Here is a 226709-nt window from a genome sequence, read left to right as displayed (position 1 = left end):
GCCGACGCCGGAACGCCCGGAAGGTAGCTGCCCGGGTTCCAGTCGTACGAGCGCTGCACCTCGACGTACCCGGCCCAGGCGAGGCCGAGCGGGGTGTCCTTGTTGTACTTCATGTCGAGGTAGAGACGGTCGGCCGGCGACATGACGATCCCCGTCCCCTTCTGCGCCGCCGCCGCGACCTGCGCCTTCTCGGCCGCGCTGGTCCCGTCGAGGCCCCAGTACTGGGCGAGGGCGCCCTTCGCCGGAGTGGCGCCGGTCAGCTGGTGCCAGCCGATCACGGTCTTCCCGTACTTGGCGACGATCGGCTGCACCTTGTCCATGAACGTGACGTAGTCCTCATGGCTGGTCGAGTGCGCCTCGTCGCCGCCGATGTGGAGGTACTTGCCGGGCGTGATGGCGGCGAGCTCACGGATCACGTCGTCGACGAAGTCGTACGTGCGGTCCTTGTTGACGCACAGCGAGCTGAAGCCGACGTTCGTGCCGGTGTAGAGCGGCGGCGCGACGCCGTCGCAGTTCAGCTCCGCGTACGAGGCGAGCGCCGCGTTCGTGTGGCCCGGCATGTCGATCTCGGGGATGACCTCCAGATACCGCGAGGCGGCGTACCGGACGATCTCCTTGTACTGGGCCTTGGTGAAGTAGCCGCCCTGCCCGCCGCCGACCTGCGTGGACCCGCCGTACGTGGCGAGCTTCGGCCAGGAGTCGACGGCGATGCGCCACCCCTGGTCGTCACTGAGGTGCAGATGCAGCTTGTTGACCTTGTACAGGGCGAGTTCGTCGATGTAGCGCTTGACCTTGTCGACCCCGAAGAAGTGCCGGGAGACGTCGAGCATGGCGCCGCGGTAGCCGTACCGGGGGCTGTCCTCGATGGTGCCGCCCGCGACGAGCCACGGCCCGGTCTGCCTGCTGCCCTTCTCCACCTCGGCGGGCAGCTGCTGGCGCAGGGTCTGCACGCCGTGGAAGAGACCGGCGGCCTTGTGGGCGGTGATGGTGAGGGAGCCGCGGCCGGACACGAGCCGGTACCCCTCGTCCCCCAGGTCCTTTGCTTTGCCGCTGAGTTCGAGACGGATGCCGTCGTGGCCGCCCTGGCCCGTGATGGGCAGCCGGTAGCCGGTGGAGGGCCTGAGCACGCCCGCGAGGTAGTCGGCGACGCGCTGCGCCTCCTTCGAGTCCCGCTCGACGCGGATCCGTGTCTTCGAGGTGATCTCGTACGCCGGTCCGCCCGCGACCACCGAGGCCGGAGCGGGCACCACCTGGCCCAGCGGGGTCGCGGCGGCGGATCCCGCACCCGGTGACGGGGCGGCGCCGACGGCGGACACCCCCGCGGCTGCGACGAGCAGCAGCGAACCGAACAGCCGGGCGGTCCTGCGGCGCTGCTTCTGTTGCTGTCTCACAAACGGTCCCTTCGACGAGCGACTAGGTCGTGGATCGCGGGGGGGTTTCACATCTGTGCAGCCGAACAGTCACCATGGGTACCGTCCGCCCCATGAGCGGGTCAAGGGTGTAGACCAATTCTTACCGGGGTGGACGACAGAGACCCTGGGTGAACTGGCCCTTCCGTCAGGCGCGTTGACGGCGCCCGCGGGAGACGCAGCGCGGGGCCCGCCCCTTCCCGAAGGGGCGGGCCCCGCAGTGGTCTCAGCCCCGCCGCACCTTGCGCGCGATGACGAAGCGATCGATCTCCTCACCGGTCTCCGCGAGGCCCCGCACCGTCAGCTTCGCCGTGTGGCCCGCCGGCGCCGGCTCCACGTCGACGCGCAGGAACGAGTAGTTCGTGTAGCGCACGCGCGACCAGTCGACGGTGATGTTCTTCTTGCTGCCGTCGGGCTGGACGACGAAGGACGTGAAGGGGTCGATCTCCTTCTCGTGCCCCTCGTACGTGTCGTCGACCGGGAACGCGTACAGGCTCCGGCCCGCGGCGCCCGCGGTGACGTAGACGATGCCGTCCGTCTCGGGGTACGCCGTGCCGCCGATCGGCAGCTCCTTGGTGACCCGGTCGCCCTTGAGCACGTCGGTGCGCTCGTAGACGTGGTTGTGCCCGTTGATGACGAGGTCGACGGTGTACTTCTCGAACAGCGGCACCCACTCCTTGCGCACACCACCCTCGGAGGCGTGGCTCGTGGCGGTGCAGTACGCGCAGTGGTGGAAGAAGACCACGATGAAGTCGATGTCGCGGTCGGCGCGGAACTTCTTCAGCTGGCGCTCGAACCACGAGGTCTGTGTGCCGCCGGACAGGCCGAGGTTGGCCGGGATCTCCCAGGACACGTCGTTGGCGTCGAGCGAGATGACCGCCGTGTTGCCGTGCACGAAGGAGTAGACGCCGGGCAAGTTCTTCGCGTCGGGGCCGTTGTCCGGCAGGGTGAAGCGGGCCTGCTGACTGCCGTAGCCGTGCGGCGCGTACCAGGCCTCCATGTCGTGGTTGCCGTACGCGACCATCCACGGCACCTGCTTGGCGACGGACTCCGTCTGGGCGAGGAACTGGTCCCAGGTGCGGGCGTCGAACGTGTCGGCGGTCTGGCCCGAACCCGACGGGTCGGCGTAGGCGATGTCTCCGGCGTGCAGGTGGAACGCCGGGTTCTGCGCCAGGATCAGGCTGTCGTTGGCCAGCGCGTGGTAGCTGACGCCCTGGTCGCCGAAGGCCGTGAAGGTGAACGGCTCGCGGTGCGAGGGCGCCGTCCTGAAGGTGCCGAGCGTGCCGGCCAGATGTGCGGCCGCCGGGTCGAAGCCGTCGTGGCCGACGCCGTAGTAATAGGTGGTGCCGGGGCGCAGCCGGGTCAGCTGGGCGTGGAGGTAGTACTGGGTGTGGTCGGCGCCGGTGCCGACCCCGGCCGGGGTGTAGAGGGGCCGGACCTCGGCCTCGATCTTCCGCGACAGGTCCCAGGGGTGGACTCCGACGCGGATGTACGGGTTCTTGACGGCGACCGGGACCTGCCAGGAGACGGTCATCTCGGTGCGGGCGTCCGTGCCGTAGGCGAGGTGGCGGGCGAAGGGCGCGACGAGCGCGCCGTCGACCTTCTGGGCGGCGGGTACGTGGCCGGGGGTCCGCCCGGTCTGCGTGGGGACGGCGGCGCTCGCGGCGCCCGGCACGAAGGCGCCGCCCGCTATCGCGCCCAGGGTGACGGCGCCGCCGCGCATCATCGTGCGGCGGGAGAACTTGCTGCGCAGGTACTCGTGCTGCTCGGCCAGGCTCCGGTCGGCAAGCTGCTCGGGTACGCCCATACGGGGAATGTCCATGACCGGAAAAGTTGCTCGGGTCACTCATACCGGCCGGATACGGCATGTGAACGCAGCGGGAACAAGCGGCATGGCGCCCTTCAAGCCTTGACCACAGCTGCCCCAAGAACCCCGGCGCCCGCGCCGGATGACGCACCTCTGCCCGAAATCGGGCAGAATTCTTGCGAACAGTCCCCTCTTCCTCCAGGATCATCCGAGTGCACGACGAACTTGTCGATCATCTGACGCGCAGTTCGCCCCTGAACCGGGGCGAGGCACTGCGGGTGATCCAGGACGTGCTCGCCTACTTCGACGAGACGACCGAGGTGTTCGTCCGTCGCCGCCACCGCGAGCTCCAGGGTCAGGGCCTGGTGAACGCGGAGATCTTCGAACGGATCTCGGCGGACCTGAAGTACCGCGCGGTCGCGCCGCCCGAGCTGTCCCTGCGGCAGCTGCGGCGCATCGTCTACGGCTAGAGGGGATCAGTCACATATGTGCGGAATTGTCGGTTACATCGGTAAGCGTGACGTGGCACCGCTGCTGCTCGAGGGGCTGCAGCGCCTGGAGTACCGCGGCTACGACTCCGCGGGCGTCGTCATCACCAGCCCGAAGGCCGGCGGCCTGAAAATGGTGAAGGCCAAGGGCCGCGTACGCGACCTGGAGGCCAAGGTGCCCGCCCGCTTCAAGGGCACCACGGGCATCGCCCACACCCGCTGGGCGACCCACGGCGCACCGTCCGACGAGAACGCGCACCCTCACATGTCCGCGGACAACAAGGTCGCCGTCGTCCACAACGGCATCGTCGACAACGCCGCCGACCTGCGCGCCAAGCTGACCGCCGAGGGCGTCACCTTCCTCTCCGAGACGGACACCGAGGTCCTCACCCACCTCATCGCCCGCTCCCCCGCCGAGAAGCTCGAGGACAAGGTCCGCGACGCGCTCCGGCTGATCGAGGGCACGTACGGCATCGCCGTCCTGCACGCCGACTTCCCCGACCGCATCGTGGTGGCCCGCAACGGCTCCCCGGTCGTCCTCGGCATCGGCGAGAAGGAGATGTTCGTCGCCTCGGACATCGCCGCCCTGGTCGCCCACACCCGCCAGATCGTGACCCTCGACGACGGCGAGATGGCCACCCTCAAGGCCGACGACTTCCGCACCTACACGACGGAGGGCACGCGCACGACCGCGTCGCCGACCACCGTCGAGTGGGAGGCCGCCTCGTACGACATGGGCGGCCACGACACGTACATGCACAAGGAGATCTTCGAGCAGCCGGAGGCGGTCGACCGCGTCCTGCGCGGCCGCATCGACGAGCGCTTCTCCGCCGTGCACCTGGGCGGCCTCAACCTCGACGCCCGCGAGGCGCGCAGCGTGCGCCGCGTGAAGATCCTGGGCTGCGGCACCTCGTACCACGCGGGCCTGATCGGCGCGCAGATGATCGAGGAGCTGGCCCGCATCCCCGCGGACGCCGAGCCGGCCTCCGAGTTCCGCTACCGCAACCCGGTCGTCGACCCCGACACCCTCTACATCGCGGTCTCCCAGTCCGGCGAGACGTACGACGTCCTGGCCGCCGTGCAGGAGCTGAAGCGCAAGGGCGCCCGCGTCTTCGGCGTCGTGAACGTCGTCGGCTCGGCCATCGCCCGCGAGTCGGACGCCGGCGTGTACGTCCACGCGGGCCCCGAGGTCTGCGTCGTCTCGACCAAGTGCTTCACCAACACCACGGTCGCCTTCGCGCTCCTCGCCCTCCACCTCGGCCGCATCCGCGACCTGTCCGTCGCCGACGGCAAGCGGATCATCGAGGGCCTGCGCAAGCTCCCCGGCCAGATCACCGAGATCCTGGAGCAGGAAGAGGCGATCAAGAAGATCGCCGAGGAGTACGCGGACGCCCGCTCGATGATGTTCATCGGCCGTGTCCGTGGCTACCCCGTCGCCCGCGAGGCCTCGCTCAAGCTCAAGGAGGTCTCGTACATCCACGCCGAGGCCTATCCCGCCTCCGAGCTGAAGCACGGCCCGCTCGCCCTGATCGAGCCGGCGCTCCCCACGGTCGCGATCGTCCCGGACGACGACCTGCTGGAGAAGAACCGCGCCGCCCTCGAGGAGATCAAGGCCCGTTCCGGCCGCATCCTCGCCGTCGCGCACCAGGAGCAGGAGAAGGCCGACCGCACGATCGTCGTCCCGAAGAACGAGGACGAGCTCGACCCGATCCTCATGGGCATCCCGCTCCAACTCCTCGCCTACCACACGGCATTGGCCCTCGGCCGCGACATCGACAAGCCCCGCAACCTGGCGAAGTCCGTCACGGTGGAGTAGTCGGCCCCCGCAGTACGAGTACACGAGAACGGGTCCCCGCGCGCGCCACCAAGCGCACAGGGACCCGTTCCTTCGAGGGGGGCCGGGGCGCCCATTCCCCGGCCCCCGGCTGTCAGCCGGTGGCCGTCACCCCCCGGCCGGCAGCACGCCCGGGCAGAGCAGTGGGCAGCCCGCCCAGCGCCGCCGTCGCCGCGTACCAGGCGATGAGCCCGCCCACCGCGGCGAACCAGCCGCCGACCTTGGCGAGCCCGGCCGTGTCACCGAACGCCGCCACGGCGAGCAGCAGCAGCGCCACGCACAGCGCCGCGTACGCCCCGCGCACCAGGGTCCCGGAGCCGGACGCCCCGAGGGTCAGGCTCAGCGCGAGCATCGCGAACAGGAGCATGAACAGCCCTTGCGCGTTGGCCGCCATGGCGTCGCCCGCCGTGACACCCCAGGTGAACCAGAACGCGCCGAGCGCGGCGAAGGCCGTACCCGTCGAGGCGTCACTGGCGCGGTAGGCGAGCAGACCGGCGACGAACAGGGCGATGCCACCGACGTACGTCGCGAGGGATACGGCATTCGCGGCCGTCACACCGTCGATCACTTCGGTATGACCGAGGCCGAAGGCCAACAGGGTGAGTCCCAGGGCGAGATGGCCGAGAGTGGAGGTCGTGCTTCCCGCGGAGACGTCTTTGTCCACGGCGGGCTCCCTTCGTGCGGGTGCAGTTGTGCTGCGCGCGGTACTGGGCCCTGCGATGGTCCAGCGACCGGTATGTACCCTTCACAAAGGCACAAAGCACCTCTACGCGCGAGTAGGATTTACCCATCTCGCCTGGGGCCAAAGGGAATTAAGGGATGACGATGACCGGACGCCTGGCGCGCCGCGCGAGCCGTCCCGCGACCGAGCCGAAGATCCGGCCGACGATCCCGTGGGTGGAGCCGACGACGATCGCGTCGGCCTCGTACTCCCGGCCCACCTCTTCGAGTTCGTGGCAGATGTCGCCGCCGCGCTCGACCAGGATCCAGGGCACCTCGGACAGGTAGTCCGCACAGGCGAGTTCGAGACCGAGCACCTCGGTGCGGTGGTCCGGCACATCCACGAAGACCGGCGGCTCGCAGCCCGCCCACACCGTGGTGGGCAGCCGGTTGGCGACGTGAACGATGATCAGGCCGGAGCCCGAGCGGTAAGCCATGCCGATGGCGTAGGCGAGGGCCCGCTCGCTGGAGGTCGAGCCGTCGAAGCCGACGACCACTCCGTGCTTGAAGGCGGGATCGCAGGACTGACGTGTTTCTTCCGCCGCCTGGGGGGTCGCCGTGGGATCGGCGACCTGCCGCTTGCGGTCCGCGGGTTCAGGGAATTCGTGACCGGCCATGGGTATCTCGGCGATTAGGTCCTCTGGATCCTCGGAGGATCCTTGGTGGAGGGACGACAGGGAGCGGCGGAGCTGTGTCCGGGAATCATCTTCCCAAGCCCATACCCCCAAGGGTACGGCGACACTCCTCCTCTGCCCAGAGTCGTCTGCCCGGTTAAGCGCACGCTCCGCGGCGTTCAGGGGAGCATGCCCGAGGCCGCGCCCGTATGGCAATGGTTGCTGCCTCGTACAGACGGTTTGCGTACGGTCCGGGAGCCCCCGGTTCGGCCGAGTGACCGGCCGGACCACCACGCGTTGAACGGGCGTACCCACAGCAACAGGGAGTGCGCCGTGCCCGGACCGTCCATCGTGTACCCGCCCGACGCCGCTCCAAGCGAGCGACGGCCGCCCGAGAGCGCGCACGAGGGCCGACGGGAGAACACGGAGCCGTCCGGCTCGGACACGGTGAGCGATGTCGTCCGCTGGGCCGCGTTCAGCTGCGTCCTGGTCCCGGTCGTCCTGGTGGGGTACGGCATCTCACTGGCCGGGGCGGCGGGAGCGGCACTCGGCCTCGCCGCGGTGACCGGGGCCTGCCGGGTGCTTCTGCGCCGGTCCGAGCGGTGCGCGGCGCGGCCGGCTCCGGTACGGTCCTGCGGCCACCGGGGCCGGCGTGGCGGGACGGTGCCGGGGGCGCGCAAGGGCGGTCACCGCACGGGATGATGTGCGCCGGAGGGCTGACTGGTTTCCGCGCACTACCGCGTATATTTTCAGCCAACTTCGCCCGGCCGCGCATTTCTTGCCGTCACCCGCCTCCAACCCCCGTGCCACCAGGCATGAAAGGACCGTAGAAGGCGCTTGCGCCCTACGGGGACCGGCCACTGAGTTGAGGCGCACTTCCCTGCAACGCCCCCGAGTGCCACGCTTCGTGATCGAATGCTTCACGCCAAGTTGCCATGTCGACAATGTGCCGGATCCCCAACTGGTCACGACGGGACCACCGGACACAGTAGATTCGATCATGACTGTCCATCGGCGGGGGACTCTGCAGGACCGAGGGGAAACGTGCTGGAGCGACAAGCCCGTCACACTACTAAGGGCGCCGCGACCACCGAGGGGGGCTTAGCGGGATGAGCCACGACTCCACTGCTGCGCCGGAGGCGGCAGCTCGGAAGCTTTCCGGGCGACGCCGCCGGGAAATAGTCGCGGTGCTGCTGTTCAGCGGCGGACCCATCTTCGAAAGTTCCATTCCGCTCTCCGTGTTCGGCATCGACCGCCAGGACGCCGGGGTTCCGCGTTACCGGCTGCTGGTGTCCGCCGGTGAGGAAGGCCCGCTGCGCACGACGGGCGGCCTCGAACTCACCGCGCCCCACGGGCTCGACGCGATCTCGCGGGCGGGCACCGTCGTCGTGCCCGCGTGGCGGTCGATCACCTCGCCGCCCCCGGAGGAGGCCCTCGACGCGCTGCGCCGCGCGCACGAGGAAGGCGCGCGCATCGTCGGCCTCTGCACCGGCGCCTTCGTGCTCGCCGCGGCCGGCCTGCTCGACGGCCGCCCGGCGACCACCCACTGGATGTACGCGCCGACGCTGGCCAAGCGCTACCCGTCGGTGCACGTGGACCCGCGCGAGCTCTTCGTGGACGACGGTGACGTCCTGACGAGCGCCGGGACCGCGGCCGGCATCGACCTGTGCCTGCACATCGTGCGCACGGACCACGGCAACGAGGCGGCCGGAGCGCTCGCCCGCAGACTCGTGGTCCCGCCGCGCCGCAGCGGCGGCCAGGAGCGCTACCTCGACAGGTCTTTACCTGAGGAGATCGGCGCCGACCCGCTGGCCGAGGTCGTCGCCTGGGCGCTGGAGCACCTCCACGAGCAGTTCGACGTGGAGACCCTCGCCGCGCGCGCCTACATGAGCCGCCGCACCTTCGACCGCCGGTTCCGCTCCCTGACCGGAAGCGCTCCCCTGCAGTGGCTGATCACCCAGCGGGTGCTGCAGGCGCAGCGGCTCCTGGAGACCTCCGACTACTCTGTCGACGAGGTCGCCGGGCGCTGCGGCTTCCGTTCGCCGGTCGCCCTGCGCGGGCACTTCCGGCGCCAGCTCGGCTCGTCCCCGGCCGCGTACCGCGCGGCCTACCGGGCGCGCAGGCCGCAGCAGGAGAAGCCGGTGGAGATCGCGGCGGCGCCAGGGCCGGAGACCCCGGTCCCGGCGCAGTCACGGCGTACCGCGGCGGCCGGAAGCTACCCGGGACCCACCGCCTCACTGCCGACAGATCCGGGCAAACCGAGCTCGGATGCGTATGCGGCGGGGCGCGCGAGTCTGCCGGGCCAGAGGAGTGCGCCGTAGGGTAAGGCGCATGAACGATCGCATGGTGTGGATCGACTGCGAGATGACCGGGCTCTCGCTGGCGAATGACGCGCTCATCGAGGTGGCCGCACTGGTCACCGACTCTGAGCTGAACGTACTCGGCGACGGCGTGGACATCGTGATCCGCCCGCCGGCCGAGGCCCTGGAGACCATGCCCGAGGTGGTGCGGCAGATGCACACCGCCTCGGGCCTCCTCGACGAGCTCGCGGGCGGCACGACGCTCGCCGACGCCGAGGAGCAGGTCCTCGCGTACGTACGCGAGCACGTCAAGGAACCGGGCAAGGCGCCCCTGTGCGGGAACTCGGTCGGCACCGACCGCGGATTCCTGCTGCGGGACATGCCGACGCTGGAGGACTACCTCCACTACCGGATCGTCGATGTGTCCTCGGTCAAGGAACTGGCGCGCCGCTGGTACCCGAGGGCGTACTTCAACAGTCCGGAAAAGAACGGCAACCACCGCGCGCTCGCCGACATCCGCGACTCCATCGTCGAGCTGCGCTACTACCGCGAGGCGGTCTTCGTCCCGCAGCCGGGACCGGACTCCGACACCGCGAAGAAGATCGCGGCCAAGCACGCGCCGCCTGCGGAGTAGCGCCTCGCACCGCATTTCCGACCCCTGTGTACGGGGTCCGGAAAAGGGGTGCGCGAGCACCCCTTCGGACCCTGTACACTTTTTCTCGGCCGGTCGGAAGAACGACATACGACCGGACATGGTGGGTGTAGCTCAGTTGGTAGAGCACCTGGTTGTGGTCCAGGTGGCCGCGGGTTCAAGTCCCGTCACTCACCCTGAATGAGCAAGGCCCCGGTTCGAAAGAACCGGGGCCTTGCTCGTTGTGACGCCCCGCGCCGCTCGGGACGACACGCCCGCCCCCGAGGCCGACGCGGGTCCCTCAGGAAGAAGCGCGCTCCACCAGTTCGTTCGGAAGAACCAGCTGGCGGCCGTCGAGTGTGCGGGACGCGGCCGGGCGCCGGTCGGCGATCTCGGCGAGGAGCAGGTCGATCATGGCGCGGCCCATCTCCTCGATGGGCTGGCGCACGCTGGTCAGGGGCGGGTCCATGTGCCGCGCGATCGCCGAGTCGTCGTAGCCGATCAGGGCGACGTCGTCGGGGATACGGCGGCCGGCCTCGCGCAGCACCTGGCGGGCACCGGCAGCCATCACGTCCGACCCGGCGAACACCGCGTCCACCTCGGGGCAGCGCTCCAGCAGCGCGGCCATCGCGCGCCGGCCGCCCTCCTCCGTGAAGTCCCCCGGCACGATGAGCCGCTCGTCCACCTCACGGCCGGCCGCCTCGACGGCGGCGCGGTAGCCGTCGACGCGGCGCTGGGCGCCGTACACGTCGAGACGGCCGGTGATCGTGGCGATGCGGGTGCGGCCGCGGCTCAGGAGGTGCCCGACGGCCGAGTACGCGCCCGCGAAGTTGTCGGAGTCCACCGAGGGCAGCGTCTCGGCGGCGGAGCGGCGGCCGCTGATGACGGCGGGGATCTCCAGCTGGCTGAGCAGATCGGGGAGCGGGTCGTCGGCGTGGACGGACACCAGCAGGACGCCGTCGACGCGGTGCGCCGCGAGGTACTGGGCGAGACGCTGCCGCTCCCGGTCGTTGCCCGCGAAGATCAGCAGGAGCTGCATCTCGGTCTCGGCGAGCTCGGCACCGACGCCGCGCAGCATGTCGGAGAAGTAGGGCTCCGCGAAGAAACGTGTCTCCGGTTCGGGCACGACGAGGGCGATGGCGTCGGTGCGGTTGGCCGCGAGGGCGCGGGCCGCCGTGTTCGGCACGTAGCCGAGTTCGGCGACGGCCGCCTCGACCGCGGCGCGGGTCGCGTCGCTCACCCGGGGCGAACCGTTGATCACCCGGGAGACCGTGCCCCGGCCCACGCCCGCCCGGGCCGCGACCTCCTCAAGGGTCGGACGCCTGCCGTGAGTGCCGCGAGCCGCCATGGCTCCCACCTCCCCAAGTCTCACGCGGAATCTAACAGCCCGATAACCGCACCAAGTTGCCGCTGCTCGGCGTCTTGACACCCCCGGGCCGAGCGGCGACCCTTCAACACATCACCTATGGGAGCGCTCCCACTCTACTGGGCGTATACAGAAGCCGCACGTTCCCCGCCCGAGCCGCACGTGAATGAATGGGCGTAGCAAGGCAGTTGGCCGGGGCTGGCACTTCAGAGCAAGTGAGTACTTTGGAGGACGCAATGCGCACGACTGCCCGCACGTCCCGACGCGCGATGACCTTCGCGGTCGTCGCAGCCCTGGCCACAGGGCTGCTCGCCGGATGCGCGACCGATGACGACTCAGGATCCGACGGCGGCTCGGGCGGTGGTTCCGGCAACAAGGGCGGCACCACGGTCACGATCGGCACGTTCGGCGTCTTCGGCTACAAGCAGGCCGGGCTGTACGACGAGTACATGAAGCTGCACCCGGGCGTGACGATCAAGGAGAACGTCACCACCCGCACCGACGTCTACTGGCCGAAGACGCTTACCCGGCTGCAGGCCGGGTCCGGCACGGACGACATCCAGGCAATCGAGGTCGGCAACATCACCGAGGCCGTCCAGACGCAGGCCGACAAGTTCGTCGACCTCGGCAAGGAGGTCGACAAGTCGCAGTGGCTGGACTGGAAGAACTCCCAGGCCACCACCAAGGACGGCAAGCTCATCGGGCTCGGCACGGACGTCGGCCCGATGGCGATCTGCTACCGCAAGGACCTGTTCGAGAAGGCCGGTCTGGAGACCGACCGCACCAAGCTCGCCGCGCAGTGGAAGGGCGACTGGAACAAGTACGTCGACCTCGGCAAGCAGTACATGAAGAAGGCGCCGAACGGCACCAAGTACGTGGACTCCGCGTCCTCCGTCTACAACGCGGCGCTCGGCGGTGAGAAGGAGCGGTACTACGACAAGGACGGCAGCGTCATCTGGGACAAGTCCACGGGGGTGAAGAAGTCCTGGAACGCCGCCATGGAGGTCGCGACGAGCAACATGTCGGCCAAGCTGAAGCAGTTCGACAAGCCGTGGGACCAGGGCTTCGCCAACGGCACCTTCGCCACGGTGGCCTGCCCCGCGTGGATGCTCGGCTACATCCAGGAGAAGTCCGGTGACTCCGGCAAGGGCAAGTGGGACGTGGCGGCCGCGCCGACCGCGGCCAACTGGGGCGGCTCGTTCATCGGTGTGCCGACGGCGAGCAAGCACCAGAAGGAGGCCATCGCCCTGGCGAAGTGGCTGACCGCGCCCGCGCAGCAGGCGAAGGTCTTCGCCAAGCAGGCCAGCTTCCCGTCGACACCTTCGGCGTACGCCGACCTGAAGCCGCAGGCCGCGACGACCACGTTCTTCTCCGACGCGCCCCTGACGCAGATCTTCTCCGACTCGGCGAAGACCATCCCGGTCCAGATCTTCGGCGTCAAGGACCAGCCGATCGGCACCGCGATCACCGACACCGGCATCCTCCAGGTCGAGCAGAAGGGCAAGTCGCCCGCGCAGGGCTGGGACGCGGCCACCAAGGAAGTCAAGGACGTGCTCGACCAGTGACCAGCTCCGACGAGGCTCTCGCGCAGTCCGCGACGAGCGCCGACACCGCGCCCGGCTCCCAGGAGCCGGGCGCGGCCCGGGGCGCTCAGGGTCGCGGTACGGCGCCGACAGGCGCCGGCACCTGGCGCAGCCGGCTGTACCGCTGGGACATGAAGGCGTCCCCGTACGCGTTCATCTCCCCCTTCTTCGTCATCTTCGGCGCCTTCTCACTGGTGCCGCTGCTCTACACCGCCTGGTACTCGCTGCACCATGTGCAGCTGTCGAACCTGGACGGCCAGACCTGGGCGGGCCTGGACAACTACACGAACCTCTTCCAGTCGGACTTCTTCTGGAACGCGCTGAAGAACACGTTCACCATCGGCGTGCTCTCGACCGTGCCGCAGCTGGTGGCGGCGATCTGGCTCGCGCACATGCTCAACTACCGGCTGCGCGGCTCCACCGTGTGGCGCGTCATCATGCTCACCCCGTACGCCACCTCGGTGGCGGCGGCGACGCTCGTCTTCGTGCTGCTCTTCTCGCCCGACACCGGCATGATCAACTGGGCGCTCGACCTGATCGGCATCGACCCGGTCAACTGGCGTGAATCCGACTGGGGTTCGCAGGCGGCGGTCTCGTCGATCGTGATCTGGCGGTGGACCGGGTACAACGCGCTGATCTATCTGGCGGCGATGCAGGCCATCCCGGCCGACCTGTACGAGTCGGCGGCCCTGGACGGCGCGAACCGCTGGCAGCAGTTCCGGCACGTGACCATTCCGATGCTGCGTCCGACGATCCTGTTCACCGTGGTCGTCTCCACGATCGGCGCGACCCAGCTCTTCGGCGAGCCCCTGCTGTTCGGCGGTGTCAGCGGCACCAAGGGCGGGTCCGAGCACCAGTACCAGACGCTCGGCCTGTACATGTACGACCAGGGCTGGATCGTCGGCAACCTCGGCAAGGCGTCCGCGATCGCCTGGTCGATGTTCCTGATCCTGCTCATCGTGGCCGCGGTCAACCTGCTGATCACCCGACGGCTGAGGAAATCCCAATGACCACCATCACCGACGCGACACCGCCTCAGGTCGACGGTCAGGACACCGAACCGCCGCGTCGGCGGCGGATCCTGGGCGCGGGCAAGCAGCTGCACGCGGGTCCGGTCACGTATCTCGTGCTGACCCTGTTCGCCGTGATCTCGCTCGCCCCGCTGCTGTGGACGACGATCGCGGCCTCACGCACCAACGCCCGTCTCGCTCAGACACCACCCCCCTTCTGGTTCGGCGGAAACCTCTTCAAGAACCTGGAGACCGCCTGGAACCAGGCCGGCATGGGCACCGCGATGTGGAACACCATCCTCGTGGCGGCGACCATCACCGTCGGCACGGTGCTGTTCTCCACGCTCGCCGGTTTCGCCTTCGCCAAACTACGTTTCCGGTTCTCGACCACGCTGCTGCTGATGACCATCGGCACGATGATGATCCCGCCCCAACTGGCCGTCGTTCCGCTGTACTTGTGGATGACGGACCTGGGCTGGGCGAACCATCTGCAGACGGTCATCCTGCCGACCCTGGTCAGCGCCTTCGGTACGTTCTTCATGCGTCAGTACCTGGTCCAGGCGCTGCCCACCGAGCTCATAGAGGCCGCCCGGGTCGACGGGGCGAGCAGTCTGCGGGTCGTCTGGCACGTGGTCTTCCCGGCCGCGCGCCCGGCGATGGCGGTGCTCGGGCTGCTGACGTTCGTGATGGCGTGGAACGACTTCCTGTGGCCGATCATCGCGCTCAACGGAGAGAACCCGACGGTCCAGGTGGCCCTCAACCAACTGGGCACCGGCTACATCCCCGACGACTCGGTGATCATGGCCGGCGCCCTGCTCGGCACGCTGCCGCTCCTGATCGCGTTCCTGCTGTTCGGCAAGCAGATCGTCGGCGGCATCATGCAGGGCGCGGTAAAGGGCTGACGTTTCCCGGGGGCCGCCGCAAACGGCGGCCCCACCCCACAACTTCCTATCGATGGGAGCGCTTCCATGCCTAAGCCCATTACCCAGACACCCACAACAGACCCCACTCTCACATCCTCCGACACCCTCACCTTCCCGCCGAACTTCCTCTGGGGAGCGGCCACATCGGCGTACCAGATCGAGGGGGCGGTGCGGGAGGACGGCAGGACGCCGTCGATCTGGGACACGTTCAGCCATACGCCGGGCAGGACGGCGGGCGGCGACACGGGCGACACGGCGGTGGACCATTACCACCGCTACCGGGACGACGTGGCGCTCATGAAGGGCCTGGACCTGGGCACGTACCGCTTCTCGGTCTCGTGGCCGAGGGTGCAGCCCACGGGCCGCGGCCCGGCGGTCCAGCGCGGCCTGGACTTCTACCGGCGCCTGACGGACGAACTCCTCGCCCAGGGCATCAAGCCGGCCCTGACGCTCTACCACTGGGACCTGCCGCAGGAACTGGAGGACGCGGGCGGCTGGCCGGCGCGCGACACGGCGTACCGCTTCGCGGAGTACGCGGGCATCGTCGGCGAGGCGCTGGGCGACCGGGTGGACTTCTGGATCACGCTCAACGAGCCCTGGTGCAGTGCGTTCCTGGGCTACGGCTCGGGTGTGCACGCGCCGGGCAGGACGGAACCGGCGGCGACGCTCCGGGCGGCCCACCACCTCAACCTGGCACACGGCCTGGCAACACAGGCACTGCGCCAGACCCTGCCATCCCGAGCAGAGGTAGCAGTAAGCCTCAACTCCTCGACGGTCAGGCCCCTTTCACCCGACAGCCCCGCCGACAACGATGCCCGCCGGCGTATCGACAACCTGGCGAACGGCGTGTTCCACGGCCCGATGCTGCACGGGGAGTACCCGGCGGACCTGATCACGGACACCGCGACCATCACGGACTGGTCCTTCATCCACGCCACCGACCTGGCAGCGATCCACCAGCCACTGGACGCGCTGGGCCTGAACTACTACACCCCGTCCCTGGTCTCCTCGGCCCCGTCGGCCCCCACGACCCGATCCGACGGCCACGGCGCGAGCGACCACTCCCCCTGGCCGGGAGCGGACGACGTCGCCTTCCACCAGTCCCCGGGCGAGCGCACGGAGATGGGCTGGACCATCGACCCGACGGGCCTGCACGACCTGATCATGCGCTACACCAGGGAGGCGCCGGGCCTGCCGCTGTACATCACGGAGAACGGCGCCGCGTACGACGACAAGCCGGACCCGGAAGGCCGGATCCACGACCCGGAGCGCATCGCGTACCTCCACGGCCACCTGTCCACCGTCCACCGCGCGATCAAGGACGGCGCGGACGTCCGCGGCTACTACCTCTGGTCGCTGATGGACAACTTCGAGTGGGCGTACGGCTACGAGAAGCGCTTCGGGGCCGTCTACGTGGACTACGCGACCCAGAAGCGTACGCCGAAGTCGAGCGCGCACTGGTACGCACAGGCGTCCCGCACCAACCAACTCCCGCCGGCGAACTAAGGCACCCACCGGCGATCGACCGCGTACGAGACGGGAGGGGACGTGGGGGCATGTGCGCGCGCAGCCACAGCACCACGCACAGGCGACCAACTCGCTGACGGGCACCCGTAGAACAGCGAGCACGTACATGCCCCCGCGGCCCCGCACCCAAGAGCGAACCTGAGCAGCCCGCATCGAGCCCGCACCAGAAATCGAACTGAGCGAAACAGCGGCACACCCAAAAGCACGCGCGCCCCGGCCGAGTGGGGGGACCAAGATCCGGCCGGGGCGCACAGCTTCCCGTGGGGGTACTACTTGAAGGAGGCGAAGGCCTTCTGGAAGGCGTCGGCCGACTGCTCGATCGAGGAGCAGGTCGGCTGGGCCGAGTTGGACGCCCCGCCCTCACACGCCTTGTCGCGGGTGGCGGACCACATCGACAGACCGCCCAGTCCCTTCTCCTTGGCGAAGGCCACCAGCTGCGTGGCGTCGTCGACCTTGAAGACCTCGGACGAGACGTCGTTGACGCCGATCATCGGGGTGATCGCGACGGCCTTCCAGGCAGCGGCGTCGGACAGTCCGAGCGCGCTCTTGATCTGCGCCTGCGTGGCGGTGGCGGCCTGCTCGGCGTACGTACCCATGTCGCCGCTGTAAGAGGCGCCGTAGTCCATCGCCATGATGTTGACGAGGTCGGTCGAGACGCCGTTGGACTTGGCGTTCTTCAGGAAGTTCACGCCGTCGGACGTGAGGCCCTCGGGCATCACCGGGAGCGTGAAGGAGACGTTCAGCCCGGGGTTGTTCTTCTGCAGCGTGGCGATGGCCTGGGCACGCTTGGTGTTGGCGGCCGTGTCCGGCAGGGCGCCGCCCTCGACGTCGAAGTCGACCTTGGTGAGCTTGAACTGGTCGATGACCTTCTGGTACGCCGCCGCGAGGTCGGAGGCCGAGGAACAGGCCTGCGCCAGCTCGGTACCGGATGCGCCACCGAACGAGACTCGCACATCGCCGCCGGCGGCCCTCAGGTCGCCGATCTGGGCGGCGACTTCGTCACTGCCCAGGTCGGTCACGCCGCCCCACTTCGGGGTGCAGGAGCCGCCGGAGGTGAGGAAGGCGAGGTTGAACTCCTTGACGCCGGTGGCCTTGGAGGAGGCGACCAGGTCGAACTTCGGATAGAGCGAGGTGTCGACGTACGGGGCGAAGCCCGCCGCGGCGGCGGAGCCCGAACCGGTGCCGGAGGACGAGGACGGCGACGGGCTCGCCGTCGACGTGGCGGTCTCGGTGGGCTTGGCGGTGGCCGGGGCGGAGGCACTGGCGCTCGGGGTGGGAGTCGCGGACTCCGTGGGGCGTCCGCTGGGTTCGGGCGTGGCCCCGTCGTCCACGGAGCACTTGGCGCCGTCGATGAGACACCTGGCCGGATCGGCGTCGCCGGTGACGACGAACCCGACGGTCACGGACTTCCCCGCGGCGATGCCTTCCTTGTCCCAGGAGGCGGGCGTCACGGTGACATGCGAGCCGGACACGGACGACTCGGCGTTCCACAGGGAGCCGAGCTTGGTGCCGGACGGCAGGTCGAATTCGAGCTTCCAGTCCGACCGGGCCTTGTCCGAGTCGTTCTTGACGACGTACTGGGCGGTGTAACCGCCGGACCACTCGCTGGTCCTGGTGTACGCGGCGCCGACCCCCGCGGCCTGCGCCGTACCGGTGAACAGGAAGGCGCCGCCGCCCACGACGGCCGCGGCGACGAGCCCGCCTATCGCCTTGTTCCTGCCGCTGATCCTGCGCCGGTGCGTGCTGCTCATCGCGTGCCTGCCTTAGCTTTACGGGGGTGGGGGTGCGGCAGCACGCTAGCGATCCGGAACCCGGCAAATGGGGCACCAGCACCGGCGGTTGACGTTCTTATGGAGGGCTTAAGGAAGCCATCGGGACGGATTAAAGGTAGAGACCAACCTCGAAACGATGAGGCCCCACCCGACTACACAGCGGCACCGGACCCGGCACCCGGGCCCGCCCCGGACCCAGCGCCCGGCCCGGCACCCGGGCCAACCCCTGAGGAACCCCCCGAGCCGCCCGCGCCCCGCTTGCGCCCACGTCGCACCCCGCCCCGATGCCCCCGCCGCACAGCGCCACCGGGCCCCCGCCCGTCCAGCTGCACCCAGATCCGCACCTCGGTCCCCCCGAGCACGGAGGACCCGATGCGCACATCTCCCCCGGTCGACTCGGCGAGCCGGCGGACGATGTCGAGCCCGAGCCCGGTGGACCCGTCGCTGCCGGACCCGCGCCCGCGGGCCATCGCGGCGTCCGGGTCCAGGATCCCGGGCCCGGCGTCGGAGACGAGCACGATCACGGCGTCCTCGCCGCTGTGCACGTCGACGGCGAAGGCGGTGCCCTCGGGCGTGTGCCGGAAGACATTCCCGAGCAGCGCGTCGAGCGCGGCGGCCAACTCCCCCCGGACCACAGGGATGCGTACAGGCCGGTCGACCCCGGCGACGCGCACCTTGCGCCCCTCGTCCTCGGCGAGCGCGGACCAGAAGTCCATGCGCTCGCGGATGACCTCGGCGGCGTCGCACCCGGCCCCGGGTCCCGCGGCGGCGGTCTGCGGCTTGGCGTCGCGAGCGGTACGGATGATGGTGTCGACCTCGCGCTCCAGCTGCTCGACGGCGGCGCGGGTCTGGTCGGCGGCGGCGCCTTCCCCCAGCGAGACGGCGTTGAGCCGCAGAACGGTGAGGGGCGTGCGCAGCCGATGCGAGAGGTCGGCGGCCAACTCCCGCTCGTTGGCGAGAAGCTGGACGACCTGATCGGCCATGGAGTTGAACGCGACGGCGGCGAGCCGGAGTTCCGTAGGACCTTCCTCCGGCACGCGGGCCCCGAGCTTCCCCTCGCCCAGTTCGTGCGCGGCGGAGACGAGGCGCTGGGCGGGCTGCACCATGCGTACGCCGAGCCGGTCGGCGACGGCCACGGACCCTATGACGAGGGCGACACCGACCCCGGCCAGCACCAGCCACGCGGTGGCGACCCCGTTGGTGACCTCGGACTCCGGCACGAACACCTCGACGACGGCGATGCCGGAGCTGACGGCGATGGGCTGGAGCCACACGGACCCGCCGGGCACATCGGCGACGGTGGCCTGGCGGAGGCCGACGTGCCCGTCACCGGCGCGTGACGTGCCGACCTGGATCGCCGGGGCGCCACCGGCGGCCGGGATGTACACGGCCATACGGCCGTCGGCACCGGCCTCGGTGGAGGCGACGGCGCGCGTCAGTTCGTCACGGTCGGTGGTGATGGAGAGGGTGGGCCCGATCGCGGCGGCGGTCCGCTCGGCGTTCGAGAAGGCGCGGTCCCTGGCCATCTCCTTGATGACGAGGCCGAGAGGAACCGCGAAGGCCACCACGACCATGGCGGTGACGGCGAGGCACACCTTGACCAGGGCCCACCTCATGCCGGCCCGCCCTCCGTCCGCGGCGGCTCCAGCTTCACACCGACGCCCCGCAGAGTGTGCAGATAGCGCGGCCGCGCGGCCGTTTCGCCCAATTTCCGCCGCAGCCACGACAGATGGACGTCGATGGTCTGATCGTCCCCGTACGACTGCTGCCACACCTCGGCGAGAAGTTCCTTGCGGGGGACGACGACGCCGGGCCGGCCCGCGAGGAAGGTGAGCAGGTCGAACTCGCGCCGGGTGAGATCGAGCCGCGCCCCGTCCAGCTCGGCCTGGCGCCGCAGCGGGTCTATCGCGAGGCCGCCGACCTGGAGGAGGCGCGAGGGCGGCTCGGCGGCGGCGCTGGAGCGCGCGCGGCGCAGCACGGCGGCCATGCGCGCGGACAGGTGCTCGGGCGAGAACGGCTTGGTGAGGTAGTCGTCGGCGCCGTCGTTGAGAAGCCGGACGATCTCGGTCTCGTCGTCGCGGGCCGTGGCGATGATCACGGGTACGTCGGTGATGCCGCGCAGCATCTTCAACGCCTCGGATCCGTCCAGATCGGGTAGTCCGAGGTCGAGAATCACGACGTCGAAACGGAAATGGGCGACCTCGCGCAGCGCCTCCAGGGCCGTGCCGACGCTCCGTACGGTGTGGGAGGCCTCGGTCAGGTGCCGGATGAGGGCCGAGCGCACGAACTGGTCGTCCTCGACCACGAGCACACTTGCCATGGGCGGCACCGTACGCCATACGGGGGACCCCGGTCCTCCTTCCGCCCAGGTCCGGTGCAACGCCGGTCCCCCCGGGACACGGGTGGGGCGGGTGCGGCAGTATGGCCGCGATGCACCCCATGCGCAGAGGACTTGTTCACACGGCGGCCTGGCTCCTGGCCACCGGTGCGGCCGTCACGCTGTCGTGGTGGGGCGTGCACACGGTGATGGCGGGCACCGCGTACGACCCGCCGCGCGCGGTACCGATCGCCGCGGGAGCGGTGGACGCGCGGGCGTCGTCGACGCACCGCCCGGAGTCGTCGTCGCCACCGGCGTCGCCGTCACACTCCGCATCGCGGAAGCCGTCGCGCTCCCCTGGCCCGGCCACCCCGTCCGCGAGCCGCACGCCGCGACCGAGCACCTCCGCGAAGCCGCCCGCGTCGCCGTCGGCGTCCGGCACGGTGAAGGGCTACACGACGCAGGGCGGCCGTGCCGTGTTCGACCTGGGCAAGGACTCGGCGACGCTGGTGTCGGCGACACCCGCGGCCGGCTGGTCGGTGCAGGTGTGGAAGGACTCGACGTGGATCAGGGTGGAGTTCACCTCGGGCACGGACAAGGTCTCGGTGTTCTGTACGTGGCACGACCACGCGCCGAGCGTGGAAGTGGCGAAGTACTGACCACGCGCACGACCACCCATCCCGGCCTGCCCGGGACGCCTCCTCGGCCCCCCGTCACCGGAATACGGACGGCGGTGGAGCAGGCGAAGCGACGGCGCGCGAGTCGCTGACGGCACCGGCGCCCCCGGTGAAGTCCGAGAGGGCCTTGCCGTGTTCGACGCGGGCGGGATGCGGATCGCCGGCCGCGCGCCGGGTCAGTTCGGCTACGGGCAGGACCCGGTCGGAGGCGACAAGCACCGCGTTGCCGAAGCGCTTGCCGCGCAGGACGGCCGGGTCGGCGACGAGGGCGAGCTCGGGGAAGACGGCCGCGGCGGTGGCGATCTGGCCGCGCAGATGCGCGAGGGGCGGCCCGTCGGCGAGGTTGGCGACGTAGCACCCGCCGGGCTTGACCACGCGGCGTACCTCGGCGAGGAACTCGGTGCTGGTGAGGTGCGCGGGCGTACGCGCTCCGCTGAACACGTCGGCTATCAGGAGGTCGGCCCAGCCGTCGGGGAGTTTCGCGAGGCCCTCGCGGGCGTCGCCGGTGCGGACGCGGATCCGGGTGCCGGGGTCCAACGGCAGCTCGCGGCGCACCAGTTGGACGAGTGCCTCGTCGCGCTCGACCACTTGCTGGGTGGAGCGGGGGCGGGTCGCGGCGATGTAGCGGGCGAGGGTGAAGGCGCCGCCTCCCAGGTGCACGGCGTGCACGGGACGGCCCTTGTCCACGGCGAGGTCGATGACGTGGCCGATCCTGCGCTGGTACTCGAATTCCAGGTGCCCGGGATCGTCGAGGTCGACGTGCGACTGCGGGGCGCCGTCCACGAGCAGCGTCCAGGCGCGCGGCCGGTCCCGGTCGGGTATCAGCTCGGCGAGCCCGCCGTCGACGGCCTCGACGACGGCCCCCCGGCCGCCGCGGGCCGCTCCGGCCTGCTTGTTCTTTGCCCTTGCCATCTGCCCATTATCGACGGGCGGGGACGAGTCGGCCCAGCGGCCGCGAGGCCAGGGGCCGCGAAGCCAGGGGCCGCGAAGCCAGGGGCCGCGAAGCCAGGGGCCGCGAGGGACCGGCGGCCAGGCCTCAGCGGCAGTTGTCCGCGGCTTCGATCATGCGGGCCGCCTCGCCGAGCGCCGCCCGCAGGACCGCCGGGTCGGTGACGAGCTCGGCCCCGCCGGGAGGGAGCAGCCAGCCGCCGCCCTCGACGGGGGCGGGCGGCACGGGCCCCGCACCGGGGCCTCGCTCCGGCGAGGGGGACGCGGGGGTGTGGGTGCAGGCGCTGCCGGGGACGTCCCAGGCGTCGGCGGTGCCCGGCGGCACGAGGAAGCCGAGGGTGTCGCAGTCCCCGTCGTGCAGGACCGGGCCGACGGCCTCGGTGGCGCCGCGGCGCAGGATGTCGACCGCTTCGAGGCCCTGGCGGGCCGGGACGGTCACCACGTCGCAGGACGCGCTGTCACGGGGTGGCGCGCTGTGATCCTGGGTCGGCCGGTGCCGCGCCGTCGAAAGTGATGCCTCCAACACGTCAGCCCCTCCTCGCTCTCGCGTACGGGTTGCACGACCGGAACGCGACCGCTCCGGCCCCGCAAGGTTCAACGCCCGTAGGCGTCAACAGCTACGGCGGCACGCCGCCGCAAAGGATGGCACTTCATGGCGGATGCGGGGTGAGATATCCCGTTTGTAGCTAAACACTGCGTGTCGGAGTCGTTACAGCAGGTACCTTCGTGCCCCGTCGGAACAGGGGTTGCACCAGGGCCCACAGAGGCCCAACTCCCCGGTGATCCGGCACGGTTCGCACGAGAGGGCCCGGTCATGACGCCGTCACCGGTGGCATCGTCAGCGCAGTCCCCGCGGCCGAATCTCGCCTTCAGGCGGCTGCGTGGGCAGCGCTCTCCTGGCGAGTTCGCGGCCGCGGTGCGACGCGCCGCCCGGGAGATCGGCGAGCGGGTCAGCTGCGACGCGCGCTACATCGGGCGGGTGGAGGCCGGCGAGATCCGCTGTCCCAACTACGCGTACGAGCGGGTGTTCCTGCATATGTTCCCCGGCCGTTCGCTCACGGATCTGGGGTTCGTGCCCCGCTCGGCCGTACGCGGCAGGGCGGCACGCCCCGCGGAGCCCGTACCCCTCGCGCGCACCGAGTTCGAGTTCCCGCACCACGACGAGGAGAGCGACGTGCGGCGTCGCGCATTCATGACCGGAGGGACGGCCACCGTGGCCATCGCCTCCCTGGCGCCCCTCGGCATCGCGGCCGACGGCACGGCAGCCCATGCGGCGAGGTCAACCGCCGCGGGCCACGGCGGGCGCGCGGCGCCCGAGGCCGGTGTCGGCGCGGTCGAGGAGGCCATCCGCCGGATCCGGCTGCTCGACGACCGGCACGGCGCCGACGGGCTCTACAAGAGAGCCGCGGCCCCGCTGCGTACCGCGTTCGCACTGCTCGACGCGGGGACGGCGGCGCCCGGCACGGCCGAGCGGCTCCAGGCCGGGGCGGGTGAACTGGCCATCTCCGTCGGCTGGTTGGCGCACGACTCGGGCCGATTCGACGACGCGCGCTCGCACTATGCGGAGGCACTGGCCACCGCGCGCGTGGCGGGCGACCCGGCGCTGGAGGCGCACGCGTTCTGCAACACGGCGTTCCTGGCGCGGGACGCGGGGCGGCCGAGAGAGGCGGTGCGGGCGGCGCAGGCGGCCACGCGCGTCGCGGCCCAGCTGGCGTCGCCACGGCTCCTGTCGCTGCTCGCGCTGCGCGAGGCGGGCGGCTGGGCGGGGCTCGGCGACCGCAGGGGGTGCGAGCGGGCACTGGCCCGGGCGCAGGCCCTCTTCGCGCGCGGGCGGTCGGACGACGACCCGGAGTGGATGACGTTCTACGGCGAGGCCGAGCTGGAGGGCCTGGAGGCGCAGTGCTACTCGGCGCTCGGCGACTGGACGCGCGCGGCCCGGCACGCGCGCCGCGCCGCGGCCCTCCAGGACCCGCACTTCACCCGGAACATCGCCCTGTACACGGCGGAGCTGGCCGACGACCTGGCGCGCGCGGGCCAGCCCGACGAGGCCGCGTCCGCGGGGATGCGGGTCCTGCATCTGCTGACCGAGGTCCAGTCGTCGCGCATCCAGTCGATGCTGGCAACCACCGCGCGCGTGCTCCTTCCGCACCGCAGGGCGTCGGGCGTCTCGGCGTTCCTGGAGCAGCACGCGTCGGCGCCGCGCACGGCGTGAGCACCGCCGGCGTCTCCAGGACCCCGTGAGCCCAGCCCGGTCCCGTCCGGCAGAAAGGCCCTAGCCCTCGTGGCCCGCGAGGTGGCCGATGTCGTTCCACGACTCGATCGCGGGTTCCCCGTAGGCCCAGCCGAGGACCGACAGGGACGTCGGGTTGAGGCGGATGCGGGCCGCGAAGTCCAGCGGGAGGCCCAGCCAGCGGGCGCCGATGGAGCGCAGCATGTGGCCGTGCGCGAAGACCAGGGCGTCGCGGTTCTCGGATCTGGCCCAGGCGACGACCTCGTCGGCGCGGGCGGTCATCTGCTCCAGGGTCTCGCCCTCGGGAACGCCGTCGCGCCAGATGAACCAGCCGGGGCGCCGCTCCTGGATCTGGGCGGGGGTCAGGCCCTCGTACGCGCCGTAGTCCCACTCCATGAGCGTGTCCCACTCCGTGGCGCGCTCGCCGAAGCCGGCGAGTTCGCAGGTCTCTCGCGCGCGGGAGAGGGGGCTGGTGCGGACCTCGGCGCCGGGGAGTCCGTCGAGGGGCGACCGGTGCAGACGTTCACCGAGGAGCTTCGCGCCGCGCCGTCCCTCTTCGAGGAGGGGGATGTCGGTCCTGCCGGTGTGCCGCCCGGACAGTGACCATTCCGTCTGTCCATGCCGGGCCAACAGGATGCGCGGTGCCATGAGTGACCTTTCCGAGGGGACTGAAAAGGGCTGCCATGTACCGATAAGTCAGGCCAGGCGCGCCCGCTCGTTCCATCATCGCTCACCCGGGATTCAGGCAACCCACCGGGCGATCGTTGCGTCTTCGTGGGTCGGAGGCGCCCCTTCCAGGCGGACACATACACCGTAAAGTGGTCCACGTGGCCACGGGCCGCCGTACAGGGAGTTAAGGGGGAGCGGCCTGATGTCGCAGACCGAGGCACCGTCCACTGCGGCGACAGGCGACCGGCTGCGCTGGTGGACCGAACTGCCGCTGATCGTGATGGTGTACGCCGCCTATTCGGCGGGCCGGCTCATGGTGCGCGGGGACGAGGCGAGCGCCGTCGACCACGGCCTCGCGATACTCCGGGCCGAGAAGGCACTCCATCTCAACCTCGAACACCCGCTGAACCGTCTCTTCACCGCCGAGGCCTGGATCGGTGTCCCCGCCGACTTCTGGTACGCCTCACTGCACTACCTCGTCACTCCGGGCATCCTGATCTGGCTCTTCCGCAGCCGCGCCGTCCACTTCCGCGCCGCCCGGACCTGGCTGATGACCTCCACTCTGATCGGCCTGATCGGCTTCACCCTCGTACCGACCTGCCCGCCGCGCCTGCTGTCCCCCGGCCACGGATTCGTCGACACCATGGCCCAGTACAGCTCGTGGGGCTGGTGGGGCGGCCAGGCCAGCGCGCCGCGCGGGCTCGGCGGCATGACCAACCAGTACGCGGCGATGCCCAGCCTGCACGTCGGCTGGGCGATGTGGTGTGGGGTCATGCTGTGGCGCCACGGCCGTACGCCGCTGGTCAGGGCGGCCGGCATCGCCTACCCGCTGATCACCGCCTTCGTGGTGATGGGCACCGCGAACCACTACCTCTTCGACGCGCTCGCCGGGGTCGCCGTGATGGGCCTCGGGTTCCTGGTCAGCCGACGCGTGGTGCGGGCAGCGGACCTCGCACGGGCCCGTGTGCGCAGCGCGCCCGTGGCCGGTTCCGCACGGCCCGGCCGCACCTTCCCCGCCCCGGCCTCCACGGCGGCGTCCTCGATTGTCAGTGGGGAGTGCCAGACTTCGGCGGGTGAGCGAATTCCCCGACAGCGCAAGGTCAGTGCAGGACCGGGCGGCGGCCCGGGTGCCCGCTCCTCCGACGCGAGGGACGGCACTGCCGACTGGGGCCTCCCCTGCCCGAGCGAAGCCGAGAGTCTGGGGAAAGCTCGCTGAGCTGCGTGGCAGTGACATACCGCCACGGGCGCTCGACGCGCGGGCGCTGGCCGCGCTCGCGGCGAACCCCGGGTGCCGGCGGCGCGCGCTGCTCGACGGGGCGGGCGTCGACAAGGCGCGGCTCGCGGACGCGCTCGGGGCGCCGTCCGGTTTCGGCCAGTCACAGTTCGCGTTCATGCGGGGAAACGCGTTCGAGGCGAAGGTCAAGGCCGACGGGGGCACGGAGCTGCTCCGGCTCGTGCACGAGCGCATGGGCGGCGGCCCGGAGCCGGTGCCGGGCCGGGCCCGTACGCCGGATCTGACGGCGGCCGGACCCGAGGGCCGCACGGCCCGTACGGCGCTCGCGCTGCGTGAGGCGACGGCGGAAGCGGCCGCCTCCGGCGCCTGGACGTTCCTGGAGCACCCGATGCTCGCCCTGGACGTCGCGGGCACCCCGGCCTTCCTCGAACCGGACGCAGTGGTCGTGCACCCCGACGGGACGTGGACGGTCGTCGAGATCAAGTCCTTCCCGATGATCGACGGCAGCGCGGACGCGGCGAAGGTCGGCGCCGCGGCCCGCCAGGCCGCGGTGTACGTGCTGGCCCTCGAGCGGGTCGCCGGGCACCTGGATCCGGCGCCCGAGGTCAGGCACCGGGTCCTGCTCGTCTGCCCCAAGGACTTCAGCAACCTTCCGGCGGCATCCGCCGTCGACGTGCGCAAGCAGCTGTCGGTGACACGGCGGCAGCTGGAGCGGCTCACCCGCATCGAGGACATCGCGGACGCGCTGCCCGAAGGCACCTGCTTCGACGTCACGCTGCCCGCGGACGAGCTGACGGAGGCGGTCGAGTCGGTGCCGGCGACATACGCGCCGGAGTGCCTGGCCGCGTGCGAGCTGGCGTTCCACTGCCGCGACCGGGCCCGTGATCAGGGCGCGGTCACCTCGCTCGGCCGCGGCCTTCGGGCCGAGCTGGGCGGTCTGACCACGGTCGACGAGGTCCTCTCGGCCGCCCACGGCCACTCCGGCGACCCGCTGGACCCGGCGGTCGCCGCCCTGCGCCGGGCGGCCCGGCTGCGGGGCGAGGCGCTCGGCGCGCGCGGAGAGGAGGCGCCGTCATGGCCCTGATCAACGATCTGGCCCGTCTGGAGGCCGTGCAGAGCGGGCGCGCCCAGCCGGTCGCGACCGTGCGGCACCGTCATCTGTCGCAGCGCCCCCTCGTCCTCGTCCCGCTCATCACGGCCGGCGAGGCGGGCGCCCCGCTCGGCGCGCTCGTCGGCACGGAGCGCACCTCGCCCCGGCTTCTCGTGGTGCCCCAGCCCCGCGACCGCGACCTGCGCTTCGCCTTCCTCGCCGAGCTGGCAGGGATCGTCCTGCCGTACGTCGACGGGTTCGCGGCCGACGTCGAGGCCGCCGAGCGCGCCGAGACGGACCCCACGACCGGCAAGCGGGTCAAGGTGGAGGTCGAGCTGTGCGCGGACGCGCCCCAGCTGATCCTGCCGAGCCGCTCCGGCATCGAGTTCGTACGGCTTCTGGGGCGCTCGATGCGGTTCCGCCGCACCGCCGAGCAGGAGCCCGAAGCGCCGTATCCCGCGCCGCCCCACGTCCCGCTCCTGGGCCGCTGGCTGACGCACTTCGGGGAGCGGGCCAGGGTTCCCGGTTCCGCGCTGCTGCTCGCCATGACGGACCTGCTGTCCCGGCACTGGGCGACGGGCCAGTCCACCCTGGAGGACCAGCACCTGGGCTCGCTGCTCGCCTGGATCGAGGCCCCGGAGGGCGCGTCGGGCGCCGAGGCCGCGCTCCGCGCCGAGCTGGCCCGGGACAAGGACGGCCAGCTCGTCTGCCCGCCCGCCGGCCCGGCCACCGACCCCGCGTTCGACAACAAGCTGCTGGCACCCGCGATCGAGCGCTACAACAAGGCCCGCACCCTGCTGGCCGCCGCCGAGGACGGCATCGAGGCGGACATGAGGCTGGCCGCGCTGACGGCGGCCGAGCGCGAGATCCACGCGCTCGTCGAGAGCCGGACCCGGCCCACGTGGGACGCGGTGTGGCGTGGCCTGGACGCGCTGTGCACGCTCCCCGAGGGGCCACGCGCCGCGGAGCGCTGGACGCGCGACCGCTGGTCGTTCACCGGCCACCGGGACCGCGTCGCCGCGGGCGAGCCGCCGCAGCCGCGCCGCGACGACGCGGTGACGGCGGCCAACAAGCTGGCGACGCGCGAGCGAGAACAGGCCAGGCTGGACGCGCAGGAGGCGCTCGACGACCCGCTGGTCATGGCGGGCCGACGGCTCACCGGGGAGGCGTTCGCGGGCGAGGTGACCGAGTCGGTGCCGGCGTACAACGAGAAGAACCGGCCGCGGCCCCTGATCACCGTCCGCACCGACGACGTGCCGCATCTCGACGAGCGCACGAAGGTGTACCGCTCGCTCGACGGCAAGCCGCAGGCCGCGGAGTTCGTGTCGTACGACGCCGGGGGCGGGGTCGTCCTGCGCGTCCTGGACAAGATGGGCCGCGGCAAGGAGCCGGAGCCGGGGTCCGTCCCGGAGAAGGGTGACCAGGTGTGCTTCACGCTCTTCGAGCACGAGCAGCGGGGCGGCCCGAAGCTGCCGGACCCGGAAGAGACGCCGTGGACCCACGGCGGCCCGCCGCACATGGACGGCTCGGGCGCACCGGTGCCTGAGGCGCCGGACGCCGTGACCACGGAGGATCTGCTGTGACGGCCGCACCGCATCAGCCCGGCCGCTCGGGCACGAGCGGCGACACCCCGTTCGACCCGGGGGCGGCGGCCGGCCGCGCCACCGACGCGATCCTCCACGACACCCTGCACGGCACGGCCCGCGGCACCGTCGTGGACTCCCCGCCCGGCGCCGGGAAGTCGACGCTCGTGGTGCGGGCCGCGCTCGAACTGGCCGAGGCGGGACGTCCGTTGATGGTCATCGCCCAGACGAACGCGCAGGTCGACGACCTCGTCCTGCGCCTCGCCGAGAAGAACCCCGAGCTGCCCGTCGGGCGCCTGCACAGCAGCGACCCCGACCCGTACGACAAGGCACTCGACGACCTGGTCAACGTGCGCAAGTCGACCAAGGCCGGTGACCTGGCGCCGCTGCCGGTCGTCATCTCGACGGCCGCGAAGTGGGCGCACGTCAAGGACATCGACCCCTGGCAGCACGCCATCGTCGACGAGGCGTACCAGATGCGTTCGGACGCGCTGCTCGCCGTGGCGGGCCTGTTCGAGCGGGCGCTGTTCGTGGGTGATCCGGGCCAGCTGGACCCGTTCGCGATCGTCGGGGCCGAACAGTGGGCGGGCCTGTCGTACGACCCTTCGGCGTCCGCCGTGACGACGCTCCTGGCGCACAACCCCGAGCTGCCGCAGCACCGGCTCCCGGTCTCCTGGCGCCTCCCGGCGTCCGCCGCGCCGCTGGTCTCCGGCGCCTTCTACCCGTACACGCCCTTCCGCAGCGGTACGGACCACGGCGACCGCAGCCTGGGGTTCACGGTGGCGTCCGACGGCTCGGGCCCGGACCGGGTGATCGACGAGGCGGCGGAGTCGGGCTGGGGCCTGCTCGAACTCCCGGCCGGTCACACGCCCCGCACGGACCCCGAGGCGGTTCGGGCCCTGGCCCAGGTGGTGCGGCGGCTGCTCGACCGCGGCGGCGTCACGCTCTCGGAGCGCGGCCCCGACCCGTCCCCGCTCACGGCGGACCGCATCGCGGTCGGCACGGCGCATCGCGACCAGGCGGCGGCGGTGCGCTCGGCGCTCGCGGAGCTCGGCGTCACGGACGTCACCGTGGACACGGCGAACCGGCTGCAGGGCCGCGAGTTCGACGTCACGGTCGTCCTGCACCCGCTCTCGGGCCGCCCCGACGCGACGGCGTTCCACCTGGAGACCGGCCGTCTGTGCGTCCTGGCGTCCCGCCACCGCCACGCGTGCATCGTGGTCTGCCGCGCGGGCGTCCCCGACCTGCTGGACGACCACCCGTCGACGGAACCGGTCCAACTGGGGGTGACGGTGAAATTCCCGGACGGCTGGGAGGCGAATCACGCGGTACTGGCCCGCCTCACGGAACACCGGGTGGCGTGGACGCCTTGAACTGAACAACGGGGCGCTCTTGCGGGCCTGCGGAGAATAGAAGGTGGCCCCGGCGGCGACGCGGGCTGCACACCGTACGAGGAGGAACATCATGGCCGAGCCCGAGCGGGCCCGTACCGAGAGGCGGATGCGTCCGGCCCCGCTGCTCTTCGAGCCGGCCGAGGCCGCCGCGGACCCGGAGCACTTCTTCGACCTGGAGGCGATCGAGGACCCGAGCGAGCTGCTCGCCCGCGCCACGGAGCTGACGCACGCGTTCCGCGCTGCGGCCGACCGGTCCGTGGAGTTCCAGGCCCTGGCTGCGGCCCAGCTCGCCGACCCGCGCCGCTTCGACCGCCTGACGGCCGCGGCGATCGCCGAGCAGGCGCAGTGGACCGAGGACTACGCGAAGAAGATGGTCGAGTTCGGCCGCGACCTGATGCGCGGGCCCGCCGAGAACCGGCCCTAGCGACGCCGCGGCAACCACACCCCGTAAAGATCATCTGGCATATGCCAGGGGGCAAGATACTCCACCCCGCCCCCTCCTGTCCCGATTTCCGGCAACCCTGGGAAGTCGCGCGCTCACGGCCGGTAGATGTAAATGCCATGAGCGCCGCATATCGCCAGAACAGCACCGGCCCGCTGACCCGGTACGACCGGTTCGACATCGCGGGCGCCACTCGGGAGGGCGCCGCGTGGCTCGCCTCGGCAGGAACGCATCCGCGCAGCACCCTCGCGTTCTGGGAGTCCCGGCCCGGCGCCCCCGTGGTGCTGCCCTGCGGCACCGCCTTCGACGTGGTGAACGTGCCGTCGATGTTCGGGCGCCGGATGTTGGACGCGCTGTGGGAGGACGGCCCCGGCTCGGGCCCGGTCGCCGCGCACCGCGGCCGCATGCTCCTGTTCACGGCACCCGGCACCGCCCACCGGCTGCCCTCGCTCCTGGAGTGGGAGGAGTGGGGCCCCGCCGTGCCGCCCCTCCTGTGCCATGGAACCGGTGACGCCGTGACCGTCCCGCCGCCGGCCGGGGGCACCGACCACGCCGGGGGACCCCACGCCGACTCACGCTGGGTGGTCGCCCCGGACACCCGCCACCCCTGGTTGCCGGGACCCGAGGTCATGCTCTGGGCCTGCGTCCGGGCGGCCCGCGCGAGCGCCAAACCTGCGGTGCGGATATCGATTTTTCCTGGCCCGGATCAGGATGCTAAGGTCTACGACGTCAGCAGGCGCCGCTAGCTCAGTTGGTTAGAGCAGCTGACTCTTAATCAGCGGGTCCGGGGTTCGAGTCCCTGGCGGCGCACAGACAAGCGAAGGCCCCCCACGCAAGTGGGGGGCCTTCGCCATTGACGGACCCACTCCGACGCGGCGAAGGCGGCCGGGGGCCCGGGGGTCGCCCCCCGGAAAGACACAGCATCAGCGGGTCCGGGGTTCGAGTCCCTGGCGGCGCACAGACAAGCGAAGGCCCCCCACGCAAGAGCGAGGGGCTTCTTGCGTATGCCGGTGCGGGGCGGGCGCTCGGAGAAATTGCCACTCCTTGCGACAGCGGTGCGCCGGTACGCCGGTACGCCGGTACAGCGACGCGGCCACCGCGACAGTCGTTCAGCCCGTCTCGACCTTGACCGTCCAAGACCCCGACCGCGTGCGCCCCTCGACCTTCACCCGTACGTTCTCGCCCGGTACCTTGAAGCTCTCGCCCACCCGTACCGGTGCGTCCGCGAGCGGTGGAGAGACCGAGTCGCCGTAGCACGCGTCCGTGTGGGGGTGTGCGTCGAGCACCTCGATCGGGCCGCTGCCGGAGGGAGTCTCGTTGCGCACGCGGTAGACGAGGATGCCTTCGGAGCACGTCGCCGCGTCGTTGCCGTCGGCGCTGCGGGCCTCCAGAGCGATCGCACTGTCCTCCCCGGTGCGTACGACGGCGAGCTTCGTCCCGGCGCCCACGCCGAAGGGCGCACCGTTGGTTCCGGGCGCCGCGCCCGGACGCGCGGGTGCGGACGTCAGGGGTTCGAGGGTGAGCCGCCGGCTGCCCGTCACGCACACGACCTGCCGCCGGGCCAGCCACCCCAGCTTCCACTTGTGCCAGCCGAAGAGGTCGGGCGCGAGCCCGAACTGACTGCCCATGACATCCCAGTCACCGACGTACGTGTCCCAGTCGCCCTTGCCGTCGGTCGGCCGGTGGTAGAGGTCCGGAAGGTCGAAGACGTGGCCCGTCTCGTGGGCCAGGACGTTGCGGTCGGGCGGATGCTGCTCGAAGACGGTGACGATGCGCTTGATGTCCGTGCCGTCGGCGCGCATCGGCCGGTCGAAGTTGACGACCTTCGTGGCGTCCGAGTCGACGCCCGGGGCGTCGGGGTCGGCGACGAAGTAGACGATGTCGAACTTGCTGAAGTCGGTGTGCGGGTCGGCCGTGGCGAGGGCGTCGCGCAGATAGGCGCCGCGGTGCGCGACGTCCCAGTCGCGCTCTATGGCGTACGACGTCGAGGTGTGCGGCATGCGGAGCCAGTGGCGCTGCGGGTGCGGGACCAGGTGGAACTTCCCGTAGGAGGACCGCTCGTAGAAGTCGCTGGTGGCGGGGAAGTAGTCGGCCGTGAGTTCCTCAGGGGTGGCCGTCGGCCGGGAGTCGGGGAAGGAGAGGAAGACCATCACCGCGTTGAGGGTCCGGACCGGGCGCGGGTAGGCGTTGTTCCAGGTGTCGAGGCCCTCCGAGTGGTGGGCCGCCGTGCGCTCCAGCGCGCACGGTCCCGCGTACGGGGCCGCGACCGCGGGGCCCGCGACCAGGGACGTGGCGGCCATGGCGGCGAACGCGGTGAGGGCCGCACCGGCGGAGCGCAGGCGGGGCCTCTCCACTCCACCGGGTGGCAGCGGACGCGGCAAGTCGACCTCCGGATGGGGAAAGCGGGACACCCAACCCAGAGTGTGATGATTTGTACTACTTCGCCCTGTTTATCTGGCCCGGTCGGGTGAGGAGGCGACACCCCAAGCGGTCACGGAACGTCACGCATGATCGCGGGAGACCAAAAGCAGTGCCAGGGAAGGGCAGAAACGATCTGCCGGCTACCCCGGGATGCCGCCGAACCGGCGGATCGGGCGGGCAAGGCTGGATCGCGCCTCGGGGCTGCCTCTATGATCGGCACACTTTCCTGCGGGCCCGGCTGCGAAGGCCGTTCGCCACCCGGACTGTGATGACCCGGGAGCAACCCTCCCGGACCCCCGGAACGACTGCACTGCGGGAGCGAGCGGTGAGCGGAATGTCCGAAGGGCCGATGACCGCGGCCGGCGCGGCACCCGACTCCACCCGCCGCGCCGTCACGGAGAGTTCCGCAGCGGTGGCGGCGCCCCCGCACGCCGCCGCCCCGGACTCCGTACGCACGGGCCCGGACGCCCGGGCCCACGAGGCGCTCGGCGTCGAGCCCCCTCCTCCGCCCGCGCCCTACCTCTCGGCGTTCCTCGCCGCACCCCTCGCCCTGGCCGTGGTGGACCGCCGGGGCCAGGTGGTCACCGCGAACGCCGCGCTCGCCGTGATGCTCGGCGTGGAGGACCCCGGCCGGCTGACCGGGCACACGGCGGCGGAACTGGTGGACCTGGCGTCCGACTCCCGCACCTGGCACACGTACCAGGAGGTACTGCGCGGGCGGCAGGCGCGGCTGACGTGCACCCGCAGGATCAAGCACCCCGACGGGCACTCCGTGTGGGTGCAGGTCACCGTCTCGCCGGTGCCGGGCGGCCGTACGGTGCTGCTCTCCCTCACCGACATCAGCGCCCGCCGTGAACTCCAGGCGCGGCTGCGGCACTTGCAGATGCACGACCCGGTGACCCGGCTGCCGAACCGCACGCTGTTCTTCGAGCGGCTCTCCGCCGCGCTGGAGGCGGGCGCGTACGACGGGGCGGGCAGCGGCCGGATCGGGCTGTGCTATCTCGACCTCGACGGGTTCAAGGCGGTCAACGACACGCTCGGGCACGGCATCGGGGACCGGCTGCTCGCCGCCGTCGCCGAGCGCCTGACGCGCTGCGCCGACCGGATCGGCTACGGCCAGAGGGCCGCGGCGCCGCTGGTGGCGCGGCTCGGCGGCGACGAGTTCGCGCTGCTCGTGGAGGACTCGGCCGGTACGGAACAGCTTGCGGGGCTCGCCGAGTCGGTGCTCCGCTCGGTCCAGGAACCGTTCGACCTGTCAGGGCAGCGGCTCGCCGTGTCGGCCTCGATCGGGGTCGTGGAGCGGCACATGGAGGGCACGACCGCGACGGGTCTGATGCAGGCCGCGGACACCACGCTGTACTGGGCGAAGGCCGACGGCAAGGCGCGCTGGACGCTCTTCGACCCGGAGCGCAACGCGCACCGGATGACCCGCCAGGCCCTGTCGTCGGGCCTGCGTCCCGCGGTGGAGCGCGGCGAGTTCGTCCTCGAGTACCAGCCGCTGGTGAATCTGGGTGACGGAGTGCTGCGCGGCGTCGAGGCGCTCGTGCGCTGGGACCATCCCCAGTTCGGAATGCTCACGCCGAATCGGTTCATCGGACTGGCCGAGGAGGACGGCTCCATCGTGCAGCTGGGCCGGTGGATCCTGCGCACGGCGTGCCGGCAGGCGCGCAGCTGGCAGCTGGAGCACCCCGAGGCGCCGCCGGTCTACGTGAGCGTGAACGTGGCGGTGCGTCAGGTATGGGACTCGGACCTGGTGGCGGATGTCGCCGAGGTCCTCGCGGAGACCGGACTCGCTCCGGAACTCCTCCAGTTGGAACTGACGGAGTCGGCGGTGATGGGCTCGGCGGGCCGCCCCCTCCAGGCCCTGCAGTCGCTGAGCGACATGGGCGTGCACATCGCCATCGACGACTTCGGCACCGGCTACTCGAACCTCGCGTATCTGAGCCGGCTCCCGGTGTCGGTCCTGAAGCTGGACGGCTCGTTCGTGCGCGGATTCCAGTACGACGACGGGGGCGAGCACGCGACCCCCGCGGACGCCGTCATCGTCGAGGCCATGGTGCAGCTCGCGCACCGGCTCGGTCTCACGGTCACCGCGGAGTGCGTGGAGACGGCGGCGCAAGCAGCGCGCCTGCGCCAGATCGGCTGCGACACGGGACAGGGCTGGCTGTACTCACGCCCGGTGGCGCCGGATCGTATCTCCGCGCTGCTGACGGCTTCCTGACGGCACGGCTTCTGACGGCACGGCTTCCCCGCGGTGGTGGAAGACCGCGGGGTGCCGCCTCCCCCGAGCGAGGCGGCACCCCCGGCCGGCCGGGTCAGCCGAGCGGCAGCCCGTACGCGTCGGCGACGAGTTCGTAACTGCGCAGGCGGATCTCGGCGGTGTGGGCGTTGGCGGTGAGCATCAGCTCGTCGGCGCCGGTGCGCTTCTGGAGGTCGTCGAGGCCCGCGCGGACCTCGTCGGCGGTGCCGTGGATGACGTTCGCGTTCCAGCTGTCGACGAACTCCCGCTCCATCGGGCTGAACGCGTAGGTCTCCGCCTCCTCGGGGGTCGGGACGAGGCCGGGGCGGCCGGTGCGCAGGCGGACCATGTTGAGGGCGGCCGCGAGGACCTGGCGGCGGGCCTCCTTCTCCTCGTCCGCGGCGAGCGCGGAGACGCCGATGAGGGCGTACGGGGAGGACAGGACCGCGGACGGCTTGAAGGACTCGCGGTAGAGGTCGAGGGCCGGGACCGTGTTCTGCGCGGAGAAGTGGTGCGCGAACGCGAAGGGCAGGCCGAGGACACCGGCGAGGCGGGCGCTGAAGCCGGAGGAGCCGAGGAGCCAGATCGGCGGGCGGTGCGGAGACTGCACGCCGCCGGGGGACGTGGCCTGGACCGGGCCCGGGACCGCGTGGATGCGGGCGTAGGGGTGGCCGTCCGGGAAGTCGTCGTCGAGGAACCGGGTCAGCTCGGCGAGCTGCTGGGGGAAGTCGTCGGCGCCCTCGTTGAGCCGGTCGGTGCGGCGCAGGGCGGCGGCCGTCGCGCCGTCGGTGCCGGGGGCGCGGCCGAGGCCGAGGTCGATACGGCCCGGGGCCATCGCCTCCAGGGTGCCGAACTGCTCGGCGATGACCAGGGGCGCGTGATTGGGGAGCATGACGCCGCCCGAGCCGAGGCGGATGCGCTCGGTGTGGGCGGCGAGATGCGCCAGGATCACGGCCGGGGACGAGGACGCCACGCCCGGCATGGAGTGGTGTTCGGCGACCCAGTAGCGGTTGAATCCGCGGTTCTCGGCGAGCTTGGCGATCTTGACGCTGGTCCGCAGGGCGTCGGTGGCGGTGCGGCCGGCGCCCACGGTCACCAGATCGAGGACCGAGAGGGGCACGGGGGCGGTGCCCTGGGCGGTTGCCCGGATCTCGTCGTTTCCGGCCACGGAGTCCTCCTGTAAGTACGGTGCTGTCTGCGCCGGGACTTAACGGAGGATGGCTCCGGTTTATTCCGGGCGCCTTGTTCCGAAGGCCTGACAGGGATCACATCTGCACCAGGGGCTCCTTCGTGAAGAGCGTGCCGAGCGCCGGTGCGTTCACGCGCCGCCCCGCGAGCCGCAGCGCCTCCCACACGGTGACCTGGTTGGCCGTCAGGACCGGCTTGCCCAGCTCCTGCTCCAGGTCACGGACGTAGGCCGCTGTGTGCAGGGCCGTGTCCGGCAGGAGCAGCGCCTGCGCGTCCGCGTGATCGCCCGCCTCCGCCATCGCCCTGACCTCCGGCCATCCCCAGGTGCCGACCTCGGCCGCCGTGATGATGCCGCTGCCGCGCACCGAGACGACCTCGGTCCCCGCCGCCTTCAGGAACGTGCGGAAGTGGTCCGCCACGTCCTCCGGGTACGTCGCCGCGATCGCGACGCTGCGCGCGCCGACCTCGCCCACGGCGTGGGCGAACGCGAACGACGTACTGGAGGCGGGCAGGCCCGCGGCCTTGGCCAGGTCCCGCACCTGCTCGTGCGCGCCCTCCCAGCCCCGCACGAAGCTGCCGCTGGTGCACGCCCAGACGACCGCCTCGGCGCCGGACAGGCGCAGCTCCTCGACTCCGGCGGCGAGCCGCTGCGGGGAGCCCATCTCGATCAGCGCGTCGACGCGGTGCGCGTCCTCACCGATGTCGGTGTGGACGACCGGCAGCCTCACATCGCTGTCGATCAGCATTTCGATACGCGGATAGTCGTCCTCGGCGGAGTGTCCCGGGTAGAGAAATCCGACTGCGGTCATGCCCACCCTTCCTGTTCTTCCGGCAGCTCACCGGCCGGTTCCTGCGGCAGCTGCGGCAACTCGCGGGCCGGCCAGTGGCGCGCCGACTCGTCGAGCAGCGCCTGATACGGCCCCACGGCACGGGTACCCAGCCTGCGCAGCGCTGCCCACACCGTGACCTGATTGGCTGAGATCACCGGGATCCGCAGCTCGGCCTCAAGCTGCGGGATGACGTCGTACGTCGGCAGGTTCGTGCAGCTGATGAACAGCGCGTCGGCGTCCAGGCGGGCGGCGCCCCTCGCCATGTCGGCCACGTCCCGGTACGGAACCTTCCAGATGTGCCGGGTCAGACCGAGGAAGGCGCGGCCCGTGACGGTGATGCCGGCCTCGGCCAGATACTCCTCCAGCGACTCGGTCACCGACCGCGTGTACGGCGTGACCAGGGCGATACGGCGGGCGCCCAGCTCATCGAGCGCTTCGAGGAGCGCGCCCGACGTGGTGACGGAAGGGCGTTCACCCGACCGGAACATGGCCTCGCACATGGCGCGTTCGCCCGCGATGCCGCCGACGAAGCTGCCCGACGTACAGGCGTACGCGAGGACCTCGGGTTCGGCGGCGCTCAGCGCGCGCACCGCCTCGCCGAGCGTTTCGTGCTCACTGACCAGACGGGCCAGGTCCAGGCTGACCTCGACGGGTACGTACGGGGTACGGGTGAGGTGCAGTGACACCTCGTCGGGAACCCAGCGCCACAGTTCGCGGTCGAGGGCGAAGTCGAAGGGGGCGACGACACCGACACCGCGTTGCGGGTGCGGTCCACCGAGGAAGGAGACGTCCATGACAGGCCCCAAGTCTCTTGAGACGTTCGAGACGATGCAGCGGAGAGCCGGCCGGCGGGCCGGGACGTCGGGACAGGGCTGGGCATCGGAAAAAGTGCCTCTGTTGACGAAGGTAGGTTCGGGTGCCAGCGTGGTCAATCCGCACTTTTTCCTACCAATGAAACGGACCATCGTTGCGAAACGGTTTCAGCCGATGGCCGGCCCGGTGACCGGCTCGACGACCAGCCGATTCCCGGCCCGATGACCCTCGGCGCGCGGCCCGACGACCGGAGCGAATGTGTCTGAAGTGACCCTGCTGGTACTCGACGACGACCCCCCGCCGCGCCTGGGCCGGCTCATGGGACGGGCGCATGTCGTGCACGCCGACGAGTCGACGCTCGCCTCTCAACTCCCCTCGGCCGACGTGCTGCTCGTCTGGGACTTCCTGTCCGACGCGGTGCGCCGCGCCTGGCCCGGCGAGGGCCCGCGCCCGCGCTGGGTGCACACCGCGAGCGCGGGCGTCGACCGTCTGATGTGCCCGGAACTCGCCGCGTCGGACACGGTCGTGACGAACGCGCGCGGCGTCTTCGACCAGCCGATCGCCGAGTACGTCGGCGCGCTCGTCCTCGCCATGGCGAAGGACCTGCCGCGCACGCTCGCCCTCCAGGGCGAGCGCGCATGGCGCCACCGCGAGACGCAGCGCGTCGCGGGTACCCGGGCGTGCGTCGTGGGTTCCGGGCCGATCGGCCGGGCGATCGTCACGACGCTGAAGGCGCTCGGGATCACGACGGCGCTCGTCGGGCGCACCGCGCGGGCCGGCGTGCACGGGCCGGCGGATCTCGGCCGGCTGATGGCCCGCGCGGACTGGGTGGTGTGCGCGGCGCCGCTGACCGACGACACGCGCGGCATGTTCGACGCGCGGCTCTTCGGGATGATGCAGCCGTCCGCCCGCTTCATCAACGTGGGCCGAGGGCAGCTCGTCGTCGAGGACGATCTCGCGGACGCGCTGGCCAAGCGGTGGATCGCGGGCGCCGCGCTCGACGTGTTCGAGCACGAGCCGCTGCCCCAGGACAGCGCCCTGTGGACCGCGCCCGGCCTGATCGTCTCCCCGCACATGAGCGGCGACACGGTCGGCTGGCGGGACGAACTGTCGCGCCAGTTCGTGGAGTTCTACGAGAAGTGGGCGTCCGGGGAGCCCCTTCCGAACGTGGTCGACAAGAAACGTGGGTATGTCCCCGGACACTGACCGATCCGGAGGATCACGCCTCGGATCGGCACTCCCGGATCGACCTGAGGAGAGCGGATGACCGAGCTCACCGAGCTGACCGCGGAAGCGCTCGTCGACGGCTATCGCAAGGGCGGGTTCAGCCCCGTCGATGCCACGCGGGCCGTCCTGCGCCGCATCGAGGAGGTGGATCCCGCGGTCAACGCCTTCGTGCGGCTCGACGCGGAGACCGCCCTCGCGCAGGCGGAGGCGAGCGCGGAGCGCTGGCGCAGAGGTGAGCCGCAGGGCCTGGTGGACGGGGTCCCGGTGTCGGTGAAGGACATCCTGCTGATGCGCGGCGGGCCGACGCTGCGCGGCTCGCGCACGGTGCGCGCCGAGGGCGCGTGGGAGGAGGACGCGCCGTCCGTGGCGCGGCTGCGCGAGCACGGTGCCGTGTTCGTGGGCCGCACGACGACGCCGGAGTTCGGCTGGAAGGGCGTCACGGACTCGCCGCTGTCGGGCGTGACCCGCAATCCGTACGACGTCTCGCGCACCTCGGGCGGATCGAGCGGCGGCAGCGCGGCGGCGGTGGCGCTCGGCGCGGGCCCGCTGTCGCTGGGCACCGACGGCGGCGGATCGGTGCGGATCCCGGCGGCATTCTGCGGGATCTTCGGTCTGAAGCCGACGTACGGGCGCGTGCCGCTCTATCCCGCGTCCGCGTTCGGGACCCTCGCGCATGTGGGGCCGATGACACGGGACGCGGCCGACGCGGCGCTGATGATGGACGTGATCACGGGCGCGGACTGGCGTGACTGGTCGCAGCTCGGCCCGGTCGGGAGCGGCTTCCGCGACGGGCTGCGGGGCGGGGTGCGGGGCCTGCGCGTCGCGTTCTCGCCGTCGTTCGGCGGGCAGGTCGCGGTGCGGCCGGCGGTCGCGGCGGCGGTCCGCAAGGCGGTGGAGGGGCTCGCCGGGCTCGGGGCGTACGTGGAGGAGGCCGATCCGGACGTCACGGACCCGGTCGAGGCGTTCCACACCCTGTGGTTCAGCGGGGCGGCACGGGTGACGCAGAACCTGTCGCCCGCACAGCGCGCCCTCCTCGATCCGGGCCTTCGCGAGATCTGTGCGCAGGGGTCCGGGGTCAGCGCGCTCACCTATCTCGCCGCGGTCGACGTGCGGGCCGAACTCGGCCGGCGGATGGGCCGGTTCCACTCGTCGTACGACCTGCTGGTGACGCCGACGCTGCCGCTGACGGCGTTCGAGGCGGGCGTCGAGGTGCCCAAGGGGTCGGGGCTGCGGCGCTGGACGGGGTGGACGCCGTTCACGTACCCGTTCAACCTGACGCAGCAGCCGGCGGCGACCGTCCCGGTCGGGGTGGACGCGGACGGGCTTCCGGTGGGCCTTCAGATCGTCGGCGCGCGGCACGCGGACGCACTGGTCCTGCGTGCCGCGCACACCTTGTACGAGGCGGGGATCGCCGGGATTCCGGCGCCTACGCCCGCCTGAACGCGAGCGTCTCGCCCAGCGCGCCGCCGCGCCACAGGTCCTGGCAGGCCTCGGCCATCCGGTCGAGGCCTTCCACGACCTGGCCCCAGACGATGCCGGGGACCCAGCCGACGTCGCCGTTGATCAGCAGGTTGTTGCGCTCGTAGAAGAGGGCGAGGTCGACGACGGCCGCGCCGGGCCTGAGCTCGGCGCCGGATTCATAGCCGTATGCCTGGGTCCCCAGTTCCGTACCGGAAAAGGAGAAATAGCAGAGGTCCCCCGGAATGGGGGTGATGGTCGGATTCTCCAGAGGTGGCTCCCGGTCCGCGAATGCCGGGAAAAGGGCGTAGATCTCGTTGCGCGCGTATTTCGCGTGGTAGACGTCGGAGCCCAGTGGAAGCGCGTCCCACACCGCCGCGCAAGTCAGCGGAGCGCGGTCGTCGAGCAGCTTTGCCGTGCACTGAACTCCCCGCTTGGCGAGGGAGACTTCGATGTATCGGTCGGCCATGCCCTCCATGTTCAGCCCCATGCTCCCCCCTGGGTCAAGGGCGCCCCGCTCGCATCAGGGGCTTGAATTGATACGCATAGGTCGTGTCGAGTCGGGTAGCCGCGCGCCCATGGCTCCACCTATTTGGAACGTCACAGAAGGAACACGAAGCCTAGAAGCCAACAGAAAGGGCATACGCCGACGATCTCTGCTCATCGGTGCCACCGCTCTCGGCGCGGCCGGCGCCGTCGGGGCCGCGGGTTGCAGCCGCGTACCGGACGGCGACACGCTCGCGCGCCTCCAGGCCCAGGGGACGGTGCGTCTGGGGATCGCGGGCGAGGTGCCCTACGGCTACATCGACGACAGCGGAAAGTTCACGGGTGAGGCCGTCGAACTCGCCAAGGTCATCTTCAAACGGCTCGGTGTCGGCCATGTCCAGCCCGTCGCGACCGACTTCAGCTCCCTGATACCCGGCCTGCAGACCCAGCAGTTCGACGTGGTGTCGGCCGGGATGTACATCAACAAGGAGCGCTGCCAGCAGGTCATCTTCTCGGACCCCGAGTACCAGATGCTCGACTCCTTCATCGTCCGCAAGGGCAACCCGAAGGACCTGCACGACTACGCGGACTGCGTGAAGGCGAAGGCGAAGTTCGGCACGGGCACCGGCTACGCGGAGATCGCCTACGCGGTCGAGGCGGGCTACAAGGAGAGCGACATCGTCATCCTCCAGGACCAGGTCGCCGGCCTGAACGCCGTGGAGGCGGGACGCATCGACGTGTTCGCCGGCACCGCCCTCACCACGCGCGAGGTGACGAAGAAGAGCCGCAGGGCCGAGCACACCGAGCCGTTCGCTCCCCTGGTCGGAGGCAAGAAGCACATCGACGGCGGCGGATTCACGTTCCGCTCGAACGACACCCAGATGCGCGACGCCTTCAACAAGGAGATCCACAAGATGAAGGCGAGCGGCGAGCTCTTCCGCATCCTGCGGCCGTTCGGCTTCACCCAGGCCGAGATGACGAAGCTGACCGCAGAGGAGCTGTGCAAATGACAGCGGGACTGTGGGAACACTGGGTCCTTCCGGGCATCTGGATCACGATCCAGCTCACCGTGTACAGCGCGGCCCTCGCGACCGTCGTCGCCTTCGGGGTGGGCATGGCCCGCACGCACCGGCTGAAGATCGTGCGCTTCCTCGCCGGCTTCTACACCGAGGTCTTCCGCGGCACGTCGGCCCTGATCCTGATGTTCTGGATCTTCTTCGTGCTGCCGCAGCTCGCCGGCTGGTCGCTGGTCCCGATGTGGGCCGCGGTCCTGGCGCTCGGCCTGTCCTACGGCGCGTACGGCGCCGAGGTGGTGCGCGGCGCGCTCAACGCCGTGGCGCCCGCCCAGCGCGAAGCGGGGGTCGCGCTGAGCTTCACCCCCTGGCAGCGGATGCGGCTGATCCTGCTGCCGCAGGCCGTGCCGGAGATGATCCCGCCGTTCTCGAACCTGCTGGTCGAGCTCCTCAAGGGCACCGCCCTGGTCTCGCTGCTCGGCATCGGTGACGTCTCGTTCGCCGCGTACCTGGTGCGCCTCGCCACCCAGGAGAGCGCCCAGATCTACGCGATCACCCTGGTCATCTACTTCGTGATCGCGTTCCTGCTCACGCGCGGGATGCGCGCGCTCGAGCGCAAGACCAAGGCCGGCCTAGGCCGGCGCCCCGACCCGGGAACCGGCCTCATGCGCAAGCTCAACATCCGTCAGACGACGGAGACCGCTCCCGTTCCCACCAGCGCGGGAGGTGGCGGCGCGTGATCACCACCGCATCCGGCACCTGGGACTGGTCGGCCGTCGCCGACTTCATGCCGCACTTCTGGGACGGCGTGCTCGTCACGCTCCAGGCCCTCGTCCTCGGCTCGCTGATCTCCTTCAGCCTCGGCCTGGTCTGGGCCATCGCCTTCCGCGCCCCGACGCGCTTCGTGCGCTGGCCGGTGGGCATCGTCACCGAGTTCATCCGCAACACCCCGCTGCTCGTGCAGCTCTTCTTCCTGTACTTCGTGCTGCCGGAGTGGGGCATCCAGTTCTCCGCCCTGACCACCGGCATCGTCGCCATCGGCCTGCACTACTCGACGTACACCGCGCAGGTCTACCGCGCGGGCATCGAGGCCGTGCCCGCCGGCCAGTGGGAGGCGGCACGGGCGCTGAGCCTGCCGTACCGCAGGACGTGGACGGCGGTGATCCTGCCGCAGGCCATCCGCCGCGTGATCCCGGCGCTCGGCAACTACGTGATCGCGATGCTGAAGGACACCCCGCTGCTCGCCGGGATCGGCGTGCTCGAACTGCTTCAGCGGTCCCGCCTGGAAGCGGCCCAGACCTTCCAGTACACGGAGGCCCTGACCGTCGTGGGTGTCGCCTTCATCGTCATCGCCTACCCCTCCTCCCTCCTCCTCCGAGCCCTGGAGCGACGTCTTGTCCGCTGACGCGAACCTCCCCACAGACCAGCCGAACCCCAAGGTGGACGGCAGCGAGCTGATCCGCTTCGACAAGGTCGTCAAGCGCTTCGGCGGCAACACCGTCCTCGACGAGCTCGACTTCTCCGTCGACTCCGGCAAGCACGTCACGCTGATCGGCCCGTCGGGCTCCGGCAAGACGACGATCCTGCGGCTCCTGATGACCCTGATCAAGCCCGACGAGGGCACGATCAAGGTCAACGGCGACTACCTCACGCACGAGGAGAAGGCCGGCCAGCTCGTCCCGGCCGGCGAGAAGCACATCCGCGAGGTCCGCAAGAACATCGGGATGGTCTTCCAGCAGTTCAACCTCTTCCCGAACATGAAGGTCCTGCGCAACATCATGGAGGCGCCGGTCACCGTGCTCGGCCTCTCCAAGGACGAGGCGGAGCAGCGCGCCCGCGAGCTGCTCGACATGGTCGGTCTCGGCGACCGCTGCGACGCGTATCCGACGCAGCTCTCCGGCGGCCAGCAGCAGCGCGTCGCCATCGCGCGCGCCCTCGCGATGCGACCGCAGGTGCTGCTCCTCGACGAGGTCACCTCCGCGCTCGACCCGGAGCTCGTCGCCGGTGTCCTGGACGTGCTGCGCGACATCGCGCACACCACGGACATCACGATGCTCTGCGTGACCCACGAGATGAACTTCGCCCGTGACATCTCGGACCAGGTCCTGATGTTCGACGCGGGCCGGGTCATCGAATCCGGGTCGCCGGAGAAGATCTTCAGCGATCCGGAGCACGAGCGGACGCGGGAATTTCTCAGCGCGGTCCTGTGACCACGGCCGGTGAGGGCCGATAAGCACCGAGGTCCCGAACCTGGGGCATGACTTTGGCATATGCCAGGGTGGCGCGTTCCTGCTGACAGCCCCGGAGCGCGCCACCAAAGTCGCCAACAGGCGCCCCACAAAGGCCCCTTGACGGCTATCGTGGACCGAGGCCAGCTGTCCGGAACCGGTCCTTGCAGGGGGATACCGTGGCGCTGAAGCACGAGCCGATCGCGCAGCACCACTCGGTGCAGCACGCCCTTCGTGTGCTCGAAACCGTCGCGCGACGCGGCGTCGGCGTCACCGGCACCGAGCTCAGCAACGAGACCGGGCTCCCCGCCGACCGGCTCACCCCACTGCTGCGCATGCTGCGCCGCGAGGGGTACGTGGAACAGGCCTCCGACGGCGCGTACGTCACGGGCGAGACGCTGACCAGCCTCGGCTCGGCGCAGGGCCGCGCGGACGCGCTCGCCTCGAGCCTCCAGCGCACCCTCGACCGGCTGCGCGAGACGGTGGGCGCGGCGGTCTATCTCAGCCGGTACGTGGACGGCGAGATCCGCATCACCCAGTTCGCCCAGGACCCCACGACCCCCGCGGTCAACGAGTGGGTGGACTTCCGCTCCGCGGCGCACGCCAGCGCGATCGGCAAGAGCCTCCTCGGCCAGCTCGACCTCAACGGGCGGCGCGACCACCTCTCCCGCCACAAGATGGCCCGCCTCACCTCGCGCACGATCACGAACGAGCGCGTCCTGCTCTCCAGGCTCGACGCCCAGCCCGCGACGGTGCCGGTCCTCGACCTCCAGGAGTACGCGGTGGGCACGGTGTGCGCGGCCGTCCCGATCACGGCAGGCTCCTCGGTGGGCGCGCTGGCGCTGTCCCTCCCGATCGAGCACGCCCACCGCCTGCACCACGCGGCGGACACGCTGAACCGCGGGGCGGCCCCGGTCCTGCTCTCCCTGGCGATCTAGGACCCACAGCCGGGGTGTGCGAAGCACCCCTCAGGACCAGGTATTATTTTCGAGTCAGCAGGCGCCGCTAGCTCAGTTGGTTAGAGCAGCTGACTCTTAATCAGCGGGTCCGGGGTTCGAGTCCCTGGCGGCGCACCGACAGGCGAAGGCCCTCCACGCAAGTGGGGGGCCTTCGCCATTGACGGACCCACTCCGACGCGGCGAATGCGGCTGGGGGTCCGGGGGTCGCCCCCCGGAAAGACACAGCATCAGCGGGTCCGGGGTTCGAGTCCCTGGCGGCGCACCGACAGGCGAAGGCCCTCCACGCAAGTGGGGGGCCTTCGTTCTTTACGCCCGCAGGTACGCCAGCACCGCCAGCACCCTTCGATGGGTGTCCGAGTCGTCGGCCGGTGGCAGGTCCAGTTTTCCCAGGATGTTGCCGATGTGCTTGCCGACCGCGGCCTCGCTCACCACCAGGTCCCGGGCGATCGCGCCGTTCGACCTGCCCTCGGCGACCAGGGCGAGGACCTCGCGCTCGCGCGGGGTGAGGCGCTCCAGGGGGTCGCGGCGACGGCGCAGCAGCTGGCGTACCACTTCGGGGTCGACGACCGTGCCGCCGGAGGCAACCCGTTCCACCGCCTCGACGAACTGCTCGACCTGCCCGACACGGTCCTTGAGCAGATAGCCGACGCCGGTGCCATCGCCCGTGTCGAGGAGCTCGGCCGCGTACGAGCGCTGCACGTACTGACTGAGGACCAGGACCGGCAGGCCGGGGCGGTCCGCGCGCAGGGCGAGCGCGGCGCGCAGGCCCTCGTCCTGGAAGCCGGGCGGCATCCGTACGTCGGTGAGGACGAGGTCCGGCGTGTGCTCGGCGACGGCGGTGCGCAGCGCGTCCGCGTCACCGACCGCGGCGACCACCTCGTGCCCGAACCGGGCGAGCAGGCCCACGAGGCCCTCGCGCAGCAGCACGGCGTCCTCGGCGAGGACCACTCTCAGAGCGCTGGGCACGGAATCTCCAGGGACAGTGCGGTCGGCCCGCCGGCCGGGCTGGTGATCGTCAGTGTGCCATCGAGGACGGCGAGCCGGTCGGCGAGTCCGGTGAGCCCGCTGCCGCGCGAGGGGTCGGCGCCGCCGCCCCCGTCGTCGTGCACGTCGATGACGAGGCGGCCGCGCTCGTGGCGTGCGGTCAGCCGCGCGCGGGTGGCGCCGCTGTGCTTGGCGGTGTTGGCGAGGGCCTCGCACACCGCGAAGTAGGCGGCGGACTCGACGGGTCCGGGCAGCCGGGGCAGTTCGATGCGGGTGTCGACGGGGACGGCCGAGCGGTCGGCGGCGTCGTCGAGGGCGGCCGCAAGCCCGTAGTCGGCGAGGACCTGGGGATGGATGCCGTGGATCAACTCCCGTAGCTCCACGAGGACGTGGCCGGCCTCGTCGTGCGCGGCGGCGATGCGTTCGGCGAGCGGTCCCGTCGCGGGGGCGTCGAGGCGGGCGAGTCCGAGGCTCATCGTGAGGGCGACCAGGCGCTGTTGGGCACCGTCGTGCAGGTCGCGCTCGATGCGGCGCCGCTCGGCCTCGAACGCGGCGACCAGGCGCGCCCGCGACCTGGTGACCTCCGTGAGCCGCGCCTCCTCCTCCGTCTCGCGGGGCGCGAGCAGCAGCCGGGCGAGCGCGCCCCGGGCCGCGGCGTAGGCGCCGAGCGGGTAGAGGAGCACCGCGAGCAGGGCGAGCCCGGCGACGGTGCACAGGGCGCCCTGCCCGTACGAGTCGATGAGCCAGAGCTTCACGACCCGGGTGTCGTGTCCGGCGCTCGCGAGCTGCAGCGGCGCCGCCGCCAGCGCTCCCGCCAGGCCGATCGTGCAGGCCAGGACCAGCAGGTCGAGCGGCCACAGGACGAACGCGAGGAGCACGGCATGGGCGAGTTCACGCCAGGTCGCCTGTTCACCGAGGCGCAGCCGCAGCCAGGCCGTGGCGCCGGGCTCGGCCGGGGTGCGGTGCGGGCTGGGCGCCGCCTGCCCGGTCAGGGGCCGCAGCCGCCGTCGCTCCAGCGCCCCGACCGGGACCCCGGCGAGCGCGAGCAGGGCGAGCAGCGGCAGCCCCACGAGGACGAGGGAGAGCGCGGCGCCCGCGACGCCGAGCGTCACGAAAGCGACCAGGAGCGGCGCCCCGACGAGCACCCCTCCCGCGAGATACCCGGCGGCGCGCCACGGGGCACTGCCGCGCAGGTAGGAGGGGTCACGCAGGGAGGCGGCGAGAGAGGTCACCGGGCGGGGCCGGCAGCAGGAGAGCGCCCGGCGGCCGGGGACGACCCCCTCGTGAGGGACGGCCCCGTGACCGGAGTCGACCCCGTTGCCGGAGACGTCCCCGTCGACTCCCCCGCGTCGAATCTCTGCCGGGCCTCCTCGACCAGGGGCAGATGTCCGGACGACCACTCGGCGAGCATCGCGAACAGCGGGGCGAGGCTGCGGCCCAGGTCGCTGATCTCGTACTCGACCCGGGGCGGCACCTCCGGGTAGTACGTGCGCACGACGAGTCCGTCGCGCTCCATCTGCCGCAGGCGCTGTGTGAGCACCTTCGGCGTGATGGTGCCGATGGCGCGCTGGAGCTGCACGAAGCGCTGGGTGCCGTACTCGTTGAGCGCCCACAGGATCGGCGTGGTCCAGCGGCTGAAGACGATGTCGAGGACCGGTGAGATCGGGCAGGCCTGCTCGGGCCCGCCGCCCTGCCACCGCGTACTGCCGCTCATACAGCCCTCCCGGGAAGTCGCTTTCCTCTAGGTACCTACTTTACTCAGGATGCTAGCTTTCGAGAACCGAGCGGGGCACCAAGACCCCCGCAGGACAAGGGAGTTGAACATGATCGTTGTCACGGGTGCCACCGGGAACGTCGGCCGTCCGCTCGTCGCCGCCCTGACCGCCGCGGGCGAGCAGGTCACCGCTGTATCGCGCCGCCTCGCGCCCGACCTGCCCGTACGCCATGTCCAGGCGGACGTCGGCGACGCGGAGAGTCTGCGGCCCGCGCTGGAGGGGGCCGACGCGCTGTTCCTGCTGATCGGCGCGGAACTGCATCAGGCCGGGGAGCCGCCGGCCGCCGTCCTCGACGCGGCGAAGGCGGCCGGCGTGCGCCGAGTGGTCCTGCTCTCCTCGCAGGGGGCGGTGACGCGGCCCGACGCCGTCTCGCACACCACGCTGCACGCGTTCGAGGAGGCCGTACGCCAGTCGGGCCTGGACTGGACGCTGCTGCGCCCCAGCGGATTCGCCTCGAACGCCTTCGCCTGGGCCGACTCCGTACGCGCCCACCGCACCGTCGCCGCCCCGTTCGCCGATGTGGCGCTGCCGGTGATCGACCCGGCGGACATCGCCGCGGCGGCGGCCGTCGCGCTGCGCGAGGACGGTCACGCGGGCCGGGCCTACGAGCTGACGGGACCGGCGGCGGTCTCACCGCGCGAGCAGGCCGCGGCACTCGGCGAGGCGATCGGCGCCGAGGTGCGGTTCACCGAACTGAGCCGCGCCGAGGCCCGCGCCTTCATGACGCGGTTCATGCCGGAGCCGGTCGTGGACGGCACGCTCGACATCCTCGGTTCGCCGCGCCCCGGAGAGCAGCGGGTGAGCCCGGACGTGCGGACCCTGCTCGGCCGCGAGCCCGGCACGTTCGCCCAGTGGGCGGCCCGCAACGCGGCGGCTTTCGCCTGACGGGTCCCACGAGCGCGCCCGGCTCACCGGTCCAGCAGCTCCGACCGCCCGTGCGCCGCGTACTCCGCCGTGAGCGCCACGACGTCGGCATCGGTGAGGCGCCGGTACCCGCTCTCCCCCGGTGGCCGCCACCACACGGGGTCGGCACACCGGAACCCCTCGCGGCGCAGCCCCACCCGGTGCACCTTGTTCGTCGCGGTGACGGGCATCCGCTCCACGATCCGGACGAAGCGCGGCGCCATCTTCGTCCCCAAGTCCGTCTGGGACAGCAGGAACTCGGCGAAGACGAGCGGGTCGAAGGGGCCGGCCGCACCCGTCCCGCGCAGGGCGAGCGTCGCCATCACCTGGTCGCCGGCCACCGGGTCCGGCACCCCGTACACGGCGACGGCGGCGGCGTGTACGTACCGGGCGAGGATGTTCTCGATCATCGCGGGCGCCAGGTTCTCGCTGTCGACCCGCAGCCGGTCGTCGGTGCGGCCCGCGAAGTACAGGAACCCCTCGCGGTCACGGTAGAAGAGGTCCCCCGTCCAGTACCAGCCGTCCCGCACCCGCTGCCCGTACGCGTCCTCGTTGCGCCAGTACCCCTCGAAGGGCGTACGGCCGCGGTTGACCAACTCCCCTATCGCAACAGCCCCGTTGAGAAGTCGCCCGTCCGCATCGAAGTCCGCGGGCGGGCACTCCCGCCGGGTGGCCGCGTCGACGACGGCCAGGTCGTCCCCAGGTGTCGCCCGGCCTATCGCCCCGGCCGGCGTCCCCGCCGAGCGCTGGATGGCGGCGCCGCCCTCGGAGGACCCGTACCCCTCGACGAGCCGCACCCCGAACCGCTCGGCGAACCGCGCCGCGTCCACCGCACCCGCCTCCGTGCCGAAGCCGACCCGCAGCGGGTTGTCCCGGTCGTCGGGGCGCTCGTCGGTGGCCAGGATGTACTGCACGGCCCGCCCGACATAGGTGAAGTACGTGGCTCCGTACGCGCGTACGTCGTCCAGGAAGCGCGACGCCGAGAACCGGCGTCGCAGCGCCACGCCCGCGCCCGCCGCGACGGCCGGCGCCCAGTCGGCGATCACCGCGTTGCCGTGGAAGAGTGGCATGCAGATGTAGTGGACGTCGTCGCGGCGCACCCCGAACTGGCCGACGAGGGACTGCCCGGCGGCCGCCAGGCGCCCCTGTGAGCAGATCGCGGCCTTGGGCGCACCCGTGGAGCCGGAGGTGAAGTACAGCAGCATGCGGGTTTCGGGGGTGGCACGGGCCGGATCGGGCTTGGCACCCTCGTACGGCGCGAGCAGTGCGGCGTACGCGTCGGTGTCCGTCACCAGGATGCGTACGCCCGGGAGCCGGAGGCCGTCGAGCAGCGGCAGATGGGCGCGCTCGGTGACGAGGACACGGCAGTCGGTGTGCAGGATGTCGCGGGCGAGTTCGGGGCCGCGCCGGGTCGGGTTGACACCGGCGACGGCGGCGCCCGCGAGGGCCGCGGCGCTCAGCCAGAGCGGGAACTCCGGGGTGTTGTCGAGGAGTACGCCGAGGTGCGGATCGGCTCCCCGGGGCAGCAGGTCGGCGAGGAGCGCGGCCCGGGCGGCGGCGCCCGCGGCCACCTCGTGATGGCTGAGGACCTGGTCCTCGCACCACAGTCCCGGGCGGTGGTCGCCCCACCGCTCCTGTACGAGTTCCGCGACGGTACGCCTCAGGGGACCCATGACCGCGCACCATAATTGACATACCGTCAGAAGTGGAGACCCCCGGCGGCGGATCAGCCGTACTGGACCATGACGTTGACGAGGATGCCGATGGTCACGACGATGACGACGAGGCCGAAGATCATGCCGAACGCGTCCTTGCCGGGACTCGGCTCCGAAGCGGTGGCCTTGTCGGGCTGCTGGACCGTGTAGTAGACGACCGCCTCGTCACCGGCGGCCCGGCTCGGCGGCCCGCCGGACTCCTTGAACCGGATCGCGCGCCGGTCGGCGGTGGTGAAGTCGTACTCGTGCCACTGGATCCGGCGGGCGATGTTGTTGACCACCTGGACCGTCACATAGGCCCGGACGACCCGCGCCTGCGCGGTCAGCCCGCTCCGCCAGGCGGCCTGCCGCTCGTTGCTTCTGCGGACGATCGCGTACCCGGCCCAGATCAGGACGAGGATCAGGGCAGGGAAAAGTATGTGGAAGACGGCATCCATGGGGGCCTCGGGTCAGAAGGGCATCTCGGCGGCGACGAAAACGAAGAATACGCAGAAGGCGACGACGAAGCCGAGGAAGCCCAGCAGGAACATCATGCCCGCCGCGGCCCGCATCGGGGCCGGGGCGTGCGCCGTGGCACGGTCGGGGCGGTCGGCGGTGTAGTACACCGTCACGACATCGCCCTGCACGGTGGTCGCGGGCCCGTTGGTCTCCTCGAACCTGACGGGGTGTCCGTCACCTGCCGTGAACTCGTAGACGTGGTGCTGCGTGGTGCTCCGGTGACCGTCGCCGTCCCGCCTCGTCGAGGTGAACGCGCGCAGGCAGCGGGCCTCCGCGGTCAGACCGCTCGCCCAGGCCCTTCTGACCTGCATCGTGCGGCGGGTCAGCGTCACCGCCATGAAGAGTGCCACCGACGCGATGAACACCGGCACGATGAAGAACAACACCTGCATGGCGATCCCCCGATACCACGTTCCGTGCACGCCGCCCCGGTCGGAACGGCGTGCACGGAACGTACCCGCGCGAAGGCCCCGGGAGCCTCAAGCCATGCTCAGAACTGAACGTCCGAGCACGCGTAGAAGGCGTTCGCCGTGTCCGCGATCGTCCACACCGCGAGGATCACGTGGTGGCCGCTCTTGCCGGAGGGCAGGGTGCCGGTGTGCGAGAGGGTGGCCGGGGGCTGGCCGCTGAACGGGACGGTGAGGAAGGGCGCGGTGTCCAGGTCCGCCCTGGTCAGCGGCTTACTGTCGTCCCAGCCGTTCTTGGTGATGTAGTAGCGGAAGTCCGTGGCGGAGTGCCGCGCGGTGAACTGCCAGCGGAAGGTCTGGCTCGCGCCCGCGGTGACCTTGGTCGTCGGCCAGGCGGTGCCGTCGGGAGCCTTGGCGCCGTTGAGCGCGCCGAACTCTCCGTGGTTCGCGGAACAGATCGTGCCGTCGGCGGGGCCGGCCGCCGGGAAGCCCTTGGGGCCCTCGACGCTCTGCGGCTCCCACTGGATGTTGCCGCATCCGGTGACGGTGCCGTTGGCGCAGAGCTTCTGCCGGCTGATGGGGAGGTCGGTGTAGCCGTGGCTGCTCGCGCCGCCCGACGAGAGCACGAAGGCCCCGGCCGTGGTGAGGCCGAGCAGGGCCGCGTAGATCCTTTTTCGCATGCTGCCGCTCCTGGAGAACGTGGGGGAGTTCCGGTGAGCCGTGCGCACAGCGCTACATCAGGTCTAGACCAAGGCACAGATTATTGCCGTCAGTTGACTGTGTCTATATCAACGGCATGTCCATACCAATAGTGGAGAGGATCCGGTCGCATCTCCCCCGGGAGGTCTCGACCAGCTCGCCGTTGGGCGCGTCATTCCCGGCCACCCACGCACGGGCCCCCGCCGCGTCCCGTCCGCCCGCCAACTGCCGCTCCACCAGCCGTACTTGACGCACATCCACCGGAGCCTCGACATACCAGCACCGCGCCATCAGCTCCCGCGCCTCCCGCCAGCCAGGCAGGTCGCACGCCAGATAGTTCCCCTCGGTCACGACGAGCCGGGCCGCGGGCGGCACCAGATGCCGGGCGGCGACGGGCTCGTGCAACGTGCGGTCGTAATCGGGTACGTAGATGTCCGCGGCCGTGTCGTCGAGGACCCGGCGCAGCAGCGCCACGTACCCCCGCACGTCGAAGCTCGGCTCGGAGCCCTTGCGCGCGGTCAGCCCGAGGCGCTCCAACTGGGCGTTGGCCAGATGGAATCCGTCGAGCGGCAGATACGCGGCCTGCTCACCGATCCGCTCGACCAGGGCCCGCGCTAGCGTGGACTTCCCGGCGCCGGGCGGGCCCGCGATCCCCAGCAGGACACGCGGGCCCGACCCGGTGAGCTTCCACGCCTCGGCCGTCAGTCTCGAGATCCCCATGGGCGGGGACTCTACGACGCGTCGCGGCCCCGGCCGGTGTAGAACGCCACCGTCAGATCCTTGACCAGCGCCTTGCGTTCGTAGTCGTCCAGCTCGACCAGGCCGCGCGTCGTCAGCCGCGCCATCGTGTCCTCGACCGAGTCGACCACCGACGTCAGGACGCTGTCCCGGTGCTGCGCGTCGAGCGCCGCGATCCGCCGCCGCTGCATCGCGGCGGCGACCTCGGGCGCATACTCGATCCTCGTCGGCTGCGCCGAGAACACCTCGATGCCGACGGGCGCCACGTCGGCGGCGAGCTGCCGGGTGAGCGCGTCACCGACGGCCTCCGCGTCGCGCAGGGTCGGGGCGTCCTGGTGGAAGGCGTCGGCCGGCAGCTGCGAAAGCACCCGAGCCATCGCCGCCTCCACGCACTGGCGCAGATACTCCTGGTGGTCCGCCACGGCGAGCGCGGCGCGCGCGGTGTCCTTGATGCGCCACACGACGAGGATGACGACACGCAGGGCGACCCCGTTCGCGTCGACCGCCGGCATCGCCTCGCTGCGCCAGTGCCGCAGGCGTACGTCGGTACGGCGGCGCAGGAACAGGGGGTTCACCCAGGTCAGGCCGGTGCGGCGGACGGTTCCGCGGTAGCGGCCGAAGCGCGTGAGCACCCATGCCTTGCCGGTCCCGCCGCGCGCGAGACCGCCGAACCCGAACAGGCCGAGCGCGCCCGAGCCCGCGACGGCCGCCCACTGGACGGGCCCGAGCTGCGCCCCCGCCGGGACGGGCAGCGTCGTGATGTGCGGCAGTGCCCCGCCCCACCACAGCGACGCGGCACCGCCCACCGCGCCCGCGAGAGCGCCGAGCACACCGACCGCGCCGGGCAGCGCGCGCCCGGGGCGCTCGACGAGGTCCGGGTCGACGACCGGCGCCGGGCGCGAGGGCGTTCGCTGCGGCAACCGGCGCGGGACGCGCGGCTGCTCACCGCCGCTCTGCCGGCGCCCGACGACGGCCGGCCGCAGCCGCACCGAGACGGGGGCGGGGCCGTCCCGGGACAGCAGATGGACCGGGATCTGCGTGGTGGCCCCGCCGCGGATCAGCCGGGCGTCCCACCCGCCGGACGTCTCGGTTCCCTGCTCGGCGAAGCCCACGGCGCCAACGCCCTCGGACGCCCCGCGACCGCCACGCGCACCGCCACCGTCGGCCTCCGTGGGCAGCTCGGGCCCCTCCGGCCACTCCGTCGTCGTACTCATCCCTGCCTCCGTGCTGGATCCGTACATCCGCGATGACCTCCGGCCCGGCAGAGCCGGAGGGGTCGGGGTGCGCGGCGAGGCGAGTCGCCGCACACCCCCGGGGCCGCGTGCGGCCGGCGGGACCTCACGCCCCGCCGGCGGCCGGCCGGTGGGCGTTCACGAGAAGAGCCGCCGCCAGGTCTCGGGCCCCGGGTAGCCGTCGGCCGCGCCGCCGCGCCAGCCCTGGGACCGCTGGAACGCCTCGACGGCCCGCCGGTCCCCCTCGCCCCAGCGGGGGCCCGGGCCCTTCGTGTAGTGCTTGCCGAACCCCTTCTTCACCAGCTGCCTGCCGAGCTGGGTGACGTGCGCGTTGCTCGCGCCCGGCCGGAACTTGCCGCGCCCGGGATAGGGCGGCACCTTGGACGCGGAAGAGCCGGGGTCGGACGCGGCGCCGGCGAGGGGCGGAATGTTCTTGCCCTTGCCACCGACCAGATAGGCCCAGGTCGTGGGCCCGGGCAGGCCGTCGGCGCTCGCGCCCCTCCAGCCCTGCGCGCGCTGGAACGCCTGCGTGGCACGCCGGTCGGCCTCACCCCAGCGAGGCCCGGGTCCGGTCGTGTAGAACCGCCCGCCGCCCCGGCCGACGAGCAGCTTCCCGAGCCGCGTGACGTTCGCGTTGTCCGCCCCGGCGCCGAACGCCTTGGCGCCCGGGAACTGTGTCGACACCGGACCGCCGGCCGCCTTCTCCTCCTGCTTCAGCCCCTTGTAGCGATAGGGCACATATTTGGACGAGTTGCTCCAGTAGGCATAGGGCGTGGACTGCTTGCGGGCTCTGGGCGGCGTCTGCTCGTACGCCACGTAGTAGGTGTGCGTGTAGTCGGTCCAGCCACCGAAGAGGACGACGTGTGAGCCTTTCTGAGGGTTCGACGGATTGTGGAAGAGCAGCATGTCGCCGGGCTGGAGCTGGTCGCGCGTGATGCGCGTCCCGAACTTGCCGAGACTTCCGGTCCATTCGTTGCTGCCGAGGTTCCACGCCATGGAGACGAAGCCGGAGCAGTCCTGCCGGTACCCGTCGCTCCAGAACTTCACCATGCTGTAGGGCACCTTGGCGGTGAGCCAGAGCTTGGCCCGATTGACGATCGCCGCGCGGGTCGTGGCCGGAAGCCCGGTCACGTGCTTCGGGGGCGCCGCCGCGCTGCCCGCCGGCCCGTGCAGCGGTCCCGACCCGCCCTGTGGGGTAGGCGGCTCGTCCGAGGACGGCAGCCCCGGCCGGACCGGTCCGTGGTCGGACGCGACGGCGGGGACCGCGTGCGCCCCGCCGACGACCGTGCCGGCCGCGGCCGCGAGGACGAGGGCGCGCCGGGCACCGTGGGCGGCGGGGTGGCCGCCGAGACCGATCGTCAGCGACGACCGGGAGCTCCGGGCGGCACTCCGCCAGTGAAGACACCCCGGGCAGTCGCAGTCGCTCGCAGGATCGAATTCCTCGAACACCGGAGCCTTCATGCGATTCCCCTCACACTCCAGAATGAAATGTCCAACAATCTGCACAAACGGAAGCCTCTCAACTCTCTGGCGATATCGCATGTTGACGGTCCGAATGATGCATTACCGGATAAATAGGGTGATACGGACAGGCGTGGTGGTCCGGAGCACCCTCGGGATTCGGGTAGAGTTCTCCAGGTCAGCAGGCGCCGCTAGCTCAGTTGGTTAGAGCAGCTGACTCTTAATCAGCGGGTCCGGGGTTCGAGTCCCTGGCGGCGCACAGACAGGCGAAGGCCCTCCACGCAAGTGGGGGGCCTTCGCCATTGACGGGCCCACTCCGACGCGGCGAAGGCGGCCGGGGGCCCGGGGGTCGCCCCCCGGAAAGACACAGCATCAGCGGGTCCGGGGTTCGAGTCCCTGGCGGCGCACAGACAGGCGAAGGCCCTCCACGCAAGTGGGGGGCCTTCGCCATTGACGGGCCCACTCCGACGCGGCGAAGGCGGCCGGGGGCCCGGGGGTCGCCCCCCGGAAAGACACAGCATCAGCGGGTCCGGGGTTCGAGTCCCTGGCGGCGCACAGACAGGCGAAGGCCCTCCACGCAAGTGGGGGGCCTTCGCCATTGACGGGCTCCCGTGTGATGGAGCCCTTTCTGCTGCTCGGGGGGCTACGGCTGCCGCTCCTGCGGATAACGTGGGCCCATGGCGCGCGACCTCCAGGAGCGGATCAAAAAGCTCATCATCGACCGGCGGCTTCCGTCCGGTGCCTCCCTGCCCACCGAGCCCGAGTTGATGGAGCTCCTCGGCGTCAGCCGGAACTCCGTGCGCGAGGCACTCAAGGCCCTCCAGGCGATGGGCATCGTGGAGATCCGGCACGGCTTCGGCACCTACGTCGGACCGATGTCCATGGCCCCCATGATCGAGGGGCTCACCTTCCGCACCGTCGCCGGGCACTACCGCGGCGAGGACAGCCTGCTCCAGCTCCTCGAACTGCGCGAGGCCGTCGAGACCGGCCTCATCGCACGCCTCGCCGGCCGCGTTCCCGAGGCCGACCTGGCCGAACTGGACACCCTCGTCGACCGCATGGACGCCGAGGCCGCCACCGACGGCGCCGTGAGCCCGGGCACCGACCGCGCCTTCCACGCGACGCTCTACCGCGGCCTCGGGAACCCGCTGCTCGGCGAGGTCATGGAGGCGTTCTGGGACGCCTTCCACCGGGTGCGCACCGACCTCGTCGCCATCCCGCACGACCCGAAGGTCACCGGACTCCAGCACCGCGAGATCGTCGACGCGGTGCGCTCCGGCGACCCGCTGCGTGCGGAGCGCGCCATAAGGGAGCACTTCGGCGACATCCGCACCCGGCTGAGCACCCCGGCGAGCAACCCGACGGGCACCGCGACAGGCACCGCATGAGCAACACCTGAGCAACCTGGCGAGCACCCGGCGAGCAACGTCTGAACACCCCGGCGCGCGCCCGATGAGCCGCACGTGCGCCCCCGGCGCGCGCCCCGTGAACGACACCTGAGCGCCTCATTCGCCTCAACAGGCGTACAAAATCGCACGTATGACCGGTAAACAGCATGTTTCGCTTCGTATCGCCCTTGCGATCATGATGACGTGCATAGAACCCTGTCCTCGAGCCATTGGCTCCGATGAGGCAGGCGGAACACGGCAGTTGGGACCGGCACCCGGCCGACGCCGGGTGGGCTCGACTCAGGGGTGGGGGCCCCGTTCATGAAGCGATGCCGAGGGGGGCATCATGCAACCGGAAGGCCGCCGTCTCAGTCTTAGACGGGGGACCGTGGCCTGCCACTGACACGTCCGGCGAGGTCGAGGGGGACCGACCGGACGGATGACCGACGACCACGCAGTGACTTGCGTGCGGGGGGAATGACTCATGACGTCGACGCCGCCAGGCGCCCGGCAGAACTTCGACCCGTCCCAGACCACCCAGCTGCGCGTGCCACCGCATCGGACCGGCGGCTTCCGGCGCATCAAGAAGGCCCTGCCGCGCTACGACTACGAGCACTACAGCCGGCTCGCGGGGCCGCTGACCCAGCCCGAACCCGGCAAGCCGTACAAGGTGCAGTACCGCTCGCTGCTCTCGCAGGAGCCGCACCGGCTGCGGGCCGCGCTGATGCTGGGCGCCGCACCGCTCCTGTCTCTCGTACTGCTCTTCTGGCTGCTCCAGCCCGAGCACTGGACGGAGCGGGACTACCCGGCGTACGACTTCCTGCCCGCGCTCGACGTCGTGATGCTGGTGTCGATCGGCCTGATCGAGTTCTTCCGCTGCATGAACGTGCTGTCGAACGCGCACGCCACGCTCGTCGCCCGTGACCCGATCCCGGTGGTGCCCGAGACCGGCACGAGAGTCGCCTTCCTGACCTCGTTCGTGCCCGGCAAGGAGCCGATCGAGATGGTGACGAAGACCCTGGAGGCGGCCGTGAAGCTGCGCCACCGGGGGCTGTTGCACATCTGGCTCCTCGACGAGGGCGACGACCCCGAGGTGAAGGCGGTCTGCGAGCGCCTCGGCGTGCACCACTTCTCCCGCAAGGGCGTCGCGAGGTGGAACCAGGCCAAGGGCCCGCACCGCGCCAAGACCAAGCACGGCAACTACAACGCCTGGCTGGACGCGCACGGCGACGACTACGACTACTTCGCCTCCGTCGACACCGACCATGTGCCGCTGCCCAACTACCTGGAGCGGATGCTCGGCTTCTTCCGCGACCCGGACGTCGGCTTCGTCATCGGCCCCCAGGTGTACGGCAACTACGACAACTTCGTCACCAAGGCCGCCGAGTCGCAGCAGTTCCTCTTCCACGCGCTGATCCAGCGGGCCGGAAACCGCTACGGCGCCCCCATGTTCGTGGGCACCTCGAACGCCGTCCGTATCAAGACCCTCAAGCAGATCGGCGGTCTGTACGACTCGATCACCGAGGACATGGCGACCGGCTTCGAGATCCACCGCGCCAAGAACCCGGCCACCGGCAGGAAGTGGCGGTCCGTGTACACGCCGGACGTGCTGGCCGTCGGTGAGGGGCCGAGCGCCTGGACGGACTTCTTCACTCAGCAGATGCGCTGGTCGCGCGGTACGTACGAGACGATCCTCAAGCAGTACTGGAAGGGCTGGTACTCGCTCCCGCCGAGCAAGCTCTTCAACTACACGATGATGATCATCTTCTACCCGATGTCGGCCCTCAACTGGATTCTGGCGGCGCTCAGTTGCGCCCTGTTCCTGGGCCTCGGTGCCTCGGGTGTGAACATCGACCCGACGATCTGGCTGATGCTGTACGGCAACGCGTCGGCGCTGCAGATCGGCCTCTACATCTGGAACCGGCGGCACAACGTCTCGCCGCACGAGCCCGAGGGCTCCGGCGGTGTGGCCGGCATGGTGATGTCCGCGCTGTCCGCGCCGCTGTACGCGAAGGCGCTGTTCGACGCGGTGCTGCGCCGCAAGAGCAAGTTCGTCGTCACGCCCAAGGGCGACTCGGCCAGCCCCGACCGCTGGTTCGGGACCTTCAGGTACCACTGGTACTTCATCCTGGTGTTCGCCGGATCGATCGCCGCCGGCTTCGTGTTCGGCCACTCGCACCCGGCGATGATCACCTGGGCCTGCTTCGCCCTGCTGATCACGGCGCTGCCGATGTTCGCCTGGCGGTACATGCTGCGCCAGGACAGGAAGAAGCCGAAGCCGCCCGCCGCCGAGACGTCCGGGCCACCGCAGCAGACGCCGCAGCCTCAGCCGCACGGCGTGCCGCAGCAGAAGCCCACCTGGACCGCCGGCGGGGGCAACGACAAGACCATGCAGATTTCCCTGGGGGGACGTAACAAGTGAAAGACGGTGCCAGCCGCCGCCGTGCCCGACGCATAGCCATCGGCTCGGTGGTGGTGCTAGCGCTTGCCGGGATGAACGGTCCGTGGCTCTACCGGTTCGGTTCGGCGAAGTACCACGAGTACAAGATCAACAGACCCGAGTACAAGGCCGAGAACGGCAAGTGGGACATCGTCGAGTTCCCCGAGGAGTACCGGCAGAACACGATCCACGCCGCCCTGCTGCACACGGGCAAGATCCTGCTCGTGGCCGGGTCCGGGAACAACCAGGACAACTTCGACGCGAAGAAGTTCGACACCCGGCTGTGGGACCCGGTGAAGGGGACGATCAAGAAGATCCCCACACCCAGCGACCTGTTCTGCACGGGCCACACGCAGCTGGCCAACGGCAATCTGCTCATCGCCGGCGGCACCAAGAGCTACGAGAAGCTCAAGGGGGACGTCACCAAGGCCGGCGGCCTGATGATCGTCCACAACGAGGACCCGGACGAGCCGAAGACGATTCCCCAGGGTTCCAGGTTCACCGGCAAGGAGAACGGCAAGACCTTCGTCACCAGCGAGAACATCACCGTCGAGCGGGCGAAGAAGGTCTTCGACCCCAAGACGGGCGCCTTCCTGCGCAACGACCCGGGCATCCGCCGGGTCTACGTCGAGGCGCAGAAGAGCGGCACGAAGTACGAGACGGGCACGCAGGACAACTACCGCGTGCAGGGCCTCAAGGGCGCCGACGCGCGCAACGTCTACGGCATCGCGCAGAAGCTCGCCCTGGACAAGAAGGACTTCCAGGGGATCAGGGACAGCTACGAGTTCGACCCGGTCGCCGAGAAGTACATCAAGGTCGACCCGATGAACGAGGCCCGCTGGTACCCCACGCTGACCACACTCTCGGACGGCAGGGTCCTCTCGGTCTCCGGGCTCGACGACATCGGTCAGCTCGTCCCGGGCAAGAACGAGACGTACGACCCGAAGACCAGGAAGTGGACATACACCAAGGGGATCCGCCAGTTCCCGACGTACCCGGCCCTCTTCCAGATGGAGGACGGGAAGATCTTCTACTCGGGCGCCAACGCGGGCTACGGGCCCGACAACGTCGGCCGCACGCCCGGCATCTGGGACCTCGCGACCAACAAGTTCCAGAAGATTCCCGGGCTGAGCGACCCGAAGCTGATGGAGACCGCCGGCACGGTGGAGCTGCCGCCCGCGCAGGACCAGCGCTACATGGTGGTCGGCGGCGGCGGGGTCGGCGAGTCCAAGGAGTCGAGCCGCAAGACACGGATCGTCGACCTCAAGGCGAAGGACCCGAAGTTCGTCGACGGTCCCGAGCTGGAGAAGGGCACGCGCTACCCGCAGTCCTCCACGCTCCCCGACGACACGGTCCTGGTGTCCGGCGGCTCCGAGGACTACCGCGGCCGCGGTGACTCGAACATCCACCAGGCGCGGCTGTACGACGTGAAGACCAACACGTTCAAGCGCGTCGCCGACCCGCTCGTCGGCCGCAACTACCACTCGGGCTCGATCCTGCTGCCCGACGGCCGCGTGATGTTCTTCGGCTCGGACTCGCTCTACGCCGACAAGGCGAACACCAAGCCCGGCGTCTTCGAGCAGCGCATCGAGATCTACACGCCGCCGTACCTGTACCAGGACTCGCGGCCCACGCTCAGCGGCGGCACGAAGACCGTCGCCCGCGGCGGCTCGGCGACGTACAGCTCGGACCACGCGACGGCGATCCGGACGGCACGGCTGATCAGGCCGAGCGCGTCCACACACGTCACGGACGTCGACCAGACGTCGATCGCCCTCGACCTGAAGAAGTCGAAGGACAGCGTCACGGTGACCATCCCGAACAACCGCAGCCTCGTCGAGTCGGGCTGGTACATGCTGTTCGTGACGGACGATCAGGGCACGCCCAGCAAGGCGCAGTGGGTGCACGTGCCGTAGGGGCCTGCACGGAGGGGGTGGGGGCCCGAGCCCTCACCCCCCTCGATGCTTTTCCGGCCGCTGCCCTACTTGGTGGCCTTGGCAAGACCGATCGCGTACTGCGGCCACCAGGCCCCCGCCTTCGGGCCGCCCTTGCAGTCGCCGTCCGACTCTCCGGGCCGCTTGACCCACAGGTACGCCTTGACCAAGGGGTCGCCCGTCTTGGTGCCGGGCTCCTCGCCCAGCGCCCGTCCGGGCGGGTTGCACCAGCGCTGGTCGGGGTCGCCACCCGTGTAGGGCCCGTTCCCGTTGCGGCTGGTGTCGATGACGAACGGCTTGTTGCCGACCTTCGCCGAGAGCTCCTTGCCGTACTTCACGGAGTCAGCGGTGGTGTAGAAGTTCGACACGTTGACCGAGAAGCCGTCGGCCTGGTCGATGCCGGACCACTGGAGCGGCTGGAAGATCTGGTCGGGCTTGCCCCAGCCGGCGTTGCCCGCGTCGAGGTAAACCGTCGTGTTCTTCAGCGACTTGAGCGTGCCGACAGCACCCTTGAGGAGGTCGTAACGCTCCTCGTGGAACTCCTCCGGCGTGCAGTTGTCCACCATGTGCTGCACGGCGTCCGGCTCCAGGATCACCGTCGCGCGCCGGTCACCGATGCCCTTGGCAACGCTGTCGATGAACGCCCGGTACTGGTTCCCGTCGGCCGCGCCGCCCTTGGAGAACTGGCCGCAGTCGCGGTGCGGGATGTTGTAGAGCACGAGCAGGGCGTCCCGGTCGGCCTTGTCGGCGGCCTCGGTGTAGCCCCGGGCCTGGTCCTCCGCGTTCTCCGGGAGGATCCACTCGCCGCTCGGCTGCTCGGCTATCTTCCGGATCTGCTCGGCGTCGTCGGTCTTGCCGGCCTTCTCGTAGGCGGCGACCTGCTTGGCGGCACTGCCGTCCGGATTGACCCAGTACGGGTCGGATCCCTTCGGCTGCTGCTTCACGGGTGACGGTGAGCCGTTCTTGTCCTTGCCGTCCCCGGAGGAACATCCGGACACCAGCAGCGCCGCCCCCACGGCCGCCGCTCCCGCCCTCACCCCCCAGGCGCCGACACCGCGTACGCGGCCTGCGTCCTTGCGGTACATCCACTCCCCCTTGGGTGCCCTGTACGGCTCTCAATCCTGGCATACGGGCCGCCGCGACCACGAGGGCGGACAGGGTTCGTCAAATACCTGTTACAGCGCCCGCGTTCGGTGTTCACCGGGGGCGCGAGCCCGTCCGGACTTGGCGTCAAACAGCCTCTAGGCCGCGTCGCCCATCCGCTCTAGAGTCGTCGTGAGCGGCCCGAGCCCCGGCCTGCACCACCTCTCCGGGAGAGCAGGTCTCTCCTGACCTCCCGCGCTGACGCCGGGTTACTCCCGCAGCCCGAGCGCGCGTGGTCGAGGACCAGCCCGGCCGGCGTCTCCCCCGGGGGGAGCGGGCCGCCGGCCGGGCCAGGTTGTCAGCGCGCGGGCGCGTCGGGCACACCGGTGAGGTACGCGGACACGACGACGTTGGCGGTGTAGGTGTGCGACACCCGGTCGAAGGAGCCGCCGCACGTGATCAGCCGTAGCTCGGCCCGGTCGGACTGCCGCTGGCCGTACGCCTTTTGCGCGTCGAACCGGTCGCGGCTGAAGACCTGCACGTCGTCGACGGTGAACTCGGCGACGGAGCCGTCGTCCCGTGCGACCCGCACCTTGTCGCCCGGCTTGGCCGAGCTGAGGCGGTAGAACACGGCGGGCCTGGTGTCCGTGTCGACGTGCCCGACGAGGAGGGCCGTGCCGCGCTCGCCCGGCTTCACGCCGCCGCCGTACCAGCCGACGACACCCGCCTGCGAGAACGGCGGCGGGTCGATCGCGCCGCTGCCGTCGAGGCCGCGGGCCTTCACCGGCGCCTCGATCTTCAGTGCGGAGACATCGACGCGCTGGGGCTCCGCGCCGGCCATCGGCTTGTGCGCGGGCGGCAGTTCGACGCCGAGCGGCCGTCCGACAGCGGCCGCGTCGCCGGTCGTGGGCGCGGACAGGCCATGGATATCGGTGACTCCGCGGCCCCACAGCCACAGACCGAGCAGCAGTACGGCCCAGGCCACTCCGGTCACGAGCCGCCCATTGCCGTGCGGTCGTTCTCCGTCAGCCATGATCGGCCCCCGCTCAGCCGGAGCGGCGCCGGCGGACGCTGCGCAGGGCCACGGCGACGGCCGCGACCGCCGCGAGCACCAGGCCGAGCACCGTGTGCCGGGTGCCGGGGCCCTCCTCGCGCAGACCGTCGACGATCTCGGTGGTGTGGGCCGCGGTGAGCTGCGCGGTACCGCCGCCGCCCGCGTGCACGGGTGCGGTGGGGACCGGCGCGGGCCGGCCCTGCTGGACGACCTCGACGCTGCCCTTGACCTTGCTGCTGACGCCGTCGCAGGTCACCTTGATCTGGTAGATCCCGGGCGTCGCGGACGGGCGGATGCGGGCCTGGCCGGTCAGCGTGGGCTGGTCCGCGGACGGGGCGAGATCGCCGGGCGCCTCGAAGGCGTCCGAGTAGGCCTTGCCCTTGGATTCCCTGCAACCGGAGACCCTGAGGTCTACCTGGGTCCCCGTCGCGGGGGCGAAGGGGGTGACGGTTATGGAACCGGTTGATCCGTCGGAATCCCCGCCCTCCGCGTGGGCGGCGGCGACGGGCAGTGTCACCAGAACGGCGGCCGCCCCAATGGCACGGAGAGCGAACATCTCTCTACGCATTGTGAACCTCCTGTATTGGAAGGGTCACGCGCGCAGGCCCGATCCGCATCCCGGGGGCGCCGGAAAAGGGCGCCCCCGAGACCGGGATCAGACGAGTTCGACCAGGTCAGCGATGGAATTGACGACCTCGGACGGCCGGAAGGGATAGCGGTCGATGTCTGCCTTGCCCGTGAGCCCCGTCAGGACGAGGAAGGTCTTCATCCCGGCCTCGAGACCCGCCAGGACGTCGGTGTCCATGCGGTCGCCGATCATGGCGCTGCTCTCCGAGTGCGCCCCGATCGCGTTCAGGCCGGTGCGCATCATCAGCGGGTTCGGCTTGCCCGCGAAGTACGGCTGCTTGCCGGTCGCCTTGGTGATCAGCGCGGCGACGGCGCCGGTGGCGGGCAGCGGGCCCTCGGTGGAGGGGCCGGTCTCGTCCGGGTTGGTGCAGATGAAGCGGGCGCCGTTGTTGATCAGACGGACGGCCTTCGTCATGGCCTCGAACGAGTAGGTGCGCGTCTCGCCGAGCACCACGTAATCGGGGTCGTGGTCGGTGAGGACGTACCCGATGTCGTGCAGCGCCGTCGTCAGGCCGGCCTCGCCTATGACGTACGCCGTGCCGCCGGGGCGCTGGTCGTCGAGGAACTTGGCGGTGGCCAGGGCCGACGTCCAGATGTTCTCGACCGGCACCTCCAGGCCCATGCGGGTCAGCCGGGCCTGGAGGTCGCGGGCGGTGTAGATCGAGTTGTTCGTCAGCACCAGGAAGGGCTTGCCCGACTCGCGGAGCTTCTTGACGAAGGCATCGGCGCCGGGGATCGGCACGCCCTCGTGGATGAGCACACCGTCCATGTCGGTGAGCCACGATTCGATGGGCTTGCGCTCTGCCATGTGCCGGTCTCCTGCCATACAAGAAAACACTGGGGTCAAGAAATAGCTGGGTCGCCGGGACCACACTGTGCCGACGCCCCCAAGCCTAATCAGCACCGCCTGATCTTGACCCCGCCGAGCCTGCGGAAGCGGTGCGCAGGTCAGCTGCCGGTCGCCGACTTCCAGTCCTCCACGTACATCTGGAGGTTCTTGTCGATGTCGTTCCAGTCGGGCTCGAAGATCTCGACGCCGTCCATCACCTTGGCGAGGGCGATGGCGTTCTCGTCCGTCGCCTTGATGTCCTTGCGCGAGGAGAAGCCGCCGCCGATGGAGCTGACCTGCTGCTGCGCCTTGGCGGACAGCATGAAGTCGAGGAGCTTCTTGCCGTTCTCGCCGTGCGGGGCGTTCTTCACGAGGCCGCCGGCGTAGGGCAGGGCGAACGAGGTCGGCTTGCCGCCGGCCTTCTCCGGGAACCAGATGCCGAGGTTCGGCATGGTCTTGGCCTGCGCGAAGCTCATCTGCACATCGCCGTTGGCGACGAGGAGTTCACCCTTGTCGACCTTGGGGGCGAGCTTGCCGGTGGAGGCGGACGGGCCGACGTTGTTGGCCTGGAGCTTCTTCAGGTAGTCCATGGCGGGCTTCTTGCCGCCGAAGTCGTGCATGGCCTTGACGACGACGGCGGTGCCGTCGCCGGCGACGCCGGGCGTGGAGTACTGGAGCTTGTTCTTGTACTTGCCGTCGAGGAGCTCGTCCCACGTGGTGGGCGCCGTCTTCAGGTCTTTCTTGTTGTAGACGAAGCCGAAGTAGTTGTTGACGACGGAGGTCCAGGTGCCGTCGGCGGCCTTGTCGGCCCCGTCGACCTGGTCGGCGCCCTGGGGCGTGTACTTCTGCAGGAGGCCCTTGCCGTCGGCCTGCTGGATGAACGGCGGGAGCGTCACGATGACGTCGGCCTGGGTGTTGGACTTCTCGCGGGCGGCGCGCTGCACCATCTCGCCGGAGCCGCCCTCGACGTACTCGACCTTGATGCCGGTCTTCTTGGTGAAGTCCTTGAAGACCTGGTCGTACCAGCCGTCGCCGTTCTCGCCCTTGAGGCCGTCCGCGCTGTAGACGGTGACGGTCTTCTCGTCGGAGGCGGCGGAGTTGCCGCCGCAGGCGGAGAGGGTGGCGGCGAGGGCGATGCTTCCGGTGACGGCGGCGATCGGCTTGAGCGTGTTTCTGCGCATGGCGAGGTGAACTCCTTGCAGAGGGTCAGGACAAGAGGGCGGTGAGAGGCCCGGCGGTACGAGGCCCGGCGGTAAGAGGCCTAGCGGTAGGAGGCTTTGGTGCGGATCCGCGAGACGAGCAGCAGGACGAGCAGCGTCGTCGCCATGAGGATCACGGAGAGCGCCGATCCGGTGAACAGGGAGCCGCGGTCGGTGATCGCGTAGATCTGCACGGGCAGCGGCATCCAGTCCGGCGGGTAGAGCATCATCGTGGCGCTCAGCTCGCCCATGGACAGGGCGAAGCAGAGTCCCGCGGCCGCGTTCAGCGACGGCAGCAGGAGGGGCAGCTTCACCTTCCACAGGACGTACGAGGGACGGGCGCCGAGCGACGCGGCGGCCTGTTCGTACGCGGGGTCGAGTCGTACGATCGCGGCCGAAACCGACTGATAGGCGAACGCCGTCACAAGAATCGTGTGCGCCAGGATGACGATCCAGCGCGTGCCGTTGAGCACCATCGGCGGCTTGGAGAACGCGACGAGCACGGCGAGGCCGACCACGACGGACGGTACCGCGACCGGCAGCATGAACAGGGCGTCGAGCACCCTGCGGCCGCCCTTCTTGAGCGCGGCCGCCGCGAGCGCGGCCCACGTGCCGATCAGGAGAGCGAGGAAGCCGGCGCTGACGGCGGTGACCAGGCTGGTCGTGAGCGCCTGGAGGGACGCGCCGCTGGTGGCGGCCTCGTAGTGACCGCCGGTGAATCCGGTCGGAAGGGCGCTCGACCAGCTCGTGGCGAACGACGCGGCGACGACGACGAGCAGCGGCAGCGCGAACAGCGGCAGGAAGAGGGCGAAGAAGAGGACCCAGATGGTCCACCTGCCCTTACGGCTATGCACCAGCACGGCGGCTCACCACCCGGTAGAGGCCGTAGAGGCCCACGGAGATCAGGACGTTGACGACGGCGACCACGCACGCGCCCGGGTAGTCGGACTCGAGGATCGCCTTGCTGTACACGAGCATCGGGAGCGTGGTGACGCCCTTGGCGCCGGTGAAGAGCACGATCCCGAACTCGTTGAGGCACATGACGAGGACGAGGCTGCCGCCGGCGGCGAGCGCGGGCAGCGCCTCGGGCAGGATGACCTGCCGCACGATGCGGGCGGGCTTCGCGCCCAGGGAGGACGCCACCTCCAGCTGCGCGGTCTCGATCTGCGAGAACGCGGCGAGCAGCGGCCGCATCACGAACGGCGTGAAGTACGTGATCTCGGCGAGGAGCACGCCCCACGGGGTGGTCAGGAACTGGAAGGGCCCGGAGGCGGCACCCGTGACGTCCGTCCACAGTCCGTTGGCCATGCCCACGGATCCGTAGACGAAGAGCAGCGCGAGGGTGATCAGGAAGGACGGGAAGGAGAGGAACACGTCGATGAACTTGGCGACGGCCTTACCGCCGGGGAACGGGACGAACGCGATGACGAGCGCGAGCGCGAACCCGAGCACCAGGCATCCGACGGTCGCCCCCAGCGCCAGCCACACCGTCGTCCCGAGGGCCTCCCGGAACGCGGACGAGGCGAAGACGTCGGCGTACGGCTCGAGCGAGGTGCCGCCGGTGTCGGGCTGCACGGACTGCTGCACGACGAGGGCGAGCGGGTAGAGGAACACGAGGGCGAGTACGGCGACAGGCGGCAGCGCCCACACCCACTTCGGCATCCCCTTGCGGGAGTTCACCGACTTGCTCACCGGCGCGCTCAGCGTGGCGCTAGCCATCCTTGCTCACCCCGGCCGACAGCAGCACCGCGTCCTCGGGTGCGAAGTGCACGGTGACCTCGTCGCCGAGCGCGGGCGGGGTGCGCAGTTCGCGCAGGTCGGCCTTGAGCCGGTGCCCGTCCACGTCGACGTACAGGCGGTGGGTGGAGCCGCGCCACTGGACCTCGGACACGGAGCCGGTGAGGGCGTTGGGCCCGTCGCCGAGTCCGACGAGGTGCGGGCGCACGCACAGCGTGGCGGACACCCCGGAGGCGACGTCGCCCGTGGGCACCTTCAGCTGGGCGCCGGCGAAGGACACCGACCCCGAACCCACCTGTACGGGAAGGAGGTTGGCGTTGCCCACGAAGGAGGCGGTGAACTCGGTGCGGGGCCTGCGGTACAGCTCCTGCGGGGTCCCGCAGTCCTGGAGACGCGCCTTGTCCATGACCGCGATCCGGTCGGCGAGGGTGAGTGCCTCGACCTGGTCGTGGGTGACGTAGAGGATCGACACGTCGGGCAGTTCGCGGTGCAGGCGGGCCAGCTCGGCCAGCATGCCGGAGCGCAGCTGCGCGTCGAGCGCGGAGAGCGGCTCGTCGAGCAGGAGCACCCCGGGCCGGATCGCGAGGGCCCTCGCGATGGCCACCCGCTGCTGCTGTCCGCCGGACAGCTCGCGCGGGTAGCGCTTCGCGTAGGAGGCCATGCCGGTCATTTCCAGGGCTTCGGTGACCCGGGCGGGGATCTCGGCTCTGGCGACCTTCTGCGCCTTCAGACCGAAGGCGACGTTGTCCTCCACGCGCAGGTGCGGGAACAGGGCGTACTGCTGGACGACCATGCCGATGCCGCGCCGGTGGGGCGGCAGGTCCGTGACGTCGCGGTCGCCGATCAGGACGCGGCCCGACGCGGGCCGCACGAATCCGGCGACGGCGCGCAGGGCCGTCGTCTTGCCGGAGCCGGACGGGCCGAGCAGCGCCATGACCTCGCCGGGCTCGACCGTCAGATCGAGGGAGTGGAGGACTGTGTTCGCACCGTAGGCGACGGACACCTTGTCGAAGCGGATGCCGCTGGCCATCAGCTCTCAGCTCCCGGGCGCACGGCGGGTATGGGGTCGGTCTTCTCTCTCACGGCGGCCACGCTCCTCGGGGCGGATGACCCGTACAGGTCCGCGTGGCAACGGGACGGTGAACGGCCACCCAAGGTTGGCCTAGACCCGTTACGTTCCCGTTACCAAAAGGGGTCAACTGCCGCCCCTTGGCGGTCAGTTGTCCAAACGCGTGGTGAACGAGAACCGGTCCCCCCGGTAAAGCGTCCGCACCCTTTCCGTGGGCCGGCCGCTCGTGTCGGAGGACACCCGGTGGATGAGAAGCATCGGCAGGGCGGGCGGCGTGCCGATCAGGAGGGCCTCGCGCGGGGTGGCCAGCACGGTCTCGATGCGCTCGTCGGCGGACCCGAACTCGATCCCGAGCCGCTCGTGCACATACGTGTAGAAGGACGAGTCCGGGTCGAAGTCGACGTCGAGGCGAGGCATCCGCGCCACGGCGACATAGGTGCTCTCCAGACCGACGCGCTCGTCGTCGGCGAGCAGCACACGCTCCATGTGCCACACCGGCTCGCCCCGCTCGACCTCGATCTCGCCGGCGAGGGCGGGCGGGCACGGGAAACGGTCGAGGCCGATGAGCGTGCGTCCCGGGCGGCGGCCCTGGCGGCGCACGCCCTCGGTGTAGCTGGCCATCGACAGCGGCTGCTCCAGCTTGGGCCCGGCCACGACCGTCGCCCTGCCCCGGCGGCGCAGGCGCCCTTCGAGCAGCAGCTCGCGCAGCGCCTGGCGCACGGTCTCGCGCGCCACCTCGAAGCGCAGGGCCAGGTCCCGCTCGGTGGGCAGCGGCTCGCCCTCGCCCAGCTCGTCGAGGAGCGCGGAGACATGGGCCTTGACCGCGTAGTACTTCGGGATGCGGCCGTGCTCGGGGATGCCGGCGCGTACGGGTGCGCCAGGTGCCTGGTCGTTCGGGTAATCCACCCAGGGATGTTCGCAGACATTTGTTAACGGGGTGTCGGGGGCCGCCCCGGAGTGCGGTGCGCGCGACGGGCGGTGTGGCCGGAATCCGCCCTCACCGGCGGTCGGTGCGCGGCCGTCGGGAGCCCGCCACGAGGGCCGCGCCGCCGACGAGCAGGATGCCGGAGGTGAGGCCGAGTCCGCGCAGGGAGCGCGGCCCGGTCCGCGCGAGTTCGCTGGGCGTGAGAGGGAGGTCGCTGTGGTCACCCTCGGTGGCTGTGTCGGTATCTGCGCCGGTGCCGGTGCCTGTATCTGTGCCGGTTCCTGTATCGGCGGTGGGGGTGGGGGTGCGACGGGGCGCGGTAGCGGTGGGAGCAGGACTGGGCGCGGTAGTGGCGGGGCGGGGCCTGTCGGTGGGCCGTCCGCTCGGCGTACCGCTGTCGCGGCCGGGCTCCAGCAGGCCGTCGTCCCCTGCGCCGGGTTCGTCGCGCTGCTCGCCGCGGGGCCGTCCGGACTCCTCGCCGCCTCCGTCCTTCTCCTCGCCGGTCAGCGTGAACCGGTAGTCGCCCGACTCCCCCACCCAGTCGCCGTCGTCGTCCCGGCGCTGCACGACGGCCGCGTTGGCGACGACGCTGTTCGGTCGGGCGTCGGAGGTGAAGGCGAGCCGGGCCCGGACGGTGACGGTCTTGCCCGGGCCCACCCGGAAGCCCGGGAAGCCGTCGTCGAAGACGCCGATGTTCTCGTCCCGGTCGGTCCGCTCGAAGCGGACGGGGTGCCGGCGCTTGCCGTCGGAGAACTCCAGCCGGATCTGCCGCGTCGCCAGCGTCCGCTTCTTGTCGATGAGTACGAGGACGGGGTGGATGGCGGCGCACTCGGCGTCGGTCTTGTTCGTCAGGTCGAGGGACCAGGTCCGGAAGCCGCCGCCGGGGTGGTAGGTCGTGGGGCCGCCGTGGATCCGGGTGCTGATCGGGAAGCCGGCGGGGTGCCGGGCGGTGCAGGTGGGCTCTCGCGGGCCGGACGCGGACCCGGCCGGGTCCGCCGCGAGGGCGGGGCCGCCGGTCACCACGGAGGTCAGGGCCAAGGCAGTGACGGCGAGCGGGATACGCGGTCGCATGGCGAGCCTTTGCTGATCGCGGGTCGGGAAGGGTACAGCCGCCGCGACCATGTCACGCGCGCCGCGCCCGCACCTGACCAGAAGTGCCCCGTACGGCCCGATGCACGAGTGATTCCGCTCGATCAGCTCAGATTTCTGTCATTCCGGTTGGCCGGGAAGTGACCGTGCGCCCGGCCGAACAGGGGTGCGAGGACCAGCTGGGCCGCGCCCTCGACGACCACGCTCTCCGACCCTGGCGCGCGCAGGACCGGGACCTCCACCGTGCCGCCGCGCCGCGCCCGCTCCCCGAGGACCGCCCGCACCCCTTCGACGAAGTGCTCCTCGGCGGCCGCGACCGTGCGACCGCCGAGCAGGACGAGGTCGATGTCGAGGAGGCCGACCATGTTCGCCGCGCCCTCGCCGAGCACGCGCGCGGCCTCGTCGAAGGAACCGGCGGCGACCGCCGCGAGGCACAGCGCCTCGATGCAGCCGCGGTTGCCGCAGCCGCAGGGCGGGCCGTCCAGCTGGATCACCTGGTGGCCGAATTCGCCCGCTCCGGTGCGCGGCCCGCGGTAGGGCGCGCCGCCCAGGACGAGTCCGGCGCCGAGTCCCGTACCGAGGTGGAGGTAGGCGAACGAGTCGCCGCACCCGGCGAGCGCGAGGCCGAGCGCGGCCGCGTTGGTGTCCTTGTCCACGACCACGGGGAGCCCGAGCCGCGCCGCGAGCGCGTCCCGCAGCGGGAACCGGTCCCACTCGGGGAACCCGGTGACGCGGTGCAGCACTCCGGAGGAGTGGTCGAGGGGACCGGGCAGGGCGACGCCCACGCCGAGGACGCGGGGGGTGGGGGGTTCCGGATGTGGATGTACGGGCTCCTGCGCGTCGAGGTGGCCCGGGTCTCCGGCATCCGCGCCCCCTGCGTCCGCTCCCGCATCCGTGAGCAGGGCCTCCACCTCGCTCGCCGCCGCCTCCACCACCGCGTCGCCGCCCGCGCCGAAGGCCAGCGGGGAGCGGCGTTCGGCGACGACCGCGCCCGCGAGGTCGACCAGGACCGCCGTCAGTTCGTCGCGGTCCAGGTGCAGCCCGACCGCGTACCCCGCGTCCGGCATGAGGCGCAGGACGGTGCGCGGCTTGCCGCCCGTCGAGGCGCGCCGACCGGTGTCCGTGACCAGGCCCTGCTCCCTGAGCCGCGCCGTGATCTTGCTGACGCCCTGCGGGGTGAGCCCGGTGCGCTCGGCCAGTTCGAGCCTGCTGATGCCCTCGTCACCCGCCGTGCGCAGCAGATCGAGTACGAGTGCGGCGTTATGGCCTCGCAGCACCGCCAGATTGACCCCGGAGTAAGCCCTGTTCACTCCCCCATTGTCCCCTCCGCTTGCACTTTGGCAACACCGTTGCTTAAGTGGATGCATGACTGAAGGCATGACATCAGGTATGGCTGGGACCACCGGCTCCCCCCTCCGCGTCGGTCTCGTCGGCTACGGCCTGGCGGGCTCCGTCTTCCACGCCCCGCTGATCGCCGCGACCGACGGCCTCGTGCTCGACACGGTCGTCACCTCGAACCCGGAGCGCCAGGCGCAGGCCCGCGCCTCCTTCGGTGACGGCATCCGCTGCGCGGCCACCCCCGACGAGCTGTGGGCGCGGGCCGACGAGCTCGACCTGATCGTCATCGCCTCCCCGAACAAGACGCACGTACCGATCGCGACGGCCGCCCTCAAGGCGGGCCTCCCGGTCGTCGTCGACAAGCCGATCGCCGGCACCGCCGCCGAGGCGCGCGAGCTGGCGGCGCTCGCCGAGGAGCGCGGCCTGCTGCTCTCGGTCTTCCAGAACCGCCGCTGGGACAACGACTTCCTGACGCTGCAGAGCCTGATCGCGCAGGGCGATCTCGGTGACGTCTGGCGCTTCGAGTCGCGCTTCGAGCGCTGGCGGCCGCAGCTCAAGGGCGGCTGGCGCGAGTCCGGCGACCCTGAAGAGATCGGAGGTCTCCTCTACGATCTCGGCAGCCACGTCGTCGACCAGGCCCTCGTCCTGTTCGGCCCGGCCGTCTCGGTCCACGCGGAGTCCGACGTGCGGCGCGCGGGCGCGGCGGCCGACGACGACACGTTCATCGCGATCACGCACGCGAACGGCGTCCGCTCCCACCTGTACGTCTCCGCGACCACGGCCCAGCTCGGCCCGCGCTTCCGTGTCCTCGGCTCGCAGGCCGGCTATGTGAAGTACGGCCTCGACCCGCAGGAGGCGGTGCTGCGCGAGGGCACGATCCCGGCGGCCGGCGAGCCCTGGGGCGTGGAGCCCGAGTCGATGTGGGGGCGGATCGGTTCCGGTGAGTCGCCGGTGACCGGCGGCGGCCGTGCCGTCGAGACGCTCCCCGGCGCCTACCCCGCGTACTACGCGGCCGTCGCCGCCGCCCTGCGCGGAACCGGCGAGAACCCGGTCACCGCCGAGCAGGCCGCGGCCGCGCTCGACGTCCTGGAGGCGGCCCGCCGCTCGGCCCGCGACGGTGTGACGGTGGCCCTGTGAGCGCGCCGACGGTCGAGGAGATCGAGGAGCAGGAGCGCCGCCTGGTCCTGCCGAAGTTCGGTCACGAGGACGCCTGGGAGCTGGGCTCGCTGCTCGTCGAGCTGGCCAGGGAGCGCAAGGCGCCGGTGGCGATCGACATCACGCGCGGCGGCCAGCAGCTCTTCCACGCGGCGCTCCCGGGCTCGACCCCGGACAACGACGCCTGGATCGCCCGCAAGCGCCGCGTCGTGGAGCGCTACGCCTGCTCGTCGCTGCTGGTCGGGACCCGTTTCCGGGCGAAGGGCACCACGTTCGAGGACTCGTCCAGGCTCGACCCGGACACCTACGCGGCGCACGGCGGCGCGTTCCCGCTGGCCGTCGAGGGCGCGGGAGTCATCGGAGCGGTGGTGGTATCCGGTCTCCCCCAGCTGGAGGACCACGCGCTGGTGGTCAAGGCCCTGGACCTCTTCGTCGCGGGCTAGACGCACGCCCCGAAAGGGGCGCGGGGAACTGCGCGACCAGCCACAACGGGCCGGCGGCCGACGAACCGGCCTCCGCAGTTCCCCCGCCCCCCCCCCCCGCGCGGAGCGCTACGCGTCCTTGAGTTCCTGGCGCTGGCGCCCCAGACCCTCGATCTCCAGCTCCACCACGTCCCCGGCCCGCAGATACGGCTTCGGCTCGGGCTGCCCCATCGCCACACCCGCCGGCGTCCCCGTGTTGATCACGTCGCCCGGGTAGAGGGTCATGAACTGGCTGACGTACCGGACGACCTCGGCGACCGGGAAGATCTGGTCGGCCGTCGAGCCGTTCTGCTTCAGCTCGCCGTTCACCCACAGTTTCAGGCCGAGCGCCTGCGGGTCCGCGACCTCGTCCGCCGTCACGAGCCAGGGGCCCAGCGGGTTGAACGTCTCGCAGTTCTTGCCCTTGTCCCAGGTGCCGCCGCGCTCGATCTGGAACTCGCGCTCGGACACGTCGTGCGCCACCGCGTATCCGGCGACGTGCGCGAGTGCCTCCTCGTGCGACTCCAGGTAGCGCGCCGTACGCCCGATGACGATCGCCAGCTCGACCTCCCAGTCCGTCTTCACGGACTTGCGCGGGACGAGCACGGTGTCGTCGGGGCCGACGACCGTGTCCGCCGCCTTGAAGAAGACGACGGGCTCCGACGGCGGCTCGGCGCCGGTCTCGGCGGCGTGGTCGTGGTAGTTCAGGCCGATGCACACGACCTTGCCGATCCGCGCGACCGGCGGGCCGACCCGCAGGCCGTCCGCGTCGAGCACGGGCAGCTCGCCGGACTCGGCGGCGGCCCGTACGCGCCCCAGCGCCGCGTCGTCGGCGAGCAGCTCCCCGTCGATGTCGGGGACGACTCCGCCCAGGTCACGCAGGACACCTTCGGCATCGAGCAGGGCCGGGCGCTCCGCCCCAGCGGTACCGACTCGCAGCAGCTTCATGGTTGAGACTCCTTGATCGAGGAGGGACCTCGCGACGGGTGCAGCCATCGGAGGACTGGTCGATCGTCCAAGGTCCTCATCCAGTCCGCAATACCTCGTTCACGGACTGGACCTTTACGCGGCAGTAGCAAGCGCCGCGGCGGAGGGCATGTCGCGGTAGAGGACGGCCCGCTCGACGGCGCTCCACGTCGTGCTCGTCACCACGTACAGGGCGGCGGCGAGCGGCACGAAGGCCACCGTGAACAGCGTCATGAACGACATCAGCGGCATGATCTTCGTCATCGAGGCCATCGCGCCCGCACCCGGCGCCTGCGGCCCGTCCGCGGCGGCCGGCAGCATCGGCTGGGCGGCCATCTGACGCTTCGTACGGGCGTAGTTGAAGCTCGCCACCGTCGCGACGATCGCGAACAGGACCAGATAGACGACGCCCTGCGCGCCGAAGAGGCCGCCGTCCGCGAGCGCGTCCTTGAAGCGCCCGCCCAGCGGCGCGGCGCCGAGGGTGTGGCCGAGCAGGGCGTTGGGCTCGCCGCCGATGCTGCCGTTGGAGAACAGGTGGTAGAGCAGGAAGAAGGCGGGGAGCTGGAAGAGGCTCGGCAGGCAGCCGGACAGCGGCGAGACCTTCTCCTCCTTGTGCAGCTCCATGATCGCCTTCTGGAGCTTCTCCGGGCTCTTCTTGTGCTTCTTGCGCAGTTCGGCGATGCGCGGCTGGAGCTTGGCGCGCTGGCGCTGTCCGCGTGCCGAGGCCCGGGACAGAGGGTGGACGAGAAGGCGTACGAACGCGGTGAACAGGACGATCGCCGCCGCGGTCGCCGAGGCGTGGAAGAGCGGATCGAGCAGGTCGGCGATGTGCTCGACCAGGCTGGCGAAGACAGACATGAACGTCGACATGGGTGAGCCCTCCGGGGGTCCCGTCGTGCCGGAATCGGAAGACCGCCGGGAAGGGCGGCCGATCGGCGTGACGGCCCGTACGCAGGGGGACCGGGGTGGAGCGGGTCCCCTACGCGGCCGTCAGGAGGAGACGGCCGGGTGCTCGGGGTCGGCTGCGCCCGCGGGCGTCCGGATCGCGCTGCGGCAGGAACGCGGTGCGTTGCTCCCGGTCGCGCATCGCGGTGCGGACCCGGGTGCGGGGCACGGCGGGGGCGCTGCGCGCGGCGAGCAGGGAGCAGACGGCGAGTGCGGAGCCCGCGGCGGCGGTCGCGGCGAACGCGACGGCGGCGGTGAGGCTGCCGGTGTCGACGAGAACGGTCTCGACGAGGAGGAACAGGAGCAGGGCGGCGGGTCGCAGGGCCGTGGCCCAGGTGCGCGTCATGTCCGGTGTCCCCCTCCTTCCCGCTGCTCGTGGTGACGTCGGGCCGTTCGGTACGGCGTCGGGCCCTCCCGCCCGTTATACAGGATCGGTCACGATCGGCTGAAGCATCAGCCGGGGCGAGAGCAGCGCCCGGCTGACCGGATCGGCGGGTTCCGGGTCGAGCCCGGGGCCCGGCAGCATCTCGACCTCCTCGACGGGCACGAGGATCCGGCAGGTCGGGCAGTCCCCCACGGGGCCGAGGTCCGTGCCGCACGTGACGTGCCGGAAGTCACGCAGCGCCGCCCCGCCGGAGCGGTGCTCACGGCCCCAGGCGCCGAGCGAGCGCAGCGTGGGCCACAGCTGCTTGCCGCGCTCCGTGACGACGTACTCGTCGCGCGGCGGCGACTCCTGGTAGCGGCGCTTGTCGAGGATCCCGGCGGCGGTCAGGGCCTGGAGGCGGGAGGCCAGGACGGCGCGCGGGATGCCGAGGTGGACGAGGAAGTCGTTGTAGCGCCGCACGCCGAAGAGCGCGTCGCGGACGACGAGGAGCGTCCAGCGTTCCCCGACCACCTCGAGCGCGCGGGCGATGGAGCACTCCTGCGTCGCGTAGTCCTTGCCGAGAGCCATGGCCCCACTGTAGCCACTTTTCGACATCTAGGTTCAATGACCGAACCAACGGTGTTACGCTCGATCCGTCGAGTGAGTTCATTGAATGAACCTTACTGATCCGAGGGGATCCGATGGGGATCCGTGCCGATCCGAACGCACCCGGTACGGATCCGAGCTGAATCCGTACTGCTGATCCGGCCGGATCAGCAGCCCGAACCCGAACCCGACCCGAGCTGCACCCGCGCCGCTGACCCGAGCCGCACCCGAGCCTGAAGGGCACACACCCATGCCACGGCCCGCACGACCTCCGTCTCCCGCCGCCACCCTGGCCGTCACCAGCGCCGCCACCGCCGTCGCCCTGATGACGTACACGGCCCCGATGGTCACGCTCCCCGCCACGGCCGCCGACCTGCACACCCCGCTCTCCGCCCAGGCCTGGCTGCTCAACGGCACGCCCCTCGGCCTCGCCGCGCTCCTCCTCGTCGCGGGCAGCCTCGCGGACGACTACGGGCGCCGCCGCGCCTTCCTCGCCGGCACGACCGCCCTCGGCATCACCACGGCGCTGGGCGCACTCGCCACCGACACCTGGCTGTTCACGCTGGCCCGCGTCGCCCAGGGCGCGGCGAGCGCGGCGATCCTCGCCAGCAGCCTCGGCCTCCTCGTCCACGCGTTCCCGCCCGGCGCGGGACGGGTGCGGGCCACCGGGATCTGGGGCGCGTTCGTCAGCGGCGGCATCGCGGTCGGCCCGCTGCTCGCGGGCGGCATCGCCACGGTGAGCTGGCGCTGGTCCTACGCGGTGCTCGGGCTCGCCGCCCTGCTGGTCGCCGCGCTCGCGCCGCGCGCGCTCACCGAGTCCCGGGCCGATGCGCGCGGCCGCCCCGACCTGGCGGGCGCCCTGACGCTGGGCCTCGCCCTCGTCGCGCTGCTCGCCGCGCTCACCCTGGGCCGCGACGGCTGGCTGCGCACGCCGGTCGAGGCGCTCCTCGCCGCGGCCTTCGTCCTCATCGCGGTGTTCGCGTGGGTCGAGCGGCGTGCCGGCGCGGACGACGGCCACCGTGTGGCACCCATGCTCGACCTCGGCCTCCTGCGCCGCCCGCTGTTCCTCGCGTCGTCCGCCGGCGGCCTGTTCACGGGCCTCTCGGTGATCGCCCTCTTCAGTTACCTGCCGACGCTCATCCAGCACACGATGGGCCTGTCCGCGATGGGGGCGGCCTGGCTGTTCCTGGCCTGGTCCGGGACCTCGTTCCTGGTGGCTCTCCAGGCCAGGCGCCTGGCGGGCCGCGTCTCGCCCCGGCATCAGCTCGCCCTCGGCTTCGCCCTGCACGCCGCCGCGGTCCTCACGATGCTGGGCGCCTTCGGCTCCGGCGCGTGGACCCGCCTCCTGCCGGGTCTGCTCGTCTCGGGCGTCGGCAGCGGGCTCCTGAACGCGGCGCTCCCGCTCCTCTCCGTGGAGTCGGTGCCCGCACAGCGCGCCGCGATGGGCTCCGGGGCCAACAACACGGCGCGGTACATCGGTTCGGCCGCGGGCGTCTCCCTGATGATCGCCCTCTCCACGGCGACCGGCACGACGCCCGGCGCGCTCACCCACGGCGCCGATGTCGCGCTGGCGGTGTCCGCGGGCCTCGCCGTCGTCGCGGCGCTCACGCTGCTCACCCTGCGGGAGCGGCGGCCCTCCCGGGCACCGGACCCGGCCGGCGCGCTCCAGGTACCGGCTGGGGCGGATCGCTGACCGAGGGGGCGGTGACCGGAGCCGGGACGACGGGGCCGGCACACCGGGGCCGACACCTCGGCGTCCGGCCGCCCGTCCTGCCGGGCCCGTCGGCGGGCGGAAGGTCCCGACACCGGGGGCGCCCAATCCCGTGACCGAGCGCCCGTCGGCGGGCGGAAGGGTCCCGACACCGGGGGCGCCCAGTCCCGTGACCGGGACACCGGATCCCGTCACCCCGGGACGCCAGGACCCGTGACCAGGCCGCCGCATCCCGTCACCAGGGCCACCAGGGCCACCAGGTCACGTAACCGGACCACCGGATCCCGTCACCCCGGGACGCCAGGACCCGTAACCAGGCCGCCGCATCCCGTCACCAGGGCCACCAGGCCACGTAACCGGACCACCGGATCCGTCTCTCCGAGGCGCCAGGTCCCGTGACCAGGCCGCCGCATCCCCGTCACCGGGGCCGCATCGACCGCAGCTTCCCCCACACCGCGAGCCGGTACCGGGACGTGTACTCGGGCGTGCAGGTGGTGAGCGTGATGTAGTACCCCGGCTCGCTGTACCCGGCACTCCGCACGACCTCGCTGCGCGGCACTCCCGCGATGACGCCGCCGTCGCGCGCGGAGGTCTGCGCGAGGGTCTTGTCGACGACGTACGTGTACACGGCGCCGCGGGTGCGGACCTGGACCTCGTCGCCCTTGCGCAGCCGGTTGATGTACCGGAAGGGCTCCCCGTGGGTGTTGCGGTGCCCGGCGAGCGCGAAGTTCCCGGGCCGGCCGGGCTGGGCGGTGGCGGGGTAGTGGCCGACGTAGCCCTTGTTGAGGACGTTCTGCTTTCCGACGCCCTCGGCGACGGGGACGGTGAGGCCGAGGCGGGGGATGCTGAGGACGGCGTAGGCCTGGTCCCAGCGGGGCGTTTCCCGGGAGGCGGAGGCGGAGTCGGCGGATGTCCGGCCCCCGGACCCGCTCCCGGTCCCCTCGCCGCCCGACGATCCGGCCGGGGTGTCGTCACCGGCCGGATCCGGGGCGCTGTCCTCACCCCCGTCGCCCCGTCCGCCCGACGGGGTGGCCGCCCACTCGTGCTCCAGCGCCCGCACCTTGCGCTCGGCACCGGCTCTGGCCTCGCGATTCGTCCACCACAGTTGATGGACCACGAGAAGGAGGAGGACGACCCCGAGGGTGACGGTGACTTCGGCACCGGTCCACAGGGTGCGGCGCAGGGCCGAGGGGCGCGGCCCCTGCGGACGGCCCGGGGCCGAGGGGCGGCGACCGAACGCTCGGCGTCCCGCGCGCGGAGCCGAGGGCCGTCGCCCGGACACACGGCGTCCCGCGCGCGGCCCCTGCCGCACGACGACAGGCCGCCGCTGCCGTTCCCGCCACCACTGCTTCCGCTCCCGCACGGGCGCAAGATAGGCCCTGCCTCCGCAACTCACCAGTGAACTGACCGGCCGGCTGCCGGTGCGGCCGGCCCGCCCCCGCACCCGGCCGCTCCCCCACCCCGGCCGCCCGGCCGGCCGCCCCTTAAGCTCGCGCCCCATGGGTCCCCTCTGGCTACTGGCACTGATTCCCTTCATCTCAGGCCTCGTACTGGCCGTCTCTCAGGTGCTGCAACTGGTCACCGAGATGCTCCGGCGCAGTACCGGCACCGTGGTCGACGCGACCGTGACGGGCCATGTCGCGTCGAACGAGGCGTCGTACGCAGTGCTGCACCCGGTGGTCAGCTGGACGGCGGCCGACGGCACGGCGCACGAACAGGCGCTGCCCGACGAGGTGGGCCCCCACGCGCTCCCCGAGGGCCGCCGCGTACGCGTGCGCTTCGACCCGTCGCACCCCCATCTCGCCGCCCTGGACACCGACGGCCGCTACCGCTCGTGCGTGGCCTGGCTGTGGGCGGGGACGGTGCTGTGGGCGGGCACGCTGGCCGTGGTGGTTTGGCGCATGGCGTACGTCCTGAACGAAGGCAACGGCTACGTGAGCCGGTGGTGACCTGGCGCCGGTGAGGGGGGTCGGCAGTACGGTGTCACCCATGCGCCCCGACACGCCTGCTACGCCCGCCGAGCCTGTAGACCCTGTCAACCACATCGCCGAAGCCGAGCGCCTGGAGCGCATCGCCGGCCTGTACCCGGAGGACGCCGAGCAGCTGCTCCTCCAGGCCGCGGCGCACTACGAACTGGCCGACGCCCGCCCACGCGCGGCCGCGCTGTACGACCGCCTGCTCGCAGGCCCGCCGTCCGCGCTGCAGCAGCCCCATCTGGTGAAGGCCCTGATGGCCGCGAACCTGTGGGAGTACGGCCACGAGGCCGAGGCCCGCGCGATCATCACGGGCATCCGGACCGCGGCCCCGAGGGACCCGGCCGCCTACGTGATCGTGGCGGAGGCCCTGGAGTCGCACGACGAGCTCGAAGCGGCGCACGAGTCCTTCACCGAGGCCCTGACGCTGCTCCTGCCGGAGGCCGAGCGCGCGAACCCGCCGTACGAGACGCACCCGCTCCTCCTCGGCCGCCACCGCGTACGCCGCCTGATCGGCGCGGAGCACGACGACTGGGACGCGCTCGCCGACCGGATCAACAAGGCCGAGGTGACCCTGGACGAACTCCACGACCCGAACCGGACGTGGGCGCTCGGCTCGGACAACCCGGCGGAACTGAGGGCCGAAATCCTGCGCCTGCGCGCCGAGTTGGGCTCGTACCGGCAGGCACTGTCCCGCCCGTTCCCGGTGGCGGTCCTGCACTGGCCGTCGACGGAGCTGACGGAACTCCTGGCCGCGTACCCCTCCCTCTCCGCCGAATACCCGTCCGACACAGAGCACTTGACCACCATAGAGTCCTCCCTCCGCGAACTCGCGGCCTCCGGCACACCGAACCTCGGCATCGTCGCGGGCACGGTCCCGTCGTACGAGGCGTTCGCGGCGTCGGAGTCCTCGCCCCCCACCGACGCGTCGCTGCTGCCGCAGTACGCCACGACACTGGCGGCCCGAGGCCGAGCGATCCCGTGGCCACCGGAGCGGGGCGCGGAGTGCTGGTGCGGGTCCAGGCGGGGGTATGGGGAGTGCCATGGGGCGGAGGAGAGCTGACCTGACCGCGGCCTGAGGGGAGTTGGGCGGTCCGGGTATTCGCGAAGGCGGGCGGAAGGGCGGGAACTGGAGCCCCTCCGGGGGAATTCCGCCAGTCTTCGGACCCTCGCCACACTATGTCCGACCTTTGCAGTACCGTCACACTTACTGATTCAACTGTCGGGCCGCTCCTCCCCCCCACGCAGGCCCCGACCTGTGTGCACGAGGAATGACATGCCCTACGAATCCGGTGCTGCGTGGCAGTACGACGTACCCACGACGGGCAGCACACACCTGCCGCCGGACTCCGGTTACGGCAAGGCCCTGTCCAATCAGGGATACGGCTTCGAGGTCGCTGTCGCCGACCTGATCGACAACTCGATCGACGCCGGAGCCGACAAGGTCGTCGTGCATTTCCTGCGCGACGCCGACCGCATCCTGACCCTGCTGATCATCGACAACGGCCAGGGCATGGACGATGCCGGACTCGACGCCGCCATGACCGTCGGCCGTCGCCGGGAGTACGGCGACGGCGCGCTCGGCATGTACGGCACGGGGCTGAAGGCGGCGTCCCTGTCCCACGCGTCCTCGCTCACCGTGGTCAGCCGCACCCGGCGCAGCCGCGCCGCCGGCCGCCGCCTCACGGCCGAGGGGGTCGAGGACGGCTTCCGCTGCGACACCGTCGACCCGCGGTACGCACAGGACCTCGTCGACCGCTACGACGGAATCATCGAGTGGCAGGGCACGGTGGTGCGCTGGGACCGGGTGCGCGCGTTCGAGACGGTCGCGCGCGGCCAGAGTGACCAGTTCCTCTCGAAGGCGATATCCCGTCTGGAGACCCATCTCGGCCTGTACCTGCATCGGTTCCTCCAGCGTGGCCTGAAGCTGGACATCGCGGTGTGGGACGTGGGCGGCGCGGGGACCGGCCTCGGCGAGGAGCTCGACCACATCGCGGTGGAGGCCCTGGATCCGTTCGGCTACAAGGTGCCGGGGCGCAAGGGCTATCCGCGGAAGTTCTCGGCCCCGGTGGAGGGGGTCGGCGAGGTCGGACTCACTACACACATCTGGCCGGCGAAGTCGAAGCAGGCGGGATTCCGCCAGATCGGGGCGCTCGCCGAACGGCAGGGTTTCTACTTCTACCGCAACGACCGCCTCGTACAGGCGGGCGGCTGGAACGGTCTGCGCAACCCGGAGAGCCACCTCGTCCTGGCGCGCGTGGCGGTCGACCTGCCCGCCGGCACCAACAACGTGTTCAGCCTCGACGTGAAGAAGGAAGGCGTCACCGTGACGCCCGCGTTCACGCTGGGGGTGGAGAAGGCGCTCGATGCGGCCGGGACCACGTTCCCCACGTACCAGGCCGACGCGGAGGCCGCCTACCGGGACGGCGCCAAGCGGTCCGAGATCGTACGCAAGCCCGTGACGCCACCGGGCAAGGGTCTCGACCCCAGGGTCAAGCGGGTCGTCAGGGAGGAACTCCCCGAGAAGCCGGGCGAGGACCCCATCGAGTTCACCTGGCGCACGCTCCCCGACGACCGCTTCTTCGAGCTGGACCGGGAGACGAACGTCATCGTCCTGAACAAGGCGTTCCGCGACGACTTCAACGACGGCCGCCGCGGCGGCTCGAACGACGCCCCGGTCACGAAGACCCTCCTGTACCTGCTCCTGGAGGACTGCTTCGGCCTCGGCCGCTGGGAGAAGACACGGCAGGACCGGATCGACTACTGGAACACGATCCTGCTGGCGTCGGTGGGCGCGCAGCGGGAGAGGCGCGTGCGGGGCGAGACGGCCTGAGGCCCCTCCCCCTTCCGCCTCTTCCCCCTCGCACGACACCGTCCCCCGCGCTTCCCGACCGCAGAAGGGCCGCCCGCAATGAGCGACGACGCGAACATCCTCCTGGAGATCCACACCTCCGCCCTGGCCGGAATGGTCAACAGCCCCCGGCACTTCGCCCGTTGGGCCGCGCTCGCCGCCGACGAGGACCATCCCGACGCGGACCTGACCGAGGAGACGTTCCGTGCGCGTCTCGTCGGCGGGGACGACGCGCTGCTCGCGCTGTGGAACCGCCACCTCAACGACTGGGACTTCGCCGAGTCCCCGCTCTGGTCCCCGGAGACCGCGCCGCGCACACTCGCACGCCGTGTGGCGGTGTACGAGCGGCTGCGCCTCGGCGAGGACCTGCGCAAGGTCCTGGACGAGGCCGTACGCGTGTCGGTGATCGCCGGACCCACCGTGATCACGCGGGAGTTCACGCCCTGGTACACGCAGGAGCGCGCGGCGGCCCGCACCTTCTACTGGCGGGCGTACGAGCGCAAGCTGCGCGACAAGGGCTGGTCGGACGCGGCGATCGCGAGCCTGGACGGGGCGAGCCGCGCGGTCGTCGAGCGCCTGTCCAACCCGGAACAGCCCGCCGCCCGCCAGGCGAAGGGCCTGGTCGTCGGCTACGTACAGTCCGGGAAGACCGCGAACTTCACGGGTGTGGCGGCCAAGGCGATCGACGCGGGCTACCGCCTGGTCATCGTCCTCGGCGGCACACTCAACATGCTGCGCGCACAGACCCAGCGCCGCATCGACATGGAGCTGATCGGCCAGGAGAACATCCTGGGCGGCGCGGACCCGTCGGACGTCGACTCGCTGGTCGGCATCGACTACGTGGGCGACGACGCCGAGTGGGACGACTTCGTGAGCCACGGGGGCCGCCCGTCGACGCGCGGCTCCTTCGACATCGATCGGCTCACCACGCGCGACAAGGACTACAAGAGCCTCGCGACGGGGATCCGCGCTCTCGAGTACGACAAGCGCGAGCGGACGCTCCCGCTCCACGACCCGTCGAACCTGCACCACGCGGCGGCCCGCGTGATGGTCGTGAAGAAGAACAAGGCGGTCCTGACCAAGCTGGTCAAGGACCTCAAGCAGATCCACGGCATCCTCGGCGAACTCCCCGCGCTGATCATCGACGACGAGTCGGACCAGGCGTCGGTGAACACGTCCAACCCGAAGAAGTGGGAACAGGGCCGCACCGAACGTACGGCGATCAACAGCCTGATATCGCAGCTCCTGACCCTTCTCCCGCGCGCCCAGTACGTCGGCTACACGGCAACCCCCTTCGCGAACGTCTTCGTGGACCCCAGCGACGGCGAGGACATCTTCCCCAGCGACTTCCTGATCTCGCTCCCGCGCCCCACCGGCTACATGGGCGTACAGGACTTCCACGACCTCGACTCACCCGTGGAGGACGGGGAGCGCACGGTCGCCAACTCCCAGGAGAAGGCGCATGTCCGGGGCATCTACGACTCCACGGGCGACCGCTTGCAGGAGGCGATGGACGCGTTCGTGCTGTCCGGAGCGCTGAAGCTGTACCGCCTGGCCGCGGGCGTCCCGGAGAAGAACTTCCGCCACCACACGATGCTCGTCCACGAGTCGGTGAAGATGGACGACCACGCGAAGCTGGCGCTGCGCATCAACACCATGTGGCACGAGGCCCCGCAGACGTCCGCGCCGGGCCACGCCCGCCTGGCGGCGCTGTGGGAGTCCGACTTCGCCGCGGTGAGCGACGCCCGCGCCGACGGACTCCCCTGCCCCGCCTCGTACGACGAACTGCGCCAGCACGTCAGCCGCGCACGCCAGTTGATCGGCTCCACCGGCACTCCGGTGATCGTCGTCAACGGCGACTCGGACCGCTACTTCGACCAGTTGGACCTCGACTTCGACAGCTCGAACGTCTGGAAGATCCTCGTGGGCGGCACGAAGCTGTCCCGCGGCTTCACGGTCGAGGGCCTCACGATCACGTACTACCGCCGCACGACACAGCAGGCGGACACCCTGATGCAGATGGGCCGCTGGTTCGGCTTCCGGCCCGGCTACCGGGATCTGGTCCGCCTCTACATAGGCCGCGAGGAGACGTACGGGCGGGAGAAGACCGCCGACCTGTACGAGGCGTTCGAGGCGGTGTGCCGCGACGAGGAACTGTTCCGCGAACAGCTGTCGCGGTACGCGGAACTGGTCGACGGCCACCCCCAACTGACCCCGTCCCAGGTACCGCCGCTCGTCTCCCAACACCTCCCGTGGCTGAAGCCGGCGGCTCGTAACAAGATGTTCAACGCGGAACTGGTGGAGGTGCGGTCGCCGGGTAAGCCCATCGAACCCGCCGCTTACCCCCTGGACTCCAGGACTGCCTCACGCAATACCGAACGCTGGCAGCCAGTGCTCGCCGCGCTCAGCGATAGCTCTACAAGGACATGTCAGCTTCTGCCGGAGGAGGCAACACCGCGCCGTAGTTTTCAGGCTGCCTCAACGGTGGTGCCCCATGCCCAGCTTCTCGGGGTACTCGGCGCGCTGGAATGGGAGATCAAGGGCCTCTTCACGCCGCACCTCACCTATCTCTCCCAGCTGGACGGGCGGCTCGCGAAGGTTGACGACTGGCTCGTCATCGCTCCCCACCTCACGGAACGCCATCGCGTCGAGGCCACTGTCCTGGGCCACGGCCCCTTCTCCCTGTTCCGTCGAAGCCGCCAGGCTGCAAAGGTCTCTTTCGGTCGCATCTCGGGTCTCGAGCACCGCACCTACGCCCAGCAGTTGATTGACAATGCCGGTACAGAGGCGACTGCCGAGATGGCAGCGGACATGGGCGCACACCGCGGCGTCGTCCTGCTCTACCCAGTGATTGAAGCCGCCACCGATTCTGAGGTGAGGGCCACCGCGTCCACAGGAACAGTGGGCGCATCCCAAGTCACGATGGCATTCACCTTGATCCCGCCGAGTGCAGCGATCAACTCCAAGCGCCAGCTCGTACGCTTCCGGGCTAAGGACTCGACCTTGCCCGATGCCGCCATCATTGATACGTACTAGGCCACTGACCGCACACCTACGGGTGCGCCAACTCAACGACTGGAGCAGGGATTTGCTGCCCTTCTTCGAGGATGCTGCAGCAGCGAGTCGCATCGCCGTCAACGATCTGGCCAATCAGGACACCGAGATGCGCGAGGTCTATGAGCGGATCCGCGCCCTCGACCCTGAGGGGCACCGATTCGCCTCCGTTCTTCGCGACACCATTGACATGCTGCTCAACGGCGAGGCCACTGGTCGCTACGACTGGAAGACCCTCTTTAAAACGGAGAAGACACACGCAGGGACCTTGGTAGAGATCAACCTGCAGCGCGAGTTCAAGTTCGATGACGGACTCGACATGGACTATCAGATCGCCGGCGCAGACGTGGACTGCAAATATTCCCAGCAGTTCGGTGGGTGGATGATCCCGCCTGAGGCGATGGGGCACCTTTGCCTGCTGGTATGGGCAGACGACTACAAGAGCCGATGGAGCGCGGGGCTGCTCCGCGTTCAGCGCGAGTGGCTGAACGCAGGCAACAACCGAGATATGAAGCTGACCGTCAAGGCTGCTCACCGGGACAAGATCTGGTGGCTGTGGAATGACGCGGAGCTGCCCGAGAACGTGCTGCTACACATGGACGATATAGACCGAGAGGCGGTTTTTGCCTCAACGTCTGGCCAGCAACGTCTGAACGAGCTGTTCAGACGAGCACAGAAGCGGCGTATCGGCCGGAACGTGGTACGCACCGTGGCACAGCAGAAGGACTACATGAAGCGCGTGCGCGGCAACGGCGGCTCACGGTCCGCCCTCCAAAGCGAGGGAATCATCATCATGGGAGATTACAAGACTCACCAGAAAATCGCCGACCAACTCGGAGTCCCTGTTCCTCGAGAGGGTGAATTTGTAAGCGCACGAGTGGTCGAATCTTCTAGCTCTAACGATTCAAATCGCGCCATAATCAAAGGGCAATCATGGATTGTCGCAGACCCTGTCGATCCCGTGACACCCGCCCCCGAACTACCCTCCCACACACGAACAGCATGACCAGATTCGGGACGGGGTAACATCTTTATGAGTATCGAATATTCGGCAGCCGAAGATACCGCCATCCAGGAAGCGCTCACATGGTTCCGCAGCCATAAAAACTACGCGGCAAAGTTCAGAGATTCAGTGAGAATCGCCGCCAATGAAGTCCTCGACGGCCGCAGAACGGGGCGGTATTCAATCGGGCAGCTAACAAAGAACGAGAAATCTTATATCGGCACAAAAGTCGAGATCGTTCTACAGGACGCCTTTTCGATCCCCCGAGGAAAAAAGACAGAGGGAGGCCAGAAGAAGCCCCTTGATTATCTAATATCCGGACACGAAGTAGACTGCAAGTTCACGATCGGCGCCAACTGGGCGATCCCAACAGAAGCCGTCGGGAAGGCCTGTCTGCTCGTAAGTGTCGACGAATCCAAAGAAATCTTCAGCGCAGGAATCCTGAGGGCTCTCCCCGGACTCCTTACGGGAAAGCCCAATAAGGATGGAAAGAAGGGCGTTTCCGCCGCCGGAAAGAAGAATATCGAGTGGCTATGCAAGGAGACGGATTTCCCTAAGAGCATCCTGCTCTCTCTGCCCTCTGAAGACCAAGACTACATCTGCAATGAGTCGCAATCTGGACAGGAGCGCATCAATCGACTCTTCGAGCGAGTGCAGCAACGCCTGATCGACCGCGACACCACAGACACGGTGGCTCAGCAGTTGGACGGAATGGCACGAGCCCGCGAAGGGAAGGGGCGGGCGCGGACTGTGCTAAGGGAGCAGGGGATTCTTATTGCCGGACACTGGAAGACGCATAAAATGGTTCTGGACGCTTTGAAGGTGCCTGTGCCTCGGATGCCTAAGAACGGGGAACTGGTTAGCTTCCGGGTCATCGAAGCCAAGCCATGGCATAAAGATCGGCCTCGCACCTTCCTGGACGACAGAGAATGGGTGCTTGCGACGGACGACGAACGCTGCGAGCCGGGCCCTTCCCTTCCCGGGAAGAAAAAATGAAGTCCCTAGCGTAGCCGACACGGAATCACAAATCATGAGCGAACCTTGGAATCCACCAGAGGGCTCGTGGGCTTCATCTGCAGCCCGTCGCCGCAACATGCAAGCCATTCGCAGCCGGGACACAAAGCCCGAACAGCTAGTCCGCAGACTTGTGCACGCCCGGGGGCTGCGTTATCGCGTCGCTGCCAAGCCGCTTCCCGATCTGCGCCGCACTGCTGATCTGGTTTTCCGCCCTACCAAGGTCGCCGTCTTCATCGACGGCTGCTATTGGCATGGCTGCCCCGAGCACTATGTCCCGCCAAAGACCAATCCCGGCTACTGGTCGGACAAGGTGGCCCGGAACATGGCTCGCGACCGGGACACCGACCAGCAGCTCGCCGAAGCAGGATGGCTCGTGCTTCGATTCTGGGAGCACGAGCCATCGGAAGAGTGCGCCTCGCGGATCGCTGACGAAGTGGCGCGGCGGCGATCCGGCAAGGCGTAGCAGGCGGGTTAGCTCTTCTCCACGTCCCGCTCGCGGGCGGCCCGCAGAACCTCGATGATCGAACGGCCAACCGCTTCAGCAACGGGCGGGGGAAACGCGTTTCCGACCTGCCGGTAGCGCGCCGTCTTGCCCCCAGTGAACTCCCATGTCGCAGGGAACCCCTGGATGATCGCCGCCTGCTGGACAGTGAGCATGGGGCCAGCGTCACCAAAGAGGTCTCGGTCCTCAGTCCCCTTCTCCTTGCACACCTCGGGGTCGTTTGCGACTCCAAGGCCTGAGACACCGAGTTGCTTCCAGGCCGCCTTAGCTCGGCTGGGGCCCAGGTCCGCGCCCCCGTGCTTCTTCGACCCGCCGACCAGCGTGGGCGCGATGCCGCCACCCTTGCCCTTCAGCTCCAGGTCACGCTTCGTCGCCGTGTCGAGCCAGCGGTCGTACGCGTCGCGGGCACGCTGCGCGTGAATCCCCTCAAAGTACGGCTCGTAGCGATCGTGCATCGTCGGCTGAAGCTTGTCCGCCACACTGACCGGTTCCTCGTGTGTGGGGGTCGGCCACTCGTACTTCAGATCTTTGAGTACGTCGTTCCGGAAGGCCACAAGAATGGCTCGCGGCCGGAGCTGCGGAACTCCGAAGTCACTAGCCTCAAGAACGTCCCACTTACACACCGTGTAACCGAGACCCTCATCTGTTACCTCTTGGCCGTCATCACCCAGGTACCGGCCGCCCTGCAGCCGGGCCTCAATTGAGTCGCGGTAGCTGGCAAACTTCGGGTCCTTGATGCCGCGCACGTTCTCGATCATCACCGCGCGAGGCTCTAGAAGCTCGACGAGCTTCAGCATTCGCGGGAAGAGGTCCCTCTCATCGTCCTTGCCCAGCTGCTTGCCCGCATGTGAGAACGGCGGGCACGGAACCCCTCCGGCCAAGAGATCAAGCTCACGCTTCGGAAGCCTCTTGCCACCCTTTGTGAGGTCTCTGTGCGGTTCGAACTCCTTGACGTCCGCCTCCAGGACGTCGCAGTGCTCCCGCTCCCAGTCCCACTCCGGGCGCACTGCGATGTTCTTGTCGAGCGTCGCCTTCGCGTGCGCGTCGATCTCCACGAGGGCGAGGTGCTTGAATCCAGCCGCATGGAGCCCAACAGCTTGGCCGCCCGCGCCGGCGCAGATCTCGATCGAAGTGAACTCCCGCTCAGTGCTGGTCATGCACCCTCCTCATTACACGTACCTCGCTGACGTCTTGTACCGCCAGCCATCACAGAGGGTGACAGACCCCACTGACAACGCGGCCTCCACAAGTGTGCGGCATCCCGTAAGCCCCTCGAGCCACTACCCGCGCGATAGCGAACACTCATACGATATGGCCCATGACGCGAAGCGACTGGACCAGGGACGAACTGCTTCTGGCCTGTGCGCTCGTCGTACACAACGGGTGGCACGAACTCCGTCAGGGCGACGCGAGCGTACTCGAACTGTCCGACCTGCTCCGATCGCTCCCGACCAATCATGACGCCGCCGGCGACCCTCGATTCCGCTCGCCCAATAGCGTCAGCCGTAAGACCACCGACATCGCGACTGCCCATCCCGACTACCGAGGCGCGGCCACGCGAGGCGGCCGGCCAACGCGGGATGTCGTCAATGACTTCCTGGAACACCCGACAGAGATGCTGGCTTCCGCTGAAGCTATCCGCCTCGGCATCGCATCTGGAGAACTCCACCGGATCCCGCCTCAGCCCGACGAAACCGGCGACGACGGTGAGACGACTGCGCCGGAAGGACGGCTGCTGACCCGGTGGGCGCTGTACAGGGAGCGCGACCGGGGCCTCCGCAACCGCAAGATCCGGCAAGCTCGCCGTCAAGGTCAAGCCATCCGGTGCGAGGTCTGCTCCTTTGACTTCAAGCGCCTCTACGGCGACCTCGGGGACGGGTACATCGAGGTTCACCACACCCTGCCCCTCCATATCTCCGGGCCGACCGAGACCAAGCTCGACGATCTCGCCTTCCTGTGTGCCAACTGCCACCGCATGTGCCACAAGGGTCACCAGGGAGAATCCTGGCGCACTCCAGACGCCCTGCGGTCCGTGATCCGGAAGTCCGCTCAAAGCGCTCACTCCGCGGCGCCCGATTCGGTCTCGTAGTGGACCTGGGCCCGTCAAGGAAGTCATCCGGATCACATCCTTTCGCCGCGGTCCAGTGGAGCAAATCTGCGATCAGCTCTACAGCCGCATCTTCGAGTTCGACAGACTTCAAGGGGCTGGCTAATGAAAGGTGGGCGGCTTTGAGCTACCCCACACGGACCTCGCACCACACGGTCTTGCCGACGTTTCGCCCCTCAACTCCCCAGTCCGACGCCAGATCCTGCACGATCAGCAGCCCTCGGCCGAACTGCTCGCTCTCGGTCGCTGCGCGCAGCTCTGGGAGCACCTCTCCCCTGGGGTCGGACACCGAGATCCTCAACGCGCTGCTGTTGAGGCTCAGTTCCACTTGAAAGAGGCGGCCCCGGAAGCAGCCGTGCATCAGTGCGTTCGTCGCGAGCTCAGACACCAGAAGGGCAACCGAACCCGCCTGATCCCCGTGGCCCCACTCCTCGATCAGGCGGGCCGCGCGGCGCCGAGCCAGGAACACGCTTCTCGGGTACGCGGTGTAGGAGAGCTTGTCGGAGTGGATGACGCCCTCTTGAGAGTTCACTTCGGCCATCTGCATGTACCTCCGGATGCAAGACATCCACAGCCAACTGGCAGCGCCGGTTGGGCTCTTGGATACAGAGAGTACGGAGATGACTACACTGGATGCAATCGACTCGGGGAAAATTACACCCGGACTGGTTGCGTGCCGACGTTGCCGAACCGCAAACTGTGCGTGCATCCAGGGAGGGCACCGCGTGAAGCCAGATCAGCCATCACAGGGAAATCGTGCCTCCACGGTCCTTGGCCGGCGGTTGGGCGGAGAGCTCCTCAAGCTGCGCCTTGAAGCCGGCCTTACGCAGGGGCAGGCGGCCCAAGCTCTATCCGCTTCGACGGCCAAGGTCGCGAAGATGGAGAGCGGCTGGGTTCCCATGCGCGATCCGGACATCCGAGCGCTCTGCGACCGCTACGGCGTCACTGACCTTGACCTGATCAAGCACTTGTTGACCCTGGCCGACAGGGATCGCGATCGTCGCAAGGTCCGCGGCTGGTGGAACCAGTACCCCGAGCTGCGCACTCTGGTTGAGTACGTCGCCCTTGAGGATGTCGCCACGTCCGTCAGGACCTGGCAACTCGCCTTTGTTCCAGGGCTGTTCCAGACCCCCGACTACGCCCGCGCCCTCGCGGTCGGCAGTGCGGATTGGGAGGATCCCGACGAGATCGAGCGCTTCGTCGAGGCCAAAATCGCGCGGCAGAGCAGGCTCACTGGCGACTCGCCTCTCGAGATCTGGGCCATCGTCGCGGAAGCCGCTTTGCGGCAGCTCGTCGGAGGACGTTCCGTCATGCGCGCCCAGTTGAGCCATCTACTCAAGACGGCCCAGCTCCCCAACGTCAAACTTCAAGTAATGCCCAGCCTCGCGGGTGCCCACCCCGGCATGACCAGCTCCTTCAACATCGTTTCCTTCACGGATCCTGGCGCGATGGACGTGGTCTACATGGACACGACGTCATCTACGCTGTGGCTGGAGAGCGAGAAGGACGCGACGCACCACAACACTTTGTTCGGCCGCATCGCTCGACTCTCCATGGCGCAGCACGACTCCCGTGCCCTGATCGAGAGCATCCGCGAGGAGATCTAGTACATGTCCGCCTTCGAGTTCGCGAAGTCCACCTACAGCAGCGGCAACGGCGAGTGTGTCGAGGTGGCCGCCAACCTGCCCGGCATCGTGGCCGTTCGCGACTCCAAGGACCTCGGGCACCCACACATCCGTGTCGGCAGTGCTGCATGGTCTCAGTTCATCGACGGCGTCACGCAGCCTCCGTACGTCGGACGCTGAGCTACAGACAGATCAGTTTCACTGAGCTCGTGGACAGCACCGCTGTTCTCTGCTGGGCTGGATCTCGCCGGCTCGCCGGAGTGTCGGACAACCCGGCGGGATCCCGTCCTCGCTAGTTCACCTGCTAGGCCCACGAACGGGTTCGCGCCGCCCGCCAAGCCTCCGTCAGGGCTGGTCGAACCAGATGAACGACGCGATCCGCCAGCCCTCCGGCGTGCGGACGAACTGGATGGACTTCGTGCCGGCGCCCTCGAACGGTTCGCCGTTCATGACGCCTGACTTGCGGTACTCGCCGAAGCGCGCCGCGATGTCCCCCGCGATCTCGGTCCGTTCAGTCGTCTCCCACTCGGAGAACTCGACCAGCCGGCCGTCTGACAGCAGCTTCCGGCGCGGCTCGATGAACTCGTCCACCGTGTAGACCGTGGTCGCCGCGCCGGTGCTCACGATCACGGCGCCGGGGATCGTGAGACGGCGGATCCGGTCGACGTCCGCCTCAGCGCCGCCCCTGTTGTCGAACGCGCCGAAGAACTCGGCCGTGATCGCGTCTATTTCAGCCTTGGTGGTGCTTATGGTCTCGGACATGGCCGGGACAGTAGCACCCAGCCGGACGGACCTGTCGGGGCGGCGGATCGGCCGCGCTCCATGCCTGGTGGCGACGTCGAACTCCCGGAGCCAGTGGGGGTTTTGAGGTGCAGCGGCGGCCCATTTCAGCCGGGACCGAGTGGGGCGCGGGCTCCCCTACTCGCCGCCCTGCGCCCGCCCCTCCCCGTAATCCGCCACGAACCCTCCCCCGCCCACCCGCTCCGCCACCCGGGCCAGCCAGCCGCTCGGGGAGTACGGCGACGGGGGGTCGACCTCCATGCCCAGTTCCGTCAGCGCCAGCGCGTAGTCCGACTCGTCCAGGGGCAGGGCCATCAGTTCGTGGAGTTCTCCCGCCAGGCGCGCCTTGAGGTGGGGGTCCGTCGTGGCGATGTAGTCCGTGATCGCCGCGTCGTGGTCCGCGAACTCGTCCGGCATGTCCTGGGAGAACCAGCCGCCGAGGAACTGCGCCGCCTCCGGGAAGCGGGCGCGCCACTCCCAGTGGGTCGACGGGGCCGAGGGCGGCGGGACTTCGCCTTCCTCGACGCTGTGCTTGATGTGGTCGGCGAGCAGGCTCAGCCACGCCTGGATGTCGCCGTCAGGCAGGCCGACATCGGGGACCGAGTAGAACTCGCCCAGACGCAGACGCACTCGGCCCGGAGGGTTACGGGAGTACTCGCGCAGCTGCGTCTCGGCGGCGGCCAGCGCCCAGGGGCGCGTGTGCCAGGTGTGGCGCAGGTAGGCGGTGAGGGCGACGCTCGGCTTGTCCTCGGTGTCGTCCGCGACCTGGCCGTCGTAGGCGCGCATCACCTGGTCCAACTCGCCGTAGCGTCGGTCGTGTTCGAGGGGTTTCATGGGCACGGCTGCGGCGTCCTCTGCAAGACGGTACGGATGGCTACAGGTAGACCGGGAACGTGGCGTGCACGACGAAGCCGTGCTGACTCGCGTCGTCCCGCTTGAGGATCACGCGGGCGGACCGTACGTCGACGGGGTCGCGGCCCGCCAGCATCATCGCCTGGAGCAGGACCCGGCCGACCGGGTCGGGCCGGGACGGCCACGCGGCCTCGATCGTGAGGCGGGAGCGGGTCGACTGCGCGTGCCAGCGGTGGATGAGCTGCTCGTTCGCGGTGACCACCTGCTGGGTGGCCCATTGCGCGGTCTCGCGGTCGGGGTAGGTGGCGGAGCGGGTCGGGTGTGCGGTCATGAGTGCTCTCGCTGCATGTGCTCGTTGACGGTGTCGATGAGTTCCTGGAGCCGGTCGCGGGTGGCCCAGTACAGGCGCGGCTTGAGCCCGTCCGGGCCCGGGAAGAGGACCAGCGCGCGCTGCGCCTCGGTCGTGTAGGCCGCGGCGCTCTCGGCGCAATACGGGTGTTCGTTCGTCACGGCAGCCCGGACCGTGTCCGCGAATTCCTGGTCCCCTTCGTCCATGAGGATCGCGTCGAATCCGAAGAGGTAGGGGAAGGTCAGCCGGAACTCCCAGCCCCCCATCGGGAGTTCGCCGTATTCGAGTGAGGGCTCGCGGTCGAGGATTCGTACGATCTCGGCGAGCATCCGCAGATACTCCGCCGGGTTCACGTCGCCGGCCGCTTGTTCCACCTTCTTCTGGAACTCCGGCGGGAAGGGGGCCGGCCCTTCACCGTGCTCCACGGAATCCGCCGTGAGTTCAAGAACTCCGGAAGCCGTGTAGACGGAACAGTTCCAGTTCGCGATCCAGTTGCCGCGGACGACGCGGATGTAGCGCCGGATCTCGTCGTCGAGGGACAGCTCACCCTTGGACTCCTGCGCCTGGATGGCGAGGTCGAGGAGTCGCGGCGCCGGGCCGTCCGAGAACAGGGACGGCCACGCGCCCTCGACGGCGAGGTGGGAGCCGGTCGACCGAGCGTGCCGGCGGTGGATGAGCTGCTCGTCGGGCGTGACCACTTGCTGGGTGGCCCACTGCGCGCTCTCGCGGTCGGGGTGGGTGGCGGACGGGTTCGGTTGCGGCATGGGGGCGGCCTCAGTGCGCTTCGAGGAGATGGGAGGACGCCAGACGCAGGATCGCCCGCAGCACAGGGGGTGTGGCCCACGGAACGATCGCCAGAAGGGCCGCCGAGGATGCCAGGTCGGTTTCGAGGAGCAGCGCCGCGTGCAGTTCCGCGATCAGGGGCGGGACGCGCTCGGCGCAGCCATCCGGGTGTTCGCTCGTCACCCCGGCGAGAACTCCCTCTTCGAAGTCGTCGTACTCGTCCGACTCGACCCACCACGAGAAGTCCCTCAGGATCGAGAATCTGAGTTCGGCCTCCCATGAGGACATGGGCAGCTCGTCGAAGCGCGAGATGCCCTCTTGCTGCAACGCCCGCAGAGCAGCGGCTGTGTCCCTGAGGAATTCCGAGCGGTCCTGTTGGCCGGCCGCGGCTGTCAGGCGTTCCGCGAAGCCCACGGGGAGGCGCGCGTCACCCGACCGTTCCAGGTCCTCGGAGATGAGGTCGAGCAAGGCGGACAGCGATGCGCTCGGCATCGCCCAGCGCACGGCGGCGTTGCTGTCCAGTGTGCGGTTGATACGCGCGAGCTCGCCCCCGGAGGGCGTCGCCGGTGTGGTTGCGCGCGCCGCGACGAGTACGTCGAGGAGCTTGGCCACGACCCCGTTGTTGAAGACCGCGCCGGTATGGATGGTCACAGTGGGTGGTTGTTCCTCTCCGTTGTCGGGCCTGGACCTTCCGCTCAGGCGGTCGGCATGGCTGTGAGCACGATAAAGGGTGGCTCAAGACCCCTCTTGTACCGGAGGACGACGTTCACGCCGTGCGTATCGGCGCCCTGCGCCTTGAGGCCGTCGGCGTCGTACGAGCCACGGGTGACGGTTCGTCCCGTCACGTCGGTGAAGGGCTTGTCGAGTGTCAGGGTCGACCTCTCGTTCGCCGTCGGCGCCCTCTCCAAGCGGTCGAGCCAGCGCTCGATCTTCCCGGCGTTGTCGATGTCGTCCAGGGTTTCCTGGGTGAAACGCTGGGCGGAGGCCATGTTCGTGAACGACGACGCCGCTTCCGGTCGCACGGATCCGTCCGGGCGTACGAGTTGCTGGTCGCGGAGCCGCTGGGCGAGCTGCTCGTCCGTCTTGCCCACGTGCTTGTCGACGCTGTGCCCCCCGTAAAGGCCCTCCGCGTTCGCCAGGTCGATGGCGTAGAAGTGGTTCTTCTCGTCCGCGTCCTTGGTGTATGTGTGCTCCTGCTTGAAGTCGTTCAGCGAGCGGGCCCCGAAGGATTCCGCACGAGCCTCCTCCGCCGCGTATGTCGGAGCACTTCGATGCGCCTCGTCCAACGCCTCCATCAGGGCATTGAGTTGAGGCACGAGCGCGTTCACACGCCGGTTGTACTCCTCCACGACGCGGTTGAGCGCGGCCGTGTCGATGTTGAGCGTGATCTCGACGCTCAGCTCCGCGCCGCCCTTGGCGAGGCCCTTGAGGAAACGGCCTACGCCCTTCGCTCCCTCTTTGAGGTCCTTGAGGTCGACGCCGTCACTGAGGTCGATGTCGCCGACGGCCTTCTTGACCGCGTCGAAGTAGATGTCCCAGACCTCGCCGTTCACGTACACCGCCGCCTCGGCGAACTCGCGCAGCAAGTCGCTGATCTTCATCGCGGTGTCGAAGAGCACGGTCATGACCGGGTGGCTCGGCTTCTGGTTGGCGGCCGAGTCGTGCTTCCACTCGTAGTTCGCCGTCTGCTTGCCCCAGGCCGTGCTGCCCCACAGCGAGCTGCAGAACTGACGCATGGCGTCGTGCCATTCGCTGTTGCTCTGCTGGGTGATGCCGTACATCTGGCCCGTCAGATTGCCCTCGGCCCAGGACAGCGACTTCGTCATGTCCGCCCAGGACTGCGACAGCGAGTTGAGATAGTGCTGCTGCGGATACGGGTAGACCTCGGCGACCTTGCCCCAGCGGAAGGCGTGTTCGAGCAGCGGGCGGATGAGGTGCCAGACGACGTCCGGGATGCACTCCAGGAGTGAGCGGATGAAGTCGTCTCCGCCGTCGTCGTCGCCCCACTTCAGGTCGGGGACCGAGCCGTAGTCCGGGGCCTTGTCGATGACGACGGGCGGAGGCTGCGTCTGGGGCTTGGTCTTGCCCGAGGCGTCGTTGGCGGCCTCCGCCTTGGAGTAGTTGTTCGCGGTGGTGGCGAAGCCGACCGCGGCGCCTCCGATACTGACGACGGCTTTGGCCCACACCTCGAGGTAGCGGTTGCCGGCCTTGAGGTAGGAGGCGGCGAAGGCCTGCGGGGCGGTGCCGTAACCGCCCGCGTCGGGGTACTCCTTCAGCTCCTTGATCAGGTTTTTGGCGGCCTTGTCGAACGGCGTCTGCTCGCCCGCGAACCCGCCCGCGACCTGGTGCAGGGTGGAGGGCTTGACGTCGATGGTGCCGCTGCCCGGCGCCGGCGTCCCCATCAGGCAGCGCCCCAGCCGCGCAGGACCGCCCGGTGCGCCGCCGCGTAGTTGATGTGGCCCGTCGTCACGATCTCGTGCAGCCACTTCTGGGCCGCCTGGAGATCCTGCGCCGAGCGGTCCCACTCGTCGAGCTTGTCGACGAACATCTCCCGGGCCTCGCCCTGCCAGGACAGGACGACCGGCTCGACACGGTCGTAGAGGTCGTCGATCCTGCCGTTGAGCTGCTTGAGGATGTCCTCGAGCTCCACGGCGAGATGGTGGAGGGTGGTGAAGGTGACCGATATGTGGTCGTCGGCGTCGCTGGGCGGCACGGATCCCCCTTGTCGCTGTGCGCGTCTGCGGCTACGAGTCATGGCTACGGCCACATCTGCGTACGGGCCTGCGGTCTACGGCTGTGCACGGATGCGGCGGCGAACGGTGAACGCTGAACGGTGAATGTGAGGACGACCGGGTGGACCGGTCGGATCAGAGGCTGTCCAGGCCGCTGCGCGGCCGTGACGGGGGTGCGGGCGTCTCGACGTTCGGCGTGGACAGCTTGTCCGCCTCGCCGGCCACGTCGACGTTGACCTGGATCCGGCGGAACTGGTCGAGCTTGTCCAGTTCGAGCTGTGTGAAGCCGTCGCGGCTCATGCGGACCGCCTGCTCCAGGACCTTCATCACCTCGCGGATCCGAACGGCGTCCTCGGCCGCCGCGCGGTGAAAGCCCCGGTACGCCGTCGACGCCGGGCCGCTCCAGCCCGCCTCGATGCTGTCGACGATCGTGTCCATGCGCTTCACCTGCCTGTCCAGGTGGTCCTGCATGTCATCCATGTCGTCCGCGAGCTTGGTCAGCTTCTCGGGCGGAACTCGTAGATCTTTTGGATCGCCCATCACACCGCTCCCCCGGTCACATGTGGCGCTCAACCCCCGTTGATCGCACAGGAATTCTAGAGCACCACGGCCCTGTACGGCGGCGCCCAGGATCCCCGTACGCGGGGAACCGCACCTGCCCGCAGGTGCCGCAATCCCGCGCGTTAGCCTCGAATCGGTCCACGTCCACCCGGGCCGCACACGACAGAAGCGAGGCAGTGATGGCGAAGGTACCGGCGGCCGCAGTGGCCGCGAGCGGGATTGTCGGCGGGTACGCCGTGGCACGGTTCACCAAGAAGCGGCAGCTCGGCGGTGTCGTACTGGCCGCCGCCGGCGTCGCGGCCGGGGCCCAGTGGCGGCAGGCCGCCGGGGGCAGGGTCGCCGCCGTACTCGGTGGTGCCTACGTCGCCGCCTTCGCCGGGTCGCACCCGCTCGCCAAGAAGCTCGGCGCCTGGCCCGCCGTGTTCACGGTCGCCGGGGGCGTCGCCGCCGCGTCGTACGTGCTGGCCGACCGGCGCGCCTAGGGCCTGTCTTCAAAGGGAGTTGATGGGGCATCATGTAGTGCATGGTGCGGCGGCATGAGCTCTCGGATGAGGAGTGGGATGTGCTCTCGGGGCTGCTTCCGAGGGCGGAGACGGGGCGGCCTCGGCGGGATGACCGGGTGGTGCTGAACGGGATCGTATGGAAGCTGCGGACCGGTTCGGCCTGGCGTGATGTGCCCGAGAGGTATGGGTCCTGGCGGACGCTGTACACGCGTTTCCGCAGGTGGGCGTTGGATGGGACCTTCTCGCGGATGCTGGAGGCGGCCCAGGCCCGCAAGGATGCAGTCGGGGACATCGACTGGCTGGTGTCGGTGGATTCCACGATTGCCCGCGCTCACCAACACGCGGCAGGTGCTCGTAAAAAAGGGCGGCCCCAGCGGAATCGGCACACTCTCACGCCCTCGGACGATCCCGTGGCGGACTGACCACGAAAATCCACCTCGCCTGCGACGGCCGCGGACGCCCGCTCGGCTTCCTCGTCACGGGTGGCAACGTCAACGATTGCACCCAGTTCGAGCAAGTACTCGCGCGGATCAAAGTCCGGCGCACGGGACCGGGACGACCGCGTACTCGGCCCGAACATCTCCTGGGCGACAAGGGATACAGCACGCGACACATACGCAGCTACCTGCGGAAACACGGAATCCCGCACACCATTCCCGAACGTTCGGACCAGCAGGTCAACCGCCGCCGACGCGGCAGCAACGGCGGTAGACCACCTGCCTTCGACAAGGAACGCTACAAACAGCGCAACGTCGTCGAGCGTTGCTTCAACGCGTTGAAGCAGTACCGGGCCATCGCCACCCGCTACGACAAGACCCGTGAATCGTATGAGGCAGCCCTCACCATCGCATCACTCCTGATGTGGATCTGACTCCTTTGAAGACAGGCTCTAGAGCCTGATCCGGACGAGAGGCCCCAGGGCCTGATCCGGACGGAAGCCCTAGCTCGGCTGCCGGTGCCCCAGCACGTTCACCACTCGCCCCTCCGGGTCCCGCACGAAGAAGCGGCGTACGCCCCACTCCTCGTCGCGGAGGTCGTGGACGATCTCGGCGCCCGATGCGCGTACCTGCGCGTAGACCGCGTCCACGTCCTCGACCTCCACGCTGAGGTCCGGGACCACGGGCGCGGTCGCCTCGTGGGTGAGGAAGCTGACCTGGGCGGTCGGGTTGGAGGGGGACGCGAGGGTCATCACCCACCCTTGGTTCATGACTTCCTCGAAGCCGAGCAGGCCGTAGAAGTCGCGGTTCTCGGCCATCGACTCCGGCGACTTCGTCGTGAGGTCCGGGACGATCCTGCGGATGGTCATCGAGGGCTCCCGTGCGGTGGGGTCAGGTCGGGGCGGTACGCGGACTACCGGTCATCCTTGCCGAACGTGCGGCCGGCCGCTGTCGCGACGAGCACGTACGCGTGCTCATGTCCCTACCCGCTCGCCTTCCCTCCCGGTCCCCCTGAACGTCGACCTGTACGCCCCCGGCGGCACCCCGAGGCCCGCCTGGAAGTGCGCTCTGAGCGAGGCGCCCGTGCCGAAGCCCGCCTCCGCCGCGATGCGGTCGACCGTGTGGTCGGTCTGTTCCAGGAGTTCGCGCGCGCGGTCCACGCGGCGCTGGGTCAGCCACTGGATGGGGGTGAGGCCGGTCTCCTCCCGGAAGCGGCGGCTGTATGTGCGCACGGACATGGCGTCGTGCGCGGCCAGTTCGGCGAGGGTGAGGGGTTCGGCGAGGCGGGTGAGGGCCCAGGCCCGCGACGCGGACGTGGACGTCAACCCCTCTGATTCCACGGGGCGTTGGATGTACTGCGCCTGGCCGCCCTCGCGGTGCGGGGGCACCACCGTGCGGCGCGCGACCTCCGCCGCGACGGCCGCGCCGTGGTCGCGGCGGATCATGTGGAGGCACAGGTCGATGCCCGCAGCCTCGCCCGCGGACGTGAGGATCCGGCCCTCGTCGACGTACAGGACGCCGGGATCCACCGTCACGGACGGGAACGTACGCGCGAAGAGATCGGCCGACATCCAGTGCGTCGTCGCGCGCCGCCCGTCCAGGAGTCCCGCCGCGGCGAGCACGAACGAGCCCGTGCAGATGGAGGCGATGCGGCGGGGGTCCCGCGTGGGGCGGTGCCCGGGCGCTCCCTCCGCCCCACGCGCGCCTTCCGGTCCACTCGGGGCCGCCACGCCACGCGTGCCCTCCGCTCCACGTGGGGCCGCCGCCGTGCGCAGGGCCTCCGCCAGTGCCTCGGGCAGGCCGCCCGGCCGCAGGCTCTCGTCCGTCTCGTGCGACGCCGGTACGAGGACGGTGTCCGCGGCCGCAACCGTCGCCAGGCCGTGCTCGGCGTAGATCGGGAAGTCCGCGTCCGTGCGGATCCTGCCGGGGCGCGGGGCGCAGGTGCGGACGTCGTAGAGCGGCTCGCCGGCTGCCGACCTCGCCGTGCCGAACAGCTGGTGGACGAGGCCGAGTTCCATGGGCAGGACGCCGTCACGGACGAGGACGGCGACGGTCCGGCGCCCGCTGCGCTCCGGCGTCGCGGGCCTTACGGGGGTCATGGCCAGATTCTTTCACCTCATGGCCATCTGGCCAGTCGTGGCGGAGGGTGCCTCCGTCACAGGGTGAAGTCATGAAGAACTCCAGCCCCCGTCCGCACCCCCGGAAACCCGGCTCGCCCTGGACCGTCGCCGCCGGAGCCGCGCTCGCCATCGTCACGGCCGGGGCGTTCAGCACGCTCGCCGGGCTGCTCGTCGAGCCGCTCCACGAGGATCTCGGCTGGTCACGGGCGTCCGTCGGGCTCGGCTCGCTCGTGAACATGGTCGTGTACGGGGCGACCGCCCCCTTCGCCGCGGCGCTCATGGACCGGCTCGGGATGCGGCGCGTCGCCGTCGGCGCCCTGTGTCTCGTCGCGGCCGGGGCCGGGCTCGCCACGACCATGACCGCGCCCTGGCAGTTCGTCCTGTACTGGGGCGTGCTGGTGGGCCTGGGGACCGGAGCGACGGCCACGACGTTCGCCGCGACCGTCACCGAGCGGTGGTTCGTCGCGCGGCGCGGGCTCGTCACCGGGCTGCTCACGGCGGCGAGCGTGGTGGGGCAGTTCGTGTTCCTGCCCGTGCTGTCGTGGGTGATCGACGCGTACGCGTGGCGGGCGGCAGCCGCGGCTCTCGCGCTCGCCGCGGCCGGCGCGCTGCCCGTGGTGTGGGCCGCGGTGCGCGATCCGCGGAAAGAGCAGGCCCTCGGGGCAGACGCCGCGCGGCGCGCCCTGCGCACGCTCGCCCGCGCCGCCCGCACCGGCCCGTTCTGGCTGCTCGCCGGGACCTTCGCCGTCTGCGGCGCCTCGACGAACGGGGTGATGTGGACGCACTTCGCGCCCGCCGCCCACGACCACGGGATGCCAGTGACCGCCGCCGCGTCGCTGCTCTCCCTCATCGGGATCTTCAACGTCGCGGGGACGGTGGCGTCCGGATGGCTGACGGACCGCGCCGATCCGCGCCGCCTGCTCGCCGTGTACTACGCCCTGCGCGCCCTCACCCTCCTCGCGCTGCCGCTGCTCCTGACGTCGGCCGTGGACGCGCCGCTCGTCGCGTTCACCGTCGTCTTCGGGCTGCTGGACGTGGCGACCGTGCCGCCGACGATCGCGCTGTGCCGCGCCCACTACGGGGCTGACGCACCGGTCGTGTTCGGCTGGGTGAGCGCCGCGCACCAGGTCGGCGCCGGGGCCGTGGCGTTCGCGGGCGGGATGACGCGGGACGCCTTCGGCTCGTACGACCCGGTGTGGGTGGGTGCGGGCGCGCTGTGCGCGGGGGCGGCGCTCCTCGCGCTGACCGTACGGATGCCGCGGGCGCGGCGCGTCACGCCCCCAGCGCCCGCGACACCGCGTAGATCGCGAGCCCTGCCAGCGAGCCCACCACCGTGCCGTTGATCCGGATGAACTGCAGGTCACGGCCGATGTGCGCCTCGATCTTCTTCGAGGTGTGCTCGGCGTCCCAGCCCGCCACGGTGTCGGTGATCAGAGAGGTGATCTCCGTGCGGTACGTCGTGACGACGTACGTGGCCGCGCCCTCGACCCAGCCGTCGACCTTGTCCTGGAGGCGACGGTCGGTCGCCATCCGGGAGCCGAGGGAGAGCAGCGAGGCCCGTACGCGCAGCCGCAGCTCGCTGCGCTCGTCCTCCGCCGCCGCGACGATCATGGCGCGGACCGCGGACCAGGCGGAGGCGATCAGGTCCTGGACCTCGGGACGGGCGATGACCTCGGACTTCAGGCGCTCGACGCGCGCCCGCGTGTCCGTGTCGGACTGGAGGTCGGAGGCGAAGTCGCCGAGGAAGCGGTCGAGGGCGCCGCGGGCGGGGTGCCCGGGCATGTCGCGCATCTCGGTGACGAAGCGCAGGAGCTCCTTGTAGACGCGATCGCCGATCCTCCTGTCGACGAACCGCGGGGTCCAGCCGGGGGCGCCGCCCTGCACCGCGTCCATCACGGAGTCCCCGTGCCGCACCAGCCAGTCGTGGGCCCGCGCGCAGACGAGGTCCACGGCCCGCTTGTGGCCGCCGTCGGCAACGACCCTCTCCAGCAATTTGCCTATGCCGGGCGCGACCTCCTGGGCGTTGGCGCGGCGCGTGATGGCCTCGCCGACGACGGCCTGGACGTCCGAGTCGCGCAGCACGGTGAGGGCTCCGCGCAGGGCGGTGGCGAGCTCGGCCGTCACCCGGTCGGCGTGCTCGGGTTCGGCCAACCAGGTGCCGAGCCGGCCGCCGATGCCGACGGCGCGCAGCCGCTGCCGTACGACGTCGGCGGAGAGGAAGTTCTCCCCGACGAACTCGCCGAGCGAGGCGCCCAGCTGGTCCTTCTTGGTCGGGATGATCGCCGTGTGCGGGATGGGCAGGCCGAGGGGCCGGCGGAAGAGCGCGGTGACCGCGAACCAGTCGGCGAGGGCGCCGACCATGCCCGCTTCGGCGGCGGCCGCGACGTAGCCCGCCCAGGCTCCGGCGCCGGAGTTCTGCCCCCACTTGGCGAGTACGTAGATGACGGCGACGAGCAGGAGCAGGCCGGTGGCGGTGGTCTTCATCCGCCGTACGCCGCGCTGCTTCTCCACGTCGGCGGGGCTGAAGGAGCCGGGGCCCGCTCCGAACGGGGCCGGCCGCGTCCCGAATGAGGAGGCGCCCGCACGGGCATGCTCACCCATGCCCGCTTCGCCCGTTTCCTCCGTGTCGCGCACGCCCGCCGCGCGCTTCCCGTCCTCCACTTCGCCCACTCAGCTCACTCCGCCCGTCACCAGTCCGCTCACCCGGCAGTCCCCCCGTGTCATCCCTCTCACACATTGTCCCTACCTGACCGACTCCCGGAACGGACGACAAGTTCCCGGCGTCTCAAAAGGCGGAGGGGGGCAGTGTCGGCTTCTTCCCGGCCCATGACGCATCATGGGATCACCACACCGGAGCCTCGGGGCTCCCGCTGCCCGAGGAGACACCCCCGCATGACCAAGCGCCACGGTTATGCCCTGTTGGCCGCGCTCGCGGCCCTGATCGTCGTCATTTCGGCCGCCATATACCTGGGCGTCTCCGGTGCCTACGACGGCTCGAACAGCACGGTCAGCGCCGGCCCCCGGCATCCGCAGAACTCGGCCGCCCCCGCCTCCACCGGTACCTGGTCGGGCAGTTGGTCGGCCTCCCCCGCGGGCGGCGAGCCCGGCACCGAGACCGACGGCCTCGCGGGCCGCTCCGTGCGCAACGTCGTGCACACCAGCATCGGCGGCACCAGCGCCCGCATCACGTTCTCCAACCTCTACGGGCAGCAGCCGCTCAGCATCACGCACGCCTCGGTCGCCGTGGCCGCCGCGCCCAACAGCCCCGTCGCCGTGGCCGGCACGCTGCGCCGCCTCACCTTCGCCGGCAACACCTCGGTCGTCATCCCGGCCGGCTCCCAGGCCATGAGCGACGCCGTGCGGCTGCGCGTCCCGCACGACGCGGACATGCTCGTCACGAGCTACTCGCCCACACCGTCGGGTCCGGTCACCTACCACCCGCAGGCCCGTCAGATGTCGTACACCGCGCAGGGCGACCGCACGGAGGACGCGACCGGCGCCGCGTACACGGAGCAGACCCCGTACTGGCGCTACGTCACCGCGCTCGACGTGCTCAGCAACGAGTCGGACGGCACCGTCGTCGTGATCGGTGACTCCCTGACCGACGGCGTCACCTCGACGGTGGGCGCCAACCACCGCTGGACGGACGTCCTGGCCGCCCGGCTGCGCGACGAGAACGGCGCGGCGCGCTACGGCGTCGTCAACCAGGGCATCAGCGGCAACCGCATCCTGTCCGACGGCCTCGGCCGCCCCGCGAACAACCCGAGCGGCCTCTCGCGCTTCGACCGGGACGTCCTCGACCGGTCCGGCGTCAAGGCCGTCGTGATCGCGCTCGGCATCAACGACATCCTGCGCAACCCGCACCAGAACGACCCCGACAAGATCGTCGAGGGGCTGCGAGAGCTGACCCGGCAGGCGCACACCCGCGGCCTGCGCGTGGTCGGCGCGACACTCATGCCGTTCCAGGGCCACCGCGGCTACGAGCTCCGCCTCGACGGCGTGCGCCAGGCCGTGAACGCGCAGATCCGCTCCGGCAAGGTCTTCGACGAGTTCGTCGACTTCGACAAGGCACTGCGCGACCCGTACAACCCGCGCAAGCTCCTGCCCGGATACGACTCCGGTGACCACCTGCACCCGAGCGACTCCGGCTTCCGCAGGATGGCGGACACGTTCAACCTGACGACGCTGAAGGGGTCGACGCCGGCCGAGCTGTAGCGCGCCCCGGCGCTACCGCTCACGCCTCTCGCGGCGCTCCTCCGCCCGCTCCCACTGGCGCTCGCGCCGCTCCTCGTGGCGCTCGTGCCGCAGCTGATGGCGTTCGGCGTGCCGCTCGTGGTGCCCCTCCAGCGCCTCGCGGTGCGCCGCCCTGCGGTCCAGCTTGCCCTGGCGGCGCTCCTCCTTGAGGCGAAGGCGCTCCTCACGCGACACCCTGCGGTCCACGCCGACGCCGCCCATCAGGGCGAACCCCCGCACGACGACCCGCGGGGAGCCCGGCGTGCCCTCGCCCGACGCCCGGTCGTCGACGCCGCCCATGAAGCCGAAGCCCTTGACGGCGACGTCCAGCTCCGGCGGCACCTTGATCTGGATCCCGCCCATGATCGTGAAGCAGTTGATGACCACGTCACGGGACGCGAACCGCGCCTCGCGCAGGTCGATCTCGCCGCCGCCGAACATCGCGAACGCGGTGAACCTCTCGCCCACCGTCCAGCGCCCCTTGCGGCCGAACCCGCCGAAGAGCGCGAGCGCCCACGTGGAGGTCGCCTCCCCGCCGATCCGCGCCCGCCAGTCGACCGCGCCCTCGGGCTGCGGCTCCTTCACAAAACTCACCGGGGTCCCCGGCGCCGCCGCGCCCGCCCCCGGCAGATCACGCGTGATCGGCGCCAACTCACCGTACGTACGCGCCGCGTACACGGCCTCGAGCCGCTCGTCGAACTCCTCCATGTCCAGGCGTCCCTCGGCGAGGGCGTCCCGCAGTGCCTCCGCGACCCGGTCCCGGTCGGCGTCGGAGGCCCGCAGCTCGGGCAGGTCGTTCGGCTCGGGGCGCTCAGGGCGTTCGTCCGTCATGGGGCCAGCCTACGAGGGTGCGGCCGTTCCTCCCAGGGATGGTTCCTCCCTGGCGTACATCCGGGCGATCACGGACTCGATGTCCGGCTCCCGCACCGACAGATCCGCCAGCGGATACTCCGCCGCGATCTGCGCGACCAGCGGCGCCGCCGACTGCGCGGCCGGGAACGCCAGCCACTGGCGCGGCCCGTCCACCTTCACCACCCGGGCGAACTCCACGTCCAGGGGCGGCAGTTCGCGCTCCAGGTCCACGACGAGAGTCCGCTCGCTCTCCCCCACCTGGTGCAGGCCGTCGAGCTGACCGTCGTACATGAGGCGCCCGTGGTCGATGACCATGACGCGCTTGCACAGCTGCTCGATGTCGGTCAGGTCGTGCGTGGTCAGCAGCACCGTCGTGCCGCGTTCCTCGTTCAACTCCCGTAGGAATCCCCGCACTTTGACCTTGGAGACGACATCGAGCCCGATGGTCGGCTCGTCGAGGTAGAGCACCTCGGGGTCGTGCAGGAGGGCCGCCGCGATGTCGCCGCGCATGCGCTGCCCGAGGGAGAGCTGCCGTACCGGCGTGTCCAACAGGCCGCCCAGTTCCAGGAGTTCGACGCACCGGTCGAGGTTCTCCCGGTAGCGGGCGTCCGGGATGCGGTACATGCGGTGCATCAGCCGGTACGAGTCGATCAGCGGCAGGTCCCACCACAGCGTCGTACGCTGCCCGAACACCACGCCGATCCGCCGCGCGAGCCGCGTCCGCTCCCGGGACGGCTCGATGCCCGCGACCCGCAGCCGGCCCGCACTCGGCGTGAGGATGCCGGTCAGCATCTTGATCGTGGTGGACTTGCCCGCGCCGTTCGGCCCGATGTAGCCGACCATCTCGCCGCGCGGCACGCCGAAGGTGAGCGAGTCGACGGCCCGCACCTGATGGCGCTCGCGCCGCAGCAGTCCCGTCTTCCTGCGCACGTCGAAGACCTTCTCCACGCCGTCGACCTCGATGAAGTCCTCAGCCATACGCCTTCAGCTCCCGGTGCTGCGGTACGAACGGACACCCGCGCGCCAGGCCAGACCCGCGAGCGCGCAGCTCCCGGCGGCCACCAGCGGCGGCGTGAAGGCGAGCCACCAGGGCAGGCCGACGGGGTAGGGGCGGCCGAGCACGTACAGCGCGGGCAGCCAGTTGACGAAGGCCAGCGGCACGACGAAGGTCACGCCGATCACGAAATCCCTGGCGAACACCGTCGGCGGATACTGGAGCAGCGTCAGCCCGCCGAACGTGAAGGCGCTCTGCGCCTCCGCCGCGTCCTGCGCCCAGAACTGGAACGCCGCCCCGGCCACGTACACCGCGCCGAAGATCGCCGCGCCGCTCAGCAGCATCACCGGCAGCAGAAGCAGCTTGGCGGGCGTCCAGTCGAGGTCCAGGCGCGTCAGCGACCAGCCGAGGACCAGGGCGCCCTGGAGGAAGCGGCCGAGGCGACGCAGGCCGAAGCGGTCCGCCGCCACCTGTACGAGCACCGGGGCGGGGCGTACCAGGAAGGCGTCGAGGGAACCGTCGCGCACCCGCAGCCCGAGATCGTCGACGCTGCCGAGCAGGAGAGCGGTGATCCCGAAGGAGACGGAAGCGGTCCCGTACAGGAACGCGGTCTCGGCGAAGCTGTAGCCGCCGAGCGAGGTCGCCTGGGAGAACATCATCCAGATCACGACGAAGTCGAGCGCCGTGACAAGGAAATTGGTGAGGACCGCGGCCGCGAACGACGTGCGGTAGACCAGGGTGGAGCGGATCCACATCGCTGCGATCAGGCCGTAGACCCGTACGCTCCCGCCGACGTCAGCCACCTTGGAGCACCACCTTGCGCGTCGCGGAGGACTGGAGGAGGCGGCCCGCGGCGAGCAGGACGACCGCCCACCCGGCCTGGAAGGCGTACGCCATGAGGACTTCGGCCGCGCCGGAGCGGGCGCCGAGGAGGATGTCCGCGGGCATCTGGAGGAGCGACGCCCACGGCAGCACCCGCGCGATGTCACCGAGCGCGCCGGGCATCGCGTTCAACGGCAGCAGCAGCCCCGTGAAGAACATCCCCACCAGACCGCCGAACTGCAGGACGCCCGACCCGTCGAGCAGCCAGAACGCGCTCAGCGCCAGCACATAGCGGATCGCGAAACTCACCACCACCGCCAGCGCCACCGCCACCAGGAACTCCAGCCACACCACCGGATCGCCCGGCAGCGCGAGCGGAAACGCGAGCGCCCCCACCGTCAGCGGCACCAGCCCCCGGCTGAACAACTGGAACACGGCCCGCCCCAAGTCACCGGCCAGATACCACAGTTGCAGGTCCACCGGCCGGTACAGATCCACCGCGATGTCGCCGTTGCGGATCCGCGCCACCATGTCGACGGCGAACCCCGCGTTGAACATCGACAGGGCCTGCGCGAGCGCCTGCCCGATCCACACGTACGTCAGCGCCTGCGCCTGGTCGTACCCGCCGAGTCCCGGCCGCTCGTCCCACAGCGCCAGGTACGTGTACGCCACGATGAACCCGAAGACGGTGTTCGTGAACACGCCCGCCGCGGTGGCCGAACGGTACGTCGCGTAGCGCCGGAACCCACCGGCCGCGACGGCCGCGTAGAGACGGCAGGACCCCACGAACACTCCCCCGCGCTCCCGTCTTCCGTTCCGGACCAAAGCGCAGGAGCCTAGCGGGAGCAGGGTGTACCGTGCCACGCATTTTCGGCTCCCCCGGCGCGTGCCACGCACCGGCCGCACCACCCATCGATGCCAGAGTGTCCGGCAGGAAGTGAAGAGCCGTACGAGGCGTACGTGACGTACGGAGGGAAACAGGAGTTCCACAGGGCATGAGCGACGAGCCGCAGCAGCCGAAGGCCGCAGAGTCCGGGAAAGCCGGGGAGGCCGGGAAGCCGGCGAAACGCAAACGCCCCCGGCGCACGGGCTGGCGCCGCCTGATCCCCACCTGGCGCGTGGCCCTCGGCACGATCCTCGGCTTCCTGCTCCTGTGCATCGGCCTGTTCGCCCTCGGCTACGTCCTCGTCAAGATCCCGCCCGCCAACGCCACCGCCACCGCGCAGAGCAACGTCTACCTGTACGCCGACGGCAGCCAGCTCGCCCGCGACGGCGAGATCAACCGCGAGAACGTCTCCCTCTCCCAGATCCCCAGGACCGTCCAGCACGCCGTACTCGCCGCCGAGGACCGCGACTTCTACAGCGAGTCCGCCATCGACCCCAAGGCGATGGTCCGCGCCGCCTGGAACACCGTCACCGGCAAGGGCAAGCAGTCCGGCTCGACGATCACCCAGCAGTACGTGAAGAACTACTACCTGGGCCAGGAACAGACCATCACCCGCAAGGTGAAGGAGTTCTTCATCTCGATCAAGCTGGACCGCGAGGAGAGCAAGGACCACATCCTCGAGGGCTACCTCAACACCAGCTACTTCGGCCGCAACGCCTACGGCATCCAGGCCGCCGCCCAGGCCTACTACGGCGTCGACGTCGAGGACCTCACCACCGCGCAGGGCGCCTACCTCGCGGCCCTCCTCAACGCCCCCAACTCGTACGACGTCATCGCCCACCCCGAGAACAAGGCGCAGGCCGTCGCCCGCTGGAACTACGTCCTCGACGGCATGGTGAAGGAACGCTGGCTCGGCGCCGCCGCCCGCCAGAAGATGACGTTCCCCATGCCCGACGACGCCAAGGGCCCCGCCGGGATGTCCGGCCAGCGCGGCTACCTCGTCCAGGCCGTCAAGGACTACCTCACGGACAACGACATCGTCGACGAGGACACCCTGGCCGTCGGCGGCTACCGCATCACCACCACGCTCCAGAAGAAGAAACAGGACGCCTTCGTCAAAGCCGTCGACGACCAGCTGATGTCCGGACTCGACAAGGAGAACCGCGCGGCCGACCGCAACGTCCGCGCCGGCGGCGCCGCCATCGACCCCGCGACCGGCAAGGTCCTCGCGATGTACGGCGGCATCGACTACACCAAGCAGTACGTCAACAACGCCACGCGCCGCGACTACCAAGTCGGCTCCACGTTCAAGCCGTTCGTCTTCACCTCGGCCGTGGAGAACGCCTCCACCACCCAGGACGGCCGCATCATCACCCCGAACACCATCTACGACGGCACCAACGCCCGCCCCGTACAGGGCTGGAGCGGCGGCTACTACGCCCCGGAGAACGAGGACAAGGTCGACTACGGCCCCATCACCGTCCGCGAAGCGACCGACAAGTCCGTCAACGCGGTGTACGCGCAGATGGCCGTCGACGTCGGCTCCGACAAGGTCAAACAGACCGCGATCGACCTCGGCCTCCCCAAGGACACCCCCGACCTGACCGAGTCCCCCTCGATCGCGCTCGGCCCGTCCACACCCAGCGTCCTCGACATGACCGAGGCGTACGCGACCCTCGCCAACCACGGCAGGCGCGCCACGTACACCCTCGTCACCGAGGTCACCAAGGACGGCGAGAAGGCCGACCTGCCCGAGCAGAACACCAGCCGCGCCGTCACCCGCGAGTCCGCCGACACCACGACGTCCGTCCTGCAGAGCGTCGTCGAGGGCGGCACCGGCACCGCCGCCCTCGCGGCGGGCCGGCCCGCCGCAGGCAAGACCGGCACCGCCGAGGAGGACACGGCGGCCTGGTTCGCGGGCTACACACCCGACCTCGCCACCGTCGTCGCCGTCATGGGCCAGAACCCCGACACCGGCGTCCACACCCCGCTGTACGGGGCGCTGGGGCTGCCACGCATCAACGGCGGCGGCTTCCCGGCGCAGATCTGGGCCCAGTTCACCAAGGACGCGCTCAAGGACAGTCCCGCCAAGGACTTCGACCTGGACCTGGAGTCCGGCGCCGACCAGCCCGAGATCCCCTCGGCCGCACCCGACGAAACGTCGACCGAACCGGCCACCGGCGAGCCCTCCAGCGAGCCCCCGTCCGAACCGGCGTCGTCCGGCCCCCCGACCGCACCGCCCACATCGGCCGAGCCCACCCTCCCGGCCACTCCGTCGGAGGAACCCAACCCACCGTCAGGACCGGTCAACGAACTGTTCGACGACTCGGACTCCGCCCGCGACTCCGGCTCCGACGACAGCGCCCCTCAGCGGCCCTAGTGCCCCGACGTCGCCTTGAGACCCACGATCGCGACGATCAGCAGCACGATGAAGAAGATCCGCGTCGCCGTCGCCGGCTCCCCGAGCGCCAGCATGCCGACGACGGCCGCACCGGCGGCACCGATGCCCACCCATACGCCGTAGGCCGTACCGATCGGCAGGGACTTGGCGGCGTAGGAGAGCATCACCATGCTGGCGACGATGCCCGCGCCGGTGAACACGCTCGGCCACAGCCGGGTGAACCCGTCCGTGAACTTCATGCCGATCGACCAGCCGACCTCGAGAAATCCGGCGATCACGATAAGAACCCAGGCCATGACAGGCACCTCCGTCAGTTGGATCAACAGGGGTGCGTCGTCTTTGCGATACCCGGTACGGCGCGTCTCGTCGGGGTCCCCCAAAGGTAGCAAAGAACGCGCAAAAGGGCTGGTGACAACGGTCACCAGCCCTTTTGCGAAACGACTACGAGCCGTACTGCTCCGCAGACACAGACACAGGCACAGACACAGGCCCCTGCACCTGGATAAGTCCGTAAGCCTCTACAGGTACAGGCCCGTCGAATCCTGGGAGCCCTCGAACCGGTCGGCGGCCACCGCGTGCAGATCGCGCTCGCGCATGAGCACGTACGCGACACCCCGCACCTCGACCTCGGCCAGGTCCTCCGGGTCGTACAGCACCCGATCGCCCGGCTCCACCGTCCGCACGTTCTGCCCGACGGCCACCACGACCGCCCAGGCCAGACGCCGCCCGACCGCCGCGGTCGCCGGAATCAGGATCCCGCCGCCACTGCGCCGCTCGCCCTCGGCGGAGTCCTGCCGCACGAGCACACGGTCGTGCAGCATGCGGATGGGCAACTTGTCGTGCTGGGTGCTGTGCTTCTCGCTGTTGGCGCTCACGCCCCGAACCTACCTGCCGCGGCCGCGGCCGTACGCAGGAAGGGTCAGCGCTTGCGGCGCCGGGCCGTCACGGCGAGCAGCCCCACGAGACCGACCATCGCGACAGCCACCGGAACGATGCGCTCCACACGCGGGGCACCGTCCTCGGAGACGAACTGCGCCTTCACGTCCGACACCAGCCGGTTCGCGCTCACATAGGCCCGACCGACCGTGTGGTCGACACTCGAGACGAACTTGGCCTTCGCGTCACCGACGATCGTCTTCGGGTGCACCCGCACCCCGATCTCGTCGAGAGTCTCGGCCAGCGCCTCGCGACGGCGCTTTATGTCCGCCTCGATCTGCGCCGGGGTCCGCGCATCCGACGTTCTCGACGTGTCCGACACCGCGCTGCCTCCGTGGTCGCTGTTATGGCACTGGTCATGGACAGTCTGTCAGCTCGGCGGCCGCCGCACCCCACGGCACCCCCATTACGCTCGGGTCCCGTACCCGTATCCCGTACGAGGAGTCCCACCATGAGCGAGCGACTGACGACCGGCGACACCGCCCCCGCCTTCACGCTGCCCGACGCGGACGGCAACGAGGTCTCCCTCGCCGACCACAAGGGCCGCAAGACGATCGTCTACTTCTACCCGGCCGCCCTCACCCCCGGCTGCACCAAGCAGGCCTGCGACTTCACGGACAACCTCGACGTCCTCGCGGGCGCGGGCTACGACGTGATCGGCATCTCCCCGGACAAGCCGGAGAAGCTCGCGAAGTTCCGCGAGAAGGAAAACCTCAAGGTCACCCTCCTCGGCGACCCCTCGAAGGAGACTCTTGAGGCCTACGGCGCGTACGGCGAGAAGAAGCTCTACGGCAAAACGGTGACGGGCGTGATCCGCTCCACGATCGTCGTGGACGAGGACGGCAAGGTCGAGCGAGCCCTCTACAACGTGAAGGCCACCGGCCACGTGGCGAAGATCATCAAGGATCTCGGAATCTGACCCTCCGGGCCGCGGATCACCGCAGGCCTCCCGGGTACGCGCAGATGTGACGGAAGTCCCCTCGAAGGGGACTTCCGTTTGCGATCGCCACCTTCGAGCAAGTGATCCCGTGGAACCACGCGTCCACAGAAGGGATCACTCCATGTCGGGCGTCCTCGACCCAGAGCAGACCGGGTCCGCCGCCGACCCCGCGGCGGTCAAGCGCCACAGGACCCTCTTCCGCGCCGTGAAACGCCGGAAGAATCCGCCTCTGCGGCGCACGGACATCACGGTCACCGACGAGGCCGCGGTGAAGCGCGCCGTCAAGGCCGCCTCGCTCGGCAACGCCATGGAGTGGTTCGACTTCGGCATCTACAGCTACCTCGCCGTCACCATCGGACACGTCTTCTTCCCCTCCGGGAACGCGACGGTCCAGCTGATCTCCTCCTTCGCGACCTTCGCCGTCTCGTTCCTGGTGCGCCCCGTCGGCGGCATGGTGTTCGGCCCCATGGGTGACAAGATCGGCCGCAAGAAGGTCCTCGCGATGACGATGATCATGATGGCGATCGGCACCTTCGCCATCGGACTGATCCCGTCGTACGCCGTCATCGGCTTCTGGGCACCCGTCCTGCTGATCTTCTTCCGCCTCGTCCAGGGCTTCTCCACGGGCGGCGAATACGGCGGCGCCTCGACGTTCATCGCCGAATACGCACCCGACAAGCGCCGCGGCTACTTCGGCAGCTTCCTCGAGTTCGGCACCCTCGCCGGCTACGTCGGCGCGGCGGGCCTGGTCACCGTCCTGACCACCCTCCTCGACGGCGGGGCCATGGAGTCCTGGGGCTGGCGCGTCCCCTTCCTCGTCGCGGGCCCGATCGGCCTCGTCGGCCTCTACCTGCGACTCCGCCTCGACGAGACACCCGCGTTCCAGAAGCTGGAGGACGAATCCTCGCACCGGGCATCGGACGCGGCGTCGAACGTCGAGACCACCGCGAAGGGCGACCTGGCGAAGATCTTCCGCGGCTACTGGCCCACCCTCATCCTGTGCATCTGCCTGGTCGGCGCCTACAACATCACCGACTACATGCTCCTGTCGTACATGCCGACGTACCTGTCCGACGAGATGGGCTACAAGGAGTCCCACGGGCTGCTCATCCTCATCGCCACCATGGTCGTCCTCATGCTGGTCATCAGCCAGGTCGGCAGGCTCTCCGACCGCTTCGGCCGCAAGCCGCTCCTGATGGCAGGGATGCTGGGCTTCTTCTTCCTCTCCATCCCCTCGTTCCTGCTGGTCAAGAACGGCGCCCTGTGGGCGGTCTCGCTCGGCATGCTGCTGCTGGGCCTGTCCCTGGTCTGCATGCTCGGCACGATGTCGGCGGCGCTCCCGGCCCTCTTCCCCACCCAGGTCCGCTACGGCTCGCTCTCGGTGGGCTACAACCTCTCGGCGTCCCTCTTCGGCGGCACGACCCCGCTCGTCATCACCGCCCTGATCAGCGTCACGGGCACGGACATGATGCCCGCGTACTACGCCATGGCGGCGGCCCTGGTCGGCGTCATCGCGGTGGCCTGCATGAAGGAAACGGCCCAACAGCCCCTGGCGGGCTCCCCGCCGTCGGTGGAGACACAGGAGGAAGCGGCCGAACTGGTGGAGTCCCAGGCACGGTCCCCGAAGTTCTGACCCGCACGGCCCCACGCCGCCCCTCGAGCGACCCACCCGTGCCCGAACTGTCATGCGTTGACCGGAACTTGACGCCGACACACCACGCGCGCTCCCGCGCCGGGCGGGGCCGCCGTACACTGACGGGGCGGATCTCACCAGGAAGGTGAGATGTCCGTTATTTCGCGGTCGTGGTGGAATCTGGCAGTCACGTCGGGTTTAGGTCCCGGTGGGAGAAATCCCGTGAGGGTTCGAATCCCTCCGACCGCACACACAAGGGCGCTCCCCCTCGGGGAGCGCCCTTCGTCGCTGCCGGCCGGGCTCAGCCCAACAACTCCCGCACCACCGGCACCAGGGCCCGAAACGCCTTGCCGCGGTGGGAGATCGCGTTCTTCTCGTCGGGGGTCAGCTCGGCGCACGTCCGGGTGTCGTCCTCCACCTGGAGGATCGGGTCGTAACCGAAGCCGTTCGAGCCGGACGGCGCGTGCCGCAGCACCCCCCGCAACTTGCCCTCGACCACACGCTCCGTGCCGTCCGGCAGTGCCAGCGCCGCGGCGCACGCGAAGTGGGCCCCGCGGTGGCGGTCGTCGTCGATGTCGCCGAGCTGGGCGAGGAGGAGGTCGAGGTTGGCCTTGTCGTCGCCGTGGCGGCCGGCCCAGCGGGCGGAGAAGATGCCGGGGGCTCCGCCGAGTACGTCGACGCACAGGCCCGAGTCGTCGGCGACGGCGGGCAGACCGGTGGCCTTGGCGAGGGCGTGGGCCTTGAGGAGGGCGTTCTCGGCGAAGGTGACGCCGGTTTCCCTGACGTCGGGGATGTCGGGGTAGGCGTCCGCGCCGACGAGGTCGTGGGGCAGGCCTGCGTCGGCGAGGATCGCCCTGAGCTCGGTGATCTTGCCGGCGTTGCGGGTGGCGAGGATGAGGCGGGTCATGGGGACCAGTATCGCGCCGGCGTTCAGGCCGCTGTTACGGCGTGCAGACCTTGGTCAGTTCGCCGGCGGCGTCGGTGACGGGGGTGATGTCGGGCGTTCCGTCGCCGTTCTTGATGGCCGTACGGACGTTGCCCACGGCGGTGTCGAGGTCGTCGACGGCCTTGGAGACGTCGGCGTTGTCGGTCTTGTCGCCGATCTTGTCGAGGTTCCTGTCGATGGAGTCGAGCGCCTTGTCGGCCTGCGCGGGGTCGTTCGTGGCGTTCTCGACGGCCTGCTTGAGGTCGCTGACGCTGTCGGCGATGGAGTCGGCGGTCTGGACGCAGTCGAGCGCCTTGTCGACCGCGCTGCAGCCGGCGGCGGCCGGTACGGCGATGAGTGCCGCGGTGGCGGCTATGACGGCGATGCGGCGACGGTGGCGTGGGCGCGCGGCCATGGAACGGTCCTCCCCTGTGTGCGGAAACGGGCGCACGGCGAGATGCCGTACGCCCGTCCGTAGTGACGCGGTTGGCGTCTTCCGGGTTGCCACCCTACTTGGTGCGCTCTTTACCTTTGGAGGGTGGCCTCGAGTGCCGCGCGCTGGGCGGTGGCGAGGTCGACGCAGCCCGAAACGGCAAGGTCGAGAAGGGAGTTGAGTTCGTCGCGGGCGAACGGCTCGGCCTCGGCGGTGCCCTGGACCTCGACGAAGCGGCCGTCGCCGGTGCAGACGACGTTCATGTCGGTGTCGGCGCGTACGTCTTCCTCGTAGCAGAGGTCGAGGAGGGGGATGCCGCCGACGATGCCGACGGAGACGGCGGAGACGGTGCCGGTGAGGGGCTGGCGGCCGGCCTTGATGAGCTTCTTGCCCTGGGCCCAGGTGATGGCGTCGGCGAGGGCGACGTAGGCGCCGGTGATGGCGGCGGTGCGGGTGCCGCCGTCGGCCTGGAGGACGTCGCAGTCGAGGACGATGGTGTTCTCGCCGAGGGCCTTGTAGTCGATGACGGCGCGCAGCGAGCGGCCGATGAGGCGGCTGATCTCGTGGGTGCGGCCGCCGATCTTGCCGCGGACGGATTCGCGGTCGCCGCGGGTGTTGGTGGCGCGGGGGAGCATCGAGTACTCGGCGGTGACCCAGCCTTCGCCGCTGCCCTTGCGCCAGCGGGGGACGCCTTCGGTGACGGAGGCGGTGCAGAAGACCTTGGTGTCGCCGAAGGAGACGAGGACGGAGCCTTCTGCGTGCTTGCTCCACCCGCGTTCGATGGTGATGGGGCGGAGCTGTTCGGGGGTGCGGCCGTCGATGCGAGACATGGGAGGGAGCCTAGCGAAGACGTCGAAGGCCCCGTTCCGGGTGTCCGGTGCGGGGCCTTCTTCGCGTGGTGCCTAGGCGGGTTGCCGGGCTCTCACATCATGTCTTCGATGTCGGCGGCGATGGGGTCGGCGTCGGTGCCGATGACGACCTGGATGGCGGTGCCCATCTTGACGACGCCGTGGGCGCCGGCGGCCTTCAGGGCGGCCTCGTCGACCTTGCTGGGGTCGATGACCTCAGTGCGCAGGCGGGTGATGCAGCCCTCGACCTCTTCGATGTTGTCGAGCCCGCCGAGCCCGGCGACGATCTTCTCAGCCTTGGTGGCCATGTGGTTCTCCCTGACTTCTCTCTTGGCCCGCCATGGGCCCGCTTTGTCACGGTAACCCACGGTTGGCCCATCTTCACGAGCGGTCATGCAACCCGTGACGAATGATGACGATCACGGCGTCATGCCCTCACGGGCCGACGCCGGCCGACCCGTCCCTCAACTGGTCTACACCAGTTTCCCACGACCGCCAAACGTACTGCCCCAGCGGCTTGTTCCGGGAGGACGCCCATGAGCGCCGACAGCGCGGCCGTCTACAGACCCAGCCCGTGGAGCCGCCTTTTCCAGGGTCTGCAGAAGATGGGTCGCAGCCTCCAGCTCCCCATCGCCGTGCTGCCCGCGGCAGGCATCCTCAACCGGCTCGGTCAGCCGGACGTCTTCGGCGACGAGGGCCTGGGGTGGACCGATGTCTCCAGGGTGATGGTCGGTGCGGGTGGCGCCCTGCTCGACGGCGCGCTCGGTCTTCCGCTGCTGTTCTGCATCGGTGTGGCGATCGGCATGGCCAAGAAGTCGGACGGTTCGACGGCGCTCGCGGCGGTCGTCGGCTTCCTCGTCTACTACAACGTCCTGCGCCAGTTCCCCGAGGGCTGCCCGGGCGGCTCCGAGGCGGTCGCCACCGGGTGCCAGCTGACGGTGGACCACACGGTGGTGGCGTTCACCTACCAGAACCCGGGGGTCTTCGGCGGCATCGTCATGGGTCTGCTCGCCTCCTTCTTCTGGCAGCGTTTCCACCGCACCAAGCTGGTCGACTGGCTCGGCTTCTTCAACGGCCGCCGTCTCGTCCCGATCATCATGGCCTTCGTCGCCATCGCCGTCGCCGCGATCTGCCTGTGGATCTGGCCGCCGATCGGTGACGCGCTGGAGAGCTTCAGCGACTGGCTCGTGGGCCTGGACTGGCTCGGCTCCGGCATCTTCGGTGTCGCCAACCGCGCGCTGCTGGTGATCGGCCTGCACCAGTTCCTGAACGTGCCCATCTGGTTCCAGTTCGGCACGTACACGAAGCCGGACGGCACCGAGGTGCACGGTGACATCAACATGTTCCTGGCGGGCGACCCGAACGCGGGCCAGTTCACCTCGGGCTTCTTCCCCATCATGATGTTCGCGCTGCCGGCCGCGTGCCTGGCGATGACGCACTGCGCGCGGCCGGAGCGCCGCAAGGTGGTCGGCGGTCTGATGCTGTCGGTCGCCCTGACCTCGTTCGTCACCGGCATCACCGAGCCGATCGAGTACTCGTTCCTCTTCGTGGCACCGGTGCTCTACGCGATTCACGCGGTCCTCACCGGCGTATCGATGGCGGTGACATGGGCGCTGGGCGTGCACGACGGCTTCAGCTTCTCGGCGGGTCTGATCGACTACGTCATCAACTGGAGCCTCGCGACCAAGCCTTGGCTGATCATCCCGATCGGGCTGGCCTTCGCGGCGGTCTACTACGCGATCTTCAGATTCGCGATCACCAAGTTCGATCTGAAGACGCCGGGCCGTGAGCCGGAGGACCAGGTCGAGGACGTCACGAAGGCCTGACACCCGCTCCCCCGAGCCCCGAGCTCCCACAGCCCCCGGACCCTCCTGGTCCGGGGGTTTTGTTTCGCGCTGTCGCATATGACTGAGCGCACAAGGATCCCGGGAAGGAGCGGGTTCCTTATACGACCTTCACCGTGCTACAACAGGTCTACACCACTGAGTGGTGTAGACCACGCGGCCGCAGAGCCGGGTTTCCGAGACGCCGCCGTCCCCACCTGTCCCCCGGGCGGCGCCTTGCCTACTGGAGGAAGTTGTGACCACGGCCAGTGCCGCCCCCGCGGCCGCCAAGAAGAAGGGCGCGGGCGCGATGGCTGTCATGCAGCGCATCGGCCGCAGCCTCATGCTGCCGGTCGCGGTGCTGCCCGCCGCCGCGCTCCTGGTCCGGTTCGGGCAGCCCGACATGCTCGGCAGGGAGTCGTTCCCCACCTTCATCACCAAGCTGGCGTCGTACATGTCGGCGGGCGGCGGCGCGCTGCTCGACAACATGCCGCTGCTGTTCTGCGTCGGTATCGCCATCGGCTTCGCCAAGAAGTCCGACGGTTCCACCGCGCTCGCGGCCGTCACCGGCTACCTGGTCTTCCAGAAGGTGCTCGCCACCTTCACGGACAGCAACCTGCCGAAGGTCGCCGCCGTCGCCGACGGCAAGATCGTCATGAACGAGGCGCCGGTCAACGCCGGTGTGCTCGGCGGTGTCGTCATGGGCGTCGTCGTGGCCCTGCTCTACCAGAAGTTCTACCGCACGAAGCTGCCCGACTGGGCGGGCTTCTTCGGCGGCCGCCGCCTCGTCCCGATCCTCTCCGCCTTCGCGGGTCTGGTCATCGGCATCGTCTTCGGTCTCATCTGGCCCGTGCTCGGCACCGGCCTGCACAACTTCGGTGAGTGGCTGGTCGGCTCGGGCGCGGTCGGCGCCGGCATCTTCGGTGTCGCCAACCGTGCGCTGATCCCGATCGGCATGCACCACCTGCTCAACTCGTTCCCGTGGTTCCAGGCCGGTACGTACGAGGGCAAGAGCGGCGACATCGCGCGCTTCCTCCAGGGCGACCCGAGCGCCGGCCAGTTCATGACCGGCTTCTTCCCGATCATGATGTTCGCCCTCCCGGCGGCCTGCCTCGCGATCGTCCACTGCGCCCGTCCCGAGCGCCGCAAGGTCGTCGGCGGCATGATGTTCTCGCTCGCGGCCACCGCGTTCGTCACCGGCGTGACCGAGCCGATCGAGTTCACGTTCATGTTCATCGCCCCGGCCCTGTACGCGATCCACGCGGTGCTCACCGGTGTCTCGATGGCGCTGACCTGGGCGCTCGGCATGAAGGACGGCTTCGGCTTCTCCGCCGGCGCGGTCGACTACTTCCTCAACCTCGGTATCGCGACCAACCCCTTGGGTCTCGCGCTGGTCGGCCTCTGCTTCGCGGTGGTCTACTACGTGATCTTCCGGTTCGCGATCACCAAGTTCAACATTCCTACGCCGGGCCGTGAGTCCGACGAGGAACTGGCCGAGCTCCTCAAGGCCGAGGGCAAGTAGACCCCGGCCCCCGTACGACGGCGAAGGCCCCCGGAACCGATGCGGTTCCGGGGGCCTTCGTCATGCCGGGCTCAGATCTCGTACACCCGCCCGGCCGCGGCCAGTTCGGCCGGTCCGGCGTACACGGCGCGGGCGTCCGCGAGGTTGGCCTGAGGGTCCGTCCACGGCGGGATGTGGGTGAGGACGAGGCGGCGGGCACCGGCCCGGGTGGCGGTCGCACCCGCCTCGCGGCCGTTGAGATGAAGGTCGGGGATGTTCTCCTTGCCGTGCGTGAACGCCGCCTCGCACAGGAACAGGTCGGTGTCCGCGGCGAGTTCGTCGAGCGTGGCGCACTCGCCCGTGTCCCCGGAGTACGTGAGTGACCTGCCGCCGTGCTCGACGCGGATGCCGTACGCCTCGACGGGGTGGCACACCTTCTCCGTGCGCACGGTGAACGGGCCGATCTCGTGCCAGCCCGGCTTCACGGTGTGGAAGTCGAAGACCTCACTCATCGAGGAGGCGGAGGGCGTGTCCGCGTACGCCGTGGTGAGGCGCTGTTCCGTGCCCTCGGGGCCGTAGACCGGGATCGGGGCGCAGCGGCCGCCGTCGTGGCGGTAGTAGCGCGCCACGAAGTAGCCGCACATGTCGATGCAGTGGTCGGCGTGCAGATGGCTGAGGAAGATCGCGTCGAGGTCGTAGAGACCGCAGTGGCGCTGCAGCTCGCCCAGGGCGCCGTTGCCCATGTCGAGTAGCAGCCGGAAGCCGTCGGCCTCGACGAGGTAGCTCGAGCAGGCCGAATCCGCGGACGGGAACGACCCCGAGCAGCCGACGACGGTGAGCTTCATAAGAGCCGGAACCTCCGCGCTGGCAGTCAGAGAGCGGGATGGGAACAGTAGGAAAAGGGGGCTAGCGGTCCGTCGAGCGTAAGGCGCAAAAGGGCCGGTCGCTCCTCAGTCGTGGGCCGTTGTGGGAGAACTCACCTGTGCTGTCACCGGTTCGGGGGGCGTGCGTCCGGTGCGGCGTCGCGCCGGTGCACGGGTACCGTCTCCCTTATGGACACGTCATGGTGGCTCGCGCTCGCCGCGGTGCTGCTGCTCGCGCTCGTCGCGACACTCGTCGACGGATGGGGGCGCGGGCACCGTCGGCCCGGCGGCCGGACCCGCCCGCCGCGGGGGCCGCGCGCACCGGGTGCGCGGCCGCAGCCGGGCGAGATCTGGTGGGCGCTGGTGCCGTACGAGGACGGGCCGGGCGGCAAGGACCGGCCGTGCCTCGTGCTGACGGTGCGCCGGCGGAGGGCACGCGTCGCGAAGATCACCAGCAAGTACCACGACGAGCGGGCCGGGGTGATCGCGCTGCCGCCCGGCTCCGTGGGCGACGCGCAGGGCAGGCCGAGCTTCCTGGAGACGGACGAGCTCCGCGAGGTCGCCGTGGGTGACTTCCGGCGCAGGGCCGGGGTGCTGGACCCGGTGGTGTGGGACCAGGTCCGGCATCTGGCGCGGTGACGCGGGAGCCGGCCTACGCCCTTGCGGGCCTACGTGACAGCGACTTACACGGAAGCGGGCCGAGCGGGCCCGAGTGAGGACGGGCGCACCTGAAAACGGGCTTTTGTGGAAGCGGGCTCACGCGAGAGCGGGGGCCGGGCCGTGATGCTGCCGGCCCGGCCCCCGCTTCGACGGTTCGTGCTCACGCCCAGAGCTGGCCGTGCAGCGTCTCGATCGCTTCCTCCGTCGTGGCCGCCGTGTAGACGCCGGTCGACAGGTACTTCCAGCCGCCGTCGGCGACCACGAAGACGATGTCGGCGGACTCCCCGGCCGCGACCGCCTTGCGGCCGACGCCGATCGCCGCGTGCAGGGCCGCTCCGGTGGAGACTCCCGCGAAGATGCCCTCCTGCTGGAGGAGTTCACGGGTGCGGGTCACCGCGTCGGCGGAGCCGACCGAGAAGCGGGTGGTCAGGACGGAGGCGTCGTACAGCTCGGGGACGAAGCCCTCGTCGAGGTTGCGCAGGCCGTAGACCAGGTCGTCGTAGCGCGGCTCCGCGGCGACGATCTTGACGTCCGGCTTCTGTTCGCGCAGGTAGCGGCCGACGCCCATGAGCGTGCCCGTCGTGCCGAGGCCCGCCACGAAGTGGGTCACGGACGGCAGGTCGGCGAGGATCTCGGGGCCGGTCGTCGCGTAGTGGGCGCCCGCGTTGTCCGGGTTGCCGTACTGGTAGAGCATCACCCAGGCCGGGTGCTGCGCGCTCAGTTCCTTGGCCATGCGGACGGCGGTGTTGGAGCCGCCCGCCGCGGGCGACGGGATGATCTCGGCACCCCACATCGCGAGCAGGTCCCTGCGCTCCTGCGAGGTGTTCTCCGGCATGACGCACACCATGCGGTAGCCCTTGAGGCGGGCCGCCATGGCGAGCGAGATGCCGGTGTTGCCCGAGGTCGGCTCGAGGATGGTGCAGCCGGGGGTGAGCCGGCCGTCCTTCTCGGCCTGCTCGATCATGTGGAGCGCGGGGCGGTCCTTGACCGAGCCCGTCGGGTTGCGGTCCTCGAGCTTCGCCCAGATCCGTACGTCCTCGGACGGCGAGAGCCGCGGCAGCCGCACCAGGGGCGTGTTGCCGACCGCGGCGAGCGGGGAGTCGTACCGCATCCCGATCAGGCCATGCCGCCGGCCACGGCCGGCAGGATCGTGACGTTGTCGCCATCGGCGAGCTTGGTGGCGATGCCGTCGAGGAAGCGGACGTCCTCGTCGTTCAGGTAGACGTTCACGAAGCGGCGCAGCTGCTCACCGTCCACGATGCGGGCCTGGATGCCCGTGTGGCGGGTCTCGAGGTCGGCGAAGAGCTCGGCGAGCGTGTCCCCGCTGCCCTCGACGGACTTCTGGCCGTCGGTGTAGGTACGGAGGATGGTCGGGATGCGGACCTCGATGGCCATGGCTGGACTCCAGTGACAGGGGAGAGTACGGAAGGGCTTTGGCGTGCGCTGAAACAGCGGTACCCACGACACGTCGGACCGGCGGACGGAGTCCGCCGCAGCGGCCCGAAGCCTGCGGAGCAGTGCGCGGGGCGCGTCAGGAATCGGGACAGATGGCGCTGGCGAGGCGGCACAGGTCGACGTGGAGGCGCGCCACGAGCAGCATGCCCGGCGTCTTGTCGCTCACGTCGTGAAGAACCATGGGGTCATCGTATCGATTCCCGTCCGGGATCCCGGAGTGTGATCTCACCATGTGGTCGATATCCGTCCGAAGAGTGGGACGCGTCCGGGATGGGGCGCCATGACTACGCGGTGACCTCGACCTCTTCCTCGGTCACGACGCCCTCGACGATCCGGAAGGAGCGGAACTGGAAGGGGCCCGCGTCGTCGGTGTCCGCGGTGGAGACGAGGACGTAGTGGGCGCCCGGCTCGTTCGCGTACGTGATGTCGGTGCGGGAGGGGTGGGCCTCGGTCGCGGTGTGCGAGTGATAGATGATCACGGGCTCCTCGTCCCGGTCGTCCATCTCGCGGTACAGCTTCAGCAGGTCACCCGAGTCGAACTCGTAGAACGTGGGTGAGCGGGCGGCGTTGAGCATCGGGATGAAGCGCTCGGGCCTGCCGGTGCCCACCGGTCCCGCGACGACGCCGCACGCCTCGTCGGGGTGGTCGGCGCGCGCGTGGGCCACGATCTGGTCGTAGAGGGCCTGGGTCAGGGTCAGCATGGGGCTCAGGATAAACAGACGGGCCCTCCCGTACCGGAGTGCGGTACGGGAGGGCCCGGATGCTGAGACGTGGGGTGTTGCCCCGGAACTGCTCGGACTGCTTGAACTGCTTGCGTCGACTACTTGGACTGCGTCGGCTGCTCGGACTGCTTGCGCTTCGCGAACGCCGCGCTCTGCGGGTTGCGGCTGCGCAGGACGACGTACGAGATGCCGAGGATGACGGCCCACAGGGGCGCGCAGTAGAGCGAGACGCGGGCGTCCTTGTCGATGCCCATGAGCACGATCACCATGCCGATGAAGGCGAGCGCCAGGATGCTGGGGACGATGCCGCCGGGGGCCTTGAAGGAGGACTGGGGCAGTTCGCCGCGGTCGGCCTTGATGCGGTAGCGGATCTGGCAGATCAGGATGACGATCCAGGCCCACATGCCGGAGATGGTGGCGAAGGAGACGACGTAGTTGAACGCCTCGCCGGGCCACTGGTAGTTGATCCAGACACCGACCAGCATCATCGCGGCGGAGACCGTCGTGCCGATGAGGGGCGTGCCGGACTTGGTGAGCTTGGTGAAGAACTTCGGGCCCTGGCCGTTGAGCGCGAGGTCGCGCAGCATGCGGCCGGTGGAGTACATGCCGGAGTTGCAGGACGACAGGGCCGCGGTCAGGACGACGAAGTTGACGATGGCGGCGCCGACGCCGAGGCCCATCTTCTCGAAGGCGGCGACGAACGGGGAGACACCCGGCTGGAAGTTCGTCCACGGCACGACCGAGAGGATCATGATCAGCGCGCCGACGTAGAAGACAGCGATGCGCCACGGCACGGTGTTGATGGCCTTGGGCAGGACGGTCTTCGGGTCCTTGGACTCGCCCGCGGTGACGCCGACGAGCTCGACGGCGAGGAAGGCGAACATGACCATCTGCAGGGTCATGAGGGTGGAGCCGATGCCGTTCGGGAAGAAGCCGCCGTCGGACCACAGGTGCGTGACGGAGGCGGTGTCGCCCGCGTCGGAGAAGCCGACCGTGAGGATGCCGGCGCAGATGAGGATCATGCCGACGATCGCGGTGACCTTCACCATCGAGAACCAGAACTCCAGCTCACCGAAGAGCTTCACGGAGATCAGGTTCACGGCGTAGAGGATGAGGGTGAAGACGAGCGCGGTGAGCCACTGCGGAACGCTGTCGTGGGTCCAGTACTTCATGTACTGGGCGGCCGCGGTGACCTCGGTGATGCCGGTGACGACCCAGAAGAGCCAGTACGTCCAGCCGGTCACGAAGCCCGCGAAGGGGCCGATGAACTCACGCGCGTACTCCGAGAAGGAGCCGGAGACGGGGCGGTACATGAGGAGCTCGCCGAGCGCCCGCATGATGAAGAAGATGACGAGGCCCGCGATGGCGTACGCGAGGATCAGGCTGGGGCCCGCCTTCGAGATGCCCTTGCCCGCACCGAGGAAGAGGCCGGTCCCGATGGCGCCGCCGATGGCGATCATCTGGATCTGCCGGGCACCGAGTCCGCGCTGGTAACCCTCGCCCTCACCGGACTCACCGGGGGCCTGCACGGCCTCATTGCCGTCGTGTTGTTTGCCGACCTGCACTGAGGTCATGGTGTTGCGCCTTTCTCCATGCCGATCCGTGCCGCTGCGGCTCGGATCGACTGTGACGATCCTCGGGGTCTGGCCCCTGGATGGATGGAGCTGTGCCTACCGGCGGTCTGCCGGTCGGGGCGCACCCGACGGGACAGGGGTGGCGTCCGTCGGGCGGTCGTGAAGATTTATCACGACGGCAACACTGATCGAGAAAGGCACGTGTGGCACACACCACTGGAAAAACCGGACAAAAAACCCCTCGTGCGGCATACAAGACTGCTCAAGTGACAGGATCGTTATCCGGAATTGAGCAACCGCTGAGCGAACGCGCTTACATATGGACGCTCGGACTCCGCTCGATATGTCCTGACAGGTCAGGGCATAAGGGTTTCGACCAGAGTCTCCTGGAGCCCGCCCAGCCACAGGTACGCCATCACCATCGGCTTGCGCGGGTCCTCGTCGGGGAGCCGGTAGAGGAGATCCGTGTCCTCCTCGTCGGTGATGTCGAGGCGGGTGCCGATCGCGAGGCGCAGATCGTTGAGCGCGCGCATCCAGCGCAGGGACTCCTCGGGCGAGAGCTTGAGAACCGCTCCCCCTTCACCGGCGGACGTCAGCGCGTCCAGCGAGCGGATCACCGCGAGCGCGTCCTCGCGCTTGCCGGCCCGCAGGTCGTTCTCGGTGAAGCGCCTGAACTCGGAGGAGTGCGCGCGCTGTTCGTCCGCCTTGTCCGCCGTCGCCTCCTCGTTGCCCGGACCGCCGTAGGCGTCGGGGAAGAGGCGCTGGAGCACCGGGTCGGACGGCGGCTCGCTCGGGCCCTCGGCGAAGAGTTCGGCGAGCGGGTCGTCGGGCGCGTCCCCGCCGGGCCCGGGGCCGATCAGCTCCATGAGCTGGACCGCCAGGGAGCGGATGATCGAGATCTCGACCTCGTCGAGCGCGACGGCAGCGCCGCCGCCGGGAATCGGTTCGAAGTGTCCTGGCATCAGGTGCGTCGCTACTCCGTCGCTGCTTGCGTGCGCTACTTGCGGTCCTGCTGAAGGGTGGCCCACAGACCGTAGCCGTGCATGGCCTGAACGTCGCGCTCCATCTCCTCGCGGGACCCGCTGGAGACGACCGCACGGCCCTTCTGGTGCACATCGAGCATCAGCTTGGTGGCCTTGTCCTTCGAGTACCCGAAGTACGTCTGGAAGACATACGTCACGTAACTCATGAGGTTGACCGGGTCGTTGTGTACGAGCGTGATCCAGGGGACGTCCGGCTCGGGCACGGCGAAGGTCTCCTCCGCCGACTCGGTGCGTTCGATCTCAAGGGGTGCAGGAGCCGTCACACAGCCCATGCTGCCACTAGGGGGCGGCGACCGCACAAACGGGCCACGGAAATCGTCACACTGACGCTAATTGGGGGTAGCATCCCGGATATGAACACAGCGGACCTTGGCCTGCCGGTGGATGTTCCGTCGACAGCGCTCTTCACCGATCACTACGAGCTCACGATGCTCCAGGCCGCGCTCAAGGCGGGCACGGCCGACCGGCGCTCGGTCTTCGAGGTCTTCACGCGCAGGCTGCCCGAGGGCCGCCGCTACGGCGTCGTGGCAGGCACCGGCCGGGTGCTGGACGCCGTCGAGAACTTCCGCTTCGACGCCGGCGAACTGAACTTCCTGCGCGAGCGCGCCATCATCGACGAACGGACCCTCGAATGGCTGGCCGCCTACCGCTTCAGCGGTGACATCTGGGGCTACCCCGAGGGCGAGGTGTACTTCCCCGGCTCCCCCGTCCTGCGGGTCGAGGGCACCTTCGCGGAGTGCGTCCTGCTGGAGACGGTGATCCTCTCCATCCTCAACCACGACTCGGCGATCGCCGCCGCCGCCTCCCGCATGGCCTCCGCCGCGGGCGGCCGGCCGCTGATCGAGATGGGCGCGCGCCGCACGCACGAGCTGGCCGCCGTCGCCGCGTCCCGCTCCGCGTACGTGGGCGGCTTCGCCACCACGTCGGACCTCGCGGCCGGCTTCCGGTACGGGATCCCGACCGTCGGCACGTCCGCGCACGCCTTCACGCTGCTGCACGACACCGAGCGCGACGCGTTCCGCGCGCAGGTCGACTCCCTCGGCGAGGGCACGACCCTGCTCGTGGACACGTACGACGTCACGGAGGCCGTGCGCCTCGCCGTGGAGATCGCGGGGCCCGGGCTCGGCGCCGTGCGCATCGACTCCGGAGACCTGCTGCTCGTCGCGCACCGTGTGCGCGGGCAGCTCGACGAGCTCGGTGCCACCGAGACGAAGATCGTCGTCACCTCCGACCTCGACGAGTACGCCATCGCCTCGCTCGCGGCCGCGCCCGTGGACGCGTACGGAGTGGGAACCCAGCTGGTCACCGGCTCGGGGCACCCGACGTGCTCGATGGTCTACAAGCTCGTCGCGCGCGCCGAGTCCACCGATCCGAAGGCGCCGCTGCTGCCCGTGGCGAAGAAGTCCATGGGCGCGAAGACGTCCGTGGGCGGCCGAAAGTGGGCCGCGCGGCGACGCGACGAGCAGGGGGTCGCCGAGGCCGAGGTACTCGGCACGGGTCCGGTCCCGGCCGACCTCGTCGACCGACAGCTCCTGGCCGAGCTGGTCAAGGGCGGCACGGTCGTGGCCCGCGAGCCGCTGGACGCGGTGCGCGAACGGCACATCGAGGCGCTCGACGGGCTGCCGCTCTCGGCGAAGCAGCTGTCGCGCGGGGAAGCGGTGATCCCTACGGAGTATCTGGTGAACACGCCCGCCTAGCGGTCGAACGCCCTCTCCCGCAACGCACTTCAAGTCTCTACGCTCGAAGTCTCCCAGTAGAAGGACACCTCCTATGCGCCGCGCACTGATCGTCGTAGATGTACAGAACGACTTCTGTGAGGGAGGCAGCCTCGCGCTGGCGGGCGGGGCGGATGTGGCCGCGGCCGTCACCGAGCTGATCGGGCAGGCGCCCGCCGGGTACCGGCACGTCGTGGCCACCCGCGATCACCACATCGCGCCCGGTGACCACTTCTCCGAGTCCCCGGACTACGTCCACTCCTGGCCCCCGCACTGCGTGGCGGGCACGGAGGGGGTCGGGTTCCACCCGAACTTCGCGCCCGTCGTCGCGTCCGGCGCGATCGACGCCGTCTTCGACAAGGGGGCGTACGCGGCCGCGTACAGCGGGTTCGAGGGGCTCGACGAGAACGGGGTGTCCTTGGCGGACTGGCTCCGCGGGCGGGGGATCACCGAGGTGGACGTGGTCGGGCTCGCCACGGATCACTGCGTTCGCGCCACCGCGCTGGACGGGGTGCGGGAGGGGTTTCGGGTTCAGGTGCTGCTCGATCTGACGGCCGGCGTGGCCGCGGGGACCACCGCGGCGGCGCTGGAGGAGATGCGGGGCTCGGGTGTCGAGCTGAGCGGTAAGCCCGTCGTCTGAGTTCTTCGCGCCCTGGCCCGCCGAGTTCCTCCTGCCCGGGCCCGCCTCTGCCCGGCCGTATCGATGTGCGGCTCCGTCGCGTGGCCCGGCGATCTGCCCGGGCTCCTCCCCTCAGACGCCGGACGGGCTGGAATGGCCGGAGTGGCCCCGGAAGGCCGAGCCGGAGAAGCCGGAGGAGCCGGAGAAGCCGGAGCCGGAGGGGCGGCTGGAGTGGCCGGCCCGGTCGGGGTGTCTCGGTCTCATGAGCGTTCTGATCGGGTGCCACAGTTCGCCCGCCGTGCAGCGGGGGGCGGCTCGCCAGAGCAGACCGTCCGGGTGGTGCAGGACCGCTGTGACCTCGTCGGGCGTGGGGGGCTCCGCGTTGCCCCTCAGGTAGATCGCCCGCAGGCCCAGGTTGCGCAGCCGGGTCAGGGCGCGGGCGCGGTTCGCCGCGTGCACCAGGACCCGTACCGCACCGTCGCCCGGCGACGGGCTGGGCACGGTCAGCGCCACCACCACGCTGCCGTTCGGCAGCTTGCAGAACCCTCCTGCGGACATGATTGTCACACCCCCGTGAGACGTAGTGTCAATAAGAAACCCACAGGACGCACCTAAACACGATCGGCCGCCGCCCGCTAGAGGGCGACGGCCGATCATGCTCTGACCTGCGGCGATGTGGACTACTTCGCCGAGGGGCCCACCTTCACCGTGATCGACGAGCCGTCGAGCGGCTGCCCGACGATCGAGATCCGGGTGTTGGTGTCAGTTGTCTGGACACTGCCGGTGGAGTTCTCCTTGTACCAGTACGTGCCCTTGTGGTCGTCGAAGACCGGAACGCCCAGCTGTGCCGGGATCTTGGTCTCGACGCCGAGCTTGTGCAGCGAGAAGCCCGGGTTCGGGAACCAGCTGAACGCGGCGTCGTACGGCTGGATCTTGTTGGTGATGTACTTGCCGTCGGCCCACTTGAGCGGCTTGGCGTGAGCGTCGACCGGCAGGATCAGACCCTTGCCGGGGTGCTGACCGACGTTGTTGTTGCGCTGCGAGGTGTCCCACTGCCAGATCATCAGGCCGGGACGGTACGAGTAGTGCTCGACCCAGTCGTTCTTCGCGCCGCCGTCACGCCAACCGAAGTTGTACGGACCGACCTTGAGGGTCTTGTCGTAGGAGACGTACTGGCGGTTCTCCGCGAGGTAGAACTGCGGGAAGTCGCCCGTCACGGAGGCGCCGACGCGCGAGAAGCCGCGCGCGGTCCAGCCGTTGTCGTCACCCTCGGCGTTGTCGGTGAACAGCGCCTGGCCGTCCGCCTTGACCGTGAGGTTGTCGGCGGTGAAGCCCATGCCGCCGGCGCCGCCGTCCGTCTTGTAGCGGAAGCGGACGCTGATCTTCTTGCCCGCGTAGGCGTCCAGCGGGAACACCAGGTGCTGGAACTTGCCGGAGACACCGGTCAGGGCCGGCTTGTCGCCGCCGTCGCGCGGGATGGTGACGCCGTCGGCGGTGCCGTCGATCGTCTTCCAGCTGGCGCCGTCGTCCGCGGACACCTGCGTGTACAGGTAGTCGTAGTCCTTCTCGATGTCGTACCAGCCGTCGAGTTCGAGGGCCGCCTTCGACTTGCCGGTCAGGTCGACCTGGCGCGTCAGGGTGTTGGAGAGGTCGTCACCGTAGTCCGACCACCACTGCTTCGCGCCCTCGGTGGGCTTCACGATGTCGGTGGTGACGTTCTTCTTCTCGGGCAGCTCGACGACGAGAGCCTGCTTGCGCTTGGTGTTGTACTCCGAAACACCCAGCGTGTGCGTCGACTTGGTCGCCGCCTTGGCCTTGTCGTAGTTGAGCCAGCCGAGCTGCAGCTTGTCCCAGGCGGTCATGTCGCCCGGCATGTCGCCGATGGAGTCCTTGCCGGTGCCGAGCCAGGAGCCGGCCGACATCAGGGACCAGAAGCCGACCGAGTTCTCACCGCTGTACGTGGTGTCGTACAGGTCCGGCAGGCCCAGGTCGTGGCCGTACTCGTGGGCGAAGACGCCGAGGCCGCCGTTCTCCGGCTGCATCGTGTAGTCGCCGACCCAGATGCCGGTGTCGCCGACCGGGGTTCCGCCCGCCTTGAAGCCGGTCGGACCCGTGTCGCCGTCGTCGCGGCCGTAGGCGTAACCGCGGTGCGCCCACAGGGAGTCGCCGCCCTGCGCGCCGCCGCCGGCCGACCCGTCCTCGCCCGCGTGGACGATCTGGAAGTGGTCGATGTAGCCGTCGGGCTCGTTGAAGTTGCCGTCGTTGTCGTGGTCGGTACGGTCCCACTGGTCGTACTGGGACAGGTCCGCCTTGATGTCGGCGTCGGACTTGCCGGCCGCCTTCTGCTGCTCGACCCACGCGGTCACGCCGTCGCGGACCAGGTCCTCGACGTTCGGGCAGTTGTCGGCGCCGCAGTAGTTGGAGCCGTAGCGGGCCTCGTTGTACGGGACCTTGACCCAGTCCGAGACCTCGCCGTCGACCGAGTAGCGGCCCGACGACGTCTTCTCGTAGTAGGTCTTCAGCGAGTCGACCCCCTTGCCCGTACCGAAGTACAGGTCCTGGAAGTGCTTGCTGCTGTAGTCCTTCTGCCAGGCCGTGCTGTTGTTCGTGGCACGGTCCGGCTCGGCTATCCGGTTGTGCAGCGGGCCGGGCGTGCCGCCGTACTTGGGCTTCAGGTCAGGCGTGTCGTCGTCGGCGCGGTCGACCAGCGTCGTGTTGTCGACCTTGTCGCCGAACTCCGTCAGGATCGTGAAGATCTTGTCGGTCCGCTCCCGGCCCAGCTCGACGTACTTGTCCTTGCCGAGCTTCACGACCTGCGAGCCGTCGCGCTTGACGACCTTCGACTTCCCGGAGAGCACCTGCTCCAGCGCGGTCTTGCGCTGCTGCTCCATCTGCTGGCTGAAGGGGCCGCCGATGACGTGCCCCTTGCCCCCGTACGTCTTGCCGTGCGACGTGGAGCTTCCTACGGCCGGGGTGTCGGCCTGGGCGCCCGTCGCGAGGACCGATCCGGCAGCCGCGGTCGCGGCCAGCGTCACGAGCACGGCGGCGGATCTCAACGCCCGTCTCTTGGTGGTCACTTGATGGTTCCCCTCCTCCGTGGCGTTTCAGCCACGTATCACAAGTGACGCTATTTGACCGGAGGTGAAGGAGAAATAACAGACCTTGACTGGGACAACCGAAGTGCACTATGCAGTGGCGCAACACCGATAATCGGACGCGGACTTCCCCCCAACGGGCGCGTCGAATCGTCCACTTCGTGGACTCGATGACTCCGTGCGCCCCCCGTGCACCGGCACCGTGGGTTAGGTCACGCTTACCGACCGTTCCTCTCGGGCATGCGTCGGATTAGAGTCATTTGACGGCACGCTACGGCCAAGTCGACCTGGCTCCGCATCCCTTACATATGCAGCTGCCAATGGCTCCTGCTATACGCCAGTGAAGTAAGCATCCGCTGTCCCGAGGACGGATAACGCCATGCCGCGTCCGACTGCCGCACAGCTCGCCTACGGTTCCGCGACCGTGATCTTCTCGACACTCGCCATGCTGCTGTTGTCGCAGACGAGTTCGGGCCTCGGCGTCGCGGTCATCGCCCTGGCCGCACTCGGCCTCGGTCTCCTCGTGGCGCTGACGGTCCCCCTGCCCAAGTCGCGGCCCGCCGCCGCGCCGGCGACTGCCGCCGCGGCGGAGGAGCGGATGTCGGTGCAGCGTGCGACCGTGCCCTCGGCGGCCGCCCCGCAGGCCGCCCCCGAGTCCGTCTACGAGGTCGCGCCGTCCGGCACACGCGGACCGGCGGGCCCGTGAACCACGGACCCGCCGGAAGCACCACCCCGCGTCTGCTCAGCCGGTGCTGACCACCACCGTCTTCGCGGCCTTGTCGTGCAGGCCCTGCTTGTAAGGCTTGTCGAAGAAGCTCCAGCCACCACAGAACGCGGTCCAGATGCAGGCGCAGCAGAACACGGCCGGCAGCCACAGGACCGCGGCGCGCACCAGGTTGGTCTGGACGCTGGGCGTGGCACCGTCGTTGAGGTTCGCCACGCGCAGCTTGAACAGCCGCTTGCCCAGGGTCTGGCCGGTCCTCGCGGTCAGGAAGGTGTCGTACCCGATGTAGAGGACCGCGGCGAGGACGGACTGGCCGAACTGCCGGCCGTACTGGATCTTGTCGGGGTTCGTCTGGTACGTGGCGATCCCGAACGCCCAGGACAGCAGCCCCACGACGATGCTGACCAGGATGATGTCGATGATCCGCGCGAGCACGCGCTTGCCGCTGTCCGCCAGCGGCGGCATCCCGGCCAGCGGGTCATCCCCGTAGGGGCCGCCACCATAGGGGTCACCCCCGTAGGGGCCACCTCCACCACCACCGCCGTACGGGGGCGGCGGGGTGCCGCCGGGCGGGGGCGGCGGGGAGTCGTACGGATTCCCCGAGCCCGGGGGGTTCTGGGGACCCTGCGGACCCTGGGGGTTCTGAGGACCCTGAGGGTTCTGCGGAGTGCCGTACGGGTCCTGCGGGCCGTCGTACGGTGAGCCGCCGCCCTGGGACGGCGGCGGCTTTCTGAACGGGTCGTCTTCCGGAGGCTGGCCTGAGCCGGGGGGCGGCGGTTCGGTGCTCATGGCCCGAGTCGACCGCGAACCCCCCGATTCCGCATCCGGCGAGCCGCCGTCCGGAGTACGACGGCCCGCCCGTGCGCCCGCCGAGCGGGACGGCCGGGGTCAGCCAGCGACGAACGTACGGGCCGCCTTGTCGTGCCAGCACTGGCGCCACGGCCGGTCGAACAGGCACCACAGCACACCGACGACGCCGATGGCCAGCAGGCCGGTCACGCTGTACACCAGCCAGCGCCGCAGCGCCGCGCCGAACGTCGGCGCCTCGTGCTCCTCGATGTCCCGCACCTGGAGCCCGCACACCTTCTTGCCCAGGGTGCGGCCCCACTTGGCGGTCGGCAGGGCCTCGTAGAGGACTCCTGCGACGAGGAGGACGGCGAGGACGATGCCGAGGTAGGCGCCCGTCGTGCCGTCCAGCAGCCAGACCGTGGCCTCGCGGCCCGACGCCTTCGCCGCGTCGATCTTCCCGTCGATGTGGTCGACGGCCTTGGTGCCGAGCGGAACGGCCGCCACCGCGGTGACCGCGCCGAGCACCACCGAGTCGATGAGCCGCGCGGCAAGACGCTTGCCGAGGCCCGCGGGCCGCGCCGACGCCTGCGCCTGGGCTGCCGCCAGGAACGGGTCGTTGGCCACGGGCTTCCACGGCGTGACGGGGCCTTCCGGCTCCGCGGGTTCGCCTGCGGCGGGCTGAGCGGGCTGCGCGGCCTGAGGCCGGGCGAGCTGGTGCACCTGCTGCGCCCAGGAGGGCGAACCGCCACCGGGGCCGGAGGTCATCGGGGTGGCGGAGGCGTCACCGGCGGCCTGCGGCGGGACCGCACCGGGGCGGCCGGCCTGGGGCTGCTGCGCCGGAGTGGGCGCCTGGGGCGCGTGCGGGTGCAGGGGGGCGGCTTGCGGGGCGTGCGCCTGGTGGGCCTGCGCTTGCTGGGCCTGCGCTTGCTGGGCCTGGGGCTGTTGGGCCGGCCCCTGCGGGGCGAAACCCGGCTGAGGCTGGGGCTGCGGCTGGGAGCCGGAGCGGGGCTGAGCGTCGGCCTGCCGGGACGCGGGCTGCTGGGCCGCCTGCGGGTGCTGGGCGATGGGCTGTTGGGGCTGAGCATGCTGGGCCTGAGCTTGCTGGGCCTGTGCTTGCTGACCCTGCTGACCCGGAACCTGCTGACCCTGCCCCTGCCCCTGCTGGCCCTGTAGCGCAGGCCCTTGCTGGCCCGGCACCTGACGAGCGGGCAGCGCCCGCATCGTCATCGTGCCCTCGGGGCGGTCCGTGGGCGGGGTGGGGCGGCGGAACGTGACGGTCCCGTCCGTGGGCGGCGTCGGGGGCACCGGCTGTGCCGGGCGGTTCGTGCCCGCACGGTCCGCGCGCTCCTCCTGCTGCGGAGCAGGCACGCGCGGGTCGGTGCCCCAGGACACACGGCGGTCCTGCTCGCCGCCGAAGCCGGTCTGGCGGGACGCGTCCGCCTGCCAGGCCGTGGCGGGTTCGGGTGCGGCCGGCTCGTCCGAGTACCGCTCCGGCTCCTCGTCGAGGAAGACCGGGCCGGTCTCCTCGAGGGACGCGGGCGCGGGCGTGGGGGTGGGCTCGGGGGCCGGGGTCACCCCGGCGGGGGCGGCGAGAGGTTCGCCGTCGGACGGGGCCGGGCGGCTCGTGCCGGGCACCCACGCGGCACCGTTCCAGTACCGGACATATCCGGGAATGGACGGGTCGGGGTAGTACCCGTCGCGGGGCCTGTCGTCGCCGGGTGCCGGAGTTGGGGCGCTCATGTCCGTCGTCCCGTATCTGCTCGGGGTTTTGTTGGGGGTCCACATCTATCAGACCACCGCCCGCCACCGGGCGGGTCCGCCCGTACGGACCACTTTCCGGGGACGTCCGAAAAAACTTTCCGGAACTCGCGTAATGCTCCGCGCCCTTCGCCCTCTCTCCTTGCACGGGCCCGCTCTCGCGAGCCCTCGCACGCCCCGTACGAGGAGAGGAAACGCACGACATGCACACCGTGGTCGAACGCGAACTCGAGCTGAGGCTCGTCCTGTCGCCCGAGCGCAGCATCCCTGTGCCTGCCCGGCTCACCTACCGGACCGACGACCCGTACGCCGTCCACATCGCCTTTCACATCGGCTCCGAGCACCCGGTCGACTGGACGTTCGCGCGCGAGCTGCTCGTGGAGGGGGTGTTCCGGCCGTGCGGGCACGGGGACGTGCGCGTGTGGCCGACGAAGGTCGACCGCCGCAGCGTCGTCCTCATGGCGCTGAGTTCACCGGACGGCGACGCGCTCCTGGAGGCGCCCGCCGCCGCGGTGTCCGCCTGGCTGGAGCGGACACTGCGGGTGGTCCCTCCGGGCTCTGAGTCCGGGCGGCTCGGCATCGACGACGGCCTCGCCGAACTGCTCGCTCCCGCCTCGGGCCGCGCCGACGACCTGTGGCTGCGCGACCCGTGGCCCTCGGACGAGTCCCAGGACGGTGAGTGAGCGCGCGTCCCACGGGGGTGGATGCGGGCCGACCGGCCACGGGTGGCGGGCGTCAGAAGAGTTTGCCCGGGTTGAGCAGGCCGAGCGGGTCGAAGGCCGCCTTGACGGCGCGCTGCATCTCGATGCCGACCGGGCCGAGCTCGCGCGCCAGCCACTCCTTCTTGAGTACGCCGACGCCGTGTTCGCCGGTGATGGTCCCGCCGAGTTCGAGACCGAGCGCCATGATCTCGTCGAAGGACTCGCGGGCCCGCCGGCCCTCGTCGGCGTCCTGGGCGTCGAAGCAGACGGTGGGGTGCGTGTTGCCGTCGCCCGCGTGGCAGCAGACGCCGATCGTGAGGCCGTACTTCTCGGCGATGCGGTCGACGCCGGTGAGCATCTCGGCGAGCCTCGAGCGCGGCACGCACACGTCGTCGATCATCGTCGTGCCCTTGACCGCTTCGAGTGCGGTGAGCGAGAGGCGCCGGGCCTGGAGCAGGAGTTCGGACTCGGCGGCGTCCTCGGCGGGGACGACCTGGGTCGCGCCCGCGGCCTCGCACAGGGCGCCGACGGCGGCGAGGTCGGCGGCCGGATCGAGGGTGTCGAAGGCCGCGAGGAGCAGTGCCTCGGTGGTCTCGGGGAGCCCCATGTTCGCCATCGCGTTGACGGCCTTCACGGTCGTACGGTCCATGAGTTCGAGCAGCGACGGGACGTGACCGCCCTCCATGATCTTGCAGACCGCGTCGCAGGCGGCGTCCGTGGAGGCGAATTCGGCGGCCAGGACCAGCTGCTGCGGCGGCTCGGGCTTGAGCGCGAGTGTGGCCCGTACGACGATGCCGAGGCTGCCCTCGGAGCCGACGAACAGACGCGTGAGGTCGTAGCCCGCGACGCCCTTGGCCGTGCGGCGTCCCGTGGACAGGAGCCGGCCGTCGGCGAGGACGACGTCGAGCCCGAGGACGTACTCCGCCGTCACCCCGTACTTCACGCAGCACAGGCCGCCCGACGCCGTGCCGATGTTCCCGCCGATGGTGCACATCTCCCAGCTGGACGGGTCCGGCGGGTAGTAGAGGCCCTTCTCGTTGACGGCGCGGGAGAGCGTGGCGTTGATGACGCCCGGCTCGACGACCGCGATCCTGTCGACGGTGTTGATCTCCAGGATGCGGTCCATCTTGACCAGGGACAGCACGATGCAGCCCTCGGACGCGTTCGCCGCGCCGGAGAGGCCCGTGCGGGCGCCCTGGGGGACGACGGGGACGCGAAGCTCCGTCGCCGTGCGCATCACGTGCTGGACCTGCTCGACGGTGCGGGGCAGCACCACGACGGCCGGTGCCCCCGCGTCGCAGAAGCTGGCCATGTCATGGGCGTACGAGGCCGTGACGTCGGAGTCGGTGAGGACCGCCCCGGCCGGCAGGCCTTCCTGAAGTCGTTCGACGAGTGTGCGGCTCATGATCACAGCCTCGCACTCGGGGCCATCGGTGTGAACCCGTCTGCGGCGGCCTTCACCTGCCGGGATGTTGCCGTGATGTGCTCTTCGTATTGACGCACAGTGTGCGCCATGAAGACCGAGGAGATCGAAGCGGAACAGCAGGCCCCGGCCGCTGTCCCCGAGCCGCGGCCCGGGCTGTCACCGCTGGTGAGAGGTGTGCTGATCAGCGCCGTCGCGGGGTCCGTGACGGTCGGCGGCATCCTGCTGGCGCCCTCCTCGCCGGAGCCCGCCCGGGCGCCCGCTCCCGGGTCCGCCGGTCGCGCGGTGACCGCGGAGGCCGCCGGGGCCGCCGCGTCGCTGGCCGATCTGACGGCCCTCATCAGGGATCGCGAGGCATATCTGCGGGCCTATCCGCGTGACGACCGGTCGTGGGCGGTGCTCGGGGCCGCCTACGTGGAGCGGGGGACGCGGACGGCCGACTCGGCGTACTACCCGAAGGCGGAGCGCGCCCTGCAGACCTCGCTGAAGACGCGGCCCGCCGGGAACGTGGACGCCCTGAACGGGCTCACCGCGCTCGCCGACGCGCGGCACGACTACCGCACCGCGAAGAAGTGGGGCGAGGCGTCCTTGAAGCTGGCTCCGAAGCGGTGGACGACGTATCCGCTGCTCATCGACGCCTACGGGCGGCTCGGGGACTACAAGGCCGTGGACCGGGCCCTGGAGACGCTGACGAAGCTGCACTCGGGCGCGGCCGTGATGGCGCGCGAGGGACAGGTCTACCGGGACCGCGGCTGGCGTGACGACGCGCTCGCGTCGCTGACCGACGCGGCGGCGCTCGCCTCGACGCCGTCCGAGCAGGCCGCGTGTCTGCACCGGGCGGGCGAGCTGACGTGGGAGCGAGGCGAGCCCGCGAAGGCGCTGAACTACTTCACCCAGGCCCTCGCGGCCGACCCCGACCACGACGCGTCGCTCGCCGGGAAGGGCCGCGCCCTGGCGTCGCTGGGCCGTAAGACGGAGGCGGTCCAGGCGTACCGGAGCGTGCTCGCCAAGTACCCCCGGCCCGAATACTCCCTGGAACTGGGCGAGTTGTACGAGTCGATCGGGTTCGGCGACGCGGCGAAGGCACAGTACGACCTGCTGCGGAAGCGGGTCGCCGCGGACGGGGCGAACGGGGTCGACGACTCACTCCTCCTCGGCCGGTTCGAGGCGGACCACGGGGACCCGCGGGCGGCCGTGACCCGGCTGCGGGCCGAGTGGAAGCGGGCGCCGAGCGTGCAGACCGCGGACGCGCTGGGCTGGGCGCTGCACAAGGCGGGCGACGACAAGGAGGCGCTGAAATACGCGCAGCGCGCGACGGACCCGGAGCACGGAGGCACCGTACGCAGTGCGCTGATCGCCTATCACCGGGGGGAAGTGGAAAGGGCGTTGAAGCTGGACGGGCCCGCCCGCCGGCACATCGGCGAGGCCCTGCGCGTCAACCCGGCGTTCTCTCCGCTCCTGTCCCCGCTCGCGAGGGAGGCGCTGGCCGCGCTGGGCTCCCCGCCGGCCGGCGGGCACGACGGGACGCGGGAGCCGGTGGCGAAGGCGGCACCGACGTCGGGGGCCCACCCGGCGCCCCGCCGCCCCGAATCCCGGCGTCCGGCGAGCCAAAGCCCCGCGGCACGCCCCCCTGCGGCCCGACCGACCGCCCCCGTCGTACCGCCCAAGCCCGCGGCCCCGGCCAAGCCGTCGCCCCGGCAGGCCCCTCAGGCGCCCAGGTCCCCGGGCGCGTGACCCCTGGAAGCCGGAATCCCCTGCCCCCTAGAGCACACCCGTCCCGATGAGCCCGTTCCGCGTGATCAGGGACGCCAGTTCGTCCTCGCTCAGGCGGTCCGTTCCCGCGGGGCGCCTGGGCAGGACCATGTACCGCGTCTCCGCGCTGGAGTCCCAGACCGTGATGTCCACGGACTCCGGGAGCGTCACGCCGAACTCGGCGAGGACACCGCGCGGGTCCCGCACGACGCGGGAGCGGTACGCCTCGCTCTTGTACCAGCCGGGCGAGGGGCCGAGCAGGCGCAGGGGATAGCAGGAGCACAGCGTGCAGACGATGACGTTGTGCGTGCCGGCGGTGTTCTCGACGACACGCAGCCGCTGCTTCTGAACTCCCCCGGCGGAGAAGCCAAGTTCACCCACCGCCGAGGTGCCGTCGGCGAGGAGCCGCTCGCGGTAGGCCGGGTCGGTCCACGCACGGGCCACGACCTTCGCGCCGTTCACCGGCGAGGCGCCCGCCAGGAATCCGTCGATGACCTCGTCGACGGTGTCGCCCCCGACGATGCCCTGCGCCTCCAACAGGCTTTCCAGGCGCCGTACCTGACGGGAGATCACCGCGTCCTCGTGCGTACCGGCCATCACTCGGCCTCCCTCAGATAGCTCTCCGACAGGTCCAGTACGACGTGGTGGTCGCCCTCACCCCACAGCTCGCGTGCCGCGAACCGGACCGCGTAGATCATCTCGACGGGGGCGTCGTCCCGACCCTGCGCGCGCACGTCGGCGAGCGGTGCCCGCCCCTCCGGCTCGACCACGACACCGAGCTTTCCGCGGGCATAGCGCGGCAGGCGCGTGTGGTGCGCCGGGTCGTGCGGGTACGTGCGGACGTGGGCGCCGGCCGCGAACCGGTCAGTCATCGCGCAGCGCCCCTTCCTCGATGACGCCCTTGCGTTCGAGGAGCGTGCGGATCGCATGGAACCAGCGCTCGTAGTACGAGGCCGCGAGGTACTCGCCCGGCGGCATCGTCTCGATGGCGTCCCTGAACTCGTCGAGGTTGAAGACCCCTTTGACGAGGAGTGCGCGCTGGAGGGCGAAGACGCGAGCCTCCCAGTCCGCGTGAAAGGGCTCGGCGTCGTCGGTGGTGTCGATGGCGCCGAACCCTGTCATGCCGCCCACGTCATTGATCCTGGCCATGAGACCAGCCTAGACGCGCTCCCTACAGATTGCCGCGCTTCTCCTGCTCACGCTCGATCGCCTCGAAGAGCGCCTTGAAGTTGCCCTTTCCGAAGCCCATCGAGCCGTGCCGCTCGATCATCTCGAAGAAGACGGTCGGCCGGTCCTGGACCGGCTTGGTGAAGATCTGCAGGAGGTAGCCGTCCTCGTCGCGGTCGACGAGGATCTTCAGCTCGCGCAGCGTCTCGACGGGCACGCGCGTCTCGCCGGCCCACTCGCCGAGGGTGTCGTAGTACGAGTCGGGGGTGTCCAGGAACTGGACTCCCGCGGCGCGCATGGTCCGTACGGACGCGACGATGTCGTTCGTGGCGAGCGCGATGTGCTGGACGCCGGCTCCGCCGTAGAACTCCAGGTACTCGTCGATCTGGGACTTCTTCTTGGCGATGGCCGGCTCGTTGATCGGGAACTTGACCTTGAGCGTGCCGTCGGCGACGACCTTCGACATCAGCGCCGAGTACTCGGTCGCGATGTCGTCGCCCACGAACTCCTTCATGTTCGTGAAGCCCATGACCTTGTTGTAGAAGCCGACCCACTCGTTCATCTTGCCGAGCTCGACGTTGCCGACGCAGTGGTCGACGGCCTGGAAGGTGCGCTTGGCCGGCGGCTCGACGATCGGGTCGGCCGCGGCGAAGCCGGGCAGATAGGGGCCGTCGTACCCGGTGCGCTCGACGAGCGTGTGCCGGGTCCTGCCGTACGTGGCGATCGCGGCCCGCACGACGGTGCCGAACTCGTCCTTGGACTCGTACGGCTCCGTGATGCCGCGGGCGCCGTGCTCGACGGCGTACGCGTACGCGGCGCGGGCGTCCGGGACCTCGATGGCGAGATCGACGACGCCGTCGCCGTGCTCGGCCACATGGTCGGCGAGGAAGTGGCCCCAGTCGGTGGAGGCCTTGATGACGGAGGTGAACACGAAGCGGGCGGAGCCGTTCGTGAGCACGTAGGAAGCCGTCTCGCGGCTGCCGTTCTCCGGGCCCGAGTAGGCCACGAGCTTCATGCCGAAGGCGGTCGAGTAGTAGTGGGCGGCCTGTTTGGCGTTGCCCACGGCGAAGACGACCGCGTCCATCCCCTTCACCGGGAAGGGGTCGGCCTCGCGCGCGGTGTCGGGGGTGGGCTGGATGTGCGCAGAAGTAGCTGCCATGGCCCGAGGCTCTCTCCGAACCACAAGATGCGCAATAGTTTGTGATTCCGGTAGTCAATCTGCTCAGCGGATCGTCAATATGGGCGAGCGATCTGTACAGGATGACCACCACGGAGGCCCGTATGGCGATCGATCATCTGGACGGACAGCTGATCCTGCTGCTCGCGCGCGAGCCCCGGATCGGGGTCCTCGAGGCGTCCCGGCGCCTGGGCGTCGCGCGCGGCACCGTGCAGGCACGCCTCGACCGGCTTCAGTCGAACGGAGTCATCCGCGGCTTCGGACCTCAGGTCGACCCGGCGGCCCTCGGCTATCCGGTCACGGCGTTCGCCACGCTCCAGATCCGGCAGGGCCAAGGAGCCGACGTCAGGGCGCACTTGACCACGGTCCCCGAGGTCCTCGAACTCCACACGACGACCGGCAGCGGCGACATGCTGTGCCGCCTCGTTGCCCGCTCGAACGCCGATCTCCAGCGTGTGATCGACCGGGTCGTGGGTTTTGATGGCATCGTCCGGGCTTCCACCGCGATCGTCATGGAAAACCCCGTTCCGCTGCGGATCATCCCGCTCGTGGAGCAGGCCTCGTCGGATGCGTGACGCGTACGTCCCCGACGCTCACGGAGTCCGCCCGGACGAGGTGAGTGCCGGCGCTGCGTCATCCCGGGGACGACCCCGGACCACCGGCTGAAGCCGGCCGGACGTCAGCCCGGCGCAAGGAGGTGAGGCCCGTGAACTTCTGGGAGTACATCAGCACAGCCCATCAGCAGCTGCTGGCGGACGCCTACCAGCAGGCCAGCGCCGTCTTCCAGTGCATGGTCGCCGCGACCGTCATCGGCGTGGTGCTCGGTGTGATCACCTACCGCAGCGAGTGGGCGGGCAACCTCGCCACCGTCACGACCTCGACCATCCTGACGATCCCCTCACTCGCCATGATCGGTCTGCTCATCCCGATCGTCGGCCTCGGTGTCCCGCCCACCGTCATCTCGCTCACCCTGTACGGGCTGCTGCCCATCGTGCGGAACTCGATCGTGGGCCTGCGGGGCGTGGACCCCTCCCTGATCGACGCGGCCCGCGGCATCGGTATGTCCCGCACGGCCCGGCTCGCCAAGGTGGAGCTGCCGCTCGCCTGGCCGCCGATCCTCACCGGGATCCGGGTCTCCACCCAGATGCTGATGGGCATCGCCGCCATCGCGGCCTACGCGTCGGGACCCGGGCTCGGCAACGAGATCTTCCGCGGCATCGCGTCCCTGGGCAGCAAGAACGCGCTGAACCAGGTGCTCGCGGGCACGCTCGGCATCATCATCCTCGCGCTCCTCTTCGACGCCGCGTACGTCCTCATCGGCCGCCTGACCATCCCGAGGGGGATCCGTGTCTGACTCCCTGCCCGAGGCCCCCACGGCCGGCGCCACGGCGACCGTCACCGCCGATGGCGGCACCGGGGAGTCCGGCTCCACGACCGGGGCGACGATCGAGCTGGAGAACCTCACCAAGCGCTACCCCGGATCCGCCGCGCCCGCCGTGGACAACGTCAGCCTGGAGATCAAGGCGGGCGAGACCGTCATCTTCGTAGGACCCTCGGGCGGCGGCAAGACCACCCTCCTCAAGATGATCAACCGGCTCATCGAGCCGACCAGCGGCCGTATTCGGATCGGTGGCGAGGACGTCACGGACATGGACCCGGTGAAGCTCCGCCGCAAGATCGGCTACGCGATCCAGTCCTCCGGCCTCTTCCCGCACATGACGGTCGCGCAGAACATCGCGCTGGTGCCGAAGATGATCGGCTGGTCCAAGTCGAAGATCAAGGCGCGTGTCGAGGAGATGCTGGACCTGGTCGGCCTCGATCCCGCCGAGTTCCGCGGCCGCTACCCACGCCAGCTCTCCGGAGGCCAGCAGCAACGCGTCGGCGTGGCACGGGCGTTGGCGGCCGACCCGCCCGTGCTCCTGATGGACGAGCCGTTCGGCGCCGTCGACCCGATCACCCGCGACCACCTCCAGGACGAGCTGATCCGCCTCCAGCGCGAACTGCACAAGACGATCGTGTTCGTCACCCACGACTTCGACGAGGCGATCAAGATCGGCGACCGCATCGTGGTGCTGCGCGAGCGCTCGCACATCGCCCAGTTCGACACCCCCGAGGCCATCCTCACCAACCCCGTCGACGACTTCGTGTCCGGCTTCGTCGGCGCGGGCGCCGCCCTCAAGCGCCTCAACCTCACCCGCGTACGGGACGTGGAGGTCACCGACTACCCGACGGTGCAGGTCGACGACCCCCTCCAGACCATCTTCGACAAGCTGCGCGACGCGGGCACCAACGAACTGCTCCTGCTCGACAAGCGGCGCCGCCCCTACAAGTGGCTGCGGCGCGGCGACCTGATGCGCGCCAAGGGATCGCTGGCCCGCGCGGGCACCCTCGTGCACGACACGGTGACCTGGGACGCGACCCTGCGCGACGCGCTCGAAGCGGTCCTGACCGACAACGCGGGACGCGTCGCGGTCACCGGGCGGCACGGCGTGTACGAGGGAGTCGTCGACATGGAGACGCTGATGAACTCCGTGCACGAACTCCTGGACGCCGACCGGCTCGAAGCCGTGGAGCACCAGCACGAACTGGAGGAGCTGCGGGCCCACCAGACCCACCAGGAGCAGGAAGGCGAGGGGGGACCGAAGGCGTGAACACCCCCAAGTCGCCCCCGGACAAACGCCCGGAGGGCGAGCACGAGGTGAAGGGCCTCGCCTTCCGCGACGAGGGCGAGGCCGAGCAGGAGGCGCCACCGCCGCCGGTCCGCGAGAAGCGGCGGATCTCCTGGCAGAAGCTCACGTTCCTGCCGGCCGTGGTCGCGGTCGTGCTGCTGGCCACCTGGATCTGGTTCCAGCAGGCCACCCTGGACACGATCTCCGAGAACGCCATCGCGGGCGGTGTGGTGTGGAAGCTCCTCAAGCAGCACATCTACCTGACGGTGGTCTCCACGTTCTTCGTGCTGATCATCGCGATCCCGCTGGGCATCCTGCTGACCCGCAAGATGTTCCGCAAGGCGACCCCGGTCGCCCTCGCCTTCGCCAACATGGGCCAGGCCACCCCCGCGATCGGCCTGCTCGCCCTGCTGGTGATCTGGCTGGGCATCGGCCGGCGGTCGGCCCTGATCGGCATCATCATCTACGCGATCCTGCCCGTGCTCTCCAACACGATCGCGGGCCTGAAGGCGAACGACCCCACGCTCCTCGAATCGGCGCGTGGCATCGGCATGTCACCGCTCGGCGTCCTCAGCAAGGTCGAACTGCCGCTCGCCGTACCGCTGATCCTCGCGGGCGTGCGCACGGCGCTCGTCCTGAACGTGGGCACGGCGACCCTCGCCACGTTCGGCGGCGGTGGCGGACTCGGCGTCCTCATCACCACCGGTATCACCACCCAGCGCATGCCGGTCCTCATCCTGGGCTCGATCCTGACGGTCGCGCTGGCCCTGCTCGTGGACTGGCTGGCTTCACTGGCCGAACTCCTGTTGCGGCCACGCGGGTTGGAGGTCCGGGTATGAGGCGTGCGTACCGCGCGGCGGCGGCAGCGGGCCTCGTGGCGTCCCTGCTCGCGGGCTGCGGACTGACCAGCGGCAGCCCGATGGTCGACGACGTGAAGCCGGGCTCGGTCGGCCAGGGCGAACCGCTCAAGGGCGCCAACATCACCGTCACCTCCAAGGAGTTCACCGAACAGCTGATCCTCGGCGCGATGATGGGCATCGCCTTCAAGGCGGCCGGCGCCGAGGTCCTCGACCGCACCGGCATCCAGGGCTCCATCGGCGCCCGCGAGGCCATCAAGAACGGTGACGCGGACGGGATGTACGAGTACACGGGCACGGCCTGGATCACCTACCTGGGCCACTCCACCCCCATCCCGAACCCGCAGGCCCAGTGGCAGGCCGTGCACGACGCCGACCTCAAGAACGGCATCACCTGGCTGCCGCCGTCCGCACTCAACAACACGTACGCGCTGGCCATGAACGAGGCCAACTTCAAGAAGTACGGAACGAAGACCCTCTCGGACGTGGCGGCGCTCGCCAAGAAGAACCCCAAGGCCGTGACGCTGTGTGTGGAGAGCGAGTTCGCCAACCGCGCGGACGGGCTGCCGGGCATGGAGAAGGCGTACGGCATGAACATCCCGACCGCGAACATCACACAGATGGACACCGGGATCATCTACACGCAGGCCGCGAAGGGCACGTGCACGTTCGGCGAGGTCTTCACGACCGACGGCCGCATCAGGGCGATGAAGCTCCGGGTGATGGCGGACGACAAGCACTTCTTCCCGAACTACAACGCGGCCCCGGAGATGAACACCAAGTCCCTGGAGAAGTATCCGGCGATGGCGAAGGTCATCGAGCCGATCACGAAGAAGCTCGACAACACGGTCGCGCAGGAGCTGAACGCGAAGGTCGACGTCGACGGCCAGGACCCGCACGACGTGGCGAAGGACTGGCTGGTGAGGGAGGGCTTCGTGACGGAGTGAGCTGATCCGGCTGCCGGGGCAGGGACTCAGCAGCTGGGGACCTTGCCCGCGTCGCCCTTGTCCAGGGCCGTCAGCGCGGAGACCGCGCCCCGCAGCGTCGTCACGGGGATCAGCCGCATGCCCTTGGGCAACTCGGCCTTGGCGTCGCCGCACTCCGCCCTCGGCACCAGGAACACCTTCGCGCCGTCCCGCCAGGCGGCCTGCGTCTTGAGCGAGACCCCGCCGACCGCGCCGACCTTCCCGCCGGAGGTGATGGTGCCCGTACCGGCGATGGAACGGCCGCCCGTGAGGTCGCCGCCGCTGCCGTTGCCGTCCAGCTTGTCGACGATGCCGAGGGAGAAGAAGAGCCCCGCGCTCGGCCCGCCGACGTCGGCGAGCTGAAGGTTCACGTGCACGTCCTTCGGGTCCTTGCCCAGATAGCCGAGCGCGGCCTCGGTCGCGGAGTCCTGCGACTTCTTCATCTCGCCGAGGTTGTGCTGCTCGATCTCCTTGGTGGAGTCGCCCGCCGGGTACACGGAGTCGCGGGGCATGACCGCGCGGTCCGTACGGAACCAGCTGTCGACGACATCGCCCAGACTCACCTCGGCGTCGGGCCCCGTAGCCACGATCGTCACCATGCGCAGCTTCCCCGAGGTGTCGCGGGTGGGCGCTCCGGAGATCTCGATGACGGGCTTCCCCTTCGAATCCCCGAGCACATCGGTGGTCGGCCCGGGCTGCGCGATGGCGAACGGCAGCGGCGCGAACCCCGCCACGGCAAGCAGAGCCACCACAGGCAGAGCACAAACGGCAAGGGCCCTGGGCCGAGAAATCCGAGAGAGAAGCACGAGCCCAATCTAACGCGAGGGACACCCGCGACCACGGTGGCGGGGGCACCCGCCGGTTGTTCAAGGGGCAGGTGCGGCGCCGCTTCGCTCAGGGGACGCGGGGGGCTGCGCCCTTTCACCAGGGGCGGGGGAATGGCCCCGTTTCACCCAAGGGTGGGAGGAGCGGGGCCCCTTCACCCAGGGGCGGGGAACGGCGCCCTTTCACCTAGGACGCGGGGAACCGCGCGACCGGCCGGGACGAACCCGCAGCCGACAACGAACCGACACCCATCCAGGGGCGCGAGGAACCGCGCGACCGGCCAAAACAAACCCGCAGCCGCCAACGAACCGACACCCATCCAGGGGCGCGAGGAACCGCGCAATCAATCGACACTGGCCCGCGGACGGAAACGGACCCTTTCAAGGGGGGCGGGGAACCGCGCAAACAACCGACACTGACCCGCGGACGAAAACGGACCCTTTCAAGGGGCGCGGGGAACCGCGCAAACAACCGACACTGGCCCGCGGACGGAAACGGACCCTTTCAAGGGGGGCGGGGAACCGCGCAAACAACCGACACTGACCCGCGGACGAAAACGGACCCTTTCAAGGGGCGCGGGGAACGGCGCAAAACGCCCGCCACTGATCCCCCGCACAAACACCGGCACCAACACCCCGCACAAACAACCGGCCAGGCAGCGCGCTAGCGCAACGCGTCGGCCACTTCCCGCGCCGCGTCAAGAACCCGCGGCCCCACCCGCTCAGGGACGGAGTCCGAAAGCATCACGACCCCCACACTCCCCTCGAGCCCTGTCACCCCCACCAACGGCGCCGCAGCGCCACAGGCGCCGGCCTCCAGCTCCCCATGGGTCAGCGTGTAACCGGGCTCGGGCGCAAGCCCCTGCCGCGCAGCGAGTATCGCCCGCCCCGCGGCCCCCCGGTCGAGCGGATGCCGGAACCCCGCCCGGTACGCCACGTGATAGTCCGTCCACGTCGGCTCGACGACGGCCACGGCGAGCGCTTCCGACCCGTCGACCAGCGTCAGATGCGCGGTGGCCCCGATGTCCTCGGCCAGGGAGCGCAGCGCCGGCAGCGCGGCCTCCCGTACCAGCGGATGCACCTGGCGGCCCAGGCGCAGCACGCCGAGCCCCACCCGCGCCCGGCCTCCGAGGTCGCGTCGCACCAGAGCGTGCTGTTCGAGCGTGGCGAGCAGGCGGTACACGACGGTGCGGTTCACGCCGAGCTTGTTGGACAGCTCGGTGACCGTCAGTCCGTGATCGGTGTCGGCGAGCAGCTTGAGGACACGCAGTCCTCGGTCGAGCGTCTGGGAGGTCTCCGCGGTCACGACGCCCACTCCTTAGTGGTGAAGGCGGCGGCCCCCTCCGCGGCGGTTGCGACGCCGGTCCCGTGGGCGACGCGCGTCAGAGGCCGCCGGTCGGCAATCGACCCGGTTCGGATGGTCCCGGGCGGAGGCGCATGGCGCACCGGCTGCGCTCCGCGGCGGCTCTGCCACGGGGCGTGTGCGTTGCCGGGAATGTAGCGAGGTCGTCCCGCTCAGCGGAAGACTCCGTCCAGAATCCGGGCAGTAACTATCCTGACCTGTACCGATTGCCCCGTTACGCGGGGCGTGGTCAACGGAGCGTGCACCACCTCTGCACGTAGCGCGCACGATTCCCGGCACGCCGGCCCGGCACTGCGCGAGCGGATGTCACTTCATCCGGGTGGCCCACTCCTGGACCTTCGCGATGCGCTGCCGCAGCTGCCCGGCCGTGGCCTCCGCGCTCGGCGGCCCCCCGCACACCCGCCGCAGCTCGGTGTGGATGACACCGTGCGGCTTGCCGCTCTGATGTACGTACGCCCCGACCATCGTGTTCAGCGACTTACGGAGTTCGAGGAGCTCCTTGTGCGAGACGACGGGCCGCCGCTCGGCCGGCATCTCGAGGAGATCGGCCTCACTGTCCGGCTTCTTCTTGCTGTGCGCGATCTGCCGGGCCTGCCGCTTCTGGAGCAGCATCTGCACCTGGTCGGGTTCGAGGAGCCCGGGAATGCCGAGGTAGTCCTGCTCCTCCTCGCTCCCCGGGTGGGCCTGCATGCCGAACTCGGCGCCGTCGTAGAGGACCCGGTCGAACGTGGCCTCGGACTCGAGCGCCTCGAAGGAGAACTGCTCCTGCTCCCCCGTGTCCTCGTCCTGCTCCTTGTTCGCCTCGTCCATCTCCTGCTCGGACTCGGCGTAGGGGTCCTCCTCCCCGTCCTTCTTCGGCTTGTCGAGCACGTGGTCGCGCTCGACCTCCATCTCGTTGGCGAAGCCGAGGAGGTCGGGGACGGTGGGCAGGAAGACGGACGCGGTCTCGCCGCGCCGCCGTGAACGTACGAAACGGCCCACGGCCTGCGCGAAGAAGAGCGGGGTCGAGATCGTCGTCGCGTAGACACCCACGGCGAGCCGGGGCACGTCGACGCCCTCGGACACCATGCGGACGGCGACCATCCAGCGGTCGCCGCTCCCCGAGAAGTCGTCGATCCGCTTCGATGCGCCGGTGTCGTCGGAGAGGACGGTGGTGGGCTTCGTGCCGGTGATCTCCCGGATCAGCTTGGCGTAGGCGCGGGCGGAGTCCTGGTCGGCGGCGATGACGAGACCGCCCGCGTCCGGGATGCCCTTGCGGACCTCGGTGAGCCGCTGGTCGGCGGCGCGCAGCACACTCGGCATCCACTCGCCGCGCGGATCGAGGGCGGTGCGCCAGGCCTGGCTGATGGCGTCCTTGGTCATGGGTTCGCCGAGCCGGGCGGCGATCTCGTCACCGGCCTTCGTGCGCCACCGCATGTTGCCGCTGTAGGAGAGGAAGATGACGGGCCGCACGACACCGTCGCCGAGCGCGCTGCCGTATCCGTACGTGTAGTCGGCGGAGGAGCGCCGGATGCCGTCCTTGCCCTCTTCGTACTGGACGAAGGGGATGGGGTTGGTGTCCGAGCGGAACGGCGTACCGGTGAGGGCGAGCCGGCGGGTCGCCGGCTCGAAGGCCTCCAGGCACGCCTCGCCCCAGGACTTCGAGTCACCGGCGTGGTGGATCTCATCAAGAATCACGAGGGTCTTGCGCTGCTCACTGCGGTTGCGGTGCAGCATCGGCCGCACGCCCACACCCGCGTACGTGACCGCGACGCCCTGGTACTCCTTGTTGAGCGGCCCCGCGCTGTACTCCGGGTCCAGCTTGATCCCTATGCGCGCGGCGGCCTCGGCCCACTGCTTCTTCAGGTGCTCCGTCGGCGCGACCACGGTCACCTGCTGCACGACATGGTGGTGCAGCAGCCAGGACGCGAGGGTGAGCGCGAACGTCGTCTTGCCGGCGCCCGGGGTGGCGACGGCGAGAAAGTCTCGCGGCTGCTCCTGGAGGTACCGCTCCATGGCCCCTTGCTGCCAGGCACGCAGCTTGCCCGCGGTGCCCCAGGGGGCACGGCCGGGGAAGGCGGGTGAGAGGTGGTGGGAGGAGGCGGAAGCGGTGGTGGCGGCGGCGGTGGTAGTCACGGTCTCCGGTTTTGACGCAGGTACGGGCTCGGGCGCGGGCTGCGGAGTATTGACGCAGGCTTCTGCCCCTGGAGGTACGCACTTTGACGCTGGGGGTACGTACGACAACCGGGCCACCCTACCGGTGGGGTGGACGCGTCAGCGGGGGAACAGCGCCGGGGTGCCGCACGATGCGACCCGTTTCACAGTCGGTCTTACGCAGCGCGTTCGGGTGCCGCACAGAGCGCGTACAGCCGGACGTCCGTTCAGTTTCGGGGGCCGGATTCAGACGCCCGGATCCAGCCGGCCGACGCCCGGAGGCTGGGACGCCGACATCACGCGCGTAGCCACCCAGGCCCCCACCAGGGCCACCGCCGCCATCGGCAGGAACACCGCGACAAAGGCGGCCGGATGGGATCCGCCGTCACCGGCCGAGGCTGCCTCATGGGCGGAGCCCACCGCTCCGCCCCCGAGCGCGGCGAACGCGGCGCCGCCCACGGCCAGCAGGACGACGTTCGACAGGCCGTCCGAGATCTGCAGCGCGGCCGAGTTCGCCCCCGCCTCCTCCGGCGCGGACAACTGGAGCAGCAGCACGCTCGTGGACGAGATCACCAGGCCCATCCCGAGACACCCGAAGCCCCACGCCACCGCCACGATCCACACCGGCACCGCCTGGATCAGCACGCTCGGCGCGGTCACGATGGCCGCGGCCACCAGGACCATCCCGCCCGCCATCATGCGCTCCCGGTACGGCTCCAGGCCCGGCCGGGACTGCACGTACGAGCCCAGCGCCCACGTGGCCCCGCCCACCGCCAGTGACAGCCCGGCCGCCATCGGCGAGAGCCCGCGCTGGGTGACGAGCATCAGCGGCACGAAGGACTCGGCCGCGATGAAGGACCCTGCGGCGACCCCGCGCAGGAGGACCACGGCGGGCAGCCCGCGGGCGGCGCGATACGTACCCCGGGGCAGCAGCCCGAGCACGGCCGGCACGAGCAGGGCGACACCCACGGCGCCGGGGAGAAGGGACACCCAGGCCAGGTCCTGGGCCGCGTACTGCAGGAACCCGGCGCCGAAGGAGATCCCGAGAGCGAGCCGGACACGACGCCGGTCGACGGCGCCCGGGACGGCGCCTTCGGCGGGTCCGGAGGCGCGGCGCCGGATCTGCGGCAGGGCGAGCGCGAGCGGGAACACGACCAGCACGGGAATCCCGATGAACACCCACCGCCACCCGAGGTGCTCGGTCACGGCGCCGGACGCGAGCGGCCCGACGACGGAGGGGACCACCCAGCTCGCGGCGAAGGCGGCCATGATCGCGGGCCGCAGCCGCTCCGGATAGGCGCGGCTGACCACTACGTACAACGCCACGATGACGAGCCCGCCCCCCAGCCCCTGCACGGCCCGCCCGGCGATGAACATCCACATGGACGCCGCGGTGCCGGCGAGCAGCAGCCCGGCAGCGAACGCCGCGATCCCCGCCCCCAGAGGCGCCAGCGGCCCGCGCCGGTCGGCCCACTGCCCGGACAGCACCATGCCGAAGAGGCTGGTGGTGAAGTAGGCGGAGAAGGCGAACGCGTAGAGCGACACCCCGTCGAGCTCACGCGCGGCGACGGGCATGGCGGTCCCGACGGCGGTGGCCTCGAACGCGATCAGCAGAACGACGGAGACGATGCCGATGCTGAGGGCGCGGTAGCCCCGCCCGAGCACGCCTTCACCGGTCCTGACGTCGGCAGCGATACCGGCAGCCAAATCGGCAGCCATACGGGCAGCGCCCTCGGCAGCGAGTTCGGCGGGGGTGTCGGGGGCGATGGCGCGGGCGACATCGGCGTCACCGGACGGTTCCAGGGCGGTCATGAGCTTCAGAGTAAGGGGCACGACACCACTTGACCCCTGTCGGTGGTCCCCGTTCTCCTGGTCCCTTGGTCGTACGACCATGAACGCCGTATGGCAGTCACATTGCGACCCACGCGCCCCTCTTGGCGCGACGGCGGACGGGCCGTACGGTCAAGACATCGAGTTCAACGAACCTTGTTCCGAACTCAGTTGGCCGTGTGCCCGAGTGGTTTAGGGATTCGCCTGCAAAGCGAAGCACACCGGTTCGATTCCGGTCACGGCCTCGTGCGACACCTCATGAAGGGGCGCCCCGCTTCGGCGGGGCGCCCCTTCGGCGTTGAGCCACGGACGCCGTAGACCGCAGAAGAGAGCCGGCCCGGCGTCGGGGCCGACATCGGGTCCCGGTGCCGGCCCCGACACCGGGGGCGCTCCGTCAAGCCGGACGGAGCACGTCACCCGAGGCGGACACCGCCCCGGCCCGCTCGCCGCCGGGCCACGCCACTGATCACCCGGACGTGGGGTGACCAGCGCGTCCGGTTCCTCGTTGCCCAGAATCCCGCCTCGGATCAAGGCAGTTGGCCGGTGCGGGGGATGTGAATACACACACGGGGAGGACATCAGCAACATGGTCATCGGACCTGCCCAGGGCCAGCAGAACCTCGCTTCGTCGCCGGCGCGGAAGCGTGCCGCGGCCCGGGCGATCGAGAACCACATCGAGCCCGACACGCGCCGCTCGGGCGAGTGGGCGGACGAGGACACAGGGGCCGCCATCAGGGCGTTCGACGCGAAGGACGGGCACGGCTGGGTCACGTCGTCGTCCCTGAAGAAGACGCACAAGGCCTGGGGGGATCAGGTGAAATCCCTTATGAACAGGCTGAGTTCGGAGAAAGTGTCGCTGCGCGCCACCACGGCACTCCTCCAGGGAACGGACTTCGGGGTAGGGGCACACGTCCGGACGTCGTCATCGCTCGACCGCTACTGACCGCCGTACGGCCTGCCCCCGACCGACGCACGAGGAACGCCCCATGCCCACGTACCACGAGATCATGACCACTGACCTCGCCACGCTCACCACCGCGGCCGATCGCTGGGACGGTATGGCGAAGGAGTTCGGAAAGCGGGAGACGGACTACAAGCGGGACGTGCACGGCATCACACCCGGCCCGCCGTCCCCCTCGACCTGGACCGGTCTGAGCGCCGACGCGGCCGGCAAGCGCTTCGACGTAACGCTCCACGAATTCCGGAACGCCCGGACGGAAGCAAAGGCGATCGCCTCGCTGCTCCGTGACGCCCACGCGCAGTTCACCACGTTGCGCGGCCGACTCAAGTCCGAGCGCGAGGCAGCCGTCAAGGCCGGCATAAAGGTCTCGGATCGCGGCGTCGTGGCATACGACGAGGAACGCGCGGCCGGAGACGCCTCGAACTCGGCGATGCACGACCCCACAAGCCGGGCCGAAGTCCAACGGGCGGTCGAGTCCTGGCAGGGCCGTATCGACAAGGCGGTACGCGCGGTGGGGGACGCCGACGAGGGAGTCGAGATCGCGCTTGGTGCCGCCGTCTTCGATTCCAACCTCACCGACGGCACGGGCAACGGGTTCAACTCCCGCGCCAAGGGCGACATCGAACAATACGAGGCGGAGGCAGCAAAGAAGTCCGCGCGGAAACTCGCCAACGGCGAACGGCTCACGCCACACCAACTTGCGGAACTCCAACGCTCGTTCCGCGACAACAGCCACGATCCGGGATTCAGCCGCACCGTCCTGGACAGCCTGGGCCCGAGCGGCACGATCCGCCTGACCAACAACCTCGGCGACCTCGCCCATGTGACCGACCCCCGGCATGCGGCCGACTACAACTCCATCGAGACCGGCCTCGCCAACTCCCTTGCGACGGCCACCAAGAACACCCGCTCCAAGTGGTACAAGGACTGGCGGACGGAAATGCGGAAGGCGGGCGTCGCGCGCTACGAGACCGATTTCCAGGCAGCCAGGCTGGACAAGGTCCACGGATACCAGTCACTGGTCACGCTCATGCAGCACGGTGACGGGTACGGACGCGAATTCCTCGAGGACCTTGGCGACGACATGATCAAGGCCGAGAAGAAGAACCCGGAAATCTGGGACCTGAAGGGCGAATACAGCGGAAAACAGAAAGGCTGGTTCGCCAACGACCCGGTCGACGGCGTACTCGGCATCATGAGCCACGAGCCCGCCACGGCGGCGCACTACCTCAATGACGACGACCGCATGAAGTACCTGACGCACGACCGCGACTGGAAGATCACGCTGCACACGGAGGAGACGCCGAAGGCGACGGTCTACACACCGTCCCTGGACGCGGACACCCACGCGGGCTTCGCGGCGGCACTCCAGGCGGGAGCCACGGGCCTGGACCCGTCGGACCCGAACGCCAAGTACGTGGAGCACTCCGCGGACAACAACAAGGTGTTCAAGTCGTCGCTGAAATACCTGGCAGAAGAGGGCGACAAGTTCCCGCCGTCACTACGAGAGCCCATGGCGAAGATTCTGGTCAATCATGGGGATACGGTGCATGCGGCGGCCAGTCGAATCGAAATGAAGGGGTCGAGTATCCCGCAGGACCAGCTCTATGAAGTGGTGAAGCAGGTATCCAAGGACCAGGGATCTTATGCAGCACTTAACAGCGGAATCAATCACGCCATGGTCGCCGACATTCATGACCCTGACCAGAAACGCCCTATGGACTCATTGAGCCATGCAGGGCGAACCGTAGGGTTCCTCGAACAGGCCAGAACTGCGGCCGCAGGAGACCCCGAAGTTGCCGACTTCAAACACAAATGGGTCGTCGACCAAGCAATCGGCTACCTTCCCGTCGGCAGCGACGAAGTGCAATCGGGGTTTGACTATGTGACAGAAAAGTGGCTGGCTGACGAACAAAGAAAGCTGGACGATAAGGCGGCAGACGCCGACCTCGCCAAATACAACAACCGAAACAGCCAGCTGATGGCCCTGGCAGAGGAGTGGCGCAAGGTGCATCACACCGACAACAGCTCGCCGTACGATCCACAGGACGTGGTGGACCAGGCTGCAGACACGGGAGCCCTGCGCGCCCAAGGAGTATCCAAGGAGACCGCCAAATGATCCGCCACAACAATCCGACCGGATTATCTGCGATGGCAGCCTTCACGCTGTTTTGCTTGCCTGCCTGCAGCGCACGGAGCATCGAAATTCCAAAGAATATCTGCGACACGCCTGTCACACAAGGTCTCACCGCGCCCCTGCTCAAACCTGCGGGGGAATTAAGCGAGTGGCACACCACCGGATGGGGCGAGAAAGGAAGGTCTGTATGCATCGTCTCTGTCGATAGATCCGAAGCGCTCCGACTCAGGGTTTCCTGGCACACCGACAGTATCGACCCCATGAAGTACTCATCGCTCGATAATTCCGCGACCGGGCTGTGGGAGCCGAGGCGCATTCATCACCTGGCCGAATCCGCCACGCTAGGAGATAACGGGTCGATTGCCACAACTCGATGCAAGGGCAAGGGGAAATGGAACTTTACTCTCGCCCTCAAGGTCACCCGCGACCGTAAGATCGTCCACCAGAGAAAAGCCATCGACAAGTTCATGCGCGCCTACATGCCCGCCACCATGAAGACCGTGGGCTGCACGCCCCCCTGACAAGCGAGCGCACGCGCCCCGTCACCCCCCGGCCGTAAGAATCACAGCCCCACCCACAACAATCACCGCAAACGCAACAAACACCGCCACAAACAGCAGCAGCTTCCCGGCGGAGGGACCTGGTTCGTAAGAGCGCGGCTCGGGCCCGTCCGCCGGATCCTGACGGTCCGAAGGCTCACTTGTCGTCACCACTGCCGTCCTCTCTCCGCGACGTTCGCGCATCCAAACGTACGACGCAGCCAAGACGCGCACTCAGTCGCCCCGCCCAAACCCGGCAAGACGGACGGCGACCGCGCCCACGGAAAGCCGGAATCCAGAAGACAGAAGGCGGAAGCAGGACCCGCACACGTACGCCTCGCACAGAGAAGGCGTCTCACGTTCGGCCGTACAGGGCCCCGCTCGGATGCGGGGCCCTACCGACCACTCCTGCCACCCCCGTGACGCGGCAGTGCCGCATCACCATAGGCCTGGACCATTGCAAGTCCACTGAGCGGCCACTGGATGATCACCGGGCTTCCTCAAGCGGAATGAGGGCCGCCCAGCCACGGGGGGAAGCCGGGCGGCCCTCTTACTCAAGAGTAAGTACACGACGGCGGACACGGGCCCCCGGATGGCCGACGTTTGCTCGATCTGCACGCCCGGTGCGCGACCGTCACACACTTGTCTCCGCTGGTCATGGCCATGGATGAGCCCTGAGGACGCCGTCGCGCGACCACACCGGTTCGGCCGAAGTCAGCCGGTCACCCACCCCCACCGAACACGCCCCCACAAGCCGCCCGGTACGCCGCCTCGACGCTCGCATCGACGAGCCGCTCATCGATGTCCGCCCGCATGATGAGCAACCGGTAGTAGAAGGGCGCGCTCAGCGCCGCGATGACTTCGTACGCATCCGTATCCGGAGGAACCTCGCCTCGCTCGACGGCGCGACGCACCAACTGCGTCACGACCTCGGTGCGCGCGACGAAAGCGCCACGGACAAGATCCGCAATGTGCGGGTCGTACGCGGCGGCCGCCACCATCGCCTCGACGAGGTTGCGACTGCGCGGCTGGGCGTGGAATCCGGCGATGGCCTCGGCCAGTTCGTACAGGTCCTGGCGGAACTCACCGGAGTCGGGCGTGGCGATGGTCTTGCTGTGCTGGGCCATCAGATCGACGACGACACCCTCGACGCTGCGCCAGCGGCGCCTGATCGTCGAGACGTGCACACCGGAGCGCGCCGCGAGCCTGTCCAGGGTGAGCTCAGCGAACCCGACCTCGTCGAGCTCGTGCAGCGCGGCGGCGAGGACAGCCGCGCGAGTGCGGGCCGTGCGTCCGCCGGGGCGGGCCGAGCCGGGCTGTGGTCGCTCACTCATCGACGTCAATCTAGACGCCGATTCGGTGGGCACGAGATCTTCACGTGCGGTTCGGTTGATTCCTGCCGATTTCGTGTTGTGTTGCCGACCGGCTTCCGGATAACGTGACCCCACCTTAATGCGCGGCGAAAAGCATTAGCGCGTCGTGCGAGGTGTACGGGGGACCGTGAGCCTCAGACCCGAACCGGGCCTGAGGCTCACACAACGGGGGATATCGCCACCGCTGTCGCGCCGGCCAACGCCGCGCGGCAGCGGTGGCGCCACGACCGAGGCGGAGAGCCCCTCCATGTCGTGCGACCACGACACGCACCGTCCGCCGGAAGATCGTGATGACCGCAGCCGGCCTTGTCTGCGCAGCGGCCCTGCAGACCACGAGCGGTGCGAAAGCCCACGCCGACTACACCGACGACATCACGTTCAAGATGGGCCGGACGCGGCAACTGGGCGACCGCCCCCCGCGCGAGGCCCGCTTAGGGGCGACTACCCGTACGCCGCCGACGACAGGTCCGACGGCTGCTTCGTCAGGGGAATCCTCACCACGGGCCGCACCGAAAGCACGCACGGCAAGCCGTCAGCGAGCTCGGGCCGCCAGGGCGAAACCTCCCCGGACCACGACTGTGACCTAGGGGCCCGCCTGGAGAACCAATACGTACGCGCCTGCTCGACGAGTACTACGTCCGCTCCTGAACAGCCGTGCCACTCCGCGCTTCCCGACCTGAGTACTACGACAGCGACTTCGGAAGTCACCACGCAGCGACGAAGGCGGACCAGGCCGCAGGGGAGACGGAAATGCTGATCTTCCGGGGGGCCTTGGAGTCGCGAACGAGGACACTCAACGGAGTCGTAGCGACCTCGACACACTCGTTGCTGTTGCCGCTGTCGCTGTGGCTGCTCTTGAACCAGACCAGTTCGGAGCTGTCCCCGACAGAGGACTTGCTGATCACGTCTCTCCCAGAGCTTGCTCGATGAAGGCGAGAGTCTCCCGTGGGGTGAGAGCCTGCGCCCGGATGATGCCACACCGGAGTTCGATGACCCGGAGATGCTTCGGCTCCGCGAGCGGACGATTGCCGAACTCTCCTTCGCAGCGCCCGACAACCGAACCGTCTCCGAACTTCATCACCTCCATGTCTCCACCCATCCCAGCGTGATCGTCACGGTCAGTCGGCATCACCTGGATCTCGACATTGCGCAACTGTCCGAGCCTCAAGAGGTGTTCGAGCTGGCGGCGTAGAACCATCTTGCCTCCGATCGGCCGCCGCAGAGTCACCTCTTCCTGGACGAAGCTGAGCGAAGGGGCCGGCGCCCTGTCAAAGATCGAATGCCGGTCCACCCGGGCACACACCAGCCGCTCGACCTCTTCCTCCGAGTACGACGGCCGCCGCCGCGCGTATTCCTCGGTCTGCAACAGGCCGTGCAGGTTGTGGCAGCCATACGCCCCGATCTCGACGGCTTGCGCCTCCAGCTTGGCAAGCTCCCGCACCCTCTTCGGGTACCGGGACCTAGCCACATCCCGCTTCATCGCTGAGATCTTCCCGCCCGCGCCCAGGACTTGGTCAGCCCGGTCCAGGAACTCGGGCCGCGGGATCCGCGCCCCACGCTCGATCTTGTAGACGAGATTCTCGCCGTACCCGACGGCTGCCGCGAACTCGGCGGGCCGCATACCGGCGGCCTCGCGCCACAACTTGAGCTGCCTCCCCACAGCTTCTACGACAGCGACACCTGCGTCGTCATCAGGATCAACGTCCCACCCGGACTCGCCTGCGTGTCCCCTGTGTTCCTCGTGTCCCACCTGCTCCGCGCTCACACGCGCCCCCTCCCCCACCGGTCACGGGTACACCCAGTACAGCCCTGTACAAAGACTGGACAGTCACCGAACGTACCGATGCCATCGCTGGCCAGAGTACGCACGCCCGGCCACGCTGAGTGACATGAACGACGCCGAAATCACCTTCACGATCCGCCTGTCGGCAACACCCAGAGGTGCCCGCCTCGCCCGCCGCCTGACAGTCCAGCAACTCGTCGACTGGACATGCCCGTTCGAGACGGCGGAGCTACTGGTGGCCGAACTGGCGAACAACGCAATCACCCACGGCCGCGTACCCGGCAGAGACTTCCGCCTGACACTCACGCTCACGCCGACGGACACACTGTGTATCGAGGTGACGGACGCACGCGGAGACACAATGCCGCGCGAGCCGGGCTACGGCCTGCTCCTCGTCGAGGCACTGGCGGAGGTCTGGGGTACGAGATTGGGCCCACCTCCAACCAAGACGGTATGGGCCGAATTGCGGGCATCGAAGCCGCCCCGACCGCATCGAGGTTTCCACGACGCGGTGACCCAGGACCCGGTCGCCCCCGCGATCAAAAATAAAGCCCCCAGGGAGAGAACCTCCCCCAACCACCCCCAAACCCCCGGCCTGCCGCCGCATCTCACCCACAAGGGTGATCACCCTCAACTCGGCTTGCGTTAGGCCCTGTTCACACCCCACGCTCGCCGAGAGCGACACAACCCAAAACACAGAACGGCCCCCGCAGGGACTGGCATCCCAAGGCGAGGGCCTAACCACCCAGGAAGCGAAACCCTTCCCGATGGCTGATCAGCAGCTTAACGCGCCCCCGCGCGCCCAGTCCCAGGTTCCGGCGGACGTTCCCCCGGGCGGTATCCGCCACATCAACCGCCGCCACGCGGACCGCTACACGGTCGTAGGCAACCACCTGGTGCAGCACCGCCAACTCTCCCTAACGGCCGTCGGCTTGGCGGCCCACATCCAGTCACTCCCACCCGGAGCCAGCGCCACGATCAAGACACTGGCGACCCGCTTCCCGGAGGGCGAGGTCCGCATCGCGGCGGCGTTACGCGAGCTCGAAGCACACGGCTACCTGACCCGAACTCGCGAACGCCTACCGTCAGGCCGAGTACTCACGCACACGACGTCGTACAACAACCCATCGGCATGAATGGCAGTTCAGCGCCAAAGCCCCCGCGGAAACCCCGCACTCCGACCACTCCCCCGCGCCCACATCCGTCAATCACCCCCTCAACGCCACCGGATGCGGCCCCCGAGCGCTCAACGCTCCCCACCCTCTCCGACCCAGCCTCGTCACTCCTGGCAGACCTACGCCGCGACGACCCCCGCCTCATCCTCCCGGCCCGCGAAGTGACCCGCCTCGCCCCGGCCGTAACGGAGTGGCTGGACAGGGGCATCACCCCAGACGCAGTGCGCAGAACCCTCACGACCGCGCTCCCGCAAACGAAGATCCACCACCCCGCGGCCCTCCTCTCTCACCGCCTCACAAACCTCCTGCCGCCTCCCCTCCGCCCAACACTCCCGGCAACGCCCCACCGCACCGCCCCAACCCGCGCCCCACTCCAGAACTGCGACGGCTGCGACCGTGCCTTCCGCTCCCCGACCCCGGGCAAGTGCCGGTCGTGCCGAGACGCCATGCAGGAGGCCGCCTAGCGTGAAACTCATGACTCCCGCCCCCGGCCAGCAACGACGAGAGGCGAGCGACATGACCATCGCCCCCAGACACGCTCGCGCGGCAAGCCACACCTACCGACGATGAGGGAGTTCGTTCAGGCGATGGACGACACCCTTCCCGGCAAGTTCGAGATCACTGAAGAGGGGATCGTCCACGACATGACGTCGCCGGCGAAGTCGCACGAGCTGACCGCGCTGCGCATCCGGACAAGGTGCTGCCCGCGGACCTGGTCGCCCACACCGGCACACCGGACGTGGAGGACGAGCCGGAAGCATCATGCGCCACCCCGATGTCGTGGTCATCGTCGAATCCGATCTGGAAAGCGAAGGCACATTCGACGCACGCACACTGCTGGCCGCCGTCGAGGTCGTCTCCCGCTCGAACCCCGAGAACGACTGGGTCGGCAAGATCCGGGACTACCCCGCGATGGGCATCCCGGTCTACGTCATCTTCGACCCCCGGACGGGTACGGGCGGACCCTTGACGGACATCCACCCCACCCCTGAGGGCCCGCGTTACGCAACGCGCAAGGGCTTCGTCTATGGCGAGGACGTGACTATCGCGGACTGGACGATCTCCACCGAGAGGCTCCCCCGCTACACGTGACGGTTACCACCGGGCAGGCTGCCACGTCCCTGGTTCCAGGCCGTGACAATCGCCGACTGGACCATCCCCACGGACACGCTCCCCCGCTACCCCTGCCCCACACACCACTCACGCCACACCCCGCGCGCTCACACACAGTTCCCGCCAGAGCGCGATCGCACAATGTGATCTTGGTCGTTCCGTTGTTAGGTTGATCGCGATCGTCACATCCGGCAGTCGCGAAAGCAACCAGCCGCACAGGGCGCACAACGCACACGGGGGAAGGTAGTCACGCATGGCATGGGAAGAGTGGGAGCAACTCAAGACCGACGCGGAGGCTCGGCGGTCTACACAGATGCAGATCAATCACGTGGCCCCCGAAGGCCCCGGCACGTTCGGGGACCTGAAGGTCAAGAACGCCGATCTGGAGAAGATCGGCAAGGAGGCGCACTCCCTCTTCGAGCACCTCGGCCGCGAAGGCAAGGTGGCCAACTCCAGTAGCAACTCGGCTGCGAGCAACCTCAAGCAGCAAGGTTTCGACCTCGCATCAGGGCTTCAGCACGTATCGAACCGCTGGGAAAAGCAGCTCGGTTCACTCCTGGACGCCTGCGCACAGATCTCGAACCATCTCCACAGGACGCAGTCCATCCACGGCGGAGACGAGGACTACATCCGCCGCACGATGAGCAGCATCGACACGCTCGACCAGGGCTTCGACGAGCGCGTGGGCAAGGCCGGGAAACCGAACCCCGCGTACTACGGCAAGCCGAGCGAGAAGAAGGACGACTGAGCCTGATGGACTTCGACTCGCTCTACCACGCCAACTTCAAGCTGCTGGATGACACCGTGGAGGACTGGGGCCTGCTTGTCGGCAACCTGGAGAAGCTGGAGACCCAGGCTGAAGACGGACTGCACAAAGCAGCCAACAAGGCCAACTGGGCCGGCATAAACGCCCGTGTGACCAAGGAGTTCATCGGGAAGACGGCCGGCGAGTTCGCTGATGCTCACACACAGGCCAAGACGATCCACAGCATCCTCGCCGACACTGTAGGTGAGCTGAAGGGGTACCAGGAGGATCTGAAGAACGCCATCGGCCGGGGCCAGAAGAAGCACCTGACGGTCACCTCCACCGGCGACGGCGGGTTCACGGTCCGCGCCGCGAAGGGACACACGCCGCCCGAACCTGACCAGAGCGAGGTCACCGCGCTCCGGGACGAGGTTCAAAAGATCCTCGACAAGGCGACTGAGAGCGACAGTTCGGCCAGCAAGGTACTGAAGGCCATCGCCGATCAGAGCGAGCTTGGATTCTCCGACGCGAAATACAAGAACCGGGACGAAGCGGCGGCGGCCATCAAAGCGGCTGAAGAGTTGGCCAAGATCGCCAGGAAGAATCCCGAGGACCTTACGGTCAAGGACTTCGACCGGATCAACGCCGGGTTGAAGAAGTACAAGAACGACGAACTGTTCTCAGAGTGGTTCGCCACGGTGCTCGGCCCACAGAAGACCATGGAGTTCTGGGCCGGCATCAACGACCCCGGCGTGAACTGGGAAATCGGCCGCGATCGCCTCAACCAATTCGACGACCTGCAGCGCAACTTGGGCATGACTCTCGCCCACGCCTCCCAGAGCGACTCGAACGCGATGGACAACTGGCGGCGTAGTGTCATCGATCTCGGCGACAAGCCCATCCATGGCGACCGAGGCGGCCCCATGGGCTTCCAAGTCATGAGCAACCTGATGCGCACTGGCGACTACGACGACCAGTTCATGAAGGAATACGGCACCAAGCTCATGGCCACCGAGCGCAAACTCACCGGAAACGGCGAACACGACAACACGGCATGGCAGCACACGGCCGCCACTCAAACGCTCAACCGGATCGGCGATGACAGCGGGTCAGATCCACTCACGGGTTACCTGAAAGGGCTATCCAACAGCCCTCACGCAGCGACAGATTTCTTCAGCGAAGAGTACGTCTCGAAGGAGGACTCCCCCTTCGAGCGCGACACGGACGGCAACGGCTACAAGGGCAAGGTCCCTCTGTCTAACTTCCAGTACCTGTTCGAGGAACGGGAGTGGCCGCAGGAGACCGGCTCCGATGGCGACTCTCTCAATACCGGGAAGAACAACCTGGCACTGGCGTTGGAGGCAGCGACAACAGGCCACCCTGCGGGTGAGTTCCCCACAAAGGACACGCCTGTGCACTCCGCAGGTCAGGCAAAACTCGTAGAGAGTATCTTCGCCTCCGTTTCCGAAAACCCTGAACGCCTCAGCAAGAATGGCTACATGTCGGACAGCATGGGGCAGATTTCTGCCGAATTCATGCCGGACATCCATCGCGGCCTGCATGCCGGAGATGTCGGCGAAAGGCAGCTGTTCCCCAATGCAGGCAGCACTGCAGAGCTCAAGGAAAAGGACATTACTAGGTTCCTCTACACCGTAGGCCGTAACCCTGAGGGCTATGCGGCAGTGAACCTGGGGCAGGCCAGCTATACGACGCAACTGATGCAGCACCACTTCCAGAACCCTGACCTTTACGCCGCCGACTCTCACTTCGATCAGGACCAACGGCTCCAGAAGGGTATCAGCGGCATCGCACGGACTGCTGGAACAATTGAAGGGCTGATCGGCGGAGGTCGCGCGTTCGAGGGCGAACTAGAAGGTGGCGCAAAGGATAAGGAGTACAACGCGGCCATCGAAAGCGCAGGAACCTGGGGTGGCAGCATTGTCGGGGTCGGCATCGGGATCGGGACGGCACCGATGCTCGGACCCGGGGGTATCGCAACAGCCGGGCTGGCCGGAACAGCAGCCAGCGAAATCATCAGCTCTATCACCGACGGCTCCATGCAGGACAGCTCTGGCGAGGTCATCTACCGGAATGGAACGCACGTCGAGGACACAAAGCACTCCACTTACGCCATGGTCGAAGAGGCAGCACGGAAGGCCGGAGAGAATTCTGGTCATCGCTACCCCTTGATCGAGGCATCGGTCGGCACGGATTCACAATCCGGATTCAGTGACGCCGGAAGGAATGTGGACGACTATATCGACGGCGAAGGTAAAGCCAAGGAACTCGAAGAGGAAGACTAGGCGTTGAATCTCACCCGCCCCAAAGCTCTGACCGTTACAGGGGTTTCCCTGGTGCTCATCCTCGTGGCGATCGCTTACGCCTTCAAGGTTCCCCCCTTCAGCGAAAAAGCAGGAGAAATCAAGGCAACCGACGCCTGCCCATCGCTAGGATCTCCTTCAAGCGCAATTCCCGCCCTGAAGAAAATCTTGCCCCAGAGGCCGTCATATTCATTCGATGACACCGTTACTGGCGGCTCCAATACGTCAGCCCTCGACTACGGTGCTTCATGCCTGGTGACCGGGGAGAGCGAGAGCCCCCTGCTGGCGGCAAGAAGCAGGTCGATGCCTGCGGAATCCGCAAAAGGCTGGCTGAAGTGGGTAAAGACGACAGCCATAAACAATAACTCCGTTGGATCACTCACCCCCTTCACCGCCGGCGACAAGGCAGCTGCTTCCGGTAACTTCGCAGCAATCTTCCTCCCCTGCATTTCAGAGAGGAAAAACCAGAGCCCGCAATACAACATCAGCCTCACCGTCGAGCTTGGCCGACCGGGTGACACGTCAACGCGTGCTGGGCTGATCGACCTGGTAGAGAGCGCGGCCTCGTACGCGCACAAGAAGGCCAGGTGCAACATTCCACCCAAACTCTCGGACCGCTGATACACCGCCACCACTACCACTTACCGACCAACACGGCGCCGTCCTGGGAGACTTCAAATCCTTCGTTCCCACGGTTCAAATGTTTCGCCCGGACACCGGAACGGGGGCATAGCATGGGTTGCCTTTGGAACAAGCTGACCGGCACCAAATACCCTGTCTGCGACGTCGCCCCACTATCTGCCTCACAGGTCCGGGCCGTGCTGCTCGCACTCAACGGGGCAGATGTGGCGTACCGCGTGCGCAACGCTCTCCCTGCCGAGAAGGCCGATCTGGTCGCTGAGCGCCATGTCCGGAGGGTGGGTGTGAGGCTCAAGACCAGGATGCGCCTAATCCCTGAGAAACAAGAGGTGCGATTCCTCCACGAACGGTGGGAGAACCGTCCCCCTGACAGTGCCAACGGACAGTACGGGCGTGGCCACGCACCCGCGGTGTATCGACAATGGGAATTCGAACGCGGCCCCGATGGCAAACGGCACACGGCCGAAACATTCTGATTCGATACTCGGGAGATGACAGACCCCTTGCAGAGCAAGGCTCTCGACGCTGAGTGGACGTGGCGAGGCGTCTTCAAGCTCTGATCTAGGCCCACGGCGCGCGTGCTGCTCGACATGGGGCCGGCGCCCCGTCCTTCCGCACACCAAAGACCGCAGAGAAAGCAGCTGCGGGTCCTCGATACGCCGACATCATCGCCACGCAGACGACCCCGGGCCCCTGCGGGCCGCCGCTGTGCGGCGATTTCGGGTCGTGACTCACGGGGTAGTTCTGCGGAGCGCCGTACGGCTGGCACTGCGGCTGCCCGGGGGCGGGGTAGGGGCGTACGGGTACGCACATGACGCGGCACCTGCGGCTGCGGGTGGACCCCGATGGCGGCGCCCGCAGCGATCACCACTTCGGCGCCCATACCAATGCCGATCCGCAGGAGGGTGTTGCTGTCGTCGTCGCCATTTGCTGCGGCAGTCGGCGCGACGGAGTCCGCGTCGTCCGGCTGATGCGCCACATGCCCTCAGCCTTCATGGCTGTGAGGAACCACTGCTCGTCACGGGTGGACTCCGCGGCGGCGAACCTGGCTGCCATGCCCGTCAGCAGCAGACACTAAAGGGCCTAGACAGCGATCCGGTGCCGGATGCCCTTGGCGGGCATGCGAGTGCCTCTTGTCGCACTTCGAAGCGTGATCACTGGGCGCCGTTCAGGACTGTACGGGATGTCCCACGAGCGTCCGTCAGTAACCTCTTCCAGGGTTGCTTGGGTTGCTTGGAATACCAGGGTTGTTGACGTTGTACTGGCTGTCACTCGACGGAGGCGCGTACGGCTGCGGATTCGTGACCTGCTGTGCCCCGTATGGCTGTCCCTGGTAGGGCTGCTGGGCCGGAGGGTAGGGCGTCGGCGAGGCCGCCGCGCGACGCCGGCTGCGGTTCATTGCAACCGCGACCGCCGCGCCTGCCACGACCAGCGCGCCTACGCCGATGCCGAACCAGAGCGGGGTGTTGCTGTCGTCGCCGTTGGATGCGGCAGCCGGAGCTGCGGAGCTGTCGTCCGGGGCCTGGGCACCCGTTCCCTTGGAAGGCTTGGCCGACGGCGACTTGGACGCTGCTACGGGGTAGTCCGGGAGCGGGTACTTGTTGGCCGGGCCGGGGTCGCCCGGGGTCTTCAGGGCGATGCGGGGGCGGACAATTCCATAGCCGATTGCATCGTTGCGCTTGGCGCCGTCCGTGGGGCCGCCGATGGTGTTGAGCATGACCCGGAGTACCTGATTGTTGGTCCAGTCAGGGTGCTTGGACCAGATTAGAGCCGCGCTGGCCGAGGCGAGGGCCGTCGCGTCACTGGTGCCGTGGGTCTTGCAGAAGCCGGTCTTGCCACCACAGGCGTGAACCATTTCATCGCCTGGGGCGGAGATATCGACCTGCGAGCCATAGGTCGACTCGGACGTCCGATGCAAGTCCTTGCCGATTGCGCCAACGCCCACTACGCCTGGCGTGGCCGCAGGGTATTCGAGCGTATTGGCCTTGTTTCCACTGTTGCCAGTTCCAGCAAAGATCAACGAACCCTTCTTCAGGGCGTAGTCGACAGCTGCCGAAAGCTGAGGCGAGCCTTGCGCCTGCGCCTGAGAAATATTGATGACCTTCGCGCCTTCGTCAGCCGCGTACCGGATTCCCTTGACCAGCGCATCGAGGAACTCGGCGCTCGAGTCGGCCTCACTAGACGCCTCCATGGCGTCCGGCAGACGAATCGGAAGGATCTTCGCACCCGGCGACAAGCCGAGAGAGCCCTGTCCACCTCCGTAAACACCTGTCCCAGCGATCAGTGCAGCCATCCCGGTGCCGTGGCCCTCGTAGTCGGTGTACTCATCTCCCGACTGACTGGCCGGCGCGAGATCCTTGCCGGTGAGGATCCTGCCTTGCAGATCCGGGTTGTTACGGTCCACCCCCGTGTCGATGACGGCGACCGTGACCCCCTTGCCCGTGCTGGTCTTCCACATGCCGTTCGCCTGCATGGCATCGAGATACCACTGCTGAGACCGGATGGAGTCCGCTTGAGCCGGGGCTGTTGCCGTACCCACCAGCAGCAAGCCTAGGAACACCGAAGCTGCTGCGCCGCGGCGCCTGTGACGAGTGCTGCTGGTGGGCATGCGTTACCTCTCGTTGTTCCTGGGTGCGTCGTCGACAACCGGGGGCACATTACGGCTGCTCTCCGGCTGCCAGGTCTGCTCGTCCTCAGTGAGGTAGTCGGGGCGCACCCCTCGCGCCTCATCGCGGCGTCCGACAGGGCTTGAGCCGTTGGGCACCGCAGCATTGCGGCCCGCCTGGCTCGCGCGGTGCGTGTCTTCGGGGGAACCTCCGCCTACGCTGCCCTGGCCGCGTACCAGTCCCGAGCCACCGGTGCTGAAGGCACGGGTATTCGGACGGCCTCCCTGCTGCTGCGGTCGGCCTCCGACGATGCCGCCCTTCTCGCCGGTGATCCCAGCGGCTCGCCGCTCTGAAGCAGCACCACGCGGGCTCTCGCCGCTCACACCGGGCCGTCCAGCCGTCTGTCCCGGCCTCGAACCCGGTCCTTGGTTTGTCAGGCCACGGCTTCCAGTCGTGCCACGGCCAGCCGCGTTGCCTTCGCCACCCATCACCGTGCCCCGGGGAATTCCCTTCGTGGGCTTGCCCGTTGCCGGCTGGGGACGCCCGCCGGATACCCCATTGTTCGCGGGCAGACGCCCTTGAGCCGCTCCCGTGGCCCGGCCCGTGGCACTCTGGCCCGGCATGCCGGTGTTCGGGCGACCTGTGGCACCCGTCGCCGGCTGAGGACTCGGTGTCACTGACCCACGGCCGTTGGCGAAGGGCGATGTGCCGCTGCGACCTGCCAGCGGTGGCCTGCCCCCGGGGTTTCCGATGGGCTTTACCCCTCCTCCACCGAAGACCGGAGGGATCACGCCGGGAGTAGGAGCAGTAGGACCGCTCGGGGGCGTGCTTACCGGTGCTTGGCCTGTTGTCTGCGGAGGAGTCTGCACGGGAGGAAGCGTGTCGACGGAGTCGACGCCCATCCGCGTCGGGACCTCTGGCTTCACCGGGTCCGCAGGCTGGATCTGTTCATGCTCAGCGACTGGAGCGAACCCAGCGGAAGCGGCATGCCCAGCGGCCGTCGCACCTGCGCCAGAAGCGACACCCGGGGTGCTTCCCGAACCTGCGCCCCCTCCAGGCGCTGCTACATCCTGACTAGTATCGATGGACTTGTGAGCCGCAGGCACAAACGCCTCCGGCGGCGGCGGAAACTTAGGCTTCGTTGCCGTCAGTTGATCCATCTGACCCGAAGACAAAGAAAACGCCTGACCAAGCTTCTCCATGTGCCCGGCCGCCTCGAGCCGCACCTTTTCCTTGTCGGCCGCGATTGCCGCGAGTTCACTCGACGACTTCGAAGCTACCGACTGGGCGTCAGGGTCGTTGTGCGCCGCATGCGCCGCGTCCAGATTGGCCTGGGCGCTGTGCTTGTCACGCGGAATGGTGGCCTGGGCGGTGGAGATCGCGTTGGCAGCCTCGCCCATCCACTTGGCGGCACCTTCGCTGTAATCGCCGAGCCCGAGCGTCGCGTTGGCCAAGTCGCCCGCCCACGACCGGAAGGAGTCCGCGCCCTCTCCCTTCCACTTCACCCATTGCGGACGGACCTTGAGTTCGTCCGCAATCTTGTGAATCTCCTTGGCTGCCGCCGTAAGCCTGCCGGCGGCGTCCTGGACATCACCGCTGTTCGCCTGGTCCAGCCACGCCAGCATCTGCTCGTGGCTCATGCTCGCGAACTGCGTGCCCCCGACGCTGCCGCCGTCGATCGGTGCCTCTGCCATTTAGACCCCTCCGCCCGAAGCGCCGTCCACAGACTCGGTCGTACCGCTGCTGCGGCTGCCTGATTCCTTGTCGCCGTTGTCCTTCTTGGGATGGTCAGGAACGTAGGGGCCGCCGTAGTGTTTTGTGGCCTCCGCGCTGATTGCGCGCATCCGGTCCTTGATGTCGTCATCGATGTTCGCGTAGCCCTTGTGCGACTTCAGAACAGCGATCCCCATGCCCTCGATGGAGTCGGAGAGCAACTGCGACAGGGTCTCGAGCTCCGCTATCACCGTCTGGTACGACGTGTGGAGGCCAGCCGCTTCTTTGAACCCGTCCGCCCCGCCACCGAACTGGGCGCGGGCCAAAGGCTCTTGCCCCAGCTTCTTCGAATCCGCCGGCGACCCCTTCAGATCCTTGATCAGCTCATCAACCCGCTGCTGGAACTTCGTGAACGACTCCAGCTCGGTGACGATGTCCCCCACCGCCGCCTGCGCAGCCCCCACCGCTCCGAGTACGCCGAAGAAGGCCCACGGCGAGCCGTCGCTGCCGCCACCGCCATTGTCCGCCGCCTCTGCCATCGCGTCCTCCCCGTTCCCCGCGTCCCCGTGTCCCGTACAGACCGCTCGTCGAGCGGCGACGCCGGCGTCGTCCGGACCGCTCGTCCCGTCGCGTTGCCCGCCGAAGGTCCATCGGCCGGCACCCTCGCCTACGAAGTCTCGACAACAACTCTAGCCATGCGCACTGTCAGTTCACACGCGGCCCGGTGCCGAGTCCATCAACAACACGTCACACAACGACACGACACGTCACAAGTCGCAACGGGCGGGGCGCGCTTGCGGCCTCATCTCGTTGATGCCACGACCGCTCTACCCCCAACACACCGACGGAGTCACTCCGTTGACGTCGCCATGGCCGACGCCACCGGCGTCGTGACCACCGCCGCCTGCGGCCGGATCGGGAGGCGGTTGACCGGGCGGCCCGTCGCGGCGCGGACCGCTGAGGCCACTGCCGCCGGGGACGCGACCACCGGGACCGCGCTCGCCGCCTTCGCTCCGAAGGGGGCCACCACGTCCCGTTCCTCGACCAGTTTGACGATGCGGATGTCGGGGGCGTCCAGGGACGTCGGGAGCGCGTAGCCCGTGAAGTCGGGGTGGCGGACCAGGCCGCGCGGGGTGCGGAGGTTCTCCGTGAGGGCCGCGCCCACGCCCTGCGTGACGCCCGCCTCGATACGGGCCGCCAGCTGAGCCGGGTTCAACACCCTGCCCACGTCCTGGGCTACCGCGAGTTCCACGACCCGTACGGATCCGAGTTCGATGTCCACGTCGACCACCGCGCGGATCGCGCAGAACGCGAGGCCCACGAAGGCGTCGCCCTGGCCGTCGGCGTCGAGGGGTTCGGTGGGGTGCGGGCGGCACTGGGCCGTGGCCCACAGTTCCTTGCCGTCCATCGCCTCGGTGACCGTCGTCGACAGGACTCCGTCGTACGACGTGATCTTGCCGTCGGCGATCTGGAGCAGCTCCGTGGACATGCCGAACTTGTGCGCCAGGGGCTGGAGAAGCTGGGTGCGGACCATTTTCGCGGCGCGTTCGACCGCTCCGCCGGACACCCACGTGTGGCGGCCGCGGCAGCCGGGGCCGGCCGGTGGCTGGTCCGTGTCGACCGGGGCGACCTGGACCTCGTCGATGCCGAGGGTGTCCTGGACGATCTGCCTCGCCAAAGTAGTAAAGCCCTGGCCGGTTTCCACGGCAGCGCAGATGACCGTCGCCACGCCGTCGTGGACCTTCACCGTCGCCGTCGACACCTCGTCGGTGCCTTCCGCGCCGAGCATGTGCACCATGCCGATGCCGTAGCCGACGCCGCGGCGCACCGCACCCGGTTCGCCCGCGCCCTCGGGGCCGCCGGGCAGCAGCCACTCGTCCTCGGGGGTGTCCCTGGGAAGCTCCGGCAACGGGAAGTCCCGTACCGCGCCCAGCAGTTCGGCGACCGGCGCCGGGCACGTCACCGTCTGCCCGGTCGGGAGCACGTCGCCCGTCGCCAGGGCGTTGCGCAGACGCAGCTCCGCCGGGTCGATGCCGAGTTTCTTCGCCAGCTTGTCCATCTGTGCCTCGTACGCGGCGCAGACCTGGAGGGCGCCTTCTCCGCGTACGTGGCCGGAGGGCGGGTTGTTGGTGCGTACCGCCCAGCCCTCGATGAAGGCGTGCGGGACGACGTACGGGCCGCAGGCGAAGGAGACGGCGGCGGCGAGCGCCTCCGAGGACGTGTCGGCGTACGCGCCCGCGTCGAGGAGGATCTGCGCCTCGACCTTGACCAGCTTGCCCTCGGCGTCCGCGTGGTGGCGGTAGCGCAGGAGGGTGGGGTGGCGGTGGGCGTGGCCGAGGAAGGACTCCTCGCGCGTAGCGGTGAGCTTGACCGGGCAGCCGGTCCTCAACGCGAGCAGGCCGAGCGGGAGTTGGAAGCTCTGGTCCTCGCGGTCACCGGTCGCCCCGGGCACGCCCGTGACCACGACCTTCACGCGCTCGGGTTCGAGGCCGTAGCGGGCGGCGGCGAGGTCGCGGTCGCCGTGCGGGTCGGTGGAGGCGATGTAGAGCTCCACTCCCCCGTCGGGCCGCGGGACGGCGAGGCCGGCCTCGGCACCGATGGGGGCCGGGTCCTGGCGGCCGATGCGGTACTGGCCCTCGACAACGATTTCGCCGACCGCGTCCTGGTCGCCGTGGCGCAGGGGGATGTGGCGGATCAGGTTGCCGTCGGGGTGCAGGGGCTCGGCGGCGAAGGACTGCTCGGGGTCGGTGACCGGTTCGAGCACGTCGTACTCGACGATGACGGCCGCCGCGGCCATGCGCGCGGTGTCCGGGTGGTCGGCGGCGACGGCCGCGATGGCCTCGCCGTGGTGGCGTACGACGTCGGAGGCGAACACCGGGCGGTCCGCGGCACGGTGGCCGGGGAGGGGTGCTCCAGGGACGTCCTCGTGCGTGATGACGGCGCGTACGCCGGGCATCTCGCGCGCGTGGGTGGTGTCGATGGAGAGGATGCGCGCGTGCGGGTGCGGGGAGCGCAGGACGGCCGCCCACAGCAGGCCCTCGGCCCACAGGTCGGCGGCGTAAGGGAAGGTGCCCTCCGTCTTGGCGCGCGCCTCGGCGGGCGGCAGGGAGGCCCCGAGACCGTGCGGCAGTGGCTCGGCCACGGGGGCCGCGGGCGCGGTGGCTGTTGCTTCGTCACTCACGCCAGGCCTCCGTCCTGAATACCTTCGGTCGCGCTGGGTCCCGCCTGGTGCGGGATGCGGGCCTCGCCCCCGGCGTCACCCGCGGAGGCGGTGGGGCCCGTCGGGTCCGTCGCGGTGGTCGCGCCCGTCGCCGTCGCCTCGCGTTCGGTGACGACCTGCTGCACGGCGTCCAGGATCCCGCGGTAGCCGGAGCAGCGGCACAGGTTGCCGCACAGCGCCTGCCGGGTCTCCAGTTCGGTGGGGGCCGGGTTGCCCTCGAGGAGGTCGTGCACGGTCATCGCCATGCCGGGCACGCAGAATCCGCACTGAACGGCGCAGCGGCCGGCGAGGGCGCGCTGCACGTCGGAGGGCTGCCCGTCGGCGGCCAGGCCCTCCACGGTGCGTACTTCGCTGCCGGCGGCGGTGGCGCCGGGCACGAGGCAGGAGGCCACGAGGCGGCCGTCGACCTGCACGTTGCAGGCACCGCACTCGCCCTGCGAGCAGCCGTCCTTGGCCCCGGCGAGGCCGAGGCGCTCGCGCAGGACGTAGAGCAGGGACTCGCCGATCCAGGCGCCGGTGACGGGACGGTCGGTGCCGTTGACCCGCAGGACGTAGGAGGCGAGGGGGTGATCGTCGTGGAGGGGCACGACCACGGCGTCGGGGGCGGGCTCCTCGGGGGCGGCGTCCTCGGAGGCGGCGTCCTCAGGAGCGGGGGCTTCGGTGACGTCGGGGGCCTCGGTGGCCTCAGGAGCCTCAGAGGTCTCCGGGCCCTCGGGGATCTCCGCGAACTCCGAAGCCTCGGCCGCCGGCATACGCACCGGCTCCTCCGCCGACTCGGCGGCCACGTCCGCGAAGGCGTGCGCCTCGCCGTCCGCCGTCCCGACCAGCTCGGGTTCGCCGTGTTCGCCGTGTTCGCCGTGTTCACCATGTACGGCGTGTATGCCGCTTACGTTCCCCTGCGCCTGCTCCGGCGCGACTTCGGGCTCGAACTCGGGATCGGGCTCGAACTCGCCCTCCTGAACTCCGCGTGAAGGCTCCCGCGCCCACTCCTCCGCCGCCCAGGGCGCCACCGCGCCCCCCGGCAGCGTCGCCGGAGGCGTCCGGCCCCACTGCGCGGCGATGGACGATGTGGTGAACTCGCCCGACTCGTCCGGAAGATCCCCTTCGGCGATGACCGGAATCGACCACTGCCCGGTCTGTCCCGGCTGCCCCGCCGGCTCGGCCACGGCATGGTCGTGGGCGGGCGACGCCTGGTGCTCGACGTCCGAGAAGTTCCACTGCCCGGTCGCTCCGGCCCCGTGGCCGTACGCAGGCATCGCCTCCGGAGCGGCCGGTTCGGCGCGTTCGGCGTGTTCGGCAGGTTCGGGCCAGTGCACCTCGCCGGTCGCCGCGCCCGTGGCCGCCTGCGCGCCCGTCACGTCGGGCGGCAGCACCCACACGCCCGTCGCCGCCGGGTCCGTGGCCGCGGGGCCGCCGGGCGCGATGGTGATCTGCGGCGGTACGTAACCGTGTCCCGGCGCGGCCAGCGGCACGTCGGGCAGGCCACCCTCGGGGAGCTGCACGAAGGCGGTGGCGTCCGCGTCGTAGTCCCCCTGGGGCAGCGGCTCCCAGCCGCCGCCCTGGTGGCCGCCGTGGCCACCGTGGTTGTGCTCGTCAGTCACGACAGCGCCCTCCCAAGTGCACGTCGGGCCAGCGCGGCGACCGTGCGCCGCAGGTGCAGTACGGCGGGCGGCAGCTGTTCCTGGGTGCCGTCCGGGGCCGGGGCGGCGTCGGGGATGCAGGCCGCGGCGACGTACTCGCCGAACGCGGTCAGCGCCTCGGGCACGAGCATCCGCTCGCCGTCCCAGTCGATGAGCGAGGCCACCCACTGCTCGGCCTCCAGGGGCCGCAGCGGCATGGGCGCGACAGCGCCGACCGCACACCGCACGCCGCGCCTCGCGGGGTCGAGGACGAGCGCGACGGACGCGAGTGCGCGTCCGGGGCCGGTACGGCCGGTGGCCTTGAGGAAGGTCTGCGGGGCGTGCAGGAGCGGCACGCGCACGAAGCCGACGAGTTCGCCGGGGCTGAGCATCTCCATGCCCGCGAGCAGGTGGGAGACGGGGACCTCACGCCGCGCGCCGCCGGGGCCCGCGATGATGAGCGTGGCTTCGAGGGCGGCCAGGACGGGCAGCGTGTCGCCGGTCGCGGCGGCGGACGCGATGTTGCCGCCGAGGGTGCCCGCGTTACGGATCTGGGGCGGTCCGGCGGCGCGGGCCGCGGCCGCGAGCGCGGGGATCAGGGCGGCGAAGTCGGGGCGTCCGATGCGGGCGTGGGTGAGGCCGGCTCCGAGCAGAGCGTGACCGTCCTGGTACTGCCAGCCGCGGATCTCGCTGATGCGGCCGAGGCCGACCAGGGCGGCGGGGCGCAGCAGTCCGGCGTTGACCGAGGCCATCAGATCGGTGCCGCCCGCGACCGGGACCGCGGCGGGCATGGCGGCGAGTGCTGCCACGGCCTCGTCGAGCGAGCCCGGGAGCGTCACGGCCTGCGTTGCGTGCGTGGTCAAACCGGCTGCCCCTTCCCGATGTCCGGCACTTCGCCCGGCGGCTCCGGCATGTGAACCGTCGTTCGCGCCGTTACGCCTGTTCCGCCGTACGGTACGTGCTGACAGGCCGGACGTGGCAACTCTGGCACATCTTCCCGGGGGCCCGGCGAGGGGGTCCGCTAGGAGGCTTTCGCCCCGAGGACCAGGGAGATAGATCGATTTCGCCCCTGGTCACCGGTCAGTGCGCATTGCCACTCTTCGGTGATTTTTGTAAGGCTTTTCGTGCGGTCCCACGGTCCCAGGGCCGAAGCCCCGGGGCACGCGTACGGCGGGCGTCTCACACGTTCGGGGGCGCCCCCTCGATCGGGCGTCCGAGCACACCCGGTCGCTGCTGCCACGGAAGGGGTCCCGTGGGCGGGCGGTAGCCGACGCCGAGGGCGTCGAGGCGGCCGTAGTGGGCGGTCATTCGGCGCCGGAAGTCCGCGTAGTCGCGCTCGGCGGGTGCGGGCAGGGCGCTCCAGGCGACCTCGGCGAAGGCGGCCAGGCGCGGGAACACCTGGTAGTCGACGCGGGCCTGGCTCTCCATCACCTCGGTCCACACGTTGGCCTGGGTGCCCAGGACGTGCCGCGCCTCCTCCTCGGTGAGCTGCGGGGGGACGGGCTCGAAACGGTAGACGTCCTCCAGCGTGCGCACGTATCCGATGGGCATCGGCTCGTCGTCGCCCGGCGCCTGACGGTGGTCCAGGTACACCTGCTGCTCGGGGCACATGACGACGTCGTGTCCGGCTCGGGCTGCGGTGATGCCGCCCTGGTAGCCGCGCCAGGACGACACGGCGGCGCCGGGGGCGAGGCCGCCCTCCAGGATCTCGTCCCAGCCGATGAGGCGGCGGCCGCGTTCGGTGAGCCAGGTGTCGAAGTGCCGGATGAACCAGGACTGGAGCTCGTCCTCGTCCTTCAGGCCGAGTTCGGCGATCCGGGCCTGCGCGGTGGGCGACTGCTTCCACTGGTCCTTGGGGCACTCGTCGCCGCCGATGTGAATGAACGGCGAGACGTCGGCGGGGAAGAGGCCGAGGAGTTCCTCGAATACGCCCTCGTAGAAGCGCAGCGTGTGGTCGGTCGGCGCGAGTACGTTCGGGGTTACTCCCCAGTTGTCCCAGACGGTGAGGGAGGCGGTGTCGACGACGTCCGTGTTGCCGAGTTCCGGATAGGCCGCGATGGCCGCCTGGGAGTGGCCGGGGACATCGATCTCGGGGACGACACGGATATGCCGTTCGGCGGCGTACGCGACGATCTCCCGGATGTCGTCCTGCGTGTAGAAGCCGCCGTGCGGACGGTCGTCCCACAGAGGTGAGGCGCGGTGGCCGAATTTCGTGCGTGCGCGCCAGGCGCCCTGCTCCGTGAGCCTGGGGTGGCGCTTGATCTCGACGCGCCATCCCTGGTCGTCGGTGAGGTGGAAGTGGAAGACGTTCAGTTTGTGCGCGGCGAGCAGGTCGAGATAGCGCAGGACCCCGTCCTTGGGCATGAAGTGGCGTGCCACGTCGAGCATCAGGCCGCGCCAGGCGAAGCGGGGGGCGTCCTCGACGGTGCCGGTGGGGACGGTCCACCTGCGGCCCGGTTCGAGGGGTGCGCGCCGGAACGCGTCGGGGCCGAGGAGCTGACGGAAGGTCTGGGCGCCCCAGAAGACGCCGGCCGCGCCGCCTCCTTCGATACGGACGGTCCGCCGGTCGACGGTCATCCGGTAGGCCTCCGGGCCGAGTTCCGGGTCGATGCGCAGCTCTATACGGGTTTCACCGTCGCGCAGGTCAGCGCCGGTGCCGGCGGGGTGCAGGCCGAGGCCCGTGGCCGCTCCGACGGCCGAGCGCAGCCAGCGGGCGACGCCCTCGGTGCCCGCGCCGGCGTCGACGGTGGTGGCGTCGCCGAGTTCGTGGAGCCCGTCACCGGGCGCCGTCCGGCGGGGTGCGGGAATGAGATCTGCCGAAGTCACTGACGTCAGTCCTTAACCGCGCCGCCGAGCCCGGACACCAGGCGCCGCTGTACGAGTACGAAGAAGACCAGTACCGGAATGGTCATTACCGTCGACGCCGCCATGATGCCGCCCCAGTCGTTCTCGTCGGGCTTGAAGAAGACGAGCAGGGCCATGGGCAGGGTCGACTGTGAGGTGTCGCTGATGATGAAGGACTTCGCGAACAGGAAGTCGTTCCAGGTGGAGATGAACGAGAAGACGCTGGTCGCCACGAGGCCGGGAAAGACCAGCGGGAAAAGGATCTGCCAGAGGAACCGGGTGCGGCTCGCCCCGTCGATGTACGCGGCTTCCTCAAGCGCTTCAGGGACGGCCTTCACAAAGCCCCGGAGCATCCACACGGCGAACGGCAGGGAGAACGCCAGGTGGGGCAGGATCAGTGAACCGAGTGTGTTGAGCTGCCCGAAATCCCGCATGAGGAAGAAGAGCGGAATGGTGAGGGCCTCGACGGGCACCATCTGCGCGACCAGGAACATGATGAGAAGCGTCGTGCGGAACCTGAACCGGAACCTTGTCACCGCGGTCGCCGCGAGGAATGCGACGAGGGCGGAGACCACGACGACGGTGCCCGCGACGATCAGGCTGTTGAGGAAGTACCGGCCGAATTCCTCCTGTTGGAAGACGCGCCGGAAGGAGTCGAGGGAGGGGGCGAGCGTCCAAGGTCTCGGCTCGGTCGACTCGATCTCGCCGGCCGGTTTGAGGGCGCCGAGCACCATCCAGTAGAGGGGGAAGGCGACGACGAGGGCGATCAGGAGGGCCGACGCCTCGGCGGCGAGGCGCCACGGCCTCCGCACCCTCGCCCGTACCGGATTCACAGCTCCTCCCCTCTGCGGCGCAGGATCCGCAGGTAGCCGAGCGTGACGGCGAGCAGGATCAGCAGCATGACGACGCCGATCGCCGAGCCGAGGCTGTACTGGCTGGACGCGAAGGCCTTTTGGTACGCGTACACGTTGAGTACCAGGTTCTGGCCCGCGATGCCGCCGCCGTTCGTCATGACGTAGATCTGGGTGAACACCTTGAAGTCCCAGATGACCGACTGGACGGTGACGACGAGGAGGATCGGCCGCAGCATCGGTGCGAGCACCGAGCGCCAGATCCGCCACTGCGAGGCCCCGTCGAGCGCCGCCGCCTCGACGACCTCCGCCGGGACGGCCCTGATGCCCGCGTACACGGTGACCATCACGAACGGGAAGGAGCACCACACCACTTCGAGCAGGACCAGCGCGAAGGCGCTGTAACGGCCGTACGTCCACGAGAAGTCGCCGAGCCCGAACACCCGGTTGACCGGTCCGAAGTCCGGGTCGAAGAGGAACATCCAGACCGTGGAGCCGGTCACGGCGGGGGTCGCCCAGGCGCCGAGCGCGGCCAGCATGAGGGCGAGCCGGGGCAGCGCGCGTACGCGGGTGAGCAGCACGGCGAGGGCGCAGCCGACGGCGAGGGTGGAGACGACGCACGCGGCGGCGAACAGGAGCGTGGCGAGCAGCACCTGCCAGAACTGCTCGTCGGCGAAGAGGGTCGCGTAGTTCCCGAGTCCCTGGAAGGTGGTCGGCTCGCCGCCGCTGACCTGGGCCTGGGTGTATTCGAGGAACGAGATCAGGCCGAGTTGGTAGACGGGATAGACGAGGAGCCCGCCGAGGAGGAGCAGGGCGGGGGCGAGATAGAGCCAGGGGGTCCAGGCGCCGGTGCGGCGGGCGGTGGTGGTGGCCACGTGGTCAGCCCGCGGTGCGGAAGGCAGTGTCCATCTTCTTCGCCGCGTCCCGCGAGGCCGTCGCCACGTCCTTACGCCCGCTGACGATCTCCTGGAACATGGACGGCAGGACGAGTGAGGCGTCGATCTGGCCCCAGGCGGGCGAGGCGGGCACGAACTTGGCGCCGGCGCCGAGGGTCTTGATGAAGGGCGCGACGAAGGGCTCCTTCTTCGCGACACTCTCGCGGACGTCCGTGTATGTGGGCAGGAAGCCCATCGCGTCGAAGAGTTCGCCCTGCGTCTTCTTCGAGGCGAGGCTCTTCATGAGGTCAACGGCGAGCGTGCGGTGCGAGGTGCTCTTGAGTACGCCGATGTTGTTGCCGCCCGCGAAGGCGGGGGCGATGTCGCCCTTGTCCACGCCGGGCAGCGGCACGACGGCGTACTTGCCCTTCACCTTGCCGTCCTCCATGGCCTGGTGGCTGAAGTCGCCGCCGATGGCCATGCCGGCCTTGCCGGAGGCGAACGCGGTGACGGTGTCGTTGCCGCCCATGCCCGCGCACTTCGCGGCGGGACAGTTGTCGCCGCCGAAAAGAGACGTGTACGCCTCGATGCCCTTGCGCGCGGCCGGGCTGTCGACGGCCGACTCGTACGATCCGCCCTTCTTCTCGGCGAGTTCTCCGCCCTGGGACCAGATGAAGGGCATGGCGCCGTACGTGTAGGCGCCGCCGACCGCGAGTCCGTACAGGTCCGGCCTCTTCTCGTGGATCTTCCGTGCCGTGGCGGCGAGTTGGGCCTGTGTCGTAGGGACGTCGAGCTTGAGGTCCCTGAAGACGTCGGTGCGGTAGTAGAGGGCGCGTACGCCGACGAAGTAGGGGGCGCCGTAGATCTTTCCGTCGACGGTCACGGACTCCTCGGCCGTCGGGTCGGTGTCCTTGGCCTCGGCCCAGGCGCCGAACTCCTTGCTCACGTCGGCGAGGCCGCCGTCCTTGACGTATCCGGCGGTGTCGGTGTTGCCGTACTCGATGACGTCGGGGGCGCTCTTCGGGTCGTTGAAGGCGGCCTTGATCTTCTCGGCGCGGGTCTCGACGGGTATGTACTCGACCTTGACGTCGGCGCCCTTGTGGGACTTCTCGAAGGCGGCGACGGCCTCGTCGACGACCTTCTGCTTCGGCTGGTTGTTGACCTCCTGGAAGAGCCAGACGCGCAGGGTCCCGCTCTTGTCGTCCCCGGCGGAGCCGTTGTCCGAGGTCCCGGGGGCGCAGGCGGCGGCGAGGGCAAGTGCGGCCAGGGGCACGGCCATTCGGACGGGGAGCTTCATGGGGGCAGCCTCCGAAGTGTCGTTGCAACATACGCAATGGCGGTTTTGCTGTGCACAACACTGAGGAGGCTAGGAGGTCCAGACCACTGAGCGCAACGGTTGCGGAGGCAGCACAAAGGCCCCCATGGCACGACAGATGCGCACCTCGGGGGCCTTTCGCAGCTGACTCAGGAACCTTCCGCGGCGGCGCGGGCCACCACTTCTCGCCCGCTGCCTCTCGCGGCTACTTCTTGTCCTTGCCGCCCTTGTCCTTGTCGCCGCCGGCGCCCATGGACTCGTAGATCTCCTTGCACATGGGACACACCGGGTACTTCTTCGGGTCCCGGCCCGGCACCCAGACCTTGCCGCAGAGCGCGACGACCGGCGTCCCCTCGAGGGCGCTCGCCATGATCTTGTCCTTCTGGACATAGTGGGCGTAGCGCTCGTGGTCGCCGTCACCGTGCGATGTCTGCGGCGTCGGCTCTACGAGGGTCCCCGTACCTGTCCCGCGCTCGGGCTCAAGAGTGCTCATAAAGGCCAAGGGTACTTAAGCGCCGGGGGAAGGGGCAGCGGCCTCGGAACGAAGGGCCCGCACCCCCGGTTCCCGCCGATCACGGCACCGGGCCAAGGCCTCAGTTGAGCGACGGATCGTCCGGGTACGTCGCCACCATCGCCAGGTCGCTGCGCTGGCGGCGCAGCACCGCGCGCCACAGGCCCTCGGGGTCCGTCGACGAGACGTCGCCCGGCTCCGACTCGACGACGTACCAGGCGCCGTCGGTCAGCTCGGACTCCAGCTGGCGCGGGCCCCAGCCCGCGTACCCGGCGAAGATCCGCAGGGATCCGAGCGCGGAGGCGAGCAGCTCGGGAGGGGCCTCCAGGTCGACCAGGCCGATCGCGCCGTGGACGCGGCGCCAGCCGAGGGGCCCCTCGTCGCCGGGGATCACCGCGACGCCGAGCGCCGAGTCGAGCGAGACCGGGCCGCCCTGGAAGACGACACCCGGATCGCCGGCGAGCTCGCCCCACCCCTCCAGGATGTCGCCCACCCCGACCGGCGTGGGCCGGTTGAGGACGACGCCGAGCGAGCCCTCCTCGTCGTGGTCGAGGAGCAGCACGACCGCCCGGTCGAAGTTCGGGTCCGTGAGGGCGGGTGTGGCCACGAGCAGCCGCCCTGTGAGCGAGGACACCTCGGTCATGCCAGACATGATCTCGCATCTTGCCGCCGAGCGGGGAGTCAATGACCCTTCCCGGGTGCGCCCAGCTCAGAGACGCCTCACGCGCCCGGGGCACGCGCCGTGAACCGCCCCCGGAGGGTGACCCTCCGCGCCCGTTTAGCGACATTTCGTGTTGTAGCGAAGTCATGACGTCCCCCCGGCGCACTTGGGCTTACGGAAGGGGGGTAGGCGGCCCTTACGCTTAGGCCTTGGCCCGCCCAGCGGCCCGGCCCGAAAGGCCTCGCCCGACGGCTCCGCCCTGCGGTCCTGCCCATCTGTCCTGTCCATCTCATCGGAACGCGAGATTCATGACCGTCACCGACGATGTACTGCTTGTCCACGGCGGAACCCCGCTGGAGGGCGAGATCCGTGTCCGCGGCGCGAAGAACCTCGTGCCCAAGGCCATGGTGGCCGCGCTCCTCGGCAGCGAGCCGAGCCGACTGCGCAACGTCCCGGACATCCGGGACGTCAGGGTCGTTCGCGGCCTCCTCCAGCTGCACGGCGTGACGGTCCGCCCGGGTGAGGAACCCGGCGAGCTGATCATGGACCCGTCGCACGTGGAGAGCGCCAACGTCGCCGACATCGACGCGCACGCGGGCTCCTCGCGCATTCCGATCCTGCTGTGCGGGCCGCTCCTGCACCGGCTCGGCCACGCGTTCATCCCGGGCCTCGGCGGCTGTGACATCGGCGGCCGGCCGATCGACTTCCACTTCGAGGTGCTCCGCCAGTTCGGCGCGACCATCGAGAAGCGGGCGGACGGTCAGTACCTGGAGGCCCCGCAGCGGCTGCGCGGCACGAAGATCCGGCTGCCCTACCCGTCGGTCGGCGCGACCGAGCAGGTCCTCCTGACGGCCGTGCTGGCCGAGGGTGTGACCGAGCTCTCGAACGCGGCCGTGGAGCCCGAGATCGAGGACCTCATCTGCGTTCTGCAGAAGATGGGCGCGATCATCGCCATGGACACCGACCGGACCATCCGGGTCACGGGTGTCGACAAGCTGGGCGGCTACACGCACCGCGCCCTCTCGGACCGCCTGGAGGCCGCGTCGTGGGCGTCGGCCGCCCTGGCGACCGAGGGCAACATCTACGTCCGCGGCGCCCAGCAGCGCTCGATGATGACGTTCCTCAACACGTACCGCAAGGTCGGCGGCGCCTTCGAGATCGACGACGAGGGCATCCGCTTCTGGCACCCGGGCGGCTCGCTGAAGTCGATCGCCCTGGAGACGGACGTCCACCCGGGCTTCCAGACCGACTGGCAGCAGCCGCTCGTCGTGGCGCTGACGCAGGCCTCGGGCCTGTCCATCGTCCACGAGACGGTCTACGAGTCCCGTCTCGGCTTCACGTCCGCGCTGAACCAGATGGGCGCGCACATCCAGCTCTACCGCGAGTGCCTGGGCGGTTCGGACTGCCGCTTCGGCCAGCGCAACTTCCTGCACTCCGCGGTCGTGTCGGGCCCGACGAAGCTCCAGGGCGCCGACCTGGTCATCCCCGACCTGCGCGGCGGCTTCTCGTACCTGATCGCCGCCCTGGCCGCCCAGGGCACGAGCCGCGTCCACGGCATCGACCTGATCAACCGCGGCTACGAGAACTTCATGGAGAAACTCGTCGAGCTCGGCGCGAAGGTGGAGCTGCCGGGCAAGGCGCTGGGCTAGGCCACGCGCTGACGCAGCATGAAGGGGCCGCCCGGTCTTCCCGGGCGGCCCCTTCGTCCATCTCCGCACGCGACGCGTCTGCGGGCCGGTGGGGGCTGGTCGCGCAGTTCCCCGCGCCCCCGAAATGCATGCGCTACGCGCAGCATTTCCCCGATGGGGGAAGGCGCGGCGAAGCCCGCAGGCCTTCAGGGGCGCGGGGAACTGCGCGACCGGCCACGACGCGCCCGCAGACGCCCGCGAGCCCCCACCCCGCAGACGCGCACGCGGAACGCCACGAGGGGCGGTACCCAGAACGGGTACCGCCCCTCGCGCTTGCCTGAAAGGCGCTTACTTGCCCTTGGCGGCTTCCTTGAGCTTGGAGCCCGCGGACACCTTCACGCTGAAACCGGCCGGGATGTTGATCGGCTCGCCGGTCTGCGGGTTGCGGGCGGTGCGAGCGGCACGGTGCGTGCGCTCGAAGGTCAGGAAGCCGGGGATGGTGACCTTCTCGTCGCCCTTGGCGACGATCTCGCCGACCGTCTCGGCGAACGCGGCCAGCACGGCGTCGGCGTCCTTGCGGGTCACCTCGGCGCGGTCGGCCAGCGCGGCCACCAGCTCACTGCGGTTCATGTTTGTACTCCCGTGTTCTTCTTGCCGTTGAGGCGTGCCACGCGGCGGAGCCGCATGTTGGGCACAGCGAAGCCGATGCTGCCAGGGTCCTCGGTCAGGCCCCGGACCCGGGTCCGTCTTCAGACCCTCGCGCCCGAAGACGCATCCTGCCCCCACCAGCGGCGGGAAAGCCAATCCGGCGCCCTTGGGGGTCACACGGATTGCGTCGCCGTCCCGCTGTGGGGCGGGGTGGGGCCGTGCTTCCCGGCCACCCTAGAGGGCGGCCAGGGGCCCCGCATTCCGCGACGCGCCGGGCCTCAGGAGGCCGTGGCGCCCGTCACAGCGCCGCCGATGGCCTTCGCGGCGTTACGCACCGCTCCGGCGACGGCGCCCGCGACCTTGTCGTTGAAGACGCTCGGAATGATGTAGTTCGGGTTGAGCTCGTCCTCGCTCACCACGTCCGCCAGGGCGGCCGCGGCGGCCAGCATCATCTCCGTGTTGACCGTACGCGACTGGGCGTCGAGGAGGCCACGGAAGACGCCCGGGAACACGAGGACGTTGTTGATCTGGTTCGGGAAGTCCGAGCGGCCCGTGGCCACAACTGCCGCCGTCTGACGGGCGATTGCGGGGTCGACCTCGGGGTCGGGGTTCGCGAGCGCGAACACGATCGCACCCTCGGCCATGGCCGCCACGTCGTCGCCGTCGAGCACGTTCGGAGCGGAGACCCCGATGAACACGTCGGCGCCGCGCACGGCCTCCTTGAGCGTGCCCGTGAGGCCCTCGGGGTTGGTGTTGTCGGCGATCCAGCGCAGCGGCGAATCGGCCTTGGCGTCGACGAGGTCCGCGCGGTCCGCGTGCACGACACCGTGGATGTCGGCGACGACCGCGTTCTTGACGCCGGCCGCGATCAGGAGCTTGAGGATCGCCGTGCCGGCCGCGCCCGCGCCGGACATGACGACGCGGATGTCGCCGATGGCCTTACCCGCGACACGCAGGGCGTTCGTCAGGGCGGCGAGGACGACGATGGCCGTGCCGTGCTGGTCGTCGTGGAAGACCGGGATGTCGAGGGCCTCACGCAGGCGGGCCTCGATCTCGAAGCAGCGCGGGGCGGAGATGTCCTCGAGGTTGATGCCCGCGAAGCCGGGGGCGATGGCCTTGACAATCTCGACGATCGCGTCGGTGTCCTGGGTGTCCAGGCAGATCGGCCAGGCATCGATGTCGGCGAAGCGCTTGAAGAGGGCCGCCTTGCCCTCCATGACCGGCATGGCGGCCATCGGGCCGATGTTGCCGAGGCCGAGCACGGCGGAGCCGTCCGTCACGACCGCAACGGTGTTCCGCTTGATCGTCAGACGCCGGGCGTCCTCGGGGTTCTCGGCGATCGCCATGCACACGCGGGCCACACCCGGCGTGTAGACCATGGACAGGTCGTCACGGTTGCGGATGGGGTGCTTCGACTGCATCTCGATCTTGCCGCCGAGGTGCATCAGGAACGTACGGTCGGAGACCTTGCCGAGGACGACGCCCTCGATGCCGTTCAGGCCCTCGACGATCTCGTCGGCGTGCGCGGTGGAACTCGCGGCGATCGTGACGTCGATCCGGAGTTTCTCGTGGCCGGACGCCGTCACGTCGAGACCGGTCACCGAGCCTCCGTGGGACTCCACGGCCGTCGTGAGTTGGGATACCGCTGTTCCGCTGGCGGGCACCTCAAGGCGGACCGTCATCGAGTAGGAGACGCTGGGCGCCGTTGCCATGGCCGACTTCCTCTGCTTTCACCGTGTGGCTGCTGCTGTTTTTCCGTCCGATCGTCGCACCTACCGCCGAGTACGTGGTAGCCGCCCCGGATTGCGAACGTTTTGTTCACCGCCCGGACAGCACCCCGGTCGCGCACTTTCGGAAAGTTGTTTCCACCATACGAGAAGTGACGGGAAACAGAAAGAGGTCCACGTCAGCTGACGTGGACCTCTCACTTACGTTGATGACACCGGCCCGCCATGCTCGCCTCGCGGCAAGTGGTCGCTCGTAGCGACGAAGGTTGGGCCCGGGGGCTTGGATCGAGCCGGTGCCACGTCCAAGGTAACAAAGGATCCCCGTAAGGCAATTCCCATCCCTCGAACTCATTCACGCAGCAGGTCCGGCACCCCGTCCGCGTCCGGTTCGTCGCGGCTGCCCGAGACGACCGTGAGCTGCTGTGTGGCGCGGGTCAGCGCCACGTACAGGACTCGCAGGCCGGCCGGGGACTCGTCGGCGATCTCCGCGGGCGACACGACGACCGTCGCGTCGTACTCCAGGCCCTTGGCCTCCAGGCTGCCGAGCGCGACCACGCGGTCGCCGAGCCCCGCCAGCCAGCGCGCCGCCTCGTCCCTCCGGTTCATCGCGACGACGACGCCGACCGTGCCGTCGACCTGGTCGAGCAGGCGCGCCGCCTCCTCGCGGACGGTCTGCCCGAGGCCGTCCTGTACGACCGCGAACATGGGGCGCACCCCCGTCGAACGGACCGCCGACGGGGACTCGGAGCCGGGCATGGCGAGCGCGAGGACCTTGGCCGCGAGGTCGGCGATCTCGGCCGGGTTGCGGTAGTTCACGGTGAGGGTGAAGCGGCGGCGCGGGCGGGAGCCGAGGGCCTCGTCACGGGCCTCGGCCGCCTCGTCCGGGTCCGACCAGGACGACTGGGCGGGGTCGCCGACCACCGTCCAGGTCGCGTGCCGGCCGCGGCGGCCGACCATCCGCCACTGCATGGGCGTGAGGTCCTGCGCCTCGTCGACGATGACGTGCGCGTACTCCGTGCGCTCCTGGGCCAGGCGCTCGGCGCGCTCGCGCTGCGTCTCCTCGCGCGAGGGCATCAGCTCCTCGAGACCGGTGAGCTGGTCCAGGGGGTCGTACTCGCGCTTCTTCCTCGGGCGTACGGGCGTGCCGAGGACCGCGTTCAGCTCGTCGAGGAGCGCCACGTCGTGCACCGACAGGGCGTCGCGGCGCAGCGAGCGGGCGACCTTGCGGACCTCGCCGGGGTTGAGGATCCGGCGGGCCCAGCGGCCGAGGCGGCGCTCGTCGCCCATCGCGGCGAGGACGCCGCGCGGGGTGAGCTCGGGCCACCACGCGTCGAGGAAACGCAGGAAGTCGTCCTCGGAGGTGATGTCGTCGTCGAACGAGGAGCGCAGCTCCGCGGCGAGTTCCGGGTCGCTGTGGCGGGTGCCCGCGCCGGACTGCGACCACAGGGCGTCCAGGAGGAGCTTGCGGGCGCGCGGGCGCAGCAGGTTGACGGGGGCGGTGCCGCTCAGCGCGTTCTGGCGGATCCGCGCCAGGTCGGCGGCCTCCAGCTCCAGGCGGCGGCCGAAGGCGACGACGCGCAGGCGGGTGGGCTGCTCGGCGGGGGCCGCCCGGTCCTCGTCGGGCTCCTCGCCGAAGGCGAGCTGGCCCGTGCCCTGCCGCGGTTCCTGCGTGCCCAGTTCGAGCGCGCCGCGCGCGGCCTTGCGCAGGACGCGCAGCATCCGCGAGGAGCCCTTGACGCGGGCCACCGCCGGGGAGTCGTAGACCGTGGCCTCCGCGCCGTCGACCAGCGAGCCGACCGCACGGATCGCGACCTGGCCCTCCTCGCCGAGCGAGGGCAGGACGCCCTCGGTGTAGGCGACGAGGAGCGGGGTCGGGGAGACGATCAGGATGCCGCCCGCGTACCGGCGGCGGTCCTGGTAGAGCAGATACGCGGCGCGGTGCAGGGCGACGGCCGTCTTGCCGGTGCCGGGGCCGCCCTCCACGTACGTCACCGACGCGGCGGGGGCCCGGATCACGAGGTCCTGCTCGGCCTGGATGGACGCCACGATGTCGCGCATGGTGTGGCTGCGGGCCTGGCCGAGGGCGGCCATCAGGGCGCCGTCGCCGATGACGGGCAGCTGCTCGCCGTCGAGGTACGCGGTCAGCTCGGGGCGCATCAGGTCGTCCTCGACACCGAGCACCTTGCGGCCCTTGGAGCGGATGACCCGGCGGCGTACGACCCGTCCCGGATCGACCGGGGTCGAGCGGTAGAAGGGCGCGGCGGCCGGCGCGCGCCAGTCGATGACCAGGGGCGAGTAGTCGGCGTCCAGGACGCCGATCCGGCCGATGTGGAGCGTCTCGGCGATGTCGGCGGTCCGCTTCCCGTCCGCGTCCTCGCGCACGGACCCCTCGGCGGGCTCCACGGCCGTGTACGCGCCGTCGGGGCCCTTCTTGCCGTCCTTGCCGAGCAGCAGGTCGATCCGGCCGAAGAGGAAGTCCTCGAACTCGTTGTTGAGCCGGTTGAGGTGGATCCCCGCGCGGAACACCTGGGCGTCGCGCTCGGCGAGGGCGCCGGGCGTGCCGACCTGTCCCCGCTGGGCCGCGTCGTTCATCAGGAACTCGGCCTCGTGGATCTTTTCCTCGAGCCGGCGGTACACCTGGTCGAGGTGTTCCTGTTCGACACCGGTCTCGCGGTCCCGGACGGAATCGCGGTCCTGGTCGAGCGCGGTCTGCTGATGAGCCTGAGCGGCCACCGGGCCCCCTTCTGACGTGCTGGGCAGCCGTCAAAGGTACGCGAAGGGAGGCCCGGGAGGCTACGCATCCGGCTGCCGGGGCTACGCGTCGACCTCCACGAGACGTTTGCCGTCGAGCGTCTCGACCCAGAAGTGGTCGATGGCGTTGCGCTCGAACGCGGCGCCCCCGTGCACGTACAGGGGGTACTTCGACGCCTCGTGCTTGCTGTTGGGAATGCCGTAACCCCACTTCGGGACGGCCCATGTGGTGACCGTCTCACGCTGGCCGTTCTTGCCGACCGCGACCAGCGAGCAGGTGAGCGGGCCCTTGACGTTCTTCAGCTCCAGGGCCGTGTGGGTGCCCCAGGCCTTCTTCTCCATGCCGATGGTGGCGGTGACCTTGGTGTTCGCGTCGGTCGCCGTGATCTTGTCGGGCATGTGGTTGAAGAAGGCGTCCTGGGCCGGGCTGGTGGGGTGGGGCTCCCCGGCGACGTTGTTCGTCCCGCCGTCGTTCACGGCGAGCACGGTCAGCGGGCCACCGACGATCAGCGCGGCGGCGGCCGCCACCAGGTACATCCCGCGGCGGCGCTTGCGTGCCCGCTTCTGCGCCACCTCGTCGAAGAGCCGGCCGGCGAGCCGGTCGCTCGGGCGGGCGCCGAGCTGCGCGCCGAGGCGTTCTCTGGCGGGGGTGCCCTGCGGTTCGGGGATGTCCGCGAGCGCGGCGAGCATCGGCTCCATGCCGGCGAACTCCTCCAGCTGGCGCGCGCACAGCTCGCAGCCCGCCAGATGCGCCTCGAAGGCGCTCGCCTCCGCGTCGTCGAGGACGCCGAGCACGTAGGCGCCGACCGTCTCGTGAACGTCACCGGACCCATGCGGTCCGTAGTCGTCATACGAGGCACTCATGCCGTCACCCCCCGCTCCTCCAGCGCCAGCTTCATGGAACGCAGCGCATAGAACACCCGTGAGCGCACCGTTCCGCTGGGAATACCGAGTGTCGCGGCCGCCTCGTTGACCGTACGCCCCTTGAAGTACGTCTCCACCAGCACCTCGCGGTGGGCAGGCGTCAGGTCCTCGAGCGCATCCGAAAGCGTCATCAGCCACAGCGCCTTGTCGATCTCGTCCTCCGCGGGAATGACCTCCAGCGGCGACGGATCGACCTCCTGCGGCCGGGCCTGCCGACTGCGGTGAGCGTCGATGACGATGCGCCGGGCGACCGTCACCAGCCAGGGGCGTACCGAACCGGTCGCTCGGTTGAGCTGACCGGCGTTCTTCCAGGCACGGATGAGCGTTTCCTGCACGACGTCCTCGGCGCGCTGCCGGTCCCCCGCCACCAGCCTGAGCACATAGGCCAGAAGTGGACCCGCGTGCTCGCGGTAGAGCGCGCGCATCAGCTCCTCGTCGGGCTCAGGAGGCTGCGGCGCGCGATGTCGTGCCCTCGGCGGGCGTTCATCGGCCACGGCGGAATCCTTGCGCACGCCTACCTCCGCTGTCCCCTGGTTGAGCGTTCCGGCTGTCTCGCCGCTCGGCTGGACGCACCCCAATACGCAAGCGGACCGCGAAGCGTTCAAACGATCTGCCGGGACATGTCAAAAAGGAGTTCGGGAGGTCTTCGGGGGATCTTCAGGCCCGGGTGAGTGCCGCCCTGCGGCGGTGCCGCGCCACCCGCTCGCGGTTGCCGCACACCTCGCTGGAGCACCAGCGGCGGCGCCGACCCCGGGACGTGTCGAGGTAGATGATCGGGCAGCTGTCGCCCTCGCAGCGGCGCAGACAGGAGCGGGCGACGGGGTCCGTAAGCAGCTCCACCGCGTCGCGGGCGACGGCCGCGAGCAGCTCGCGGCAGCCGGGGTCGGCGTGCAGGTCCCTGGCGAGCGTGCCGTCGGCACGGCGGGTGGCGCGGGGCGCGGGCGGCGCCGCGCGGGCGAGGGCGTTGACCCGCTCCAGGGCGGCGGACGCGGGCCTGCCGTCGAGTTCGCCGCGCACCAACTGGCCGATGTGGCCGCGCAGTTCGTGCACGGCAGCGAGCCAGGCCGCGTCGGCGTCGCGCAGCGGCGTGTCCGCGGGCACGAGCCCCGAGCCGACCAGCCAGGCCCGCAGCCGCCCCACCGAGTCGAGCCGTTCGTCGGGATGCGCCGTGGTCAGGAGATCCAGCGAACTGCGCCCGGAGTCGAAGCGCAGCTCGTACGAGGACGATGGCGATGCCATGCCCCTACAGTGCCCGCACGCACGCACCGCCGGAACCCCTGGTACCGGGCCCCTCACGAAGGGTTCACGCTCATCTGCGCCACCGTGGCCCACCACGGCCTCGTCGTGCTGCACGGCGGCAAGGGCTTCGCCGCCGCCGCGGGTGCTGACGGACCTCGACGAGCACAGCGTTCACCGCACGCCGAACCGGCTCACCGAACCGGCTCAGTCCGTCCCGTACTTGGAGTCCGCCGCCGGGTCCAGGGCCAGGCGGTAGCCGCGCTTGACCACCGTCTGGATCAGCTTGGGTGTGCCGAGCGCCGTGCGCAGTCTCGCCATCGCCGTCTCCACCGCGTGTTCGTCGCTGCCCTCGCCGGGCAGCGCGCGCAGCAGTTCGGCACGGGGCACCACCCAGCCGGGCCGGCGCGACAGGGAACGCAGGAGCGACATCCCGGCGGGCGGCACCGGGCGCAGGTCGCCGTCGACCACGACGGCCTGCCCGCGGATCTCCACGCGGTGACCCGCGACCGGCAACGTACGGGCCCTGCCCGGGAGTTCGGCACACAGGAGCTGGACGAGCGGGCCGAGGCGGAAGCGTTCGGGCTGCACGGTGTCCACGCCGTGGCCCTGGAGGGGCAGCGCGGTCACGGGACCGACGCAGGCGGGCAGGACGTCGTGGCGCAGCGCGTCGAGCAACTCCGGCAGCTGACCCCTCAGTTCGGCCCGGGAGAGCAGGGACACGGCGGCGGGTGCGCTGGTGAACGTGAGCGCGTCGACGCCCCGGGTGAGCGTCGCGTCGAGCAGCCGGTCGAGGGGCCCGATGTCCTCCGGCGGCATCCACCGGTACACCGGTACCCCCACGACGTCGGCGCCCGCCTCGCGCAGCGCCTCGACGAAGCCGGGCAGCGGCTCGCCGTGCAGCTGGACGGCGACCCGGCGGCCGTCGACGCCCTCGTCGAGAAGCCGTTCGAGGACCTCCGCCATCGACTCGGACGACGGGGACCACTCCTCGGTGAGCCCGGCGGCCCTGACGGCGCCCTTGACCTTGGGCCCGCGGGCGAGCAGCTGCACGCCCGTCAGCCGGGCGACGAGCGCCTCGCCCAGGCCCCAGCCGTCGGCCGCCTCGATCCAGCCGCGGAACCCGATGGCGGTGGTCGCGACGACGACGTCGGGCGCGTGATCGACGATGTCCTTGGTCGCCGCGAGGAGCTCGCTGTCGTCGGCGAGCGGGACGATGCGCAGCGCGGGTGCGTGCAGGACCACGGCGCCGCGCCGCTGGAGGAGCGCGCCGAGCTCGTCGGCGCGGCGCGCGGCGGTCACGCCCACGGTGAAGCCCGCGAGGGGGCCGTGCTGCCCCGCCGGGGGGCCCTGCTGTGCGTCGTACATGTGGCTCTCGTCCCGCTCGGGTGGTTCTGCCGGGGTCGACCGAGCCTGTCAACGTCCCGTGACGGGCTCGGTTCCCCATGATGTCAGCGGTGTTACGTCACACCTCGGCGTAGCTGAGCCGCGACTCCGTCTCCGCGGCCTCGACCAGCGCCTCCCCGGCGGCCGGGCGGCGAAGGTATACGGCCCAGGTGAGGGCGAAGCACACCGCGTAGAAGACGAGGAACCCGACGAAGGCGGCCGTGCCGGTGCCCGCGGTCTGGAAGGACTGGCGGAAGGCGAGGTTGATGCCGAGGCCGCCGAGCGCGCCCACCGCGCCGATCAGCCCCATCGAGGCCCCGGACAGGCGCCGCCCGTACGCCGCGGCCTCCTCCCCCGCGAGCCCCCTCGCGGCGGCCTTGGCCTGGAAGATGCCGGGGATCATCTTGTACGTCGACCCGTTGCCGAGGCCGGTGAGCACGAACAGGGCGATGAACGCCGTGGTGAACAGCGGCAGCGACTTCATCGTCGACGCGAGGACGACCACGGCGGTGGCGGCGGCCATCCCGACGAAGTTCCACAGCGTGATGCGGGCGCCGCCGAACCGGTCGGCGAGCCGGCCGCCGACGGGCCGGATCAGGGAGCCGAGCAACGGCCCGATGAACGTGATCGACGCGGCCTGCAGCGGCGTCCTGCCGAACTGCGTCTGCAGGACGAGCCCGAACGCGAAGCTGTAGCCGATGAACGACCCGAACGTCCCGACGTACAGGAACGCCATGATCCATGTGTGCGGGTCGCGCACGGCCTCCTTGGCGGCGCCGGTGTCGTTCTTCACGGTCGCGAGGTTGTCCATGAACAGCGCGGCGCAGATCGCCGACACCGCGATGAGCGGGATGTAGATCCCGAGCAGTACGCGCGGCCCGCCGCTCGCGCCGATCACGGCGAGCCCGACGAGCTGCACGACGGGGACGCCGATGTTGCCGCCGCCCGCGTTCAGGCCGAGCGCCCAGCCCTTCTTGCGCAGCGGGAAGAAGGAGTTGATGTTGGTCATCGACGAGGCGAAGTTGCCGCCGCCGACCCCGGTGAGCAGCGCGCACACCATGAACGTCGTGTACGAGGTCCCCGGCTCCATCACGGCGAACGCGGCGACCGCCGGGATCAGGAGCAGGCTCGCCGCGAAGATCGTCCAGTTCCGGCCGCCGAAGCGGGCGACGGCGAACGTGTAGGGCACGCGGACGACCGCACCGACCAGCGTGGCCATCGAGACCAGGAAGAACTTGCCGGCCGGGTCGATGCCGTACTCGGGCCCCATGAAGAGCACCATCACGGACCACAGGGTCCAGATCGAGAAACCGATGTGCTCGGACAGGACGGAGAAAGCGAGATTGCGCCGCGCGACCTTCTCGCCGCCCTCCTGCGACCAGAACGTCTCGTCCTCCGGATCCCACCTCTGGATCCAACTCCGGGCTGCCATCACACGCCTCCAGGGTCACGGTTCTCGGCTGATGACCTCGAAGGTAGGGAGGCGGGATTACCGCGCTGTGCCGCACCGTGACCGGCGGGGAACGTTGCTCTCACCGGGCGCGTGGCCCGGCGGTGAGCTTCGCTCCCCGGCGTGCGTCAGGTCGTGGGCGCGGGTCAGGTCGTGGTGCCCGCCCACTTGAGGCTTGCCGAGCCGCCCTTGTCCCACTTCAGCGTGACCACGTCGTCGGCCTGCGTCAGGTTCGCCCCGAAGACCTCGTCGCCGGTGTCCTTGCCCATGCACTTGACGGCTATCCGGAACGCGCCGCCGCTGCGGTTCTCCCCGATGCCCGTGCAGATGCCCTTACCGCCCGCGTCGATGTAGGACACGCTGTACTTGCCCTTGGCCGTGCCGGTCGCGACCTTGTCGCCGACCGTGAGGGTCCTGGCCTTCTCGTCCTGCCACTGGCCCTGATAGCCGGTGGACCCGGCGGGCCGCTCCTCCGCCGTCCCCGAGGGATCACTCGGCTCCTCGACGGGGTCCTCCGTCGCGGGGTCCTCGGTCGTGGGCTCGTCGGAGGGCTCGTCCGACGTGGTGGGCTCCGCGGACACGGAGTCCTTCGCCTTCGGCTTGTCGTCGTCGCCACCGCCGCTCGTGGCGAGGAAGATCCCGCCGACGATCACGACGAGCGCGACGACCGCGGACCCGACGATGACGGCCGTCCGGCGCTTGCCACCGCTGCCCTGCGGGGGCGGGGGCGGCGGATAGGCACCCCCGCCGTAGGGCGGCTGCCCGCCGTACGGGGGCTGACCGTAAGGGGGTTGACCCTGCGGCTGGCCCTGCGGGGGCTGACCGTAAGGGGGTTGGGCGCCGTATCCGGACTGGTCCCCGTATCCGGACTGGTCGCCCTGGCCAGGCTGGTCCCCGTAAGCGGGCTGGCCGCCGTAGCCGGGCCGGCCCTGAGGTGCCGGTGTCGGCGGCAGAGTCGGCGGCGGGGTCGGCGCCCCGGCGTACGGGTTGTCCTGACCGCCGCCGGACGGCGACTGCGGCGGGGTGGGCGGCGGCCCGTACGCCGGGTGGTGCCCGGATCCGTCCTGCGGCGGCTGGCCGGGAGGCTGTGTCATCGGTCCGGGTCCCCTCGTGGTCCTGCGGTCACTGGTCGCTCATGCCCCAACCTCCCCCACCCCCACCGGCCGCACAACCCCGCCTAGCGACTGTGTGCCCGCTTTTTGACGCCGTTCGGCCACAGCCGCGGGCGCCGCTTGGCGGCCAGGTCCTCGATCCAGCCCGTGCCGAGTACCGCGAGGGCTATCAGCGGCCAGGTCAGCGCGAACATCCAGAGCATGTACGTGGAGTCGAGGGCACCGCTCCATCTCGCGTCCTGCATGAACGGCAGGTTGTACGCGAGGTCGATGATCGGCACCGTCGCCATGATCAGCATGTTGTGCCAGAGATAGATCGTGACCGCGCGGTTGTTGGACAGCGTGATGAGCTTGTCCCACTTGGCGAGGCGGCCGGGCAGCTCCTGCCAGGACGGCGAGTACTGGAGCAGGATGACGACGAATCCGAAGGACCAGGTCGCCTGCGCCAGCGGGATGTCGTTCAGGTCCCAGCCGTCCGGCCCGAGATGGCCCGAGGCCCACCACAGTCCGAACGCCATCACGATCGCCGAGCAGGACACGGCGAGATAGCGCGGCACCTTCGCGAGGACGCCCTCGTGGTGGGCGAAGCCGAGGACCCAGCAGCCGCCGTAGACCGCGAAGTCGGTGACCGCGTTCCCCGTCTCGCCGGGGATGGTGACGATGCCCGTACCGACGACGGCCGTCAGCGCGAGCGGCGCGAGCAGCGTCGCCCACGGCACCTTGCGGAACGCCCGGAGCAGCAGCGGGGAGGCGATGACGAACCACAGGTAGGCCCGCAGATACCAGAGCGGGCCCGCGGCCTGCGACGGCCAGGTGTCCTCCAGGAGGCCCGCCTTGTCGCCGAGGTGCCAGGGGAACGACGGCGCACCGACCGGCACGAAGTAGTTGAACAGACTGATCCAGCCCCAGGTCCCGCCACCGTCGGGGTCCTTGCCGGGGTTCCATCCGCCCAGGAAGAGGAGGACGAGGACGAAGACGCTGAACGCCCACATGGGCGGCAGGAGCCGGCGGACACGGCCCCTGATCACCCCGATCGCGGGCCGGCTCAGGGAGCGCGCCATCAGCGATCCGGCGAGCGCGAACATCACGCCCATGGACGGGAAGAGGACCGACAGCCAGGCCCACCCGAAGAGGTGATAGACGACGACGCGGACGAGCGCGATGGAGCGCAGCAGATCCAGATAGCGGTCGCGGCCCGGCTTCTTGGGCGCGGCCGCCTGCGCGGGCGGGGCGGGCGGAACGGGCGCGGGCGCCGGTTCCGGTGTGAACGGCACCTGCGGGAACGGCACCTGCGGCAGGCGCCGCGTCGGCTGGAACCCGCTCTGGCCGCCGGTGGCGGGAGTGGGATACGTCATGCGACGGGCCTCCGATCGTTGCCGCGCGACGCACGCTGACGCGGAATCGCCCCCGGCGCCTCCACCGCTCCGGTGCGCCGCAGCTTCTGCCAGCGCAGTCGGCCGCCGGTGAGCGCGGTGATCCAGGACTGGAGCAGCACGACGTACATCAGCTGCCGGTAGAGGATCTGCTGGAGCGGGAGTGAGATGAGATGGGTCATGCGTTCGCGGTCGAGCCGGAAGGCGTACGCCGCGCAGACGGCCTGGATGGCGAGGACGCCGAGCCAGGCGACGATCGTCTTCTCCGTGGGGCCGAACACGAGGCCGTAGAGCAGGAAGACGTCGATGAGGGGCGCCAGGAGCGGCGCGAGGACCATGAAGAGGGCGACGAACGGCAGGCCGATGCGGCCGAAGCGCCCGGAGGGGCCCGACTCGATCACGGAGCGGCGGTGTTTCCAGATCGCCTGCATCGTGCCGTACGACCACCGGTAGCGCTGGGACCAGAGCTGCTGGACCGACTCCGGGGCCTCGGTCCAGGCCCGGGCCTTCTCGGCGTAGACGACGCGCCAGCCGTCCCGGTGCAGAGCCATGGTGACGTCGGTGTCCTCGGCGAGCGTGTCGTCGCTCATGCCGCCGATGCGCTCGAGCGCGCTGCGGCGGAACGCGCCCACGGCCCCGGGGATCGTGGGCATGCAGCGCAGCATGTCGTACATGCGGCGGTCGAGGTTGAAGCCCATCACGTACTCGATGTGCTGCCAGGCCCCGATCAGGGAGTCCTTGTTGCCGACCTTCGCGTTGCCGGCGACCGCGCCGACGCGGCGGTCGCCGAAGGGCTGGACCAGCTCACGGACGGTGGACGGCTCGAAGACCGTGTCGCCGTCCATCATCACGATCAGGTCGCACCGGGCGTTGGCCAGGCCCCTGTTGAGAGCCGCCGGCTTGCCCGCGTTGTGCTGGCGGACCACCCGGACGCCCGGCAGGCGCAGATTCTCGACGATGCGGGCCGTGCCGTCGGTCGAGCCGTCGTCGATGACGATGATCTCGATGGGGTGCTCGCTCGACATGAGCGAACGCACCGTGTTCTCGATGCACTTGGCCTCATTGAACGCCGGGACCAGGACCGACACCGGTTCGGTGACGGGCCGCCCCCAGGAGAATCCGCGGCGCCGCACCCGCCGGGCGTGCGCCCCGGACAGGAGGAGCATCAGACCGAAGCGGGTGAAGACGAGGACGCCGATGACCGCGAGTCCGACGCCGAGCACGTCCGTCACGTTGTCCGAGGCCTCGACGGCGTAGATCCACGCCTTGCCCTTGGCCAGTTCGACACCGTGCACGGGCGTGTGGGCGCTGGGCGCCCCGAGCGCCTCGGTGAGGTTGACGAAGTCGTATCCCTGGCTTTGGAGCCGCGGCAGGAAACGGTCGAGGGCGGCGACGGTCTGCGACCGGTCGCCACCGGAGTCGTGCATCAGGACGATCGCGCCCTTGCCGCCCTTGGGCGTGGCGCGGCGGATGATCTCGTCGACGCCGGGGCGCTTCCAGTCCTCGCTGTCGGTGTTGTTGACGACGGTGATGTACCCGCGGCTGCCGATGTACTTGGTGACCGGCCACGACTTGTTGTCCATGGCGTCGGCGAACGAGGAGTACGGCGGGCGGAACAGCGAGGTGCGGATGCCGGCCGCACCGGCCAGGGCCGTCTGGTTCTGGGTGAGCTCCCAGTCGATGCGGCTCTTGGACTGGTACGAGAGGTCGGGGTGGTTGAAGGTGTGCAGGCCGACCTCGTGCCCCTCGTCGACCATGCGTTTGACCAGGTCCGGGTAGCGGGAGGCCATGGTGCCGGTGACGAAGAAGACGGCGTGCGCGTGGTGTTCCTTCAGGACGTCGAGGACCTTCGGGGTCCACTCCGGGTCGGGGCCGTCGTCGAAGGTGAGGACGAGCCGGTGCTCGGGCACGCTCATGCTGGTCTCGCGCCCGCCGCGGGTGTCGATGACGGGACCGCCCTCGAGGATCTTCTCGGGCACGTGATCGGTGGCGGCGGGCGGCTGGATGCGGTGGTCGGCGAGGATCTCGCTGTGCACGTACCCGCGGAGCATGAGCATCGCGAGCAGGGCGACAAGGAGCAGCGACGGCAGCAGATAGCGCATCGGCAGGCGGCGACGCGGCGCCCTGCGGTTGCTGCGTGGGCGGGAGGACATTTACAGGATGCCGCTTTCCGGGGACGAGGCCGCTGACGGTCCGGCCGGACTCCGGCTCGGGTCGACGGGCGATACGACGGGCGACTCGACGGGCGGCGCCGCGACGGTCTGCGTGCCGTCCTGGGCCGGGGAGTCCGACGGCTCGACGGGAGGTCCGCTGTCCGACGGGGACGGCTCGCCGGGGCCGGGTGAGCTGGGCTGCTCCGAGGGGCCGGGGCCCGGGTCGGGCGACTTGCCGGGCTTGGGCTTGCCGGGGCCGGAGGACGGCTTCGGGTCGGGCGACGTGCCGGGTTCGTCGCCAGGCTTGGCGCTCGCGCTGCTGTCCGGCCCGGTGGACGAGCCGGCGCCCGGCTCGCTGGACGCCTCTCCCGTGCCGGAAGCGCTGGGATCGGCCGTGACACCCGCCGAGGAGGACGGCCCGGCCGCCGGGTCGGCCGGCAGCGGCGACGTGTCCACCTTGCCGGCGGGCTTGTCGCGGCCCTCGCCCTGGATGGGCAGCCAGGGCGCGCTCGAGTTTCCGGAGAGCAGCGTCGCCACGATGACCACGGCGTAGACCGCGCAGATCATCCCGACGATCGCGCCGAAGCGGCGGTACCTGCGGTTTCGCCGGCCCGAGTCGTCCACGAAGACCGGGACTTCTTTGTCGGCCGCACCTTCGCGCCGAGCAGCGATGAGCTCGTCCAACTGGCGGCCTGCACCGTCGAGTTGGACCGTCACTTCATTAGGATCGTGAGTTTGCCCGGAACGGGCATTTTCTCGCCAATGTTCCACCGTACGCACATCCCCCCAAGGACATGAACATTGGGCGCGCGCACGACGTACCGAGCACTCGTCGTTCGGACCGGGCCCCCACCCGATCCGAGCGCCCCCCTTATCACAATGCGCTCGGACGACGAATGTAGCGCACGCGAGTGACAGCCGGGTCCAACCTTCAGTCCTGACTCATCATGATGAGTGCATCTATGGACGGAATCCAGGCGCCTGGAGGCTTACGGAGCCAGTCGTTCTCCTCCGCGAGCGTGGCCGCCGCCGCCCGGAGCGCGTCGATCCCCGGATGTACGAGCCCTTTCGGCCACACCAGCGACACCGGTGACAGGGGCACGGGGTCGGTCAGGGGCCTCACCACGGAGCCGGGCATGGCCGGAAAGTCCCCCGCGGCGAGCACCGGGGTCCCCGTCTTGGCCATGATCCGCCGGAACTCCTCGACGCCCACGGCGAGCGGCGCGGGCGGCGCGACCGCTATGCCGCGCCCCTCGAAGAGCCGCCCGGCCAGGTCGGTCCACTCCGGTGTACGGGGATTGCCCGCGCCCGCGTACACCGTCTCGCCCGCGAGCCGCGCGAGCGGCACGGCCTCCAGGGCGGCGAGGGGATGGCCGTCCGGCAGGACCACCGTCATCGGCTCGTACCGCACGGGCTGCTGCGAAAGGCGCGCCCGCACCGCCGGATCGAGCCCCGCGTACCGCCCGAACGACGCGTCCAGGCGGCCCGCGGTCATCTCGGCGGCGGCGCCGGTCAGACCGCTCTCGTAGCGGGCCATCAGTTCGCACTGGGGGGCGAACTCGCGGGCCCGCTCCAGGATGCGTTCGAAGACGAGGCCGGGGCTGTTCACGTCGACGAGCAGCGGCCGCACCGACCCCGCGGCCGGGCGGCGGGTGAAGGCGGCGAGCAGTTCGTCCTGCGCGTCGAGGACCCGCCGCGCGTACGGCAGCAGCCGCGCACCGTCCGCGGTCAGGGCGACCTGCCGCGTGCTCCGCGCGAACAGCTCGGCGCCGAGCTCCCGTTCGAGCCGACGGATGTCCCTGCTGAGGGCCTGCTGCGCGACGTACAGCCGGGCGGCGGCGCGCGTGAAATGCAGCTCCTCCGCGACGGCGAGGAACGCGCGCAGCAGCCGGGGCTCCAGGTGGGCGGGGGCGGACGGGCCGGGCGTGGCCGGCTGGACGGGCATCCGGCGAACTTACAACGCCGGCGCGTGAATCGGTACGGAGAAGGTGTTGGACCGGGCGCCCGGCCCACGGTGACGCTGATCACATGCCCGACGCGATATCCGAGCCCGCCACCGCCGACCTGACCTCCGCCCACGGGCCACAGCCCAGCCGCTCCCCGTACGTCCGCCTCCTGTCCACGCCCGGCGCGCTCGCCTTCACGCTCGGGAACCTCCTCGCTCGCCTCCCCATGGGCATGTTCAGCGTCAGCGCCGTCATCATGATCGCCGGGGCGCGCGGCTCGTACGCGCTCGCCGGGGCCGTCACCGCGACCGGGATGGCCGCGACCGCGGTCGTCGCCCCGTGGACGGCACGCCTCGTGGACCGGTACGGGCAGGCCAGGATCGCCGTACCCGCCACGGCCGTCGCGGTCTGCGGATCGCTCGCCCTGCTCCTGTGCGTGCACTACGGAGCACCCGGCTGGACCCTCTTCGCGGCCTACGCGGCGACGGCCACGACGCCCAACACGGGCGGCATGTCACGCGCCCGCTGGGCCCATCTCCTCAAGGGCGACCCGGCCACCCTGCACACCGCGAACTCCTTCGAACAGGCGGTGGACGAGCTGTGCTTCATGCTCGGCCCGGTACTCGCCGCCTTCCTGTGCGGGGCGCTCTTCCCGGAGGCCGGCACCCTGATCGGCGCGGTCCTGCTGTTCACCGGTGTTCTGGTCTTCGCCGCGCAGCGCGCCACGGAACCGCCCACCCATGGGCGCACGGCCACGAAATCGCCCCTCCGCGCGCGCGGGATGCCCGTTCTCCTGGCGTCGTTCCTCGCCACCGGCGCCGTGTTCGGCTCGATGGAGGTGGTCACGATCGCGTTCGCGGACGAGAGGGGCCACAAGGCGGCGGCCGGCGCGGTCCTCGCACTCCAGGCGGCCGGTTCCTGTGTGGCGGGCCTGGTCTACGGTGCGGTGCGGCCCGCCGGTCCCGCGGCGCGCCGCCACCCGTGGTGCGTCGCCGCGATGACCGTCCTGCTGATCCTCCCCCTGCTCGCGGCGCTCACCGGTTCCCTCCTTGCGGTCGCCGGGGCTCTCCTCTTCGCCGGTATGGCGACGGCACCGACGATGGTCACGGGCATGACACTGGTCCAGGCCCTTACCCCCGAGGGCCAGTTGAACGAGGGCATGACCCTCGCCGTGACCGGCCTGCTCGGGGGCATCGCCTGCGGCGCGGCGGCGGGTGGCTCCGCGGTGGAGCGCCTCGGCCCCACCGCGGGCTACGCGGTCCCGGCCGCCGCGTCGGCGTGCGCGCTCGTACTCGCGCTCACCGGTTACGTACGCGGCGTCGCACGCGACCGTACGTAGTCACCCGCCGCCGTCAGCACACCGCCGGTTTGCGCCACGAGCACTCCAGGTCGCCCTTGCGTTCGGAGACCGGCACGGAGCGCAGCGAGCGCGGCTTCACCGTCACCGCCGCGTCCGCGTCGGACTTCGCGAGCGTCACCACGATCGCGTCCTCGAGGGGCTTCACGGAGCCGACCAGGTAGTTGTTCTGGACGATGCTGTAGACGAGTTCACGCCCCCCGGCGTCCTTCACATAGCCGGAGAGCGCGGACGCGCCGGTCAGGGAGCCGGTCTTGCCGCGGGCGTTGAGCGCGGCCGGTGTCCCGCACATCCGCGAGCGCAGCGTCCCGCCGACGAACCGGTCCGGGTCGCAGGCCACCGGCAGCGCCTTGTACCAGTCGCCGAACCACGGCTCGGCGCGCACCGCGAGCAGCAGCTTCGCGATCTGGCCCGCCGGGATGCTGTCCATGCGGGAGAGCCCGGACCCGTCGGCCTGGCGCAGCCGCCCGGTGTCGACACCGATGCCCTTCAGATAGCCGCTGATCGCCGCGAGTCCGTCGTCCCAGCTCCCCGCGCGGCCGGTCGCCTTCGCGCCCATGGCCTTGGTGAGGATCTCGGCGTGCATGTTGTTGCTCAGCTTCAGGAAGGGGATCAGCAGGTCCTTCAGGGGCATGGAGTCGTGCGTGGCGAGCCGCACGGCGCCCTTCGGGGTGGCCCGCCCGAGCTTCGTGCCGCCGGACACCTTCACGCCGTGCGCGGCGAGCGCGTCGCGGAAGACGGAGGCCGCGTATCCGGTGGGCTCCCAGACGGTGACCCACTCCTTGGTGGTGTCCCCTCCGACGGGAACGGTACCGCTGACGGTGACGGTGTTCGTGCCGTGCCGCCGTTCGACGGTGAGGCTGTCGTCGCCGCCGGCCGCGACGGTCGTGGCCCGCACGTCGATGTCCACGTAGTGGGTTCTCGGCGTGACGGTGATCTTCGGCTTGTCCCCGGCCTTCGCGCCCGGCGAGGCTTCGACGATCACCGTTCCGGTGTCGTAGTCGGTGTCGGGCGCGACGCTCAGGGCGGAGATCTGCGCCGAGTAGTACGAGGACTCGTCGTCGGCGGCCCACGAGCGGCCGAGGCGCTGGCTGTCGAACGCGGTGTCGTCGGCGACGAGGCGACCGCTGACCGACTTCACACCCGACGCGGCGACCTCGGCGGCGAGCTCGTCGTAGTCCTTGGCGAGGGCGGTCGGGTCGCCGGTGCCGCGCAGATACAGATCGCCGTCGAGGACGCTCCCCCGCCGCCGCCCGTCGCCGAGCACGTCGGTGGTGAACCGGTAGCCGGTGCCGAGGAGTTCCGTCGCGGCGGTCGAGGTGAGGAGCTTGGTGTTGGACGCGGGCATCAGGCGTCCGGTCGGGTTGTGCTGGTAGATGATGTCGCCGCTCCTGGCGTCGGCGACGACGACGCTCGCCGCGCCGCCCTCCATGGACGGGTCGCCGAGGATGGTGTCCACGGCCTCGGGGAGGCCGGTGCTGTCGCCGTCAGCACCGGCCGGTGAGCCCCAGGTCAGGCCCGCCGCGAGCGCGACGAGGGCGGGCCAGACGAGGTAACGCCGTTGACGCGCAAGGGGATTGAGGAGTCGTCTCACAGGTCCGTCGGGTCTACTCATGCCTCAGGAGCATCCCGGATCGCGGCGCCCGGGGACAGGGTGCGTCGGCCGAGCCCTCACGAGTGCCTCATCGCGTGGGCCGCGCACAGGTTCACAACGAGGATGCGGGCGCCCGCGGTCCCGCCCTGCGCGACCCGCTCCCCGGACGACGGGCCCCGTGCCCGATCCCCGTGACGCTGTACGCCGAGTAGCACGTCGGGCACGTAGCGGTACAACTTGGGGGCGCCGGGGTCGGTCCCCAGGCCGGTGACTTCCAGGATCGCCGCGGCGGCGGCGATCCGTTTCCTGCCCGCGCCCCGAGCCGGTGGCACGACGAAGGCCCGGCTGCATCGCAGCCGGGCCTTCGTCTCACATGGGAATTCTGTGGAGATGGCGGGAATCGAACCCGCGTCCAACGGTGCAGAATCAGGGCTTCTCCGTGTGCAGTTCGCTTCGATTTTCTCAGCCCCGGAGATCACGCGAACAAGTCTCCGACGGGCTCAGTCACTGTTTGATTTCCTTCTAGGCCCCGTGACCGGGCTTAGAAGTTTAGATCCCTTGATGATGCCAGGATCCGGGTCGGGATCACCCCCGGGCTGACACTTCGCAAGTCGCTACTTAGGCAGCGAGGGCGAAGGAATCGCGCTTGGTGTTGGCGATTATAGGTTGCGACATATGGTTAACGAGATCATTGCCGCTTCCTCGACACGCTTCCCCTGCTTCGACAGCCGCTGTCGAAACCGATCATCCCCATGTTGATTTTTCAAAATGTGTCCCGTCACCAGCGGGACAAGACCCATCGTACGTGACCAACGGTCGACGGGGCCAGCTAATTCCCGGCGCGGGCGGCAAGGGCGGACCGAACCGGACCCACCGGACCTGCCGGACCCGAGCGGAGCGTCAGCGCTCCCGCGCCCGCTGCCGCCGCTTGGCTGCCGCGATGGCACGGTCGGAGTCCCGCCGGTCCTGCTGCTCACGCAGCGTCTGCCGCTTGTCGTACTCCTTCTTGCCCTTGGCGAGCGCGATCTCCGCCTTCGCGCGGCCGTCCTTGAAGTACAGGGCGAGCGGCACGATCGTGTGACCCGTCTCCTGGGACTTCGACTCCAGCTTGTCGATCTCCTCACGGTGCAGGAGCAGCTTGCGCTTGCGGCGCACGGCGTGGTTGGTCCAGGTGCCCTGGCTGTACTCGGGGATGTGGGCGTTGTGCAGCCACGCCTCGTTCCCGTCGATCTGGACGAAGCCGTCGACCAGCGAGGCGCGGCCCTGCCGCAGTGACTTCACCTCGGTGCCGGACAGGACGATGCCCGCCTCGTACACGTCGACGATGGCGTAGTCGTGCCGGGCCTTCTTGTTCTGCGCGACGATCTTGCGCTTGCCGTCCTTGTCCTTGCCGGACTTCCCGGACGCGCCCTGCTTGGGCTGTGATTCCTTCGGTACGAACATTCCCTTAGACATAGTGCGGCCATTTTCGCACTACGAGGGGTCCCCGAGGCCACTCAATACTGTCTCGGCCCGCTGCCGGGCGCCCTCGTCGGCCTCGAGGTCGGGGGTGATGCCCCGGCCGTCGACGCTGCGGCCGGTCGGGGTGCGGTAGTGGCCGACGGTCAGCTCGGCCACGGAGCCGTCGGGAAGCCGGCTCGGCATCTGGACCGAGCCCTTGCCGAAGGTCTTCGATCCCACGACGACCGCGCGGCCGCGGTCCTGGAGGGCCCCGGTGAGCAGCTCCGCCGCACTCATCGTGCCGCTGTCGACGAGCGCGACCACCGGTCTGGAGGTGTCGCCGCCGCGCTCGGCGTGCAGGGCGCGCTGGTGTCCTCGTACGTCGTACGTCGCCACGAGCCCGCCGTCGAAGAACGCCGACGCCGCCGTGACCGCCTCCGTGACCAGGCCGCCCGAATTGCCCCGCAGGTCGAGGAGGACGCCGTCGCCGTGGGGGGCGTCGCGCACGGCGGACCGTACGCGGTCACCCGAGCCCTTGGTGAAGGCGGCGACCTTGATCAGGACGGTGCCCCCGGGGAGGCGGGAGACGGTGACGGGCTCGGTGGCGAGGTTCGCCCGGCGCAGGGTCTCGGTCCACGCGCGCGTGCCGCGCGCCAGGCCGAGCCGGACCGCCGTCCCCGCGTGCTCGCCGCGCAGCAGGGAGACGACCTCGGTGACGGGGCGGCCGGTGACGGGCCGGCCGTCGACGGTGCGGAGCCGGTCGCCGGGACGCACGCCCGCGTGCGCCGCGGGTGAACCGGAACCGACCTTCGCGACCTCGATCCGGCCGTCGGCGGTACGCCTGGCCCAGAGGCCGACGCCCGTGTACTGGCCGTCGAGCTCCTGCTCGAACTCCTTGTACTCGCCCTGCGAGTAGACCGCGCCCCAGCGGTCGCCGCTGCGGCTGACGGCCTCCTCGGCAGCCTGCGTGGGGGACTTGCCGTCGGCCATCGCCTCGGCGGCCGCGTCCCGCACGTCCTCGTGCCCGCCGCCGGTGGCCGAACCGGCCGGGCGCTCCCCCGACTTGCTGCCCTCGGCGCTCCACGAACCCGTCGCGACGCCGGTCGCGAGGACGCTCGCGAAGACCAATGTCAGGGCCGCCCCGCGGCCGAAGCGGCGGGGCCGGGAGAACAGCTCGGGGCCCGACATGACGGTGAGTCTAGGACAACGCGAAGCGCCGTACGGCTCGTTGAACCGCACGGCGCCCTGCAACTCCGGGGAGTCTTGTCACACCTTCAGGTACTTGCGCAACGCGAAGAACGCGGCAACCGCGGGCATCAGCAGGCCGATCGCGAGGACGAGCGGCAGCTTGGTCAGGACCGCGTCCCAGCCGATGAAGTTGATCAGGTTCAGCTTCTCGGAGAGCGCCAGACCGTGGTCGATCATGAAGTAGCGGCCCACGAGGAGCATTCCGCAGGCGACCACACCGCCGATGACTCCGGCGACGGCGGCCTCCATGATGAACGGCATCTGGATGTAGAAGCTGGACGCGCCGACCAGGCGCATGATGCCGGTCTCTCTGCGGCGGCTGAACGCCGAGACGCGCACCGTGTTGACGATCAGCATCAGCGCGACGACGAGCATCAGCGCCATCACGGCGAGCGCCGCCCAGTTCATGCCGTTGAGGAGTCCGAAGAGGTTGTCGAGGATGCCCTTCTGGTCCTGCACGGACTGCACCCCGTCACGCCCGTCGAAGGCGGTCGCGACGACCTGGTACTTCTCCGGGTCCTTGAGCTTGATCCGGTAGGACTCCTGGAGCTGGTCCGGCGTGAGCGAGCTGGCCAGCGGGGAGTCGCCGAACTGCTCCTTGTAGTGCTTGTACGCCTGGTCCGCCGACTCGTGGGAGACCTTCTCCACGACCGGCATCTTGTTCAGGTCGGAGACGATCTGCTGCTTCTGCTCGGCGGTGACGGCTCCCTTGGCGCACTTCGGGTCCGACTCGGCGTCGCCCTTGTTGCACAGGAAGATCGAGACGTTGACCTTGTCGTACCAGTAGCCCTTCATCGTGCTCACCTGGTCACGCATGAGCAGCGAGCCGCCGAACAGGGCGAGCGAGAGGGCGACCGAGACGATGACCGCGAAGGTCATCGTGAGGTTTCGGCGGAGACCGACGCCGATCTCCGACAGGACGAATTGGGCGCGCATGGCGTCTGCTCAGGCCTTTCTCAGTGCTCTGGTGCTCACGGGGCTCAGTGCTGGTAGCCGTAGACGCCGCGCGACTGGTCGCGGACGAGACGGCCCTTCTCCAGCTCGATGACGCGCTTGCGCATCTGGTCCACGATCTGCTGATCGTGGGTGGCCATCACGACGGTCGTCCCGGTGCGGTTGATCCGGTCCAGCAGCTTCATGATGCCGACCGAGGTCTGCGGGTCGAGGTTGCCGGTCGGCTCGTCGGCGATCAGGAGCTTGGGGCGGTTCACGAAGGCGCGGGCGATGGCCACACGCTGCTGCTCACCACCGGAGAGCTCGCCGGGCATCCGGTCCTCCTTGCCGCCCAGGCCGACGAGGTCGAGCACCTGGGGCACGGACTTGCGGATCTCGCCACGGGACTTGCCGATGACTTCCTGCGCGAAGGCGACGTTCTCGCCGACGGTCTTGTTGGGCAGGAGCCGGAAGTCCTGGAAGACCGTACCGAGCTGGCGGCGCATCTGCGGCACCTTCCAGTTGGACAGTCGTGCCAGGTCCTTGCCCAGGACGTGCACCTGGCCGTGGCTGGTGCGCTCCTCGCGCAGGACCAGCCGCAGGAAGGTGGACTTTCCGGAGCCGGAAGATCCCACAAGGAAGACGAATTCGCCGCGCTCGACCTCGAGGGACACATCCCTGAGAGCGGGCCGGGTCTGCTTGGGGTAGGCCTTGGAGACGTTGTCGAATCGGATCACGGGTGCGCCTCGGTGCATCGTGGGCGTCGGGGGTAGGTGAGCGTGACCATACGCGAACCCGGCTGCGCGGCGCAGTCGGCGTCCTCGGTTGAGTGGTTTGTCCCGATGATTGCCCGGTCACAGGCGGGTCCTGACGGGAACGGAACGGGTCCAAAGGGGCAGCATCCGGGGAGGCGCGCCGAAATCCCCGGAAGCTGGCACAGTGGTAGGGGGAACGGTTGCGTTCCCCGGAGCGTTGTGCGGAGAGAATTACGCTGTGGCGGCTCCGCCGCGCGGGAGGAGGAAGAGCGCATGACCTATGACCGGCTGGTGTGCGCGAACTGCGCGGCGCCCGTGAGCGAGGGCCGCTGCCCCGTATGCCGGGCGAACCGTGAGCGACTTCAGCAGGAGAGCCCGCTCGCGGGTCTTCACCCGATGGCCCTGATAGTCCTGGTGGCGGTGCTCATCGCGGCGGTGGCGCTCCTCGCCCACCAGACCGTCTGAAACACGAGGAAGGGCCCGGAGCGATGCTCCGGGCCCTTCTCGCGTTACGTGCGGACGTGCGCGCCTACGGCTGCTCAGGCAACCGTGCGGCCGCCGCCGACGAGGCGGGGCAGCAGGCGGAAGCCGATACCGCCGGCGATCATCGTCGCGGCGCCGATGAGCAGGAACGTGGTCTCGGCGGCGCCGGTCTCGGCCAGCTCACCGCCGGACTTGCCGTTCTGGGCGGGCTGGGCGGCCGGCACGGAGCCGGTGTCCTGCAGGCTGTCCTTGCCCTGGCCCTGCTCGACCGGGTTGTTGCCGCCGTCGGGGTCGGTGTTGTTCCCGCCGCCATGGTTGCCGCCGCCACCGTGGTTGCCGCCACCGCCGTGGTTGCCACCACCGTTACCGCCGCCGTTGCCCGGGGTGGTCGGCTCCTCGGTGGGCTCGGTGGGCTCCTCGGTGGGCTCGGTGGGCTCCTCGGTGGGCGGAGTCGTGGACGGGGTCGGGTCCGGAATATCGGTCGGCGGCGTGTCCGACGGCGTCGGCTCCGGGTCCTCCTCGCCGCCGATGGCGACACCGGCTGCGACACCGTCCTCGCCCGCGTGCACCTTCACGCCGGCGCCCGGAAGGTTGACGCCGATGTCGAGGGCCGAAGCGGCGCCCGCGGCGGTCAGCGACGCACCGGCCGCGATCACCGCACCGGCTGCTATCCGCGCGACACGGATGCGCGTCTTCTTGGTCATCTGCCTGCTACCCCCAGTAGCTAATCGTTGATGGAGCAGCGCGCGGGACGGGTGCCGCCCGGGGGTAGTCGGCGACTGCTGGCCCGTCCCCCGGTGCACACGCGTCCCACTGATACGCATGCCGCGCGTCAGCCTTCCCAGTTTTCATGTCAGCGTCAAGGTCGTTGCGTACGTGATGCCCGAAATCAGGGGAGTTGGCAGACGTACGGACATGTGAATGTGACGTAAAAGGCAACTGCCGCCCGGTGGGCGGCAGTTGCCTTGTCGATAAAGCTGGAAAAGACCTGGGGTTACTTCTCCTGCTGCTTGCGCCAGCGAATTCCCGCTTCGAGGAATCCGTCGATCTCGCCGTCGAGCACCGACTGCGGATTTCCGACCTCGAATTCCGTCCGGAGGTCCTTGACCATCTGGTACGGGTGCAGGACGTACGAACGCATCTGGTTGCCCCACGAACTGCCGCCGTCCTTGAGGGCGTCCATCTTGGCCCGCTCCTCCTGACGCTGGCGCTCGAGGAGCTTCGCCTGCAGGACGTTCATCGCGGTCGCCTTGTTCTGGATCTGCGAGCGCTCGTTCTGACAGGAGACGACGATGCCGGTCGGCAGGTGGGTCAGGCGGACCGCGGAGTCCGTCGTGTTCACGCCCTGGCCGCCGGGGCCCGAGGAGCGGTACACGTCGACGCGCAGCTCGGACTCGTCGATGTCGATGTGGTCGGTCGTCTCGACGACCGGGAGGACCTCGACGCCCGCGAAGGACGTCTGGCGGCGACCCTGGTTGTCGAAGGGCGAGATACGGACCAGGCGGTGCGTGCCCTGCTCGACCGAGAGCGTCCCGTACGCGTACGGGATCTGCACGGCGAAGGTGGTCGACTTGATGCCGGCCTCTTCCGCGTACGACGTCTCGTAGACCTCGGTCTTGTAGCCGTGGCGCTCGGCCCAGCGCAGGTACATGCGCTGGAGCTGCTCGGCGAAGTCCGCGGCGTCGACACCGCCCGCCTCGGCGCGGATGTTGACCAGCGCCTCGCGGGAGTCGTACTCGCCGGACAGGAGGGTGCGGACCTCCATCTCGTCGAGCGCCTTCTTGACGGAGGTCAGCTCGGACTCGGCCTCTGCACGGGTGTCCGGGTCGTCCTCCTCCTCGGCCATCTCGAAGAGCACGCTCAGGTCGTCGATCCTGCCGCGCAGGGTCTCCGCCTTGCGCACCTCGGCCTGGAGGTGACTCAGCTTGCTGGTGATCTTCTGTGCCGCGTCGGGGTCGTCCCACAGGGACGGTGCGGCCGCCTGCTCCTCGAGCACGGCGATATCTGCCCTCAGCTTGTCGAGGTCCAGGACGGCCTCGATCGACTCCATGGTCGAGGAGAGGGACTTGAGCTCTTCGGAAACGTCGACGACTGCCACGACACCAGCGTAACGGCTGGGGCAAGTGCTCCGGTCCTGGTGGCCACGGGGCCGGGCCCGGGGCCCGCCGGGCCGCCTCAGGGAGCGGCGGGAGCCGACTGCCCGGGGTTCTTGCCGGGCGTCGCGTCCGCGTCGTCGCCGCCCACAGCCGCCCACGTGCCGATGCCGGCCGCCACCACCAGGACGGCTCCGGCCACGCCGAGCGTGATCCTCCGGCGCCGGGCGGAGGCGCGGTGGCGGGCCGAGCCGGGGCGGGGTGCTCCGGCGGCGCGAGGGGCGCGGGCGGTACCGCGGGCGCCGCCCGCCAGCTCGTCGGGCGCCGGCACGCGCATCGACGTGTGCGTGTCCCGGTTCGAGTCGGCCGGGGTCGCGCCGGGGACCAGCGGGACGGCGCCGCGCCGGGCGGCGGGCGCCTCGGGTGCGGCGGGGGCGGCCTCCGGCTCCGGGTCCGGCTCGGTGTCCGGCTCGTCCACGTCGAGGGGCGCCATCCCGGCGAGCTGGGGCAGCTGCTCGCGCAGGCGGGCCGCCAGCTCGGAGGCGCGCAGACGGGACGCGGGCGCCTTGGCCAGGCACTGGACGAGGAGCTGCCACAGCTCGTCGGGGATGCCCGGGAGCGGGACGACCGTCTCCGTGACGTGCCGGCGCAGGATCGCGCCGGGGTGCCCGCCGCCGAAGGGCGTGAACCCGGCGAGCAGCTCGTACAGGACCGTCGCCAGGGCGTAGATGTCGACGGCGGCGCGCGGCGGGAGGCCCTCGATGAGTTCGGGGGCGAGGTAGTCAGGGGTGCCGATGATCTTCGTGGCGCGGGTGCGGCGCGGGGAGTCGATGAGCTTGGCGACGCCGAAGTCGGTCAGGAGCGCCGGGTGGGAGCCGCCGGGACCGAGGGGGCCCTGCATGTCCAGGAGGACGTTCTCCGGCTTCACGTCGCGGTGCACGATCCCGGCGGCGTGCGCGGCGGCGAGCCCGTCCGCGATGTCCGCGACGATGGCGACCGCGGCCTCGGGGGCCAGGCGCCGCTCACGGTCGAGCCGGGTGCGCAGGTCGGTGCCCCGTACGAGGTCCATGACCAGAGCCAGGTCGTTCCCGTCGACCACCAGGTCACGGACGCCGACCACGCGCGGGTGGTCGAGGCTGAGCAGGGCCGTGCGCTCCTGGACGAAGCGGCCCACGAGCTCCTGGTCGGAGGCCAGGTCCTCACGCAACAGCTTGATGGCGACGGGCCCCTCGGGTCCCTCGCCCAGCCACACCGTGCCGGCGCTGCCGCGTCCCAGGATCTGGTTCGCGGTGTACCGGCTGCCGATCTTCCGTGCCAAGACTGCTCCTACAGACGCGTGTTGGCGCCCAAGCTACGCGGCTCGGGCGCCAACCATCACATCCGCGGGGGAAATCACCCTTCGGAAGTCGACAAATCTCCAACATCACGCCCAACGCCGGGCGCGCGTGGCTCACTTCAGTTGCCGGAGCCTCCGCTGCCGCTCCCCAGATCGCCGATCCAGCCGGTGACCGTGTCGTACCAGTCCGACAGCTGGGCCCAGTAACCCTTGCCCGTGCCGATCCAGTCCTGGAGCGGGGTGAACTCCCAGACGAGCCAGCTCACCACGAACAACATGACGATCATGAAGAGGCAGCCCTTGAGGCAGCCGAGCCCCGGGATCTTCATCCGGTTCGCGCTGCGCTGCCGCGGCTCACGCTGCGGCGCCTGCGGCTGGCGAGGCTGCTGCGGCGGCGCGTACTGCTGCTGCTGGGGCTGCGGCGCGTACCGCTGGGGCTGCTGCTGCGGCTGCTGCCGACGGGGCTGCTGGGGCGCGTACTGCTGCTGAGGCGGCTGCTGGGGCTGCTGCTGGCGCTGCGGCCGGCGGCGCAGCGGGTCGTCGTTCGGGTCCAGGTACTGGACCTGCGTCTGCTCGTTGCGGTCGCGGGCCGCCCGCATCTGGTTCTGCCAGGGGTGCGGGTCGTCCGGGTTCGCGCCCGGCTGGTGCGGCGGGACCGGCGGCATGACGGCCGTCGGGTCGGCCGCGCCCCGGTTCGGCAGGACCGAGGTGGGGTCGGCGTCACCCGTGCCGGTGGACTGCATGACGCTCGTCGCCGCGTTCGGGTCGTACGAGCCCGCGTTGCTGGGCAGGACCTGCGTCGGGTCTGCCGCGCCGGGCACCTGGGCGGGCGCCGGGTCCGGCATGAGGAGGGCGCCGACGCCCTCGGCGGCCGCGATCTGCGCGGAGTTCGCGTGCACGCCGATGCCCTCGGCGACGGCGCGCAGGCCGCGGGCGAGGTTCTCGGCGCTGGGCCGCTCCTCGGGGTTCTTGCGCAGGCAGCGCTCTATGACCGTCCACAGCGGGTCGGGCACCGTGGACGGGCGGCGCGGTTCGGCGCTCAGGTGCTGGTGCAGGACCTCGAGCGCGGAGCCCCCGGAGAACGGCGGCCGGCCCGTGACCAGCTCGTACAGCAGGATTCCGGCGCCGTAGACGTCCACCGCGCTGGTCTGCGGGCGGCCCTCGGCGGACTCCGGCGCGACGTACGCGGGTGTGCCGACGAACTCGTGCGTGCGGGTCAGGCCCGGGGAGTCGGCGAGGCGGGCGATACCGAAGTCGGTGAGCATCGGGTGCATCTCACCGCCGTCCTGCTTCAGCAGGACGTTCGCCGGCTTCAGGTCGCGGTGCACGACGCCGTCCGCGTGGCTCGCCGCGAGCGCGTCCGCGACCTGGGCGGTCAGCAGGGACGCGGCCACCGGGGAGAAGGGGCCGTTCTCGCGGAGGTAGCGGTGCAGGTCGGGGCCGTCGACCAGGTCCATGACGAGGGCGAGGAGCTCACCCTCGACGACCAGGTCGCGGGTGCGCACGATGTTCGGGTGCGTCAGGCGGAGCAGCACGGAGCGCTCGCGCAAAAAGCGCATCACGACATCCGCGTCGTTGGCGAGCTCCTCCTTGAGGACCTTGATCGCCACGGTCTCGCCGGGCTGCCCGGCGACGGCCGCCTCGGCCCCCGCGGTCTCCCGCTGGCGGGCACGCCAGACGGTGCCCGTGGCGCCGCGTCCGAGCGGCTCCTCGAGCAGGTATTTACTGCCTACCGGCCGCACGTCATGCGCTCCCTGCTTGCTGCGTACTGGCGTACTGCTTGGTCTTGCTCGTTCCTGGGTGTTCCGACCCACTGTAGTGCCGTCGAACAACCCACTGTCTGTTGATCTTCCACGACCCCCCGCCCGCCGGAGCCGCGTTCGACGGAAAGACGCTCGGGGTGGGCTGTTGGTTGCCACCGGCAAGAGCGTGAGCGGTCCCAAGCGGCATCATGCAGGCACTTTTGCGGGCAGAGCCGACCAATCAAGATCACTTACGGGTGGCCGACGGGCGTGTTGTCGGTGGCAAGTGCGAGGATGCCTCTCGTACTGGCCTACGTGCCCGTTGTGCGGTGGGGGATCTGCGGTGGGGTGACCGCGGTGCAGCCCCTTCCCGGGCGCCCGCGCAGAAGGGACCGCTGACGCGATGCAGATCCGGCTGACCGTCGTAGACCCCCTGGGGACGCGCCCCGACCCGCAAGGCCGCGCGGCGTCGTGCGACGTGCTGGTCACCGCCCCGGCGGGCACCGCGCTCGCCGCGGTGACCTCCGCCCTGGTGGCGGCCGTCGCGGGCGGTGAGGGCACGGCGATTCTCTACGCGGGACCCGAGCGGCTCGACGGGCAGCGGTGCACGCTGGGCGAGCCGCCGCTGACCGACGGTGCCGTGCTGTCCCTGGGCGTTCCCGCCGAGCCGGGACCCGAGATCGAGGGCGCCGCGGCGCAGCTCCATGTGGTGGCGGGGCCCGACGCGGGCGGTGTGCATCTGCTGCACGGCGGCGAGATCCGCGTGGGCCGCTCCGCGGACGCCGATGTCGCGCTCGACGACCCCGACGTGTCCCGGATGCACTGCGCTGTGACGCTCGGCACCGACGGCCGTGTGACGGTCACCGATCTGGGCTCGACGAACGGGACGACGGTCGACGGCAGCCCCGTCGGGGACCGCCCCTCCCGGCTCGCCCCCGGCGCCCTCCTGCGCCTCGGCGAGTCCACTCTGCGGCTGGCCCCCGAGGGTGCCGCGTATTCCTCGGCCTTCCCGGGTTCCTCGGGGCCTGTACTGCGGACGGCGCCCGACGGCGAGGGCCACGTCCGCGTGACCGCCCCGGACACGGGCACCTTTGAAGACCCCTCCGCCGACCCCGCTCTCGCGGGCGAGACCCGGCACACGTACGGGCCCGCCGTGCTCGCCGCCGGTTCCGGCCCCGTCGTGCCCGAGCAGGGCGGGCCGCCCGCCGTCGAGAGCACACCGCCCATCACCCCCGCGCGCGGGACACCCGTGCCGCGCGAGCAGCGCAGGCGCGGCGGGCTCGGCGCCTGGGCACGGCGCCTGACCGGCGGGCGCGCGGGCGAGGACGTGTCCCCGTACGACAGCGGCGCCTACGACGGCGAGCCGCCGCACGTCCCCGAGACTTTCGCACCCGCCTTCTCCAGGGGATCCTCCGAGGCGTGGCCCGACGCCGCCGCGCTGCTGCTCACCGCGCTCGGCCCGGGGCCCCGGCTCTGGGAGCGCGGCCCCGGGCACCCCGAGGCGCTCGCGGTGCGGCTGGGCACGGACGACCGGACGTCCCCGGACCGCACGGGGCTGCTGCCCGGCGTGCCGGTGACGGTGGGGCTGCGGGAGGCGGGCGCGCTCGGTCTCGCCGGGCCGCGGGCGCGGCTGTCGGGCGTGGCCCGTTCCGTCGTCGCACAGCTCGCGGCGCTGCACTCGCCGGACGTGCTGGAGATCGTCCTGGTCAGCACGGACCGGTCGCGCGGCGTCCAGGACCGCGCGGCCGAGTGGTCCTGGCTCGGCTGGCTCCCCCATCTGCGTCCCGCGCACGGCCAGGACTGCCGGCTCCTCCTCGCGTACGACCGCGAGCAGGCGGTGGCCCGCACGGGCGAGCTCCTGCGCCGCCTCGACGACCACATCGCCGACGAGTCGCGCCGCCCCGACGCCGGGACGGCCGCCCGCGCGGGGCAGCAGCAGGCCGGCTTCGGGCCCCTGGTGCCGAGGTCCCGTTCGGGTGAAGCGGCCGACGCCGGGGAGCGCGGTGGCGGTATGACCGCGCCCGGGCCGTACGGGCACGAGGGTGCGGGCGGCCGGTCCGACGCCGCGGCGGACGGCCACGGTGATTTCAGGCCCACCACGGACCGGGACGGGCGCACGTCGGAGTACGCCGCCGGGCACCCCGCCGCGGAGGAGGCCCGGCCGCCCGGGTCGGCACCGAAACCCGGCGCCGGGCAGCGCTGGACGGGCCCGCTGACCGTCCTCGTCGTCGACGGGGACCCGGGGTCGGCCGGGCTGCGCGAGGCCACCGTGCGGCTCGCGACGGAAGGGGGCCGGGCCGGGATCCACGTCATCTGTCTCGCCGAGGCCCCCTCGTCCTCGCCCTCGTCGCCGGTCACCCAGACCTATGAGATGGCGTGCGCCGTGTCGCCCGCGTTCAAGTCGTGCGGCGCCGTCGCGCTGCTCAGCGGGGACGTGGCGACGGCGCTACGGCTGATGCGGACGTCCCACGGCCAGGTCGTCGGGCACGGCACGGTCGCCGCGATCGACGCGGTGTCGGCGGCCTGGGCCGAGCGTTTCGCGCGGGCCCTCGCCCCCTTGCGCACCGACAGCGGCCCGAGCGAACCGCACCCCAGGGTCTCGGCCCCGCTGCCCCAGATCGCCCGCCTCCTGGACGAGTTGGGGCTCGCGCGGGCCACGCCCGCATCCCTGATGGCCCGCTGGGCCGCCGCCGGGGACGACACGGAGTCGCTCGGCGGGCGCGCCTGGGCCGTGCTCGGCGCCGGGCCGCGCGGCCCGGTCGTCGTGGACCTGGCCGCGGAGGGCCCCCATCTCCTGATCGAGGGCCCGGCGGGCAGCGGCCGTACGGAGCTGCTGCGCTCGATCGCCGCCTCGCTCGCGGCGGCCGAGCGGCCGGACCGGCTCGGACTCGTCCTCGTCGACGGACGGGACGGCACCGGCGGCGCCGACCGGGGCGACGGACTGCGGGTCTGCACGGACCTGCCGCACGTCACGACCCATCTGGCGGCCAACGACCCGGTGCGCATGCGGGAGTTCGCCCAGTCGCTCGCCGCCGAGCTGAAGCGCCGCGCCGAGCTGCTCGGGCGGCAGCACTTCGCCGAGTGGCACACCCAGCGCGAGGTGTCGGGCCGGATGGTCTCCCAGCGCCCCGCGCCGCCCCGCACGTCCGACCAGGGCGCCGGGGACCTGGAGGCGCCGCCCAGCTCGACCATGCGCCTGCGGCCCGCCGCCGCCCGCAAGGAGGCCGACCCGGCGCCGCCCCTGCCGCGGCTCGTCGTCCTGGTGGACGACCTGGACGCGCTGCTCTCGCCGCCGCTCGGCTCGCCGGGACGGCCCGCCGCGGGATCCGTCGTACGGGCCCTGGAGGCCGTCGTCCGGGAAGGCGAGCGGCTCGGGGTGCATCTGGTCGCGGCCCGCGCGTCCGGTTCCGAGCCTGCGTGGGGTGTGGCGCTTCGGGTCGCGCTCGACGCCCCGCCGGCCGGCCCCGACGACCCGGCGCCCGGCCGCGGCCGGCTCTCCGGCGCCGATGGACGGGAGCTGGCGTTCCAGGCGGGCCGGGTCACGGGGCGCATCCCCCGTACGGCCACGCAGCGGCCCACGGTGGTGCCGCTCGACTGGACGCGGATGGGTGACCCGCCGACCCGGCGCCCCGTGAGGGAGTTGGGGAACGGGCCGACCGATCTCGCCCTGCTGGCCAGCGCGTTGGAGCGGGCCGCCCGTTCCGTCGCGGCACGGGAGGTGCCGTCCCTCCTGTGACGGCACGTCCGGCGGGACGGCCCGGGAATTCCCAACTCCCCATGTTCAGAGCCGACATCACGACCCCGTCACGATCTTCGAGCCGACCCGGCAGGCGCCCTTGCCGGGTGTCCCCGGCCGGGCGTAGAACCAGACGCCACGGCACAGCGCACATACGTACGTTCAGCGTTCGGGACGTACGTTCGGCGTTCGGGACGAGAACGGGGCAGCGATGCGCAGCATTCGTACACGCACGACATCAAGGGCGTCCAGGACGTCCAGGGCAGCGAAGGCCGCAGCGGCAGCTCTGACGGCGGGCGCCCTCGCGCTGACGCTGACCGCCTGTGGCGGCGGGGACGGCAAGGACAAGGGCGGCAAGGACAAGAGCGGTGGCGGCGAGAGCAGCAGCGCCTCCGTCAAGCTTCCCCGGCTCGACGGGCAGACCCTGGAGGTCGCGGCCGTCTGGACCGGGCCGGAGCAGGACAACTTCACCAAGGTCCTCAAGGAGTTCGAGAAGCGCACCGGCGCCAAGGTCAACTTCGTGCCGACGGGCAACAACACCGCCACGTTCCTCAGTACGAAGATCGAGGGCGGCAAGCCGCCGGACGTGGCGTTCCTGCCGCAGGTCGGCGTGCTGCACCAGTTCGCCGACAAGGGCTGGATCAAGCCGCTGGGCAGCGAGGCGCAGGCCCAGGTCGACAAGAACTTCTCGGCCGGGTGGAAGAACCTCGGGGCGTACAAGGGCAAGCAGTACGGCGTCTATGTGAAGGCCGCCAACAAGTCGCTGGTCTGGTACAACACGGCCGCGTTCGAGGCGGCCGGGATCTCCAAGGCCCCGGCGACGTGGGACGACTTCCTGTCCACCGCGCAGACCCTGTCCGACGCCGGCTCCCCCGCGGTCTCCATCGGCGGCGCGGACGGCTGGACGCTCACCGACTGGTTCGAGAACATCTACCTCTCCCAGGCGGGCCCGGAGAAGTACGACCAGCTCGCCGCCCACAAGATCAAGTGGACGGACCCCTCCGTGAAGGAGGCGCTGACCACGCTCGCCCAACTGTGGGGCAAGGACGACCTGATCGCGGGCGGCCGCAAGGGCGCGCTCGGCACGGAGTTCCCGAAGTCCGTCACGCAGACGTTCTCCGGTGACACCCCCGCCGCGATGGTCTACGAGGGCGACTTCGTGACCGCCAACATCAACGCGGACACCAAGGCCAAGGTCGGCACGGACGCCAAGGTCTTCCCGTTCCCCGCGGTCGGGGACAAGGCGCCCGTGGTCAGCGGCGGCGACGTGGCCGTGGCCCTCAAGGGCGGCAAGGGCGCCCAGGCCCTCGTCACCTTCCTCTCCTCGACCGACGCGGCCGAGATCTGGGCGGCGCAGGGCGGCTACATCTCCCCCAACAAGGAGATGGACACCGCCAAGTACAAGGACGCGGTCACCCGGGACATCGCGAAGGCGCTGCTCGCGGCGGGCGACGACTTCCGCTTCGACATGTCAGACCAGGCGCCCGCGGCGTTCGGCGGCACGCAGGGCGTCGGTGAGTGGAAGGGCCTCCAGGACTTCCTGAAGAACCCGAAGGACGTCGCCGGGACCCAGCGCCAACTCGAGGCCGACGCCGCCAAGGCGTACAAGAACGGCTGACGGCGCGGTATGTCGTCCTCCGTGGCGAAGGCGGGGGGCGCCGGCGCACCGCCGCCGGCGCCGTCCGCGACACCGCGCAAGAGCGTGATCGGGACCCGGCCGTGGGTGGCGGCGCTGTTTCTGCTGCCCGCGCTCGTCCTGCTCGGCGCGCTCGTGGTCTACCCGATCGGGTACTCGGTCTGGCGCAGCCTCTACGACTCCGGCGGCTCCCATTTCGTCGGCGTCGACAACTACGTCGACATCTTCCGTGACGACCAGACGCTGATCGCGGTCAGGAACACGGCGATCTGGGTGGCTGTGGCGCCGGCCCTGTGCACGGCGCTCGGCCTGATCTTCGCCGTGCTGACGGAACGGGTGCGCTGGGGCACGGCGTTCAAGCTGATCGTCTTCATGCCGATGGCGATCTCGATGCTGGCGGCGGGCATCATCTTCCGCCTGGTCTACGAGCAGGACCCGAACCAGGGCGCGGCCAACGCGATCGTCACCTCCGTGCACGACGCGTTCACCGACGCCTCCGTCTACCCGAAGGCGCGCCCCGCCATCGGCAGTGACCTCAAGGCGTCCGGCGGCGGTTCGTTCACGACGAAGCAGAGCGCGCGGGCCGGCACCCCGGCGTTCCTGCCGCTGGTCGGCATCGCGCCCGACAAGGTGCCGGGCAGCCCGCAGAACGCCAAGCCGGCGAGCACCGGGGGCGACAAGGTCACCGGCACGGTCTGGCTGGACTTCAAGCTCGGCGGAGGCGGCACCAAGGGCGCCGTCGACGCGGGCGAGAAGGCACTGAAGGGCGTCAAGGTGGAGGCGGTGCGAGGCGGCAAGGTCGTCGCGTCCACCACCAGCGGAGCCGACGGCACCTTCACCCTGCCCAAGGCGGCGGACGGCGCCCAACTCCGGCTGCCCGGCTCTAATTTCGCGACCGCCTACAACGGCGTCGAGTGGCTCGGCCCGGCCCTGGTGACACCGTCGATCATCGGCGCGTACGCCTGGATGTGGGCGGGCTTCGCGATGGTCCTGATCGCGGCCGGGCTCGCGGGCATCGACCGTAACCTCCTGGAGGCGGCGCGCGTCGACGGGGCGAACGAGTGGCAGGTGTTCCGCAAGGTCACCGTGCCGCTGCTCGCGCCGGTCCTGACCGTCGTACTGGTCACGCTGATGATCAACGTGATGAAGATCTTCGACCTGATCTACATCATCGCCCCGCAGCCGTCCCAGGACGACGCCAACGTCCTGGCCCTCCAGCTGTTCCTGTCCGCGTTCGGCGGCCAGGGGAACTTCGGCGCGGGCAGCGCCATCGGCGTGCTGCTCCTGCTGCTCGTCCTCCCGGTGATGTGGGTCAACATCCGCCGGCTGCGGAAGGAGCGTCAGCGGTGACCGCACTCGACACATCCGTGCGCGCCAAGCGTTCGCTCGCCGCCCGGATCGCGAGCGGCGCGGCGGGCGGGGCGCTGCGCGCCTTCCTGCTCGTGGTCGGCCTGTTCTGGCTGGTGCCGACCTTCGGGCTGCTGGTCTCCTCGTTCCGCGATCCGACGGACATCGCCGCGTCGGGCTGGTGGAAGGTCTTCACCGCCCCGGCCCAGCTGACGACCAAGAGCTATCAGTCGCTCCTGGGGAAGGACGAGATCACCCACGCCCTGTTCAACACGATCTGGATCACGGTCCCGGCGACGCTCCTCGTCGTGATCATCGGGTCGATGGCCGGATACGCCTTCGCCTGCATGGACTTCAAGGGCCGCGACGGCTGGTTCATGGCGGTCGTCGGGCTGCTGGTGGTGCCGGTGCAGGTGGCGCTGATCCCGCTCTCCGAACTCTTCGGGAAGATCGGCATCTTCGGCAGCATCATCGGCGTCATCCTGTTCCACGTCGGCTTCGGGCTGCCGTTCGCGATCTTCCTGCTGCGCAACTTCTTCGCGGAGATCCCCCGGGAACTCCTGGAGGCGGCGCGGCTCGACGGCGCGGGAGAGACGCGGCTCTTCGCGACGGTGGTCCTGCCGCTCGGCGGACCGGCCATCGCGTCGCTCGGCATCTTCCAGTTCCTGTGGGTGTGGAACGACATGCTGGTCGCGCTGATCTTCTCCGACTCCGGCTCGCAGCCGCTGACGGTGGCGCTCCAGCAGCAGGTGCGGCAGTTCAGCGGGAACATCGAGATCCTGGCGCCCGGCGCGTTCATCTCCATGGTGATCCCGCTGGCCGTGTTCTTCGCCTTCCAGCGGCAGTTCGTGTCCGGTGTGATGGCAGGAGCGGTGAAATAGCCGCATCCACAAGCGAATTGAGGGGCGGACCGGTCACGGTTCGCCCCTCTTCGGCTACCGAGGTCCCCCGTATGCCACATCTGGCGTAACCGGATCACTCCATCGGCCGTTGCCGGGCAGTATGCCCCGTGCCGACCCATGGATGTGCCTTGCCCCGGTTCAGTGTCATCGTCCCCGTGTACAAGGTGCAGGCCTACCTGCACGCGTGCCTCGAATCCGTCCTGGAACAGTCGTGTTCCGATCTTGAGGTGATCGCGGTCGACGACTGCTCGCCGGACGCGAGCGGGGCGATCGCCGACGAGTTCGCGGCGCGGGACGAGCGGGTGCGGACGGTGCGTCTGCGGGAGAACGTGGGGCTCGGCCGGGCCCGCAACGCGGGCCTCGAACACGCCACCGGCGACTACGTCCTCTTCCTCGACAGCGACGACACCCTCACACCGGGCGCGCTCCAGGCGATCACGGAACGCATCGAGGAGACCGGCGGCCCCGACGTCCTCGTCTACGACTACGCCCGCACGTACTGGACGGGCGAGGCCGTGCGCAATCAGTACGCGGACCGTCTCACGCAGGACGGACCGGCCCCGTTCGCGCTCGCCGACCGGCCCGAGATCCTCCAACTCCTCATGGTGGCCTGGAACAAGGCGTACCGGCGTGCCTTCGTCGAGGAGCGGGGCCTCTTCTTCCCGCCCGGCTACTACGAGGACACCCCCTGGACCTATCCGGTCCTGATGTCGGCGCGGACGATCGCCACCCTCGACCGGGTCTGCGTCCACTACCGCCAGCGCCGGCGGGGCAACATCCTGGGCACCACGTCCCGCGAGCACTTCGACGTCTTCGACCAGTACGACCGTGTCTTCGCGTTCCTCGACGCACATCCCGAACTCGCCGACGCGTGGCGCCCGTTGCTGTTCCGGCGGATGGTCGAGCACTTCGCCACGGTGTTCACGCACCCGGACCGGCTGCCGCGCGGCTCCCGGCCCGACTTCCTGCGCAGGGCCCGCGCGCACTACCGGCGTTACCGCGTCCCCGGCGCGCCCGTCGCCGCCCGCGACCGGCTCCGGCACGGCCTGGTGCGGCTCGGCTCGCACCGCACGTACCGGTCGCTGGCCGCGGCGATGCGCTGTGTGCGACGGGCCCGGGGGCTCGCGGGCCGGCTGCGGCAAGCGGCCCGGGCGGCCGCCCTCCAGGCGCACTACCGCGTCCAGCTGTGCCTTCCCGTGCGTGCGGACCGTGCCGTGTTCTCCAGCTACTGGGGGCGCGGCCACGGCTGCAACCCGGGCGCCCTGGAAACCGCGTTCCGCACGTACGCGCCGCACGTCGCCACCGCGTGGATCGCCGAGCCCGAGCATCACCACACCCTGCCGTCCAACACCCGCGCCCTGCGTCCCGGGACTGCCGCCTACTGGACGGCGCTGGCCCGTTCCAAGTACCTGGTCAACAACGTCGACTTCGACCACAGGCTGGTCAAGCGCGCCGGCCAGGTCGTGATCCAGACCCAGCACGGCACACCCCTGAAGAAGATGGGCCTCGACCTCCAGGACCGTCCGGCGGCGGCCCGCGGCCAGGACTTCGGCCGGCTCCTGCGCTCCGTCGACACCTGGGACTACGTCCTGTCCGCCAACCGGCACTCCACCCTCGTGTGGGAGCGCGCCTACCCGTCCGCGTACACGACGCTGGAGTACGGGTATCCGCGCAACGACGCGTTCCACCGGGCGACGCCGCGGGACGTGGCCCGCGTCCGCGAGAGCCTCGGCATCCCCCAGGGCGCCACGGCGATCCTGTACGCGCCGACCCACCGCGACTACCGCCGCACCCAGTCCTGCGCCCTCGACCTGGAGCGGGTGCTGCGCCGGCTCGGCACGGACTTCGTCGTCCTGACCCGCGCCCACCCGCTTCACCCGGCGCCTCTCGCGCAGAGCGCCGGGCGCCTCATCGACGTCTCCGGCCACGCGAGCGTCGAGTCGCTCTGTCTGGCGTCGGACGCCCTCGTCACCGACTATTCGTCCCTGATGTTCGACTACGCGAACCTCGACCGGCCCATCGTGATCCACGCCGACGACTGGGAGGCGTACGAGGCGTCGCGGGGCACGTACTTCGACCTGCGCGCGTCCCCGCCCGGCGCCGTCGCCCGCAGCGAGGACGAGCTGATCGACATCTTCGCGACCGGGCACTGGCGCGGCTCTCGCTCGGCACAGCTGCGGGCCGCGTTCCGCAAGCGGTTCTGCCCGTACGACGACGGGCGGGCGGCCGAGCGGGTCGTGCGGCACGTCGTGCTCGGCGAGGAACCGCGGTCCCTGCCCCAGGTGTCGGTCACCGGGCCGCGCCGGGCGCCCACGGGTGAGCCGGTCGGCCCCCGCTCCTGAGCCCCGAGGGCGCGGGCCCGGGCCTCACCGCTCCAGCAGGGCGAACAGCTCCTCCCAGCGTTCCAGGACGCGTTCCTCGGAGAACCGCTGCACATTGACCCGGGCCCGCTCCCCCATGGCGTCCCGCAGCCGCGGGTTACCGGTGAGGCGCAGGAGACGGTGGGCGAGCGCCCCGGTGTCGCCGGGAGGTGCGAGGAGCCCGTCCTCGCCGTCGCGCACGATCTCCCGCACGCCGGGCGCGCAGTCGAACGCGGCGCACGGCACGGCGCTCGCCATGGCCTCCATCAGCGCGAGGGGGAAGCCCTCGCCGCGCGACGACTGGACGAACACCGCGCTCTCGGCGAGCGCGCCCGCCACGTCGTCCGTGCGGCCCATCCACCGCACGGACCGGTCGAGGCCCAGCTCGGTGCACTGGCGCCGCAGGTCCGGCTCGTCGGGTCCGGCGCCGTAGACCCGCAGGGTCCAGTCGGGCCGCTGCGGGGCGACCTCGGCCCAGGTGTCGACGAGCATGTCGATGCCCTTCTGGTCGGCGAGGCGGCCGATGCTGCACACGACCTTCGCGGTGCGCGGCGAGGGGATCTCCGGGAGGTGGGCGAGGGCGTTCGGCATGGCGCCCACGTTGTGCATGCCGTCGGCGATCCAGTCGTCGGCGTCCTCCTGGGTGAGGGCGAGCCAGCGGTCGACGGACGGGTAGTTCCGCTTGACGGAGCGGTAGCGGTGGCAGGCCCGCGTGTAGGCGTACGACTCGTGACTCATGCCGACGATCCGCAGGCCCGCGGTGTCCGCCTCGCGCAGCCACTCCATGGGCCACACCTGGGTGACGACGGCGACGGCGCCGGGGCGTGCTGCCCGGAAGAGTTCCGAGAGGCGGGCGACGGCACGCCCGCGGTCCGCGAGGCGCCGGGCTTCGCGGCGGTGCGCAGCGGGGCTGAGGCGGTGCAGGCCGCGCACGGGTCGCGGGGTCGGGGGGTGGGCGGGGTAGAGGCTGGTCACCTCGTAGCCGAGGTCGTCGGGGAGGGGGAGTTTGAGCTCCGCCTCGTGGACGCCGATGACGTGCACGCGGTGGCCCGCGCCCCGGAAGAGGCGGGCCATCTGGTGGGTCCAGGCGGTGACGCCGCCCAGTTCGTCGACGGTGTTGGCGACGAGGAAGAGGTCGCGGCCCGTGCGCGGGGCGGCCGGGGTGGTCGATGCGGTCATGGTCAGCCCTTCTTCCCGAGGATGAGGTCGGCGGCCGCGCGGGCGGCGCCGCCGTCGTCGTACGAGCCGAACTCGGCGGCGAACGCGCGGCGTGCCGCCTGCCACTCCCCGTCCGCCTTCTTGAGCCCGCCGAGGGTCCGCAGCAGCTCCTCCTGCGTCTCGATGACGGGCCCGCCGGCGCGCTCGCGCAGGTCGAAATAGGTGCCGCGGTCCGCCGTGTAGGCGTCGAGGTCCGGCGCGAAATGGACGAGGGGCCGGTCGAGGAGGGCGTAGTCGAACATGATCGACGAGTAGTCGGTGATCAACACGTCGGCGAGGACGAGGAGTTCGCTCACGTCGTGGTGGCCGGAGACATCGACGACGGTGCCGGGAGGGGTGACCGGCAGGCTCGCCGCCTCCATGTAGTGGGCGCGCACGAGCAGGACGTGCGTGTCACCGAAACGCTGGGCGAATTCTTTTACGTCCAGCGGCAGTTGAGCGATCTGTCCCTTCTTCGGGACGCCGCGGAACGTGGGGGCGTACAGCACGACCGTGCGGTGGTCCGGGATGCCGAGTTCCGTGGCGAGCGGCGGGCGCGGGAAGCGGCCCTCACGCTCGTCGCGCCGGAGGGCCTCGACGAGGCGGTCGTTGCGCGGGTAGCCGGCGCGCAGCAGCCGCTCCTCGGGAATGCGGTAGGCGCGGGCGAGGGTCCGCACGTCGTGTTCCGAGCGGACCATGAAGTGGTCGAACCGGCCGACCGCACGCCGGAGTCTCTCGCGTTCCGGCGCGTTCATCGTCCTGTGCCGCGCCTCGTCGAACCCCATGCGCTTGTACGCGGATCCGTGCCACGTCTGGAGATACATGGTGTGGCGCGGCTTGTCGAGGGCGTGCGGGAAGCCCTGGTTGTCGACCCACCACTCGGCGCGGGCCAGCGCCCACAGATACGGCCAGGACCAGCGGCGCACGAGCCGCGCCCCCTCGGGGAACCCGGCGGGCGACGTGGCGTACGACCAGACGCAGCGCACCCCGGCGCCACGGGCGAGAAGTTCCTCGTGCACGGCGCGCGGGCTGTCCCCGTAGCACTTGCCCATGTGGCTCTCGAAGACCACGAGGCCCTTGCTGACGGGCAGTCGGGACAGGATCCGCCGGTACACGCGGAGCTTGACGCGCGGGGAGTGCAGGGCCTCGCGCTTCTTGCGCAGGGTGCGCAGGACGGGCTTCAGCTTGCGGGCGGGCCTGAAGTGGGTGACGTAGTGCGCCAGGGCCTGCGCGGTGCGGGCCGCGCGGCGGCGGGGCAGCAGGCAGACGGCCAGGTGGTGCTTGGCCGTGACGTAGGGCTGCCAGGTGTCGGCGGTGAGGCGGGTCAGGAGGGGGCGGGCCGGCAGGGCGGTGGCGCGGGTGGGGACGGCCGCCTTGTCGGCGAGCAGATCGGTGGTGACGGGAACACCGTCGACGGTGAGGACGAGCCGCGGGTCCCACACGCGGTCGCCGATGCCGCGCGGGCGCAGCGCGCCGGTGAGAGGCAGCTCGGCCCGCCACACGACGCCCCCGCCCTCCTGGCGCACGTCCCGCACCGGCACGGAGAGCGTGTGCGCGCGGCCGCCGCGCACCGAGAGGTCGAGCCGGGCGGCGAGCGCGGGCCGTTCGTCGAGGAGCCCGAGCGGTACGACGAGCCGCCCCTCGACGACGAGCACCGCTCCCTGGCGCAGGCAGTGCGTGACACGGTTCAGGAGGCGGAGGTCGGTGAACTCCCGGTACTGATGACCGAGTTCGGTGACGTCGAACATGTCGTCGTCCGCGTGCTCCGCGCTCCAGCGGACCCGCCCCTCACCCGTCATGACGAGCGGGGAGACGACGGTGCCGGGCCGGGCCAGTGCGTACGCGGCCGCCCGCACGCCGTCCGCGTCACCGTCGGTGAGGAGCCGTACGCCGATGCGCTCGACGGGCGGCAGCGCGCCCAGCGCCTCCGGGGTGACGAGGCCGTCCAGGCTCCCGGCGAGGGTGTCCGCCGCCTCCCGGCGGTCGTCGGGGCCGAACGGCAGGAAGGCGCGGACGCACGGGATGACGTGGTCGGTGAGGAAGGCGCTCTCGCGGGCCGCGCGCAGGACGTCGTCGCCGTCCAGGAGTTCCAGCGTGTC

At 70.1% G+C, this 226709-nt stretch carries 203 protein-coding genes, 6 tRNA genes, 1 other RNA gene, 3 pseudogenes and 1 riboswitch (2 of these 214 only partly in view); of the genes and pseudogenes, 86 read left to right on the top strand and 127 right to left on the bottom strand.

Annotated features, from left to right (window positions below):
* Both OHO83_RS28395 and OHO83_RS28390 read right to left on the bottom strand, forming a co-directional pair.
* Positions 1–1391, bottom strand: partial view of a beta-N-acetylhexosaminidase gene (locus tag OHO83_RS28395; RefSeq protein WP_330279906.1) — the 5' portion only. The gene continues 229 nt to the left of window position 1, outside the view; only the first 1391 of its 1620 coding nucleotides appear in the window; it begins with the start codon at positions 1389–1391; the stop codon falls past the left edge of the window.
* 244 nt (positions 1392–1635) lie between these two features.
* Positions 1636–3216 (bottom strand): purple acid phosphatase family protein, encoded by a 1581-nt coding sequence (locus OHO83_RS28390; protein ID WP_266676361.1) that lies wholly within the window; start codon positions 3214–3216, stop codon positions 1636–1638.
* Between the two features lie 212 nt (positions 3217–3428).
* On the opposite strand from OHO83_RS28390, the gene OHO83_RS28385 reads away from it, so the two are divergent.
* Both OHO83_RS28385 and glmS read left to right on the top strand, forming a co-directional pair.
* The gene (locus tag OHO83_RS28385; RefSeq protein WP_100594082.1) at positions 3429–3686 is read left to right on the top strand and encodes a hypothetical protein; all 258 of its coding nucleotides are present in this window, start codon (positions 3429–3431) and stop codon (positions 3684–3686) included.
* A gap of 16 nt (positions 3687–3702) precedes the next feature.
* A complete protein-coding gene (glmS, locus tag OHO83_RS28380; protein ID WP_329435086.1) occupies positions 3703–5520 on the top strand; it encodes a glutamine--fructose-6-phosphate transaminase (isomerizing) in 1818 nt (605 codons plus the stop codon).
* A gap of 112 nt (positions 5521–5632) precedes the next feature.
* Here the strand turns inward: glmS and OHO83_RS28375 are convergent, their stop codons facing one another.
* Together OHO83_RS28375 and OHO83_RS28370 are read right to left on the bottom strand one after the other, a co-directional pair.
* Complete coding sequence (locus OHO83_RS28375; RefSeq protein WP_330279905.1) at positions 5633–6202, bottom strand: GPR1/FUN34/YaaH family transporter; 570 nt, start codon at positions 6200–6202, stop codon at positions 5633–5635.
* Positions 6203–6350: 148 nt separating this feature from the next.
* A complete protein-coding gene (locus tag OHO83_RS28370; protein ID WP_227294809.1) occupies positions 6351–6875 on the bottom strand; it encodes a universal stress protein in 525 nt (174 codons plus the stop codon).
* A gap of 330 nt (positions 6876–7205) precedes the next feature.
* Between OHO83_RS28370 and OHO83_RS28365 the strand changes: the two genes are divergently transcribed.
* The 4 genes from OHO83_RS28365 to OHO83_RS28350 all read left to right on the top strand — a co-directional run bounded on the left by OHO83_RS28365 (position 7206) and on the right by OHO83_RS28350 (position 10000).
* On the top strand, positions 7206–7574 hold the full coding sequence (locus OHO83_RS28365; RefSeq protein WP_405636265.1) for a hypothetical protein: 369 nt from the start codon (positions 7206–7208) through the stop codon (positions 7572–7574).
* Between the two features lie 407 nt (positions 7575–7981).
* Positions 7982–9193, top strand: a complete 1212-nt coding sequence (locus tag OHO83_RS28360; RefSeq protein WP_266670783.1) for a helix-turn-helix domain-containing protein — start codon at positions 7982–7984, stop codon at positions 9191–9193.
* Positions 9194–9203: 10 nt separating this feature from the next.
* Positions 9204–9806, top strand: coding sequence for an oligoribonuclease (gene orn, locus OHO83_RS28355; RefSeq protein ID WP_266670785.1), 603 nt, complete (start codon positions 9204–9206; stop codon positions 9804–9806).
* A gap of 121 nt (positions 9807–9927) precedes the next feature.
* Positions 9928–10000 (top strand) — tRNA-His (locus OHO83_RS28350).
* Between the two features lie 104 nt (positions 10001–10104).
* Here OHO83_RS28350 and OHO83_RS28345 read toward each other — a convergent pair.
* Positions 10105–11151 (bottom strand): LacI family DNA-binding transcriptional regulator, encoded by a 1047-nt coding sequence (locus OHO83_RS28345; RefSeq protein ID WP_266670787.1) that lies wholly within the window; start codon positions 11149–11151, stop codon positions 10105–10107.
* A gap of 254 nt (positions 11152–11405) precedes the next feature.
* Between OHO83_RS28345 and OHO83_RS28340 the strand changes: the two genes are divergently transcribed.
* The 4 genes from OHO83_RS28340 (at position 11406) to OHO83_RS28325 (ending at position 16191) form a co-directional block, all read left to right on the top strand.
* Complete coding sequence (locus tag OHO83_RS28340) at positions 11406–12734, top strand: ABC transporter substrate-binding protein (RefSeq protein ID WP_266670789.1); 1329 nt, start codon at positions 11406–11408, stop codon at positions 12732–12734.
* Entirely contained in the window at positions 12731–13762 is a 1032-nt protein-coding gene (locus tag OHO83_RS28335) for a carbohydrate ABC transporter permease (RefSeq protein ID WP_266670791.1), read from the top strand. Before OHO83_RS28340 ends, OHO83_RS28335 begins: the two co-directional genes overlap by 4 nt.
* Entirely contained in the window at positions 13759–14664 is a 906-nt protein-coding gene (locus OHO83_RS28330) for a carbohydrate ABC transporter permease (protein WP_266670793.1), read from the top strand. The genes OHO83_RS28335 and OHO83_RS28330 overlap by 4 nt, the downstream gene beginning before the upstream one ends.
* Before the next feature lie 66 nt (positions 14665–14730).
* The gene (locus OHO83_RS28325) at positions 14731–16191 is read left to right on the top strand and encodes a GH1 family beta-glucosidase (protein WP_330279904.1); all 1461 of its coding nucleotides are present in this window, start codon (positions 14731–14733) and stop codon (positions 16189–16191) included.
* Between the two features lie 290 nt (positions 16192–16481).
* Here the strand turns inward: OHO83_RS28325 and OHO83_RS28320 are convergent, their stop codons facing one another.
* The 3 genes from OHO83_RS28320 to OHO83_RS28310 all read right to left on the bottom strand — a co-directional run bounded on the left by OHO83_RS28320 (position 16482) and on the right by OHO83_RS28310 (position 20304).
* Positions 16482–17963: a glycoside hydrolase family 18 protein gene (locus OHO83_RS28320; protein ID WP_266670797.1), complete on the bottom strand. Its 1482-nt coding sequence runs from the start codon at positions 17961–17963 to the stop codon at positions 16482–16484.
* A gap of 173 nt (positions 17964–18136) precedes the next feature.
* Positions 18137–19600 carry a sensor histidine kinase gene (locus OHO83_RS28315; RefSeq protein ID WP_330279903.1) on the bottom strand — a complete coding sequence of 488 codons (1464 nt, stop codon included), beginning with the start codon at positions 19598–19600 and terminating at the stop codon, positions 18137–18139.
* Complete coding sequence (locus OHO83_RS28310; protein WP_329435077.1) at positions 19597–20304, bottom strand: response regulator transcription factor; 708 nt, start codon at positions 20302–20304, stop codon at positions 19597–19599. The genes OHO83_RS28315 and OHO83_RS28310 overlap by 4 nt, the downstream gene beginning before the upstream one ends.
* 119 nt (positions 20305–20423) lie before the next feature.
* On the opposite strand from OHO83_RS28310, the gene OHO83_RS28305 reads away from it, so the two are divergent.
* Entirely contained in the window at positions 20424–20960 is a 537-nt protein-coding gene (locus tag OHO83_RS28305) for a hypothetical protein (protein ID WP_266670803.1), read from the top strand.
* Positions 20961–21014: 54 nt separating this feature from the next.
* Here the strand turns inward: OHO83_RS28305 and OHO83_RS28300 are convergent, their stop codons facing one another.
* The gene (locus OHO83_RS28300) at positions 21015–21890 is read right to left on the bottom strand and encodes a spermidine synthase (protein ID WP_330279902.1); all 876 of its coding nucleotides are present in this window, start codon (positions 21888–21890) and stop codon (positions 21015–21017) included.
* Between the two features lie 124 nt (positions 21891–22014).
* A complete protein-coding gene (locus OHO83_RS28295) occupies positions 22015–22452 on the bottom strand; it encodes a hypothetical protein (protein ID WP_266670807.1) in 438 nt (145 codons plus the stop codon).
* A gap of 288 nt (positions 22453–22740) precedes the next feature.
* On the opposite strand from OHO83_RS28295, the gene OHO83_RS28290 reads away from it, so the two are divergent.
* Positions 22741–24138 carry a tetratricopeptide repeat protein gene (locus tag OHO83_RS28290; protein WP_266670809.1) on the top strand — a complete coding sequence of 466 codons (1398 nt, stop codon included), beginning with the start codon at positions 22741–22743 and terminating at the stop codon, positions 24136–24138.
* 60 nt (positions 24139–24198) lie between these two features.
* Here the strand turns inward: OHO83_RS28290 and OHO83_RS28285 are convergent, their stop codons facing one another.
* Positions 24199–24804, bottom strand: a complete 606-nt coding sequence (locus tag OHO83_RS28285) for a histidine phosphatase family protein (protein ID WP_266670811.1) — start codon at positions 24802–24804, stop codon at positions 24199–24201.
* A 223-nt stretch (positions 24805–25027) separates the two neighbouring features.
* On the opposite strand from OHO83_RS28285, the gene OHO83_RS28280 reads away from it, so the two are divergent.
* The 7 genes from OHO83_RS28280 (at position 25028) to OHO83_RS28250 (ending at position 31378) form a co-directional block, all read left to right on the top strand.
* The gene (locus OHO83_RS28280; RefSeq protein WP_330279901.1) at positions 25028–26041 is read left to right on the top strand and encodes a phosphatase PAP2 family protein; all 1014 of its coding nucleotides are present in this window, start codon (positions 25028–25030) and stop codon (positions 26039–26041) included.
* Positions 25953–27143, top strand: coding sequence for a hypothetical protein (locus OHO83_RS28275; protein WP_406317916.1), 1191 nt, complete (start codon positions 25953–25955; stop codon positions 27141–27143). Before OHO83_RS28280 ends, OHO83_RS28275 begins: the two co-directional genes overlap by 89 nt.
* Complete coding sequence (locus OHO83_RS28270) at positions 27134–28732, top strand: hypothetical protein (RefSeq protein ID WP_330279900.1); 1599 nt, start codon at positions 27134–27136, stop codon at positions 28730–28732. Before OHO83_RS28275 ends, OHO83_RS28270 begins: the two co-directional genes overlap by 10 nt.
* The gene (locus OHO83_RS28265; protein WP_329435068.1) at positions 28729–30105 is read left to right on the top strand and encodes an AAA domain-containing protein; all 1377 of its coding nucleotides are present in this window, start codon (positions 28729–28731) and stop codon (positions 30103–30105) included. Before OHO83_RS28270 ends, OHO83_RS28265 begins: the two co-directional genes overlap by 4 nt.
* Before the next feature lie 91 nt (positions 30106–30196).
* Positions 30197–30550: a hypothetical protein gene (locus tag OHO83_RS28260; RefSeq protein ID WP_266670819.1), complete on the top strand. Its 354-nt coding sequence runs from the start codon at positions 30197–30199 to the stop codon at positions 30548–30550.
* Positions 30551–30687: 137 nt separating this feature from the next.
* Positions 30688–31314, top strand: coding sequence for a bifunctional DNA primase/polymerase (locus tag OHO83_RS28255; RefSeq protein WP_266670821.1), 627 nt, complete (start codon positions 30688–30690; stop codon positions 31312–31314).
* Positions 31305–31378, top strand: a tRNA-Lys gene (locus tag OHO83_RS28250). The genes OHO83_RS28255 and OHO83_RS28250 overlap by 10 nt, the downstream gene beginning before the upstream one ends.
* A gap of 299 nt (positions 31379–31677) precedes the next feature.
* Here the strand turns inward: OHO83_RS28250 and OHO83_RS28245 are convergent.
* The gene (locus OHO83_RS28245) at positions 31678–32979 is read right to left on the bottom strand and encodes a M6 family metalloprotease domain-containing protein (protein WP_330279899.1); all 1302 of its coding nucleotides are present in this window, start codon (positions 32977–32979) and stop codon (positions 31678–31680) included.
* A gap of 344 nt (positions 32980–33323) precedes the next feature.
* Between OHO83_RS28245 and OHO83_RS28240 the strand changes: the two genes are divergently transcribed.
* On the top strand, positions 33324–35210 hold the full coding sequence (locus OHO83_RS28240; protein WP_266676372.1) for a putative bifunctional diguanylate cyclase/phosphodiesterase: 1887 nt from the start codon (positions 33324–33326) through the stop codon (positions 35208–35210).
* Between the two features lie 94 nt (positions 35211–35304).
* On the opposite strand, the gene OHO83_RS28235 is transcribed toward OHO83_RS28240, so the two are convergent.
* The 3 genes from OHO83_RS28235 to OHO83_RS28225 all read right to left on the bottom strand — a co-directional run bounded on the left by OHO83_RS28235 (position 35305) and on the right by OHO83_RS28225 (position 38040).
* Positions 35305–36396, bottom strand: a complete 1092-nt coding sequence (locus OHO83_RS28235; RefSeq protein WP_266670825.1) for an LLM class flavin-dependent oxidoreductase — start codon at positions 36394–36396, stop codon at positions 35305–35307.
* Positions 36397–36493: 97 nt separating this feature from the next.
* Entirely contained in the window at positions 36494–37225 is a 732-nt protein-coding gene (locus tag OHO83_RS28230; protein WP_266670827.1) for a maleate cis-trans isomerase family protein, read from the bottom strand.
* The gene (locus tag OHO83_RS28225; RefSeq protein ID WP_266670829.1) at positions 37222–38040 is read right to left on the bottom strand and encodes a maleate cis-trans isomerase family protein; all 819 of its coding nucleotides are present in this window, start codon (positions 38038–38040) and stop codon (positions 37222–37224) included. The genes OHO83_RS28230 and OHO83_RS28225 overlap by 4 nt, the downstream gene beginning before the upstream one ends.
* Before the next feature lie 337 nt (positions 38041–38377).
* On the opposite strand from OHO83_RS28225, the gene OHO83_RS28220 reads away from it, so the two are divergent.
* Together OHO83_RS28220 and OHO83_RS28215 are read left to right on the top strand one after the other, a co-directional pair.
* A complete protein-coding gene (locus tag OHO83_RS28220; protein WP_266676374.1) occupies positions 38378–39265 on the top strand; it encodes a D-2-hydroxyacid dehydrogenase in 888 nt (295 codons plus the stop codon).
* A gap of 57 nt (positions 39266–39322) precedes the next feature.
* The gene (locus tag OHO83_RS28215; protein WP_266670831.1) at positions 39323–40726 is read left to right on the top strand and encodes an amidase; all 1404 of its coding nucleotides are present in this window, start codon (positions 39323–39325) and stop codon (positions 40724–40726) included.
* On the opposite strand, the gene OHO83_RS28210 is transcribed toward OHO83_RS28215, so the two are convergent.
* Positions 40713–41213, bottom strand: a complete 501-nt coding sequence (locus tag OHO83_RS28210) for a DUF3830 family protein (protein WP_329435065.1) — start codon at positions 41211–41213, stop codon at positions 40713–40715. The two genes, OHO83_RS28215 and OHO83_RS28210, sit on opposite strands and share 14 nt — an antisense overlap.
* 109 nt (positions 41214–41322) lie before the next feature.
* Between OHO83_RS28210 and ehuB the strand changes: the two genes are divergently transcribed.
* The 6 genes from ehuB (at position 41323) to OHO83_RS28180 (ending at position 45544) form a co-directional block, all read left to right on the top strand.
* On the top strand, positions 41323–42240 hold the full coding sequence (gene ehuB, locus OHO83_RS28205; RefSeq protein WP_330279898.1) for an ectoine/hydroxyectoine ABC transporter substrate-binding protein EhuB: 918 nt from the start codon (positions 41323–41325) through the stop codon (positions 42238–42240).
* Positions 42237–42983, top strand: coding sequence for an ectoine/hydroxyectoine ABC transporter permease subunit EhuC (gene ehuC / locus OHO83_RS28200; protein ID WP_266670835.1), 747 nt, complete (start codon positions 42237–42239; stop codon positions 42981–42983). Before ehuB ends, ehuC begins: the two co-directional genes overlap by 4 nt.
* Positions 42984–43030: 47 nt before the next feature.
* Positions 43031–43648: an ectoine/hydroxyectoine ABC transporter permease subunit EhuD gene (ehuD, locus tag OHO83_RS28195; protein WP_266569388.1), complete on the top strand. Its 618-nt coding sequence runs from the start codon at positions 43031–43033 to the stop codon at positions 43646–43648.
* On the top strand, positions 43638–44453 hold the full coding sequence (gene ehuA, locus OHO83_RS28190; protein ID WP_266670837.1) for an ectoine/hydroxyectoine ABC transporter ATP-binding protein EhuA: 816 nt from the start codon (positions 43638–43640) through the stop codon (positions 44451–44453). The genes ehuD and ehuA overlap by 11 nt, the downstream gene beginning before the upstream one ends.
* Positions 44454–44650: 197 nt before the next feature.
* The gene (locus OHO83_RS28185; protein ID WP_266670839.1) at positions 44651–45409 is read left to right on the top strand and encodes an IclR family transcriptional regulator; all 759 of its coding nucleotides are present in this window, start codon (positions 44651–44653) and stop codon (positions 45407–45409) included.
* Positions 45410–45470: 61 nt separating this feature from the next.
* Positions 45471–45544: transfer RNA gene (locus tag OHO83_RS28180), tRNA-Lys, on the top strand.
* Between the two features lie 192 nt (positions 45545–45736).
* Here OHO83_RS28180 and OHO83_RS28175 read toward each other — a convergent pair.
* The 3 genes and pseudogenes from OHO83_RS28175 to OHO83_RS28165 form a co-directional block, all read right to left on the bottom strand.
* Positions 45737–46396: a response regulator gene (locus OHO83_RS28175; RefSeq protein WP_266670841.1), complete on the bottom strand. Its 660-nt coding sequence runs from the start codon at positions 46394–46396 to the stop codon at positions 45737–45739.
* Positions 46381–47646: a sensor histidine kinase gene (locus OHO83_RS28170; RefSeq protein WP_330279897.1), complete on the bottom strand. Its 1266-nt coding sequence runs from the start codon at positions 47644–47646 to the stop codon at positions 46381–46383. The genes OHO83_RS28175 and OHO83_RS28170 overlap by 16 nt, the downstream gene beginning before the upstream one ends.
* A gap of 107 nt (positions 47647–47753) precedes the next feature.
* Positions 47754–48128 (bottom strand): annotated as a pseudogene (locus tag OHO83_RS28165) (winged helix-turn-helix transcriptional regulator); the annotation flags it as partial.
* Between the two features lie 109 nt (positions 48129–48237).
* Here OHO83_RS28165 and OHO83_RS28160 point away from each other — a divergent pair.
* Positions 48238–49074, top strand: coding sequence for an NAD(P)H-binding protein (locus tag OHO83_RS28160; protein WP_266670845.1), 837 nt, complete (start codon positions 48238–48240; stop codon positions 49072–49074).
* Between the two features lie 23 nt (positions 49075–49097).
* Here the strand turns inward: OHO83_RS28160 and OHO83_RS28155 are convergent, their stop codons facing one another.
* The 7 genes from OHO83_RS28155 to OHO83_RS28125 form a co-directional block, all read right to left on the bottom strand.
* Positions 49098–50765, bottom strand: a complete 1668-nt coding sequence (locus tag OHO83_RS28155) for an AMP-binding protein (protein ID WP_330279896.1) — start codon at positions 50763–50765, stop codon at positions 49098–49100.
* A 53-nt stretch (positions 50766–50818) separates the two neighbouring features.
* Positions 50819–51244 carry a DUF3592 domain-containing protein gene (locus OHO83_RS28150; protein WP_329435057.1) on the bottom strand — a complete coding sequence of 142 codons (426 nt, stop codon included), beginning with the start codon at positions 51242–51244 and terminating at the stop codon, positions 50819–50821.
* Positions 51245–51256: 12 nt separating this feature from the next.
* Entirely contained in the window at positions 51257–51697 is a 441-nt protein-coding gene (locus tag OHO83_RS28145; protein WP_266670851.1) for a DUF3592 domain-containing protein, read from the bottom strand.
* A gap of 98 nt (positions 51698–51795) precedes the next feature.
* Positions 51796–52392 carry a lytic polysaccharide monooxygenase auxiliary activity family 9 protein gene (locus tag OHO83_RS28140; RefSeq protein WP_330279895.1) on the bottom strand — a complete coding sequence of 199 codons (597 nt, stop codon included), beginning with the start codon at positions 52390–52392 and terminating at the stop codon, positions 51796–51798.
* A 103-nt stretch (positions 52393–52495) separates the two neighbouring features.
* Entirely contained in the window at positions 52496–53131 is a 636-nt protein-coding gene (locus OHO83_RS28135) for a nucleoside/nucleotide kinase family protein (protein WP_266670855.1), read from the bottom strand.
* A gap of 11 nt (positions 53132–53142) precedes the next feature.
* Positions 53143–54363 (bottom strand): SPFH domain-containing protein, encoded by a 1221-nt coding sequence (locus OHO83_RS28130; protein ID WP_330279894.1) that lies wholly within the window; start codon positions 54361–54363, stop codon positions 53143–53145.
* A gap of 156 nt (positions 54364–54519) precedes the next feature.
* Positions 54520–55842 (bottom strand): peptidoglycan-binding protein, encoded by a 1323-nt coding sequence (locus OHO83_RS28125; RefSeq protein WP_330279893.1) that lies wholly within the window; start codon positions 55840–55842, stop codon positions 54520–54522.
* 185 nt (positions 55843–56027) lie between these two features.
* On the opposite strand from OHO83_RS28125, the gene OHO83_RS28120 reads away from it, so the two are divergent.
* From OHO83_RS28120 to OHO83_RS28105, 4 genes are all read left to right on the top strand, one after another.
* A tRNA-Lys gene (locus OHO83_RS28120) sits at positions 56028–56101 on the top strand.
* Positions 56102–56519: 418 nt separating this feature from the next.
* Positions 56520–57230, top strand: a complete 711-nt coding sequence (locus tag OHO83_RS28115) for a FadR/GntR family transcriptional regulator (protein ID WP_266670861.1) — start codon at positions 56520–56522, stop codon at positions 57228–57230.
* 484 nt (positions 57231–57714) lie between these two features.
* Complete coding sequence (locus tag OHO83_RS28110; RefSeq protein ID WP_330279892.1) at positions 57715–59652, top strand: glycosyltransferase family 2 protein; 1938 nt, start codon at positions 57715–57717, stop codon at positions 59650–59652.
* On the top strand, positions 59649–61586 hold the full coding sequence (locus OHO83_RS28105; RefSeq protein WP_330279891.1) for a kelch motif-containing protein: 1938 nt from the start codon (positions 59649–59651) through the stop codon (positions 61584–61586). Before OHO83_RS28110 ends, OHO83_RS28105 begins: the two co-directional genes overlap by 4 nt.
* A gap of 65 nt (positions 61587–61651) precedes the next feature.
* Here the strand turns inward: OHO83_RS28105 and OHO83_RS28100 are convergent, their stop codons facing one another.
* The 11 genes from OHO83_RS28100 to OHO83_RS28050 all read right to left on the bottom strand — a co-directional run bounded on the left by OHO83_RS28100 (position 61652) and on the right by OHO83_RS28050 (position 72526).
* Positions 61652–62689 (bottom strand): glycoside hydrolase family 6 protein, encoded by a 1038-nt coding sequence (locus OHO83_RS28100; protein WP_266670867.1) that lies wholly within the window; start codon positions 62687–62689, stop codon positions 61652–61654.
* Between the two features lie 356 nt (positions 62690–63045).
* Positions 63046–63720, bottom strand: a complete 675-nt coding sequence (locus tag OHO83_RS28095; RefSeq protein ID WP_266670869.1) for a class F sortase — start codon at positions 63718–63720, stop codon at positions 63046–63048.
* Between the two features lie 13 nt (positions 63721–63733).
* Positions 63734–64297: a hypothetical protein gene (locus OHO83_RS28090; protein ID WP_266670871.1), complete on the bottom strand. Its 564-nt coding sequence runs from the start codon at positions 64295–64297 to the stop codon at positions 63734–63736.
* Positions 64298–64396: 99 nt separating this feature from the next.
* Positions 64397–65176, bottom strand: a complete 780-nt coding sequence (locus OHO83_RS28085; protein WP_266670873.1) for an HAD-IIA family hydrolase — start codon at positions 65174–65176, stop codon at positions 64397–64399.
* A 140-nt stretch (positions 65177–65316) separates the two neighbouring features.
* A complete protein-coding gene (locus OHO83_RS28080) occupies positions 65317–66378 on the bottom strand; it encodes a 2-aminoethylphosphonate ABC transporter substrate-binding protein (protein WP_266670875.1) in 1062 nt (353 codons plus the stop codon).
* Between the two features lie 80 nt (positions 66379–66458).
* Positions 66459–67256, bottom strand: a complete 798-nt coding sequence (locus OHO83_RS28075) for an ABC transporter permease (protein WP_329435050.1) — start codon at positions 67254–67256, stop codon at positions 66459–66461.
* Entirely contained in the window at positions 67243–68115 is an 873-nt protein-coding gene (locus tag OHO83_RS28070) for a 2-aminoethylphosphonate ABC transporter permease subunit (RefSeq protein WP_330279890.1), read from the bottom strand. The genes OHO83_RS28075 and OHO83_RS28070 overlap by 14 nt, the downstream gene beginning before the upstream one ends.
* The gene (locus OHO83_RS28065) at positions 68108–69163 is read right to left on the bottom strand and encodes an ABC transporter ATP-binding protein (RefSeq protein ID WP_266670881.1); all 1056 of its coding nucleotides are present in this window, start codon (positions 69161–69163) and stop codon (positions 68108–68110) included. Before OHO83_RS28065 ends, OHO83_RS28070 begins: the two co-directional genes overlap by 8 nt.
* A 186-nt stretch (positions 69164–69349) precedes the next feature.
* Positions 69350–70108, bottom strand: a complete 759-nt coding sequence (locus OHO83_RS28060; RefSeq protein ID WP_330279889.1) for a GntR family transcriptional regulator — start codon at positions 70106–70108, stop codon at positions 69350–69352.
* A 91-nt stretch (positions 70109–70199) separates the two neighbouring features.
* Entirely contained in the window at positions 70200–71198 is a 999-nt protein-coding gene (locus OHO83_RS28055) for a hypothetical protein (protein ID WP_330279888.1), read from the bottom strand.
* Positions 71199–71320: 122 nt separating this feature from the next.
* On the bottom strand, positions 71321–72526 hold the full coding sequence (locus OHO83_RS28050) for an ROK family transcriptional regulator (RefSeq protein ID WP_330279887.1): 1206 nt from the start codon (positions 72524–72526) through the stop codon (positions 71321–71323).
* A gap of 79 nt (positions 72527–72605) precedes the next feature.
* Between OHO83_RS28050 and OHO83_RS28045 the strand changes: the two genes are divergently transcribed.
* Positions 72606–73691, top strand: coding sequence for a Gfo/Idh/MocA family oxidoreductase (locus OHO83_RS28045; RefSeq protein WP_330279886.1), 1086 nt, complete (start codon positions 72606–72608; stop codon positions 73689–73691).
* The gene (locus OHO83_RS28040) at positions 73688–74152 is read left to right on the top strand and encodes a heme-degrading domain-containing protein (RefSeq protein ID WP_266670891.1); all 465 of its coding nucleotides are present in this window, start codon (positions 73688–73690) and stop codon (positions 74150–74152) included. Before OHO83_RS28045 ends, OHO83_RS28040 begins: the two co-directional genes overlap by 4 nt.
* A 108-nt stretch (positions 74153–74260) precedes the next feature.
* On the opposite strand, the gene OHO83_RS28035 is transcribed toward OHO83_RS28040, so the two are convergent.
* The 4 genes from OHO83_RS28035 to OHO83_RS28020 form a co-directional block, all read right to left on the bottom strand.
* On the bottom strand, positions 74261–75118 hold the full coding sequence (locus tag OHO83_RS28035) for a fumarylacetoacetate hydrolase family protein (RefSeq protein WP_329435043.1): 858 nt from the start codon (positions 75116–75118) through the stop codon (positions 74261–74263).
* A gap of 114 nt (positions 75119–75232) precedes the next feature.
* The gene (locus tag OHO83_RS28030) at positions 75233–76006 is read right to left on the bottom strand and encodes a YidC/Oxa1 family membrane protein insertase (RefSeq protein ID WP_266670895.1); all 774 of its coding nucleotides are present in this window, start codon (positions 76004–76006) and stop codon (positions 75233–75235) included.
* 109 nt (positions 76007–76115) lie between these two features.
* Positions 76116–76427, bottom strand: a complete 312-nt coding sequence (locus tag OHO83_RS28025) for a DUF6412 domain-containing protein (protein WP_116512795.1) — start codon at positions 76425–76427, stop codon at positions 76116–76118.
* Positions 76428–76502: 75 nt separating this feature from the next.
* A complete protein-coding gene (locus tag OHO83_RS28020; RefSeq protein WP_266670897.1) occupies positions 76503–77033 on the bottom strand; it encodes a winged helix-turn-helix transcriptional regulator in 531 nt (176 codons plus the stop codon).
* Positions 77034–77301: 268 nt separating this feature from the next.
* Here OHO83_RS28020 and OHO83_RS28015 point away from each other — a divergent pair, with 268 nt between their 5' ends.
* Positions 77302–78744, top strand: a complete 1443-nt coding sequence (locus tag OHO83_RS28015; RefSeq protein WP_329435041.1) for an MFS transporter — start codon at positions 77302–77304, stop codon at positions 78742–78744.
* A gap of 436 nt (positions 78745–79180) precedes the next feature.
* Here OHO83_RS28015 and OHO83_RS28010 read toward each other — a convergent pair whose 3' ends face one another.
* On the bottom strand, positions 79181–79945 hold the full coding sequence (locus OHO83_RS28010) for a class E sortase (protein WP_330280800.1): 765 nt from the start codon (positions 79943–79945) through the stop codon (positions 79181–79183).
* Between the two features lie 316 nt (positions 79946–80261).
* Between OHO83_RS28010 and OHO83_RS28005 the strand changes: the two genes are divergently transcribed.
* The 7 genes from OHO83_RS28005 to OHO83_RS27975 all read left to right on the top strand — a co-directional run bounded on the left by OHO83_RS28005 (position 80262) and on the right by OHO83_RS27975 (position 89123).
* Positions 80262–80711: a DUF3592 domain-containing protein gene (locus tag OHO83_RS28005; protein ID WP_266670901.1), complete on the top strand. Its 450-nt coding sequence runs from the start codon at positions 80262–80264 to the stop codon at positions 80709–80711.
* Positions 80712–80751: 40 nt separating this feature from the next.
* Positions 80752–81798, top strand: a complete 1047-nt coding sequence (locus OHO83_RS28000; RefSeq protein ID WP_266670903.1) for an SEC-C domain-containing protein — start codon at positions 80752–80754, stop codon at positions 81796–81798.
* A 213-nt stretch (positions 81799–82011) separates the two neighbouring features.
* Positions 82012–83568, top strand: coding sequence for an ATP-binding protein (locus tag OHO83_RS27995; RefSeq protein ID WP_266670905.1), 1557 nt, complete (start codon positions 82012–82014; stop codon positions 83566–83568).
* Positions 83569–83646: 78 nt separating this feature from the next.
* Entirely contained in the window at positions 83647–86622 is a 2976-nt protein-coding gene (locus tag OHO83_RS27990) for a Z1 domain-containing protein (RefSeq protein ID WP_330279885.1), read from the top strand.
* A 52-nt stretch (positions 86623–86674) separates the two neighbouring features.
* Positions 86675–87646: a NaeI family type II restriction endonuclease gene (locus tag OHO83_RS27985; RefSeq protein WP_443066104.1), complete on the top strand. Its 972-nt coding sequence runs from the start codon at positions 86675–86677 to the stop codon at positions 87644–87646.
* A gap of 27 nt (positions 87647–87673) precedes the next feature.
* Positions 87674–88639, top strand: a complete 966-nt coding sequence (locus OHO83_RS27980) for a NaeI family type II restriction endonuclease (protein WP_330279883.1) — start codon at positions 87674–87676, stop codon at positions 88637–88639.
* Between the two features lie 34 nt (positions 88640–88673).
* Entirely contained in the window at positions 88674–89123 is a 450-nt protein-coding gene (locus OHO83_RS27975; protein WP_330279882.1) for a very short patch repair endonuclease, read from the top strand.
* Positions 89124–89131: 8 nt separating this feature from the next.
* Here OHO83_RS27975 and OHO83_RS27970 read toward each other — a convergent pair whose 3' ends face one another.
* Positions 89132–90319, bottom strand: a complete 1188-nt coding sequence (locus tag OHO83_RS27970) for a DNA cytosine methyltransferase (protein ID WP_330279881.1) — start codon at positions 90317–90319, stop codon at positions 89132–89134.
* A gap of 161 nt (positions 90320–90480) precedes the next feature.
* On the opposite strand from OHO83_RS27970, the gene OHO83_RS27965 reads away from it, so the two are divergent.
* A complete protein-coding gene (locus tag OHO83_RS27965) occupies positions 90481–91251 on the top strand; it encodes an HNH endonuclease (protein ID WP_330279880.1) in 771 nt (256 codons plus the stop codon).
* 145 nt (positions 91252–91396) lie between these two features.
* Here OHO83_RS27965 and OHO83_RS27960 read toward each other — a convergent pair whose 3' ends face one another.
* Positions 91397–91810, bottom strand: coding sequence for an ATP-binding protein (locus OHO83_RS27960; protein ID WP_330279879.1), 414 nt, complete (start codon positions 91808–91810; stop codon positions 91397–91399).
* A gap of 184 nt (positions 91811–91994) precedes the next feature.
* On the opposite strand from OHO83_RS27960, the gene OHO83_RS27955 reads away from it, so the two are divergent.
* Both OHO83_RS27955 and OHO83_RS27950 read left to right on the top strand, forming a co-directional pair.
* Positions 91995–92876: a helix-turn-helix domain-containing protein gene (locus tag OHO83_RS27955; RefSeq protein ID WP_266670913.1), complete on the top strand. Its 882-nt coding sequence runs from the start codon at positions 91995–91997 to the stop codon at positions 92874–92876.
* A 3-nt stretch (positions 92877–92879) separates the two neighbouring features.
* Positions 92880–93074 carry a DUF397 domain-containing protein gene (locus OHO83_RS27950; protein WP_266670915.1) on the top strand — a complete coding sequence of 65 codons (195 nt, stop codon included), beginning with the start codon at positions 92880–92882 and terminating at the stop codon, positions 93072–93074.
* 165 nt (positions 93075–93239) lie between these two features.
* Here OHO83_RS27950 and OHO83_RS27945 read toward each other — a convergent pair whose 3' ends face one another.
* The 8 genes from OHO83_RS27945 to OHO83_RS27910 all read right to left on the bottom strand — a co-directional run bounded on the left by OHO83_RS27945 (position 93240) and on the right by OHO83_RS27910 (position 98930).
* Positions 93240–93656, bottom strand: a complete 417-nt coding sequence (locus tag OHO83_RS27945; RefSeq protein ID WP_330279878.1) for a nuclear transport factor 2 family protein — start codon at positions 93654–93656, stop codon at positions 93240–93242.
* 156 nt (positions 93657–93812) lie between these two features.
* Positions 93813–94514, bottom strand: a complete 702-nt coding sequence (locus OHO83_RS27940; protein WP_330279877.1) for a contact-dependent growth inhibition system immunity protein — start codon at positions 94512–94514, stop codon at positions 93813–93815.
* 34 nt (positions 94515–94548) lie between these two features.
* Entirely contained in the window at positions 94549–94857 is a 309-nt protein-coding gene (locus tag OHO83_RS27935) for an RNase A-like domain-containing protein (RefSeq protein WP_330279876.1), read from the bottom strand.
* The gene (locus OHO83_RS27930; protein WP_330280844.1) at positions 94854–95639 is read right to left on the bottom strand and encodes a hypothetical protein; all 786 of its coding nucleotides are present in this window, start codon (positions 95637–95639) and stop codon (positions 94854–94856) included. Before OHO83_RS27930 ends, OHO83_RS27935 begins: the two co-directional genes overlap by 4 nt.
* A 10-nt stretch (positions 95640–95649) precedes the next feature.
* Positions 95650–96309, bottom strand: a complete 660-nt coding sequence (locus tag OHO83_RS27925) for a hypothetical protein (RefSeq protein WP_266670924.1) — start codon at positions 96307–96309, stop codon at positions 95650–95652.
* Positions 96310–96353: 44 nt separating this feature from the next.
* On the bottom strand, positions 96354–98060 hold the full coding sequence (locus OHO83_RS27920) for an RNase A-like domain-containing protein (protein ID WP_330279875.1): 1707 nt from the start codon (positions 98058–98060) through the stop codon (positions 96354–96356).
* Positions 98060–98413 carry a WXG100 family type VII secretion target gene (locus OHO83_RS27915; protein ID WP_384677831.1) on the bottom strand — a complete coding sequence of 118 codons (354 nt, stop codon included), beginning with the start codon at positions 98411–98413 and terminating at the stop codon, positions 98060–98062. The genes OHO83_RS27920 and OHO83_RS27915 overlap by 1 nt, the downstream gene beginning before the upstream one ends.
* A gap of 112 nt (positions 98414–98525) precedes the next feature.
* On the bottom strand, positions 98526–98930 hold the full coding sequence (locus OHO83_RS27910; RefSeq protein WP_330279874.1) for a WXG100 family type VII secretion target: 405 nt from the start codon (positions 98928–98930) through the stop codon (positions 98526–98528).
* A gap of 200 nt (positions 98931–99130) precedes the next feature.
* Between OHO83_RS27910 and OHO83_RS27905 the strand changes: the two genes are divergently transcribed.
* Entirely contained in the window at positions 99131–99433 is a 303-nt protein-coding gene (locus OHO83_RS27905; RefSeq protein WP_266563794.1) for a hypothetical protein, read from the top strand.
* A 41-nt stretch (positions 99434–99474) separates the two neighbouring features.
* A protein-coding gene (locus OHO83_RS27900) for an IS5 family transposase (protein ID WP_405603237.1) occupies positions 99475–100325 on the top strand; the annotation gives its coding sequence in 2 pieces (ribosomal slippage) (positions 99475–99832 and positions 99832–100325; 852 coding nt in all).
* A 69-nt stretch (positions 100326–100394) separates the two neighbouring features.
* On the opposite strand, the gene OHO83_RS27895 is transcribed toward OHO83_RS27900, so the two are convergent.
* Entirely contained in the window at positions 100395–100760 is a 366-nt protein-coding gene (locus OHO83_RS27895) for a VOC family protein (RefSeq protein WP_329435028.1), read from the bottom strand.
* A gap of 105 nt (positions 100761–100865) precedes the next feature.
* Entirely contained in the window at positions 100866–101990 is a 1125-nt protein-coding gene (locus tag OHO83_RS27890) for a GlxA family transcriptional regulator (RefSeq protein WP_330279873.1), read from the bottom strand.
* 71 nt (positions 101991–102061) lie between these two features.
* Here OHO83_RS27890 and OHO83_RS27885 point away from each other — a divergent pair, with 71 nt between their 5' ends.
* Positions 102062–103354, top strand: coding sequence for an MFS transporter (locus OHO83_RS27885; protein WP_330279872.1), 1293 nt, complete (start codon positions 102062–102064; stop codon positions 103352–103354).
* Here OHO83_RS27885 and OHO83_RS27880 read toward each other — a convergent pair.
* Positions 103284–104612 (bottom strand): DUF445 domain-containing protein, encoded by a 1329-nt coding sequence (locus OHO83_RS27880; RefSeq protein ID WP_330280799.1) that lies wholly within the window; start codon positions 104610–104612, stop codon positions 103284–103286. The genes OHO83_RS27885 and OHO83_RS27880 overlap by 71 nt on opposite strands.
* 291 nt (positions 104613–104903) lie before the next feature.
* On the opposite strand from OHO83_RS27880, the gene OHO83_RS27875 reads away from it, so the two are divergent.
* Positions 104904–106226, top strand: coding sequence for an SGNH/GDSL hydrolase family protein (locus OHO83_RS27875; protein ID WP_266670940.1), 1323 nt, complete (start codon positions 104904–104906; stop codon positions 106224–106226).
* Between the two features lie 12 nt (positions 106227–106238).
* Here OHO83_RS27875 and OHO83_RS27870 read toward each other — a convergent pair whose 3' ends face one another.
* Genes OHO83_RS27870 through OHO83_RS27855 form a run of 4 tightly spaced genes read right to left on the bottom strand, consistent with a single transcriptional unit; the run spans position 106239 to position 109698 of the window.
* Entirely contained in the window at positions 106239–107075 is an 837-nt protein-coding gene (locus OHO83_RS27870; RefSeq protein WP_330279871.1) for a DUF1707 SHOCT-like domain-containing protein, read from the bottom strand.
* Between the two features lie 9 nt (positions 107076–107084).
* The gene (locus OHO83_RS27865) at positions 107085–108074 is read right to left on the bottom strand and encodes an ABC transporter ATP-binding protein (RefSeq protein ID WP_266670944.1); all 990 of its coding nucleotides are present in this window, start codon (positions 108072–108074) and stop codon (positions 107085–107087) included.
* Between the two features lie 6 nt (positions 108075–108080).
* Positions 108081–108845 carry an ABC transporter permease gene (locus OHO83_RS27860; protein WP_323186990.1) on the bottom strand — a complete coding sequence of 255 codons (765 nt, stop codon included), beginning with the start codon at positions 108843–108845 and terminating at the stop codon, positions 108081–108083.
* 40 nt (positions 108846–108885) lie between these two features.
* Complete coding sequence (locus OHO83_RS27855; RefSeq protein WP_266670954.1) at positions 108886–109698, bottom strand: ABC transporter permease; 813 nt, start codon at positions 109696–109698, stop codon at positions 108886–108888.
* Positions 109699–109907: 209 nt separating this feature from the next.
* Between OHO83_RS27855 and OHO83_RS27850 the strand changes: the two genes are divergently transcribed.
* Positions 109908–112178, top strand: coding sequence for a transglycosylase domain-containing protein (locus tag OHO83_RS27850; protein WP_266670956.1), 2271 nt, complete (start codon positions 109908–109910; stop codon positions 112176–112178).
* Here the strand turns inward: OHO83_RS27850 and OHO83_RS27845 are convergent.
* The 3 genes from OHO83_RS27845 to OHO83_RS27835 form a co-directional block, all read right to left on the bottom strand.
* Positions 112175–112495 carry a DMT family transporter gene (locus OHO83_RS27845; protein WP_330279870.1) on the bottom strand — a complete coding sequence of 107 codons (321 nt, stop codon included), beginning with the start codon at positions 112493–112495 and terminating at the stop codon, positions 112175–112177. The two genes, OHO83_RS27850 and OHO83_RS27845, sit on opposite strands and share 4 nt — an antisense overlap.
* A 31-nt stretch (positions 112496–112526) precedes the next feature.
* Positions 112527–112587: riboswitch (guanidine-III (ykkC-III) riboswitch) on the bottom strand.
* Between the two features lie 130 nt (positions 112588–112717).
* Positions 112718–113074: a GroES family chaperonin gene (locus tag OHO83_RS27840; RefSeq protein WP_116512770.1), complete on the bottom strand. Its 357-nt coding sequence runs from the start codon at positions 113072–113074 to the stop codon at positions 112718–112720.
* 44 nt (positions 113075–113118) lie between these two features.
* Complete coding sequence (locus OHO83_RS27835) at positions 113119–113457, bottom strand: DUF3618 domain-containing protein (RefSeq protein WP_266670959.1); 339 nt, start codon at positions 113455–113457, stop codon at positions 113119–113121.
* Between the two features lie 129 nt (positions 113458–113586).
* On the opposite strand from OHO83_RS27835, the gene bcp reads away from it, so the two are divergent.
* The 3 genes from bcp to OHO83_RS27820 all read left to right on the top strand — a co-directional run bounded on the left by bcp (position 113587) and on the right by OHO83_RS27820 (position 115957).
* The gene (gene bcp / locus OHO83_RS27830; protein WP_266563771.1) at positions 113587–114054 is read left to right on the top strand and encodes a thioredoxin-dependent thiol peroxidase; all 468 of its coding nucleotides are present in this window, start codon (positions 113587–113589) and stop codon (positions 114052–114054) included.
* Positions 114055–114196: 142 nt separating this feature from the next.
* Entirely contained in the window at positions 114197–115708 is a 1512-nt protein-coding gene (proP, locus tag OHO83_RS27825) for a glycine betaine/L-proline transporter ProP (RefSeq protein ID WP_266670961.1), read from the top strand.
* 164 nt (positions 115709–115872) lie between these two features.
* Positions 115873–115957: transfer RNA gene (locus OHO83_RS27820), tRNA-Leu, on the top strand.
* A 52-nt stretch (positions 115958–116009) separates the two neighbouring features.
* Here OHO83_RS27820 and rdgB read toward each other — a convergent pair.
* From rdgB to OHO83_RS27800, 4 genes are all read right to left on the bottom strand, one after another.
* Positions 116010–116615: an RdgB/HAM1 family non-canonical purine NTP pyrophosphatase gene (gene rdgB / locus OHO83_RS27815; RefSeq protein ID WP_330279869.1), complete on the bottom strand. Its 606-nt coding sequence runs from the start codon at positions 116613–116615 to the stop codon at positions 116010–116012.
* A gap of 34 nt (positions 116616–116649) precedes the next feature.
* Positions 116650–117048 carry a hypothetical protein gene (locus OHO83_RS27810; RefSeq protein ID WP_266670965.1) on the bottom strand — a complete coding sequence of 133 codons (399 nt, stop codon included), beginning with the start codon at positions 117046–117048 and terminating at the stop codon, positions 116650–116652.
* 110 nt (positions 117049–117158) lie between these two features.
* Positions 117159–117896, bottom strand: coding sequence for a ribonuclease PH (gene rph / locus OHO83_RS27805; RefSeq protein WP_330279868.1), 738 nt, complete (start codon positions 117894–117896; stop codon positions 117159–117161).
* Positions 117897–117988: 92 nt separating this feature from the next.
* Entirely contained in the window at positions 117989–118309 is a 321-nt protein-coding gene (locus OHO83_RS27800) for a PTS glucose/sucrose transporter subunit IIB (protein ID WP_264484677.1), read from the bottom strand.
* A 141-nt stretch (positions 118310–118450) separates the two neighbouring features.
* On the opposite strand from OHO83_RS27800, the gene OHO83_RS27795 reads away from it, so the two are divergent.
* Together OHO83_RS27795 and OHO83_RS27790 are read left to right on the top strand one after the other, a co-directional pair.
* On the top strand, positions 118451–119740 hold the full coding sequence (locus OHO83_RS27795) for a PTS transporter subunit EIIC (protein WP_266670967.1): 1290 nt from the start codon (positions 118451–118453) through the stop codon (positions 119738–119740).
* Between the two features lie 253 nt (positions 119741–119993).
* Positions 119994–121259 (top strand): PTS transporter subunit EIIC, encoded by a 1266-nt coding sequence (locus tag OHO83_RS27790; RefSeq protein WP_266670969.1) that lies wholly within the window; start codon positions 119994–119996, stop codon positions 121257–121259.
* 71 nt (positions 121260–121330) lie between these two features.
* Here the strand turns inward: OHO83_RS27790 and OHO83_RS27785 are convergent, their stop codons facing one another.
* Entirely contained in the window at positions 121331–122083 is a 753-nt protein-coding gene (locus tag OHO83_RS27785) for an MBL fold metallo-hydrolase (RefSeq protein ID WP_266670971.1), read from the bottom strand.
* A gap of 207 nt (positions 122084–122290) precedes the next feature.
* Between OHO83_RS27785 and OHO83_RS27780 the strand changes: the two genes are divergently transcribed.
* On the top strand, positions 122291–122740 hold the full coding sequence (locus OHO83_RS27780; RefSeq protein ID WP_330279867.1) for a type II toxin-antitoxin system PemK/MazF family toxin: 450 nt from the start codon (positions 122291–122293) through the stop codon (positions 122738–122740).
* Positions 122741–122921: 181 nt separating this feature from the next.
* On the opposite strand, the gene OHO83_RS27775 is transcribed toward OHO83_RS27780, so the two are convergent.
* The 7 genes from OHO83_RS27775 to clpS form a co-directional block, all read right to left on the bottom strand.
* Positions 122922–123872: a PLP-dependent cysteine synthase family protein gene (locus tag OHO83_RS27775; protein WP_266670975.1), complete on the bottom strand. Its 951-nt coding sequence runs from the start codon at positions 123870–123872 to the stop codon at positions 122922–122924.
* A 5-nt stretch (positions 123873–123877) separates the two neighbouring features.
* The gene (locus OHO83_RS27770; RefSeq protein WP_330279866.1) at positions 123878–124156 is read right to left on the bottom strand and encodes a MoaD/ThiS family protein; all 279 of its coding nucleotides are present in this window, start codon (positions 124154–124156) and stop codon (positions 123878–123880) included.
* Positions 124157–124292: 136 nt separating this feature from the next.
* Positions 124293–124397, bottom strand: coding sequence for a putative leader peptide (locus OHO83_RS27765; RefSeq protein ID WP_323136349.1), 105 nt, complete (start codon positions 124395–124397; stop codon positions 124293–124295).
* Positions 124398–124500: 103 nt separating this feature from the next.
* The gene (locus tag OHO83_RS27760; protein ID WP_266670978.1) at positions 124501–124917 is read right to left on the bottom strand and encodes a M67 family metallopeptidase; all 417 of its coding nucleotides are present in this window, start codon (positions 124915–124917) and stop codon (positions 124501–124503) included.
* 119 nt (positions 124918–125036) lie between these two features.
* The gene (locus OHO83_RS27755; RefSeq protein ID WP_330279865.1) at positions 125037–126512 is read right to left on the bottom strand and encodes an amino acid permease; all 1476 of its coding nucleotides are present in this window, start codon (positions 126510–126512) and stop codon (positions 125037–125039) included.
* A gap of 356 nt (positions 126513–126868) precedes the next feature.
* Positions 126869–127474 carry a DUF2017 domain-containing protein gene (locus OHO83_RS27750; RefSeq protein ID WP_266670982.1) on the bottom strand — a complete coding sequence of 202 codons (606 nt, stop codon included), beginning with the start codon at positions 127472–127474 and terminating at the stop codon, positions 126869–126871.
* Positions 127475–127509: 35 nt separating this feature from the next.
* Positions 127510–127827, bottom strand: a complete 318-nt coding sequence (gene clpS / locus OHO83_RS27745; RefSeq protein ID WP_100593970.1) for an ATP-dependent Clp protease adapter ClpS — start codon at positions 127825–127827, stop codon at positions 127510–127512.
* An 81-nt stretch (positions 127828–127908) separates the two neighbouring features.
* Between clpS and OHO83_RS27740 the strand changes: the two genes are divergently transcribed.
* On the top strand, positions 127909–129252 hold the full coding sequence (locus OHO83_RS27740; protein WP_266670985.1) for a nicotinate phosphoribosyltransferase: 1344 nt from the start codon (positions 127909–127911) through the stop codon (positions 129250–129252).
* Between the two features lie 73 nt (positions 129253–129325).
* Positions 129326–129910, top strand: coding sequence for an isochorismatase family protein (locus tag OHO83_RS27735; RefSeq protein WP_266670987.1), 585 nt, complete (start codon positions 129326–129328; stop codon positions 129908–129910).
* 231 nt (positions 129911–130141) lie between these two features.
* On the opposite strand, the pseudogene OHO83_RS27730 reads toward OHO83_RS27735, so the two are convergent.
* Both OHO83_RS27730 and OHO83_RS27725 read right to left on the bottom strand, forming a co-directional pair.
* A pseudogene (locus OHO83_RS27730) lies at positions 130142–130447 on the bottom strand (hypothetical protein); the annotation flags it as partial.
* A gap of 122 nt (positions 130448–130569) precedes the next feature.
* Entirely contained in the window at positions 130570–132966 is a 2397-nt protein-coding gene (locus OHO83_RS27725) for an immune inhibitor A domain-containing protein (protein WP_330279864.1), read from the bottom strand.
* A gap of 397 nt (positions 132967–133363) precedes the next feature.
* On the opposite strand from OHO83_RS27725, the gene OHO83_RS27720 reads away from it, so the two are divergent.
* Complete coding sequence (locus OHO83_RS27720) at positions 133364–133690, top strand: hypothetical protein (RefSeq protein WP_330279863.1); 327 nt, start codon at positions 133364–133366, stop codon at positions 133688–133690.
* Between the two features lie 36 nt (positions 133691–133726).
* On the opposite strand, the gene OHO83_RS27715 is transcribed toward OHO83_RS27720, so the two are convergent.
* Both OHO83_RS27715 and OHO83_RS27710 read right to left on the bottom strand, forming a co-directional pair.
* Positions 133727–134497 carry an RDD family protein gene (locus OHO83_RS27715; protein WP_266670993.1) on the bottom strand — a complete coding sequence of 257 codons (771 nt, stop codon included), beginning with the start codon at positions 134495–134497 and terminating at the stop codon, positions 133727–133729.
* Positions 134498–134596: 99 nt separating this feature from the next.
* The gene (locus tag OHO83_RS27710; protein ID WP_330279862.1) at positions 134597–136237 is read right to left on the bottom strand and encodes an RDD family protein; all 1641 of its coding nucleotides are present in this window, start codon (positions 136235–136237) and stop codon (positions 134597–134599) included.
* A 221-nt stretch (positions 136238–136458) separates the two neighbouring features.
* Between OHO83_RS27710 and OHO83_RS27705 the strand changes: the two genes are divergently transcribed.
* Positions 136459–136938, top strand: a complete 480-nt coding sequence (locus OHO83_RS27705) for an SsgA family sporulation/cell division regulator (RefSeq protein ID WP_266670997.1) — start codon at positions 136459–136461, stop codon at positions 136936–136938.
* Positions 136939–136990: 52 nt separating this feature from the next.
* On the opposite strand, the gene OHO83_RS27700 is transcribed toward OHO83_RS27705, so the two are convergent.
* Positions 136991–138361, bottom strand: coding sequence for an FAD-binding oxidoreductase (locus OHO83_RS27700; RefSeq protein WP_266670999.1), 1371 nt, complete (start codon positions 138359–138361; stop codon positions 136991–136993).
* A 108-nt stretch (positions 138362–138469) separates the two neighbouring features.
* Here OHO83_RS27700 and OHO83_RS27695 point away from each other — a divergent pair, with 108 nt between their 5' ends.
* Positions 138470–140113: a tetratricopeptide repeat protein gene (locus OHO83_RS27695; protein ID WP_266671001.1), complete on the top strand. Its 1644-nt coding sequence runs from the start codon at positions 138470–138472 to the stop codon at positions 140111–140113.
* A gap of 27 nt (positions 140114–140140) precedes the next feature.
* Here OHO83_RS27695 and nthA read toward each other — a convergent pair whose 3' ends face one another.
* From nthA to hppD, 4 genes are read right to left on the bottom strand one after another with little or no spacing between them, the layout of a single operon-like run.
* Positions 140141–140728 carry a nitrile hydratase subunit alpha gene (gene nthA, locus OHO83_RS27690; protein ID WP_330279861.1) on the bottom strand — a complete coding sequence of 196 codons (588 nt, stop codon included), beginning with the start codon at positions 140726–140728 and terminating at the stop codon, positions 140141–140143.
* Entirely contained in the window at positions 140728–141003 is a 276-nt protein-coding gene (locus OHO83_RS27685) for an SH3-like domain-containing protein (RefSeq protein ID WP_323186874.1), read from the bottom strand. Before OHO83_RS27685 ends, nthA begins: the two co-directional genes overlap by 1 nt.
* Entirely contained in the window at positions 140996–141280 is a 285-nt protein-coding gene (locus OHO83_RS27680; protein ID WP_116512741.1) for an SH3-like domain-containing protein, read from the bottom strand. Before OHO83_RS27680 ends, OHO83_RS27685 begins: the two co-directional genes overlap by 8 nt.
* A gap of 22 nt (positions 141281–141302) precedes the next feature.
* Positions 141303–142457: a 4-hydroxyphenylpyruvate dioxygenase gene (gene hppD, locus OHO83_RS27675; RefSeq protein ID WP_266671005.1), complete on the bottom strand. Its 1155-nt coding sequence runs from the start codon at positions 142455–142457 to the stop codon at positions 141303–141305.
* A 122-nt stretch (positions 142458–142579) separates the two neighbouring features.
* Between hppD and OHO83_RS27670 the strand changes: the two genes are divergently transcribed.
* From OHO83_RS27670 to OHO83_RS27650, 5 genes are all read left to right on the top strand, one after another.
* Complete coding sequence (locus OHO83_RS27670; RefSeq protein ID WP_266671007.1) at positions 142580–143050, top strand: Lrp/AsnC family transcriptional regulator; 471 nt, start codon at positions 142580–142582, stop codon at positions 143048–143050.
* A gap of 131 nt (positions 143051–143181) precedes the next feature.
* Positions 143182–143829 (top strand): ABC transporter permease, encoded by a 648-nt coding sequence (locus OHO83_RS27665; protein ID WP_266671009.1) that lies wholly within the window; start codon positions 143182–143184, stop codon positions 143827–143829.
* A gap of 91 nt (positions 143830–143920) precedes the next feature.
* Positions 143921–145126 carry a betaine/proline/choline family ABC transporter ATP-binding protein gene (locus OHO83_RS27660; RefSeq protein WP_266676382.1) on the top strand — a complete coding sequence of 402 codons (1206 nt, stop codon included), beginning with the start codon at positions 143921–143923 and terminating at the stop codon, positions 145124–145126.
* A complete protein-coding gene (locus OHO83_RS27655; protein ID WP_266671011.1) occupies positions 145123–145983 on the top strand; it encodes an ABC transporter permease in 861 nt (286 codons plus the stop codon). The genes OHO83_RS27660 and OHO83_RS27655 overlap by 4 nt, the downstream gene beginning before the upstream one ends.
* A complete protein-coding gene (locus OHO83_RS27650; RefSeq protein ID WP_266671013.1) occupies positions 145980–146948 on the top strand; it encodes a glycine betaine ABC transporter substrate-binding protein in 969 nt (322 codons plus the stop codon). The genes OHO83_RS27655 and OHO83_RS27650 overlap by 4 nt, the downstream gene beginning before the upstream one ends.
* A 26-nt stretch (positions 146949–146974) precedes the next feature.
* Here OHO83_RS27650 and OHO83_RS27645 read toward each other — a convergent pair whose 3' ends face one another.
* The 4 genes from OHO83_RS27645 to OHO83_RS27630 form a co-directional block, all read right to left on the bottom strand.
* Positions 146975–147715 carry a S16 family serine protease gene (locus OHO83_RS27645; RefSeq protein ID WP_266671015.1) on the bottom strand — a complete coding sequence of 247 codons (741 nt, stop codon included), beginning with the start codon at positions 147713–147715 and terminating at the stop codon, positions 146975–146977.
* A gap of 739 nt (positions 147716–148454) precedes the next feature.
* Complete coding sequence (locus tag OHO83_RS27640; RefSeq protein ID WP_329435007.1) at positions 148455–149096, bottom strand: IclR family transcriptional regulator; 642 nt, start codon at positions 149094–149096, stop codon at positions 148455–148457.
* Between the two features lie 363 nt (positions 149097–149459).
* Positions 149460–151268, bottom strand: a complete 1809-nt coding sequence (locus tag OHO83_RS27635) for a DEAD/DEAH box helicase (protein WP_266671019.1) — start codon at positions 151266–151268, stop codon at positions 149460–149462.
* Positions 151269–151532: 264 nt separating this feature from the next.
* Positions 151533–153005 (bottom strand): MFS transporter, encoded by a 1473-nt coding sequence (locus tag OHO83_RS27630; protein ID WP_330280798.1) that lies wholly within the window; start codon positions 153003–153005, stop codon positions 151533–151535.
* A gap of 284 nt (positions 153006–153289) precedes the next feature.
* Here OHO83_RS27630 and OHO83_RS27625 point away from each other — a divergent pair.
* From OHO83_RS27625 to OHO83_RS27610, 4 genes are all read left to right on the top strand, one after another.
* Positions 153290–153361: transfer RNA gene (locus tag OHO83_RS27625), tRNA-Cys, on the top strand.
* A 341-nt stretch (positions 153362–153702) separates the two neighbouring features.
* The gene (locus OHO83_RS27620) at positions 153703–154059 is read left to right on the top strand and encodes a hypothetical protein (RefSeq protein WP_266671021.1); all 357 of its coding nucleotides are present in this window, start codon (positions 153703–153705) and stop codon (positions 154057–154059) included.
* A gap of 64 nt (positions 154060–154123) precedes the next feature.
* Positions 154124–156196, top strand: a complete 2073-nt coding sequence (locus tag OHO83_RS27615) for a hypothetical protein (RefSeq protein WP_330279860.1) — start codon at positions 154124–154126, stop codon at positions 156194–156196.
* Positions 156193–156735, top strand: a complete 543-nt coding sequence (locus OHO83_RS27610; RefSeq protein WP_330279859.1) for a hypothetical protein — start codon at positions 156193–156195, stop codon at positions 156733–156735. The genes OHO83_RS27615 and OHO83_RS27610 overlap by 4 nt, the downstream gene beginning before the upstream one ends.
* Before the next feature lie 740 nt (positions 156736–157475).
* On the opposite strand, the gene OHO83_RS27605 is transcribed toward OHO83_RS27610, so the two are convergent.
* The 3 genes from OHO83_RS27605 to OHO83_RS27595 form a co-directional block, all read right to left on the bottom strand.
* Positions 157476–158087: a TetR/AcrR family transcriptional regulator C-terminal ligand-binding domain-containing protein gene (locus tag OHO83_RS27605; RefSeq protein WP_266671027.1), complete on the bottom strand. Its 612-nt coding sequence runs from the start codon at positions 158085–158087 to the stop codon at positions 157476–157478.
* Between the two features lie 743 nt (positions 158088–158830).
* The gene (locus OHO83_RS27600; protein WP_266671029.1) at positions 158831–159031 is read right to left on the bottom strand and encodes a DUF397 domain-containing protein; all 201 of its coding nucleotides are present in this window, start codon (positions 159029–159031) and stop codon (positions 158831–158833) included.
* Complete coding sequence (locus OHO83_RS27595) at positions 159028–159891, bottom strand: helix-turn-helix domain-containing protein (protein ID WP_266671031.1); 864 nt, start codon at positions 159889–159891, stop codon at positions 159028–159030. Before OHO83_RS27595 ends, OHO83_RS27600 begins: the two co-directional genes overlap by 4 nt.
* Positions 159892–160015: 124 nt before the next feature.
* Between OHO83_RS27595 and OHO83_RS27590 the strand changes: the two genes are divergently transcribed.
* The 7 genes and pseudogenes from OHO83_RS27590 to OHO83_RS27560 all read left to right on the top strand — a co-directional run bounded on the left by OHO83_RS27590 (position 160016) and on the right by OHO83_RS27560 (position 166980).
* Positions 160016–160558: an ATP-binding protein gene (locus OHO83_RS27590; RefSeq protein WP_330279858.1), complete on the top strand. Its 543-nt coding sequence runs from the start codon at positions 160016–160018 to the stop codon at positions 160556–160558.
* 118 nt (positions 160559–160676) lie between these two features.
* Positions 160677–161045 (top strand): hypothetical protein, encoded by a 369-nt coding sequence (locus OHO83_RS27585; protein ID WP_330279857.1) that lies wholly within the window; start codon positions 160677–160679, stop codon positions 161043–161045.
* A gap of 555 nt (positions 161046–161600) precedes the next feature.
* Positions 161601–162176, top strand: a pseudogene (locus OHO83_RS27580) (Uma2 family endonuclease).
* 274 nt (positions 162177–162450) lie between these two features.
* Entirely contained in the window at positions 162451–162945 is a 495-nt protein-coding gene (locus tag OHO83_RS27575) for a hypothetical protein (RefSeq protein ID WP_266671035.1), read from the top strand.
* A gap of 5 nt (positions 162946–162950) precedes the next feature.
* The gene (locus OHO83_RS27570; RefSeq protein WP_266671037.1) at positions 162951–165245 is read left to right on the top strand and encodes a DUF6571 family protein; all 2295 of its coding nucleotides are present in this window, start codon (positions 162951–162953) and stop codon (positions 165243–165245) included.
* A 3-nt stretch (positions 165246–165248) separates the two neighbouring features.
* Entirely contained in the window at positions 165249–165884 is a 636-nt protein-coding gene (locus OHO83_RS27565) for a hypothetical protein (protein WP_266671039.1), read from the top strand.
* 829 nt (positions 165885–166713) lie between these two features.
* The gene (locus OHO83_RS27560; RefSeq protein ID WP_266671041.1) at positions 166714–166980 is read left to right on the top strand and encodes a hypothetical protein; all 267 of its coding nucleotides are present in this window, start codon (positions 166714–166716) and stop codon (positions 166978–166980) included.
* 123 nt (positions 166981–167103) lie between these two features.
* On the opposite strand, the gene mycP is transcribed toward OHO83_RS27560, so the two are convergent.
* The 12 genes from mycP to OHO83_RS27500 form a co-directional block, all read right to left on the bottom strand.
* Entirely contained in the window at positions 167104–168510 is a 1407-nt protein-coding gene (mycP, locus tag OHO83_RS27555; protein ID WP_266671043.1) for a type VII secretion-associated serine protease mycosin, read from the bottom strand.
* A gap of 3 nt (positions 168511–168513) precedes the next feature.
* On the bottom strand, positions 168514–170202 hold the full coding sequence (locus OHO83_RS27550; RefSeq protein ID WP_266671045.1) for a WXG100 family type VII secretion target: 1689 nt from the start codon (positions 170200–170202) through the stop codon (positions 168514–168516).
* Positions 170203–170760, bottom strand: a complete 558-nt coding sequence (locus tag OHO83_RS27545) for a hypothetical protein (protein WP_266671047.1) — start codon at positions 170758–170760, stop codon at positions 170203–170205.
* Positions 170761–171071: 311 nt separating this feature from the next.
* Complete coding sequence (locus OHO83_RS27540; RefSeq protein WP_266671049.1) at positions 171072–173402, bottom strand: xanthine dehydrogenase family protein molybdopterin-binding subunit; 2331 nt, start codon at positions 173400–173402, stop codon at positions 171072–171074.
* On the bottom strand, positions 173399–175042 hold the full coding sequence (locus tag OHO83_RS27535; RefSeq protein WP_330279856.1) for a 2Fe-2S iron-sulfur cluster-binding protein: 1644 nt from the start codon (positions 175040–175042) through the stop codon (positions 173399–173401). Before OHO83_RS27535 ends, OHO83_RS27540 begins: the two co-directional genes overlap by 4 nt.
* Positions 175039–175923 (bottom strand): FAD binding domain-containing protein, encoded by an 885-nt coding sequence (locus OHO83_RS27530; RefSeq protein WP_266671053.1) that lies wholly within the window; start codon positions 175921–175923, stop codon positions 175039–175041. Before OHO83_RS27530 ends, OHO83_RS27535 begins: the two co-directional genes overlap by 4 nt.
* 316 nt (positions 175924–176239) lie before the next feature.
* Positions 176240–177886: a beta-N-acetylhexosaminidase gene (locus tag OHO83_RS27525; RefSeq protein ID WP_389563565.1), complete on the bottom strand. Its 1647-nt coding sequence runs from the start codon at positions 177884–177886 to the stop codon at positions 176240–176242.
* 5 nt (positions 177887–177891) lie between these two features.
* Positions 177892–178737, bottom strand: a complete 846-nt coding sequence (locus OHO83_RS27520) for a carbohydrate ABC transporter permease (protein ID WP_266671055.1) — start codon at positions 178735–178737, stop codon at positions 177892–177894.
* Complete coding sequence (locus tag OHO83_RS27515; protein ID WP_405603693.1) at positions 178734–179657, bottom strand: carbohydrate ABC transporter permease; 924 nt, start codon at positions 179655–179657, stop codon at positions 178734–178736. Before OHO83_RS27515 ends, OHO83_RS27520 begins: the two co-directional genes overlap by 4 nt.
* Entirely contained in the window at positions 179635–180927 is a 1293-nt protein-coding gene (locus OHO83_RS27510) for an extracellular solute-binding protein (RefSeq protein WP_330279855.1), read from the bottom strand. Before OHO83_RS27510 ends, OHO83_RS27515 begins: the two co-directional genes overlap by 23 nt.
* Before the next feature lie 223 nt (positions 180928–181150).
* Complete coding sequence (locus tag OHO83_RS27505) at positions 181151–181438, bottom strand: DUF3039 domain-containing protein (RefSeq protein ID WP_100593929.1); 288 nt, start codon at positions 181436–181438, stop codon at positions 181151–181153.
* A gap of 100 nt (positions 181439–181538) precedes the next feature.
* Complete coding sequence (locus OHO83_RS27500; protein ID WP_266671061.1) at positions 181539–182099, bottom strand: YqgE/AlgH family protein; 561 nt, start codon at positions 182097–182099, stop codon at positions 181539–181541.
* A 326-nt stretch (positions 182100–182425) separates the two neighbouring features.
* On the opposite strand from OHO83_RS27500, the gene murA reads away from it, so the two are divergent.
* Positions 182426–183766, top strand: a complete 1341-nt coding sequence (gene murA, locus OHO83_RS27495) for a UDP-N-acetylglucosamine 1-carboxyvinyltransferase (RefSeq protein ID WP_100593927.1) — start codon at positions 182426–182428, stop codon at positions 183764–183766.
* A gap of 327 nt (positions 183767–184093) precedes the next feature.
* Here murA and OHO83_RS27490 read toward each other — a convergent pair whose 3' ends face one another.
* The 13 genes from OHO83_RS27490 to OHO83_RS27430 form a co-directional block, all read right to left on the bottom strand.
* Positions 184094–184375: an HU family DNA-binding protein gene (locus tag OHO83_RS27490; protein ID WP_030680681.1), complete on the bottom strand. Its 282-nt coding sequence runs from the start codon at positions 184373–184375 to the stop codon at positions 184094–184096.
* A 296-nt stretch (positions 184376–184671) separates the two neighbouring features.
* Entirely contained in the window at positions 184672–186105 is a 1434-nt protein-coding gene (locus OHO83_RS27485) for an NAD-dependent malic enzyme (protein WP_329434980.1), read from the bottom strand.
* A 363-nt stretch (positions 186106–186468) separates the two neighbouring features.
* A complete protein-coding gene (locus tag OHO83_RS27480; RefSeq protein WP_266671066.1) occupies positions 186469–188853 on the bottom strand; it encodes a HelD family protein in 2385 nt (794 codons plus the stop codon).
* 81 nt (positions 188854–188934) lie between these two features.
* Complete coding sequence (locus tag OHO83_RS27475; protein ID WP_330279854.1) at positions 188935–189735, bottom strand: anti-sigma factor family protein; 801 nt, start codon at positions 189733–189735, stop codon at positions 188935–188937.
* Positions 189732–190307 (bottom strand): sigma-70 family RNA polymerase sigma factor, encoded by a 576-nt coding sequence (locus OHO83_RS27470; protein WP_227295039.1) that lies wholly within the window; start codon positions 190305–190307, stop codon positions 189732–189734. Before OHO83_RS27470 ends, OHO83_RS27475 begins: the two co-directional genes overlap by 4 nt.
* A gap of 145 nt (positions 190308–190452) precedes the next feature.
* Positions 190453–191034, bottom strand: coding sequence for a CGNR zinc finger domain-containing protein (locus OHO83_RS27465; RefSeq protein ID WP_266671070.1), 582 nt, complete (start codon positions 191032–191034; stop codon positions 190453–190455).
* A gap of 204 nt (positions 191035–191238) precedes the next feature.
* The gene (locus tag OHO83_RS27460; protein WP_330279853.1) at positions 191239–192399 is read right to left on the bottom strand and encodes a uroporphyrinogen-III synthase; all 1161 of its coding nucleotides are present in this window, start codon (positions 192397–192399) and stop codon (positions 191239–191241) included.
* A 97-nt stretch (positions 192400–192496) separates the two neighbouring features.
* Positions 192497–193849: a nitrate/nitrite transporter gene (locus tag OHO83_RS27455; protein ID WP_266671074.1), complete on the bottom strand. Its 1353-nt coding sequence runs from the start codon at positions 193847–193849 to the stop codon at positions 192497–192499.
* Between the two features lie 164 nt (positions 193850–194013).
* On the bottom strand, positions 194014–194961 hold the full coding sequence (locus OHO83_RS27450) for a hypothetical protein (RefSeq protein ID WP_330279852.1): 948 nt from the start codon (positions 194959–194961) through the stop codon (positions 194014–194016).
* 83 nt (positions 194962–195044) lie between these two features.
* Positions 195045–196334 (bottom strand): acyltransferase family protein, encoded by a 1290-nt coding sequence (locus OHO83_RS27445; protein ID WP_330279851.1) that lies wholly within the window; start codon positions 196332–196334, stop codon positions 195045–195047.
* Positions 196331–198505: a glycosyltransferase gene (locus OHO83_RS27440; RefSeq protein ID WP_330279850.1), complete on the bottom strand. Its 2175-nt coding sequence runs from the start codon at positions 198503–198505 to the stop codon at positions 196331–196333. Before OHO83_RS27440 ends, OHO83_RS27445 begins: the two co-directional genes overlap by 4 nt.
* A complete protein-coding gene (locus tag OHO83_RS27435) occupies positions 198506–199222 on the bottom strand; it encodes a hypothetical protein (RefSeq protein WP_330279849.1) in 717 nt (238 codons plus the stop codon).
* A gap of 214 nt (positions 199223–199436) precedes the next feature.
* Entirely contained in the window at positions 199437–200450 is a 1014-nt protein-coding gene (locus OHO83_RS27430) for a LysR family transcriptional regulator (protein ID WP_330279848.1), read from the bottom strand.
* Positions 200451–200533: 83 nt separating this feature from the next.
* Here OHO83_RS27430 and OHO83_RS27425 point away from each other — a divergent pair, with 83 nt between their 5' ends.
* Entirely contained in the window at positions 200534–201790 is a 1257-nt protein-coding gene (locus OHO83_RS27425) for an MFS transporter (protein WP_330279847.1), read from the top strand.
* 13 nt (positions 201791–201803) lie between these two features.
* On the opposite strand, the gene dacB is transcribed toward OHO83_RS27425, so the two are convergent.
* From dacB to ftsE, 6 genes are all read right to left on the bottom strand, one after another.
* A complete protein-coding gene (dacB, locus tag OHO83_RS27420) occupies positions 201804–203423 on the bottom strand; it encodes a D-alanyl-D-alanine carboxypeptidase/D-alanyl-D-alanine endopeptidase (protein WP_330279846.1) in 1620 nt (539 codons plus the stop codon).
* Between the two features lie 361 nt (positions 203424–203784).
* Positions 203785–204154, bottom strand: a transfer-messenger RNA (tmRNA) gene (ssrA, locus tag OHO83_RS27415).
* 148 nt (positions 204155–204302) lie between these two features.
* A complete protein-coding gene (smpB, locus tag OHO83_RS27410; RefSeq protein ID WP_266671091.1) occupies positions 204303–204845 on the bottom strand; it encodes an SsrA-binding protein SmpB in 543 nt (180 codons plus the stop codon).
* Between the two features lie 30 nt (positions 204846–204875).
* Entirely contained in the window at positions 204876–206030 is a 1155-nt protein-coding gene (locus OHO83_RS27405; protein ID WP_266671093.1) for a S41 family peptidase, read from the bottom strand.
* 78 nt (positions 206031–206108) lie between these two features.
* Entirely contained in the window at positions 206109–207026 is a 918-nt protein-coding gene (gene ftsX, locus OHO83_RS27400) for a permease-like cell division protein FtsX (protein ID WP_266671095.1), read from the bottom strand.
* Between the two features lie 44 nt (positions 207027–207070).
* Entirely contained in the window at positions 207071–207760 is a 690-nt protein-coding gene (gene ftsE / locus OHO83_RS27395) for a cell division ATP-binding protein FtsE (protein WP_116512695.1), read from the bottom strand.
* A gap of 291 nt (positions 207761–208051) precedes the next feature.
* On the opposite strand from ftsE, the gene OHO83_RS27390 reads away from it, so the two are divergent.
* The gene (locus OHO83_RS27390) at positions 208052–208243 is read left to right on the top strand and encodes a hypothetical protein (RefSeq protein ID WP_266671098.1); all 192 of its coding nucleotides are present in this window, start codon (positions 208052–208054) and stop codon (positions 208241–208243) included.
* Positions 208244–208317: 74 nt separating this feature from the next.
* Here OHO83_RS27390 and OHO83_RS27385 read toward each other — a convergent pair whose 3' ends face one another.
* The 4 genes from OHO83_RS27385 to OHO83_RS27370 all read right to left on the bottom strand — a co-directional run bounded on the left by OHO83_RS27385 (position 208318) and on the right by OHO83_RS27370 (position 213432).
* Positions 208318–208965, bottom strand: coding sequence for a hypothetical protein (locus tag OHO83_RS27385; RefSeq protein ID WP_329434961.1), 648 nt, complete (start codon positions 208963–208965; stop codon positions 208318–208320).
* A gap of 290 nt (positions 208966–209255) precedes the next feature.
* Positions 209256–210359, bottom strand: coding sequence for a peptide chain release factor 2 (gene prfB / locus OHO83_RS27380; RefSeq protein ID WP_116512692.1), 1104 nt, complete (start codon positions 210357–210359; stop codon positions 209256–209258).
* Positions 210360–210436: 77 nt separating this feature from the next.
* Complete coding sequence (locus tag OHO83_RS27375; protein WP_266671102.1) at positions 210437–211672, bottom strand: serine/threonine-protein kinase; 1236 nt, start codon at positions 211670–211672, stop codon at positions 210437–210439.
* Between the two features lie 137 nt (positions 211673–211809).
* On the bottom strand, positions 211810–213432 hold the full coding sequence (locus OHO83_RS27370) for a serine/threonine-protein kinase (protein WP_266671104.1): 1623 nt from the start codon (positions 213430–213432) through the stop codon (positions 211810–211812).
* 403 nt (positions 213433–213835) lie between these two features.
* On the opposite strand from OHO83_RS27370, the gene OHO83_RS27365 reads away from it, so the two are divergent.
* The 5 genes from OHO83_RS27365 to OHO83_RS27345 all read left to right on the top strand — a co-directional run bounded on the left by OHO83_RS27365 (position 213836) and on the right by OHO83_RS27345 (position 223395).
* The gene (locus tag OHO83_RS27365; RefSeq protein WP_330279845.1) at positions 213836–217168 is read left to right on the top strand and encodes an FHA domain-containing protein; all 3333 of its coding nucleotides are present in this window, start codon (positions 213836–213838) and stop codon (positions 217166–217168) included.
* Between the two features lie 211 nt (positions 217169–217379).
* A complete protein-coding gene (locus tag OHO83_RS27360) occupies positions 217380–218786 on the top strand; it encodes an ABC transporter substrate-binding protein (RefSeq protein WP_330279844.1) in 1407 nt (468 codons plus the stop codon).
* Between the two features lie 9 nt (positions 218787–218795).
* Positions 218796–220154: a carbohydrate ABC transporter permease gene (locus OHO83_RS27355; RefSeq protein ID WP_405636176.1), complete on the top strand. Its 1359-nt coding sequence runs from the start codon at positions 218796–218798 to the stop codon at positions 220152–220154.
* On the top strand, positions 220151–221032 hold the full coding sequence (locus tag OHO83_RS27350; protein WP_330279843.1) for a carbohydrate ABC transporter permease: 882 nt from the start codon (positions 220151–220153) through the stop codon (positions 221030–221032). The genes OHO83_RS27355 and OHO83_RS27350 overlap by 4 nt, the downstream gene beginning before the upstream one ends.
* 149 nt (positions 221033–221181) lie before the next feature.
* Entirely contained in the window at positions 221182–223395 is a 2214-nt protein-coding gene (locus OHO83_RS27345; protein WP_330279842.1) for a bifunctional glycosyltransferase/CDP-glycerol:glycerophosphate glycerophosphotransferase, read from the top strand.
* Between the two features lie 24 nt (positions 223396–223419).
* Here OHO83_RS27345 and OHO83_RS27340 read toward each other — a convergent pair whose 3' ends face one another.
* Positions 223420–224592, bottom strand: coding sequence for a glycosyltransferase (locus OHO83_RS27340; protein WP_330279841.1), 1173 nt, complete (start codon positions 224590–224592; stop codon positions 223420–223422).
* 2 nt (positions 224593–224594) lie between these two features.
* Positions 224595–226709 carry the 3' portion of a bifunctional glycosyltransferase/CDP-glycerol:glycerophosphate glycerophosphotransferase gene (locus tag OHO83_RS27335; protein ID WP_330279840.1) on the bottom strand. It continues 642 nt past the right edge of the window, so 2115 of the gene's 2757 nt are visible here — the last part of the coding sequence; its start codon lies off the right edge, out of view; the stop codon is at positions 224595–224597.

It is taken from the genome of Streptomyces sp. NBC_00569 (assembly GCF_036345255.1).
Classification (GTDB): domain Bacteria; phylum Actinomycetota; class Actinomycetes; order Streptomycetales; family Streptomycetaceae; genus Streptomyces.
The sequence above is the reverse complement of the archived record's forward strand: the minus strand, read 5'-3'. Positions and strand labels throughout refer to the sequence as shown.

Bases quoted from the DNA above. Each gene is read 5' to 3' on its own strand.
- OHO83_RS28390 (WP_266676361.1), bottom strand. From the start codon at position 3,216: ATGGGCGTACCCGAGCAGCTTGCCGACCGGAGCCTGGCCGAGCAGCAC.
- glmS (WP_329435086.1), top strand. From the start codon at position 3,703: ATGTGCGGAATTGTCGGTTACATCGGTAAGCGTGACGTGGCACCGCTG.
- OHO83_RS28370 (WP_227294809.1), bottom strand. From the start codon at position 6,875: ATGGCCGGTCACGAATTCCCTGAACCCGCGGACCGCAAGCGGCAGGTC.
- OHO83_RS28360 (WP_266670783.1), top strand. From the start codon at position 7,982: ATGAGCCACGACTCCACTGCTGCGCCGGAGGCGGCAGCTCGGAAGCTT.
- orn (WP_266670785.1), top strand. From the start codon at position 9,204: ATGAACGATCGCATGGTGTGGATCGACTGCGAGATGACCGGGCTCTCG.
- OHO83_RS28345 (WP_266670787.1), bottom strand. From the start codon at position 11,151: ATGGCGGCTCGCGGCACTCACGGCAGGCGTCCGACCCTTGAGGAGGTC.
- OHO83_RS28340 (WP_266670789.1), top strand. From the start codon at position 11,406: ATGCGCACGACTGCCCGCACGTCCCGACGCGCGATGACCTTCGCGGTC.
- OHO83_RS28330 (WP_266670793.1), top strand. From the start codon at position 13,759: ATGACCACCATCACCGACGCGACACCGCCTCAGGTCGACGGTCAGGAC.
- OHO83_RS28325 (WP_330279904.1), top strand. From the start codon at position 14,731: ATGCCTAAGCCCATTACCCAGACACCCACAACAGACCCCACTCTCACA.
- OHO83_RS28320 (WP_266670797.1), bottom strand. From the start codon at position 17,963: ATGAGCAGCACGCACCGGCGCAGGATCAGCGGCAGGAACAAGGCGATA.
- OHO83_RS28315 (WP_330279903.1), bottom strand. From the start codon at position 19,600: ATGAGGTGGGCCCTGGTCAAGGTGTGCCTCGCCGTCACCGCCATGGTC.
- OHO83_RS28310 (WP_329435077.1), bottom strand. From the start codon at position 20,304: ATGGCAAGTGTGCTCGTGGTCGAGGACGACCAGTTCGTGCGCTCGGCC.
- OHO83_RS28305 (WP_266670803.1), top strand. From the start codon at position 20,424: ATGCGCAGAGGACTTGTTCACACGGCGGCCTGGCTCCTGGCCACCGGT.
- OHO83_RS28300 (WP_330279902.1), bottom strand. From the start codon at position 21,890: ATGGCAAGGGCAAAGAACAAGCAGGCCGGAGCGGCCCGCGGCGGCCGG.
- OHO83_RS28290 (WP_266670809.1), top strand. From the start codon at position 22,741: ATGACGCCGTCACCGGTGGCATCGTCAGCGCAGTCCCCGCGGCCGAAT.
- OHO83_RS28285 (WP_266670811.1), bottom strand. From the start codon at position 24,804: ATGGCACCGCGCATCCTGTTGGCCCGGCATGGACAGACGGAATGGTCA.
- OHO83_RS28280 (WP_330279901.1), top strand. From the start codon at position 25,028: ATGTCGCAGACCGAGGCACCGTCCACTGCGGCGACAGGCGACCGGCTG.
- OHO83_RS28270 (WP_330279900.1), top strand. From the start codon at position 27,134: ATGGCCCTGATCAACGATCTGGCCCGTCTGGAGGCCGTGCAGAGCGGG.
- OHO83_RS28260 (WP_266670819.1), top strand. From the start codon at position 30,197: ATGGCCGAGCCCGAGCGGGCCCGTACCGAGAGGCGGATGCGTCCGGCC.
- OHO83_RS28255 (WP_266670821.1), top strand. From the start codon at position 30,688: ATGAGCGCCGCATATCGCCAGAACAGCACCGGCCCGCTGACCCGGTAC.
- OHO83_RS28240 (WP_266676372.1), top strand. From the start codon at position 33,324: ATGTCCGAAGGGCCGATGACCGCGGCCGGCGCGGCACCCGACTCCACC.
- OHO83_RS28230 (WP_266670827.1), bottom strand. From the start codon at position 37,225: ATGACCGCAGTCGGATTTCTCTACCCGGGACACTCCGCCGAGGACGAC.
- OHO83_RS28225 (WP_266670829.1), bottom strand. From the start codon at position 38,040: ATGGACGTCTCCTTCCTCGGTGGACCGCACCCGCAACGCGGTGTCGGT.
- OHO83_RS28220 (WP_266676374.1), top strand. From the start codon at position 38,378: ATGGGACGGGCGCATGTCGTGCACGCCGACGAGTCGACGCTCGCCTCT.
- OHO83_RS28215 (WP_266670831.1), top strand. From the start codon at position 39,323: ATGACCGAGCTCACCGAGCTGACCGCGGAAGCGCTCGTCGACGGCTAT.
- OHO83_RS28210 (WP_329435065.1), bottom strand. From the start codon at position 41,213: ATGGCCGACCGATACATCGAAGTCTCCCTCGCCAAGCGGGGAGTTCAG.
- ehuB (WP_330279898.1), top strand. From the start codon at position 41,323: ATGGCTCCACCTATTTGGAACGTCACAGAAGGAACACGAAGCCTAGAA.
- ehuC (WP_266670835.1), top strand. From the start codon at position 42,237: ATGACAGCGGGACTGTGGGAACACTGGGTCCTTCCGGGCATCTGGATC.
- ehuD (WP_266569388.1), top strand. From the start codon at position 43,031: ATGCCGCACTTCTGGGACGGCGTGCTCGTCACGCTCCAGGCCCTCGTC.
- OHO83_RS28160 (WP_266670845.1), top strand. From the start codon at position 48,238: ATGATCGTTGTCACGGGTGCCACCGGGAACGTCGGCCGTCCGCTCGTC.
- OHO83_RS28155 (WP_330279896.1), bottom strand. From the start codon at position 50,765: ATGGGTCCCCTGAGGCGTACCGTCGCGGAACTCGTACAGGAGCGGTGG.
- OHO83_RS28150 (WP_329435057.1), bottom strand. From the start codon at position 51,244: ATGGATGCCGTCTTCCACATACTTTTCCCTGCCCTGATCCTCGTCCTG.
- OHO83_RS28145 (WP_266670851.1), bottom strand. From the start codon at position 51,697: ATGCAGGTGTTGTTCTTCATCGTGCCGGTGTTCATCGCGTCGGTGGCA.
- OHO83_RS28140 (WP_330279895.1), bottom strand. From the start codon at position 52,392: ATGCGAAAAAGGATCTACGCGGCCCTGCTCGGCCTCACCACGGCCGGG.
- OHO83_RS28135 (WP_266670855.1), bottom strand. From the start codon at position 53,131: ATGGGGATCTCGAGACTGACGGCCGAGGCGTGGAAGCTCACCGGGTCG.
- OHO83_RS28130 (WP_330279894.1), bottom strand. From the start codon at position 54,363: ATGAGTACGACGACGGAGTGGCCGGAGGGGCCCGAGCTGCCCACGGAG.
- OHO83_RS28125 (WP_330279893.1), bottom strand. From the start codon at position 55,842: ATGAAGGCTCCGGTGTTCGAGGAATTCGATCCTGCGAGCGACTGCGAC.
- OHO83_RS28115 (WP_266670861.1), top strand. From the start codon at position 56,520: ATGGCGCGCGACCTCCAGGAGCGGATCAAAAAGCTCATCATCGACCGG.
- OHO83_RS28110 (WP_330279892.1), top strand. From the start codon at position 57,715: ATGACGTCGACGCCGCCAGGCGCCCGGCAGAACTTCGACCCGTCCCAG.
- OHO83_RS28100 (WP_266670867.1), bottom strand. From the start codon at position 62,689: ATGTACCGCAAGGACGCAGGCCGCGTACGCGGTGTCGGCGCCTGGGGG.
- OHO83_RS28095 (WP_266670869.1), bottom strand. From the start codon at position 63,720: ATGGCTGACGGAGAACGACCGCACGGCAATGGGCGGCTCGTGACCGGA.
- OHO83_RS28090 (WP_266670871.1), bottom strand. From the start codon at position 64,297: ATGTTCGCTCTCCGTGCCATTGGGGCGGCCGCCGTTCTGGTGACACTG.
- OHO83_RS28085 (WP_266670873.1), bottom strand. From the start codon at position 65,176: ATGGCAGAGCGCAAGCCCATCGAATCGTGGCTCACCGACATGGACGGT.
- OHO83_RS28080 (WP_266670875.1), bottom strand. From the start codon at position 66,378: ATGCGCAGAAACACGCTCAAGCCGATCGCCGCCGTCACCGGAAGCATC.
- OHO83_RS28070 (WP_330279890.1), bottom strand. From the start codon at position 68,115: ATGGCTAGCGCCACGCTGAGCGCGCCGGTGAGCAAGTCGGTGAACTCC.
- OHO83_RS28065 (WP_266670881.1), bottom strand. From the start codon at position 69,163: ATGGCCAGCGGCATCCGCTTCGACAAGGTGTCCGTCGCCTACGGTGCG.
- OHO83_RS28055 (WP_330279888.1), bottom strand. From the start codon at position 71,198: ATGCGACCGCGTATCCCGCTCGCCGTCACTGCCTTGGCCCTGACCTCC.
- OHO83_RS28045 (WP_330279886.1), top strand. From the start codon at position 72,606: ATGGCTGGGACCACCGGCTCCCCCCTCCGCGTCGGTCTCGTCGGCTAC.
- OHO83_RS28035 (WP_329435043.1), bottom strand. From the start codon at position 75,118: ATGAAGCTGCTGCGAGTCGGTACCGCTGGGGCGGAGCGCCCGGCCCTG.
- OHO83_RS28030 (WP_266670895.1), bottom strand. From the start codon at position 76,006: ATGTCGACGTTCATGTCTGTCTTCGCCAGCCTGGTCGAGCACATCGCC.
- OHO83_RS28025 (WP_116512795.1), bottom strand. From the start codon at position 76,427: ATGACGCGCACCTGGGCCACGGCCCTGCGACCCGCCGCCCTGCTCCTG.
- OHO83_RS28020 (WP_266670897.1), bottom strand. From the start codon at position 77,033: ATGGCTCTCGGCAAGGACTACGCGACGCAGGAGTGCTCCATCGCCCGC.
- OHO83_RS28015 (WP_329435041.1), top strand. From the start codon at position 77,302: ATGCCACGGCCCGCACGACCTCCGTCTCCCGCCGCCACCCTGGCCGTC.
- OHO83_RS28005 (WP_266670901.1), top strand. From the start codon at position 80,262: ATGGGTCCCCTCTGGCTACTGGCACTGATTCCCTTCATCTCAGGCCTC.
- OHO83_RS28000 (WP_266670903.1), top strand. From the start codon at position 80,752: ATGCGCCCCGACACGCCTGCTACGCCCGCCGAGCCTGTAGACCCTGTC.
- OHO83_RS27995 (WP_266670905.1), top strand. From the start codon at position 82,012: ATGCCCTACGAATCCGGTGCTGCGTGGCAGTACGACGTACCCACGACG.
- OHO83_RS27990 (WP_330279885.1), top strand. From the start codon at position 83,647: ATGAGCGACGACGCGAACATCCTCCTGGAGATCCACACCTCCGCCCTG.
- OHO83_RS27980 (WP_330279883.1), top strand. From the start codon at position 87,674: ATGAGTATCGAATATTCGGCAGCCGAAGATACCGCCATCCAGGAAGCG.
- OHO83_RS27975 (WP_330279882.1), top strand. From the start codon at position 88,674: ATGAGCGAACCTTGGAATCCACCAGAGGGCTCGTGGGCTTCATCTGCA.
- OHO83_RS27970 (WP_330279881.1), bottom strand. From the start codon at position 90,319: ATGACCAGCACTGAGCGGGAGTTCACTTCGATCGAGATCTGCGCCGGC.
- OHO83_RS27965 (WP_330279880.1), top strand. From the start codon at position 90,481: ATGACGCGAAGCGACTGGACCAGGGACGAACTGCTTCTGGCCTGTGCG.
- OHO83_RS27960 (WP_330279879.1), bottom strand. From the start codon at position 91,810: ATGGCCGAAGTGAACTCTCAAGAGGGCGTCATCCACTCCGACAAGCTC.
- OHO83_RS27950 (WP_266670915.1), top strand. From the start codon at position 92,880: ATGTCCGCCTTCGAGTTCGCGAAGTCCACCTACAGCAGCGGCAACGGC.
- OHO83_RS27945 (WP_330279878.1), bottom strand. From the start codon at position 93,656: ATGTCCGAGACCATAAGCACCACCAAGGCTGAAATAGACGCGATCACG.
- OHO83_RS27935 (WP_330279876.1), bottom strand. From the start codon at position 94,857: ATGACCGCACACCCGACCCGCTCCGCCACCTACCCCGACCGCGAGACC.
- OHO83_RS27930 (WP_330280844.1), bottom strand. From the start codon at position 95,639: ATGCCGCAACCGAACCCGTCCGCCACCCACCCCGACCGCGAGAGCGCG.
- OHO83_RS27920 (WP_330279875.1), bottom strand. From the start codon at position 98,060: ATGGGGACGCCGGCGCCGGGCAGCGGCACCATCGACGTCAAGCCCTCC.
- OHO83_RS27915 (WP_384677831.1), bottom strand. From the start codon at position 98,413: ATGACTCGTAGCCGCAGACGCGCACAGCGACAAGGGGGATCCGTGCCG.
- OHO83_RS27910 (WP_330279874.1), bottom strand. From the start codon at position 98,930: ATGGGCGATCCAAAAGATCTACGAGTTCCGCCCGAGAAGCTGACCAAG.
- OHO83_RS27905 (WP_266563794.1), top strand. From the start codon at position 99,131: ATGGCGAAGGTACCGGCGGCCGCAGTGGCCGCGAGCGGGATTGTCGGC.
- OHO83_RS27895 (WP_329435028.1), bottom strand. From the start codon at position 100,760: ATGACCATCCGCAGGATCGTCCCGGACCTCACGACGAAGTCGCCGGAG.
- OHO83_RS27890 (WP_330279873.1), bottom strand. From the start codon at position 101,990: ATGACCCCCGTAAGGCCCGCGACGCCGGAGCGCAGCGGGCGCCGGACC.
- OHO83_RS27885 (WP_330279872.1), top strand. From the start codon at position 102,062: ATGAAGAACTCCAGCCCCCGTCCGCACCCCCGGAAACCCGGCTCGCCC.
- OHO83_RS27880 (WP_330280799.1), bottom strand. From the start codon at position 104,612: ATGGGTGAGCATGCCCGTGCGGGCGCCTCCTCATTCGGGACGCGGCCG.
- OHO83_RS27875 (WP_266670940.1), top strand. From the start codon at position 104,904: ATGACCAAGCGCCACGGTTATGCCCTGTTGGCCGCGCTCGCGGCCCTG.
- OHO83_RS27870 (WP_330279871.1), bottom strand. From the start codon at position 107,075: ATGACGGACGAACGCCCTGAGCGCCCCGAGCCGAACGACCTGCCCGAG.
- OHO83_RS27865 (WP_266670944.1), bottom strand. From the start codon at position 108,074: ATGGCTGAGGACTTCATCGAGGTCGACGGCGTGGAGAAGGTCTTCGAC.
- OHO83_RS27860 (WP_323186990.1), bottom strand. From the start codon at position 108,845: ATGTGGATCCGCTCCACCCTGGTCTACCGCACGTCGTTCGCGGCCGCG.
- OHO83_RS27850 (WP_266670956.1), top strand. From the start codon at position 109,908: ATGAGCGACGAGCCGCAGCAGCCGAAGGCCGCAGAGTCCGGGAAAGCC.
- OHO83_RS27845 (WP_330279870.1), bottom strand. From the start codon at position 112,495: ATGGCCTGGGTTCTTATCGTGATCGCCGGATTTCTCGAGGTCGGCTGG.
- bcp (WP_266563771.1), top strand. From the start codon at position 113,587: ATGAGCGAGCGACTGACGACCGGCGACACCGCCCCCGCCTTCACGCTG.
- proP (WP_266670961.1), top strand. From the start codon at position 114,197: ATGTCGGGCGTCCTCGACCCAGAGCAGACCGGGTCCGCCGCCGACCCC.
- rdgB (WP_330279869.1), bottom strand. From the start codon at position 116,615: ATGACCCGCCTCATCCTCGCCACCCGCAACGCCGGCAAGATCACCGAG.
- OHO83_RS27810 (WP_266670965.1), bottom strand. From the start codon at position 117,048: ATGGCCGCGCGCCCACGCCACCGTCGCCGCATCGCCGTCATAGCCGCC.
- rph (WP_330279868.1), bottom strand. From the start codon at position 117,896: ATGTCTCGCATCGACGGCCGCACCCCCGAACAGCTCCGCCCCATCACC.
- OHO83_RS27800 (WP_264484677.1), bottom strand. From the start codon at position 118,309: ATGACCGCTCGTGAAGATGGGCCAACCGTGGGTTACCGTGACAAAGCG.
- OHO83_RS27795 (WP_266670967.1), top strand. From the start codon at position 118,451: ATGAGCGCCGACAGCGCGGCCGTCTACAGACCCAGCCCGTGGAGCCGC.
- OHO83_RS27785 (WP_266670971.1), bottom strand. From the start codon at position 122,083: ATGAAGCTCACCGTCGTCGGCTGCTCGGGGTCGTTCCCGTCCGCGGAT.
- OHO83_RS27780 (WP_330279867.1), top strand. From the start codon at position 122,291: ATGGACACGTCATGGTGGCTCGCGCTCGCCGCGGTGCTGCTGCTCGCG.
- OHO83_RS27775 (WP_266670975.1), bottom strand. From the start codon at position 123,872: ATGCGGTACGACTCCCCGCTCGCCGCGGTCGGCAACACGCCCCTGGTG.
- OHO83_RS27770 (WP_330279866.1), bottom strand. From the start codon at position 124,156: ATGGCCATCGAGGTCCGCATCCCGACCATCCTCCGTACCTACACCGAC.
- OHO83_RS27765 (WP_323136349.1), bottom strand. From the start codon at position 124,397: ATGGTTCTTCACGACGTGAGCGACAAGACGCCGGGCATGCTGCTCGTG.
- OHO83_RS27760 (WP_266670978.1), bottom strand. From the start codon at position 124,917: ATGCTGACCCTGACCCAGGCCCTCTACGACCAGATCGTGGCCCACGCG.
- OHO83_RS27755 (WP_330279865.1), bottom strand. From the start codon at position 126,512: ATGACCTCAGTGCAGGTCGGCAAACAACACGACGGCAATGAGGCCGTG.
- OHO83_RS27750 (WP_266670982.1), bottom strand. From the start codon at position 127,474: ATGCCAGGACACTTCGAACCGATTCCCGGCGGCGGCGCTGCCGTCGCG.
- clpS (WP_100593970.1), bottom strand. From the start codon at position 127,827: ATGGGCTGTGTGACGGCTCCTGCACCCCTTGAGATCGAACGCACCGAG.
- OHO83_RS27740 (WP_266670985.1), top strand. From the start codon at position 127,909: ATGAACACAGCGGACCTTGGCCTGCCGGTGGATGTTCCGTCGACAGCG.
- OHO83_RS27735 (WP_266670987.1), top strand. From the start codon at position 129,326: ATGCGCCGCGCACTGATCGTCGTAGATGTACAGAACGACTTCTGTGAG.
- OHO83_RS27720 (WP_330279863.1), top strand. From the start codon at position 133,364: ATGCCGCGTCCGACTGCCGCACAGCTCGCCTACGGTTCCGCGACCGTG.
- OHO83_RS27715 (WP_266670993.1), bottom strand. From the start codon at position 134,497: ATGAGCACCGAACCGCCGCCCCCCGGCTCAGGCCAGCCTCCGGAAGAC.
- OHO83_RS27710 (WP_330279862.1), bottom strand. From the start codon at position 136,237: ATGAGCGCCCCAACTCCGGCACCCGGCGACGACAGGCCCCGCGACGGG.
- OHO83_RS27705 (WP_266670997.1), top strand. From the start codon at position 136,459: ATGCACACCGTGGTCGAACGCGAACTCGAGCTGAGGCTCGTCCTGTCG.
- OHO83_RS27700 (WP_266670999.1), bottom strand. From the start codon at position 138,361: ATGAGCCGCACACTCGTCGAACGACTTCAGGAAGGCCTGCCGGCCGGG.
- OHO83_RS27695 (WP_266671001.1), top strand. From the start codon at position 138,470: ATGAAGACCGAGGAGATCGAAGCGGAACAGCAGGCCCCGGCCGCTGTC.
- nthA (WP_330279861.1), bottom strand. From the start codon at position 140,728: ATGGCCGGTACGCACGAGGACGCGGTGATCTCCCGTCAGGTACGGCGC.
- OHO83_RS27685 (WP_323186874.1), bottom strand. From the start codon at position 141,003: ATGACTGACCGGTTCGCGGCCGGCGCCCACGTCCGCACGTACCCGCAC.
- OHO83_RS27680 (WP_116512741.1), bottom strand. From the start codon at position 141,280: ATGGCCAGGATCAATGACGTGGGCGGCATGACAGGGTTCGGCGCCATC.
- hppD (WP_266671005.1), bottom strand. From the start codon at position 142,457: ATGGCAGCTACTTCTGCGCACATCCAGCCCACCCCCGACACCGCGCGC.
- OHO83_RS27670 (WP_266671007.1), top strand. From the start codon at position 142,580: ATGGCGATCGATCATCTGGACGGACAGCTGATCCTGCTGCTCGCGCGC.
- OHO83_RS27650 (WP_266671013.1), top strand. From the start codon at position 145,980: ATGAGGCGTGCGTACCGCGCGGCGGCGGCAGCGGGCCTCGTGGCGTCC.
- OHO83_RS27630 (WP_330280798.1), bottom strand. From the start codon at position 153,005: ATGGCTGCCGATTTGGCTGCCGGTATCGCTGCCGACGTCAGGACCGGT.
- OHO83_RS27620 (WP_266671021.1), top strand. From the start codon at position 153,703: ATGGTCATCGGACCTGCCCAGGGCCAGCAGAACCTCGCTTCGTCGCCG.
- OHO83_RS27615 (WP_330279860.1), top strand. From the start codon at position 154,124: ATGACCACTGACCTCGCCACGCTCACCACCGCGGCCGATCGCTGGGAC.
- OHO83_RS27610 (WP_330279859.1), top strand. From the start codon at position 156,193: ATGATCCGCCACAACAATCCGACCGGATTATCTGCGATGGCAGCCTTC.
- OHO83_RS27605 (WP_266671027.1), bottom strand. From the start codon at position 158,087: ATGAGTGAGCGACCACAGCCCGGCTCGGCCCGCCCCGGCGGACGCACG.
- OHO83_RS27590 (WP_330279858.1), top strand. From the start codon at position 160,016: ATGAACGACGCCGAAATCACCTTCACGATCCGCCTGTCGGCAACACCC.
- OHO83_RS27585 (WP_330279857.1), top strand. From the start codon at position 160,677: ATGGCTGATCAGCAGCTTAACGCGCCCCCGCGCGCCCAGTCCCAGGTT.
- OHO83_RS27575 (WP_266671035.1), top strand. From the start codon at position 162,451: ATGGCATGGGAAGAGTGGGAGCAACTCAAGACCGACGCGGAGGCTCGG.
- OHO83_RS27570 (WP_266671037.1), top strand. From the start codon at position 162,951: ATGGACTTCGACTCGCTCTACCACGCCAACTTCAAGCTGCTGGATGAC.
- OHO83_RS27560 (WP_266671041.1), top strand. From the start codon at position 166,714: ATGACGCGGCACCTGCGGCTGCGGGTGGACCCCGATGGCGGCGCCCGC.
- mycP (WP_266671043.1), bottom strand. From the start codon at position 168,510: ATGCCCACCAGCAGCACTCGTCACAGGCGCCGCGGCGCAGCAGCTTCG.
- OHO83_RS27550 (WP_266671045.1), bottom strand. From the start codon at position 170,202: ATGGCAGAGGCACCGATCGACGGCGGCAGCGTCGGGGGCACGCAGTTC.
- OHO83_RS27545 (WP_266671047.1), bottom strand. From the start codon at position 170,760: ATGGCAGAGGCGGCGGACAATGGCGGTGGCGGCAGCGACGGCTCGCCG.
- OHO83_RS27510 (WP_330279855.1), bottom strand. From the start codon at position 180,927: ATGAAGCTCCCCGTCCGAATGGCCGTGCCCCTGGCCGCACTTGCCCTC.
- OHO83_RS27505 (WP_100593929.1), bottom strand. From the start codon at position 181,438: ATGAGCACTCTTGAGCCCGAGCGCGGGACAGGTACGGGGACCCTCGTA.
- OHO83_RS27500 (WP_266671061.1), bottom strand. From the start codon at position 182,099: ATGACCGAGGTGTCCTCGCTCACAGGGCGGCTGCTCGTGGCCACACCC.
- murA (WP_100593927.1), top strand. From the start codon at position 182,426: ATGACCGTCACCGACGATGTACTGCTTGTCCACGGCGGAACCCCGCTG.
- OHO83_RS27490 (WP_030680681.1), bottom strand. From the start codon at position 184,375: ATGAACCGCAGTGAGCTGGTGGCCGCGCTGGCCGACCGCGCCGAGGTG.
- OHO83_RS27485 (WP_329434980.1), bottom strand. From the start codon at position 186,105: ATGGCAACGGCGCCCAGCGTCTCCTACTCGATGACGGTCCGCCTTGAG.
- OHO83_RS27475 (WP_330279854.1), bottom strand. From the start codon at position 189,735: ATGAGTGCCTCGTATGACGACTACGGACCGCATGGGTCCGGTGACGTT.
- OHO83_RS27465 (WP_266671070.1), bottom strand. From the start codon at position 191,034: ATGGCATCGCCATCGTCCTCGTACGAGCTGCGCTTCGACTCCGGGCGC.
- OHO83_RS27460 (WP_330279853.1), bottom strand. From the start codon at position 192,399: ATGTACGACGCACAGCAGGGCCCCCCGGCGGGGCAGCACGGCCCCCTC.
- OHO83_RS27455 (WP_266671074.1), bottom strand. From the start codon at position 193,849: ATGGCAGCCCGGAGTTGGATCCAGAGGTGGGATCCGGAGGACGAGACG.
- OHO83_RS27450 (WP_330279852.1), bottom strand. From the start codon at position 194,961: ATGACACAGCCTCCCGGCCAGCCGCCGCAGGACGGATCCGGGCACCAC.
- OHO83_RS27445 (WP_330279851.1), bottom strand. From the start codon at position 196,334: ATGACGTATCCCACTCCCGCCACCGGCGGCCAGAGCGGGTTCCAGCCG.
- OHO83_RS27440 (WP_330279850.1), bottom strand. From the start codon at position 198,505: ATGTCCTCCCGCCCACGCAGCAACCGCAGGGCGCCGCGTCGCCGCCTG.
- OHO83_RS27430 (WP_330279848.1), bottom strand. From the start codon at position 200,450: ATGCCCGTCCAGCCGGCCACGCCCGGCCCGTCCGCCCCCGCCCACCTG.
- OHO83_RS27425 (WP_330279847.1), top strand. From the start codon at position 200,534: ATGCCCGACGCGATATCCGAGCCCGCCACCGCCGACCTGACCTCCGCC.
- dacB (WP_330279846.1), bottom strand. From the start codon at position 203,423: ATGAGTAGACCCGACGGACCTGTGAGACGACTCCTCAATCCCCTTGCG.
- smpB (WP_266671091.1), bottom strand. From the start codon at position 204,845: ATGTTCGTACCGAAGGAATCACAGCCCAAGCAGGGCGCGTCCGGGAAG.
- OHO83_RS27405 (WP_266671093.1), bottom strand. From the start codon at position 206,030: ATGTCGGGCCCCGAGCTGTTCTCCCGGCCCCGCCGCTTCGGCCGCGGG.
- ftsX (WP_266671095.1), bottom strand. From the start codon at position 207,026: ATGCGCGCCCAATTCGTCCTGTCGGAGATCGGCGTCGGTCTCCGCCGA.
- OHO83_RS27390 (WP_266671098.1), top strand. From the start codon at position 208,052: ATGACCTATGACCGGCTGGTGTGCGCGAACTGCGCGGCGCCCGTGAGC.
- OHO83_RS27385 (WP_329434961.1), bottom strand. From the start codon at position 208,965: ATGACCAAGAAGACGCGCATCCGTGTCGCGCGGATAGCAGCCGGTGCG.
- OHO83_RS27365 (WP_330279845.1), top strand. From the start codon at position 213,836: ATGCAGATCCGGCTGACCGTCGTAGACCCCCTGGGGACGCGCCCCGAC.
- OHO83_RS27360 (WP_330279844.1), top strand. From the start codon at position 217,380: ATGCGCAGCATTCGTACACGCACGACATCAAGGGCGTCCAGGACGTCC.
- OHO83_RS27355 (WP_405636176.1), top strand. From the start codon at position 218,796: ATGTCGTCCTCCGTGGCGAAGGCGGGGGGCGCCGGCGCACCGCCGCCG.
- OHO83_RS27340 (WP_330279841.1), bottom strand. From the start codon at position 224,592: ATGACCGCATCGACCACCCCGGCCGCCCCGCGCACGGGCCGCGACCTC.